Genomic DNA, 230686 nt, shown 5'->3' on the forward strand with positions numbered 1-230686 from the left:
CCCGGAACATTCCGTATAGACATACTGACCAGGACCGCACAGATCAAAATGGCTACTGCAGCTATAAGCAGCCAGATGTCAGTACGTCGTTGCTTTTGGAGTTTCTTCATCTAATATCCTCCTCTCCCTATCATTACCCTATCCCCATCCTCCCTACTATTTTAGCTTTCACTTGGGTTTCCCTTTGCATACATATGGCAAAAAGAGAGCCGGTGCTTGTGCCCGCGCTCTCTTGAATATAACCATTTTAAAACAAATGTAACGGGATTACTTTTTTGCCTTTTCTGTAGAGGTTGCCGGAATCGTAACACTTCCTGTCAGACGTAAATCCTGAGAGGAACTACCCACATAAATGGGCACTTCACCCGCTGGCATAACCCATGCTTTGGACTTTTCATCCCAATATGAGAAAGCTTTCGGGTCGAGCTCAATGCGAACCTTCTTCTCTTGACCTGGCTTTAACTCTACCTTAGACCAGCCTGCCAGTTGACGGGATGGAGTCTCTACGTTTGTCGGAAGCTTACCGCTATACACCTGTACAACCTCAGCTCCAGCTGTTTTACCCGTGTTCTTCAATTTTAGCGAAACTTCGACGGAACTCGTACGATCGGATTTTTTTCCACTCGCATGCTGTTTTGTTTTCAGATCGCTATATCCGAATGTCGTATAGGATAAACCGTGTCCAAAGGAGAACGCCGGTTGAATACCCGATTTTTCATACCCACGATAGCCTACAAAAATACCATCTGAATAGTCACCTATACCGTTCACACCCGGAAACTTCTCTGGTGAGGACACGGGTGTAGACTGCTCGTTAACCGGGAAGGTTACCGGCAACTTACCCGAAGGATTCACATCCCCGAATAAGACGCGTGCTATCGCATTCCCTTGCTCTTGTCCAGCAAACCATGCTTGTACGATGGAAGGGACTTTGTCCTGCCAGGTATCCATTTGCACGGCTCTGCCGCTCATTTGTACGACAATAGTTTTCGGATTTGCAGCCGCAACCGCACGGATTAGCCGATCCTGATTGTTCGGCAGTTCCATATCGGAACGCTCAACATATCCTTCGCTCTCATACGTACGCGTAACAACAATCGCAACATCCGATTTTTTCGCCAATTTCACAGCGTTGTCAATCAGCTTATCTGACGTATCTGCCGGAGGTTCCCAGCCCAGACGAACCATACCACCGGAATCACGACCATTTGTCGGATAATCAGCGCGGTATTCAATACGTATCTTGTGCTTTTCACCCGCTTTAAGGGAGATGTTCTTCTTCGTAGTGCCCAGCTTTTCACCTTGATTGTCCACGAAAAGCTTATCGTCAAGATAAAGCTTGCTTGATCCCAAACTGGTTAATGACAATGCATAGTCACCATCCTTGGGAGCTGCAATTGCCCCTGTCCAGCGTGCAGATATCAAGCCGTTCAGTGTCGTTGGTGTATTGGGAACTTTAGGGGACTTCGCATTGAAGCCCTGATAATTATAAAATCCAAGGTTCATATTGACTTGGTCATCATTGCGTACAAGAATCGGATTGCCTTCCATCTTGTTATTCTTCCAGTATTCGCCTCGAAGCCCCTGTTCGCCATCTCCATAAGTCGCATACCCAACACTGATATCCTCTTTCTGATCAGATGTAGTCAACAGTGAAGACGGAACAGCCGATGGGCCAGGCATAATGTCTCCTGCAGAGATCGGGTCTGTACCCGGTGCATATTGGACGGTAACACCTTTGCCGACACGATTGCGGATGCCCTCTAACGGACTCACGGTATACGTGGGGTTCACCAACGAACTGCCTCCGCCTGCCACAGTGCCGTTATCTGCATCGGGGCCAATCACAGCAATGGACTTGAGTTTATCTTTAGACAACGGTAATGCATTGTTTTTATTTTGAAGCAGTACCATACTTTCCTCAGCCAATTGACGGGCTGTCTTGCCATGGTCACGGGCATCAATTTGATTATTTTGAGCCGGGTGGTCAAATAAACCTTTGCTGAACATTTGCACCAGAATGCGCCCAGCCTTATCATCAATCGTTTTTTCACTTACCTTGCCATTCTTAACAGCCTCCAGCAACTGATCTCCCCATTTACCATAAGGGGTCCCCGGTGTTTCCAGGTCCAATCCGCTATTTGCCGATTCGACTGTACTCAGGTTCGCACCGTAATCACTCATCACGAAGCCCTTGAATTGCAGTTCCTTCTTCAAGAGGTCGGTCAAAAGAGTTTTGTTCTCACAAGCAGACTCGCCATTGACCTTGTTAAAGGAGCACATTGCCCCTCCCAAATCTGCCTTGGCGATGACTTCTTGGAACGGGCGTATGTAAATCTCATGCAACGCACGGTCACTGACTTTGACATTGGTCGTGAAGCGCTCTGTTTCCTGATTATTCATAAGGTAATGTTTCGCTGTCGCCAAAACAGGGTGGCTTTGTATACCTTTGACATAAGCGGTCGCCATTTGCGATTGCAGTAACGGGTCCTCACCCATAGATTCAAAGTTTCGCGATCCCCATGGAATACGGGCAATATCCATCCCCGGTCCAAGCACAACATTATGAGTTGTATTAAAAGCCTCGTCTCCGATCAAATCACCATACTGTTTGGCAGCTTGGGTATCCCACGTTGCAGCCAACGCAATTGGAGCAGGCAACGCAGTAGATTGCTTGTCCTGCACATCTGGATTAGCGATGCGCACACCCGCAGGTCCATCTGCCATCGTCAGCGCCGGAATGCCCAACCGCTCCATCGAATTATTATAGAATCCATAGTAATTGTTGACCTTGCCAGTCACCAAATCTATTTTTTCTTCCAGCGTCATTTCTTTCAGTAGCAACGCTGTCCGTTTCTCAGCCGACAGGGCCGTGTTCATCCAAGGCCGATCTGTCTGGCTTCCTGCCGCTCCTGCAATATTCATAGGTCCGATCACAACAGCCGCGATAACTGTCATCATCACCATACGGAACAACCATGTTGATTTCACTTTCACGTTTGTAATTCCTCCTTGATGTTAGGTCATGAGGTGAATGCCTATTCAACTCTCACAGGCTTGCAAGGGCTCTCGATCCTGCGAGCTCCGACAAGAATCCAGAGCCACGGGATAAGCAAGCAAGTCAGCAAAAGCCGCAATGGCTCAAGTGACACGTTTACCACCCTACCGTACATTTTCGAAAATTTCATTGAAAGTTTTTGGAAGTACAGCACTAGGCCCTTCACTCTTTTTCATGAAAAGAGAGCGCTCACAATTCAGTTAACTGATAATAAAATTACACTTTTGTAACTTTTTTATGACATATTTTTAACTAATTTTAATCACAAAAAATGATTCATATGTCCCACTCTTGATTTACTCATATGGCGTTACCTAGCGTGTGACCAAAGTCGCTATTTGGGAATTGGAAATACTTATGTATGAGAATTTTACAAAATTCTGGTATAAAAAATTAACGCTCATAAACAAAAAAATTCCAGAGAACCTGAAAGGTCCCTGGAATTAATGTAATTATTCAAACGGATACCGAAGCCCCCACTGTGAACGAATTTGGTCCATCAGTTTCATAATTCCTAATGATTCATCCAAAGAAATAGTAGAACTTTCGAGCAAACCTTCGTTCAAGCAACGCCCGACTTCTTCTGCTTCAAAGGCATAGCCTGTAGAAGATCGGTCATCCTGAAAGTTTTGTGCCTCTTCACCGTCCACAACTAAAGTAGCCGATGTGCTGTTCAGGAATGACGGAATGTGGATATAGCCCTTTGTTCCATGGATGTATGCCTCATTCGTCAATCCGAGACGGACTGCCCCGTTAAGCATAGCCGTGCGTCCTTTTCCATAATCCAGCAAGATCGAAAATGTCTCGTCAACGCCTGTCTCCCCGATATGAGCTGTGCTCCATACATGCTCAGGTTCAGGACCGAAGACCATTGAAGCAAAAGAAACCGGATAAATTCCTGCATCTAATAGAGCACCTCCGCCAAGCTCAGGGTTCAAAAGCCGCCCCTCCGGGTTCCAATCTATTCGAAAACCAAATTCCGCCTTAACCAGCTTTACCTCGCCAATGTGTCCCGCATGTATCCACTCCCGCACTTGGCGAATCGGAGGCAAAAAACGTGTCCACATTGCTTCCATCAGGAATAGCTTACGCTCACGTGCAAAGCCGATCATTTCCTCCAATTCTTTGCTATTGACGGTGAAGGGTTTCTCACACAAGACTGCTTTGCCCGCCCGAAGAGCCGTCAGAACATTTTCTTTATGAAAAGGATGAGGAGTCCCTACGTAAATAGCATCTACCTCGGGATCTTGTGCTAATTCCTCATAGCTCCCGTAAGCCCTTGATATTTGATGCTTAGCTGCAAATTCGGTAGCGCTTTCAATAGTGCGTGATCCAACAGCATACCCTTCTCCATTCGTAACATGCGCCAAATCCGCCACAAATTGATCTGAGATCCAGCCTGTGCCGACAATTCCCCATTTAATCTTTTTGCTCATACTTGTGTCCCTCCCAGCAATTTGGTTAACGTTGACTTACAACATGCCCTTTTATTCTAGCAAACGCCTGTCCTAAACAAAAGAAACATTTGCTAGACGACAGTTTCTTTTGCGACCCAGCAGCATCTTCATTTATACCCATTATTGAATGACGAATCTGTAAAACTTTTTATCCACTTTCATGACTGGAAAACCAATCGGCAATTCTCCTGGAGCTATACTAACAAAGTCATTCTTCTCATAGAAACGATGAGCTGCTACGAATTGTGGTGTTGTTCCAAGATAGATTTCTTCAATAGACCTTTCCCTGGCCCATCCTATGGCATGATGCAATAATTGATTCGAAACATTGAATGTTTTACCTCTATAGTTTTGTTTTACAAACATCTTTCTGAGTGCTGTCTTACGGTTCTCAATATCTAACAAAGCTATAGTCCCTACTACGGTTCCTTCACTAAGAGCCACCCAGAAGTTGCCGTTACCACGCTGATAAAAGTTTTTAATATCAAGCAAATCTGGCTGATCTTCTTTGGTTATGGCGATATTATATTCATTTTTTTGAATATGTAAAATTAAATCGACAACTTGTGATTGATACTCGCTCGAGTACTCTTTTAGAAAGATACTATTAATCATCGTTGTGTTCTCCTATTATCGTCAATTGTTATACTGTTAGATTCTCATCAAACCACAGAACCTAAAATATTACCCATATCTCCTTATTGGCGCTTGATAGACGCTCAATATTAAATAACTCAACCTCCGCAACTAAACTAAGTTTCCACCTACACAGTAGAGGATTTGAAACCATTGTCTAGGTGCGAACGTTGAGTTAATTATGAATCTCTATATATCAGAATTCTATTCTACGCTTGAAGCTGTGTAAGAATTTGCGGGTCCTTGATCTTCTGATCCTCAGCCAACAAGACAATTTTAGATAGAATCTCCGCTGTTCTTGGGTCTTCGTCCAGAAACGGCAGGAAGATGCGTCCACGATGCTGCGAATGCACCGGAATAATATGCAGTGCTCCCTTCGCTTGCTTATAGACACCCCCGCTTCCCAGATGCACAGCATATTCGCCAAGAGTCCCATCTACACGTGCATAATTCCCATCCAAGCGTACATTGCTAATTTTCAGCAAGCGAAGTGATTCCTGCACAATCACCCTACGCATTTCAATGGTCGTCAGACTGGCCTCTGGATCAACGCCGCCTACATGGGCAACACTGACGACCAGATCCACGTCCCGCATAACTTCGGAGAACAAAACAGGAGGAACTTCGTCCAACGGTACGCTCTTATACGTTGTCCGATCAAAGAACTGTACTGTCTCCAGCGTAGGAGCCTCGGTATCCGCTGGTGAGAACCAGTCTGCCATGGCATACAGGTTCGCAATCAGATTCTCGGCATAGTACACCTTCTGGAGTCCGTCCTCATAGCTGACTGTCCATTGGCGACCTTTCAATAGGGATACCGTTTTATTCGGCTGTACCTGGTGTCCCGCATATCGACGGGAAACGGTCACGTTTGCACGTTCATCAGCATTCAGTAGGTACAGCTCACGGAACACCTGCTTAAATGGCTGGCGTATCTGGCGGTCGAATAAGTCCTTTTGGAAGTCGCTCCAACGACCACTTTCGAACAAATGAAGGGGGTGAGCGATAATCAGCTTGTCCTCTTCTCCTATAGTATGCTGTTCAGCAAAAGGAGCCGTCAATACCAACGTTTCCTCATTAAAATATCCGAGGTGATCATCAGCCTTGAAAACCAGTGTTCGCACCAACGGAGCAAGCACAGGATTACCCAGCAGTCCTCTCAATTCCTTCACCATAAAGGTCGTACCAGACTCCATAGAGCGTTCCAATTCTTTGCGAGCTCTGCGGTACTGATCCACTAGATCTCCTTTAAGCTCCTTCAGCGACGTAACATACTCATCCTTCTTGAAACGAGCCGGAATGGATTTCAGCGTCTTGCCTTTGCTGACAATTTCAATATCTGCCGCTCCTTCAGCATCAATGACGAGCTGTACCGTTGTAGCCTCGTCCAAAGCATGTGGCTCAAAATAAGACCGGAGATCATCCAGCTTACGAGCTTCCATGTCCCATACGAGACGGGTTACATCATCATAACCTGCGTTACGTGCCAAATTCCCGAGTGCAATCCGTGAAACGAGTGCCTCACTGGCCTTACGCTGTGCCCCGAATTTTTTGCTTTGTTCCAGAAACCTCTGAATAAAATCATAACGTTCGCGTACATCTGGTTCAGGCGGCTGAGCAAGTGGAATCAGACTGTAGGTCAGCAAATGGTCTTTGTTTCGCTTGTCCTCCACTGACTTTTCCATTTCACTCCGTTTGAGTTTACCCAGCGTCGCATCCGCAAATAACTGGGACCGACGATGATTGGCTCCAGCTGAAATATACTTGGCACAATCGTACAGCAGATCAAATCGTTCCTCGCCCAACTTCTCATAGGCCTCATGAAACCAGTGAATATCGAAGGCACCATCATTAAAATCTTGCGGAGCAATCGGCGAATAATGAGCTACAATCGTTTCCTTCTCGGCCGAAAAACCTTCATTGATATGTGCATGGAAATACCATGCCGCACTGCGAAGCCCTTCCCAACCGAGATAGTCTGCTACAATCTCAATCCACTGTGGAGCATACATAGCAGCCTCCAGCAGACGTTTATCCGTAATTTTAGTGTTTTTCAGCTTTTCCTTGAGCAACGTGGCATTCTCGCCATCACTCGGATAACATGCTTTGAGCAAGTGGCTGAACGATTCTTTTTTGGTAATACGATCACCGTAGCCGTACACATAACCACGCACAAACGTTTCCTTGTCGAGACCCTCCAGAATACGGATGAAATAATCCATACCTTCAATCCGGCTCAATCCCATAACCTTTGGCGTAGCCTCGGTAGGCAAATCGCCTCGAACCAATTCAACCTCTAACAGTCGATCAATAACCGTACGACGTATTTCCAGAAATTCATGTTTGCTAGAAATCCATGTATTGCGGGCATTGGTTAAGGAACTCATATGTCTTCTGCTTTCACTACCAGCCAACAGCTCCCGATACACTTCACCTACACCGATCAACCCTTTTTCATATGCTTTGAAATAATCCTCCAGATCCAGCGGGGAATAAAAACGATTTTCTGCTCCTGGCAGTTCTGCGTAGTTCACAAAGGTATGGAAAAAGCGCTTAAAGGACTCACCATCATGGACCTGCCCCTTCTCCAGTGCTACCCACGGGCCGGACAATAGATGGAGCATTCCCATGTCCTCAGCAGGTCTGTCCTTAGGCACGCCCTGCATTAGTGAATTTAAAGCAAGGTCAATTACGTCAAATGTTTGGTCACCGGATGTGTCCATAAAATAAGCATTAATTAATGTGCTTACCTGATCGGAATAGGTCAGCTCTGCCATCCACTTCTGAACCTCGTTAATCAGATCCAAAGGATACATTTGCTCAGCGAAGTCTTTACGCCATCCTTCCAGCAGCTTGTGCTTGCTTTGTTCTGAATAGTTCATGTTAAAAGAAAAGTATCGATAGTAGCGATCCAGCGTTCGGTCCATAGGCTCCAATCGGTCATAAAAAACAAGCTCCAGCAGTTCACGCGCTTCCATGCCGCTTTCCTGCAAATAACGGTCCCACTCCTCATATAGAGGATATAAAGACAGTCTGGAATCTACTTCTTCATCGATCTGAACCAGCCGTAGAGGACGAAGGTTCGTCCCAATAAGCAATGTATCTTTGTAGCCCGAATAATACTCCGCAGTATATTCCACATCACGATGATGATGAACAAGCTCATCCAGTCCACTCAGAAACTCCTTGAGCTTCTCCAATGGACTAACAAAAACATCGGACAATCGAAAATCACCCAGATCAACTTTCTCTTCCAACCAAGCTTCCTTGACATTCGGATCGTACAGACCAAAACCGTTAGCCCCTGTATGAGCATCCTCCTGTCCCAGCTGGGACAGCAGTTGCTCCTCTTTGGCTGTAGGTTGCTGAATGATATCCGCCAAAGCCCGCAGGCTTTCATACTGTTCGGCACGATCCGGGTCTGCATATATCTTCGTCAATACTTCCAGTCCACCCAATCGTTGCAGCTCCGCCTTAGCACGAAGCAAGCGTTCCAATGAGCCAGCCAGCGGCCCTTCCGATTGTGAGAGCAACACACCAATGACACTTTGTCGCAACGATCCCGTCTTGAGCTTTAATAAGGCTTCCATTTGTTGCATTTCTGGTTCCGACAGCGTCAGCTTACGCGCCTTGGCCACAGCGAACTCACGGATACTCATACTTTTGTCAGACAAACTGGAAAAAATAAAATCACGCTGTACCGTATCCTCAGGGTTTTGCACAAAATGGTTCAACAGTTCGCCACGCAGATTAGGGCTAATCTGTTCCTTTAAGGCTATGATTTCCCCAATCCAAGAAGCGTCCATATCATAACCAGCGAGATACAGCATTTTTTGAATAGGTGCATCTGAGCGGTGATACAGATTTACAAAATCCAGCACCTTGGAGGGCTCGGTGGACTCACCCTTTTTCATATGTACAAACAGGTTATGAAGTCGTTCAAAATCCTTACGCCGCTCCTCTTTGCTCTCCAGCAAAGGAGTGCGCACCACTTTAACAATCCGATCCGCGACCGTCCCGCCTTCTATCCATTCATAAAAATAATTGCTTGTATAGTTCGTCAGTATCCAATATTGAAGCTCCGGGTCCGTTTCATCCAGATATTCTCTCGCAATTCCGAGGCGCACATCCTTGTTGTCACTGTTAGACAGTACATACAGTGCTACAATCTTCTGGTAAGGTGCTCCCTGCTCCATGAGTTTCCGAACATGTCCATACAGATCACATTCCTCATGTACTGCGGTAGCCCACAGACTCATATATACTTCATTAGCATTTGAGCTGGTCAGCCATTCCTGGCGCAGTTCACTTCGAGTCAATGCTTCATATGCCTGCTCGATCAGTTGGCGAACGACCCGCTGATTGGCGGATTCCAAACCCATTCCCGTCCATACTGCAAGCGCCCGCACTACCGAGCTGTAACGAATGAAGCCTTGGTCGATGATCACCTTTAACAGATATATTAGAGCCTCCGGTGTTCCTTCATCCATTTGTTCCACGATACTTTGGCGCAATCCCTCCTGGAGCTTGGCGGCTGCCAAGAGCTCGCCGATCATGCGATAATTCTCCTCCTGATGACTCAGGAGCATGCCTTTAATCATATTGCGCGTCAGTAGCGCCGCCTGATTATCCCCATAAATAATAGCTTTTAACGCCTCAAGCACCTGTAAATTACCGTTATCCAGCTCATAAGCAATCCAATCACCAATCGTTTCCTGAATCCGGTAATCCCTGCCTGGTTCATAATCCTTTTTTGTTAAATAATCCATTACGGAGAACCCGATACAGTTCATTCGGATCAACTGCACCATTCTTTTATAAATCCGGGAAGTATGGGCCGTAATATCCGAAGTCCGAAACGGTTTTCGCGCATACCCTGTGCTGTATGGATATTCAGTCACATGCTCTGTTAAATGGGCGAATACGTCGCCCGCTGCTTGTCCAATTAGAGCACGTAATACCTCTGTCAGCGGCTTAAACAGCGGTTCTCCGCTTTCCGTCGCCCGTTCTTTTAATATTCGCTGACATTCGTTAAATGGCTCCTCGTTCTCCTGTATGTAATGAAGCTTACCCAGTTCCACAACATACTGAGCCAACTCCTGTTGTTGTCCATCCAGTTGCGCCGCGCGCTCCTTCAGTGTGGTGAAATATTCTTGCTCATTGTTCTCTTGATGCATATTTCGTTTCCCCCTCTACCATAGGCCTCCAGCCAGCATTGTGAAGCGTATAAATACAATCTCATGCCCATCCTTCAGTGACAAAGGAGCATCCAGTTCAATAGTTTCCTCGTCACATACAAAAACCCTGTATAAACCATCTTCAAAAGCCTGCATCGCCGTGTTCACGGCATCCTTAATATCCGGGACACCCTCATTATATATGGAACCGAATCCTACTTTGCCTATCTCGCCTTGTGCCTGAACTTCCTCTCCCGTGAGGAACGGAATCAGCGCGACACTCTCCTGCTTTTCCCGTAGCTTTTGAACATTCAGAGCAACCGTTGCAGTGATCAAACCTCGCAATGTTTCTGGAGCAGGACTCAGCTCTAATTCCTGTCGTGCGAGTGCGGGCTTGCGCTTTCCCAGACTTTTTACAGTTACAAACAGCTTCATGTCGTTCCCCTTCCTTTTTATTCACGCTTTTGGCCCGTTGTCAGCTGAATTTTTTGACCCATATAAAAACACCGTTAACGAAATCGAAAACGAATGTTTGTTCGTATATTTATTTTAATATGTTCCTTATCATTACTCCATCGCCCTTTATGACCAAAATTCGCAGCGGTGTAACACCCTAAATTCTTAAAAAATAAGACTTTATACCCTGTTTTCGATAAAATTTATCCATATTAAGGATGGAAAAGAAAAAGACCTGCACAAGGGAGACCATCTGCTCTTCACAGACTTTCTTCCATTATACAGGTCATATTTCATCATAAAACGATGTTTCAACATACTTATTTCAGGATTTTGCAAAATTCGATTCCAGTCGCTCCAAAGTGCAAGATATAGACGAACTAAACCATTTCGATCTATATCTTATTCATTGGAAGTCGCTTATTGGATTTTTGCAAAATCCTCATTTATTTAAAATGCTGGAACAACGCTATCCTTGTAATTGTCCTCAAAAAATTTACGTACTTCCGGTCCGGTCATTCGCTTTGCCAGCTTTTGAATGGCATCGGAATCTGCATTATCCTTACGCGCTACCAGATTAATGGCAAAGTGCGTATCGTCTTTTTCGGTAATCAGCGCGTCCTTCTTCGGTGTCAGACCGAGCGGCTTGGCATATGCGGGATACATGGCAGCCATGTCCACATCATCCAGTGAGCGCGCCAGCATCAACAAATCCACCTCTTTAAACACAAACTTTTTCTTATTTTCAATAATATCAGCCTGTGTAGCATTATAGCCTACGCCTTCTTTAAGCTTGATCAAACCGTTTTGCTCCATCATTACTAAAGAACGTCCAGTATTGGCCGGGTCATTGGCAATAGCAATAGTCGCACCTTCGGGCAGGTCTTTAACGTTCTTGTATTTTTTGGAGTACGCGCCATAAATGGCGTTGTAAATTGGTTTTATCGCTACCAAATCAGACTTGTTGCTTTCATTATATTGTTGCATAAAAGGAGCATGCTGAAAGAAGTTAGCATCCACTTCATGGCTTGCCAATGCGTTATTCGGTTGGATATTGTCTGAAAGCACGACGATTTCCAGATTGACTCCGTCCTGTTTAAGCAGCGGCTTCACGATATCCAGCACATCTGTCATCGGTGGGATTAGCGTTGCTACTTTCAAGGTCACTTCTTTTTGGGAAGTTGCTTCTTTAGACTGTGTTTCTTGAGCAGCCTGCTTTTGACCACCGCATCCGGCAACCAGTAGCATAACGACAGCAAATAGTGTAAGTAATTTCAAGTTCGTTTTCATGTTGTTTTTCCGACTCATTTGATGAGGAACCTCCAAGTAAATTGTGATTGGGAAGATAAAAAATGAGTTACAGTGGGAGCCGCAGCCGCTTCGCGAATGATTTGATCTTACGATCGCTGTTGAAACGGGATTCTCTCTGATCTATGAATTAATTTATAGGTTAGAATCCCATTTCAAAGGCGAACGCTAACGCTTCTCCAGATTCAAATCCTTCGCTTCGCTTTTGAGGCACTGTAAAGTCATTTTCACTTCCCATAGTGGGTGGTGCAAGTGTAGCGAAAAGTTACATTTTTGCCCTATCGCTTGTCGATCCGGCGGGATATGGTGCTTCCGGTGAACTGGATCGTTTGTACGAAAATAATCATGACGACGATGGTGAACGCCATCAAGCCTGTTTCAAAACGCTGGTAACCGTAGCGGATGGCAAAATCGCCTACCCCGCCGCCGCCCACAATGCCCATCACCGTGGAGTAGGAGATGAAGCTAATGGTGGACGTGGTCAAACCCAGTACAAGCCCAGAACGAGCTTCCACGTACAGAAATTTAAAAATAAGCTGGAGGGTGGATGCCCCCATAGAAGTAGCGGCTTCAATTACACCCTTGGGCACCTCAAGCAAGGATTGCTCCACCAGCCTCGAATAATAGGCGATGGCCACCACTGACAAGGGAACCGTAGCAGCCATCGTGCCCAGCGCCGTCCCTACGACCAGACGTGTAAATGGAATCATAAACACGACAAGCAACAAAAACGGGAACGAGCGGATGACATTGACCACACTGTTCAAAATGGTGAACAGCAGTCGATTTTCATATTTTTGCCCTTTGCCGCACAAATACAAAATCGTTCCTGCCGGAAGCCCTAACAGTACAGCTGCTGCGATAGAAATCCCCACCATGATAAACGTCTCTCCGATGGCTTTCCATATCTCAGACTGATATTGCGCAATGATGCTCAGCATTTCATTCATCAGCTTCACCTGCTTCCGCTGTTGAACCTACCGCAGCGTCAGCTACACGTTGCGTTGAAAGCAGCTGCCCATCCCGCATTTCTGATACACGGGTACAAATATTGCGTACCACGTCCATATCGTGCGTTACGATTACAATGGTAACTCCCAGTTCCCGGTTGATCTCCCGTAACACGCCCAGAATATCCGCGGTTGTCTGCGGATCAAGCGCCGAGGTCGGCTCATCACACAGCAGCACCGCAGGTCGATTCGCCAGCGCTCTGGCTATCGCCACACGTTGCTTTTGGCCTCCGCTCAGTTGTGCCGGATACTGTTCTGCTTTATCAGCTAAACCGACGAATTGCAGACATTCGCGCACACGTTCCGCTCTCTCTTTTTTCGCGACACCTGCCAGCTCCAACGGCATTGCCACATTTCCACTGACCGTCCGATTGTGAACAAGATGATAATGCTGAAAAATCATCCCTATGGATCGCCGCGCTTCACGGAGACGTTTTTCAGGCATGCGAGTCAGATCTCCCCCGTTCACAACCACGTTTCCCTCATCCGGCCTTTCCAATACATTCATCAACCGGAGCAACGTAGACTTACCGGCACCGCTGGCACCTATGATACCGTGAATTTCCCCCTCCTCCACTTGAAGGGACACGGATTGAACCGCATGAAATTGGCCGCTTGAGGTGGTATAATACTTGCTTACCTGATGCAGCGTAATCATGAAACCTGGCCTCCTGATGATCCATTTCTCAGGGAAAATGTAATAAGCCCGCCAGCCCAGGCGGGTCTGTACGAGCCGTCAATTCCCATTGCATTAATATACCACAGAGCAGAAAACGGGCAAAGCCTTTTGACAACAATTAACGTACATCCCACACCCCCACATAAGGAAAGCAGATACCGAGTCCCCAAGCCAGCGTAAGCATGATGACAAAATAGATTATGAACACAATATCTACAGCCGAATAGCCAATCGCATAATAATACGTGCGTTTGGTTTCATTGGGAAAACCCTTGGCTTCCATGGCAATAGCAATTCGCTGTGCACGCCGGATACTTTGAGCGAGCAGCGGAATTGCATACCTGCGAAGCGTGGCATACATATTCCATTTGGACACATGCTGATGTAAACCTCGAATGCGATGGGCTTGTCTCAATGCCTGGAATTCCTCCACCATCATGGGCATCAACCGCATGGCTGCCAAAAAGCTATACGCATACTTCGGAGAGAGCCTCCATTGCTGCATCAGTGAATAAAAAAGGTCCACCGGACGAGTCGTTAAACCAAACAGCAACCCTACCGCAGCCATACTCAGCGCACGAAAGCCCAGATGCATGCCTCGGTAAAAGCTTTCCTGCGTTATATGGATCAAGCCCCATGTCCACCAGGTCGTCACCCCTTTGCCGAACATCATCATGCCCGTTGAGGTTGAAATAAACACCAATATAAAGGGAGATCCATACAGCAGCAGCCGCTTCCATGGATGGCCTGACCAGACAAGCAGCAGCAGCATAGCACACGCAACATTAAACATGACATTCGGATCATGAATGACTATAACGACCACAAACAGTATGGAAAACATAACGAGCTTTAGGCCCGGGTTCACACGATGCAGCCATGTTTTATGATGGGGAAAGGACAGACTCATACCGTAGTTCCCCTTTCTGAATCCGCCATATATCGGTACAATATCGACGGACAATTTCCGGGTCATGCGTGACCATCACAATGGCCGTGCCTGCCGCTCTCAGCTGCTCCAACATATCCAGCATGACAAAGGTATTACGCGCATCCTGCCCAAAAGTCGGTTCATCCAGCAGCAGCACTTCCGGCTCACGGATCATAGCCGTAGCAATACTCAACCGCCTTTTTTGGCCCAACGAAAGCTGATACGGATGACGTTCGTCCAGCCGCTCCAGTCCGAACTGTACGAGCATCCGATCGACCTGTTCCCGGCACTGTTCAACGGTAAACAAGCTCTTGGGTAACGAATACTCTAGTTCCTTTCGTACGGTGTGTGCTACGAATTGCAGCTCGGGATTTTGAAACGCGAACCCGATACGCTCTGCCAGTTGTTCCGTACTGCCTGCCTCAATTCCGCACATGCTATAACGTCCCTGTGTTCGAAGTAAGCGCATCATGGAAAGCAGCAGCGAGCTTTTGCCAGCTCCGTTTTCACCGACCACGCCAATCCAGTCGCCAGGCTTCACCTGCGCATGCTCCACATAAATCACTGAACTTAAACTACGGAGGCCGCTAAAATGTTCCAGATCCAGCAAATCAATCCCCGCACCGTTCTGTTGCGTCACCGCTTCACTCCAACGTGGCGAAGACGATTCATTCCATACTCCCGGATACCACACACCGTACTCGGACAATGCCTGCCGATGCACATGAAATACTTCTTCCGCCCTTCCATCCGCAATAATCTCCCCTTGAGCAGAAAGCACTACAATCCGGTCCACATCATGGACAATTTCATTAATTTTATGCTCCACGATCACCAGTGTCTGGTCTACCGAAATGTTGCGAATGGTATCCCACACCTGTGTAGTGCCTTCCTCGTCCAACAAAGCCGTGGGCTCATCCAGAAAAAGCACTTCTGGCTCCATAGCCAGCACAGACGCAATCGCTAGCCGCTGCTTCATTCCCTGTGACATGCTGCCAATGGGCATGTGTATATCCTCCGTCGATAGACCAACCTGCATCAGCAACTCGCGAATACGGGATCGCATCTGCTCACGAGGAACCTGATTATTTTCCAACACAAAAGCCAGTTCCTCATCTGCATATGACATACAAAACTGCGTATCAGGATCTTGAAATACAATACCTGAGACACTTGGGATTACAGCAGCATCGCATTTCATAGGCACTTCTATCGTGCGTGGAATCAGACCGCTCAGCACTTGGAGCAGCGTTGATTTACCGCATCCACTCGGTCCCAGTAGCAGCAGCTTTTCTCCCTTGCGGACAGACAAAGACATATTGTGAAAAAGCAGCTCCTGCTCACCGGGGAATTTCAACCGAAGACGGGTGATCGAAGCCACCACATCTTCGGTTGCCTGGCTCATCAATCCAGCCCCTTATAATCTTGTTCCGTTGCAGGCCTCAAACTTCGCGTAACTCCGGTTATCTCCAACGCCTTAGCCAGATAGAAAGCGAATACCCCGGCAATCACAATGCTGCCAATCATGCGAAAACCAATATACAAAACATAGTTCCAGGTCGAAAGCTGATCAATATACCCGTAGCTGAAGTCTAAAATTAGAGAAGCGACAGCCGCCCCAGCCGCAGCTAGCGAAGCAACCCACAGGTTTGCGTTCCGATACAGAAAAGCCGCAAAAAACAGCTCCGCTCCCAAGCCTTGCAGCAGGCCATAGTACAAAGTGGACATCCCCCATTCGCTTCCCAAAAAAGCACTGACCGTTGCCGCTGCCACCTCTGCCAAAATTGCAACACCTGGCTTGCGAATGATGAGATAAGCAAACGTGCCTGCCATAAACCACATGCCATACATCAGTTGCTCGGCGTGTAGACCAAATGGTTTCATTAAATCATAGGCAGGTCCCCATATTTTGTAGACTAACCCGAACACAACAGCGATCACAATCGTGACCAAAATATCAGTCAGCTTCAACCCTTTGGACGCTCTTACAGCAGTATTCATTATTGCGTGCTCCCCTTTTTCCTTATAATTGGCCTCTTGGCCATAAAAAAAAGCTTGTCTGGAGCTGAATCTCCAGGCAAGCTTTATGCGCAGTAAAAGGTGAAGCACCATACAAAACATCATTCGTCGATATTCCTTATATAACCAGTAGTCTAAGCTACTACACTGATACCAAGCCAAAGTCAGGGTCAAAGCAAAATGCTCCATGGATTAGGTAGCTTTTTACAGTCCCGCAGGCGTATAGCTTGATTATAGGACATACATTGAATCTATCGACAACCGCAAAACAAGCGGCATTCCTGTATAGTGTTCTTGGTTTCTCTACGCTGGCATTACCCAGATCAGATTTCACGGTCAGTGGCAAGGGCCACCCTCTCAGCCTGACTTTCTCAAGCTCCCGACAATGCTTTTTTAATTCACTATAATATATACCACATCTATGGCTTTGACAATCCTATAATCCGAAGAAACGTTTGGCTGTCTCCGTCGTGGCGATTTCGATCTCCATCATGCTTCGGCCTGTACATTCGGCAACCGCAGTAGCAATGTGAGCGAGATACATCGATTCATTACGCCCTTCTTTGGGCTTCACGGGCAAATTACGCGGGGTCAAAAATGGAGCATCTGTTTCAATCATCAGACGGTCCAAGGGAATATCTCTGACCAGTTCACGCAGATGTTTGCCACGCCGTTCGTCGCAAATCCAGCCGGTGATCCCGATATACATTCCCATTTCTACATACCTATGCAATTCCTGTTCCGTGCCGGTAAAACAATGCACTACCGCTTTATCGACAAGCCCTTGATACTCCCGAAGCATAGCGACAAAATCCTCATGTGCATCTCGTTCATGCAAAAATAACGGCATATTCAGCTCACCCGCCAGTTGGATTTGCTCGTCAAACCATCGGCGCTGCACATCACGCGGCGAAAAATCACGGTTATAGTCCAATCCGCATTCCCCTATGGATACGACCTGCGGCTGACTCGCCAGCTGGCGGAGCTGCTGAATCGTATCTGCGTTGCAGTCTTTGGCATCATGGGGATGCACGCCAGCTGTCGCATACAGCTTGCCCGGATAACGTGCTGCATACTGAGAAGCCTCCCGACTGCTGCGGACACTGGTCCCGGTAATAATCAGGGGTGAAATCCCTACAGCTGCGGCTCTCTCTACCACCTGTTCCCGATCCGCATGAAACGAACGGTGCATCAAGTTCACGCCAATATCAATTAACGGTGTACCCCTTTCCATCTCAATCCCTCCTTCGCAAACTACAATCTCGGATCAATCGGCTCCGATTCCAGAGATAGCGCGGCAAGGACGCATTCATGAATACGATCTACCGTATCCTTGCGGACAAAACGTTCCACGGCTTCCATACCAAGCGCTCCCTCCATCAGGGCATGACGCTCCTTTTTGTTCGTTCGACGCTGCTTCAGACGCTTTAAATTCTCAGGGGCAAGATAATCCATACCGTAAATGATGTGCAAATACTTCCGGCCTCTCACCTTGATTGCAGGCTGAATCATCTTGTCCCGATTTTTCATCAAAAAGCGTTCCGGCTTGATCACAATCCCCTCATGACCATCCTCTGTCATCTCGTTCCACCAGCGAATGACCTCTTCCTCGCTTGCTTCGTCCGTGATAACGCGATACTCTGTCTTCATAAACAGAGAAGACAGCCTAGCCAGCTCCCGGTTTTGCTCCATATGCCAAATATGAGAATGGCCGAAAAAAGTCTTTCCGCTGTGTGCCAGCGTATGGAACGGTGCGATACGAATTTCATCCAGACCGTCCACATCCCAGCAATATTTTTGAAAAGCCTCTTGAAACGTTACGGCATTCGCGTACTTCTGTTCCATTTCCTCCAACCAGTCTCCAACCTCTCGACCTGCAACCTTCGCCTGCTTCAGCTTGTCTAACAACTTACTGCGATCCAGCAGAGCTGCCTCCCCCACATGCGCATACTGTGCAGCAATCAGTTCCCGAGCCTTGAGATTCCACGGTACAATTTCCGCATCCAGCAATACAAAATCCGTCTGATTCCGTTCAAAATATCCAGCAGTCCGTAGATCCACATTCAGCTTCTCCAGCACTTGCTTCCCAAGGCTTTGTTCAAAGAAAGCTCTCCCACCCCGACTATAGATCGTGCCCAATGTCGGGTAGCCTACATATTCAACAGCGGCCTGTTCGTTTTTGAATAATAGTAGAATAGCCCGGCTACCCATATGTTTTTTCTCGGCCACCATCGTTTGTACTCCTTGCCCGCGATAATAAGCCAGCGCCTCACGTGGATGCTCCAGATATCCTTCCTCTGCAGACACCGCTGGAGCAGGGCTCATCGTCGGTGGAATATACACCAGCTCCTCCATGGGTACAGTCACATGTGACACGGTATCTATAGCGGATTTGATCCATTCTCCTTGTACGCGCACTTCGCCATACGATTCCGTCAGCACACTGTAACCAGCGATTAGCTTGCGTAAATTCGGCGGGGAAAACCGTTTTCTCTGCCACCGGACAAGTGGGCTATCGGGATCATTCGCATAATTCTCATGTGCCGGAACGCTGACAAATTCCTTTTCCGGATAACGATAAGCGGTCAGCATACCGCCAAATACCACACCCTGATCAATATTCACCGTCTGGTTCACAAGGGTAGGCTGCGGTCTCGGATCATGTCCCCATACTACTATTTCTCCCGATTCATGGTCCACGAACCAATCCTTACGGATCGGTTTTCCGTTCGCATCCTGCCCCTCCGTATCTCCATAGCGGCAATAATCAGAAATACGTGCCGACTGTTTGCCAATAAAATGATCCTTAATCCCGGCATGAGCCACGACCACGTGTCGCAATCCATTTCTGCCAAAAATAAGATGAGAGGGTGCATGTAGCAGAAAATCCCTTAACTCGCTTCTAAGCTGTTCCGCCGCTGTCTTGCCCGCTTTTTGCTCATATTGGGCCAGTTCCTCTGCAAATCGTTCATCGCCATGACTGAGAGTCACCTTTCTTCCATCGAGGTAACGGCCGATTTTCCAGCCATGATTGCTGTCAATCATATACGCTAGTCCGGCATCCACGTGCTTTTTCCAGAACTGCACCGCTTGTAACGATTCTGGGCCACGGCTCATCACATCCCCGACAGATACTAGTCTTCTACCATCTGGATGATGGTATAGTCCTTCCGTATCTTCCGTATATCCTAGCCGCTCTATCACTTCCAGCATCTCACGGTAGCACCCATGGATATCACCAATGATGTCAATACCTGAACCAATCTCATGAAACAGTGGCTGCACACGGCGAACAAAGTTCATTTCTTCTACATCCTTAAGGACATAGCAAGCGTTAAAGCCTTCCTCACGGATACCACGCAGGTTCCGTTTTAACAGCTGTGCCTGCTGCTTGACCCGTTGGCGGCCACGCGGATGCTCCCTGCCTAAATCACGTTCCAGCAGCACAGCTTCGGGTACATCCAGTACCAAGGCCATAACAGGAACATGAGCCTTGGCTGCCAGCTGTACATATTTCTGGCGATCCTCAGCGTACAAATGAGTGGCATCCACAACCGTCAGCTTATTCAAGCGACAGCGCATAGCCAGAATCGTATCCATCGCCTCAAACGCCTTGGCTGACATTTGCTGATACTCATAGAACATTACGTCCGATTCCAGCCTTGGAAGTCCACTCCAGTCTATAAATTCCGTATCTCCAACCAGCTTGCGAAAATGATCCGAGGATACCACTTCTGTCTCCATTAGAATCCCTTCGCTCACCAGCCTGTCCAATAATGTGGTTTTGCCACTGTTGGAGGCCCCCACCAACACAACCAGTCCAGCATGCGGTAAATGAATCGTACGTTTGGATGAATTGCTCATGCTTCCTTCTGCTCCTTTCTGCGCGTAAATATAGCCATTTGGGTCGGTTGTCCAAAGCCTTCGACCTCTTCTCCGATCCCCTTCAGCGCTATCGAATAAGGAGCTTCCTCAATCCACTGCTCACATCGTTCCTGAAACTCGCTTCGATTCCATTCAAAACGGTGATCGCCATGCCGCAGCTCTTGCTGGTTCATGCGATATACTTCATTATATTCACGATTGGGAGTCGTCACGATCAGCACATTTGGCTGATACTCCGTCACAATCGTCTTCATCACCCGGTTCAGACGATGCTCGTCCACGTGCTCAATGACCTCACATAGGATCATCACATCTTTGCCCCGCAATTGTTCATCATAATAAAAGAGAGAGCCCATCATGGGTGTAGGAATGATCGCGTCGGTATGCCTTTCCAGCTTGGCAAAACGCTCCATGGCTCTCACCTGTGCATACGCAGACGGCTCCACCGCCCAAATTTCTTCAATGCCCGTCATTCGGGCCATCCGAGCCGAAAGCTTCCCTTCTCCTGAACCAAAATCTACGATTTTCTGTCTGCGAGGCAGCTTGCGAATCACGTCCATAATAGCTTGATACCGCAGCTCATTCAGCCGTACAGTAGGCTGTTGATTCCCTTCCTCCTGTGGCTGTTGAACCTGTTCGTGCTTATCCTTTTGAGCTTGGACAGTTTCCTTTTCAATATGTTTTTTAGTACCTGTTTCAGCAGAATCTGATTGCTCAAATTGCTCAATCAGATTGGTAAAACGAAGCGTGCGTCGAATGATAAGCTCGCGTAGCGGATGCTCTGGCAGCCAGCCTTCACCGTAACGTCTCAGCTTGTCAAACTCTTCTTCACTAATATAGTAATGCTTATAATTATCCAGCACCGGAATCAACAGCAATAACTGACGCAGCGCATACTGTACCGTCTGGTGACCACTTAACGTGACATATCTGACGGTGCTTCGATTTTTCAGCTGAAAAGAATAATCCGCTTCCCCTCGTTCTATGGCCACTTGATAGCCCAGCGGAGCAAATAGTCCCTCCACCACAGAATCCGGCAAATCCGAAGCAACGGGCCCAAACGATAACTCCAGCGCAAAAGGGTGCGTCACCCATTCTGTATAGTCTTCCTTGGGTTTGCCATTCAGGGCTGTGCCAAGCGAGCCACGAATATAGGTGCAAAATAAGCTGCTGGTTACAAACTCCCGGTCATTAATATATTGTGTAATATCATAGCTGTCCGGACTGTTTTTGACCAAATCAATCGAATCTGGCGAAGCCTGAATGACGATCTCAACCTCTTCCTCGGTAAAAACGGTGTACACCATGCGTACACGTGCGCCTTTTTCTGTGCGATCATACGTATTGTAAGGATTCTTAGCAAGCAAATGCGAAATCATCCCTGCATGGGTTCCGGTTGCTTTTAGCGTAATGTGCATACTCCACTTCTCCTTCCCAACTTATGCTTTCCATACTTCATTCACCGCAGCGCGGAACAAATCATCCAACTGCTGATCAAGTCCACTCTCCATATGCTGAAGCAAGGGCGCCTTTTGTTCAAAATAAGCAATTTGCTGCTGGATAAAATCATTCACCACCGAAAGCCGTGGCTCAATATTCAGTTCCTCGCCCGCTTTTTTACGTTGCAGCAAATGCCCGATCACCTGATAAAGTTCTGTATCGGCCGGAATTAATTCCTCTAGCAAGTCTACGAATTCCATCGGAGGCATGCTGTTGTAACGTTCAATCCAGCCACAGGCCAGCAGTGGACGCAGTACATAAAAATACTTTTTAATCTTCACCTGTTCTCCTTGCAAATAATCCCGATAGTTCCCTCGCGCCATATTCAGGTAATGGTACACACAGGACTTCGGAGAGAAGGTTAACGGCGATATCGCACGAATCTGGTCAGCCACTGAATACTGCTCCAGATAGGGAATCGGAGATTGCAGCCATTCCAGCAAAGGCGGATTGGACTTGCGAAACAAATGGAGTGCCTTTTTCAAATCCCAGCCGTTCATATCCAGCAAATTGCTGATTGGTCGCTCAATCACATCCCGCTTATCAAAAATAGACAAATACCATTCTACGGGTCTTACATAGATAAATCGTACATCATAGTCACTGTCCTGTGAAGGAAACCCCCATGCCCGACTGCCTGATTCACAGGCGTACACAATGCGCACCTGCTCCGCCTGCTCCAATGCGCGCAGCTCACGCAAAATCATTTCGCGCATTTCCGGTTGAATGAACCCCTGCTCATGCTTTATATCTGTCATGTTGTTCCCTCCCCGATCCTTTATAGTATTTCCCGAATCTGTTCTCTAATCGATTCCTCCGTTTCAGCTACCGATAAGCGGCGAAGGCGCTCTGTCGTTTTCTCTCCCCACATCTCAGAAGACCACACCTTGAGTACATGAAGCGCTGCACGGCGATTGGAGGTCACCGGACTCCAAAGCCCGGCAGCAACTAGCTCTTGTCCCATTCCTTCGTGAGAAGACAATAGTTGCAACAGCATACCCAGACATTGATGCGCTTCATACTCCAGTCCATACCCAGGTAGATCAGCAGGGCCGGAAGCAATCTCTCCCAAGGGCAAGTGCTGTTCTGCAAAAGCCACCAACTTGCGTACCCGCTGTTCATCCTCTGTCTTGATGAGTTCAAAGTACAGAGTCGGCTTAACTGGATATCTGCTTAATTGATCAAATAGCACAGGCCATACATCTAGTGTCAGCATTCGAGCTACACGAATGGCGTAGTGGAGATGAGGTGAATCTGCATGCTGCAATTCCTGCTCCACCAGCTTCACCCACTGCGGATCGTCCATCATCTGCTGGCACAGCGACGCGTAACGTCTACGCAATTCCGGTGTCCATTCATGCTCATAACGTGTCTCCCATGAATCGTCCTCTTCATCCAGAAAGTCTGCAATATCCATGATGATCGTAAAATGCTGCACCGTCGTGCACATGGCCTTGGCATGACGAAGGTAGTTACCTATAACCATAGCGGCATGCTCATAATCGTCTATACTTTCCGCAGGTCCGCCTGCTGCCAGCAAAGCCGACAATATATCGCCTGCCCCTTCAAACAACTCCTGATCAATCTGCGGAACGGCGATGGCTGTATGCAGCTCGCCTTTATGAGCGCACTCATAAGCAAGATATTCATACATGACATTATTGCGGAATCCTTCCCGCAGTAGCCAATCACGTATTTCTTGACGCGCAGGCTCCAGCCGTTCCACTACGTGAATACGTCCCCATCCATGTACTTGATTGGCTAACGTATACAACTGTTCATTGGCTTGCTCCGAAATATTACGGATTGCCACAGCCGCATATAGCGTGAATTCATCATGCTTCGCTAGTGTAAAAATAAGCTCGTGATGCTGCTCTGTCTCCAGTAATCCAAGCAATGCAATGCCGATTTTCACCACATTACGGTGTGCTCCATGTTCAGCCAGCCAACGCGCTTCCTCATACAATCGGTCTGGCTGAATTGCTGGATGCTGGCGCACCGCATCCAGCAACGGATCAATCAGACTGAGCGCATTTTCCTCCATCAAGCGTACATACGTCTCACGTCTCGTCTTCATTCCTGGCTTACGACATTGTCTGGACAACAGCTGCACCAGATCCTTGATTTTGTCGGCTACATGCTCGCCAGCACCATGATGCCCAAATGCTCCATCTAATCCTCCTGCCACCCAACGCATCGTGTGACCTGCCCAATATTCTTCATCATCCGGTAATTGATCATCAGTAAGCCTACCCTGAGTATCCATTCCCTGCATAATCGTTTCATAAATCGAAAGCTTGCCTACCCATGGATATAACACTTCATTTTTGCGTCGTCCAAACATGTTGCATCACCCTTCTGTTATGTATTGCTTCTTATTTCATCGTGCTATCTTATATTTCTATGATGCTTTATTTTGGAAGTCGTGAACATGGTGAAAGTATTACAAAGAAGAATAATTTCCCTTTTTCCTGCATCCCTTCCCTGTTAGAATAAAGGGATACTTACTTTCGGAGATCGGCAACAGAAACGGGGAATGCATCATGGCGAGAGAGAGTTTTGATAAAGAAATTCAATTCCTGCGCATGCTTACACTGACCAGCGGCGCTTATAATCGGCAGCAATTTGCAGACAGACTGGGCATTTCAGTGCATACCTTTGATAAAACAATCCGGCGTCTCAAGGAAATCGTCCAATCCGTACAACAGCAGTTGCCTGAGGACCAGGGACATGATTTTAATGAGATGCTGCGCTTTAATTATTACGAATCCGCTGATCCATTACTACTATTCCTGTTTCGGGCCAAATCGCTCAAGGAATCAGAAAGCGTCCGCTTATCTCTTCTGCTCACAGCGCTACAGTCACAGCCTCTGACCACTATGGAATTGCTGGATGCTTGCTGCAACGGGCTGCCTTCCGACAGTTCGCTGCCGGATGAGAAAACGATTCGTTCCGATCTGAAATATCTGGTCGAAGTCGGCGTGGTTCGCAAGGAACCCGGTGGCAGACCTTACCGCTATGCTGTCCGCAACGATCTGGTGACAGGACTGACAGACGAGGAATTACTGGACTTATATGATTTTGTAGACATTATGGCTAACACCCAGCTTCCCTCTGTGCAGGGGTATCTGTTGCGAGATCATCTTAAAAAGGCCATGCGCCGTCAAGCCGGAGATCGGGATATAATCGAACCTTTTTTATATAAATACCACTATTATTCACGCATTCTGGACGAAGCCCATATTCATCCGCTTCTGCACGCCATTCGGCAACGCCGCTGTGTAACTTTTTTATATTTTTCGACATCCAAACGAAGCATGTACGGGTCACAGAACACAAACCCGCTGTTTGAAAAAGAGACGGAGGGCCGTGAACATACCATTCTACCCCTGCAAGTCATCTATGATCATCAATATGGACGTTGGTATGTGCTCGGTCACGTAGGCGGCAAAGGAATCATGAAGTTTCGTATGGAGGGCATGACTCAATTGGTGGAGGGCAAGCCTGTACCAGAGCAGTTTCAGGCCGACCTCCTAGCGGTGTTGGAAGAAAAAATGCGGTACAGCTGGCTCGTTGATACCGGTCGCCCTGTGAAGGTACGGGTACGTTTTTTTAATCCTGAGGGCGCGAAGCGCAACTTTATTCGGGAACGTGTGCTGTCACAGGGACAATGGGGTACGATTGCGGAGGAAGAAAGTGAATCCTTTATCTATGAAATTACCGTGAATGGAATCACCGAGATTAAACCATGGATTCGCAGCTTCGGATCAAGCTGTGAGGTATTGGAGCCTCAGCGGCTGCGTAAGGAATTTAGACAGGAATGGAAGGAGCTGCAAGCCTATTATGAGCCTGTTCGAGAAAATATTTAACTACCAGATCGTCTCTCGGCTGGATGAATCGGGCGCTTTTGCTACCACATCGCAGGAAAGAGTCTGGCTCCAATCTATGCTGACAGACTCGGCAGCAATAGAGGCTTTCACCCCGTCTACGCTTGATAAGCTTCGGCAAATGCTCGCAGACGACGAGCTGATGGAGGCCGATGGAAGTTTGCGGGAAAAAGCAGGTATCCCTACCGTCTCGGTATATCATCCACTCTTGCGTGAATTGCGTCCCATTCTGCGGTCCCGTTCAAGCATCTATATGACCTACAAACTGCGCAACGGACGCATGCATGAGCGAATGTCCGGTTTTCCATATAAGCTGGAGTTTTCTATGGTCAAAAAAGAATGGAGCCTGCTGTGGTATAACCGCAGACACCGCGCGCTCATGTCTACCAAGCTGTCTAATATCGTGAACATCACGGAAGATGAGCTTCTACCCGAAGAAGCCGAAAAATTCACCCAACGTATTCTCGGTATACTGGAGTCGCGCAAAGAGCAGGGCATCATCGAAATTATTCCTGTATATAACGGAGAAATGTCCCGTATTTTATATGCTTTTTCCTGCTTTGAAAAAGAGGTCGAATATGTTCAGGAAGCAGATACCTATCGTATTACGCTCACCTTCCAGGCAGACGAATGTGAATATGTACTATCCAAAATCCGTTTCCTTGGCAAACGTGTCAAGGTCGTCCAAGGCTCCCGGCTGATTTCACGAATGAAGGAAACAACGGCCAAGGCCCTTGCACGATACGAAGAGGAATAGCTGCTGAGGCAATATGAGAGGCCTCCATGTAAATAGACCCTCCCTCCGTCTGTTAATGAGACGAAGGGAGGGTCTATTAAACTAGGTTCGTATAAACAAGGTCATACACTTACGCCCACATACGCCTGCTGTAACAAACGGGTCCGCAGTACCAGTTACGGCAAGGCTTGTCCGCGCGCACTGACATACAATTCATACCATTCCTCACGGGTCATCAGCTCGCTCTGGCGTTCCGCATCCTGACATGCCTTGATTCGTTCAGGATTAGCGCTGCCAATGACAGGCTGAATCCGTGCCGGATGTTTCATAAGCCAGCCAAGGACGATCGCTTCACTTGTCGTTTCCTTTTCAGAAGCTAGCTTCTGCACCAGTTCTGCCGTCTTAACGACATGCTCAGGCTGCCCTTCCAAAGGACCTCCGCTAAAACGTCCCTGCGCCAGCGGTCCCCAGGCTTGGAGCTGAATATCCTCGGTTTGGCAATATTCCAGCAAACCTTCGCCAAAATGTATATTCGTCCCCGCCTGCTGGTTCACATGTACTGTCTGATCTACAAAATGCAGATGCGCCAGGCTCATTTCCAGCTGATTAGCGATCAGCGGCTCCGTTAGGCTCCGCTCCAGAAAACGAATTTGGCTTACATTCATATTGGAAACGCCAAAATGCCGTACTTTGCCAGATGTCTTAAGCTCGCTGAACGCCTTCGCTACTTCTTCCGGCTCTACCAGCGGATCGGGGCGATGCAGCAGCAGGATGTCCAAATATTCCGTACCCAGACGCTTCAGAATACCATCCACGGACTCCATAATATGAGCATATGAGAAATCAAAACGGCCCGGGAGCGTACCATCCGGCAGAAAAATGCCGCATTTGGACTGAATTACGATTTGTTCACGCAAGCCCGGCTGTCCCTTTAAAACCCGACCGAAAATTTCTTCCGCTTTCCCCATACGATAGATATCCGCATGATCGAACATCGTAATCCCAATGGATTGTGCAGCTTCTACAGCTCTTTCCGCTTCAACGACATGCGCCTGCGTAAACGGTGCATGGCTCCATTCTCCACCAAAAGGCATACAACCGAGCGCCAGCCGACTATCGGAGATTCCACGTTTCTGTAAAGGCATAATCTTCATGCTGCTCCTCCTTCAACCCTCAAAATATTCCCTGCTTTATCCACATATGAACAGTTCGTGAAACCGCTATCATACACCTATTTTACCACTTACTTACGGTCGTGTATCACTTTGGTCCCAATCCACATCTTTTTATCCGAATATCCCCATGCTCAGATAACGCTCTCCGGTATCCGGGGCAATGCAAAGTACCCGTTTGCCTGCTCCCAAACGCCGAGCTTCCTGAATCGCCGTCCATATCGTAGCTCCGCTAGAGGGGCCAACCAGAATCCCTTCCTGGGCAGCAATCGCCCGTGTCATTGCAATCGCATCCTCATCGGAAACCTGCACGATTTCGTCATACACTTCCGTATTCAGCACGGTGGGAACAAAGCCTGGACTGGTGCCAACCAGCTTATGTGGACCGGGTTTTCCTCCAGATAGCACTGGCGAGCCCTTCGGCTCAACTACAACAATCCGCAGATCCGGCAAATGCTGACGCAGCACTTCACCTGTTCCCGTAATGGTACCGCCCGTTCCCGAAGAAGCGACGAACACATCCAGCTTTCCTTCCGTTTGTTCCAAAATTTCAAGTGCTGTGGTCATACGATGGATATCGGGATTGGCCTCATTTTCAAATTGATGCGGGATAAAGCTCCCTTCAATTTCAGCCCCCAGTTCGAGTGCCTTGCGAATCGCTCCTGGCATCCGTTCTTCTGCTGGTGTCAGTACGACCTCAGCCCCGTAGGCTTTCAAAATATTGATCCGTTCCTTTGTCATATTCGAAGGCATCACCAAAATTGCACGGTAACCTCGAGCTGCCGCATTCATCGCAAGACCAATTCCCGTGTTGCCACTCGTCGGCTCAATAATAGTACCTCCTGGCTTTAGATGTCCTGCCTTTTCCGCCTCGGCAATCAGGTTGCCCGCCGCCCGATCTTTAACACTGCCGCTTGGATTAAAATACTCCAGCTTCACATACACTTCCGCATCCTGCGGCCCTGTGAGCCGTTGGAGTCTTACACAAGGTGTATCTCCTATTAAATCTGTAATACTATGTACCACTTTAGGTGCCATCGTCATATCCTCCTTGGATCATTCCTTACAGCGTCATTTACGATCTTCATATCATACTACCAAAATAACATACTTGCCTCCTTCCTACCTGTCGCTTTTGTAAATTACATAAAACTTATCAACTTAGTATGTAAAATTCTTGCAAAATGGGTCGCCAGATATCGCCTGTAATGATATACTCGCATTACTATTTTTTCAGGAGGATATAAGACACTTATGAGTAACCAAGAAAATATGACAGCAAATCGCTTCCCCCCCTCCTTGCTATGGTTGACCCTTGGTGCCTTCGCCATCGGCATGACCGAATTCGTCATTATGGGAATTCTGCCCAATGTAGCCCATGATCTTCATGTTACGATTCCGCAAGCCGGGCAGTTAATCACCAGTTACGCGCTTGGTGTGGCCATTGGAGCACCTGTACTTACTGTATTAACCCATAAGGTTCCGCAGAAAAAGCTGCTATGCCTCCTAATGACTATATTCATTTTAGGTAATCTTTTTTCCGTTATTGCTCCCAATTACGAACTTCTGATTGCGGCCCGTATGGCTACTGCATTATCGCACGGAACCTTTTTGGGAGCCGGTTCCCTGATCGCTGCCCGACTGGTTCGTCCTGACAAACGTGCAGGTGCTATTTCTATGGTGCTGACCGGTTTGACCGTGGCGAACATTATTGGGGTGCCCTTTGGCACTTTTATCGGACAACAGCTCGGCTGGCGTGCTTCCTTTGGAGCCATTGTGGTCATCGGCTTGGTTTCTCTCTTCGGTATCATTCGTTACATTCCGGTAATTCATCAGAACAAGCCTTCCAGTCTCAAACAAGAAGTCAAAAGCCTGTTTAATCCAAAAGTGCTGCTGATGCTGCTCACAGGTGCAGTCGGTTGTGGTAGCCTGTTCACTGTCTTTACGTACATTACGCCTTTGCTTACGGACATTAGTGGCTTTGCCGAGCATAGCATTACCTGGATTCTCGTCCTGTTTGGCCTAGGGGTAACGATCGGCAACATCGTTGGCGGCAAGCTCGCAGATTGGAAACTGCTGCCATCCCTGATCGCAAACTATGCTGTACTGGCTATTATTTTGGCCATTCTGACATTTACGCTTCAAAGCCAGATATTGGCCGTCATCACAGTCTTTATCTGGGGCATTGCTGCGTTCGGCATCATGCCGGGTATTCAGGTTCGCATCATGAATCTGGCCTATGAGGCTCCTTTGCTTGCCTCTACCTCCAGCCATTCCGCATTAAATCTGGGTAACGCAGGCGGCGCTTTTATCGGGGGAGTCGTTATTAATCAAATGGGGCTAGCCGCTATTCCATGGGTTGCATCGCTTATCACTGTCGGCGGTCTACTCCTTATGGTGGTCAGCTACATTGTGGATCGCAAGACGGCTCATCCTGAAGCGATAGCGGAGATACAATCATAGAATCGTTTAGCAAGTTGGACGTAAACGAATGGTTCATTTTTCATAGATTGAGAGATATTGTCCAGTCTCTCCTTCTACATTCCTCATAGTATGGCATTGAAATACCCATTTATGAGGAAAGAAGTGTGTATGATGAGCCTTTATTTTACTAACAACACGAGTAACACGATCTATGCTGCCTATGCTTATCCTGATTCCGACTGTCATCCCATGAATTATTCTAAAATGGGCTGGTATCGGATAGAGCCTGGTAGTACGAGGGAAGTATGGAGCGGTTCTGTAGGGGGAACCACATTCTACTATTATGCTGAAGATCACTCCAATAGGTGGAGTGGTACGTACCGCACACGGCTTCCGAGAAGTACTGACCATGATTTTCATTGGTGTTGGAACTATAGCAGCGGATCATCCAGACGAGTGGGGATGCGTAGACTACCCATTGACGATTCTATAGTCAATTTCACCCTCGAGTTCATCACCAGTACAAGTAAAAGCAAACCGGCATCAAAGAAAACTCGTACGGCGTTACCTTCCAAATCCGCAGAATCCAGCATTCGCAGAATTCCGAGAAGACCGGTTCGCTTTAAAAAAGGAACCCCAGTTCCGGTAAAGTCCAAACGATAAGTCAAAGAACCGTAACCCGCAAGATGGACATTTTGAAAAAAAGTGACCCCCTTGCGGGTTATTTTTATTTCACTCTGGACATTCAGACGCTTGTTGCAACCACAGTATTTTTCCTCGCCGTTCAGCTTAACCAATGATCAAAAAAGTCCCGATAGCCCTGCTTCATCACCTGACTTGAAAACTGTTCCATAGCGTATGCCTGATTTTCTGTAGAAACCCGGCGCGGTGAGGCGGCAGCCATATTGACCAGCTCGAACCAGTTTTTCTCATTCCCTGAAAAAGAATGCGTAGAGCTGATATGTCCATAGCAAGGATGCTCTGGCTTCACGACGATTTTACCCATAGCCAGCGCTTCGGTCAGTGGCATCGCGAACGTATCGAATTTGGAGCAGCTCCAATACACCTTTGCCGTGTTCATCAGTGCAAACACCTCATCTTGCGTCAACGCAAATTGAAGTTTAACATTGTCCGGGATATCGTACTTCTTCATACTTTCCTTGTAGCGTTCACCGCCAAATACCATATAGACATCCTTGTCAGGATTATGCCTCGCATACTCCAGCACCAAGTCCGGACGTCGGTTCTCCTCATCTCTACCAATCCACATCACCCGGTTCTCTACCACTTGCGAGGGATCAAAATGCTTTTCCACCAGCCGCTCATTAAATCCGATCGGGATGACTGTCACATCGGTTACGCCAAACTTCGAAGCCATCTCCTGCTTGAGAAAGGCAGTCTGTACGATAGCCTTGTCCACGATCTGATAAAAAGGCTTCATCATCTCATAGCCTGTAAGTGCCGGATCAGGAAAACTATGCGGAAAAAGCACGCTGTTTTTAAAGAACATGTTCAAATAGGTAAAGCCAGATACCGTATAAATAACGTGCTCAATCTGCTGCTCATGGAGTTGGTCCAGTACGACGTCATAGTTGACCAAGTCGCCCTTTTCGTGCTCATAGCCCGGAAGCCAGTCATGGCTGCTCACATGGCGCTCTGGTGATACAAATACGATGTCCACCCCCAATTCCAACCCGATCTGCTTTAGACGTTCTGCAAAAATACGAGGACCCTGTGCTTCAGCAAATTGTATTTTTCTCATGACCAAACCGACTTTTTTCATGGATTTATTCCCCACCTTCTTTTGCTAACTAAATACAGTCTATGTCTTAAGCTACTATCTACATTGTTGGGCTTGTCCCCAATCCATCATCGCTGCACATTGGTTCAAACAGGCTAACGTTTCATCCAACTGGGACTCTAATTGCTCTTTTGACCATTTATCGCCGTTTCTATGCAGGTTCGTTCCAATCCTTTGCAAATCACTTGTGATTAACAACAGCATCCAGAGCGAAAATACCACCGCAAACATGCCATATTCCAGCATAAATGCCGTTCGATCCACTCTTATCCCCAACAGCTCCAGCTGCTCCACGTATGTGTCCAGCATACGAATACGCAATTCGGACGTCATGCGTCGGGGAAACAACGGATGGGACATGTCGATCAGGTGATATACATCCCACAGCGGTGTGTTCAGATGAGCATGCTCCCAATCCAGTACCATAAGTCGTTCCCCGCTCAGCGCATAGTTCCCCGGATGAAGATCACCATGAGACAGTACAAGCTGCTGTGAAAAAGATAAATGCTCCAGCTGTGCATACATACGCTGCATCTGTTGCTTAGATAATCCCAGTGAGCTGCAAAGCTTTAACACATCCGGCTTGCGCTTGTATAGCTCGGAAACCATCTCCTGAATAAGTGGCTTTGGTCCTCGCAGCGGCATCCCAGCAAAACGATCCGTCGGCAAAGCATGCCACCATGCAACAAGTCCAACAGCTCGCAATAAAGTTTTGTCTGCGTGTAGATGATGTAACGGACCAAGGTCCTCAAAAACCATCCATTCTCCTCCGCCATCCGTACCTGCATCAGACCAGGCTAGCAATCGGGGATAGATCGGTGACAACGCAGGAAGCACATGCTCATACACCCATCTCTCCCGCCCCTCCTGATCATCGTTGGTTAGCGGTTTGAATATATAACTTTCAGAGGAAGACACGTAAAAACGTTCCACATGCCGACCATTCGTACCTGTATATAAAATTTCACGATTCCGCACCAGCGTATCATTCAAGGTGCCGTCAACATTCACATATTGATGAAAAGGATTCATAGCCACCCAACTTTTTTGTATAAAATGTAATAGCACGATCATATCACAGTCCTCGTTCCGAACGAAGCCCAGACCATCTTTGGGTAACTCGACGTACCAAAAAAGGGGCTTGTCCAATCAGATCCACACGACCTGTTGGACAGCCCCTTTTCATATCCGTACTCCTATCCTACTCTCCGATTAATATTTAGTATTGCCGGATTCACTCGTATTACTGGATTTAAAGCCTTTGAACAATTGTTTCACATTGTGATAACGAGTGTTCGTAATTTTTGCTTTGCTGTTAGGACCGTCCGATCTCAGAATTGAATCCTTAACGTTGGAAATATCCGAGTTATCTAAAGTCATATTCACTCTAAAAGTAGAGTCTCCCAGCTGGCGAACCAGTTTTCCGATATCATCGGCTCTAAAGTTTTTAATGTTAATCGTGCCTTCGGCATTAATTTGGAACACTTTATCGTACGCATGGAACGCTCCACCGCCCGTAATGTTTACCGTGCCTGGTTCTTTAAGCGTCAATGCATCTTCACCTACATCCTCCCATGTTACGTTGGAGATTGTGCCGTTGCCATATACATGCACACCATCCGCAGCAGGGGCAGCGATGATCACATTTTTCAAAGTTGCATTATTTTCAAGCTTGAAAATAGGCTTTTGAGCCTCTTTCTGGCTTCCGTCTCCCAAGGTATCGGGATCAGCCACTACAGTCTTGCCCTTACCATCGTATACTTCTCCGGCTTTAACAAGTATGGTCTTATGAACGACTTCTGGAGCTGCATGAGCAGAATAATTGCCGACAAATAAAGCAACCAACATTCCTGATAAAGCGATACTGAGTCCCTTTTTCAATACTTTAGCTGTGTTTGTTTTCATTTCAATTCATCCCTCTCGTAGATATTTTTTTGTTGTTCCAATTCTTCGTTGACTAGAACGCGTAGACCGTATCACCACCTTCGCACAATGAACCCATTGACCGATACATGTCTATAAAGCATTATTCAACTATTTGCATATGTATACTTGGTTTTTGGCCCAAAGCAATTTTGTCTCCTAATTAATATAAAGCACAAATTGTAAATAGAGCGATTACATTTACAATTTGCATAACTCTATTATAATCATACTTCCAGTAATTTCAATATATTTTCCGCCAAAATATATCCTTTTTTTCAATTAAGTACACAATATCGCCTCTTTTATACTTGTACAAGTTTATTTTCTGACAATTTACGCATCAAATCGCTGAGTATCTAGTCTCGAATGCGTGCTCTATGTCACTAGAATGTAATCAGAACCTTATTTCGTCCTATACCTCATTTTTGATGTAGTCTATACTATTGAATGACACGTTTGATGAACGTATAATGTATTTAGTGCTTTGAAGCGTCACATCTCAACATTACTGGTGAGAAAAGAGTGGTTATCGTGCAAAACAATAGAGAGATTCCATTAAAAGAACAAAATATTGTGCTCATCGGCTTTATGGGTGTAGGCAAAACAACGATCGGTTCCCATCTAGCGCGCAAGCTGTATCGCGATTTCGTGGATATTGACCAGGAGATTGAACGAGAATACAACATGCCAACAACAGAGATTTTCAAAACTTATGGAGAGAAACGTTTCCGTGAGATTGAAAAAGAGCATATTTTGAAGCTGTGCAGCAACACACGCCTTAAAATCATTTCCGTTGGCGGTGGTGCATTTTTACAGGAAGAGGTGAAGCAAGCTTGTTTGGCTTCATCGATTGTTTTCTTCTTGGATTTAAATTGGGATTCCTGGAAAGATCGGCTCAAGATGCTGATTGACACCCGTCCCAATCTACAAAACAAGACTTTAGGGGAAATTGAGGATCTCTTCCGTTCCAGACAGGACATTTACGCGGTGAATCACTCCAAGATCGATACAGATCAGTTGGATGCGGAAGAAGTCGCAGACTATATTATTCAAACGCTGAATCTAGGTTGGGAGTTGTATGAACCTACTCGGGGATTGAATTAAGAGTTACACAAAAAGGAGGGCTCCAGCATGCTTATCGCATGGGGGCCTTCCTTTTTGGTTCACTGCGGATATATTACTGACTGGCGAGTAATGCCTATCCATCTTTTAAGAATGGCTATGCAGCACCGTCAGTATCTCTCTCAGTTCAGTGACAGGAATCTGTCCCGGTGCGGAAGCTTTCTTAGCAGCACCAAAGGTCAGAGCCGAACCAAATAGTTCTCCGGTCAGGCGGCTCACGACACCTTTCCCTGCCATCGACATCGTAATAATCGGCCGATCTGCATACTCTTCTGCCATGGTACGCGTGGCATCCAGCAAAGTGAGTACATCGGCTGTATTGGTTGGCATCACTGCTATCTTAGGCAGATCGCCTCCCAATTCCTGAGCCTTACGTAACCGGGACACAATCTCCTCCTTCGACGGCGTCTTATGAAAATCATGATTAGATATAATCACATATACGTTATGCTTATGTGCTGCTTCTACCAGCGTCTTCACATCAGCTTCCTCATTAAAAAGCTCTACATCAATAAGTTCGACTTGCCCCGTTTCGGCTACTGTACGGTTCAATTCCACATAACTCGGTGCACTGATTTCTTTTTCTCCGCCTTCCCGAGCGCTACGGAACGTAAATACGAGCGGAACATTTGCTAAAATAGAACGAATTTCATGTAAGGCAGCTTTAACCTTTTCCAGATCCTCCACATGCTCGAAAAAATCGACTCTCCACTCCACGATATCCAGGTCGAGCGTACGTAAATAAGTGGCCTCTTCCTTCAACTGCTCCAACGTTTCTCCCACCATTGGCACACAAATTTTTGGCGCTCCTTCACCGATCAGAACATCTTTCACCTTTACGATTTTAGCCATCTCTATCTCACTCCCAAATTACAGTTTCAAGTCGAACATGTACAATAATTCATAGTATAACGCATTCTGAATAAGCATGCAGATGATTAGGTCCAGTCGTCATTTATTTGGGTTCAAGTACGATTTTAGGGGACAATTTGCGACTTGCTGGAAAAACTAAACTGTACCGAAAATTAACAAACACCGCCAGTACGATCCCTAGTACATTCACAATAATAGCTAGCATAAAAACACTCGATATCTGAGAATGTTTCAAAAGAAAGCCTGTAAACACGGGGATGACCGTGTATGACAGCGAGGTTGCTGTATACACAAACCCGGTAATCTGTCCTTTTCGTTGACTAAAAAATTCACTCATTACGGTTAATGTCAGTTGAAGTACACCTGATATTGAAAACCCGATGACACTCGCACAAATAATGGCCGCAGCCCCTGACTTGAAAAGGAGAAGCGCTCCAAAAGCCAAGAGAGAAATACATGGATAAATAAGAATAATGTGGACAGGTTTAACCCATTTTCTTAACACAATTACTAATACAAACACGGAAATCAGCGAACCGACATTGTAATAAACTAATAATCTGAGAGACTCTGATTGGGTCATACCGATAAACTGTTGTCCAAAAGTAGGAAGCCATAACTGCACAATATAAAGCAAAGTCGGTCCGGTAAATCCGAGCAAGATAAGGCATACCCCTTCCTGCCAAAACCGCGGCTTACTCCGATCATTTGCCTCCAATTTTCCCGCTTGCTCAACGCTCGATACAGAAGTATCACCAACTGACTCCTTGGGTGACTGAACCCGCATGTCTGGGAACTTCATCTTGAACAGGTAAATTGCATTTAAAGCGAATATGAGGGCTGGTAAAAAGAAAGAGAACCCGTAGAAAATGTCGTGATTCATAAAAAAGATAATCATTAACGGTAAAAATGCTGCCCCGATGGATATAAAACCTCTTACCAACACTGTAGCCGAACCAGAGGATTGGGGAAAAGCTTCGATCAGCGCTGGATAAGTACCTGAATCAAGAAAAGAATTCGCTACGCCTGCCAGCACAGCCAGTACGATCGCCATCTCAAAGCTGGGACTCAGCGGTATACCGACCAAGAATACAGCCATTAGTAGCCCTGCTACCACAATAAACGGCTTACGACCATAACGATCGGAGAGCACCCCGGATATGTACAGCGTAAACAGCCTGCCAAATCCCATCGCAGAAACCAAGAGACTGATGCCCGTCTGATCTGTATGCAAATGCTCTGTTAAAAAGGACATGTGGGACGCCAGCATAATATTAAACATGCCGAACAAAAGATAGTTTACATAAAGGCCTGTCGCCACTGGAAAAGAAGAACGTTTCATCATGAATTCACCTGCTTTTGTAAGTAAGTCTTGTAGTATTAAAAATGTGAATCATTTCACATTACCTGTGTCGATGATGAAGTATAGAACACATTTTAAAATTTATCAAGTTTAAATATTGCGGGACCCCAGCCTAGACGCGCTGATGCGTTTTCAGATAAAACTCCTTGCCGTAGCTTAGTGCAAAGTTCCGAAAGTCCACTACTGCCGGGGATAAATACCTATTTTTGATGCTGGCCAGGTAGATAAAACGCTCGTATTCTGGATTTACAATAGGCAATGTTTTGACGTTAAAATAATCTAACGATGAAATTCGAGGCATAACCCCAATTCCGTAATTGACAGACACCAGCCCTGCCATTGCTGTATCCTCTTCAATCTCGCAAATAATCTGTGGCGTAACGCCCGCTTTGACAAACAAATTCTCAATAATGGGCCGAACTCCACTCTTTTTGTTGAAGAAGATCACCGGATAATCCGCTGTATCCTTGAGATCAATTTGGTCTAAAGTCGCCAGTGGATGATCAGGCGAAACAATGACAACCAGTTCCTGCTGAGCCAACGGAATAAACTCCACATCCGGTACATTTTCCATGTGAGAGCAGAACGCCACATCATAATCTTCCTGCTTCAGCCCCTGGATAATATCGTTCGTATTCCCTTGGTGAAACGAAAAGGAGATATCTTTACGGGCATCCAGAGCTGAAAAGGCTTGAATAATCGCTGGAATGAAGTGTGAGCCTAACGTGTAAATGAACGCCAAATCTATATTTCCATGGCTTGGACTCACTAGCTCCCGTAAATTGTGTTCTCCCTTTTCTAATTCATCCATCGCGTGCTCCACATACTTCAGGAAAAATCGTCCGTATTTGTTTAACCGAATATTTCTCCCCTGCTTCTCAAACAGATGAACTCCCAAATCTTTTTCTAATTCTGAAATCGCATGACTTAAACTGGGCTGTGTAATACATAGTCGCATAGCTGCCTGGGTAAAATGCTCCATCTCCGCAAGTACACGAAAATATTGTAAGTGCTTCAGGTTCATAATTATGTAATCTCCTTCTTTAATTCATATTTTAAATTATAGACCCAAACTATGAAAAACGATAGAAATATGCATTGGATTTATAATAACACTCCTTATATAATAATGACATAGAAAGAATGTGAATAATTTCACTTATCTGTAGGCGTAATGTAATACCGCTGGACGATGCCTACCTAGGCCATTGATCTAAAACTTAAGTTGGGAGTTACACTTATGAAAAATCCTTATATCAGAATGGCAGCAGGGCTTTACATCAACTATTTTCTTCTGGGTATGATCAATGTTATTCTCTCGTCGAATATGAGCTTCCTGACCGTCCAATTGAACACGGATAAAGCAGCCATCGGCTATCTGGTGTCCGCGATTGGGATCGGTAAGTTGCTCGCTCTCGGGGTAGCCGGAAAAATGTCAGACAAATACGGAAGAAAACCACTCATTGTTATTGCATCATTTGCTTATTTAATCTTTCTGATTGGCATTCCGCTTGCACCTAACTATTCGTTGGCATTCGTGTTTGCCATTATCGCAGGGCTTTGCAACTCTATGATGGATTCGGGAACGTATCCTGCATTAATTGAAGGCTTTGGAAAAAAAGCTGGATCTGCAACTGTACTGGTCAAAGCATCCATCTCTATCGGTGCTATTGTGATTCCGTTCATGATTGCATTCTTTATTAATCACGATATGTTCTATGGATATTCCTTCTTTATTCCAGCAGGGATTTATCTACTGAACGGTATCTTCTTATCGATGACAGCTTTCCCTAACCACAAAGCAGAGGAACAAAAGGCTCCAACCGAGGCTGCCCAATCCACAGATATTTTCCGCAGCGAGCCTAAGTTTTGGCAAGAAGGTTTATCTCTAATTATTATCGGTTTTACTTCTACTGTATTGTTCATGATCGTGCAGCTATGGCTTCCTACCTTTGGACAAGAGGCCCTGGGCATGGACAAAGCCAGTGCCATTAAACTGCTGAGCTACTATAGTATAGGTTCATTGGTTTCCGTTATTCTGTTAGCTGTGGTACTTGGTAGATTCATTAAACCGATTACCGTCATGATTGTATATCCGTTTATTGCCCTGCTTTCTTTGCTAGCTTTAATTACATGGCACAATCCTGTCGCTACTTTGATCAGTTCATTCTTGATCGGCTTGTCTACCGCAGGCATATTCCAAATTGCCCTCACGGTTATGACGGAATTTTTCCGCAAGAACAAAGGCACTACGACTTCTCTCGTGAACATAGCAGCCAGTCTTTCGTTCATCCTGATGCCTCTGGCTACTGGGGGCATGTCCAAAAGTTTGGGAATTACCTCGGTATTCATTCTGGATATTGCGATTGCTGTAGTCAGTATTTTGCTGGCCGTGTTTGTTGCTTATCGACATAAAAAAGTATTTCATTAAACTACACAGATTACTTGGAGGCTTATATTATGAAAAATGCTGGACGTATTGACGGAAGAACACAATTAATCGGACTGCTTGCTACACCAATCGGACACTCTTTATCCCCGGCTATGCATAATCTTGCGTTTGAAAAGCTGGGCCTGAATAACGCTTATATGGCCTTTGAAGTAGGAAATGAACAACTTGAAGAAGTGGTACGGGGGATGCGCGCTCTGAACATACGTGGTTATAACGTGTCCATGCCTAACAAAACAGCTATTTTACAGTACCTTGATGAGCTGGACGACAGCGCTAAATTTACAGGTGCAGTCAACACCGTCGTGAACACAGATGGTAAACTGAAAGGCTATAGTACAGATGGATCTGGTTATGTTCGTAACTTGCGTGAACACGGCATTGACCTGAAAGGTAAGAAAATGACACTTGTCGGCTCTGGCGGCGCAGCTACACCGATTGCTATTGAAGCGGCTCAAGCAGGTCTGGCTGAAATTTCAATCTTTGCCCGTAACGATCAGTTCTTTGCTCGTGCAGAAGAGAATGTCCGTATTATTAATGAAGATATGAAACACACCCAAGTTAAGGCGAATATCTATCCATTGGAAAATCAAGAACAGCTACGTGAAGAGATCCGCACAAGTCATATTCTCGCTAACGGTACAGGTGTTGGTATGAAACCACTGGAAGGCAAAAGTGTGATTGAAGATGTGTCCATGCTTCGTTCCGACCTGATCATAACCGATGTAGTGTACAGCCCAGCTAAATCCAAGCTGATGGAACAAGCCGAATCCGTAGGTGCAACTGCCATTAACGGTCTGGGCATGATGCTGTGGCAGGGCGCATTGGCCTTCGAACTGTGGACAGGCCAAGAAATGCCAGTCGCTTATATTAAAGAACAGCTTTTTGCTGATAAGCTGTAAACATAAAGCTACTAACAAACGCATCAAGCAATGAATTCCTTCTATTATATACTCATTTATGTACTCAAAAGACTATGCTCGGCGAATGAACACTTCTACCGGGCATAGTCTTTTTATTAATCCTTATAAGGGTCAAATTCATTAGCCCCAGCCATGCATACCCCAATAGGCTTCAGTTCATGCATAACCTCCACGGTCTCGGAATGAGCGTCCAGTACCTCGCGAAGTTTACGGTAGACGAACGGGCTTTCATCTGTACCAGCTCCGCGCAGCTCGACACCATAGTTCCGAACGGCCTCCTTCATTTGTACATCCGTGATTTGTCCACCACTCCGTGTGCGGGTTTTCCAATTCATTTTACCGGCTGCCTGGGTACGACTCATAATACGACCTGCCCCATGAACTGTACTATAGTAGGAATCCCGATTTTCTACCGTATCTTTTCCGCGTACAATCACCGAAATATCGCCCATGCTTCCTCCAATAAAGCCCATCTGGCCAGGTGCCGAGGGAGTAGCGCCTTTGCGGACCACAATGGTGTCACGCCCATCATGTTGTTCTTTCCATGCGTAATTATGGTGGTTATGCACAGTAAAGTCCGCTTCAGTCCCTATAATACCAAGCACTTGTTCTATCACGTAGTCACGTCCCGCATACGCATAGCGTCCAGCAAGGCGCATCGCACGGTAGTACATGTCCCCCAGCTCACTGTTCATATCCAGCAGCACAGGCGGCTGATCCATATGCTCTCCCGGCGCCTTTCCGAGGAACTCTCGTCCAGCAGCTAAGTTTAGAAACCCACTTGCTGTTTTATGCCCAAAGCCCCGGCTACCGAAATGATTGGCAATCCAGACCTGCCCTGTCGCTTCCTCCACGAATACATCAACAAAATGATTGCCACTCCCTACTGTACCCAGCTGTTCTCTCGCCAAGGACTTCAGTTTGTCATGTTCTTGTTTCCCAATCGCTGCATATACTGCCCAATCCGGGTCATCGAACAGCTCATGGTCTACCTGAATCGCATTCACACGGCCTACGCCAAACGAAATATGACGTGCAATCTCATCCATCACAGCTGAAATACGCGGCATAATATCTGCTGCAAACAGCTTGGTTCTTACTGCCTTATTCCCGCAACCGATATCATACCCGACACCTGAAGGCGAAATTTGTCCGTCATACACCATCACACCGCCAATCGGCTGACTGTAGCCTTTATGATGATCTGCCATCAGCAGCGCTTGAATCACATTACCGTTTTCGGCACATGTACGAGCTTGAGATAATGCCCCTGGATCAGGTGCTCCCCATACTCGTACTCCATTGATTTCTTGATAAGCCATCGTCGTTTCATCCTCCTGTAAGTCACTCCATGTTTCAACTTGTAAAGTCGTTAATTGCATTATGTACGTTTCACCAGCTTCCGAACAGGGCGTAAGTATTACAAGTACAATAGTAGATATCCCCTAAGAAAATGAAAAAGGATACCCATGCAGCCAAACAGACTGTAGGATATCCTTTTATGATCATTTAGAAACTATTAAATCAATTTTACTGATATTTTTTGATGATTCCGAATTGATCCACAATAAACGGTTTAGCATCATTTTTGTTTTGATCAATTTCGTACGTTACGGCTGTAAGTTTATTTTCGTCTACCGTGATGCCAACAAAATTCTGTACTTGTCCTCGTGTGGGTCTACGATTGTCACTCGGATCTGGGCCATATACTGCCGCATGATTCTCTTCAGCTAGTTCAAAGAGATTATAATACTTATCTCCAAGTTTTTCGCTTGGATTCTTGTAGTAGACTTTGGGGCCAGCGGTTGCTGGGATGACATAAATACTTCCATCTGGATTCACACTATATTCAATCGTCTTATCATTTAATGTATCTTTTAATTTGGTTGACGTTGTTGCTTTACCCTCTTTGTTGATTGGCTTCGTACGAGCGTAAATATGATCGTGCCCTTGCACAACAAAGTCGATATCTAGCTCGGCCATTAATGGCGCGATCTGGTTACGAACTCCGTTATTATCTATGATGTCAGAGTCTGTTGCATGATTAGAGGTAGTGTAGGGACCTTTATGAATGTTAACAATGATCCACTTTGCACCTGCCCTTTTGGCTGCCGCAGCATCTTTCTTTAACCATTCAACTTGATCTTCAGAAAAATTGGCATATTTCTCTGAGTCCTCATTGGAGTTCAGTACGATAAAGTGAGCATTGCTGTAATCAAAGGAGTAGTACGCTCCTGTTTTAGTAGCAGAACCAGCTGGTTCATTGATATTAAAGTGATCATAAAAAGCGTAGTTCTCATCCTCGTGATTACCTGCTGAAGGAACAATGGTTGTATTCAAAAGACTATTTTGTGAATGTCCCAACAACCAGTCCCACTGCTCTTCTTTGGTACCCGTGTCTACGATATCTCCGTTGTGGACTACAAACTGAGCATTACCTACGGTTTGTAGTGCTTTTTCGAGCGTTTGTGAAGATAATATGGCTTCATCTTCGCTTTTTGCTTGTGTATCAGCTAGATCAATGAAGGTAAATTCGCCGCTCTTAGGAGCCGTTTGAAACGTGCCTGTTTCGCTCCATATCCCGCGCGCTGCATCACCCACACGATAATAATAAGCTGTGTCCGCTTGAAGACCTGTAGCTACAGCTTTATGGACAAGCTCTTCTGCAGAATTGGTCGATGGAGAGGAAGTGCCTTCAAATGTAAGAGCACTCGTAAAATCAGCTTCAGAAGCCGTTTTCTTGATTACTTGAACAGTGCTCTTCGTGAAAAGTTTTGAAGTATACCAAGTAAATCCTTTGGAGACTTTTGTGTCTCCATAAAATGTAGCTGTAACTTTACTAATCCCTTGACCTGTATTCCCTGATGACTCCGCATGTACAGGTAAGGCTGACATGCCAGTAATCAAACCTAGTGCAAGAGCAACAGACATAGATGTTGCTGACCACTTTTGAAACTTCTTTAACATGTGTACACTCCTCTGTGCAGTTAATATGTAAAAGTTATAAATACGATCATAACAATCAAATGTTAATACGTTGTTTTTGGAAATATAGTACTTTGTAAAAATGAGGTTATGAGTGATCTAGCGATTGAGGAGCAATGATAGCAGCTTATAAGAAAATGAAAAAGGATATCCTTGCAGCCAACCAGACTGTAGGATATCCTCTTCAACTATAACACTCATATTAGGCGGCTCTGCTACGCCCTGTGTGGACTTGGCTTACTGTGTTGCTGAATGCGTACGCTTAAAATCTTCCTTCACCGCAACCAGTAGTGTATCATTCACCAGTAGCTCCAAGCCTGACAAGGCTAACGCCTTGGCTCCAATCACTAAGGCTTCCTCACCCTTCTCAGAGCCAGCCGCTTCCCTGAATTCCACCGTATGAGCGATGAGATCATCTGGACCGATCTTAATGTAAGCATGTGCAGTCGGGATAACATGGCTTACATTTCCCGCATCCGTCGAACCCAGTCCGGCACGAGGGCCACGATCCAGCTGTTCTCCCAGCGCTTCCAGTTCACGACTTACTACCTCGTCCAGCGTATCGTTCAGAATGAAATCACGCACTTCATTTTGAAAACGTTCGATTTTCACTGTGGCTCCTGTTGCCAAAGCAGCAGCATCTGCGATATGGCGAACTTTCGTGGAAACCTCCTCTGTGCGCTGCCAAGTACTTGCCCGAATGAAAAAGCGTGCCGACGCATAGTCCGGAATGATATTGGGCGCGTCTCCTCCATGCGTAATGATGCCATGAATACGCACATCGGTCGGCAGTTGCTGACGCAAAGCATTGATACCACTGAACAACTGCAGCACCGCATCGAGCGCATTGATTCCCTGCTCTGGTGATCCTGCGGCATGAGCCGCTTTGCCGTAAAAATGAAAATCTAGCGGATCAACTGCCAGACTTGGTGAGGTCAGCCGGGTCACACCGGATGGATGAACCATCAGTGCAGCATCAATCCCTTCGAACAGCCCGTGCTTCACGAAGCTGCCTTTTGCACTGCCATTAGGACCGCCTTCTTCCGCTGGTGTACCGAACACATACACCTCACCTCCCGTTTCGTCGATCACCTGCGACAAGGCGATGGCTGCTGCCGTACTTGCAGTTCCGATAATATTGTGGCCACAAGCATGGCCCAGACCGGGCAATGCATCATATTCAGCCAAGTATCCGATTTTCGGACCCGGTCTAGCAGAAGCCTTACGGGCAACAAATCCGGTTTCGTGTCCCGCTACATTACGAGTTACCTCAAACCCCGCTTGCTCCAAAATACCCGTCAGTGCCTGGGAAGCTTGAAATTCTTGATTGCCGATTTCGGGATTAGCATGAATAAACCGGCTCGTTTGCGTGTAAAGCTGACGAGACTCCTCAATTTTCTCATGCTTACACTTTTAGGGCTACAAAGCCAAATAAGGCTAACCGTATATTTGCAAAGTTTGCAAAATCGGCAGCCCTTTATGCATTGCAATCTTGATCATTCCACTGACTAATGTGCAGAAGTATTTTTCAAATCTGCTTCATAACGAAGGCCGAATTGTTGTCTTGCCTCCTCCATCACTTCAGCGACTGTAAGTGAACACTCCAAGGAGTTAATGGAACTGTTGCGTTCACCACTCTTGATCAAATCAATAAATTCCTGAATTTCATAATACATTGGCTCACGCGTCTGAGCTTTGGTTAGATCCTCAATCGTGCCGTCCCGATAATGAATTTTCACCTCATAGGGCTGACTAATTTTGTCGATCACCATCGTTCCATTCTCACCCTGAATTTCAGCGGGCAGATAGGAATCTGTAATTTTGGAATACATGACGGTAGCATCCATATCAGGATACTTCATCACGATACTGCCCTCGCCATCGACACCAGAGGATAAAAGTACACCAACCGCCCGAACCTCCTCAGGTTTGCCGAACAAAGTCACCATAGGATACAAACAATACACTCCAAGGTCCATCAAGGAACCATTGGAAAAGGCCGGATTAAACGCATTCAATACCTTACCTTGCTTAAAAGCATCAAAGCGTGAGGAGTATTGACAGTAGCTTGCAAAATAACGCCGAACCCGGCCTATTTTATACATATGATCCTTTATTATTTTAAAGTTAGGCATAAGTGTGGATTTAACGGCCTCCATCAGCAGAACATCGTTGTTGCGCGCGGCTTCGATCATGCTCTTCACCTCTGCTGTATTAGACGCAAAAGGTTTCTCACACAACACGTGCTTTCCGTGATTCATACATAAGATCGCCTGCTCCGCATGTAAGGAATTGGGGCTGGCAATATATACGGCATCGACCTGATCACTTGCGGCCATTTGCGCCAGATCTGTAAAAACCTCCGGCTGGCTATTATATTTGTCAGCAAAAGCTTTGCCCTTATCCTCTGTGCGTGAGTACACCGCCGTCAGGGAAAATTCGTCCGTCTCCATCGCAGCTTGAATAAACCTCTCTGTTATCCAGTTGGTTCCAACAATACCAAAACGCATCACAGTATCCCATCCTTCCCGTGAGTCATTACAATTCATATGTACCTATTCTCGCATTCCAGCCTAAACTTGTCCACTATACCGTTAGTCATATCTCATGCTTTAACATGTTCATTCGACAAAAAAAGACTGTAGTCTATCAGCATGATTTATACTGATTGTACCACAGTCCCTGTTATTTATTTGGGGTTATATCTCTATTTTTTTGATATCACTTTTCCTACTTCTTCCAAAATGGCATCCATGGAAGCTGGGTCGTGTACATCATATTCATCAATGTTCAGACGCAGTACAGGACAGGCATCAAATTCGTTGATCCAATTGGAATATCTGCGATGCATTTGCTCCCAATAAGAACGCTCGGTCTGGATCTCCATCTCGCGACCGCGCTCCTCAATCCGACTCAGTATGGAGGGCAAGCTGCCTTCCAAATAGATCAACACATCAGGGTGCGGGAAAAACGGTGTCATCACCATCGCCTCAAACAGGCTAGTATACGTTTCATAATCGGTAGGGTTCATCGTTCCCTGATCGGCATGCATTTTCGCAAAAATGCCTGTGTCCTCATAAATAGAACGATCCTGCACAAAACCTCCACCAGACAAGAAAATATTCTTTTGTTCCTTGAAGCGTTCCGCGAGAAAATAAATTTGCAAATGAAAGCTCCATCTTTCGAAATCGTGATAAAATTTCTCCAGATAGGGATTATGATCGACCTGCTCCAAAGAGGTTTTAAAACCAAGGCGTCCGGCCAAAGCACCAGTCAGCGTGGATTTACCTACACCCACTGTACCCGCTACCGTAATCAGGGCATTCGCAGGAATATTGTAATTATTCACTATATAAGCTCCTTTACATCGGAAACAATTTGTTTAAATTGTGCCTGATTTTCTACAAAATCAATTTCATTCCCGTTCACGGTCAATATACGAGGGGAAGGGGACTGTTCAGCGAGAAACTGAATGCCTTTATCATAATCTATTATCAATTGCTCCAGATAGGCGGGGTCCATCTCCTGTTCAAAAGAGCGTGCACGCTTGCGAATTCTCCCAAGCAAGGTATCCAAATCTGCTTTAATATAAATGATAATGTCCGGCTTAGGCATATCATCTGTGAGCAGATGATAGATTTGACGATATTTTTCGAGCTTCACACCCTTAAGCGTACGTTCAGCAAAAATTAAGTTCTTGTAGATATGGTAATCAGAAATAACGGGCTGAGCTTTCTCGATATATTGCAGACCAGTATCCTCCAACTGCTTATACCGATTGCAGAGAAAGAACATTTCCAGCTGAAAACTCCACTCATCTATATTTTGATAAAATTTATCGAGAAATGGGTTCTCCTCGACAATCTCTTTGATTATCGGTAAATGTAGCTCGGTTGAAAGCATCGAAGCTAACGTCGTTTTACCTGCTCCGATTGGCCCTTCAACGGCTATAAATGGGGCTTGTTTCATGCAGTTCTGCTCCTCCTTGTACTCCAGTCCATCCTGTGGACAACTATCCTATTGTATCACAAGGTAGTACGCTAAAGGCATACCAAATCTATGGATAAAACAAAAAAAACAGAGCGCTACATTTTGCTTCATAGCGTCCCTGTTTCTCATTTAAACCAACCTTTTTCATTAAAACGTGTAATTGCCTCGATCCGGTTACTGACACCCAGCTTATCGAGAATGACTGAAATATAATTGCGCACCGTCCCTGTCGTTAAATACAGTTCACCAGCAATCTCTTTTGTATTCTTTCCGTCAGCGATGAGCGCTAAAACGGTCTTTTCACGCTCTGTTAGCGGGTTGACTTCGGCATAAGCATCATCGACTAGTTCTGGAGCGTAAATACGTCGACCTGCCATAATACTTCGAATGGAGGAAGCCAGCTCTTCACTAGGACTGTCCTTGAGCAAATAACCGTGTGTCCCCGCCTTGATCGCTCGTTCAAAATACCCGGGGCGAGCAAACGTAGTTAAAATCAGTACCTTGCAGTTCAAGGCTTTGAGTTCCTCAGCCGCATCCAATCCGCTCTTAATCGGCATTTCGATGTCCATAATGCATATATCTGGCTGGTGCAGCTTCACCAGTTCTATAGCTTCTTCCCCGTTGCTTGCTTTTCCGACTACTTTCATGTCCTCTTCCAAGTCTAGCAGGGAGGCTAGAGCACCCAGCAGCATACGCTGGTCCTCCGCGATAACAATTCGAATCATGGCCCCACCTCCTCATTCGGCTTTTCAGTGATATTGGGCACTTTAATGACCAAGGTCGTTCCCTGATCTGAACGCAGCTCCATACATCCGTTCACGAATTCGAGCCTTTCCTTCATTCCTTTCAGGCCATTTCCCCGAAAGGCCCCATTTTCCCCCGTAGCACCGACTCCATTATCCTGAATCCGAAGGGTTAATTCCTTACGAGACGGCTCAATAGTGATGGAACAAGCGGTGGCTCCACTGTGCTTAACCACATTTGTCACTGCTTCCTTCATACACATACTAAGTACATTTTCATTCATTAATGATGTATGCTCCAGCTTCGGGTCGCCCTCCAAGGTCAATTCAATGTGAGCAGCCTTTAAGATCTGCCGAATACGTAACAGCTCATCCTCTAGTCGCATACCGCGCATTTGAGTAACCATTTCCCGCACCTCTTTTAACGCGCTTCTCGCCGTGAGACGAACATCGTTAATTTCAGCATGAGCCCGCTCCGGGTACTGATCCATCAGTTTGCCCGCCAAATCGCTCTTCAACCCGATGAGTGACAGCTTCTGACCTAAGGTATCGTGCAGATCACGCGCAATTCTTTGCCGTTCCTCCAGCTTAATCAATTCCGATATTTTCTTATTGGCATCCTCTAATTGGACCTGGAGCCGATCGCTTTTGTTGCGATTAAAATTCGTAATCGGAAGGAGAATCACACCGATCAGATTGAGCAGGATAAAAGGAATCTGTTTAATAAAGACGGGATTCTGAGATACAAAACCGTAATTGATCAATCCAATCGTAATAACCATTAAAATTATATACAGCGTCGTAAATGCAGCCTTACTTTTAATATTACCGATCAAATAGGCGATAAATATGGAAAAATACATATAGCTAAACAGCAGTGTCATGGTAATCGATATGGCAATCTGTACACTGGTCCAAAAGTATATGAGCCAGCCTTTTGAGACAAAAGCCAATACATAACATGCAAAGAATACCAAAATAATAGCAGTACCCAGAATAATATGACTTGTAGATGAAGAGCTAAAGTAGTAAAAGGGCAGGATATAAAAGACGACCCACACATAAGGGCTAATCCCTGTATTTCTTTGGAAAATCTGATACCATTTTTGCATCCTGCCACCCTCTTCTACTTCACATGACTTATATCCCTTATCTTATCATACCAAGTTTTGTACAAAGTTATTTTCTTTCTGTGCTTACAACAGGTGTAGGGATGGGTTTCGTAACTGCAACACGTTTGCTGAGGAGCGGCTTCACTTGTTTAAAGGTCAAAAAGGTTTTCGTATTTTCATCCCAAAGTCGGAACTTCAAAGATTGCAGACTGCTACTCACTGTGATCGTGGTTGCCTTTTGAAGTAACGGTGTCGCTTCATGCGCTTTTTCCAAATTATAATTTGGCACTTTAGGACTCAAGTGATGAACGTGATGAAATCCGATATTGCCCGTAATCCATTGCAATACTTTAGGAAGCTTGTAGTAAGAACTGCCTTCTACGGCTGCATTAATATAACTCCACTCTTCATCATGCTCAAAATACGAATCCTCAAATTGGTGTTGTACATAGAACAGCCAGATTCCCAACATACCAGATACAAAAAAGATAGGTGCCTGTACGAGAAGGAAGGCCTGCCATCCAATAGCCCATGACAACAGTGCGTACAATACAACGATGGATATATTCGTCACATAGGTGTTCATTTTTTCCTTGCGTTTGGCTGTCTTGATATTAAACCGGTAGGAAATCAAAAAAGTATAGATCGGACCTAGTCCGAACATAACCCAAGGATTTCGATATATGCGATAGGCCAACCGTGTCCATGTGGAAGCCTCTGTGTACTCTTCTACTGTAAGCACCCACATGTCACCTGTGCCTCTTTTATCCAGATTACTGCTGGTTGCATGGTGGATCGCGTGACTATTTTTCCATTGGTGATAAGGACAGAGCGTAATAATGCCTGTAATCGTTCCCACAATGTCGTTCAGCTTGCGGCTTTTGAAGAAGGATTGATGACCACAATCATGAAAAATAATAAACGTCCGTACCACAAACCCCGATGCAACAATGGCAATTGGAAGTGTGAGCCAGTACGAAACCGACAGACTAAGATAAGCAGCATACCACAATAGGATCAGTGGACCCAAGGTATTGATGAGTTGCAGAACGCTGGATTTTGTGTTTATTTTCTCATAGGGAGCCATATTTTTTTTCAATTGGGCTAATGGGAGTTGTGTCATACTCATTAAGATCCTCCTTTAAAATGACGCCTATACCTTGATCCTGTTAGGCGTACATGTTGATCTAATCTCAGTATAAGGTAAAGCCTCTAGGCGCTGTAGTCATAAACGTCAGCTCGGGTATATGACATCTGTCATATAGACAAGTAACACAACCCGTTTTCCAAATGTTCGCGGGTTTCTTTTCTGATGATTATTTGTTAAAATATAAGACATAATAACGCTGTATGTGACTGGCGAAGTCAGTGGAATGAACCACGAGGGAGCATACAAAAAAAGCGTACCGTTCGCCTGGGAGAAGTATTTGCAGAGGATTCGTCTGTCTTGACGACCTTGTGCAAATACTTTTTTTCGTTTTAAGACCATGACACCCTGTTGATAAATCATGCGATAAATTCAGAGGAGGCTCGGACGATGGCTATAATCATGAAATCCAAAGAAGCAGCTGAGCAAGTATATGCAACGATCCGTTCACAGGTAGAAAAAATGAAGCAGCAAGGACACCGTCCCCATCTGGCGGCCCTATTGGTAGAAGGCGATCCGGCATCTGCATACTATGCACGGACCAAGCAAAAAATAGCGGAGAAGCTGGGCATCTCATTTCATCTCCATACTTTTGATCGTCATGTTAGCGAAGCCGAGCTACTGCACCTGATCGGCAGACTGAACGATGCATCCCATGTACATGGCATTATGCTGGAACTGCCGCTTCCCCAACATCTTTCTGCCTCCGTTATTAAACAATCCATCGCCCCCTACAAGGATATTGATGGAATAACACCTGATAACAAGCTGGCTACCGTAACAGGTGACGCCGGACTATATCCCGCAACACCTCAAGCCTGTATCGAGCTGCTCAAGCATTACGGTCACACCTTGGCAGGCAAAAATGTCACTCTCGTGGGCATCGGGCAGACAGTGGGACTTCCCCTTTTCCACATGTTGCAAAGAGAAAATGCCACCGTTACCGCCTGTCATGCAGGTACGCGTGATATTGCAGAGCATCTGAGCCATGCAGACATTGCCTTCGTTGCAGTCGGATGCCCTGATGTGATTACGCAGGATATGGTCCATCCTGGTCTGATTCTCGTGGATGCAGGAATTAACGAGACGCTGGAAGGAAAAATCGTGGGTGACGCTGCTTCAAACGTGGGTGAAAAGGTACATGCCATTTCTCCGGTTCCCGGCGGTGTTGGCACCTTAACGACTGCGATTTTGTACAAAAATCTGCTCAAAGCGATACATCTGCAACACTACTCCAGAGAGGTGGTCTATTCATGAGTGAACTGTCGTGGAACAATTCCATCGGACATTTTCTGAAAGAGGCTGCAAGTGCAGCGCCTACCCCCGGCGGAGGAAGTGTATCCGCATTGGCTGCGGCACTAGGCGCGGCTATGACCTCCATGACCGCCAACCTTTCACAAGGAGAAAAATATGCGCACATCCATGAACAAATCACGGATGTCATTAGTAGCATGGAAAGATTGTCTACACATTGTGAGGAACTAATGGTCGCAGACATCCAATCCTTTGAACAGTACATGACCGCACTGCGCTTGCCCAAGGAAACAGACGAAGAAAAGCGCTATCGTACCCATTCCTTACAGACAGCGGTGATCGCTGCCATTGAGGTACCCATGCGTCTGCTGGAAGTATGCCGGGACGGATTATCGCAAGCCTATAACATTGTGGAAATGTCCAATAAAAATGTGATTTCGGATCTTGGCATCGGCGCGATCCTGTTCGAAGCAGCAGCTCAATCTGCCCTGCTTACCGTCGACATTAACCTTGCTTCGCTGAAAGACTTGGACGTCAAATACTCCTATGAGACCAAGACAGCCGCACTCATCCGTGAAATCGGACAAATCAAAGACCAAACCTTGTTGATGGTGCGCAGTCGAATAGCGAATTAGTCTGCTCATAACCGTGTTTAACCTGTTCCAAAACATTTCTTCAAAAAATAACTGATTGGATACAAAAAGAAGATACTATCGAAATTACGACGAAATAGTAAATAAAAAACCAGTCCAAACATGATTCATGTTGGACTGGTTTTTATTGCTAGATACTGCGTATATTATACGAATTCCTATCTGTTTTGGACAATTCGTCACAACGCAGAATCTCACACCTATTGTTTAGCTTTATTCTCTTTTTCTCTTTCGACCAGCATATCTACGATCATATCAATTTGCCCGGTAATAGCGATTGGATCATAGCGATAATATGTATCAAAATCGTTAAAGAACACTCTATTGTTCTTTACCGCAGGAAGATTCCCCCACACAGCGGACGATTTCAGTTGCTTGAGCGCGTCACCCTTTTTCTCCGGGTCATACGTAGTCAGGAACATATAATCTGCGTCATACTGTGGCAATACCTCCATCGAAAGCTGCACCGTTTGTTCCTTGGAGTTAGCTGTTTTCTTTGGCATGTTCAGTTTGAGCGCATTGTACACAGCTTGACCGCCCCGCCCCGCATTGTCGCCAAAGATCCAAAGTGCGTTTTTGTCCGTCAGCTCATACAGACCGAAAGTCGCCTTTTCGTCAATCACACCTTTAAGACGTGCGCGACCTTCAGCGGCCTTTTTATCAAATGCAGCAATAAATTGCTCAGCCTTCTCCTTTTCCCCGGTGATATCGCCGAACAGCTTGACCGTATCATAGATATTAGTCGTCGTACCGTACGGAATGTACAGGGTAGGTGCGATTTTTGAAAGAGCCTCATAATTCGTATCCTTCATAACCACGATCAGATCGGGTTTGAGTTCCAGCGTCTTTTCCAAATTGGTCGGATCACCCACCTCTTTGGTTCCTTTTTCCTTCAGCAAATCGGTCAGAAAAGGATTTTGAAACGCAGTCGGCTCCACACCCACCACGTTAGCACCCACGGACAGCAATTCTCCGCCGTAAAAATCCGTTACAATGCGCTGGGGCTTAGCAGGAATTTGAATATCCCCTTTAACCGTTTTAAAGCTTCTAGTCTCTCCAGTAGTAGCCGACTCTTGCTTATCTCCTGAAGATGAAGCCGGATTACTTCCATTGTTATTTCCGCCGCAAGCGCTGATGAATACAGACAATACAAGTAACATAGCTGTCATCATAAAATACGATTTTCTTTTCAACTGATTAGCCCCCTATATATTGTGAAGATGATCTTCCCGATACACATGATAATGATTATCAATATCGTAAGAAATATATCAAGCGTCGTCCTTACTGTCAACTGAAAAACGAACTTTGCATCATTTCACTTTAAAAATGAAAAGACCTGCCAAAATGATGGCCAGGTCTTTTTTCGTGGAGCCGTCTCAAAAACCTACACATTGGGGCTAGGTTGCTGAAGGCTGCTTTCTGGTGGTCGCTGTTTTGTTTTATATTCTTCTCCCCAATCCTTCATCAGGTTAATAATCGGGATCAGCGTTTTTCCAAATTCAGTTAGAGAGTATTCGACCTTAGGAGGAACCTGTTGGTAGACTTCACGGTGAACGACTCCGTCCTCTTCCAGCTCACGCAATTGGAGTGTCAGCATACGTTGAGTAATTCCCGGACAGATCCGCCGAAAATCACTAAATCGCTTAGTCCCATACATAAGATGATATAAAATAATCCCTTTCCATTTGCCCCCAATCACGTCCAGCGTGAACTCAACTGGACACGCCTGATCATTTCCAGCGGTACATTCCCCAAAGCCGCCTTTCCGATTGCGCATAGGCTTTTCTCCTCCTTGGTATCATTTTATATACTACAGCACATTAATGTGCGTACTTCAAAAACGATCATGTATATTCTAATATTAAGCATGTCACTTGGTAAGCGTCAATTTTAATCACATCCATAAGGAGTGGAATAACGATGGAAACCTTAACTACTACTAAAGATCAAATCTTATCTGCATACGAGTTCAGACATGCAACGAAGGAATTTGATAGCCATAAGAAAATTAGCGATTCTGACTTCGACTTTATTCTTGAAACAGGCCGTTTATCCCCGAGTTCGTTTGGCTTTGAACCCTGGAAATTTGTTGTCGTTCAGAGTAACGCTATGCGTGAGAAGCTGCTGCCTTACTCTTGGGGGGCCCAAAAACAACTGCCAACAGCCAGTCATTTTGTACTCATCCTCTCTAGACTTCCTGAAGATATGGTAGCCTCCTCCGATTATATCAAGAGTATGATGGAGAACGTGCAGCAATTACCCGCTGAAGTGATTCAAGGCAGAGAGAAAGTGTATGATGCCTTTCTCAAATCAGATTTTGGGCTGGAGGAAAATAAAAGAGCCTTGTTCGAGTGGGGCTGCCGACAAACCTACATCGCACTGGGTAACATGATGACTGCCGCAGCTCAAATCGGCATTGATTCCTGTCCTATCGAAGGTTTTAATAAACAGGAAATCGAACGCATCCTCTCCGAAGAAGGCATTATGGATGCCGAACATTTCGGTATTTCCTGTATGGTGGCATTTGGATACCGTCTGAACGAGCCGCGAGGCAAAACCCGGCGATCTGTAGATCAGGTTATTGAATGGGTGTAAAACCTTTTCTCTAAAACAAAGGGGCGTCCCACAACCATTTCCATGGCTGTTGGGACACCCCCTTTTCATAAAACCTCAAGTCTTAAAAATTCTGTCATTCCAAACCCTTACTGATAGTTTACTTCTTCTGCAAAGTAAATCTCCTTCAAACGATCCTTTACGCGCTGAATTTCATCTGCTGTTAACGGAGCTGTAGGATGCAGCTTAAAGTTCCTTCCAGTGACATAGCTTACATCCGTGTTCTTATCCAGATTGTATGCCATCTTCGGAACCGGACTTCGGGTATAGTCAGTAAAGTCAATAATGGACCATGCCGCATCTCCATCCTCCTTGGATAAAATAATCCGCTGTGAGGCGTTTTCAGTCCACAAGTAACGCAGATTGGCTGGTGAATTATTGGAGTCCATAACTGCCTTAAAGCCTGAGCCTCTAAACATGAGCGAAAACTCCGTATGATCATTACTCAATCCAGCTACCGATTCATAAATCTGTTTCAGCCCGTCCACGCCCACAATCTCAACCTCACGGTCAACAGGGAAGTGATTCACAAAGTTCTCCCATATTTGAGACATGTTATGGTTTTTGGCAAGCCAGTTGACATCCAAAATAATGGACATGTAGTTTACTGTATTCAAACGTTGATACGGGTTATCTAAATACTGCTGCGCTATATACAGTTGTGGTGCCGCATCCGTTTCGGTCACATATGGATCGCCCGGATGGAGAGTCCAACGTGAGGAATCTTTGGTATAACGTGATCCAATCGGATCAATCGTAATCGAGTTCATAAATACGATACCGCTATTATTTGTAAGCCCCTGTGCCGGAACAATCGGATTATCCTTATGGGACCAGTAAGGCATCAAAGGTGACCCCTCACCATACATGTTGTTCACATTATACTGTGTAGCCGACCACCCCATCGCTGAGGTGATCTTAAAATGATCCTTAAGCCATTGGGCCTGCTCAGGATTCACCGTAAAGCCGGTCAATGATTTAGGCAGATACTTTCGATATTGGTCTGTATCCATGCTTTCAAACACCGAAGGTGATCCCAACGAACCAGATTGGTGCAGCTCATTGAGTGCATTATAACGATACATATACAACCACTCGTTCATCTGTGCTTCCCATTCAGGGAGACCAAACAGATTATTCGGATACCCATCCAAAATCCCGACTTCATCGCCATACTGATCCACGTATTCCAAAACCTTTTTAAGCTGCGGACGATTTGATTCCACGAAAATAAATCTATTTTCCATGGCCCACGTCACTTTTACGTTGGGACCAAAGTGATCCATCAGTAATTGACGTGACTGCTCAATTTGCTCTACCGTGGTCGTACTGCCCGCATCTTTTCCCTGCAGCATCATGGAGATAGCAAAATATTGCTTTTTGCGTGCTCCTGGTACTACAGTTAACTCGGCATCGGATATAAAGTGAATTCCCTGAGAGGGTGACTCAACCTCAATCTTGAATGGAATGACAGAGTTCAATACAGGAATCAGATGCAGATTGGCAATATTTCCATCCTCGTCAAATATCCCTCTGGAATCCTCTATCCGAAGCTTTAAATCTGACGGCAATAGACCGGACGGTATGACCTCTCCCTTTGCATTTTGAAATACATAGGGCATGCTCCAGCCATCAGGGTCTAGAGTCGTGGCCTGTGGAATGGTGTACGTCGCCAAGTATACGGACCTGATTACACTCGGGTCCTCTACCGGAGGAGTCATTCCTTTCACGATCAGCTTGGTCTGTGCTTTAAGCACCTGATGGGGTTTAGCAATGATGACTTCCATCTCTACAGGAATGTAACCATCAGCAGCAGGTATATTTTCGGAATGCGCAATTTTCCCATGTTCATCAAATACACCTAATGTGTCACTAAATGTGTAAGTAACACTTGTGACGCTTACAGCGGGAATGCTTACCAAGTGCCCTTTATTGTAGAGATCAAAGGACAGCTGATACGAAGGATACGTTTCCGGTTGATTGACCAACTCGGGCGCCTTGATTACGACCTCATCCACTAGAAAATCCGAAGAATGGTCCGGTGGTTCTGAGGGAGTCACTGGTGTCACTGGCGGTATGACTGGTGGTGTCACTGGTGGTGTCACTGGTGGTTTGGGACCGGGATCTGGTCGCACAACTGGCGGTTCCGGGTTCGGCTCTGTAGGTGTTACCGGAGATACCGGTGGATCGGGTCTTGGACTGTGGCCTTTAGGCTCTTCGATCTCCGGATTCGCACGCTGGTGACTAATTTCTGGCGCCAGGTCGACCACGATCTTCTTCGATTCCAGTGGACTGGCTAGCTGATTCGTCGTTGCAGTTCCATTTCCTAATGACTCCAGCAAACGCTTGGCACGTTCTCTCAGACCGTCGCCACCTAGCCATATCCGATACGCTACCAGTGTAGCATCCTGCCGTCTCACAGACTCTTTGGGATGGAAATAATGATTCGTATCCCCCTCGATCAGCTCCAAACGTTCCATCAGCCATACGCTCGTTTGTGCATAGTCTGATATATCAGACTGATCCACAAAACTGGATCTATCGGAAGCGCGGGTATCTTCAGAGACACCGAAATACCTGGCATACCACACTGCCATATCCTGACGAGTCATATTGTGTTTTGCACCAAATAACTGATCACTAATTCCTTTGGTAATGTTCTCTGCTTGCAAGGTCTGCACATAGGACAGAGCCCACGGTGACACATCACTAAAAGGAGTAATGCTTTTGTTAACCGAAGTTCGTTTTAAGGTTTTAGCGAAAATACTCGCCCATTCCTGCCGCGATATAAAATGTACAGGTCGAAAACTACCATCCTGATAACCCGTAACATACCCTTGAGCAGCCATGGCTTCAATTGCATCAGCTGCGTAGGAATGTTCAATATCGTTAAAGGCCCTGTCTGCAAAAACAGGCACAGTATGTATACAGAACAACCAAACAGCCAGTAAAGCAGCGATGTACTGCCTAATTTGTTTTAACTTTTTTTCACATTTCATATTATTTTGGATTCTTGCACCTCCTTTACAATATAGCATCAGGTTACTTGCACCTGGACTTCTGTGTAAATTCCGAAAATTATTTCTTTTGTTTTCAAACGGATTTCATTTCAATTAACACCAAACTGTATATACTTGAATTATCGGAATAATATCCCTAGGATTGAATAAAGACAGCAAAAAAAGTAGTTATAGATTACGGCTCCATCCGTAAAATTGTCATTATTTTAAAGGCATATATCCCGATCTTTTAAAATGGTTTTCATTGGGAATTAAATTTCCATCATTTTTTTCATTACTAAATTTTCTAATGCGAGCATCACAATAAAAAAGATAACATCATGTATAAAGCACCATACACAATGTTATCTCTTCTTTTGTTTTTATTGGCTATCTCCATCATCTGTTGATTCTTTGTTGCCAGCACCATTTAAAACATAATAATAACCTTCTGAAATCCCATCTTGCGGATAAGCTGCAGGATCTTCGCTGGTTACTTGACCTACAAGCTCCCGATTGTTAAACGTGTGAGGACCTTCCTCTATTAGCGCCTCAGCAGACATCCCACTGATAAGTCTTACGGTACTGGACCAGAATGTAACTAAATATATATCGTTAGCATTAAATTGAAAGCGTCCTTCACTGGGTGTCCCCTCATAAAACAGCTCAGACAAAGAAGCCGCTTCTGACCCTCTCATAAAAATTTGAATATCACTAGTTCCATTCCATCTATGAGGAATTCCGCCTCTTGGATTTATATACTCTACAACCTCAGGCTCTTGATCGCGAAGAAAATCAGTAACTGTAAATTTGTACACATCATCCGTTATACTCTCGGTTACAACTCCAGTTGTTTTCCCTGTTTTATAGCCACTAAAATCTCCATACACATTTGGGGTTTGACTTAAAGCTGCAAAAAACCTTTCCTGATCCATATATTCGACTCTTCCAGGTACCGCAGTCAATCTATATGTCCTGACCTCAGTGCCCTTGTACTTATCCCAAGTATATTCTGTAGCTGCATAAGATACTCCACTATTCCAGCTCACAGATGCCACCATGAGAATACCTATCATCAATAATAATGGCCATTTTTTCAACACTATACCCTCAACCTCTTTCTCCAAGTACACTCAAATCATTATTAGCATTATAGCTTTTCAATAATTCTATTAACAGTTAAATATTAGAAGAAAATAAGTTCAATCATAAATACTTGAACATGGAATGTATGAGTATACCTTCGCATTCTCTCTTGTAGCTTAGTCTGTATTATTGCTCACAGCAGCATCCACACCAGCCTGTCCCGTATTGTCCAAATTGGTGGTCTATGTAGTTGTTGCTTCTTGGAGTCATCGCCTGTGCTCTTTACCTATTAGTGCTACTTACAGTCGGATGGTTCTTCGCTTAGCGGGTACCATTCTCCCTCCTTTTTTTGTATTTATTTGAAGTCCCACGGTCTGACCTTTAAAATATATAATGTACTAGGCGTTATATAGGAAGGGGGAACTTATCTATGTTTAAGAAAATGGATATTTACAGAATCCTCACTTTAATATTTGCTGTAGTTGTTATGATCTCTTCCTCTTTATCACTCGCATACCCAGACACCTATAGGGACTCATACAAAATCGCGCAATTTTTTCTAGGGTTTATATTTTTATTTTCTGGAATTACAGAGTTTAAGGCTAACCGTAAGAGTATAGCAATAATGAACTTCTCAGTTTCCCTTCTCACTTTTTTTGTCTCTATATTTACACTTGTAGTGCGAACAGGATAACCACACGGTTCTATACCTCAGTAACAACCCTCCCATAGCCCTCTCCCTCGTCATGTAAAAGAAAAGCCGAGCGAACTCAGGATCATCTGAATTGCGCTCGGCAAATGTTACGTATTTAGCAATCTTTTAGTTTTCCTCTAATTCTTCAATTCTCTGCCGCTTTCCTATGCCAAAGACAAAATATCCAACAATGACGATCGCCATGAATGATGCCCCGACAATCAACGACAAGCGTGTGTCTGGATTAAACCACATTCCAACGATCACAAGCAACAAAAAGACAATGGTGATGTAATTACTGATCGGAAAAAAACGAGACTTAAAGGTGTGATCCTTCATTTCGTCCTTCCACTTTTTCCTGAATTTAAATTGGCTGATGGCTAATGCAAACCAAGGCACCATACCCGGGAGAACACTGGCGCTGTAAATGTACAGAAACAGTTTGGAATCAGGCATTAGGTAGTTAAATAACACTCCTACCAGCAGCAAAGAAATGGTCGTAATAATACTATTTCTAGGAACACCGCTTGGGGAAACTTTCCCGAAAAACTTGGGAGCTTGTCCGTTCTTAGCTAATGTATATAACATTCTGCCCGCGCTGTAAATACCACTGTTGCAGCCGGACATCGCAGCTGTAAGTACAACAAAGTTAATGATACCCGCAGCAGCCACAATTCCTACCTTGGCAAAAGTCAGAACAAATGGGCTACCGATCTCGCCTATTTGGTTCCAAGGATAAATCGTAACAATAACAAAGATTGCACCCACATAGAAAATCAAAATACGCCAAATGATGTTTTTAATAGCTTTTCGCAGTGTCATTTTCGGATTTTCAGCTTCACCTGCCGTAATACCTACCATCTCTATCCCTTGGTAAGCCGCTGTTACAATGCAGAGTGCAAATAGAAACCCTTTCAAACCACCTGCAAAGAAGCCGCCATGGCTGTACAGATTGGATAGACCTATCGGTTGTCCACCGTTACCGAGTCCAAAGAAGATCATCCCCGTACCCACTACTAGCATGAAGATGATGGCGACAATCTTAATCATCGCAAACCAAAACTCAAATTCTCCATAAAATTTCACAGCCGCCAAATTGGCCAATGCAATAATAATCACACCTGCCAAAGCCGGCAACCATTGCGGGATATCTGGGAACCAGTAGCCCACATATACCCCAATCGCAGTGACTTCCGCCATCCCTACGGTAACCCACAAAAACCAATAGCTCCAGGCGGTCAAGAAACCGGCTAAAGGGCTGATATATTTATGAGCAAATGTAGCGAATGAGCCTGTCACCGGTTCAAGAATCAGCATTTCCCCCATGATCCGCATGACAAAAAACATAATAATCCCAGCTAAGAGATAAGCCAGCAGCACTGAGGGACCTGCCCATTTTATCGTACTTGCCGATCCCATAAACAAACCGACGCCAATCGTACCTCCAAGCGCAATCAACTCAACGTGCCGTGGCTTTAGCCCTCTCGTTAATTGTTTCGATTCCAAAAGAACGCTCCCCTTCGTATATGTTCATCATCAAACGCTAATGATCCGGAAAACTGTCCCCAAACATTATTAACTTTTCAGACTGACGTGGTCGTGAGTGAACGACTACAAAGTAGTTCCACGATTCGTAAATATACAAGAAAACCACGTCCTATTTACCGTCCAAACCTTACTGTTTCTAAGACCGAGTCCGTAGCATTAGATGAATTGTATGACAAAAAACGCCTAAATACAACTGCTAATTAGCAGACATTTTTATGCATGAAATGGAAAGGAAGGCTATTCATATTTTCTGAACAATGGTCAATTTAATGCAATGCATTAGAGTGCTAAACAAACATATTTCTTCAATGATAAATATCACGATATTAAGTCTATTTGAAACCTGAGATGAAGATATAACTGGTCAATGGATTGATGCAAGTCGCAGATCTCATCTAAAATTGAAGGGTTCAAAGCCTAGCTAAAGATCAGGCTTTTGAACCCACTTATTCAATGTTGAATGAATATGTATTTATTTGAGTTTTTTTATAAAATTTTTCTGATCCTTGGTAAACATATAGCCACGTCGTTCATAGAACCTGTGAGCCTGTATCCGACTTGGGTGAGATAACAGTTTGATCCCAGAAAATCCATGGGACTTTCCCCACTGTTCAAGACGCTCAATCAACATGCTACCTATACCTTGATTTCTATACTTTTCTTTTACAACAAAACCTAGTACATTTACCAAAGATTCAGAAAAAAGTAATTCATATGGGTTTCCATGAATATATCCTAATACCTCGTTATTTTCTTCATAAACAAAGATCATATCTTTTGATTCCTTTGTAATCAATTCAATCTTCTCTTTTACTTTTTCTTCAGGAAATAGATATAGATTGGGGTTGAAATCTTGGTTCAACAAATAAATATCATGATAATCAGATACCCTAATTTCCCTAACATTTTTTTCTTTCACTTTTGAATGCCCCCTATTTTCATCATACGATGCTTTATGTCTAAACTCATTAATCCTCGCAATCTTGACCGTTAAAACAATTCAGCATCCCAATAAATGCTTCAAGTTTGGAATCCTCCCATGTTGAAATACGTTGATAAAACTCATTTTCTTTTTCTTTTAAAGCTTCCAAGGCTTTTTCACGACCATTAGCTGTCAGGGATATCAACACTCCCCGGCGATCCTCAGGGTGAGTTTCACTTTTTACATAATCCAATTGCTTAAGCTGAGTAACAAGACGGCTGACAGAGCTTCGATCCATAGCGGTGGATTCCGCCAAAAATGTAGCGCTTGCCGGGCCGTTCGAAAGAAGACAGCGTACGATCAGAAAAGCCGCAGGTTGTAATGATGGATCGAAAAGTGCCGCAGTTCTTACATTGAGTGCATGTGACGCGCTTATAAGTGCATTAAGTTGTTCACCAAGATTCAGTTCTAATTGCTCTCTTGTAGAATTTGGATGTTTATTTTTACTATCCATATGTCTCCACCTTATTTGAATGAGTTCGAATATATTTGACATATATCAACCAAAATACATATACTTGATATATGTCAATCATATTTTCAACTTTGGTAAGTGTCAAGCAGAAGATCTACAGTATAAAGCATCCACAACCGTAAAGCGTAGACATGAATAAGCATGTAATTGGATCGAGAATTTGGAGGATGATGTATATGTCGACATACCCGATTATTGTAATCACTGGTGCTACTAATGGTCTTGGACAATGGGTAGCAATTGAATTAGCCCGACGCGGAGCACATCTAGTCTTAACAGCCAGAAATGAAAAACGTGCTGAAACGACTAGAAATATTCTGAGAGACCTAGCGCCAAGTACAAAGGTAGACTTTTTTTTCGGGGACCTGTCTCTCATGAAAGATGTCAAACGTATTGGGGATGAAATTAAAGCTAATTATCCAAAGATTGATGTATTAGTGAACAATGCTGGATTACATGGGTTTGAACAGCGAATAACCTCAGAGGGTTTGGCAGAAATGATAGCAGTCAACTATCTTGCCCCGTGGCTGTTAACGCATACACTACTCAATTTACTAATGGAATCCACAAATGCTAGGATCGTCAATGTAGCTTCTGAAGCGTCACGCAACCATGGTGAATTAAAATTACCGGAGGATTTAATAGATACATCTGCATTTACCGCAAGAGGTTCATCTAAGATATACGGAAAGACTAAACTTCTTAATATCATGTTTTCAGAAGAACTTGGACGTCAGTTGGATGGAACTGGGATCACAGTTAACGCACTTAATCCAGGGTTTAACGTAACCGGCCTTGGTCGTGAGTTAGGATTTTCTTCGGTACTTGCAAAAATATTGAACGCTTTGCATATCGGAGACCCACGGAGAGGAGCAGAAATTATTGTTCGTTTAGCAACAGAACCCCAATATCAAGAAGTGACAGGTGGATATTTTAATGTTGGCACTGGTAAGCCGATTGTGCCGACATATCCTGGTGGGGATAGCAAGATGCAACGCCTACTTTGGAATACTACTACCGAATTATTGCGACAAAAAGGGGTTATGGAATGAAATAGGACCTAATATCGAACAAAGCTCCTCCAACAAATGGTTCATTTTGTAAACTAAATCTCTCTTTTAACCGATAAATACATATGCTGGTTCTGTACTTAAATATCTCCTCCCATCTTTACATATTCAAGTACAAACGCGCATTTTTCCTAAAAGGGGACTTTCTATGAACTATCTAGACGAGCATATACTTAGCCTCAAAGCTAAAATGATGGATCAAAAGACAACTAATAACGATAATGTGAAATCCACCTCAGCTCAAACCCAAAAATCGGAACAGGACGGTTCCATGTTTGAAGAAACAAAGCTACTTCATATTGAAAATGATTATCTCACGCTGGAGCCCATTACAATACTAGACGGAGAGATTGGTTTCTACATCCCCAAGTCCTTTACTCCTATGCCAATGGAGCAAGCTATAATCAAATATCCTTCAGAGCATCGACCAAAGGTCATTTATACCTCGTCTGAGGAGACCATCAATATCACTTTTAATCCTACAGATACTGCTCTGGAAGCGGAAGAGTTGCCTGATTTTGTAGAGCAAATGGCGGATATTTTACGGTCTGTACAACCGATTCGCAACTGGTTAGGCACCGAAATGGTCACCAACGGTTCCGGACTTTCAGTTGGACAGATTCGTTTTGTGGCGGCGGGGATCGACGGTAATCTATACAACGAAATGCTCCTCTTTATCCACAATGGACGAGTTGTCATAGGTTCCTTTAGCTGTCTGGAGGCAGATCTCGAAGTCTGGTTACCTGTAGCAGAATACTGGGTTCAGTCCCTTTCTGTCCTTCCACCCTCCATCTATTCTACAAATGAGAAAGGAATGACTACACCATGAGTCTGGGATACGATCAAATTCAAATTCACCCTTATGAACAAATTGATCTGGAGGAGCTTACCTTAACGAAAAAAATCAATGAGCATACTCGGCTTTATTTTACAGGTATGATCCCCGAAGACTTGCAAGACAGTTATGTGGAAACGACAGAAAAAAATACCATCATTGAAGTCAGCCAACAAGATGAATCTGGCGCAAGCAAACCGCTATTTAGTGGGATTGCCCTCTCGGTCGAGGTAAAAGTCGTGCGAGGTGTGTACTATCTGGAGGTGGAAGCTATTTCCCATACTTACCGGATGGACATGAAGCAGCGTACTCGTTCTTTTCAGTATACGAAAATGACGATTCCTCAAATGCTGGAGCACATAGGTAAGGACTATGAAGGACTGGATGTGATCGACGGGGCTACCGGCGGAGAAGCCATCGGACGGCTTGCCATTCAGTATCAGGAGACAGACTGGGCGTTTTTAAGACGCATAGCCTCCCGTTATCATACGAGTCTGATGCCTGTAGCCCGTTTTGACAGTCCCAAATTTTATTTTGGTATTGAGGACAGCCCTGCACAGGCGATACTGGATCATACCCGTTATACCGTACGTAAGCAATTGCTTCCTTTTCGTTATTTTCAGGAGAATGAGCAAACCCAACTGAGTGAACACGATTTTATTTTTTATGAGGTAGAAACGGATGAGGTACTCGACTTGGGCGCTCAGTTGAATTTTCAGGGGCATAACCTATATGTGATGGAAGCCTACACCGCCATGAGTCAAGGACTGCTGCGGCATCAGTATGTGCTGGGTTCTTACCAAGGATTTCGACAAAAAAGCTACTACCAGGATAAGCTGGCGGGAGCCTCATTAAGCGGTATTGTGCTGGACGTACGTCAGGATCAGGTGCGCATTCATCTGGATTGTGATGAACAACAGGACACAAACCAAGCACACTGGTTCAACTATTCTACTGTGTACAGTGGCGGTGGCCATACCGGCTGGTATGTCATGCCAGAAAAAGGCGATTCAGTTTCCCTCTATTTCCCCGGTAGTCGGGAAGAAGACGGCGTTGCAGGTAGTGCCGTGAGAAGGGCAGATCGCAAGAGTACGCATAACCATTTTTCCAATCCGCAAATGAAAATATGGCGTACCCCGCATGGCAAGGAAATTCGACTGGGACCGGATGAACTGGTCGTTACAGGTAAGGACGGCGCTATTTATATCAAACTGGACGATAAAGAAGGCATTCATATTGCGAGCAGCAAACAGGTGAATATTACGGCGGGAGGCAATCTCAGCCTGTCTGCGGGAAAGACGATGAGTCTGTCCGCAGGTAGCCAGCTCCGTATGGATTGTAATGGCAGTCATATTGAATTAAGCGGATCGGCGGATATGAAAGGCAGCGAAGTGAAGTCGAATTAAGGATGATTAGAAATGGAAAAGCAAACAGATGTGTTAGATCAGCAACAAGCGGCTCTTCATCAGGCTTGGTCTTTCATTCGCAAAGAATGGGCGTTGAAATGTACATCAACACAAACACAAAGATTACAGCATATAGTAGAACATTTTCGCGCCTTTTGTGAGCTGGTTCGGCAAAAACAACTCACAGGTCGTAAAGGTCATATCGGTTACATCACCTACTCTATGCTGCGCACCACATGGCTTGAACAGAAGCCCGTTTATCTTGTTGAAGCTACGGATACCTTATGGATGCTTGATGCTGAGCCCGTTCAGTTGGAGTACGATGCAAGTTGGATTTTTCTCTATTGGACTCAATTACGTGAACAGCTTGGGGCTGAAACTTTGAAGCAACAAGTCTCCCTTTCCGAACTTGAACTGGAACAGATCATGTTGGAAGCAGCGGGATATCTTCATACGATGATCGTTAGTCTGGTTCGTCAGGCTATGAAGCAAGCAGTCCACCTACCAGAGTTTGAGGCGTTGGATCGTGAAGAAGCTTTTGAGATTCGCGTCGGAGAGTATATGGATCATAGTGTCTCCGTGTATCGGGAAGATCAAAGACCCGTGGATGCAAACATAATAAAGTCTTGGCTGGAGGAAAAAGAAGAATCGGCCTACAGCTACCAAGCACTGTCTCAAGTTCAACTGTCAGATGGAAATTACAGTTCCTTGGATTTTCGCTATACAGTCTTTCGCCAGATCGGGATGCAACAAAGTCGATTGCATCAATGCATCCTCGTAGGTACGGTATGGCAAGAAGCTCAGCTAGATGGAACCGACTTTTCGCACAGCCTGCTTCATGGAGCCGATTTCAGTGGCTGTTCCCTGCAAGAGGCTGTACTGGATAAAGTTATAAGCAATAGCGAATATGGATCGGATGCTTGGCTGGATTGGGAACCGTTAGGATTGGATGGAGTGAATTTTACAAGAGCTAATTTACAGGGAGCTAGTTTTCAACATGCACAGCTTCAAGGAGCTACTTTTCAAGATGCCGCGCTGCAAAGAGCTTTATTTAACGGCGCGGATCTAACAGGTGCCTGCTTTGTAGGAGCCGATGTTACTGACGCTTCTTTTATAGGTGCATGTTTAGTAAAAGCTAATTTTACAGGAGCAAAACTACACCGGGTAAGCTTTACAGATGACCAACTAAGCGAAGCTATTGGCCTTACTGCTATAGAAGCGCCCCTGGCTACACAGATAACAGATGCAGTGAGTAAAGGGGAGTGGTTGTCATGAGGTATTACCGACTCATGGTGGACGAGCGCGTAAAGCATCGGGTGGAGACTGCGCCCCTGTCTCCCTTGCAGGTGGAAGATATCCTTTCGAGTCATACCTTTCAGCCGGAGGACACTCCCCTGTTTTTAACAGTACATACAGATCCACGAACCGTATATCCGGATTTTCTGGAGTTCCCTTTGCCACTGGTTTCAGACTCCATGAAAGCCCTGTTGGAAAAATATATGCCGGAGCTGGAATGGAAGGTCGCTATACTTACCGATTTTCAGAAAGCCAGGCAGGATGTGTACTGGGTACTGCGTCCACCTGTGGTGGATTGTCTTTCCTCACAAACCGAGTGGTATCCTGACCACACCTTGAAGCAATTGGTACTTAAACACAGGAAAATCGAATCGTCTATATTTCGGATTGCCGGCTTGTTGGAAGCACATATCTATATCAATCTCGCGGTAGCGGAAAGTCTACTGCGTCGTCCATTTACAGGTGTTCGTGTGCAAAAAGTAGAGATGGCCACAAAGGAGGAATAATCCGTATGGAAGAAGCAAGTGTGCAGCCTGGAACAGGTGCGAAAAAAAGCTATGTCGTGGCAGGTGCGATTTTAAGCTGTAGTTACGGTACACAGCCTACGCGTTTGAAGCGCCCTTTTAGCCATGGGGTGTATGTCAAAAATAAAGCTCAGATGAATATTGGAGATTATGTGCCCGGAGTGAACATAAAATCTTTTGGGAATTGCTCCAGTCCGCTGAATCCGGCTGTGCAAGCCAGTGAGATGGTCGATATTTATGGGGTGAAAAAGGCACCGTGTATTCCTGTCCTTACGATGCCTTGGCTGAACGGAAAAAGCGACATGCGCATCGAAGGCCAGCCTGCTCTTACGCAGAACTGTACGCATCAATGTCTTTATTGCGGACACATACAGATCGAAAATGACGGTCAGGAACTGGATTAATCAGTCGCAACCTACCACTATAAAAACAAAATGCGTTGGTGAGAGATTGGCTATCTTCTCCACCAACGCATAATATAGGTTATCTTCAAATAGTTCGCTCCACATCAGGTACCGCAAAAGGTTCGGTAAGGACAGGTGGATTCCTCAGGCAATGTAGAGTAAATTTCCTGTTCGGTAGAGTAGGCATAAGGGTTCGAAAGAACTTCAAGAAGCTGCTCCATCACACGGTAGTCTTCTCGTTCCACCGCAGCTTCCAGTGCTTCTTCTACCCGGTGGTTGCGTGGAATGATTGCAGGATTGCTGCTGCGCATCAGCTGATACGAGGAGGCTTTTGATTCCTGCTGTCTGCCCAGTCTCGCCTGCCACTGCTCGTGCCACTGGGTGAATTCCGCAGTGCTGAACAGAACCGTATCCTCCAGCTTGTTCAAAGTTAGGGCTCGGAAGGTATTGGTGTAGTCGGCACGATGCTTCTGCATGATACTCAGAAGCTCCTCAATAAGAGATTCATCCTCCTGCTCTTCGTTAAAGATCCCCAGCTTCGCCCGCATTCCTGCAAGCCAATGATGGTGAAATATTTTTACAAAATCTGAAATTGCATGCTCGGCCAGTGTGACAGCCTGCTCCCTGTTGTCATGCAGTAGTGGCAAGAGTGTCTCAGCAAATCTCGCGAGATTCCACGCAGCAATATGCGGCTGAGTGGCATAAGCATAGCGGCCCTGCCTATCGATGGAACTGAACACCGTCTCGGGATTATAGGTATCCATGAAGGCGCAAGGACCATAATCAATGGTTTCTCCGCTAAGGGTCATATTGTCGGTGTTCATCACCCCATGAATAAAACCAACTAGCTGCCATTTGGCAATCAGTTCGGCCTGACGCTTAATCACTTCCTGAAGCAGTGAAAGGTAACGGTTTTTGTCATTGGCAACTTCCGGGTAGTGTCTTTCCAATGTATAATCAGCCAGAGCACGGAGATCTTGGGACGTGCCCCATGCTGAGACGTATTGAAAGGTGCCGACGCGAAGATGACTGCCAGCCACACGGGTCAGAATGGCTCCGGGCTGCTCGGTTTCCCGGATGATCGACTCACCCGTGGATACCACCGCCAAGCTGCGGGTGGTAGCAATACCTAGCGCATGCATCGCCTCACTGATGATGTATTCGCGAAGCATCGGCCCAAGTGCCGCACGACCATCACCACCACGGGAGTATGGCGTTCTGCCTGAGCCCTTGAGCTGAATATCAACCCGTTCACCCAAGGGAGTGATCTGTTCGCCAAGCAGCAGAGCACGTCCGTCTCCTAACATGTTAAAATGCCCGAATTGATGCCCTGCGTAAGCTTGAGCAAGAGGCGTAGCCCCTTCAGGAACCTGGTTGCCGGCCAGCTCCGCTACACCATCATTCCTTTGCAGCGCCATGCCGTTCAACCCCAGTGATGCTGCCAACGGATGATTAAGAATGATCAGCTTTGGTGAGCGGACAGGAGTTAGGTTGAGCTTTGTAAACAATGATTCCGGCAAACGAGAGTAACTGTTGTCGAAGTTCCACCCTATTTTATCTGCTATTTCTTTTTTCTCCGTCATAGTGTCTCCTTTTCTGCTGCGGTATCTTAGGTTTTCCCATTTTAGTTTTTACTTCTGCCCATTTATTATCCAATTATGAAACATGGAACATAGAATATGCTTTTTTATTATAATCGATTATCAAACATTAATTGTATTTGAATACCGAATGGGTCTTCAATAATACCGTAGGCTTGGCTAAACACATTATTAGATAAAGGCACAATAATTTTCACTCGATCATCTGTAATTAAGCTATCATAAAAACGTTTAATTTCTTCTAGGTCAGCACTTTGAATACATAATGAAGTATTATTCCCTACTGTATATTCTTCACTGGGATTCATTGTATCTTCTGCTATCATTACTTTTGTTTTTCCGATGGATAAGACTGAATGAGAAATATAATTTTTATTTTCATCTGTAAGCTGTATGGAACCGTCACGTTGGGCCATGTCTTGATAGGTAACAAGAAACAATTCCTCTGCGCTGAAGTGTTTTTTGTAAAAATGTATAGCTTCTTTTGCCTTTCCGTTCATGGATAAGAAAATAGCTACTTCTAATGTTGTACTCATGGTATCAATCTCCTTTTATATGTGTAGATATCTTATGAATTTGATATATTCCCTTGAACTTATTATCATATAAAAAGGTATCAAAACATGACACCTTTATAAGGAGATTTAGATGAAAAAATCGGAAAGATTAAATGATATGATCAGATACTTAAACAGTCGAGAGTTCTTTAATTTAAATGACCTAATGGGTAAATACCATATTTCAAAAAGTACAGCTCTACGTGATATTAATTCATTAGAACAATTAGGTATGCCTATTTTTTCGGAACATGGCAGACATGGACGATATGGTATCTTAAAAAATAGATTGTTATCCCCCATTATTTTTACAATGGATGAGGTATATGCTCTGTACTTTGCAATGTTGACGTTAGAAGCTTATCAATCCACCCCCTTTCATTTAAGTGTTAATAAACTAAATGAAAAGTTTGAACACTGTCTTTCTAAAATACAACTAAACCAGATTCATAAAATGAAAAAGGTTCTACAATTTGAAATATATCAGCATAATCATGTTAGTCGTTATTTAGATAAAATTCTAACAAGCATTCTTAATGAGAGCACCTGTAAAGTTAAATATGTAAAAAATAATCATAACAAAAGTTACTATATTCAATTTTTCAAAATTTCTGCTAAGTTTGGTCAGTGGTATGCTACTGGAATAGAGTTAAATACGAATAAATATAGAGTTTTCAGATGTGATCGAATCACCTTTATAGAAGAAGAGGCGAGCAATTCTCGCTTTTCTATAGATGAACTCCTTAGTCGTTCATTAGAAATGTATCAATCCGAGAAGAGCATTGACTTTGAAGTAGAGATTTTAGAACAAGCAAAGGATATTTTTTATAAAGAACATTATCCTTCTATGAAAATAGAAAATGGTGATAAGACAGTCATTAAGGGATTTTATAATCCTGGAGAAGAGGAGTTTATAGCTCAATATTTGATGAGATATGGTCATTATGTAATATCAGTGAAGCCTGAATCTTTAAGACAAATGATCCAAGATAAAGTAAAGAACCTCTTACATCACTATCAAAAATTATAAGGTAAAAAGGCTTTTAAGGCAGAATCCAGAAAACTTCACACCCTTTAGGAGATCTTGGGTCTATTTCATTTACATTCTAGTAAAGAAAAGGAACCTTCAAGCTCCTTTTCTTTACTAGCTATGACATTTGAATTATGGCTTCCGTTTGGCGATAACAGCATAGGACACCGTTCTTGTGAATCCAGATGGATTCCATGCAGTAAATACCCATCTGTCTTCAGCCGCGGAATAATTATTGAGAAGAAACCCTTGTTCATTACCAGAGAAAGTCCATGCACCGCTAATCAGATTGTAGGCGTTACCGTTAATCGTAGTGCTTCTAAAGCTATTAGGAGAAATAGTGATCGGTGCGAAAGTGAATCGTGCGAATCCATCTCCAAGTTGAGTTACACGAATGGCTTTTTTAAGATTCATAATCACGTGACTATTTTTTTTCAGTTTTTTTCCCAACTTTGCTTCTGTTTTTTTAATTTTCATTAAGGTTGCCTTTCTCAAAGAAATCATCTCCTTCATTGTTATACCTATAGTTAATGATGGAGTAGATATTTTTGAATGGACAAAATCCCCGGTAAATTGGCTTGATTTTCTGGAGGTGCTGAAACAAAAAGCCCTTCCTTAAAATAAAGGAGGGCTTGATACCGCTACTTCTCATATTTTCCGTTCCTATACTGATTTTGTTGAGCCGATATGGGTGATCATGGTGTCATACGGTTCTAATTCCATGGTTTGTTTGCCATATTCCGTATCAATCGTCGTTCTTTGAAGTTGATCGCTATTGTTAATAACAACCAACATTTTACTTTCTGGATAATAAGCACACTCTGTATATAGGTTATCCGTAATGTACTTCGTTTCATGTAACTCATTGCCTGCAAAGCGAATCATATTCAGTAGCAACCTTGTGTTTTCCCAGCTGAATTCGAAAGAAGGAAGGTATATCCCCTTTCCTTTACCAAAGGCATTTGTAGACAGTGTTATCATACCACTCGTTTCTTCCACTACCGCAGCTGATCCATCAGTAAGATAAATGCTATTCTTTGGCGTTATACTGGCTCCTTCAGGCACCAAGCCATGCTCATCCCTAACCTCGTATGCCCATCTTCCATGACCTACTCTGGAGCCTGTATCCTCATCCAGTCCAAGAACATGTGCCATTCTGAAAAAGCTGTCGTGGCCTTCGACCGCCGAAGGCTGGTTGATGCCAATAAAGGCCCCCCCCTCATAAACCCATTTGGTCAGTAAGTCCACACACTGGTTGTCATTCCAGTACTCCCCACCACTCCATGCTGAACCAGCAGAGCCGGCATTGATCACTACATCACAATCCTGTAGAATTCCCTGACGGATATCTTCAAAATCAATGAACTGCACTTCAATCGGTAATCCGGATAAAGCTTCATTGACATGGATCAAATCATGCATATACGTTTCATGGAAATGTCCGGATAATGTCCACGATCTCAATTTTCCCCAGCTATGCAGAATAGCTACCTTCGTCTTAATATGATAGGGCTTGCCTTCATGGTGCAGTTCTTTAATTTCTCTGAATTCATTGGCAATCTTTTCGATGTAATCGCAAAAATCCGGGTAAGGCTCTACAAGATGCAAATATCCGCCCAGTCCAATCCGGTCAATAGGCTCCCGCAGCAAGGCGCGCCGAATATTAATCCAATACTTTTTGGCATCCAGCGTGGGGTTCCCCCCTTCCATAAAGGTAGGAAGCCCGCCTAAACCAACCGGAAATAAGTATGGATGCAGCCGAATCTCATGCGTATTCACTTTTACACCTGAGCAAAGTCTCGCCTCGTAACCTGAGAACACACATTTAATCAACCCGTCAAATCCAAACTCTTGAAAACGGTCATTGTAAGGCTCCATACCAACCCAACTGTCATCATAGAAAACATAGGCCAGCTTGTCGTGCCTATGCACAATGTCAATTAATTTCTTGCCAAATTCAATCACAAAATCATTGATAAATGCCATCCAATCCAGCTTGCGCTGCTCAGCCGGGATATGACTGACGCGGTATTTTCCGCCATTCACAAAATCCTCGGCAGTCATCGAATACCCGTATTTCTTGGTAAACAGATCAAGCGCTCTTGAACTTACCGTAAAATCATATGAACCCCAGTCAGAGAACAGATGGCGATTGCGCTCATTACTACCCCATATCCAGGCGAAATTATAAAATAAGGAGGTAAACCGAACAACCGTGGTTTCCTTATGATGGAGACACCAATCTTCCATCCAATCCAGCAGATACTTTTGCGTTTCTACATAGATGGGATCTATCTGCATCAAATGCTCTTTGTCCCAATGATTGGTGGTGTGATTGTACATGGAAATCTCTTCCCAGATCCGATAGGCCATGAAGCTTACGGTGTATTTATGCCAAGGAACAATTCCGGTAATGACTACATTTCCAGATTCCCTTTCATAATTCCACTGTTCTCTTGGAACTTCCTCTCCAGTCGTTCTGTCAAAAACTTGCCAATAGTTAAACGCTTCTTTGGAGTCATTCACTTTGAATTGTTCAGCAAAAAAATCCTCCATCAGATAGATGGATACATAATCTTGTACAGCTACCTTCGGATTAGTAATTAAAAAACACTGCTGCAGCTTATCAAGATTGTGGGACGCCCACTCATTATGATCTCTGATGATACAGATTGTCGAATATATGCCGTACCCAGCGTTTATAATCTCATCGGACAATTGCGTGCCGTCACTGTCACGGATGACATCGGCACCCCACCGTTCAGCTAATTTCAGGGTCAGCGCCTCATAACCGGATTCTCCCGGTAGTGTAAAGGCCCCCGTGGTTTTTTTAGACAACTCGGTTCCCTCCTAATTCAACATATCGGATAGAAAAGCCAATGCCAGACCTTGACCCCAGCCCTGAATCCAGTCTTTTGGAATATTGCGATACCCACCCCGATCTTTCATAACCGCTGTGCCGCCAGAAACACCTAGTACCCGTCCGTCCTCGCTAATATGGTTTAAGATGCCGTCCAATGCCTTTTGCACGTATTTGGTATGCAGCGGATTGCCGTTATTGATCATGGCCGCCGCGATACCGCTAGATGCAGACACTTCTTCGTAGGATTCCTCGTCATCCAGTACCGTCCGCCACAAACCGTTCTCCGTTTGAACACCCTTCAGTGCCGCCAGTTGATCTCGAAGCGAACACTCCACATCCATGCACTGCGGATATAAATACCAGTCTTTCAAATGAATTTTAACTTGCGACATGGTATAGGCTCCCCAAGCATTCGCTCTCCCCCAGAAAAATCCGGACATGTGATCCTGCTTGACATTATTGTAGCCATGGTACCAGAAACCACTACTAGGGTCTTGCAGGTATTTGATATGCCAGTAATATTGGTTTAAGGCGTCCTGGATCATTTCCTCATCCTTTAATTTGGTTCCTACACGGAGCAGAAAAAATGCCGCCATAAACAATGTGTCCGCCCATGCCTGTTCTGGAAAATCATTAGCAACGGATACCGTATGCTGCAGAACATTGTCTCCAAACCTGAGAGCATGGTTCCGAATATAATCCACCTTGCTCATCGCAATATCCCAATATTTCTGGTCCCCTGTTTCTTCATACAATGTGATCAGCATATGGCCCATAGCACATGTGTTTACCGTCCAATGCGGCAGCCCCAGCTCGATATATTCATCTGCCCATTGTACAAGCATATTCAAATACTCTTTATTTCCTGTTTTGGTATAGGCTCTGGATACACCATAATAAGCTACACCGCAAGGCCAATCCCACGTCAAATCCATCGCCATTGTTTTTCTGACGACTTTGTCGATAACTCTTAATATTTCTTCCTTGTCATAAGTTAATTGAAGCATCTATGTTCTCCTCTCTTTCGCACACGCCCCCAAAGGCGCTTGAGAGCTGTTCGTCACCGTTTTGAAAACGCTTTACTTATTCCATTGTACGCAGTAAAATAGTCTCCATCTAAGCATATTCGCAACAAAACTGCGCAATTCCAATCATTTATGAGATGATTTTGCAAAAATCCAATAAGCGACTTCCAATAAACAATATATAGATCGAAATGGTCTAGTTCGTCTATATATTGCACCTTGGAGCGATTGGAATCGAATTTTGCAAAATCCTGATGTATATCTGCTAGTTAAAACCAAAGTCATGGGGGTATGGAATATGCCCAGAAAAAAGAAGCCCGTTATAGAATATCGACACTACAGCTTGCCCATAAATTTTCCTGTCTTGCTATTAAGCGGTGAACGCTGGAAGATTTCAGATATTAAAAGTGAACATCTCCATTTCCATAACCATTTGGAGATTGGTATATGCTATTCGGATAGCGGCATCATGGAGATCAAAGGAGAATCTGTACCCTTCAAAGCCGGCGATGTAACCTTCATCCCCAGGTATCTTCCTCATACCACGTACAGTTCGCCAAATACAGCCAGTCTTTGGTCTTATATCTTTTTTTCGCCAGAGGACCTCTTTCAACATTCATTTAAAAGTGCTTACAGCAACTTTGAGCCAAATTTGTGGGGGGTGAAGGGAAAAAACTGTATACTGAATAAAGAGCAGTATCCCAAGGTTTATACACTTGCGACTTCAATCGTAGAGGAATTAAAACAGCAGAATCCTTACTATCAGGAAAGTGCCTACGGCTTATTGCTATCCCTATATATAGAACTCCTTAGAATTCATTCCAAGAATGAACTGTTGGCAGATCAAGAAACAGAGCATGGCCTGAAAAGCGATTTTGTCATTTCTCCAGTTCTGGAGTACATCACGAAAAACTATATGAACCCCATTACTATGGATTTTTTGGCCGACCTGTGCCATTTAAGTACAACTCATTTTCGAAGAAGATTCCATGAAATTATGGGGACGCCGCCTCTTGATTTCCTAAACAGCACCCGAATCGAAGAGGCCTGCAAACAGTTAAAAAGCACGGAGGATTCTATTCTTTCGATCTCCGAACAAGTCGGTTTCCACTCCATTTCCAGCTTCAACCGTTGCTTCTCCAGGCTTATGGGAAAGCCGCCAAAAGAATGGCGTAAAGGGGCGCAATCCGAAGCGCAATCCGCAAAAGCGTCCATACTGGAGTTTACCGGGTGGGTTTGATTTTACCAAACGGAATCAAACAGCTCGTCCAGTTCCCGCCAAATATCATAGTGGGTGACGTAGGACATTGCGGCAACTAGGAAAGGCCCTTGAATAATGATAACCAATCAATTTCATTTTTAATGAAGAGACATATTTATTATCAGTTCTCTTCCTCCAGTCGAAAATGCTCCGTAAGGCGTTCAATCGTAAACTGGTTTCTCAATTTACAGGCAGAATTCTGATTCGCAAACATTCCTTTCTCCCAGATCGCCTCCTGTTTAGAAACAGTCTTGACCCATTCCACTCGTACAACATATTCGCATAAATCAGGGTCATCGACATCTGTATCCATTCTTACATGAATATCAGCATCAAGCAGTGGTATATTTACTCCATTTACCATCACTTGAAACTCCTTGATGGGTACTACTTCCTCTTGCACGATTCCGACACCAACATACCCCACCTTAGGAATACATGCAAAAATCCTGGCACCTGACTTCAGAAGATTCAGCGATCTGCTGTACCATTTTCCTTGGCCAGCCGAAATAAAACCGTATCGTCTGCAATCCTCCCAGTTCCGATAATCACCGTCTCCCAAAGAGATATAAAAATCTTTCCCGTTCCATGGAGCCTTTCCTGTTTTATTTGTCGTCACATTAGATGTTTTAACCTCAACTTTGTTGGGATCAATGAGCCAGTTTCTGGCCAGATATTCATTATCTCCGTCTTTAAAATAATGAAAAAAGAGTGCATTAATCGGGACACCGAAGTTCGTTAAGTAGTTAATGATTCGTTCTGTTGCTGGATCCAGTTCTGCTGACACGATAATCAATTGATGGAGTTCGTTCAAAGTTTCAGGTAGGTCGGTTTGAAAGTAGTCTACAAAATCTTGTTCCAATTGCTTTCCCGGATTTCTCTCACTATAGATCTCAATGATATCCGTATAGTTCAACTGTTGAACCCACGAGGCATAATCCAGCGTCTGCGCAACTACTTCTCGTGGCGTTTTATTACGTTTTAATTCGATAATGACTAGATTCCCTTCCGAGTTCATTGCAAGGATATCAATGAATTTACCAAAAGCTGTATTGATCTGTCTCCCAATTAACAATAACGAAGGATCGATGATGCTAATATCATGTGTGATAACATCTTCGAGCTTACGTTCGGTCTCCATACTAGAAAAGTGAATTTTCTCGACAGCTCCATTAATCTTCCAAATTCCTAGTTCGATCGGCATTCCAGTTCTCTCCTTGTTTGCTAGTCTAAAGATAATTCTTAAAACATCATACATCATAGTAATCCATGTTTTTCTTTTTCTCAGCATCTGGATAGAAAGAATTAATGCTTCCTCACTCCTTAAGCCGGACCCCCAACACCTTACTAGCCAAGTCTACCTGCTCATGATTCAAATCCACTTTAACTGTACCTAAACGTCTCTGCTCGCGCCACTGCACCAGGTCCTCTTCTGTTTCCAATTTGAGTTCAGCAATCTCCGCTGCACGGTCAAACATATATTTAGACGTGAACAACACCGTATAAATCCCTCTCCCCCCAGATACAATCGGCTTGTCCCTCTTCATCCATTTCTCCACCGTAAATTTCAGATATAGCTTATCTTCCGTACCTCGCCTGTAAGGACGTTCGGTGATTTCTTTACGCCGCATTACCTTCCAGTCAACCACTTTCCCATACCAATGAATCCCGGTTTCGCCTGTGGATAAAAACTGACTTCGTGACTGATAAAGGGCAACATATTTTATCTGTGTTAATAATTTGTGATCAGAGATATTCTCCAATGGTATATGGTAAAACTCGTACTTTAATGCTAAATCTAACTGCGCCTTTTCCCGCAATGAACCAACGATAATATTTTTGCCGCTCATTTTGTTCTGATAATAACTCTTCGTCCCCCGCGGCCGGGTAGAACGCTCATAGGCTTTCTCAGGACTATCCATGATAATCTCATCCAAGAAAGCTTCCATCAGCTTTGTTGAGTTCGGTAAAAATGGAAATGCCCCAACATTAATTAACTCAATACTTTTGTAAAATTTATGTTCTCGAAACCGTTCCTCATCATGATATGGGAACAACACATAAGCACCGAACATGCTTCGTTCCAAATCCCGGCTATGTACATCGGTGTACACTATAGCATCCCGATAGCGATGCATCGTGTTGAGGTCATCTTCCTCGGGACCAGGCATCTTGTAATTTCTGAAATACGACGTTCCCTCATACCCAGGATTCAAGCGATATTTGGCATCAAAAATATACTTATATTCCACCGCAGCTTCATTTTTCTTCAGTGTAAGAACATTGTCCGGCTGTTGCCCCAGTGTTTTGCTATGATCGCCTTTAGGTAATGTGTTGTAGTAAAGGGTAAATAACTCCCCATTGGCCGGGTTTCGATATACCATCTTGGCCTTCTGTGTTCTATCTAGGGTTACAAACAAGCCCCTGCGATCAACCTTAATCATATCTTGGGTGAGAAGCTCATACTTCCGGCTAAGAAGATCATGGATTTTAAGAAAACACCAATATTCATATAGCTGTGCTAAGTCCTTCATGGAAATACGGAAAAGGTCATTTTGAATGGACAAGCCCTTCATAAGCATCAAATAATTCCGGTACACTTCCCGATACCCCGGTGCCATTTGTAACACCAAAGAGATCGACAATTGCTTCATTTCGCCAACCTTTAGAAAATCCAGGTTCAATAGACGCTTTATTTGTGTTTGCATAAATTCCAACCGCTTCGCTAGCAAGGGATCTTGTAAGCGGCCTTTTTTCATCAATCGTGCTTTTATATCCTTCAACTTGTCCGAAATACGGAGCAGCACCCAACGTACAAAGCGATTCTCCATCGTGTTGTAGCTAATTTGCCGTTTCGTCTCCAATACATGACTTGGGTAATAGCCTTGGTTGTTTAACGGTACAAAGCCAAGCCTCTCATCCGACACTAACAGATGGGGACGTTTAGTTATAAAAGTAACGTTCTCTTTGCCCACCCTCTTCGCTCGGGCAGCTTCTACAATTCGCTCCTCTTTCACTAGCTTAGTATGCGGAGAAGCCTTAATCCGCTCCACAGCTTGAACAAGCTGGTCGAACACATGCTGAAGGATGGTAAAAAACTCAGTTAGACTTTGATTACGTGTCTCTTTTAGACCCGTCAGATTGTAGGTTTTTCGTAAAAAGTCAAAGGATAGATTATAAATCTGCTGGTTCACATCTTTCAGGATCATTTGGTAATCATTTTTGTAATCCATCTTTGCTGGAAATATCTCGAGCTGAAGCTGACAAATCGGCTGCCCGTTCCATCTTAGCTCCAAAAGGGATAGTCCGACTTCATTTTGAAATTTCAGAATACCGGATAAAATCGTTTTACCGAGGGGCTTAATCGCTTGACGTAAGTTTACATTCTCATGGTGAAAGGTTAACGCTATATCCTGCTTTTTCTCAATAATTAGCTCATAAGACTGCGTCTCGAAAAAGATCGGGTAGCTTGGGTCACCTGTTTGCCATGGTGACAATTCGCCTAATTGAGGAGTAAATACAGATACCTTTTCAATAGATAGAACCGTGGGCAGAGTAGACACCTGCAGTGAGGTATCCACCCACTTCCCTTCCTCAGTGCGGTGAAGCTGCAAAAACTCCACCGTCGGATGAAACGGCTTGCCTTGAATATATAAATTAAACAGATTCGTCTCGACACGAAGAAGCTCAACGCTCTGACTAAGAGAGCCAATATGAGGTAAATCCATCTTCCTCCAACCTCCGTAACATGAAGGCAATTTTTCTACCAGTTTGAGGATGCCTCGCATCTTCTTCTCCTTGACTGGAGCTCCATTTCTGGTAGAGGCCTGAAGCATCTTCAATAAGATCATTTACTACTAAAGACTTCCCTAGCGCTCCTTGCATCAATTGCAGTAACACCCGTTTCACAGATAAGCTACTACCCTGGACACGCGGAAGTATTTTCTGAAGAAGCTGCAAATCAAACGCTTCATCCTCAGTAAGTAATTGAAACCGTTGATTATACACCATATAAAAACAAATGGAGTCCCTAATCCGAAATCCAACCTGAGCATGAATCTCTTCTAGGATATGGTTGATCTTCACGAGCTTCTCTGTCGTTTTATGTACCAAATCACTATAATCCCGGTACATGTCCACCAACTGTAAATACTCACTGCGTAAAAATTGATTTTCGGCCACGATCATTTCTTGTTGCTCTGCCCGATAATCGTTTGGATACTGCTGTAAATTGATGTAGTTAAATTCAATCGTATTGGCACGATCTAACACCTTTTTGCTAAAAGGATGCGTAGTCTCATCCATATTGACTGTTCCAATCAAATACACGTTATCTGGCAAATATAGATCCCCATAGATCGACTGATCCTCTGACCTTAAGGAATCTCGGTTAATTAACGGTGAAGTCACAATTCGATTGTTATTCCATTCTTGGGTTTCGATGATACTCAGCAAATCACTAAAATAATACTCCACCCTAGCCAAATTCATCTCATCCAGACATATAAAATAAGGCTTATGTTGGTTTTCTGGCTGTGAAGCATCTACCAACACTTCCGCTAAACGACCTGGACGAAAAGCTCCTGATAAATCTTTGTAGCCCAAAAGATCGGACGGATCACTCCAATCCGGCCTTACTGGAATCAACGTGAATTGATGGTTACTCCCAGTCGCACCAAGTGCCTCAGCAAATAGCTTAACAAGCTTCGTTTTGCCTGTACCCGATACTCCAGCTAGAATGACGAATGGTTTAGTCTTCAGAGATAAATACAGGTTCTCAATTAGCCCCGTTGGATAATGAAATCCTCTTTGCTCGATATAAGCTTTGATTTGCTCAACTCGAGGCGATACCGTTAATGGATCCAATGGCTCTAGCTCCTCATATTCGAAAGTAGGCTCATTCTCTTCTACTAGCTCTTGTGTCAGGCTGTCCACATAAAGCTTATAGTTGTTCATTACATTTTCTAAATCGGATAATAGTTGATCATCATCTGGGATAGAGTCCCGATCATAACGCACATAAGCAACTGTGGATACTTGATAATCCCGTCCTAAACCGCTTGTTGTCAGATGGATGTTATCATCCTTTTGCATGCTTTCAAGCGGAAGCTGATCTCGCATTTCGGTGACCTTTTGCTCGAAATATTGGTAGGCCTCTTTCCTGCCCCATTCCTTGATAGGAAGGGTCACACCTTGGGCTAAAGTTAGATAAACATTCCTCATATCCTCTGAAAATAAATAAACGATATACTGGCCTTGCTGTGTTGTTCCTGTAATTCGCTTATCCATGATAGCAATCCAGGGTATGTTAGCCCAGTTGCCCTGACCAATAGAGCCTTGGATTTTATAGTTATCATCAATAAAGGGCAGCTTCCTTAATTGTTCCGGTATAGTTTGTCGAAACAGCACACCTAAGGGATGATTAGCAAAAGTTTGTGTTTTGGCGTGTAGGTAACTATTTAAAATTTCAGTTAAAGTATTTTGCAGTGAAAAGGCGGCTCCTATCTCGTTAGATGTCAGTTGATTATTGTAGCTATCTAACTCATTTAGCGCATATGCTTTTAATTCCTGAATTACATTGTCATTAAGCTCATTCGTAATGGATGACTTAAAAGTAATGGCTTGCTGATCGTTGTTGAATTCAAGTATCGATGATAACGCATCTATCGGTGTTTTAAGCAGTGTCTTCGTCCGGGCTAACGTATAATCATTCCAGCTTGAAGCTTCTCTCTGCGGCGGGGCATCCACTGGATTCTCTGCACTGCTATGATATCGGTAATAAGCCAAAAAACGCTCAGCAATTTTGTTGAGCGGAAATACTAGATTGTGGTTCTCTTCATATTCGTTGATGAGGGACAGGATCAGAACCATCTTATAAGACTTTTGTTTATTTCGGAAAATGTTAGAAAGTTCGTTGGGTAACATGTTGTTCCTCCAAGAATGTGCATTAACTTATATTAGATATAATTCGAGAAAAAGTACCTTTACCCTTTCTTTATCGGGCATGATAGGGAAAATTTCAAATTCCAGATTAAAGAAGCACCTAAAAAGCAAGACCGTTTCCTTTTATGTATAGCATTCAGCATCTTAGGAAGTTACTGCAACCACAAACGCCGTGACTGAAGCCACCTATAAAATCATTAAAACGGAGTTTGTGAACCAGATGAGCTTTCCGAGCCTTCGTCATTTAGAATTGGAATTATACGATTACGTCAACTGGTACAATAAGCATCGTATTCATGGAACTTTAGGCTATTTGACGCAAATAAACGTCGTCTTTGTACTCAGAGGAACCACTTTTTGAATCTCACCGATTCATTTTTAAACTTTCATCCCATATTAAATATTGAAGTAATGAAGAAGAAAAAAACATACGGTCTCCCAACTTCCGGTCCATATATTTATGCATCCTTTCCCGTAGGAAACTTCTAATGTGAACCATTTTGATATGTAAGCAATCACTTTTGGGATTATCAAGTTTTCTTGTTACTAGCAGCTTGGCTATCTGATAATCTCCAAAACTAACCATAGAGTTATAAAAAATTTCTTGGTAATCTAACTCGTTACTCGTAAATCCAATTCTTTGGACAGACTTATTCACATTATAATCTTGAAAAATTTTATTGGTGTTAAAGTTGAGACCTGTTTTTACTTCGCAAATAATCCCTATTGTTTTCCCAGGCTCGAAGTAAGAAAGTAACAACGGATCCCAATCCTCTAACCTACCGCCTGTTTCTTCATATACATATGGTAATCGAACAGCTAACAAATCTGCGTCGGATGTCCTTCCCTCACTATTTTGATGTAAAACAAAATTATTAATAAGAAAGAAGCCATTTAATCTAAGATACCAATACACCAATTCTTCTCCGAAATTTGCATTCATTTGTTTTCTCCCTCACACTACATTAAAATTGATAGGATTATTAGCCTATGCATAAATAATATCATTTTAAGGGACTGAAAATCATTAACTTTGATGAAATTTAAAAAGGACTCCTTCTAAGGAATCCTTGGTATCTTATCAATTATTATTAATGATTATCTTGTATTTAAAAATAAGGTAAGAATAAACTTAATAATTCATTCATCTGGTTATCCTTTCCGTTGTGTTCTTTATATTTCCCTTCCTTTTTAATTTGTGTATAATTTTCTAAAAATAACTTAACATACTGCCTAAAGGATAATGAAGAGTTTTTAATCGTTTTCAATTCAATTATTAGTTTAGAAATAACCATTATTGTCCAATACCACGGTAACCTCTTATCTTACTACCTTTATTTTCAGGGGGAATCCGGTTTTGGCTAAAGAATACTTTTCAATGAAAGTTATTTATTTTCATAGAGTGCTACGCCGTAGTTCATAAAAATACTGCACAATGGGATGCTTTAACTTCATCTTCCCGGTCATGTTTAAAATTCGCTTTTTTCCTACTCGTCTGTCCACTAAAGCTAGAATATTCAATAAGATATCATTACTCTCTAAGCTTTCCTCTATAGAAGTAGTTAAAAATTTATTAGCTACAACATTAAAATTAGACTTGCTTAATGAGGCCTGTGCTGACAAAAGCTCCTTTGCATGCTCTGATATTTTTCTACCTCTTGCAATTACTTGTAGACGATCCTCCGGAACATTCCCATTAGTATCTTTTCTGACCGCTTCAATTTCTTCATTGCTGATAGGAACTTGGATATTGGGATCATTCCTGATTTCCAACTCCGTCTGATACCATCTGATTGGACTAGTGATATCATTCATATTGAGTATGTTCTTCTTATCTACAGTTATATAACAAATTCCAGACTTATCAGGCAAATAACGGTAACTGGTAGCTCGGTATTCGACCCTTCCGTCTAACGCAGGACAGCGGAAGCTATCCAGTTGTTGCTTCAATTTGCTCCAGGACATGTATCCTCCTATGTTTTCAATGCCTACTAGCAGCCTGTGAAAACTCCTTTTTTCCTTCTAAATCAATTGCAAAACTCACAATCTACCTCATCATGATCCTTGCTTCCAAACTCATCAAGCAATGTACGCACTTCACTTGTTGATTTGGCGTTCATTAAGCTGTTTCTGAGTTCACTTGCCCCTCGGAATCCACGGACATATATTTTGAAGAAGCGGGCGAGAGGGCTGAACGAACGTGGCTCCTGCGCTGAATAATGATCATGGAGATCTAGATGAAGCCGCAGCAGTTCAAGCAATTCCTCACTGCTGTGTTCCTTCGGCTCCTTCTCAAACGCAAATGGATTCTGGAAAATACCACGCCCAATCATAATGCCATCCACACCATATTGCTCAGCGAGCTTCAAGCCAGTCTGACGGTCCGGAATATCTCCGTTAATGGTCAGCAGTGTATCTGGTGCCACCACATCACGAAGTTTCTTAATCTCTGGAATCAGTTCCCAGTGAGCGTCTACTTTGCTCATTTCCTCTCTTGTCCGCAGATGAATGGACAAATTCACAATGTCTTGTTTCAAAATATGGGTTAACCAGTCGCGCCATTCATCTACGACAGTGAAACCGAGCCTTGTTTTTACACTAACGGGCAGTCCCCCGGCTTTGGCGGCCTGAATGATATCCGCTGCGATTTCGGGACGGCAGATCAGGCCGCTTCCCTTCCCATTCTCGGCTACATTCGCTACAGGACATCCCATATTAATATCGATGCCTTTGAAGCCTTCTTTCGCCATACCGATGCTCATTTCACGGAAATATTCCGGCTTATCTCCCCAGATATGGGCCACCATGGGCTGTTCATCCTCTGTAAAAGTCAAACGCCCGCGTACACTTTTGTTCCCCTCCGGGTGACAATAACTCTCTGTATTTGCAAACTCCGTAAAAAACACATCCGGTCTGGCTGCTTCACTTACGACATGGCGAAACACAACATCCGTCACATCTTCCATCGGTGCCAGTATAAAAAAAGGTCGTGGCAAATCACGCCAAAAATTATTCGTCATATCAAAAACTCCTCTATAAATACCAGGACAAATCTTTGGTCCCAAATGGTAAAGCTAACCTGTTCATGTCCTTGCTTCTTCTTCACATATAACATGTTTAAGCAACGTAGTTCAAACGGCAGTATATGTTAAGCATAGGCATCTAAATGAGTATATCATACCCAAGAGAGGAGCAGACTCCCCAAAAGACTCGCAAAAAAAGGAAGAGCGCCGCCCCTCCTTGCCATCTTCTATAACGTACTGCGCCGCAGTTCATAGTAATACTGCACGGCATAACTTCCCCCCAGCTTACGCCGTTCCCAAGCGAATGGCTTAAAAAAAGAGCCGAGGAATAATATCCTTGACCCTTTTCGTCAATTTCTACACATGAATACCCAAAATTTTCAGCTGTTCATTGATTCTGGCTTCAAGTTCAGCGATTTCTTGTTTATCTTGCTCTAGTAGCTTATTTACTTTATCAAGGTCAATAACTTGTTCTTCTTCAAACGTATCCACGTAGCGAGGAATATTTAAGTTAAACTCGTTTTCTTTGATTTCTTCAAGTGATGCCACGTGAGCATATTTATCAACATCTACACGATTTCGGTACGTTTCGATAATCTTATTGATGTTTTTATCAGTAAGTTTGTTTTGATTTTTACCTTTTTCAAACGCCAATACACCTCAACTATTAGTCTTTTCTGACCAATAGTGAACAACACTCCACATGCACCGTATGCGGAAACATATCTACAGGCTGTACTTCCACTGTTTTATACCCGCCATCCTCCAATATCCTTAAATCCCGTGCCAGTGTGCTTGGATTACAGGATACATACACCACGCGTTCTGGCTTCATCTCCAGAATGGTGTCGAGCAGGCGTGGATCGCAGCCCTTACGGGGCGGATCGACGACGATAACGTCGGCGGTGATGCCTTGCTCTTTCCATGCAGGAATGACGTCTTCGGACGCGCCTACCTCAAATTTCACATTGCGCATTTCATTCAATAGCGCATTGCTCCGTGCATCGTCGATGGCTTCTTTGACGATCTCCACCCCATACACCTGGTCCGCATGCTGAGCGAGGAACAAAGAAATCGTGCCGATGCCACAATACGCATCAATTACCGTTTCTTTGCCCGTGAGCCCGGCATATTCGACGGTTTTGCTATACAGCACTTCCGTTTGTACGGGATTCACCTGATAAAAGGATCGCGCGGAAATCGCAAACTGTACGTTTCCAATGTAGTCGTAGATCACGTCACGACCCCACAGTACACGAGTCTCGTCGCCAAAAATAACGTTCGTTCGCTTCGTATTCACGTTCTGGCATATGCTTGCCACGTGTGGGATATGCTCACGGATACTACCGATCCACGCATCTGCATGCGGAATATCTCGCCCATTCGTCACGAGCACCAGCATCATTTCACCCGTGCGAAAAGCAGTCTTTACAACGACATGGCGCAGCAGCCCGCGTCCGGTTTCTTCATTATATGCACTGATGCCCAGCATTCGGCCAATCTCTTTGACACGTGCGACAACTTCGTCATTACGCTCGTCCTGAATGAGACAGGTGTTCATATCCACAATTCGATGGCTGCCGCGTGCGTAGAAGCCGCCGACAAGCCCGCCCTCGGTGACACCAATTGGGACCTGAGCTTTATTGCGATACCGCCACGGCTCACTCATACCAAGCGTAGGATGCACCACTACACCTTGTACGTGCGGCAAATCAACGGACGTGCCGTCGTCACCATTCACACTCAGCTTCCCGATACGCTCCAGCACATCCACGACATGCTGGCGCTTCCAGCCCAGCTGCGCTTCGTAGCTCATATGCTGGATCTGGCAGCCACCGCATTGATCGTAGATGGCGCACGGAGCTGCAATCCGGTCAGGGCTAGCCTGTACAATATCCAGCAGCTTGGCATAGCCATACTGCTTTTTCGTTTTCAGCACCTTTACCCGTACCTTTTCACCCGGTAACGCACCTGGAACGAACAGCGTAAAACCCTCGACACGTCCTACGCCTTCGCCATCGTGGTTCATGCCGATGATGTCTATCACGGCCTCATCATTCTTTTGCACTGGCAGATCGGTACGCTCTGCACTGGATCGGATACGATTGGAAGCTTCCTGACTCCGTCCACCTCTGGAAGAGCGACGAGAATCTTGTCCATTTTCCCTTTTCTTCCGAGCCACTTCATTCACATTTACATTTTTATGTTTGATTTCGGCTTGAAGCAGCCCATTTCCAGCTCTAACCCGAGACTGTTCCGGTTCTCTCTCTCTTGTCGCCTTCATAGTCTTTATGTGCTGATTTCCTTGAACAGGAGTTGCTGTCGCTGCATTCCGGCGGCTTTTTCCACGTCCGCTACGGTTATTCGTCATGATTGTCACTTCTTTCTGATCTTCTTTTTATGCGCTACATACAATACTAACGTCATCCAAGTATACAAACATCAACTCGAAAATGCCGTTACTCCCCCACGGAGAACGGCAAGAACCAATATGTTCACAAAAACAACTACCTGCTCTGCATTCCGTATACTATATTGCGTTTTCGCCCGGAAACAGAAGCATTTCCTACTTATTTCTCACCGGAAAACATTCAAATGATGAGGTAAATTCCGGAAAGTCGCTGGTAAGGTACCGCCCAGTTCGCCATCCAGATTAAGCTGGACGTAGCCGGGTGAGGTCACTTCCATGTAATCTGTTTTAAAATAAACAATCTTCTTATCCTGCAAATGCTCACCACGCAGCGCAAGTGTTACCAATCGGATCATTTCCGCCAGATTGCATTTCCGCACAGCGATGACGTCAAGCAGCCCATCATCTATTGTCGCCCCAGGAGCAAGCTTTTCAAACCCGCCCACCGAATTCGTATTCGCAATCAGAAAGAGCATAAACTCGTCGTGGATCACTTCCTGACCCGATGCCTTGATGATCAGCTCCTGTGGAGCAAGGCTGACCATCTTCTCCATGCCTTTAAAATAATACGCCAACTGGCCAATCATCGTTTTTAGCTTGCTCGGAACTTCATACGTAAGCTCGGTTAAAGTTCCCCCGCCTGCAATGTTGATAAAGTAGCGGTCGTTCGCTTTTCCGATATCCAGTGGCTTCGGATTCTGACGAATAACTAGGTCGCAATAATCCTCCCAGTGCTTGGGGATGCCCAGTGCCCTGGCGAAATCATTCGTCGTCCCCAGAGGAAACACACCCAGGGGCGGGCGGTTCTCTCTTTCAGCCATCCCGTTAATGACCTCATACAATGTACCGTCGCCACCAGCGGCGATAATCATGTCATACCCACGCTCAATGGCCTCTATTGCGGCACGCGTTGCGTCCCCTTCACCCGTAGTTGCATGGCAAGAGGCTTCAATACCACCTTCATCCAGGCGCTGCAAAACATCCGCAAGACGACGCTTCATTTCCTCACGCCCAGAGGTCGGATTATAGATTAATCTAGCTCTTTTCATTCCGTTACGCCACCCGTATATTTAATGATATTTATATTCACATAGCAGTTCATCACATTCAGTCTGTACAAAATATCATCATACTGGAAAAAGACCTCTTTTACAATAAAAGAAGCCAGACTTTGCCCAAATAAGGAAATTTAAGGCTAAGATGACGCTATAGCCGAACCAGACTACCTATGACTTGACCTTGCTTGCTTCTGCACACTTTGCAATAATTCACGAACTTGTCTATCCATCCAGCTTGTGAGCAAAGGATGCGGCAATAAAGGATCTCCTGAATAACGGTATTCGAGCCCCTGCAAGCGTTTAGGAATTATGTGACTTGTAAAATATCCAGAACTCAAAAATAGCGGTGCCACAATAACATCATGACCCCGCTCCTGATTCCAATACGCTGCCTTGTCGTACACACTCTCGGGATTTAGCAAAGCGTGGTCCGTGATGATACCGCTCACGCTTTGCACCGTACGGGCCAACGAAGAAATCCCCTGCTCCCAGCGCTGAAAAAAGCCGTTGTGCACACTGCCGTGACCTACGAGTAAAATAACCTCTCTCGCAGGGTCGGCCGATAGCGGGCGAACCTTGTCCCACACCATGCGGGCAACATCTTCTCCGTCATCCAGCGGGCTGCCAAAATGCACTCGCGCCTTCATTCGAAACGGCTTCAAATCTGTTTCTTTGTCCGGCGCATCTTTGACACCCAGCGCATAGCTAATCTCATCTACATGCGTACTGCCTGATGACACAAACAAAGGTATAACCAATATATCTGTTACGCCCAAGGCTTCCAGACGGTCAATACCATTTTGAATCAATCTTTCTTTAACCGTTTCCAAAAATGAAACCTCTACTGGTATTTCTTCCGGCAAATGAAGCTTTGCAACTGCCTGATCCACCTGTTCCACCCAATATGGCTCCCTAGAGCCGTGGCTGATTACCAGTATCCCAGGGCTCCGCATTAGCGTCCCAGACGTTCCAAAGTCATTTTATACCCATCATTACCATAGTTCAGACAACGTTTAACACGTGAAATGGTGGCTGTACTGGCTCCTGTCTCTGCTTCAATCTGATTATATGTGCTGCCTTTGCCTAGCATGCGGGCAACTTCCAGACGTTGGGAGAGGGATTGAATTTCATTAATCGTGCACAGATCATCAAAAAATACATAGCACTCTTCCAAATTTTTAAGAGTTAAAATAGCTTCGAACAATTGATCAATACTTTTATCATTAAGCTTCTTAAGCTGCATGGATTATCATCTCCCAAGGTTACGATCTCTCCTCATTGTACCCGAGGAATAGTCGGTTTTTCAAGCATTAACGGTTTCACGCATTACAGAACAACATTATGACCATAGAAACGTACCGTACGAATGCCCAAATCCGCTTTTATACCTGATTTCGGGACACGCGCCTAAACCCACTGTGCGTTTGTAACATACAGTAGAGTATCAACCTGCAAAGGAATGTGATCTCATGCCTGGACACTACTATCATCGGAGGCCGCTACAGCGTTCCCTTTCCGATCCGTATAGTTCGTCTCCTTATCCCGGACTCGATCCATACAACGAGGTTCCGCAAGCCGGTTCTTCCGGGCTGGTTCCTTACGAGGCGCCAGCGAGTATTACGGATTCTGCCGTGGTCACACCAGACCCGGTTCCAGCCAAAGGAGGACTGCTTGGAGGTCTTGGCAACCTCAGTAATCTCAACGAAATCAAAGGCTTCATTGACCGTATGGGTGGTATTGATGGAATTGTTGCTACGGTCGGCAAGGTGCAAAAGGTCATGTCCAGTGTGCAGCAATTTGCTCCAATGGCGAAGCTGATTATGGGCTCGCTCCCAGCATTCGGCAAATCCGCGAGCAAAAATTCTGCAACAGATATCACCGAGGAATTGGACGAATACACACCACCACGCCCACGTCGGAAAAAGACACAGCGCAAAAGCACCACCACCACGCGCAGACGTCCGCGCAAGCGCAAAAGAAAGTAGACTATACTATTTGAACCAGCCTCGGCGCATAAACCAGACCACCATTGCAACACTCAACAAAAACATGAAGAACAGTACACCAAAATATCCATATTTCCAGCCCAACTCGGGCATATTCGAAAAATTCATACCATAGATTCCTGCAATCAGCGTCAAGGGCATAAAAACGGTCGTAATTACGGTCAGCGTCTTCATAATTGAATTCATGCGATTGGAATTGAGCGATATATAACTGTCCCTCAGGTCGGCTGTCATCTCGCGGTCGGCCTCCAGCATGTCTGTCAGCTTCAATAAATGATCATATATATCGGTAAAATAAGCCATATGATCTCCTTGGCCCTGCACATGCTGCGAATTCAAAACTCGGTACATCAGATCACGCATGGGTACGATGGTACGACGCAGCTTGAGCAGCCTGCCACGCAGGTCAAACACCTGCTTCATTAATTCCTCTACGGATTCGCGACCGCCCAAGCCCTCCAGCTCGGCCAATTCATCCTCAATCATAAAAAGGCTCGGAAAATAGTTATCTACCAGCTTGTCCATCACCGTGTAGGCTGCAGCCAGCGGTCCTCGCGACCATATTTTGCGTTCATTCGCATGCTGGACAATCCGCTCCCAGGCTTGATCCAGCTCCTCTAACTCATGATGGTGATATGTAACCAAAAAACGACTGCTAATAAACATATCCACTTCTTCCGCAGCTAACGTATCTACATCAAGCGCATGCACGACCAGAAACTGCACATCCTCGTAATAATCCAATTTGGGACGTTGCAGAACATGCATACAATCCTCCACAGCCAATGGGTGAAAATGAAAATAACTCGTCAGCAGCTCCGTCTCGCGATCTGTAGGCTCGCTAAAATCTACCCACATCCATATGTAATCGTCCATAACGATCTGATCCAATGGTTTTCCCACTGTTACCTGATGATCATGACCTATAGCCAATGTACGTATCACCGTACGCCCCCCTCGCTTACACTTCCGTCTGATATGTTATTTATATTTTATATAAGCCAATTAACATTATACAAATCTCAAGTTCTATATTCCTTTTAATAAAGAAAAGGATATCTAAGGGCCAACATGCCTCCCAAGATATCCTTATAAAATAATCAATTCATTATAGATTAAATCCTTTTCACAAACCCTGTGCTTGTCGCTTCATATCCTAATCGGCGATAAAAATGATGAGCATCCTGTCGCTCACTTCGATTACCACTGTTCAAAGCAATGGCAACCAAACCGTTCTCTTTAGCCCAAGCTTCCGCTTCCTGATTTAACGCCTTGCCGATGCCTTTATTACGATGCTTTGAATCCATCACAAAAACGACGATACGCGCGTAATCTTCATTTCTTTCATAAAAGATATCAGCATGTAGTCCAACCATCCCAACGACTTCCCCTTCATCCTCAGCCACCAGAGTATGGTAGTTAGGGTCAGAAGCGATACGATCATATCTCATCTTCATATCTTCTACAGATGTAGGATAACCAAGCTCCTCCATCAGATAAGCCAAAGCCGGAATATCCTCATGATGAGCAGTCCTTATCTTCAAAGCAAGCCCTCCACTTATGAAAATAAACATCAAAAATGAAAAATCATCACTCGCGCTCTCTAAAGATGTACACAAGCGCCATTACGCAGTCATATGTTGCTTGTCTCGCTATTTCCCTCGGCGCAGCAATCAAAGCGATGTGCTAATTCCTCCTTCTGCTCCCCCCGAATGAATGGGACAGACTTTTGTAAGAACAAGAAGGAGCAGGTTTAGCGGGTTTAGCGGCAGTAGCGTAGCGGTCCATTTGAATCTGTAGAAGCGGCAACGTTCGCCTTTGCCTCTGAATTTTCACCTTATAAGATCTTATACAATCCAAAAAATTCAGGGGCAACAGCGATCGAAAGATCAAATGGATCGCGGAGCGATCGCACACTACGTCCTTACCTGCACTCACGGCAAACCTTGCCCACTTACAATACTTTTTCTAAGAAACTAATGGTCCGCTCATTTTTCGGATTACCAAATACCTCTTGTGGCGTTCCTTCTTCTACGATATAACCACCGTCCATAAACACAACACGGTCGCTTACTTCGCGTGCAAAACCCATCTCATGCGTTACGATCATCATCGTCATGCCTTCACGTGCCAGATCTTTCATTACGCCGAGCACTTCGCCCACCATTTCAGGATCGAGCGCCGAGGTAGGCTCGTCAAACAGCATAATGTCTGGGTTCATTGCCAGCGCACGTGCAATCGCCACACGCTGCTTCTGACCGCCGGAAAGCTGTCCTGGCAATGCATCTGCCTTATCGGCCAAACCTACACGATCCAGCAGCTTCATAGCCGTTTCCCGGGCCTCTGCCTTGGACTGTTTGCCCAGTTCAGTCGGCGCGAACATAATGTTCTTGAGCACGGTCATATGCGGAAACAGATTGAAATGTTGAAATACCATACCTATATTTTCACGGACTTTGTTAATGTCCACGTTTTTGTCACTCAAGTTGTAGTCATCAACAATGACCTCACCTGCGGTAATTTCTTCAAGCATGTTCATACAACGCAAAAACGTACTTTTCCCCGAACCAGACGGGCCAATGACACACACAACTTCGCCTTCACGTACTTGCATGTCGATGCCCTTTAGCACTTGATTACTACCATAGCTTTTTTTCAGGTTTTTAACGATAATTTTACCCACGGCGAACTCTCCCTTCAAGACGGTTGGAAATTTTGGTCAGGACTGTAATGACGATAAGATACATCACCGCTACTACCAGCCAAATATCAAAGGATTGGAATGTCCGCGCAATAATGATCTTACCCGATTGGGTCAATTCGACCAAACCGATAACAGACAAAATGGACGTATCCTTCAACGTAATAACCAACTGATTGATAAACGACGGGATCATGATTTTCACAGCTTGTGGCAAAATGATTTTAAGCATAGCCGTCCGATAGGGTAGACCAAGCGAACGAGCTGCTTCCATTTGTCCCGGATCAATGGACTGAATACCACCACGGATAATCTCAGTTACATACGCACCCGCATTCAGGGATAACGTCAATACAGCCGCGACAAAAAGCGGCATTTTGAAATCCAGTGCCTGTGGAATACCAAAGTAAATAAAGAAAGCAAGCACGATCAGCGGAATACCGCGGAATATATCGACGAAAACAGTTGCAATACCACGGAACACCTTGTTATGGCTTACTTTCATAAAGCCAAACACCAATCCTAGGATAAAGGCTACGAGTAAAGATACAAGTGTGTACAGCAACGTATTTCCCATGCCCTTAATCAGCGAAGGCAGCGAAGCGGAAATCAGGCCCCAGCGGCTGGTTTCTACAGGCGCCACACCTTTGCCCGATTCGCCAAGGTATTTAGCCAAAATTTTATCGTATTCCCCGCTATTGCGCAGATTAACAAGCCCTGCATTAAATTTCTCCAGCAACTCTTGGTTCTTGCCTTGGTTAACAGCAAACCCGTAAGAAGCACCTTTTTCCTTATCTGTTACCAGCTTAAGGCCGTTATTCTGGTTTACACCGTATGCCAGTACCGGATAGTCATCAAAGCAGGCAACCGAATTACCTGTTTTAACTTCATCATACATTTGAGAAGAATCGTCGAACGGTACTGTAGTAAAGCCGTATTTGGCCTTAATGGATTCTGCGAATGTGTAACCTTCCGTTCCTGTTTTGACAGCGACATGCTGCCCTTTCAAGTCTTCATAGCGTTTAACTGTATCATTATCCTTGCGGACCGCCATGACGACGCCTGAATCAAAATAAGGCTCGGTAAAATCAAATTTCCGCTTGCGTTCATCGGTAATACTCATCCCGGCAATGACACCATCCACTTGATTCGTTTCAAGGGCCTGCACTGCCGCGTTAAAGCCAAGAGGCTTAATGGTATATTCAAAATTCTGATCCTTGGCAATAGCTGCCAGCAAATCCATGTCGATACCGACAAATTTACCATCTACATCTTCAAACTCAAAAGGCGCGAACGTTGTATCCGTGCCGATATCATACTTTGTTTTATTTTCTGCATGTGCCACTACACCGAAATTACCGGCCAAGGCAACCACAAAAAACAAACAAATCATGAGTGCTATTAGTTTTCTAGATTTTTGCATAATTTCCTCCAGTCAGTTGAACGGTTCAAAGTTTTCTGTTTATTCTACAGGAGTTATTAAAAATTGACTACTTTGATGTCAGGTATTTTTTGAAAAACGTTTCATGGAACTATCTGGATGTGTAAACTTTAAAGAAGCAGTTTTGTCCCAGAATGCCAATAAGCCCCTGCCGCAAAAAGCGGACGGAAGCTTATTGTGTATTCTATAGTGTGTACCTTTTTTTCAAGAAATAATAATGGACTAGAAAAGAATTTTGAAAATCAATCCAGATAACAGCGCAGCAATCGGTATGGTTATGACCCAAGTAATAATAATTCGACCGGCCAGCGACCAACGCACAGCGGAAAAGCGCTTCGCAGAACCCACACCCAAAATAGCCGAAGTAATGGCATGAGTGGTACTTACGGGCAAATGAAGCAATGTAGCTGTGAAAATAACCGAGGCTCCCGAAATGTCGGCTGCAAATCCATTAATTGGCTCGATTTTAAAAATCTTGGTTCCCATCGTCTTGATGATTTTCCAGCCGCCGATAGACGTACCCAGCGCCATCGCTGTTGCGGCTGAAATTTTTACCCACATGGGCACTTCCAAATGGTCCTGATACCCCGCCGAAACGAGTGCGAATGTAATAATCCCCATCGCCTTTTGAGCATCATTCGTACCATGCGTGAACGACTGAAGCGCTGCCGTAATGACCTGCATTGTACGAAACCCTTTGTTCACCGTATGCGGACTACGATGAGCGAAGATGTATTTTAAAATCATCATCACGATGTAACCGACAACAAAAGCAATCAACGGGGAGAAAATAAGCCCTTCGACAATCCCGATGAAGCCGCTCCAGTTTAATTTATCCGATCCCGCACCTACATACACCGCTCCAGCCAATGCACCAATCAATGCATGAGAAGAGGATGAAGGAATACCGAACCACCAGGTTAAGAGGTTCCAGATAATCGCAGCGATCAGCGTCGCAATGACGATTTCAATTCCATTCGTAAGCTTGGTTGGATCAGCGACACTTCCACCAATGGTCTTCGCAACCCCTGTAAACAATATTGCCCCGAGAAAGTTCATGACCGCAGCCATAATAATCGCACGTCGCGGGGTCAATGCACGGGTCGATACCGAAGTTGCAATCGCGTTCGCCGTATCATGAAAACCATTAATAAAATCAAAAGCCAGAGCAAGAAAAATAACAATACCCAATACCAATAAACTTGTATCCATGTAAAAGGACTCCCTTACGAGTTACGCATAATGATGGATTCCAGCATATTTGCAACATCCTCGCATGAATCCGTTGTCGTTTCAAGGCGTTCGTACAATTCTTTGCGTTTAATCAGTTCAATAGGGTCAGTTACAGTTGCAAACAGGTTTTTAATGCAAATACGCAACAATTCATCCCCCTGATTTTCCAAATCATTCAGGCGAATAGTGTATTCACGAATGGCCAGCAATTTTTTCTGTGAAAGCAAATGCACAGCTTTCTGAATTTCGTAAGCTGATTGACGCAAAATATCAGCGAACTGCACAATGTACTCGTCCGGCTCCGTAATATTGTACATATAAAAACGAGAAGCCGTCGCTTCAAGACCGTCCAACACATCATCCATGGTTGTTGTCAGTTCCATGATGTCATCGCGTTCCAACGGCGTAATGAAGGTCTTGTTCAGCTCAGTAATAATCGTGTGTGTGTAATCATCACACTTATTTTCATACTTCTTCATTTCATTTGTAAACAAAGTTACATCCTGAAGATTTGAAGTATGTTGGGCAAAATAATCGGCTGCTTGCACGATCGTATCTGCCATATTTTCCAACGTCTCGAAGAATATATCCTTTTTCTTCAATCTCATAACGATTACCCCTTTACGAAAATATCCGCAACCTGTTTCGACTGCAATAGACAACCTTTGCTATCTTATCACACTCATCAATGTTTTTGTAATGTTTGTAAAAGCAAATTTCATGATATACGTATACAGTGCCCGACATGGAAGGTCATTATCCGACATTTTTTCCCTAAAAAGGTGTATTTCGTTTTCTAATTCGCTTCTATGGTTACATGTTCCTTTAGTGAAGTATCTGCAGGTACCACATGTATATAGGATGTACCTGGTGTTAACGGGATTTCAACCCCATTTTTCATAAAACGAATCGCATCGCCTGGTGTATGTTGCCACTCAGCCTGTATTAACTGTCCTTGTTGAAACACCATGGCCTCTCCGCTAGCGTCCAACTCAACACTTAATCTGCCTACATCATCCAACGTTCGATGTCTAGCGCTCATCACAATGACATTGGCTGCTGAGAGCTGTTGGTTATTATTTTGATCCACATGTGACTTTTCGTTCACAAAACGCTTATATTGTTGATCCGCTGGATCATAGGTATAAGATACCCGATAGCTTTTAAGCAAAAACCGGATTTGTAAAGATACTGCAGTCTCGTCCACCATAACTGGGGTTTCACCGGATTTAAGGTAAGAATATACTGGAACGTCCGTCTGCTTGGCATACCCTTTACTATCGCTTCCTTTGCGCAGTCTGTTCACGTCTGTGTATAAATTATGTGGAGGACGACGATCTTTGCTTCGCCAGAAGTAAGCCCCTCCATTTGAAATCTCATCCAGATGTTCCTTCCGCTGCTGCTGTAAAATCGCATAGGCATCTGTGCTTCCCCCTGCGTGTATCGGCAACGCGCCATAGGTTTCGCCCAGCTCAATCAAATACGGCCGAATGCTACGGACTGGTCCGATCTTTACATCTCCGCCATGACTTTGGAAAAAAGCGACCAGACGGGTAATCCCGCCTTCTGCAAGAACTTCATATACCATGTCTGCCTGGCTAAGTCCTGCCTGTGGACGTGCAGCAGGAGCATTATTGATCATGACAGCGAGCGGTCGCTCCAAAACTGGCTGCTCCACCGGAAGACCGGTGAGCGGAGCTGTAAATACCGGAATAGACTGCTCCTTCGGCGGTTCAAGTGCCTCCTTCTCTGTTTCTTGCTTGGTCAGTTGGGGAACGGATTCAGATTCACCCGTATTGGACATAGCAGAACAAGACATCAGCATCATGCATAACAGAGCTGAGGCCATCACACGCAACCAATGATTTCGTTGGGAAATGGGCCCGGACAAGTTCATCCCTCCACTTAGTTATTTTTCTCATTATAAGCTTTATTTCCTGTTTTTGTCTTGATTGAAGCGTGAGTAATCTATAGAATACTTATCTAAAGACATTAAAATTTAAAAAATATTTAGACTTTGTGATTTTTATCACAAATATCTGTAACTGAACCTACTACAATAAAGGTGTAGCAAAGATGATCATCCCCAACAAAATGAAATACAACCAACACTATAGATTAAGAAAGAGGAGTGGTTTGAATGTTTAACAGCTGGTTACGTGAGAACAAAGTCGCAATGTGGTTGCTGACTGTAGTACGGGTTTATCTAGGGTATGAATGGATGACCCACGGACTTGAAAAGCTGACAGGTGGATTCGATGCAGGCGGATTTATCTCGGGGGCCATTGCTAAAACAGGTGGAGAACATCCCGCTGTACAAGGCTGGTGGGGATCGTTCCTGGAAGCCTTTGCCTTGCCGAATGTAGGTTTGTTCAACGTCCTGATCCCATTGGGTGAGTTCTTGGTAGGGGTTGGCCTGCTTCTCGGTACATTGACTACACTGGCTGCTTTGATGGCTATGGTTATGAACTTCTCGTTCCTGTTCTCGGGTACAGTAAGCACCAATGCAATCTACCTGCTGTTTGAAATCTTCCTTGTAGTTGCTGGTGCAAATGCCGGAAGAATTGGCTTTGACCGTTGGGTACTGCCCTTCCTGCGTGGACTGTTTCGTAAAAATAAAGATACCTTTCCAGCGGACCCTAGTCGAAAAATAGCTTAAACATCCCAAAATAACCGTTATCCTCCGGGATAATGGTTATTTTTTTGCGCTGTTATGCTCACAAGGGGTCTTTCAGCTCCTTCTAACTCGAACTCTTTTATCGGATTCATCATCCCCTCCAAACGTTTACAAGTTGGATACAACATGGAATGCTCACGATACATTTACCCTATACACTACAGTTACATCAAAGAACGTAATGGAGGGTTATATCATGAAAAAAATTACCAAAGCCTATCTCATGCTCGCAGCCGTAACTTTCACAGTGCAGACTATGGGATTGGGATATACGACATCAGCCAAAGCGGCGATGTCTACTACGACATCTCAGGCAGAAAGTGTACAACATATCTCCAAGACCTTCGAGCAGCTACTACGCCAACCCGGCAAGCTACCTCAGGCATTCACTTATTTGCAAAAGCATATTCAATCCATTCCAGCCTCTCAAGCTACCATCATGGTGCTTCATCTGGAAAATGCGCAGAACCAGCAATTGGATTCCTATGCAAAGACGTTATACCCGGCCTCTGTTCAAACCAAAATAAATCAAATCTATAAACCCGGTGATTCGTTCACAAATGTAATCAGCCGTTCAAGCGATGCGAACCTGAAAAAGTTGCTAACTCAAACAAGAGATGCCGGCTACAAACTTGAAACTGCAGAAGGCATGTACTACCCAGTCATCAACTATGAAAAATATAAAGTCTTCGGGAAGCACACCTCGACAGATATCCGCAGCTATATTGACATCATGGCGATGGAATCCGGACAGGCGGCTACCAAGGATGCCGCGCTCCGTATCGGATACCAACAGTTAGCCGGACGAGTGCTGGCACAGGAGGCATTTTTAAACCAATATCCACACTCCAACCGTACACAAGCTATAAAAAATTTGCACGATCTGTACTTCTTCTATACTTTCTATGGCACGAACAATACGCCATTATTCGATTATGATACCGGGAAGATTCATCCGAATGCCAAAAAAGGGTATCAACTCGTCGTTCAACGTAATATGGATTCGAAGAGTACCTACATTCAAAAGCTGAAAGCATTTATGACACTGTTGGATCAAAATGGAGATCAGCGTACTACGCAGGTATCCACTTGGCTAAAAAAGAACGTGCCTTCTAATTAATCAAAGACGCAAAATACACAAAAGAACTTCCATTCCCACACACCATGTGGATTCGGAAGTTCTTTTTTTACATTTACGTATCACTTTCTTGACCAAAAGCCCAACAATTGAGACTCAACGAGCCAAGGACATACGACTGAAAAAGCTTATGCGCAGAGCGCTCATGATCCGCAGCCCCCATCGCATAAAACAAAGGTGAAAAATGCTCTATTCCATAAGAAGGTACCGCCTGTTTGGCATATGGAGCCTTTTTGTCATATTGGAATAGGTGACGCAAATTCCAGTCTTGGAGTTGCTGTGCAATCCAGTCATCATATTGAACGGCCCAATCGGCTGGCTCACTCGTCTGCTTGAGTGTTCGCAAGTTGTGGACCAATCCGCCGCTACCGATAATCAAAATCCCTTGTTCTCGCAAAGGCGCCAGCATCCGTCCAATCTCGTATTGCTCCTGAGGAGCGCGCCGAGAATCAATGGATAAGGGTACGACCGGTATGTCCGCATCAGGATATATATGCCGCAAAACCACCCATGCCCCATGATCCAGTCCTCGGTTCCGAACCGGCTGGTGGAACAGGTTATGCTGACTGAACAGATGCTCTATCTCCTCATACAGCTTTGGATCGCCTGGTGCAGGGTAATCGATTGAGTACATTTCTTCGGGAAAGCCATAGAAATCGTGCAACGCTGCATGCTGATCATCCGCGCCGATACATTGATCGGGGCTATCCCAATGCGCGGAAAAAATGACAATTCCTTTGGGTCGGGGCAGGCTCGCGCCCAGCTTTGCAAGAAAGCTGGTATATGCGTTATTTTCTACAGCCAGTGTCGGTGAACCATGCGCAACAAAAATTGAGGGTAATGTCATCGCTGCCAACCTCCACACGCCAGTATAGTGTTACTCTTCCATTTTACTCCGGCGGAGGCGCAATTTCCAATACAATCCGTTACACACTGAAATCAGATCATCCAGTGCTGCCAATCCCGTTGAATATTTTCCTGCTCATCCAGCCATTCAAGTGTCCGATCAATGAGCCGTTGCCGCTCTTTACCTGACGAGAAAGTGTGATCCCCCTGGAAAATAATCTCTTTATCACAGCGTCCCTCTGGGCGCATCCAGAATACCTTTTGAAACAGAAATGCATAATCCACAGGAATAATATCATCCGAGGTGCCATGAATAACGAGCACATCTCCGTTAAATTTAACGGCCTCCTGGAACGGCTGAAATTGAGCTAACGACTCAAAATAAGCAGGCGTAAACTTATAGCCCAAATAGTCGGCATGACCGGTTTTAACAGACTCATCGTACACGCTTCGCTCCGTAATTTTGACGATGTCGTTGAATGGATAGCCCACTGCTGACCAAAGAACCAGATTTTGTACTCTCTTATCCCGTACAGCTGTGAGAAGGGCAACCGCGCCCCCCAGACTGTGACCGATCAGCGTCACCTTGGTCGGGTCAATGTCCGCACAATTGACGGCGTAATCCAACACGGTACGTGTCTGATTGATCATGGACTCAAGCCCCTGCTTGCCGTATTCACCTGTGCTTTCCCCACAACCGGCAAAATCAAAGCGCAGGACAAAGTATCCCCCTTCGGCCAGTTCACGCGCAGTCTTGACGAATAATCGATCTACTCCGATACGATTGCCTACAAAACCGTGACATATAACAACGAGGGGAACTCGTCTCTGACGCTCTCCCTCATTTGTACGGTTTGGATAATGAATTGTTGCGGCCAGTTCTTCATGTTCAAAGCGAATTCCAATTTGCCGTTCCATCCTGATTCCCCCTGTTTCAAGCTTCACTACATTTATGAATTCAAGCTCATATAGTAACGTGGAATATCCATCCAGGATATTCATTCACTTTAATTCCGATAAGTTTAATAAGTTTTATAGTAAAGTCAGTCTATCATCGCCCTGCTTCCTTGTCAACCTGTCAGTTCACATCGTTAAAAAAGTAAACAAATAGCGCTCCCCGATGCGATTCCGGAGAACGCTACACTACACTTATTAGAGTGAATCCACTACATTAAAGTAGACATTCGTTATTCGTAGCTGTTCCTAAACATTTGGTGGGTCTCCGTTCGTCCCTCCCACTCCAGCTTACAAGAGGCGCCGTTATGTTCATCCTCATGCCACAGGCTGCGGTAGTTCTGTGTACCTAGTTCACCTGCAAATTCTGTATCCTCAGCCACTTCAATATCGTCCAGTATACGGTAGGTTGGAGAAGTTCCTTGAACACTCCGGTGACTCACATTTGTAGACGAGGCCACCCCGCTATTCCTGTTCGAAGCGTTTGCCAATCGTTTTTGGACTGAATAATCTGCCTGGTTCTCCAGTTTCATGATGCCACACCCTCTTAACGTTTATATTCAGGTTGCTCTATGTGCTCACCCTTTATCCAGTTTGAGGAGAATGCAGCGGTAATATACATTCTATAGATAAAGTCTTTTGCCATCCGACGCTTCCTCACGTATACTGTCTTTGTTACGAAATGGCGGTTCCATCAGCCCGGGATACGCTCATAAAGCAGGAGGAAGAAATGAATAAAGCAAAAAATTATACGCTTATTGCATGGATTGCCTTGTCTATGTTTTTTTTGACACAGGCAATTATCGGATGGTTTGTCACCTTTACAGGCGGGGAAATCAAACCCTTTGAAAAAATCAGCCTATCCACCCTTATCATCATCGCCGCAGGAGCCATTCTACTCGTTGAAGCCCTGATGAATTTTATGGACCGTCCCGAAGAAGGCGAGGAGACACAACAGCCAGAACATGCCCCTGTAAAGCCCCAGATGAATCTTAAATCCATCTTGATGTATGTTGTGTTAGTTGTCGTGATTCTTGTCGCCGGACTAGCGTTGCGCAGTGTACTGCCGGTATTCAGGATCTCCCCTTGGGTAAATTTAATTCTCGCCGCCATCGGCTTTATTGGACTCAAACCAATTTTTCTGCGTAAAAAACGTTCATAGCCTGCAATTCTCATTATATGGAGCTGTCTCATTTTGGATCGTAGCAGCTCCTTTTCATTTCGATCGGGCAACCGACTTACAGCTTGGGTGTGCGCCAAAAAGCCGTATTCCTGGTCTGCAAGAAGCTGCATGGGGGAATACGGCTTGATATACTTTAGAACTTATTTGGAAAATAGTTGTTCTGCATTATCCAGAGCAATTTTATGTCCCATCGCGGAATAGTCCAGCCAAGGCTGTCCGTCCAACATGTAGACATGCCCTTGCTTCACCGCTTTGAGACCTTGCCATACTGCATTTCCTTCCAGCTGTTTGTATACCTTTTGGGCATCCGCACCTTTACTGATGATAACAAGGATCGCATCGGCATCATAATCCGGTAAAACCTCTTGGGAAACAACCTGATAAGCCTTGTTGATCTTTTCTACACCTTTGGCTGGCTTCAAGCCCAAGTCCTGATACAACAGCGGTCCTACGGGACGCTTCATCCCCATAACACGAACCTCTTTCGCCGTCACACGTACAGCCATAACCGTTCCGTCCCCAATTTTTGAACGAATCAGCTTTTTGACTTGTTCCTTCTGTGTATCATAATCTTTTAGAAATGCGTCTGCCTGTGCTTCATGTTTGACCATAACGGCTATTTTTTTCAATTGATCCTTCCATGTGCCTTCATCCAGATCAAAAACTTCAGTCGGCGCAATTTTTTCAAACTTGGCCACATCGGTCCCCGAATATTTTTTGTCCAAGAAAATATGATCAGGTTGAAGTTCCAATACCGCTTCCATATCCGGGTCTGTGACAACACCTAGCTTACGGGTACTTTGAAGACGATCTTTTACATGGGGCAGAAAATCCTTCACATCTCCACCAATGACCGAACCAGCCGGAGTAATACCCAGTGCCAGCAGGTTGTTCGTCAAATGAATAGACATCGAAGCAATACGCGAATCCGCACTAATGGTTGTCTGCGCACTGCCAGCCGCTTTCGTATCGGTAGCCTGTTTGTCGGCTGCTTGTCCGCAAGCGGACAGCATGATCATGCATACAACAAGAGTTGTGACTACCCATGAACGTTTAAAACCTGAACCCTTAAATTTGTGCTTTCTCATGATTACTCTCTCCTATGCTACAGAAACTCTACATTATAATGATCAATATAGAAGGCTTCTACTTAGTGTTTTTTTCGGCGTGTTGCAACCTTTGCAGCATTTGATTTCATATGTACCTATTCCTTCTGTCATTTTGTTCGGGACAACAGGAATAAAAAATACGGAGCTCCTACCACAGCAACCACCACACCTGCGGGAATCGCATTCGGCTGAAACACCGAACGCCCAATCGTGTCTGCGGTGACCAGAATAACGACCCCGACCAAGCAGGCTACTGGCAGCAAATGCTGGTACATCGGCCCAACCAGACGGCGAGCCAGATGGGGTGCAATCAGCCCAATAAAGCCGATGCCTCCGGCCATAGATACGCTGGCACTCGATAGAGCCACGGCTGCGCCCAGCAGTAATAGGCGCTGACGCTTCACACTTGTACCGATTCCAGCCGCAGTCTCGTCACCCAGCGACAGGTTATTCAGGCTACGCGTCTGCGACAGAACATAGGGCAACACAATGACAATCCACGGCAGCAAAGCCGCTGCATGTATCCAGTCCCGGCCCCATACGCTGCCAGCCAACCAACGTGCAGTAAATGCGTATGTATCCTCATCCAGCCGCAACGACCAATACAGCGTTATGGCGCTAAGGCCCGAGGCTACACCGATGCCGGACAAAATCAGACGCACGGGCACGATTCCTCTGTTGCGGTTATAGGACAACAAAACAATCAGCACCGCCGCAAGGACACCTCCTGCAAAGGTAAATAAGGGGATCAGCATGGCTGCCGATCCTTCCAGATCGCGAAAAAAACTAACGAACATTACCAGCCCCAACGCAGCCCCTGCGTGAAGTCCAAGAACTCCCGGATCAGCAAGTGCGTTCCGTGACAAACCTTGCATGACCGCCCCGGCTGCGCCTAGTCCCGTTCCAGCCAGCACCGTTACAACAATACGAGGCAGACGATACTCGAACAGAACGATATGATCACGTCCGTTGCCACCGCCAAACAACGTATCCAGCACGCGTAGCGGTGGAATACGAATCGTTCCGGTATTCAAACCCAAAACAAGGACAGCAAAGCTGATCCCCGCCAAAACCAAACAAACGAGCCAAGCCTTTGTCGTCCTTTTATCCCCGGTCCCTAAAGAGCGTCTCACTATAAATCCCTCCTTTCCTTACGGGCGAGAAAGAGGAAAAAGGGTACTCCGATAAAAGACACCATAATTCCAATAGCTAGCTCCTCTGGCGGGTTTGCCATTCTCGCTCCCAAATCTGCCAGCACCAGTAATACGGCTCCCAATAACGCAGACAGCGGCACGATCTGGCGATAATCCACACCGATTAGCTTGCGAGCAATATGTGGGATAACCAAACCTACAAAGCCGATGGCTCCGGCAGCCGATACAGATAGGCCAGCCAGTACCACTACAGTCAGCAGACCCAAAAGCCGGATACGCCTGAGATTCAACCCAAGGTTTAACGCCACCTCATCGCCCATCGAAATCAGCGAAATGGAACGTGCCAGCCCCATAGACCAGGCGATCACAATAAGCAAAATCGGTGCAAGAATCTCAAGCTGCGACCATTTAATCCCGGCTACACCACCCGCATACCAGAAGGCTAAATCCTGACTTAGATCAAAATAAATCGCAATCCCCGAAGTCATGGAACCTAACAAGGCAGCCGTCACAGCTCCAGACACCGTCAATCTCATAGGTGTCAATCCTCCAGGTGCAGATGCTCCCAGACCAAATACTAGTAAGGTACTCATCAGCGCCCCCAGGAACGACAATACTATTAACGTCCCATAAGGTAGATTGGGGAAAAAGGCAAAACTCACTGCAACTACAAACATCGCTCCTGCGTTAATGCCCAGCACACCTGTATCTCCCAGCGGGTTCCGTGTAATACCCTGAATCAGAGAGCCTGCCACCGCCAGCGCAGCTCCAATAACAGCTGCACCGAGTACACGCGGTAATCTCAGCTCGTGAATGATCTGATGTGTCATTAGCGAACGATCATAGTGAAATACTGCCGACCACACGGTGCTTACGGTCAAATCCTTGGCTCCGAGAGAAATGGCGGCGAATATGGCCAAAGCTAACAATACAGCCGAAGCTGTGAACAACAACGCCTGCCGAACCCTACCGGCTCGAAGCACTGGACGTGCTGTTATGTCTACTTCAGGAACTGCCCTCTCTGTCTGAGCTGTATGTTTGTCCATGCTGTCTTTAGACTGCATTTGGTGAGGTCACTCCCTCCATACCTGAAAATCATCACGTCTCTTATAACGATAACGATAATGATAATTATTATCAACTTGATACATAATAGCATGTTTCTATGACATTGCAAGCCAAAAACTGTTCCCCCTTAGGAGGAACAGTTTTTGAATATATCTATATGATTTTACTGCACAAATGACTCCAAACGGGCCTCTCTTTAGTACGTAGGCCAGCCTGCCGAATCCCATTTCAAATCACTAATCAGAAGCTTTGGATTTCCACCATCAGTGGCATCATAGGCATGACGTGCAATCACACTGTTGTTATAGACAGATTGTCCACCCGGTCCCTTCCAACGGTCATTCCCTGCATCCAGTATCGTTCCACCGCCATCCATCAGGCTTTTGCCGCTCTTGTCCACATACGGTCCGGTAATACTAGTAGAGCGACCGTAAATAATCTTATAATTACTGTCTACGCCTTTGCAGCAGTTATCAATGGAAGCAAACAGATAATAATAGCCGTCACGGTATGTAACATGTGGCGCTTCCAAACCACCAGCCGTACGCTTGGCGATAGAATAGATCTGGCCCGTAGGCTTCATCGTATTCTTGTCCAATCGAGTCACTTTCAAGCCTGAATTCCATGAACCAAAGGAAAGCCACGGGTTACCGGAAGCGTCAATGACGAGATTCGGGTCAATGGCATTATAATCGTTAGCATCCGTCGTACGCAGCACTAGTCCATCATCTCTCCAACTCCCCGCGCCAATGCTCGTTGCGGAAGCTAGTCCGATAGCCGAGGTCCGGGCACCAAAAGTAGAAATGGAATAGTACAGCCATACCCGTCCATTGTACTTTTGAGCATCCGGTGCCCATACATCGTTAGTCTTTTGCTTAGGTACATACGATTTCCACCATGATGGCGGCGACAGGAATATTTGCGGCAATCTGTAAAAATTGCGTCCGTCGTCCGATCTTTGAACCTGTATCCCCTGCCCTGTGGAGAAAATATACCATGCGTTGCCTTCCTTCGTAATGGACGGATCATGCACTGCCACATCGCCAGTTAACGCCCAATGCTCTGCGGATGCAGATGGCATCACTGACAGCATTAAAGCAGCCGAGGTTACGGCAGCAAACGCCGTTCGGGTCAATTTACTCTGTACTGATTTTTTCCATGCTTTCAACATTCTTTCGCACCTCCGAATGAGTATCTTATAATAAAATTCAGGTGACACGCCTATTACATTAGTGTTTTTACTTATGAAGTTACCCATATATTAACCTATCACATTCAATTTTGTAAACGCTTTATTTCAAATAAAAAGAAATTCATAAACTACGCATAACACTATAGATACGAGGAGTTTGCAAAATCCTGATACAAAAAAGGAGCCCGTAGGCTCCTTTTCAAATTAACATATTAAATAGATTTTCGTTTTTGTTCAGTTCCGTATATTTAAGCCCCTTGCGGTTCATTCGTTCAATTAAAGGAAGATAGTCTTCCTTGTGGAACAGCTCAATGCCGACCAGAGCTGGTCCATTTTCCTTATCATTCTTTTTCGTATATTCAAACCTAGTAATATCGTCGTCTGGTCCAAGCACATCCTGTAGAAACTCACGCAGTGCCCCAGCTCTTTGCGGGAAATTCACCATAAAATAATGCTTCAGTCCTTCGTAAATTAGGGACCGTTCCTTAATCTCCTGCATACGATCTATATCGTTGTTACCACCGCTGACGATACAGACAACCGTTTTGCCTTGAATCTGCTCGCGATACAAATCAAGTGCTGCAACAGGCAGTGAACCCGCAGGCTCCACAACAATCGCATTTTCATTATACAGCTCCAGGATCGCGGTACATGCTTTGCCTTCCGGTACCTTCACAATATCGTCCAAGGTATGTTTACAAATATCGTATGTCAGCTGACCCACACGCTTCACTGCAGCTCCGTCAACAAACTTGTCTATTTGATCCAGTGTAACCACCTTGTGCAAACGCATCGCTTCCGTCATCGACGCCGCGCCGAGGGGTTCCACGCCAATTACCTTGGTGGACGGACTCACGGTTTTAACATACGTACCTACGCCTGCCGCCAAACCGCCGCCGCCAATCGTTACGAACACATAGTCCATAGGTGTATCTAGGCTCTCCATCACTTCCATCGCAATCGTACCATTGCCCGCAATAATTTTCGGCTGATCGAACGGATGGATGAAGGTCATTGCCTGCTCGCTGCACACCTTCATGGCCTCGTCATAGGCATCGTCAAACGTGTCTCCGGTCAGAATGACCTCTACACTGTTACCGCCAAAGCGACGAACCTGCTTCACCTTCTGATTGGGCGTTGTACTCGGCATAAATATTTTACCGTGGATACCAAGTGCATTACATGAAAAAGCCACACCTTGCGCATGATTCCCCGCACTCGCACACACGATTCCTTTTTCCATTTGCTCAGGGGTCAAGCTGCGGATCATGTTGTAAGCTCCACGGATTTTAAAAGACCGCACGACTTGGAGATCCTCTCTTTTCAGATACACATTACAGTTATATTTGGCCGATAGGACGGCATCCCTCTGTAAAGGTGTACGTACAATCACCTCACGCAGCATATGATGCGCCCGTACAATATCCTCCATGGCAACGGTTGACGCCATGGTCGGGTCAGTTTTCTGGGTTTCTGTTGGTTCCATAGGTTCTCCACGCTCCGCCTGAATATTTCTGTATTTGAGCATTTTGCATAAATCCCAAGAGCGATTTCAAATCAGCAATATACAGATCGAAACGGTTTAGTTCGTCTATATATTGTACTTTTGAGCGTCAGGAATCGAATTATGCAAAGTGCTGTATTTGAAATCTTTCAAATATCATACCACGTTTACCCATAGCTTGTGCAGATGATAGTCATGAAAATGAGAATGAAAATCAATCGAATCTAAAAAAGGCAGACCGGGACAATGCCCGCTCAGCCTTTTCTGACGTTGCACATTTCTTGTATTCCATTGCTCTATTTAATACCTATCCGATTATCCTTTTACTCCGCCTGCCGTCATCCCTTCAATAAAGTAACGCTGGAAGAACAGGAACACGACGAGAATCGGTAAAATAGCCAAAACGGATCCCGCGATCAGCACATCATAATTGTTGCCATACGGCGTCAGCAGACTGGACAGTCCAATTGGCAGTGTCAGCATGTCGTTGGTACGTAATACAATCATCGGCCACAGGAAGTTATTCCAACTGTTCATCGCCTGCAAAATAGCCATTGCCGCAAATGCAGGCGCCATCAGAGGCATCATAATCCGCACGAAAATTCCATATTCTGAACAGCCGTCGACCCGCGCAGCATCCATAAAGTCCTTGGGAACACCACTCAAATATTGACGGAAGAAAAAGATCGGGATCGGCGCGACGACGAAGGGTAGAATTACGCCCCATACTGTATTAATTAGCTTCATGCCAATCATTAGCTTGTAGAGCGGCAGCATGATAATTTCTACCGGGATCATCATCACGACCAGTACCAGTGTGAAAATCACATTTTTCAATCTAAAACGGTACATCTCCAGACCGTAGCCCACCATCGCGGACAATATCAGACATAACACCGTAAACAAGACGGTAATGACAATACTGTTCCAGTACCATTGAAAATAATCCGTCGTCCCCTGAAAAATGAACGCATAGTTTTTCAAGGACATGATGCCCCACTCCAGCTTAAGATTCAAGCCGTAGCGCAGCAGCTCCGTCGATGGCTTGAACGAGGCAAGCGTCACGGCAAATAGCGGAAACAGGGCAAACCCGGCAAACAGAATGAACAGGACAACGAGCAATACGGATAACGAGCCTTTTTGTTTCTGAGCCATCGCTTAATCCTCCTTCCGGAACATGCCGAAAAATTTGAGCTGGATCAGGTTCAGCACGAGTGTAAATACGAGCAATACAATGCCCACCGCAGCTCCAAAGCCCATACTGTTCTGCTCCAGACCTTGGCGATAGAGATAGCCAACAATCGTTAAACCAATATCGTTCGGGGAGTTATTTCCGTTCCACAACATGTAGCTCTCCGTGAACATGGACAACCCCGCATAAATGCTAATCGTAAATACGTAGATCGTCACTGGTTTCAGCATAGGAATCGTTATCCGCCAAAATGAATCGAAACGACTGGCTCCATCAATCTGCGCAGCTTCATACAACTCGGGAGGAATGTTCTGGAGTCCCGACATGTAATAGAGCATGTTCACGCCCAACCATCTCCACAAGGCCAGCACGATCAACGCTAAAAAGCCGGTGTTCGCGTTCATTAGCCATTTGTAAGGCTCCAGACCGAATACCCCCAACAGGGAGTTCATCAGAGAACCATCCAATTCCCCGAACATGAGGCGGAAGATCGTTCCTGCTACCACCACCGAGGTTAGTGCAGGTATAAACATCACGGAGCGAAACAACCCTCTGCCCGGCATTTTAGGCGAATTCAGCAATACCGCCAATACCAGCGGCAAAGGAATCAGCACGACCAGGGTAAGCAGCGTGTACAGGACGCTATTCAATATCGCCTTTCCAAACGTAGGATTGATTAAGTCCTTATAATTCTCCAGTCCAACATAAGTTGTTATCCCTGGCAGAACTTCCTGAAAGCTCATAATGACTGTCGAGATGACCGGATAGGCAAAAAATAGCGCAAAGGACAGTAAAAATGGAAGGACAAACACATACGGTGCCGTACGGCTGGAATGAATAAAGCGACTCCATCGGCTCCTGGTCGGACGCTGAGGCTGTGGCGGCTGACCTGTCGGTACATTAGCGTTCGTATGAACGGGCGTTGCCATGAATCTCACTCCCTTTCCTGTTGGGGTCTATCTCAGTTCATCTGCCAGCTCATGTAGCACCGTGGCTGGATCTTCGCCATTCTGTAGTGTCCGATAAAGTATTTTATTGCGCACAGCACTGGCGATATCAGGCGTTTTCGGTCCAATATGCACCGCATTGATTTCATCTTTGACTTCGATGAGCGTGTCAAAAATATTCGTTCCGAAATAATCCGTAAATTTATTCTTGGCTTTGGCTTCCGGCAATGTCCACACTTCACTACGGATGGGATCAAAACCTAGCTGCTTCCAGATCTCCACATTCCCTTGCTTGGATAGCTTGGCAAAGGCCAGAAAGCGCATCGCCAGATCCTGGTGCTGCGATTGGTTCGTGACTACCGTTCCGGTTCCACCCATACCCGCTGAGCGATAACCGCCTTTTTCCCACGCCGGCATAGGTCTGATGATGATTTTACCTTTCAGGTCAGGCATGTAATCCGTAAAACGCCCCATGTACCACATCGGCATCCATACCGAAGCGGCCCCACCTTTGTTCATAAATCCGTAGTATTCCTCCATGTGATGCCCGCCGCCCGGTGCGGGAATAGCGATTTTGTCTTTTACCATCTGTTGAAGAAACTCGAGTGTTTTAATATTGGTTTCGTTATCCAACGTCAACTCTCCCTTGTCATCCAGAAAATCTGAATTTTGCTGGGAGATCATCGGCCAATAGCTCCATAGATCATTCGTTTCTAAGGTCGCCATGGGCTTGCCTGTTTTCGCCAGTACTTGCTTGCCAGCAGCAGCATAGTCTGCCCAGGTGACGATGGAATCCGGGTTTACCCCCGCCTGATCCATAACCTCTTTATTGTAATACATCACTTCGGCCCCAACGTGGAAGTCAATGCCGTAATATTTACCGTCTTTGCCGTAAATCTGTACTCTGGAAGGCACAATGTTATTGATCTCGGGGTCAATCACCGGATTGAGCGGGACCAGCTGCGGTATGCCTTTGAGGAAATTACCGATCTTGTTCACCTCGATATCCGCGATATCCGGCGCTCCCACCCCCGATTGCAGCGCAATCGACAGCTTACTGTGATGGTTGTCATAAGGAAATGTATTCGCTTTCAAATTAATCAATTCATCAGGGTGCTGTTGGTTCCATTGGTCAGCCATTTGCAGAAAAAACTTCTCATGCAGTTCATTGAACGTCCATAATACAAGTTCTGTTCCCGGCCCATCCTTTTCATCGGTCTTGAAAGAACAGCCTTGCAGCAGTCCAGCCATCAAAACCACCGCCATAAGCATCAAAGCCATGCTTTTTCTTCGCAGCAGCATATCCTTCCCCCTTCGCATGATGAAATCCTAATTCGTAAATGATTGCGCTTTCTTTTATTATTTAACATCAACACAAATTAGTTTACAACAACATTATTTATAAAATATTTATTTTCAACGCAGATTAGCGTCTCCTTTGCATTATAGGGGGAAAATGAATTGAATGAGGCTATGATGATTTTTGCATAAAAAAGAGGCCCCCCTCGAATTGAAACTCGAAGTTGGGCCTCGCTTTTTTAACTACTCTTGGGAATGGGCTGCTTCGTCCTTCACTTCTTCCCGAAATGATCTAATACTTTCTTTACGACGATTATTTTTTTCTTCGATCTGCTTACGCTCCTCGTTGCTGATTTCAGAGGAAAATTCGTTTAGATATCCTTCAGCTTCATGCAGGTTCTGCTGTGTGTTCTGAATACTTTGTTGCAAATGTTCAACATTATCGGCTCGATTATCTGGTTTTGCCATTCGTTTGTCGCCTCCTAATAATGGGGTCGCTCAGTAGAGCGCTAATCCGTAGCTTGATCGCTATCGGGTCATTTTATGCATTAAAATGCTCCCCAAACCACTTTCCTGCGGCTTCGGCTTCAGTCCGAGTCAATTGATGACCATTGCGTTCCCAATATGCTTCCACCTGCGCTCCGGCCCCATCCAATAATGCTTGCAGCTCCTGAGATTCTGAAATCGGAACAATCGGATCATTCTCACCGGAAGACAAAAATACAGGGATACCATTCAAAGCAGGCAAATCCAGGCCACGCAACGGCACCATTGCATGGTGCAAAATAGCTCCACGTAACGCTTTTGCATCGTGAAAGAGCATGCTGGCGGCTATGTTTGCACCATTGGAATAACCAAGAGCCACCACGTTATTACGGTCAAAATCGTATTGCTCTGCTGCTGTGTCCACAAATTCGCTCAGTTCTTTGGTGCGAAATACGAGATCCTCGATGTCGAACACTCCTTCTGCCAAACGGCGAAAGAAACGCGGCATCCCATTTTCCAGCACGTTTCCTCTCACGCCTAACACAGAAGCTCCCGGTGCTACCATCTCAGCCAAAGGTATCAGGTCTTGTTCGTTCCCGCCTGTACCATGCAACAGCAAAATAACCGGGGCTTGCGGATGATTTCCTTTACGAAATACGTGTTTCATTTATATTTCCTCCTCATTTTTTCTTTAAATTAAGATTCTTATTTTTAGTATAAATTAATTATAGCCAACTTCGCTGCCTTTTACAAACCTAATTAGTCTGATCTACATCTTTTTTCTAAAATGATGCCTTGTTCCATTGACATGTAGAATAGCTCTACTTTACTATGGTGTTAGATATTTAGAATATTATCTAAATATCTAAAGGAGGAAATGTATTTTGAACGATGCCTTCAAAGCTTTGGCTGATCCGACCCGGCGTACAATCTTACAGCTTTTAAAGGAGAAAAGTATGAGCGCAGGTGAAGTGGCTGAACATTTTCAAATTAGTAAGCCCAGCATCTCCCACCATCTCAATATCCTGAAGCAGGCTGGGCTGGTGCTGGATGAACGACAGGGGCAAAACATTATCTACACCCTGCATACAACGGTTGTGGCGGATGTCATCGGTTGGATGTTCAGCATCGCCCACTCCGATACCCCTGCCCAGAAAAATGTGAATCATATCAAGGATACGGAGGGATCTGAATGAAATTGCGAACACCTTGGGGCTTTACGGATGTTTTGACGACTTTGATTGCCTTATCACCCGCTATAGGCGCTATACTGCTGTACGACCGACTTCCCAATGTTCTAGCCTCGCATTTTGGCTTTGACAATACAGCAGACGGGTATATGAGCAAAAGTGGTTCTATTATCATGCTCGTGCTGTTGGGTCTAGTACCGCTGGTCATTCGTTTGGCACGCTACATGGACCCCAACAGAGCTAATTATGAGAAATTTTCAAAAGCCTATGAAGTTACGCGTGCAGGTATTTCTTTGGTTCTCGCTGTAGCTGGATGGGGGATGCTGCTGTATAACCTGAACATACGACTGCAAATGAATACTATAATTTTGGGGGTAATAGGCCTGCTGCTGCTGGTGATGGGTAATTATATGACTCAGGTGCAGCCGAACTATACTTTCGGTATCCGCACGCCGTGGACTCTGTCCAACCCGGAGGTATGGCGTAAAACGCACCGTTTCGGTGGACCTATGATGATGCTCGGTGGTGCTTCGGGTTTGGTGGCGGCATGGGTCGATGGAGTGGCGGGAACGGTCATTTTTCTATCCGTGCTGACCATATCCGTCATCTCTCCCATACTCTATTCTCTCTTGTTGTATCGTAAGCTAAACCAGTAAGCAGACAAAGCCAATCCTGAACCTAAAAAAGGAACCTCCCAATCCACGATAAACGTAGAATAGGAGGTTCCTTGTACATTTAAATATTAATATTAGAACAACAGCTTATCGGGATGCGTGCCTACACGCTCATCAAGATGAAGACCATTGATTCGTTCAATATCCTCAGTCGTCAATTCAAAATCGAATAAATCAGCATTTTCGCGAATACGATGCGCGGTTACAGATTTGGGAATCGTCACAATCCCCCGATCCAGATGCCAACGCAAAATAACCTGCGAAGAGGTTTTACCGTATTTGGCAGCAATCTCAACGATGTCCGCTTGCTCGGTTAATTTCCCCTTCATCAGCGGACTCCACGATTCAAGCTGAATCTGGTGCTCCCGGCAGTATTGATGCAACTCTTGTTGAGTCAGACGAGGGTGAAGCTCCACTTGGTTGATGACAGGAACCATGTTGCTGTCTTTGAGGAGGTCTTCGAGATGGTGAACTTGGAAGTTACTAACTCCGATAGCGCGTACGCTTCCTTCTTCATACAGTCGTTCGAATGCCTTCCAGGTTTCCTTGTACTTATCCTTGCCAGGCCAATGAATGAGATACAGATCAATGATATCCAGACCCAGCCGCTTACGGCTTTCCTCAAAGGCACGCAGTGTTGAATCGTAGCCTTGATCCTGATTCCATAGCTTGGTGGTTACAAACAGGTTTTCTCTAGCCGCTCCACTATCACGAATGGCTTGTCCAACCAGTTCCTCGTTGCCGTAGATCGCCGCTGTATCAATGTGACGGTAACCGACCTCAATAGCTGTTTTGACCGCTTCGTAGACCTCATTGCCTTCCGCCTTGTAAGTACCGAAACCAAGCCAAGGCATCTGAACTCCGTTATTCAGTACAGTTGTATCCGCAATGTTCCCCATGTCTATTCCTCCTGTTCCTGATTATGAATTATCCAACGGGATGATTACAGTTTAGTTGCATCCTGAAAAGCATTCACTTGAAGCGGAGCAGCCAACAATTCTTTAGCCGCGGCAACAAATGCCTGGAAATGGGCAGAATTATTATGGAAATCTACAGCAGCAGCATCTTTCCACTCTTCAACCATCGTAAATGCGTTGGGATCATTCAGATCCTGCATTAACGTGTAACGTACATTGCCCTCTTCAGCTTGGGATGCGCTGATCAGCCCTTGGGTTTGTTGCAGAAAAGTCTCTCTTTTTTCAGGTAAAACTTTCATATCGGCATGAATAATAATCATATTATGTTCCTCCTCGTATTATGTAACTATTTCTATTATAGACCATTCTTTCGACAGAATAAAAGTGCGGGCATTTCTGTAATACAGTAAAATGGATCGTATGGGGGAGAAGATCGGCTGATCCGTTCCTCCTATATTTTATTTAACGGCGGTGAAGGCATGTGCGTTTTCAGACAAAACTAATGGTATTTATATCCCTTTTAGTACTGGTAGTTACCGGGCTGTTGGGATTATCCTTTCGATATATGATCACCTCCGCTCTATATGATGAAATCGGAAAAAGGGCACTAACCGTCGCCAATACCCTCGCCGTAGATGCGCAGGTCAGAGACGCTCTGGAGCAGACCGAGACGACGCAATTGCGTTCGCGTATCAACGAGGCCATAAAGCCCGTCCAAGCCAGCAGCGGCGCTGATTTTATTACTATTGCTGATCGTCATCTCATCCGGCAGTGGCATGTAAACCCGGAACGCATCGGCACGCCTATGATAGACCCCATGAATGATAAGGTACTGCAAGGGCAGTCCTTTATCACTGAATCAACAGGCTCTCTTGGACCCTCACTACGCGCCAAAACTGCCGTTTATGATCAGCAAGGTAAGGCCATCGGGCTCGTCTCTGTAGGTTTTTTAATGACAGATGTGCAGCAAAATATTCGTACATACACATATGCGTGGCTCTGGTTTATGGTGGGCGCGCTGATGATCGGCATATTGGGAAGCCTGGTTATAGCACAACGGGTTCGACGCGCACTGCATGGACTGGAGCCAGTGGAGATCGGACGGCTGTACCAGGAAAAGCAAGCCATTATTGAGTCCATCGGCGAAGGGATTATCGCGGTTAATAGTCATGGACAAATCACACTTGCCAATCCACAAGCGGCTCGTTTGATCGGACTCCCCCCGGAAACCTCTATATACGGATGCGACCTTCGTCACTTGACGGGTGTCCCGGATGTACTGGTTGATATGCTTGTTGCCGATTATACAGTGGAGCATGCAACGATGGGGCCAGAGCAGGGACAGCTCGTATGGAATGAGGAAATTGAGGTCCAGCAGCGAATTGTAGTCGTCAGCCGTGTACCGATCCAGGATCGGTCCGGTCGCATCATAGGCACGGTTGCCAGTCTGCGTGACAAGACCGAACTGCTCCACATGACACAACAGTTGACAGAGGTCAAAGATTACGCGGAAGTACTGCGATCACAAACACACGAATACGCCAATCGGCTGTATCTCATATCCGGCCTGATTCAGTTGCAGTGTTATGACGAAGCGGTGGACTTTATCACCCAGGAATCAGAGGGATATCGTGTACACAGACCGATTGCCACTGCTCTCCTGCCCGATTCAATCATCGCCAGCCTACTGATCGGGAAGAAGAAACAGGCGCTGGAAAAAGAGGTATTACTCTATTCTGATATTAAAGGAGCATTCTCAACCCAGTCTCCTACGTTGGAGTGGTCCTTTCTTGCTTCCATAGCCGGAAACCTGCTGGACAATGCCATGGAAGCTGTTGCGATGTCCGCCATCCCTGACGGACAGGTCTGGTTCCGGCTTGAAGAAACAACTGAAGCCATCATCGTCGAAGTTGCGGATAACGGATCGGGAATTTCGGACGATATCCAAGAAAAGCTGTTTGTCAGGGGAGCTTCGACCAAAGCAGAAGCAGGACATGGATATGGCCTTGCTCTCGTGCTGGAGTACACTGAACGAATGGGCGGCTCTATTGAAGTGCATGAGCGGCCTGGTGGTGGAAGTATTTTCGAGGTATACATTCCTTTACATAGGACAGATATGAGTAATGATGCAAACGGAGGTTATGCCCATGAATGAGCGGGTTTTATCGCACATTGAGGTTCTTATTATTGAAGACGATCCGCGAATTGCGGAGATTAACCGCCGATTTATTGAAAAGGTAGACGGGTTCACTGTATGTGCAATCGCGACGAACGAATTTGAGGCAAAACTTCAACTGGACGTGCTCCGTCCTCCTCTAGTCGTGCTGGATGTTTATTTTCCTGATACAGATGGTCTAACCCTGCTATCGTTCATCAAGCAACACTATCCGGGTACAGATGTTATTATGCTGACTGCCGCCAAAGAAGCTGAAACAGTGGTACAAGCCGTTCGAGCAGGCGTGTTTGATTTTATCGTAAAGCCGCTTATATTCGAGAGATTGCGTGCGACCTTGGAGGAATATGCCCGATTTCGGCGACAAGTTACAACATGGCAAAAGGAACAATCCACAGTGGAGCAATCGGAAATTGACAGTTTGATACAAAGCGCGGGCACCGGTCGGATGACGGGGAACGGAGAACTATGGGCCAAAGGCATCGATAAAGTAACTTGCGACAAAGTGCTAGATCTCCTGAATCGACGGGGTGAGGTGACTACAGGGACAGTGGGAATTGAGCTGGGTATGAGCCGTTCTACAGCCAGAAGGTATCTGGAGTATTTAGTGGAAAGTGGCGACGCGCACCACGATCAGGTGTACGGAACCGTCGGCAGACCGGAGCGTATCTATCGCCGACAGCGGGGAGATGCATAAACCACCCAACTCTGATGTCCTGGTACTTCCCTCTCCTCCTATTCATAATTTTAATGAATTTAATTCACTTAATCGATCAAAACGGTTTAAATGACCACATTATTTACGTCCTCCTTCCCGATTGCTAGAATGATCAACAGTTAGTTAATTGATAATGATTATCAGTTTCTCTGATAGCATACTGGAACGGGGGATAACATATGGCAACACCGAAACAACCACTGCGCACAGGCATGCTGCTTGCAGCGATCCTGGCACTACTGACGGTCATTATGGCGGGATGTGGAAGCCAGTCACAAGATAACAGCACAGCAGCACCTCAAGCAACAGGCGACACTCGAATGATTAAACATGAGATGGGAGAAACCAAAGTTACAGGCACACCCAAAAGAATCGTAACCCTGGAATTCTCTTTTGTCGATGCCACAACCCAACTGGGCGTTACTCCTGTCGGCATAGCTCAGGAAAATGACGATGATATTGATGGGCTGCTCGGTAAGAAAATCAACTTCACACCAGTAGGCACGCGCAAACAGCCAAACCTGGAAACGATCAGCTCCCTGAAGCCGGATTTGATTATTGCCGATCTGAATCGTCATAAAAGCATATACAAAGAACTAAGCGAGATTGCTCCGACCATTGTTCTAAAGAGCCGCAATTCCTCCTATGAACAAAACCTGGCATCCTTCGGTGTCATCGCCGATGCGTTGGGTGAGAAGGAAAAAGGCGAGCAAATTCTCGCTGCGCATAAAGCTACCATGGAAAAGTTGAAAGAAGGCATCAAAGCTGGCGAGTCACGTAGCGTATTGCTAGGGGTATTCCGCTCTGATTCACTATCGGCTCACGGTGCTTCATCCTTTGATGGACAATTGCTGGAGCAAGCGGGTATTCACAATGCCCTTCAAAATACAAGCGAGCCTACCGTCAAGCTGACGCTGGAACAGATTGCACAAGCGGATCCTGATGTGATCTTTTTGGTAGAAGCCGATGAGAAGCTGATTGCGGAATGGAAGCAAAATCCGCTTTGGCAAAACATTACGGCCGTCAAAAAAGGGGAAGTTTACGAAGTGAACCGGGCACTGTGGACCCGGTACCGTGGACTCGGCTCAGCCGAGAAAATACTGGAGCAAGCCATTTCGCTTCTGTATCCTGCGCAAAGTAAAGGAGACGGCTCCCGTTGATCGGACAAGTCTCACGCGACCGGCTGAATAAGCCGGTCTTCTTTGCACTTATCGCTGCGTTGCTGGCTGGATTGCTGCTCAGCGTGGCGATTGGCCCAGTCAGGATGGACATCCCCACCATGCTGACTGCGCTGTTCACCGAGCATCCGTCCAAGGATCAGCTCATTGTCTTGACGGTACGCCTACCGCGTGCCGTTATTGGCCTAATCGTCGGGGCTGGGCTCGCCGTGGCTGGAGCCCTGATGCAGGCCATCACACGCAACCCGCTGGCCTCGCCGCAGGTATTCGGGGTCAGCTCAGGCGCTTCGCTGGCTGTCGTGCTGTCCGTCGTGCTGCTGCCGAATATCGGATCGTCCGGCAGCATTTATTTTGCTTTTGCAGGGGCCATCGCAGGCGGCTCCTTCGTATATGCGCTGGCCGGAACGGCGGGTATGACGCCGGTTAAGCTGGCCCTTGCCGGGATGGCCGTGCATCTGTTGCTGGCCTCCATCACCCAGGGACTGCTCGTGTTCAACGAGCAAATATCCGATGTGCTGTATTGGCTCGCCGGAGCCATCGATGGTTCCACTTGGGCCGACACGCGTCTGGTGCTGCCATGGTTCGCCGTGGGTATGATCCTCGCGCTGGCGCTGGCCCCCTCGCTATCTGTGCTGAGCCTCGGGACGGAGGTCGCACAGGGATTGGGACAAAACGTACGTCTTGTCCGTCTACTGGCCTCGGCCTCAGTGATTTTGCTGGCAGGCTCTGCCATAGCGGTAGCCGGGTCCATCGGCTTTGTGGGCCTAATGGTACCGAATATCATCAAGATGTTTACAGGCGACAATTACAAACGGGTCATTCCCCTGTCTGCAATCTGCGGAGCTCTGCTGCTGACATATGCAGATGTGCTTGGACGATTCATTGCATTTCCTTATGAATCGCCCGTTGGCATTGTAACCGCGCTGGTAGGTGCGCCCTTCTTTTTATATCTGGCGCATAAGAACGGGAGGGCTTCACGATGAAAAAACTGTGGATTTTACTCGCGCTCATGCTGGGTTTAGCTTTTATAGCTATAGGCGTGGGCAGCACCTACATTACGCCCTCTGAGCTGATCAAGGCTCTGACTGACCGGAATGCCTCTTCCTGGTTCATCGTGCATCACTATCGGCTGCCACGCGGTCTGCTGGCCATCATGGCCGGAGCTGGGCTGGCAGTAGCCGGTGTTCTGCTGCAAGGCATGATCCGCAACCCGCTAGCCTCGCCAGATGTGGTAGGTGTATCCAAAGGGGCCGGCTTTGCGGCGGTTCTCGTCATCGTGCTGCTGCCCTCATCCCCAGTGGCGCTGCTGCCTGTAGCCGCCTTTGTCGGAGCGGGACTAGCTGCACTGTTGCTCGTACAGCTTTCGATGAAGGGAGGCATGCGTCCCAATATGCTAGCCTTGACCGGACTGGCGGTGGGCGCTATTTTTCAGGCTGCGACCGATTATATTCTGGTCAAGTATCCACTCGAAGCCAGCGACACGCTCACTTGGCTAGCTGGAAGTCTGTGGGGCAAAGGCTGGGACGAAGTGTATGGGCTACTGCCGTGGTTAATCGTGTTGCTGCCTCTCGCCTATACCCTACAGCGCAAGCTGGACATTATGAGCCTAGATGAGGAAAGCTCTGCTGGGCTGGGACTTAGCGTGAAACGCGTGCGTACAGGACTGCTAGCCGTGTCAGTCGCCTTGGCTGCCTCCTGTGTCGCTGCCATCGGCTCCATCGGATTTATCGGATTGCTGGCACCGCATCTGGCACGGCGATTATTTGGCAATCGCCACCGCTATCTATTGCCCGGCTCGGCGATGATCGGCGCGCTGATTCTCGTCCTCGCCGATGCGTTGGGACGGGGGCTGAGGCCGCCGCTAGAAATTCCCGCTGGCATCGTGACAGCCGTCATTGGCGCGCCATATTTTCTGTATCTATTGCTGCGGGAACGCAAACAGAAAGGCAGCGGATAGGATTAGGATAAGAAGTTGCGCAGCGCAGCTAAGCGCTGCACTATACCCTAGCGTTTAGCAGCGCTACCTGTACACCGATACGCCGATTAACTTCTTTTCTAAACGATTCATCATGTAGTAACCTCTTTTTAAAAACATTTATCATTTCAGGAAAGCTGGCATTTGTGCTAGGGTCCAAATCGTTAAAAAAGACAGCTAGCTCTGTCGAATGCCCTTCCTTATCTGTCGCATACATTGCCAGTGTCAAAACGTAAGCCGTGGAGCCTCCTTTTTGCCCAGTATGTTTCAGGAATTGCTGGTTTTCAGGAAGAACCATAAATGGTTCCTCCATGACCTCGGACAATAACTTTTGCTCAGCTTTTGTGAACCCTTGACGGCGGTTCAGCTTACTCATTAAAGAGGCATAATCGGCTGTCGTTGAAGCTATAAAACGATCCGTATTGATACGGTCATAATCCTGATCATACCAGGTCTTAATATCTGCATTTTTCTTGTAAGAACCACTCACATCACGGCGCAGCTTATTATGAATCACGCGGGCATATCGGCGAAACTCCGTGTCCGACATCGCCTGGATGGCTTCTTTGGCAGAAATATTATTCTTTGCATTATTCCAATTCTCACCGTGGCTCTCCTTCATCCGTTCGTAGGGAATCAGAATAGAAGATACAAACGGATAAATGGGATCATGATTTTGCAAACCTAAGTTAGCTCTCGTCCGATTGATCGCTTCCAACCCCAGTTTGTCCATTAAATACTCCGCATTGGCGTTGGAACTGAATTGAATCATCCCCTTGGCGACGTCACGTACAGATACAGTTTCATTCTGTATCCGCCCTTTGGCCTCCATATTCTGTAGCCACGCCGTATGAGCACCACCATCCAAACCCGGCAAATAAAACCTTTCCAGCGAAATCAGCTTCACTCTTTCATCCGGGTTGATCTGATCCACCGCCGCTTGCTTGGCATATTCGATCGCAATAATTGTTTTGACGGTGCTCGCCAAAGGCATCATCCGGTTTTCCTCTTGGCCTGCCAGCTTTTTTCCATCTCTCAGAATCGTAATCGAAACTTTTTCTGCATTCTCCTCCACAAAATGAAGTAAACGACGAGCAGCATCCTGTTCCTTTGTTTCACCCTTAATCTCGGTTGCAATCGCATTTGTGGGCCGGACGGTATTCGGGGGATTAGCCACTTGATTCTGCTTGAAAGAGAGTAATCCTGTTGCCACCCCCATAACGATGAGCACTGTAGCCAAAATAGTTGCTACTATGATAAGGCGCTTTCGTTTCACTATAACCTCCCCCTGCATACATTTCATACACAGGTTTATTTTCCCATTTTTATATTTCGATTTCTATTTTAAACGAAAACACGGTACAAAAAGTTTCATTACGTGTCATATTTGCAAATAACATAAAAAAGAGAGCCTCCTGTATATAACACAGGCTGACTCTCTTTCATTACTCTTCTACACTTATGCAGGATAGGGTACTTCGGTTCCATTCAATATAAGGTGCATCCGAATTTCCGCTTTTAAGGAGTCGGATACCGCACAATATTTTTCCTTACCCATCTGAATCGCTTTCCATACGCGGTAATCTGGAATATCTCCATCTACGTGGAATGTCAGATCAATCGCTGTAAAGCCTGTCGGCATTTCTTCCTTGCGCGTACCTTCTGCGTCAATATCAATGCGAGTAATGTCCGACAAGAAACGATCCAAAATCATTGTGATATCGATACCCATACATCCTGCCAGACCTGCCAACAGCAGTTCCATGGGTGTCATCCCTTTACCATCACCGCCATAAGCCGCCGTAGCATCCATCCCTACAGAATAACCGGATGGTCCCTCCGAAGTAAACGCGCGTTTGCCGTGCCAAGTTGTAGATACTTTCATGTTCAAAGGCCTTCTTTCCATCTTAATAATCTATGATTTATACTCGATCTTACTTTAAAATTCGCTGATTTGGCGTAAAAATTTCTGTGTTCTCTCGTGCTGGGGAGTGTCAAAAAACGCCTGTGGCGCTGCCTCCTCCAAAATGATACCATCTGCCATAAATATAACCTTGTCTGCCACCTCGCGAGCAAATTTCATCTCATGAGTAACGACGACCATCGTCATTCCGTCTTGAGCCAACTCTCGCATAACACCCAGCACTTCCCCTACCAGCTCGGGATCAAGCGCCGATGTCGGCTCGTCGAACAGCATAATCGCCGGGTCCATCGCCAGCGCACGTGCAATGGCTACTCGTTGCTGTTGTCCACCGGACAGACGTGAAGGATGTACATCCTGCTTGTCCGATAACCCCACCCGCTCCAACAACCGTTGTCCGATGGACATAGCCTTGTCGCGCGGCATTTTTTTTACTGTCAGCAGTCCTTCAATGACATTGCCTATTGCGGTTTTGTGCGGATACAGATTGAATTGCTGAAACACCATCCCCGTCTGTTTGCGAATATCACGAATGGCTGCTTGGCGGACACGAACGGGAGCCGTAGCATCGACCTCAATCCCATTCACCTCAAACTTGCCGGAAGACAGCTCTTCCAGACCGTTCAGGCAGCGCAGCAAGGTACTTTTACCTGAACCGCTCGGGCCGAGTAATACGACGATTTCACGAGCGGCAACCTGAAAATCAATGCTTTTCAGAACCTCTACCTGTCCGAATTGTTTACCTAATCCGTTTGTTGTTATCATCATCTATCATCTCCACCTTAATAAGCTCGAGCCAGACGCTTTTCCACCCGCTCCAGTATAGCGGAGAATCCAATGCTCATAATCCAGTACATCAGGCCAATTTCGAGCAGAAACGGCATATAGAGTAAATACTGTGCCTGTAAAAGCTGTGCCTGTCGCATCAATTCACTGACCCCGATAACCGACACCAGCGACGTTTCTTTAAGCATACCTACAAATGTATTCCCCATCGGTGCAATTGCAATGCGTACCGCCTGAGGAAGAATAATACGCCACATCGTTTGACCGGGCGACATTCCCGTCGCATAAGCTGCCTCGGTCTGTCCCTGGGGTACGGCTAAAATAGCTCCACGGAACGTCTCCGATAAGTACGCTCCTGTGTTAATACTGAGTGCCAGACAAGCAGCCGTCAGCGATCCAAATGATATTCCATAATCATCCAGTCCATAATAAATGACCGCAATCTGTACCAAAACCGGCGTCCCCCGAATGATCGATACATACATGCGCGCCAGCCATCGAACGGGTCGATCCCCCTTCAACCGGGCTACAGCAACAACCAAACCAATGATTAGGCCAAAAAACATAGAGACAATCGTAATATATAGCGTATAATAAGCACCCTTTAATAAAAAAGGGACGTTCTCCCACATTAATTCAAGCATCGTTATATTCCCTTCTTTCAGACGAGTGGCCCCATGTCAGCATAAAAGCCAAGACTGGAGCCAGACGCCTCTAACAGGCTTACGTTATTCTTTTGGCTCCTCGCCAAACCATTTTTTGAAAATTGTTTTGTAAGTGCCGTCTTCCTTCATTTCCTTCAAAGCCTTGTTCAAGGCTTCTTTGAGCTCAGGAGTTTTCTGGTTAATGGCTACACCCGCTTGATCCGATTTAATCGGCTCGCCTACGGCTTTAATTTGGAACCCGTTTTTATCGATAATCGGCTTAAGAGCATACAGATTGTTGATTGTTGCGTCAATACGACCAGAGTTTAGATCCTTTAAGGAAGTAATGACATCATCATACGTTTTAATCTCAAAATCGCCTACCTTCGGCAGTACTTCATTCCGCAGATAAGATTCATCATTCGTTCCCAAGCCGACACCAATAGTTTTGCCTTTGAAGTCCTCCAGCTTGGTGATATCATTTGTTTTGCTGTTTACGATAATGTTTACATTGTTTGTGATATAAGGCTCAGTGAAGTCAATGGCCTTCTTACGATCCTCTGTGATCGTCACCTGGCTAATCACTGCATCGAATTTTTTCTTTTGCAAACTTGGAACCAGTCCCGAGAATTCTTGTGCCGTGAACTCCGGTTTCACTCCAATCCGCTTCGCCAATTCTTTGGCGATATCCACATCAAATCCGTCCAATTCCTTGTTGTCGTTCAAAAAATTGTACGGCGGATAGGTGCCCATCATGCCTACCTTAATTACACCAGCCTTCTTGATTGCTTCGAGCTGGTTACTCGCTGCCACATTACTGCTACCCGCTCCATTGCTAGTATTAGAAGCTTCTGGCTTAGTACCGCAAGCGCTCAGCACAAGGCTGAACAATGCCAGAGCCATAAGTGTAGTTACCAAGAACCCTTTTTTACGTGTTTTCATGTATCGTTCTCTCCTGTCTGGATGTAAATGATTGAGTTCTTCTATGTGATTTGGCTATATTATTTGTTGCCAACGCCCCATTCATGCGATGTTGCACATCTAGCTTTGACCTAATAGTCCATAAAACTCAAAATTAGCCGCCTCTGCCGCCAATCTTTTAGCAGTTATCTGCGTGATGTGGTCATGTGTTCCCTCTGAACCGAATAGCCAGCGTGTAATGACACCTTCGATCATACTCATGAGTAGTGCCGCCCTTAATTCGACATCCAATTCAGCAGGCAACATGTTCAGCTCGATCGCTCTTTCCATATTGCGCCGGAATGCCAGTTCCATCGCGACCCTTGTCTCTCGGATACTCTGGCGCACCGGTTCATCGACACCGCTGCCGATCAACAGCAAACCCATCAGATAGCGGTTCTCCAATGCAAAATCAAATAACCGAACAAACAGCGCCTCCGATGCCTTAACCATATCAGCCAGCGTTCCCGCGTCACGGCGATATCCCTGTCCGATCGCTGACAGTAGTTGTTCACGACCGGTAGCGATAATCTCAAGCGCCAGTGCCTCTTTACTTTTAAAATGCCAATAAAACGTGCCTTGGGCTACTCCCGCCTCTACCACGATATCTGAAATCTTCGTTTGATGGTAACCCTGCTCGGCGAACCGCTTCAATGCAATGTGAAGAAGCTGTGTTCTGCGGTCTGTTTCTTCTCCCGCGTGCTCAGCAGGTTGGTCATTCGAGACGGTCTCCGACTGCTTCGCCTTCCGTGGCTGCATGGGTTTCCTCCTCCCGATTGATCAGTCAGTCAGTTTTGTATTTTTAATCCTATAGGATAAGTATACTTTTGTCAAAGAAAAAAGTGTCAGAATAAAATAAAGTTTTGCTGCTCCAAGCGGCTTTTAAATTTTAAAAACCGACAAATCCCATAAAATAGGTATTAGACTGGCGACAACAAAAAAGACAGCGGCAGTCTTAGACTACCGCTGTTTTATTAAAGAAGGGATGTCCCCCATCACAGATGTCTGGAGAAACACCCCTATCTCTTGACTTTCCGTCTGGTGCATATGGCGGCCGGACGATGTGCCTGATTCCTTGCTCATTCCGCAAAAATCAGCTCCTGTTCGCCTGTCGGCGGTGATCGCTACAAAGCAATACATTTATGTCGTAGGAGCACAATGTCCCCGTACCAAATTATTGCACCGCAGAAATATTGAGGGCGGCCTCTATTTGATATTGGCATTATTATCGAAAAATACTGCATTTCTTTCCCTCTATGCAACCTGCGTAATAACAAGGTGCGCGGAAACTGGTCTTGTTCCTCCAGCTAATGGAGTGATCGTGAGTGCCGCGGCATTGCCAGCAGGATTTCGCACTGTGAGTACTGAATTAATGACCGTTGTTTGCACAAGAGCCATTCCTACTATTTGAGAAGTACCTGTTGCACGCCCGACCACCGTATAAGCCAGGTCAGCGCCGTTGAGTGTTAAAATGAGTTGACCCGGTTCGTTTACACCTACCTGAAACAAAACCTGATAAGTGCCAATTGTAGCCAAGTTAAAAGAACTCGCATTTATACGGGTAATTGCAGTCCCACTGATTGGACCATCTTGCGGAAAACTCACGTCTGTGTCGGGAGCAACAGTTGCTGCATTATCAGGAGGCATCAAGGCAAAGAAATCTGCAAAGCCTAATACTCCACCTGCTGGCCCTGCTGCTCCTGTGGCTCCTGCTGGACCTGTTGCTCCTGCTGCTCCTGTGGCTCCTGTGGCTCCTGCTGGACCTGTTGCTCCTGCTGCTCCTGCTACTCCTGCTGGTCCCGCTGGCCCTGCTGGTCCTGCTGGTCCTGCTGGTCCTGCCAATCCAGCTGCGCCAATTGCTCCTGCAATCCCTGCAAGTCCCTGTGGGCCAAGTGCTCCTGCAAGTCCTTCGGGGCCAAGTGCGCCTATCGCTCCTGCAATCCCTGCCAGTCCTTGGGGACCAATTGCTCCTGCAAGTCCTTGAGGGCCAAGCGCCCCAAGTGCTCCTGCAATCCCTGCAAGTCCCTGTGGGCCAAGTGCTCCTGCAAGTCCTTCGGGGCCAAGTGCGCCTATCGCTCCTGCAATCCCTGCCAGTCCTTGGGGGCCAAGTGCTCCTGCAAGTCCTTCGGGACCAAGTGCTCCTATCGCTCCTGCAAGTCCTGCCAATCCTTGGGGGCCAAGTGCTCCTGCAAGTCCTTGAGGTCCTGCTTCTGCAATTGCTCCCGCAAGTCCTTGAAGTAATTGCTGACCTTTAGGTGGGGGACACGGTACCCGCACTATTTTTTTAATAACTAGAAGACGTCGTTTCTTTTTTTTCCCTTTTGGATGGCAAACAATTGCGGTTTTCTTTTTGCACGATTTTTTTTTATGCAGAAAACTCAACAGTTTCTTTTTTCTTTTCTTTTGGATGGCAAACAATTGTAGCTTTCTTTTTGCACGTTTTTTTTTATCTGGACAACTCAACAACGACACCTCCCTATAAATATGGTTCAGTGTACGTGAGTTGTTTATTTTAGGCATGGACGAATAGCCGGTTATTCGCTAGACTAAAAACCATTTTTAGAATATTGGGTGTTTAGTAGGGTGATGTTATACCACAAACCACCACACTATTTCAGTATGATTACAAAATTTAATCATCCTTCACTGCGTCAACCAAAATCACATTTGGGTCTCTGTTTGTACCTCACAGTGGCAGTGTGCTCCCTGTTCTAAATTCAAATATCGTTTCCCGTTAGCGGAATGCTCGCTAACCGTAACAACATTAGACGTACCTTTCTCGCGTATTGTTCTCTCCACCCCTAGAGTCTTCACTCTTGTCCCCGATGGGGTTAGATTTGATTTCACATAACAAGCTATCTCCCCCTACCTGAATAAATAATATTCCTTAACTGGATGACCTGACTTTTAAGCTCTTTCTCTCTCTCCAAAAAGTAGAGCGAAGCTTGCAGCAACGGGAAGTTCGGTTCCGCTTTACGAGTTTCGTTCTGGATAAAATGGTAAACCTCTTTCAACTCTGAACGATGTTTTGCGCCGGATGGAAGAACATTAAGGGCCGAATCCATCTCCCGGAACAGCTCGGTAAGGAACTGCTCTCTCTCCCCTTGGCGGTCCTCGAGCCCCCAGCTTAAATACCTCTCGAACGAAGCCAGTTTCAGCAGAGGCTTCAGGTTAGAGGCCATCATATGCTTAACGAGCACATTGAGCTTATCCAAAATGAACCTTGCCGTTTCCTCAAGCGATAGAGACTTTTCTTCATAAACGATCCAAAATAAGTACTCCTTCAGAATCGCACGATAGATGGAAACCAAATCCCACAGGAACGGATAAATTTCTTCGCCATAAACCTGTATCAAGCACTCTTTATGCCATCGGATGAGCCGCCCTCTAACCTTGTGTCTAAGCGGCTGGAACTTGGGATCCTGTTGGATGGGGAGCTCCGTGAATTCGACCAGAATATGCTTGTATTCCATAAAATAACGGAATCGCAGAATGATCTGCTGCAGAAACTGCTCTTCTGGCGAGAGTTCGGGAAAGCGTTTCAGTTCATTGACTTGATCAAAATAGGCGTTATGGCATTGATCAAACACCTCGCTGAAGAGGTCTTCCTTGGAAGGGAAATATTTATAGACTGATCCTTTGGCAATACCGCAATCCTCGGCAATATCCTGTATCGTCGTCGAAAGAAACCCATGTTCCTTAAAAAGCTTCATCGCCGATTTTAAAACCTCTTCCCTTGTCACACTCATAAGAAAAATCTCCCCCTTGACTATTCATGAATGATAGTACAAAATACGAAACAGGAAGTCAAATGACTATATGTTCGCGTAATTAAACATACGGTCAAATCGAAGAGATGAGGAGAACATACAGAATGGAACGATTATGGGATCCACAAAAAACAGCGTTGGTTGTTATTGACTTGCAAAAGTGGATAGGAAATCAATACGCCCCTTATTCTGCTGAGCAGGTAGTGTCTAACGCCGCAGCCTTGGCAGATACTTTCCGTGAGCAAAGCTCAATGGTTGCACTGGTCCGGGTATCTAGTAAAGATTTGAAGGATATCCCGCGTCCTAAGTTGGATTCGCCTGGACCCCCCCTGAATCTGCCTGAAGGATGGGATCAAATCGTCCCGGAAATGCGGGTCACCGAGACAGACCATATCATCACGAAGAAGCAATGGGGGGCTTTTTACGGAACGGAGCTCGACCTTCAGTTGCGCCGCCGGGGAATTGATACCATCGTCTTATGCGGCATCGCTACTGAGTTGGGCGTTGATACGACTGCGCGGGAAGCGTTTATGCATGGGTATCAGCTGATTTTGGCGATTGATGCTATGACTGGATTTTCCGAAACCGGGCATGATTACGTAAAAAATTTCATTTTTCCACGCATCGGGCGTACCCGGACAACACAGGAAATCCTCTCTGCCCTTTCAGGCAACTGTTTATAGTTGAAAAAATGACTTTCCCATTCCCCGTGTATTATTTGACCGAATACACGAAGAACGCCACAGCTTGAAACTCGCTTTGCGTTTGCTAGGAATCTCATCTGGCCATACTTAAAGGACGATTATGTGTTCTCAGGGTGCACATATTGGCTGACGGCATGGGATACGACCTGCTGCACCAAATATACAAAGTAACCGCTGAATGACATAGAGCGAACGGCTCGTCGCAATTGGTACGCGCTTCTTGTATAGCAACCAGCATGAGTTCCGCAGTGCCCAATGGGACGAGTACGCCTAGTGGCGCAGCGCTAATGCTAATAAATTTGCATAATTGCCAGTGGAATTGGTGGTGCTCTTTTAAACGGTCTTTTCCAATCATGAGCTGCGCTTTTATTGTCTTTCGTAAGGCCATACGATTTATCGAAAGCTTTAAACTATCCTGCCCGTTAGCTTAAACAAGTACCGGCAGTCTAATGTAGTGTAGTGCTTATGAAAAGTAAATAAGCCCATAACCGTATTTGGAAGCAAATGAATTTTCCAATTTATAAGGGTATGGGCTCTCTTTGATCCTAAATAAGGCAGTGTAGGTTCTTATCACTTATAAAACATCATCGTCTGCTAATATACATTATCATTTTGCTCTTATATGGTAAAAGCAATTTGTTGAGCTGTCGTACCCGTCGTTCAATGCCAATCCCATTCCGAGTAATGGTGATTATTAGGCCCTGTTAGAGCCTCGCGAACGTGATGTAATCGACTTGGACAGGCTCTGCCGATTCGATCCGAAGCGCCCGGTTGATCTGTCCCCGGTGATATTGCCCATGTAAGAGGACCTGTGACAGGATGTCCCGGACGGACGTTTGGAACGGAACCCCGCTCTGATTCGCATAGTCGATCATCTCGTCCAACTCGGATTCCTCAAGTCCTTCGATATAGACGCGATATTGCTCGGCATTTTCTTCGAACATCGTCCGGATCGCCGTCAGGTCTTCTGCTTCCTCCCACAACGAATATTGGGCGCTGCCCTTGCCCTGCAATCGGGACAGCCAGACTCGTTCCGCGACCGCGACGTGCCGAACCAGCTTAAGAAGGTCCTTGTTCTTCGTCTCACTCTCCTCGAGCGCATCCAAGATGCGTCCGTCCGCCCAGTACAAGTGGTCCATCATGCACTTGATCGTCTTCATTTCGGTTCCCCCTCTTCGTCTCATCGATTACTTGAACCTACTATTAACCGTTAGTTTAATCATTTGAATGAACTAAAACAACCTTTACACCAGCCTCATTTTTACGTTCAGCCTTGAAAAATCTTTGATACTTTAATTTCATAACTCTTCTCAGGCACTGCCTTTTAAAAAAAATCATTTGGCTAGGTCTATTTTGTTATTGTCTTTTTCGGGTTTTTAGATGCTTTAATTTTCATGGGAGTTCAATAAAAAGGAAGCTCCCGCGCCAAATATTAATTAAAGAACATACGCGGGTAGCATGTAGTGCTTTTAAAGAAGCCTTTATTTAATCCAAGCACTAAGAAAACGCTTTATTTCCTCAGTCTACAACTTTATTTTTACCTTTGCCATACCTCGTTCAACTAATCTCTTATAATAAACACGAAAACTATTTTCACTTATCTTCGGAGATATTAACAAAAGGGTCATTAGAAATAGAACCCTGTGAGTATCCCGAACGCCTTCATATGCCTGCCTGCTCTTAAATACTGATGTGCCCGAGATTTTATTTTCAGCCGCAACACCAAGATACTTTTTGAATTCTAAATATGTTGAGAAACGCTCTATGTCACCAATCGTACCGATAAAGGTACACGCCATAGATTCACTCGTGATGGGGAAAGGCATAAGTAAGCTTCTTCAATAAGCCACGTTTGCCGTTCAGCTAGGTGTGGAATGTTAAAGCCATAAATCAACTTGAAATTAAAAACCTCCAATAGAAGATTCAGGCAAGCTCTGTCCTCCGTCGATAATAATCGTTTGTCCCGTGATGAAGCCAGCCTCCTTGGAAGCAAGAAATGCAGCTGCATATCCCATTTCTTCAACAGTTCCAAACCGTTTCAATGGAATTGCTGGAAGCATGATTTCAATGTACTCTGGGGTTGTTTGAATCAATTCAGTCATTGTATTTCCGGGCATGATTGCATTGATTGTAATACCAAATGGAGCTAACTCAAGCGCTGCACTGCGAATAAAACCGAGTTGGGCAGCCTTACTAGCACCGTAATGCGACCATCCTACAAATCCTGTCACCGGCCCCGTAATCGAAGATGTTAGCACCACCCTCCCATATTCAGCTTCTTTTAAGAATGGCAGACAAGCCTGTATAGAGAATAATGCTCCACGCACATTAGTATTCATCATACTATCCCAATCTTCAGCAGCCATTTCTTCAATTGTAGCCATAGGGCCAATACCTGCATTAGCACATAACACATCAATGCCGCCAAAGGACTTCGATACTGAATGAGCCATCATTTCCATAGAGGATCGATCCGTGACGTCACCTCTAAACCCTTGTGCGTTTCCGCCGGATACTCTGATTTCGGCAGCGCATATCTCGGCCTCATCTAGATTACGAGAAATAATGGCTACTTTAGCCCCCTTTTTTGCAAAGACTTTGGCGATCCCTTTACCGATTCCCTTACTGGAACCAGTTACAATAACCGACTTGTTTTCAAATGAATTTTCCATTATCTCTTTTCCTCCTTTAATTAATTCGGCTCATTTTACTGTAGCTAATTGCGCTAAATTGATAAAAAGATTTTTATAATAATATTGATGGATTGCATTACTAGATCGATCTTTTCCTCATTATATTACCAATTCCAATTATTTATTAAAGTACTTACGTAGGTAGCATGTAGTGCTTTAAAAAGAGCCTTAACTCAATCTAAGCACTAAGTTTCTTTGAACAAAAAGAGAACCCCCTCAGAGGCTCTCTTTATCCTTTATATCGCTACTACAGCAATGCTTTTGCCGCAATATCCGTACGGTTTTGTTTACCTTCAAAAGCAATACGATCCGCCTGTTCGTAAGCTTTGTTCCGTGCCCCGGCAATATCACGTCCCAAGCCGACCACACCTAATACACGTCCGCCGTTCGTTACCCACTCACCCTGTTCGTTGATGCCTGTTCCAGCATGGAACACAATGGCTTCGTCTACCTGTTCCAATCCGTGGATAGGTACGCCTTTGGCGTAAGCTGCAGGATAACCTCCGGATGCCAGCACCACGCACACCGCCGCTTCATCCTTCCACTCAATCTCCACCTGATCCAGCGTGCCATTTACAGCAGCGAGAAATATATCGAGCAGATCGGATTTTAAACGAGGCAGAACCACTTGAGTTTCCGGATCACCGAAACGTGCATTAAACTCAATGGTCTTCGGCTTGCCGTCCGGCGAAATCATCAATCCAGCAAATAATACACCTCGGAACGGGCGCCCTTCAGCAACCATAGCCTTGGCCGTCGGCTTAATAATCGTCTCAATAGCTTCCTCAATAATGGAATTGGCTATGTGAGGCAACGGAGAATACGTACCCATGCCACCTGTATTCGGCCCTTTGTCACCATCAAAAATGGGCTTGTGGTCTTGCGCTGCAGCCATCGGACGAACCGTTTCACCGTCGACAAAGGAGAGAATCGACATTTCCTGACCAGCCAGAAATTCCTCGATCACGACCTGCGCCCCGGCTTCACCAAACACCTTGGTCACCATAATATCGGAGAGAGCCTTTTCCGCTTCCTCCATCGAGTACGCGACCGTTACCCCTTTGCCTGCCGCCAGTCCGTCTGCCTTGATGACGACTGGGATCGGTTGCTTCTTCAAGTATGCATGTGCTTCCTCGTAAGTATAAAACTTGCGATAGGTTGCTGTCGGAATATAATATTTGTGCAGCAAATCCTTCATGAAGATTTTGCTGCCTTCAATTTCCGCTGCATTTTTACGCGGTCCGAATACTGGAATGCCTTTCGCTTCAAATGCATCCACAATGCCATCTGCCAGCGGATCATCGGGGCCAACCACGACAAGTCCTACCTTTTTGGATTCCGCCAGCTCTGTCAGCGCGTCAAAGTCACTCACCGGAATCGGCACACACTCCGCTAACTGTCCGATACCAGCATTGCCTGGCGCACAATAGATTTGTCCAGCCTTGGGGCTTTTCTTCAGCGCCCATACAATTGCATGTTCGCGGCCGCCCCCTCCGATAACCAAAATATCCATTCAGGTGATTCCTCCCGCTCCCATTAAGATTGTTCAGGTGAAAATGCTGCTGCATCCTCAACTCATACAAGTTAGTGCTTGAAATGACGTACGCCTGTAAAGACCATGGCAATGCCGTATTCGTTAGCAACCTTGATGGACTCTTCGTCTTTGATGGAGCCACCCGGCTGAATAACTGCTGTGATGCCTGCTTTAGCTGCCAACTCCAACGTATCGCCCATCGGGAAAAATGCATCGGACGCCAGTACGGCACCTTTTGCTTTGTCACCGGCCTGCTCGATAGCAATCTTGGCCGCACCGACACGGTTCATTTGTCCTGCGCCTACGCCAATGGTCATATTATTTGCCGCCAGTACGATGGCGTTGGATTTCACATGCTTAACCACTTTCCAGCTAAACAAAAGCTGTTTCAGTTCTTCCTCGGATGGTGCCCGCTCCGTTACAACTGTAAGTGCATCCGAGTCTACAGCGTGAATATCATTTTGCTGAACTACCATGCCGCCTTCAATGGAAGTCACGACGAAACGGCTCTCTGCCTGTTCAGACCGGGAAAGCTCACCCAGATCAAGCAAACGAATATTTTTCTTTTTCGTTAAAATCTCCAATGCTTCTTTCGTAAAGCCCGGTGCCAGTACAATTTCCAAAAAGATTTCGCTCAGCTTATTTGCTGTATCACCGTCAATAATCCGGTTAGCTGCTACGATGCCGCCAAAAATCGAGGTTGGATCAGCTGCATACGCCTTGCTATACGCTTCATAAATACTGCCGCCAATTCCCACACCGCAAGGATTCATATGCTTAACTGCTACTACTGTAGGTTCGCTGAATTCTTTGACAATTTGCAAAGCGGCATTAGCATCATTGATGTTATTGTAAGATAGCTCTTTGCCGTGAAGTTGCTTCGCTGTTGTCAGTGTACCCTTTGCCGCCAATGGCTCACGGTAAAATGCCGCCTGCTGATGCGGATTTTCGCCATAACGTAAATCCTGAATTTTTTCATAGGTTACGGTGTATCGCTCAGGCAACGGCTCACCTGTCACATTCGACAAATAATCGGATATCAAAGCGTCGTATGACGCCGTATGACGGAAAACTTTTGCGGCCAAACGCTTGCGGGTATTCAGTTCCGTATCGCCATCCTTACGGATTTCCTCCAACACTGTGCTATAGTCATCAGCATCGACTACTACACTGACAAAAGCATGATTTTTTGCCGCAGAACGCAGCATCGTTGGACCGCCGATGTCGATATTTTCAATCGCGTCCTCATAAGTTACACCGGGTTTGGCTATCGTTTCCGCAAAAGGATACAGATTCACAACGACCAGATCTATATAACCCAATCCAAGTTCTTTCATCTGACGCTGATGCTCTTCATTATCCCGAACAGCCAGCAAGCCGCTGTGTACCGCAGGGTGGAGTGTTTTAACACGTCCATCCATAATTTCAGGAAAACCCGTTACCTCTGAAATGCCGATGACGGGAATTCCCTCCTTCGACAACAAGCTGCTCGTTCCCCCTGTCGAAACGATCTCCACACCCAATTTGGACAACTCGCGGCAAAATTCCACGATCCCCCGCTTATCCGATACGCTGACGAGCGCTCTTTTAATACTCACCCTGTCTCCTCCTTTAGCTCTTTCAGAAATTTTGCAAAATTCTCTTTTATCATTTTATTTCCCGAGAAATATCGGAAAATGCCTGTACAGCATCCTTGATATGACAATGATATGACAAATTACAATCATTCTTAGAGAAGTGAAATCACTTTGCGACCATTTAATTGGATTTTGCCTTGGGCCAATTTTCCAACTACCTCTGGATATAGCTGACGTTCCACGGATTGAATGGCTGCGGATAAAGATTCCGCTGTATCATGGTCGTCAACTTCCACGACACGCTGGGCAATAATGGCACCCGTATCCATGCCCCCGTCCACAAAATGAACGGTGACGCCACTTACCTTGACCCCATAGGTCAATGCCTGTCCAACAGCATCTTTCCCTGGAAATGCCGGAAGTAGTGACGGATGAATATTAATGATTTTTCCTGCGTAAGCATCGACCATGACGCTGGATAGCAAACGCATGTAGCCAGCTAACACGATGAGATCAATCGATTTCTGCTCCAGTAAAGTCACCAGTTCACGCTCATAGTCTTCTCGAGAAGGATATTCCGTGGGTCGAAAAGTATGGCACGCAATTCCAGCTTTCTGTGCTCTAGCTACGGCAGGAGCCGCAGGCTTGTCGCAGATGAGCAGTTCTACCGAGGCGCCGCCCAGTTCTCCTCGTGCAGCCGCATCCACCAATGACTGAAAATTCGTCCCCTCGCCTGATGCAAAAACAGCAATCCGGTACTCGTTCATTACACCTCGGCTCCCGTAAAGGTCACGATAGAACTGCCTTCCGTTACTTTTCCGATCACATATGCGGCTTCGCCCTGTTCCTTCAGAACTTCGAGTGCAGTCTGTGCATGTTCTTCGCTTATAACGATTACCATTCCAATTCCCATATTAAAGGTTGTGAACATGTCTTTGTTGGAGATTGCGCCTTTTTCCTGCATGAGCTGGAAGATTGGCAAAATCGGCCAAGTGCCGTGTTCTATATCCACATTGACGTGATCCGGTAACACTCTAGGTATATTTTCAATAAAACCGCCACCTGTGATATGCGCCATGCCTTTTACTTTTACCTTGTCCAGCAATGCCAAAACGGATTTCACGTAAATTTTCGTTGGCTCCAGCAGTACATCGCCCAGTTTGCCGTTCAAGCCTTCGATTTCATCATGCAAATCATAGCCCTGCTGTTCTAATAACAGTTTGCGAACGAGTGAGAAGCCGTTACTGTGAACTCCACTGGAGGCCAGTCCAATAACGGTATCTCCAGGAGTAATCGAGCTACCGTTAATGATTTTGCTTTTATCTACAATCCCTACCGTGAATCCGGCAATATCATATTCACCCTCGCTGTACATCCCTGGCATTTCTGCGGTTTCACCGCCTACCAGCGCACAGCCCGATTGATGGCAACCCTCTGCGATTCCAGCGACTATAGCTTCAATTTTCTCGGGCACAACCTTGTCACAAGCAAGGTAATCCAGAAAAAAGAGTGGCTCCGCGCCCCCGACGATAATGTCGTTTACACACATCGCAACCGCGTCAATACCAATGGTGTCATGACGATCCATTGCGAAAGCAAGCTTCAGCTTCGTGCCAACACCATCGGTACCGGAAACGAGTACAGGCTCCTCGTACTTATCCTTATTCAGGCCGAACAACGCACCGAATCCGCCCAAGTCCGTCAGCACTTCGGGACGGAAGGTACGTTTAACGTGCTTTTTCATCCGTTCTACTGCTTCATTACCGGCAGCGATATCTACCCCTGCGTTTTTGTATGCTTCGGACATTCATGAACACTCCTTCAAATGATTGACCCTCCTAAGTCCTCCCTAAAAGGGAGGATTCCATGGGGCTGCTCCCCCTGGACCCCTCAAGAGTCGGTCAGATGTGTAAGGTTGGGTGCTGCTTGGTGGTGGTTCGTGCTGTGAGTCGCGTGTTGTCCTTTGTATTTGTGGGCATAGCCCACAAATACAAAGGACACGCTTTAGTGCGTGGCGGCCTATTCAGTGGCGGCGGGCACGTCCCTGGCTGTTTGCTTCGCAAAGGCGGGGACGTGCCGGGCAAATAAGTGAGCGGCGCCAACAAGCGGCTTACTATTTGACCTGAGGCAGGCAGCTTCGCTCTGCCTGGTGTCGAACTTCACTTCGCTGGCTCAACCTTATAAGAGCAGGGTGACTTTTTATGAGTCACTGCCCCTTTAAAAACTCATGGCATGAAATAGTTATGCCATGAGTTTTTAACTGCCTTACCTATCCTCTTACCCGTGGGAACAAAAGAGGTACAGGCACTGCTGCAAAATGCTGCACACCTGAGGAACGCAGCGGGTGGAAGGATTCTGGAGAAGCGAAGCATTCGCCTTTGCCGCTGGATTCTAACCCTGTAAGGGTTATTCCAATCCAAGAATCCAGCGGCAACAGCGATCGTAGGAACCTTCCACACGCGGAGTGGCCCCGTCAAAACCGCCATCCCCATTCCTGCCATGACTACTGCGCCTCTTTTGTTCCCTTTTCTCAACAACTACATCCGAACTTTTCTTCACCTTTGAAATCTACCTGAGTCGGGTAATCATTATCGAAACAGGCTAGGCACAAGCCGCCTTTGTAATCCTGTTCGTTATATCCGCCTACAGCGGCAATCAAACCCTCGGCGCTCATAAAGTAAAGCGAATCGGCGTTAATTTCCTCACGAATTTCCTCGACAGTTTTGGACGAAGCAATCAGTTCCCGGCGATCCGGCGTGTCGATGCCATAGAAGCACGGGTTTTTAAAAGGCGGTGAGGTAATACGTACATGTACTTCCAACGCGCCCGCATCCCGCAGCATATTCACGATTCGACGGGACGTGGTGCCCCGTACGATAGAGTCGTCGATCATAATGACTCGTTTACCTTCAACAACACGGCGTACAGCGCTCAGCTTCATTTTCACACCCTGCTCGCGTAGCTCCTGACTCGGCTGAATGAAGGTACGTCCAGTGTATTTATTTTTAATCATACCCAGCTCATAAGGAATACCTGTCTGCTCTGCATAACCAATCGCAGCCGAAATACTGGAATCCGGCACTCCCGTCACCAGATCCGCATCGACAAAAGCTTCCAGCGCCATCTGGCTCCCCATTCTTTTGCGTGCAGCATGAAGATTAGAACCATTCAAATCACTGTCAGGACGGGCAAAATAAATATATTCCATCGCGCACAGTGCTTTACGATGCTTGCCTTCACTGTAACGGTCTTCGTGCAGACCATTTTTGTCCAATACCAACAGTTCACCCGGCTCGATATCGCGCAACAGCTCTGCCCCAATCGTTTCCAAAGCACAGGTTTCGGAAGCAAACAAATATGCATCACCTAATCTGCCCATCGTCAACGGACGCAAACCATTGGGATCAGAAGCGACCAGCAGTTTATCATTGGTCATAATGAGAAAAGCAAATCCGCCGACGATACGCTTCAATGCATCTTTGGCGGCCTCCACCAAATCCTTGGACGATCGTGCGATCAAATGCGCCACTACTTCTGTATCGCTGGTCGTTTGAAAAATAGACCCGCCCTGCTCTAGCTCATGCCGGATTTGCAAAGCATTCACGATATTTCCGTTCGTCGCTACCGCTAGATCCCCATCACGATACTTAAACACCAAAGGCTGTGCATTCGTTAGCTTACTATCTCCACTTGTCGAGTAGCGCACATGTCCTATGGCAATATCGCCTGTCAGCGAAGCCATCAAATCTTTATTGAATACTTCTTTTACAAGCCCCATTCCACGATGATAATGGAACTCGTCGCCACTGCTCACACAGATGCCCGCACTTTCCTCCCCGCGATGCTGGAGTGCATGCAATCCGTAATATGCTAGGGAAGCGGCATCGGAGTGTCTGTATACTCCAAACACGCCGCATTCCTCTTTTAATTTATCAAACAGCCCCTCTTTACCAGAGCCTTCATTATAATAATCTCCAGTCCACAACGTCCGTGCTGTTATTTCATCAGACATGGAATGACATCCTCCCAGATTTGCTTCAAACTGGCGACTGCCTCGTTTAAAGCGGGTTGTCCGTTCACCTCAATTGTCAATTGTGTTCCTTCAACTTTTCCTAATACGGTAACTGGCACTTCCAAACCACGCAGATGTGCTTCCAGAGCAGACGCTTTATCCGGCGATGCAGATAACAAAATACGGGATTGGGTTTCGCTAAACAATGCATGGTCAGGACGCAAGCTCGTTTCTACGTTGACCTGTGCTCCCAATCCGCCGCTAATCCCGGATTCTGCAAGCGCTACAGCCAATCCGCCCTCTGCCAAATCATGCGCAGATTGTACCAATCCGGTCTGAATCGCTCCCAGTACCGCAGTCAGCAGTTTTTTCTCTACGTTCAAATCCAGCTCAGGCGGGCGTCCCTCGGATACACCGTGTACGACAGCTTGGAACTCACTGCCTCCCAGCTCGGCCTTCGTTTCCCCCACTAGGAAAATTACATCACCTTCGGCTTTGAAGCCTTGTGTCGTAATATGGTCTGTATCATGAACCAGTCCTACCATACCGACAACAGGCGTCGGATAGATGGAGCCTTTGGCATTTTCATTGTACAAGCTGACATTGCCCCCGATAACAGGTGTATCCAGTACACGGCAAGCTTCTGCCATACCGTCCACGGCTTTTTCCATTTGCCAGAAAATATCCGGCTTTTCAGGGTTACCGAAGTTCAGGTTATCCGTAATCGCCAACGGCTCGCCGCCGGAGCATACAATGTTACGCGCTGCTTCGCTGACTGCAATCCGTCCGCCTACCTCTGGATCAAGGTATACATAACGTCCGTTACAATCTGTCGTCATGGCGAGCCCCTTACGAGTTCCACGCACAGTCACAACAGCTGCATCCGATCCCGGACGAACGGCTGTACTCGTGCGAACCATGTAGTCATACTGCTCGTATACCCATTTTTTACTGGCTACACTTGGTGAAGACAGCACCTTTTTCAACGCACCGTTCAAATCCGTCACTTCAGCGTAACGAAGTGTGTCAATCGCAGCATTTTGTTCATAATAAGCAGGGACTTCGGAAGGCTTGTCATAAATCGGACACTCGTCAACCAGCGCCGTCACTGGCATATCTCCGACCACTTCATTGTGATGGAACAAACGCAAACGACCGTCATCCGTCACTTTACCGACCTTGGCACAAATAACGCCCCAGCGATCGAAAATTTCCAGTGCCTGTGCTTCATCCTTAGGCTCTACTACGAACAGCATCCGTTCCTGTGATTCGGACAGCATCATTTCATAAGGTGTCATGCCCTCTTCACGCTGCGGTACCTGATCCAGATACAGCTCCAGGCCGTTGCCAGCCTTACTCGCCATCTCCGCGCTGGAGCAGGTAAGCCCCGCGGCACCCATATCCTGAATACCCAGCACAATACCGCTGTCGATCAGTTCCAGACAGGATTCCATAACCAGCTTCTCCATAAAAGGATCGCCTACTTGAACCGCAGTCCGGTTCGCTTCAGATTCTTCTGTCAGCTCAACCGATGCGAATGTCGCTCCGTGAATCCCATCACGACCTGTCGGCGGGCCCACATAGAACACCGGGTTACCGACCCCTTTAGCAACACCACGCTGGATTTTATCATGGTCAATCAGTCCGACACACATTGCATTAACGAGCGGATTGCCTTCGTAGCTTTCATCAAATACAACCTCGCCACCTACAGTCGGAATACCGATACAGTTCCCGTATCCCGCAATACCAGACACCACATGCTCGAACAAATATTTCACACGGTCGCTCTCCAGCTTGCCAAAACGCAGAGAGTTCAACACCGCAACTGGTCTTGCACCCATGGAGAAAATATCACGGATGATACCGCCTACCCCAGTCGCTGCCCCTTGAAAAGGCTCCACAGCCGACGGATGGTTATGGCTTTCGATTTTAAATACAACCGCTTGGTTGTCACCGATATCTACAATGCCTGCGCCCTCACCGGGTCCCATCAGAACTCGCGGACCGCTCGTTGGAAAACGACGCAGCAGCGGCTTGGAGTTTTTATAAGCACAATGCTCTGACCACATGACACTAAATACGCCAATCTCCGTATAATTGGGCTGACGTCCCATGAATTCACAGATCAACGCATATTCACTGTCCGATACACCCATCTGCTGATACAGTTTATGTTCGGCAACCTGCTCTGCCGTCGGTTCCTTAGCGGACACTTGCTGCGCCATGTCGATCCCTCCAAGCGTTCAAAATAGATGTAAACATACGTTTGCCGTCATCTGTTCCAAGCAATGCGTCCACCGCGCGTTCCGGGTGGGGCATCATGCCCAGCACATTACCTTGCTCATTACAAATCCCTGCAATATCCGTCACGGAACCATTAGGATTATCTTTATACTTAAATACAATCTGATTGTTCGCCTGCAAACGAGCCAGCGTCTCATCATCACAGTAATAGTTGCCTTCGCCGTGGGCGATCGGAATGACGATCTCTTCACCAGCAGCGTAATCTTTTGTAAAAGGTATTTGGTTATTCGCAACCTGCAACACCGTATCCCGGCATAGGAATTTCATCGACAGATTACGGCGTAAAGCCCCTGGCAGCAGCCCAGCTTCGGTCAGAATTTGAAAACCGTTGCAAATCCCCAAAATATATTTGCCCTCGGCAGCCGCTTTGGCAACTTCCTTCATCACCGGAGCAAACCGGGAAATCGCGCCGCAACGCAGGTAATCCCCGTAGGAGAAGCCTCCTGGAACAAGAATACAATCATAAGGCGACAGATCCGTCGCAGTATGCCAAACATAATCGACAGGTTCACCGACCGTGTCCTCTACCGCCTTATAGCAGTCAATATCACAGTTGGAGCCCGGAAAAACCAGAACTGCAAATTTCATGGAATCAGCCCTCCAGTTCGTAGCGGTAGTCTTCAATGACCGTGTTGGCCAACAGCTTTTCGCACATCTCAATGATGCGCTTTTCAGCACTCTCGCGGTCTGTTGTATCCAGATTCAATTCCATATACTTACCAATTCTGACGCTGTCCACTTCTCCAAAACCCATAGAATGCAGTGCGCCTTGCACCGCAACCCCCTGCGGGTCCAAAACGCTTTGCTTAATCGTGACATAGACTGTTGCTTTCATCATGTTCCTTCAGTTCCTCCTCCGAATGAGTGAATCCTATTGGTTGAATTATGATTACTATTTACTGTGCCGTCAGACGCCGCCAAATATCCGTATATCTTGCAGTTGTTTCTTCTACGACCTCAGCAGGCAACGGATCGGGCTTGCTATTCTTGTCCCAACCGGATGATGCCAAATAGCTTCGTACCGGCTCCTTGTCCATGCTGTCAATCTCAACATCCAGCTCATACTTTTCCTGCGCCCAAAAACGGGATGAATCTGGAGTGAAAATTTCGTCTATCAAAATCACCTTACCGTTAACAAGACCAAACTCAAACTTGCAATCGGCTAAAATAATCCCCCGCTTCTCGCAGAATGCACGTGCAAATTCATACAACGCCAAGCTCTTTTCCTCAAGCTCACCTGTTAGTTCAACCCCGACCAGTTCTTTCATTTGGTGAAGTGAAATGTCCTCGTCGTGTCCAACATCATTTTTTGCAGCCGGTGTAAATAAAGGCTTGGGAAAGCGCTCATTTTTGCGCAGTCCCTCTGGCAATGGAATGCCGTTCACCTCACCGTTCTGCTCATACTGACGCCAGCCGCCTCCGGTAATATATCCGCGCACCACACACTCAATGTCGATGCGTTCAGCCTTCAGCGTGACCATGATACGGTCCTTCAGCAACTCTTTATTCTGTTCGTCGATCACATGCCCGAGCTTGTTCACATCGGTGTGCACGACATGGTTTTCCAACAAGTCTTTCGTCTGCTCAAACCAGAAAGCGCTGAGTTTATTCAGCACATTCCCCTTTTCGGGCACGGGTGGCTCTAACACATAATCAAAAGCCGAAATTCGGTCCGTCACGACAATCAGAAAATGCTCTCCGAGATCATACAGTTCACGCACCTTGCCTTTGTACAAGAGCGGCGCATGGATCAGACCTTCGGCAGTAGACAATGACATTTCATTACACCTCTTTCAAAGAAGTTTGCCCCTCCTAAATCCTCCCCTCGGGGAGGACCCCCAGGGCTGCTGCCCTCGGGACTCCCGCAAGGGTTGGCTGGTGAGCAGGGGATGACGAGTTGTTGGAGCTGTAGTGCTGGCAAGCGCGTTTCGCTGGATGAAGGCTTGTGGCACAAGCCCTCATCCAGCAACGCTTTTACGTTGGTGAAAAGCGACGTTTTTACGAGTATGACATCGTAATGGCGTTGAAAAGCTCTAAGCTGCAATTTTATATGCAGCTTACGGGTGCTGCGGCTCTGTGCATGCCGCAGACCATTCCGGCCCGGGGCCGTAGCTGACTTGGCAGCATGACAAGTCGCCTGCCCTCGGCCCGTGGCCACAGCTCGGCACGTCATGCGGCCGAGCGTGAAGGCTTCGCCTGTTGTGCGCATATGCCTACGTTGCGCACCTTCGGGTGGCTCAAGGCTTCGCTTCTTGAGCCTGCACGTTCTCGTGAGGACAGCAGGCTGTTTGCTACGCAAATTCGGCAGCCCTCACGAGCACGTTGCTTTGCGATAGAAAAGCAGTGGAACACGCTTTTCGATCGTTCTTCGGGGTGGTGCGGTATCTTATGTGCCGCACCTTCCCTAGTTCTGCTCCCTCACGAAGGTTGGTGCTGGAAGCAGCGGAGCGGACGGAATCGTTCTGGAGAAGCGTTAGCGCTTGCCTTTGCCTCTGGATTCCAGCCAATATCTGGTCTTATACAATCACAGGAATCCAGGGGCAACAGCAATCAGAAGAATGATCCGTTCGCGCAGCGGCCTCACCAAGCGCCAACCTTCCCTCTACTCCCCTAATCCCAGCTTTTTGAAGATCGTATCCACGTTCTTCAGATGCCAGGCTGGGTTGAACGCGTCCTCGATTTCGTCTGCGCTGAGCACGGCAGTAATTTCCGGGGTCGCCTCGACGATTTCGCGGAATTGGCGTTGCTCTTCCCACGCCTGCATAGCACGCGGCTGCACAGTATCGTAAGCTTTTTCACGACTAAAGCCTTTGTCAATCAGCTTCGTCATAATACGACCGGAGAACGGTACGCCGTACGTACGGGCCATATTGCGCTTCATATTTTCAGGGAAGACCGTCAGATTTTTTACGATATTACCAAAACGGTTCAGCATGTAGTTCAACAGCATCGTTGCATCCGGCAGAATGATGCGTTCTACGGAAGAATGCGAAATGTCGCGTTCATGCCACAGGGTTACGTTCTCATACGCCGATACCATATGCCCACGAATCACGCGTGCCAGACCGGAGATATTTTCACTTCCGATCGGATTGCGTTTATGCGGCATCGCGGAAGATCCTTTTTGACCCTTGGCAAAGGCTTCTTCCACCTCACGGAACTCACTCTTTTGCAGAGCACGGACTTCTGTAGCAAATTTGTCCAACGATGTGGCGATCAACGCTAATGTTGCCATGTATTCGGCATGACGGTCGCGCTGTAGCGTCTGTGTAGAAATCGGTGCAGGCTTGGTGCCCAGCTTGCGGCATACAAATTCTTCTACAGCCGGGTCAATGTTGGCATATGTTCCCACTGCACCGGACATTTTACCGTATTGTACTTGGTCAGCCGCAAAACGAAAGCGTTCCAGATTGCGCTTCATTTCCTCGTACCACAATCCCATCTTCAGTCCAAACGTTGTTGGCTCAGCATGTACTCCGTGTGTGCGCCCCATCATCGGTGTATGCTTGTAAGCCAATGCCTTTTCCTTCAAAATTTCAATAAAATTCAAGATATCACGTTCCAGAATTTCATTTGCCTGCTTTAACAGGTAGCCCAGTGCCGTATCAACTACGTCTGTAGAGGTCAAACCATAATGTACCCATTTGCGCTCGTCTCCAAGACTTTCGGACACCGTGCGGGTAAAAGCAATGACATCATGTCTTGTCTCCTGCTCAATTTCATAGATCCGTTCAATATCAAAACTTGCATTCTTACGCAGAGCCACAGTATCCTCTTTAGGAATAACTCCTAATTCCGCCCAAGCTTCACAGGCACACAGCTCTACTTCCAGCCACGCTTTAAATTTATTTTCTTCCGTCCAAATCGCTCTCATTTCCGGTCTGCTATAGCGTTCGATCATGACTATTTATTCCCCCAAATATTGGTTTGTTCAATCCATTCCAGCGCTTGTTCCGCATCCTGGCACAATAGATTAATATGTCCCATCTTTCGGCCTGGCTTGGCTTCACTTTTTCCATACAAATGCAGCTTGGGTACAACATCCAATCTTTCAGCTTCGACATCCGATTGCGCAAACCGCCGAATCACGTCCTCCAAATGCTCACCTAGCACATTGACCATCACGACTGAAGTCAGCAGCTTCGTGCTGCCCAAGGGTAAACCGCAAATCGCACGTATGTGCTGCTCGAATTGCGACGTCGCGCATCCCTCCATCGTGTAATGACCGGAATTATGCGGTCGTGGTGCCAACTCATTAACGTACAATTGTCCGTCTTCGGTGACAAACATCTCCACAGCAAGCAGTCCCACCGCACTCAGCGACTCTGCCACAGCCAGCGCCAACTTGCGTGCTTCCTGCTGAACAGGTTCTGGCACACGCGCAGGCACAATCGACGTGTGCAAAATATTGTTCACGTGAATGTTTTCGGCAGGTGGAAAGGCTTTGGCTTCACCGTTCGTGCTGCGAGCTACAATCACCGAGATTTCGCAGCGAAAACGGATGAACTGTTCCAATACCAGTTCCGCACCGCCTCCTGCCAGTTGTTCGTAGGCAACCGTGGCTTCCTCCGGTTGGCGAATGACCACTTGTCCCTTGCCATCATAACCACCGACTGCTGTCTTGAGCACACACGGTACACCCAGTTCAGCTACCGCTTGAACCATATCCGCAGGGCTACTGATTTCACGATACGGAGCGACAGGGACACCAGCAGCTTCAATAGAACGCTTTTCTCTCAGACGATGCTGTGTTGTGTACAAAAGACTGCTGCCTTGCGGAACGCTGGATTCCTGTTCCAAAAGTGCAGCCACACCTGCGTCCACATTTTCAAACTCATACGTGATCACATCGCACCGCTCAGCCAGTTCTCTGGCTGCATGCTCATCATCATAGGCAGCGCGGATTTGTTCTGACACCTGTCCACATGGGCTATCCGGTGTAGGGTCCAGTGTCACAAAGCGATATCCTAGATTGGTTCCCGCCAGTACAAGCATTCTTCCTAATTGCCCGCCTCCCAAAAGTCCAATCGTTGTACCAGGAGGTCGGATACGGCCTGTGGGTTCACATGCCCCATTCATAGCGAGTCACTACCTTCCAGTACCTCATCACGGATACGGTCGCGTCTCGCCAAAACCCGCTGGCTTATCTTTTCGTCAAAAGCGCCTAATATTTGTGCTGCCAGCAGCCCTGCATTCGTAGCACCTGCCTTACCGATTGCCACAGTGGCAACCGGAATACCACCCGGCATCTGCACAATGGAGAGCAGGGAGTCCAGACCGTTCAGAGCCTTCGACTGAACAGGCACACCAATGACCGGCAAGGATGTCTTCGCAGCCACCATCCCTGGCAGATGCGCAGCCCCGCCCGCTCCAGCAATAATGACCTTTAGTCCACGCCCGGCGGCCTCTTCGGCAAAACGAAACATTAAATCCGGTGTACGATGGGCTGAAACTACTTTTTTCTCATATCCGATTTCAAGCTCGTCCAGCACAGCACATGCATGCTGCATGGTGTCCCAGTCTGATGTGCTGCCCATAATGACAGCGACCTGCACTGACATGTCCTTCACTCCCTGTTTATCAATAAGCGCCAAAAATCCGGCACTCGAAAATAACGTTATTTTCAAGACACCGGACTACGAAAAAACAAACGACAGAGCCTCTTAAAGGCATGCCAAAAGCAAGCCTCTTCCACCGCATCCAATGCGGCTTCAGCCGTATGTCTCCCGTAGTCCGGAAATTTAAGGTTTCCAGGTAGAAACTTCCGGGCCATATCCCCGGCATTATACGAGTTAGCATTGTGCCTATTCCATACCCAACGATATTCTTTACAAGTATGATCGTGGTCAGTTTCGGCTCAAACATGTGTACCTTATTAAATTGTACCTAAAGTTCATTTTTTATCGACAATACACTTCCTAGTTTAACAATTCCCTACACCTTATGTCAACTTGAAAACGAACATTATAATAATCATACAATAGAATGTTCGTGTTTAACGAAATCAACACCCTTATATACCCATAGGTCAGGACTATTGTATTACATTTAGCTATCTCTCACCTATCCTGATAACAGCGAGCGCACCGCATTTCACTGACAAAAATAAAAGTCGGCACTCCCTATACAGGCAGTAAACCGACCTTTACTTTTTTATTCAGTTATTTTACGACCAGCACAGGAATACGCGCATGCTGCACCACATTGTGGCTTACACTGCCCAATACGAATTCACGGATACCACCTAAACCGCGGCTACCGATCACAATTACATCAAAGCCATTCTCATTGGCATAATCCAAAATGACTTCGGCTGGCGAACCTTGAATGAGCTCCACCTTGGCATCTACGCCTTGCTCAGCAAGCCGCTTTCTAACTTCATCCGTAGTTTGTTCGGCCAAATCGTAATATTCTTTATTCACCGAAGCTGGAATTGGAGCCAAACCTTCGCCCATAAAAATCCGTGGAAAATCAAATGCTGTTACCACCTCAAGCTGCGAGGACGGAGATGCCTTGACCAATTCAGCCGCCTTCAACAAAGCCTTGTTGGATGCATCCGAACCGTCATAAGCAAGCAATATTTTTGAAAATAGCATAATACGCACCTCTTCCTCATTCAGTTTGTTGATTCAAAGCCTAAAATATGTATTCCTGTTGTTGTTCATGCCATGTCATCACTGGATGGCTGGAGTAGTCTCCTCACTCATCATTAAACTTCCCTATGAGAATCTAAACTCCTCCCCTTTACCGTAAAAAATACCCATACAGCAATGCATTCATGAATAGCAACGCAGGAATACCTAATCTGAAGCTCATATGCCGTGTTTTATGGCGTTTACGGTACATGGCAATTAGCACGCCTAATGCTCCCCCGATCAGGGCCAGGAAAAACAACGTCCGTTCAGGTACACGATCGCGATGTTTACGTGCTCTCTTTTTATCTTCCGACATTACCAGATAGCCTACTGCATTGATAAACAGTAGCCATACCAACAAGCCTGTCTGCAATGTCTCTCCTCCTTTTGCACACCTACCAAGTTCAGGATTAGGCCTTATATAGCGCTCTCCCCCTCATTATAACCCCACCCCTTTTACAGAAACAACGCCTCCCCTGACTTGGATAGTGCTTTTGCGGAAATAGTAAGGTGGCATAAGGGCGACCCTGAGTGCATCTATTTTGTCTTAAAGGAGGAACTGCGATGGAAAGCACCCATGAATACGTTGAAAAGCTGCGAGAAAATGCAAAAAAGGCAGAACGCAACCGCAAACGAGGAAAAGGAACTCCCAGCGCCAGCTTGCCGACAAAACAGCATACCAACAATCCTTGATCAAGAATCTGTACTAAGCTGTATAGCCACGTTATTAACGTATAGTATCAACTTAACCTTGCAGCTTTTCCTGAGAATTGAGTACAAGGTAAACTCCGTTGTTTAGCTTCCACAATAACAACAAGCAGACTCCTTATGAGATATCTGCTTGTTGTTTTGTTTTGCAAATATTTCTCTGAAATCGATTACATTTGTAATAAATAAGTTCTAAAGTCATATTTTCTAACATAAGTGTTGACTAAAAACAATTTTACACCCTATAATTCGTGATATTAACGTAATTCGACAAAATATTTGTCAGTTAATCTATCATTAATATTTGAGGTTTAAGATTGGAGAGGAGCTTTATATGACTAACATGAAAAAAATGACGATGATTCCCCTGTTGGCTAGCTTTATTCTCGGTAGTACCTTATGGAGTGGTGGAGTGACCGCCAACGCTGCGGTTGCGCCTACAACCAGCACAACTGCACCTACTTCTACCACTACAACGTCAGACAAATCCGAAAATCCTCAAACCAATCATTTACCCAATATTAAAATACTTGCCACGGGAGGGACCATTGCAGGATCATCTTCCGTCAATACTGATACGACCGGCTACAAAGCAGGAGCGTTAGGTGTGGAAACCTTGATCAATGCCGTTCCTGAGATGAAAAGTATTGCAAATGTCAGTGGTGAACAAGTTGTTAATGTAGGTAGCCCCGACGTTAATAATGAAATCCTCTTAAAACTTGCCAAACGTACCAATGAATTGCTTGCCAGAGACGATGTAGACGGCATTGTCATTACACATGGCACAGATACATTAGAAGAAACCGCTTATTTCCTCAATCTTGTTATCAAAAGCGATAAGCCAGTAGTTGTCGTTGGCTCTATGCGTCCAGCTACTGCCATCAGTGCCGATGGTCCCTTCAACCTGTATAATGCAGTGAAGGTCGCCGGGGCTTCGGCCTCTAAAGGTCAGGGTGTACTCGTCCTGCTGAACGACCGTATCGGTGCAGCAAGATACATCACCAAAACGAACACAACAGCAGTCGATACGTTCAAGTCTGTAGAGCAGGGATACCTGGGAGCGGTTGTGGGTGATCAAGTGTACTACTACAACAAATCCACGCACAAGCATACGACTTCTTCTGTATTCGACATCTCTAACCTGACTCAACTACCGCAAGTAGATATTTTATACGAGTATCAAAACAATGGTCGCTATCTGTATGATGCAGCCGTAGCAGCTGGTGCCAAGGGTATTGTCGTAGCTGGTTCCGGTAATGGTTCCTTGTCCAAGACCTCCTCAGAGGGCGCAGAGGCCGCAGGTAAAAAAGGAGTGATCATTGCCCGCTCCAGCCGCGTGGGAAGTGGAGTTGTGTCCCCGTCAACAAAAGACGCGGCATCGAACTTTGTGTCGACCGATTCGCTTAATCCGCAAAAAGCACGGATTTTGCTCATGCTTGCTTTGACCCAAACACACGATGTTAACCAAATTCAATCCTTTTTTAATGAATACTAAAAGCAGTCATCCCAAATCAAATAAATAGATCATCTTTATTATGAAAAAGAAGCAGCGATTACGGTTGACCACCGTAACTGCTGCTTCTTTTTTTTGCGAGACAATTCTAGCATTAGTAACTATTTCATCTGATATCCAATCGTCTTGGTCTTAAACAGTAATTCGTTGTTCCTCCCATGTAGCATCAAGACTGCTGTTTGGGAATCCCATTCAAGCTTGGAGGATATTTCGCTTGCTTCTCTGGATGAGGAGCGATTTCTTCCTCCAGAATACTTGATTTATTTTGCTGATTATTGATTTTAAGCGACTTATGCTTGGGCATAAATACTCACCTCCTCGGATTACCATGCCAAGGAGTGATCGTTTTTATACCGACGTATACCTGCTGATTATGTTGACTACAGCACTTTTGGTCATCCGTTATTTGCCCTGCTTTTGTTCCATCGCTGCTTTTAGCAAATCACCCAAACTGGAGCCAAAAGATTCCTGTTTTTCAAATTGTCTTACTAGCTTTTGCTGTTCCCGTTTGTTTACCCGTTGCTTGTCCGTATCCAACGTCTCAGTAATGCCGCAGGGCAGGCATCTTACATATAGCCCTGCCTTGCCCTCTTTCATTTCCATTTTCTTATGACACTGCGGACAACGTCGATTGGACAAACGTTTTTCCCCTGAACGACGGTAACCGCAATCCGCACTTGGACATACAAGGAACTTTCCTTTCTTGCCCTTCTTTTCCAACAGCTTTGTACCACAATCAGGACAATGACTATTCGTCACGTTGTGGGGCTTGTACTCCGCACTGCTATTTTTTACAGTGGAAACCAATTCTTTCGCCATAGCACGAATAGAATTCAAAAACGGTTCCGGTTGTCCTTGACCACGAGCAATCCGTTCCAGCTCCGCTTCCCAACGTGCCGTCAGTTCGGGCGTTCGAAGCTGTGGAGCTGCCAGTTCAATCAGTTGTTTACCTTTCCCCGTGGGATGCATCACGTTCCCCTGACGCTCAATCGTATCCGAGCTGACAAGCTTCTCGATCAGATCTGCACGGGTAGCAGGAGTACCCAGTCCATGCTTTTCCATCTGAGCGAGCAGGGCTGCTTCTGTATACCGCTTCGGCGGCATCGTTCGCCCAGCACGTACAAGACAACGCTGTAACCGGACTGAATCTCCTTTTTGCAGCTCAGGTAAAATAACGCCTCGTCCATTATTTTCCCGATCCTCTGCTTCTTCATCATCCATATCATAATGGTTCGCGTCATATACAGCACGCCATCCGCTATCTTTTACCGTTGTGCCTTTTACCTGAAACGTCTCCTGCTCCACCGTTACTGATACGGCTACAGCATCATAACGTGCAGGCGGATAGAATAGACTGATAAAACGTCGTGCAATCAGATCATACAGTTTACGTTCCTCCGGGCTCAACTGATTAAGCAATAATGTCTGCTCAGTAGGAATAATCGCATGATGATCCGTGACTTTACTGTCATCCACAATTCGCTTTGTGATTGGTAGGTTGTTACGCAAAAGCGGACGTGCCAAGGAAGCATATGGACCTACTGCTACACTACTGAGCCTTTCCTTAAGTGTGTCCACCATATCGGATGTCAAGTAACGGCTGTCCGTACGTGGATAGGTCACCAGCTTATGCTGTTCATACAGACGCTGAAGCAGGTTAGACGTCTGTTTAGCCGAAAAGCCATAGCGCTGATTAGCATCTCTTTGCAGCTCCGTTAAATCATACGCTAACGGGTGAGGCTCGTTTTTTTCGCTCTTTTTAACACTCGCAACTGTGCCTTTGGCCCCCTCAAGCCTGCGGCGCAAAGCCTCTGCTTGAGTGCGGTCAAACATGCGTGAATCCCCGCTCTCTGCCCGCCAAGTTGCCTGAAAATCGCCGAAATCCGCCGTCAAAGTATCATATTCCTGAGAACGGAATTCGGTAATTTCTTTCTCACGCTCCATAATCATCCCCAGCGTTGGTGTCTGCACTCTTCCAGCCGAAAGTTGGGCGTTATAACGACAAGTCAACGCGCGAGTTACATTGAGACCAATCATCCAGTCTGCTTCAGCTCTACAGCGAGCCGATTCATATAAACGATCAAACTGCTGACCAGGCAATAGCTTTGCGAAACCTGCCTTAATCGCCTTGTCCGTCTGCGAGGATATCCATAAGCGCCGGAAGGGCTTTTTCCAGTTTGCCATTTGGATGATCCAGCGTGCCAACAATTCTCCTTCACGAGCAGCATCTGTTGCCACGATAAGCTCTCCAATGTCCTGCCGCTTCATGAGCTGCTGCACAGCTTTGAACTGGTGATTACTTTCGCGCAGCACCTTTAACTTTGAACTCTTCGGAAGAATAGGCAGGTCCTCCAAATTCCAGGTCGCATACTTAGAATCGTAATCCTCCGGCTCTGCTAAGCCGACCAAATGTCCCAGTGCCCACGTCACCACGTACTGGGGGCCTTCTATATAACTTTTATGCTTCTCGCGGCTCCCCATCACACGTGCAATCTCTCTGGCCACGGACGGTTTTTCTGCCAATACCAATACCTTCATGTTACGCTCCTTTCTCTCATAGTGTTAATTATACCATCCTGCCATCTTACGATAAATTCTAATGCCAACGGCTCTTATTAACATGATGCTACATACTATTGCTATTGCTTCTACATCGGTTAGGATAACTTACAAATCAGGCACACTCCATTTTAATAGCAGACCCGCATAGGTGAGGCCTCCCCCAAATCCATATAACAACATATGTTGTCCATATCGTAAACGTCCATCATCCAAACCACACTGCAAAGCCAACGGGATGGATGCCGCCGATGTATTACCATACAACTCTACGCTGGTCAGCGTTTTTTCCAAAGGTACTGTACTTCTTTCACATATGGACTCGATCATTCTCAAATTAGCGCTATGAGGGACAAACCAGTCAAGATCCTCCTTCTTCATATTTGCCTTATCCAATAATCGTTCGATTCCCGTTGGAACAGAGCGAACAGCCCATTTATAAACCTCACGTCCATTTTGAGCAATAAATCCATGGTCTTGCAGCTTCTCTCCATCCAAATGATCAGACAATCCCACACGGTAAAGATGTGCTCCCCCATGCCCATAAGTACCTATATCTGAAGTTAAAAATGAACCTTCATCCTCGTCATATTCAACAAGTGCAACTCCTGCACCATCTCCAAAAAGTATACACGTCGTCCGATCCGTATAATCTGTAATTTTGGATAACGTTTCGGCTCCCACTACTAGCACCTTACGATGCAGACCACTCGTAATAAGGCCATTTGCCAAATGAAGTCCATAGGAAAAACCTGCACATGCTGCACTAATATCCATTGACCCCGTGTTCGGAATATTAAAATGAGCCTGAATACGTGAAGCGGTGCTTGGAAAGTAGTAATCAGGTGTACTAGTCGCTACAATGATCATCTCAACATCGTTTATATTTACGTCATACAGGTTAATCATACGTGTAATAGCTTGTATACATAAATCAGATACATATTGATCTTCAGCCGCAATTCGTCTTTCACGCATACCCGTTCTTTGTATAATCCACTCGTCACTAGTGTCCACAAGTTTCTCCAAGTCGGCGTTTGTCAAAATGCGCTCAGGCACATAAGTGCCAAAGGCCGTAAGCTTAGCTTTTGAATTCAACAATCTGATCACTCTCCTTTGTAATCCTTATTCATATTATAACACCAGATACTAATACCTGGTACTAAATTATTTTAAAAACGTCTTCTTATTTACTAGTTAATATCCACTTATCCAGTTGAACTTATAACAAACTCGCTTTAAATAAAATCCCTCTGCCTTTTAACGCAAAAAAGAGACCATGATCTTCAGAAGATCATGGTCTCTTTTGTTTATTGCTTGGCGACGTCCTACTCTCCCAGGACCCTGCGGTCCAAGTACCATTGGCGCTGGAGGGCTTAACGGTCGTGTTCGGGATGGGTACGTGTGGAACCCCTCCGCTATCGCCACCAAACGTGAATTTACATCGTAAATTCTTTTTCAGGAATCAGCATCGCCAAATGCTGTGTGTTCGCTTGCTTCATATAAGCTACTTGAGCTTATACAATACAAAACTTACACCCTGAAAACTGGATCCGAAACTCATTTGCGTTTTATTTTTAGGATAAGCCCTCGACCGATTAGTATTGGTCAGCTCCATGCATTACTGCACTTCCACCCCCAACCTATCTACCTCGTCGTCTTCAAGGGGTCTTACTAATTGGGAAATCTCATCTTGAGGGGGGCTTCACGCTTAGATGCTTTCAGCGCTTATCCCTTCCGTACATAGCTACCCAGCGGTGCTCCTGGCGGAACAACTGGTACACCAGCGGTACGTCCATCCCGGTCCTCTCGTACTAAGGACAGCTCCTCTCAAATTTCCTACGCCCACGACAGATAGGGACCGAACTGTCTCACGACGTTCTGAACCCAGCTCGCGTACCGCTTTAATGGGCGAACAGCCCAACCCTTGGGACCTACTTCAGCCCCAGGATGCGATGAGCCGACATCGAGGTGCCAAACCTCCCCGTCGATGTGGACTCTTGGGGGAGATAAGCCTGTTATCCCCAGGGTAGCTTTTATCCGTTGAGCGATGGCCCTTCCATGCGGTACCACCGGATCACTAAGCCCGACTTTCGTCCCTGCTCGACTTGTAGGTCTCGCAGTCAAGCTCCCTTCTGCCTTTGCACTCTTCGAATGATTTCCAACCATTCTGAGGGAACCTTGGGGCGCCTCCGTTACTCTTTAGGAGGCGACCGCCCCAGTCAAACTGCCCACCTGACACTGTCCTCGCACCGGATTACGGTACCAAGTTAGAACCTAGATACGATCAGGGTGGTATCCCAAGGATGCCTCCCTTCAAGCTGGCGCTCAAAGTTCAACGGCTCCCACCTATCCTGTACAGATCGTACCCAAATTCAATATCAAGCTGCAGTAAAGCTCCATGGGGTCTTTCCGTCTTGTCGCGGGTAACCTGCATCTTCACAGGTATTAAAATTTCACCGGATCTCTCGTTGAGACAGCGCCCAAGTCGTTACGCCATTCGTGCGGGTCAGAATTTACCTGACAAGGAATTTCGCTACCTTAGGACCGTTATAGTTACGGCCGCCGTTTACTGGGGCTTCGGTTCATAGCTTCGCCCGAAGGCTTACCACTCCCCTTAACCTTCCAGCACCGGGCAGGCGTCAGCCCGTATACTTCGCCTTGCGGCTTCGCACAGACCTGTGTTTTTGCTAAACAGTCGCTTGGGCCTTTTCACTGCGGCCCCCTCGGGCTATTCACCCTACCGAGGCACCCCTTCTCCCGAAGTTACGGGGTCATTTTGCCGAGTTCCTTAACGAGAGTTCTTCCGCGCGCCTTAGAATTCTCTTCTCGCCTACCTGTGTCGGTTTGCGGTACGGGCACCTTCTCCTGGCTAGAGGCTTTTCTTGGCAGTCTGAGATCATGACCTTCGCTACTACAATTTTCGCTCCCCATCACAGCCCAGCCTTAACGATGTGCGGATTTGCCTACACACCAGCCTCACTGCTTAGACGGACATCCATCAGTCCGCGTCACTACCCTACTGCGTCACCCCATTGCTCATAACGGATTACGGTGGTACAGGAATTTCGACCTGTTGTCCTTCGACTACGCCTATCGGCCTCGCCTTAGGTCCCGACTTACCCTGAGCGGACGAACCTTCCTCAGGAACCCTTAGGCTTTCGGCGGATCTGATTCTCACAGATCTTTTCGTTACTCATACCGGCATTCTCACTTGAATGCAGTCCAGCGCTCCTTACGGTACACCTTCAACCCGCATTCAACGCTCCCCTACCCCTGATGCAAGCATCAAGCCATAGCTTCGGTGGTGTGTTTAGCCCCGTTACATTTTCGGCGCAGAGTCACTCGACCAGTGAGCTATTACGCACTCTTTCAATGGTGGCTGCTTCTAAGCCAACATCCTGGTTGTCTGTGCAACTCCACATCCTTTCCCACTTAACACACACTTGGGGACCTTAGCTGATGGTCTGGGCTGTTTCCCTTTCGACAATGGATCTTAGCACTCACTGTCTGACTCCCGGAACTAAATCTATGGCATTCGGAGTTTGACTGAGCTTGGTAACCCTTGCGGGCCCCGCACCCAATCAGTGCTCTACCTCCACGATTCTATTTCCGAGGCTAGCCCTAAAGCTATTTCGGGGAGAACCAGCTATCTCCGGGTTCGATTGGAATTTCTCCGCTACCCCCACCTCATCCCCGCATTTTTCAACATGCGTGGGTTCGGGCCTCCAGTGCGTGTTACCGCACCTTCACCCTGGACAGGGGTAGATCACCCGGTTTCGGGTCTACGTCCACGTACTCATTCGCCCTATTCAGACTCGCTTTCGCTGCGGCTTCAGCTCTTCACCTTAACCTTGCACGGGAACGTAACTCGCCGGTTCATTCTACAAAAGGCACGCCATCACCCATAGATCGGGCTCTGACTTCTTGTAAGCACACGGTTTCAGGATCTATTTCACTCCCCTTCCGGGGTGCTTTTCACCTTTCCCTCACGGTACTGCTTCACTATCGGTCGCCAGGGAGTATTTAGCCTTGGCAGATGGTCCTGCCGGATTCATACGGGGTTTCACGTGCCCCGCACTACTCGGGATCCGTCTCGGAGAGAACAAGTTTTGAACTACAGGGCTTTTACCTTCTCTGGCGGGCCTTTCCAGACCTCTTCATCTAACCGGTTCCTTTGTAACTCCATGTGAGACGTCCCACAACCCCAAGGAGCAAGCTCCTTGGTTTGGGCTAATCCGCGTTCGCTCGCCGCTACTGACGGAATCACTATTGTTTTCTCTTCCTCAGGGTACTTAGATGTTTCAGTTCCCCTGGTCTGCCTCTATTCTGCCTATGTATTCAGCAGAAAGTGACTGTCGATGAAGACAGCCGGGTTTCCCCATTCGGACATCCCCGGATCAAAGCTTGCTTACAGCTCCCCGAGGCCTTATCGTTGTTCGCCACGTCCTTCGTCGGCTCCTGGCGCCTAGGCATCCTCCGTGTGCTCTTTGTAGCTTAACCTAGTATTTACATGGTAAATACGATTTGCTTTGAATTTCGGTTCAACACTTACGCGTGAATGAAATTCAAGTCAGCTACCTTTATTTCACTTGTTTACACAAGATCAGCTTAAAGGAATATTCTAAAACGCAATTTCGTTTCGGTATCCAGTTTTCAAGGTGCAATTCGCTTCTTCGAAGCGAAACCCGATGAATATTTCGGTTCCACACAGAGTGTGAATGAAACATTCGTCGAAGCTTGAGAGTTTGAGCTCTCAAAACTGAGCAACGAGTGAGTAACAGGCCTAAACCTGAGTTTTGAAGCTTACGCTTCATTTTTGAATGTTTCCGTTGCAGGAAACGATTCTCCATAGAAAGGAGGTGATCCAGCCGCACCTTCCGATACGGCTACCTTGTTACGACTTCACCCCAATCATCTACCCCACCTTCGGCGGCTGGCTCCCTTGCGGGTTACCCCACCGACTTCGGGTGTTGTAAACTCTCGTGGTGTGACGGGCGGTGTGTACAAGACCCGGGAACGTATTCACCGCGGCATGCTGATCCGCGATTACTAGCAATTCCGACTTCATGTAGGCGAGTTGCAGCCTACAATCCGAACTGAGACCGGCTTTTCTAGGATTGGCTCCACCTCGCGATTTCGCTTCCCGTTGTACCGGCCATTGTAGTACGTGTGTAGCCCAGGTCATAAGGGGCATGATGATTTGACGTCATCCCCACCTTCCTCCGGTTTGTCACCGGCAGTCTGCTTAGAGTGCCCAGCTTGACCTGCTGGCAACTAAGCATAAGGGTTGCGCTCGTTGCGGGACTTAACCCAACATCTCACGACACGAGCTGACGACAACCATGCACCACCTGTCTCCTCTGTCCCGAAGGAAAGATCTATCTCTAGACCGATCAGAGGGATGTCAAGACCTGGTAAGGTTCTTCGCGTTGCTTCGAATTAAACCACATACTCCACTGCTTGTGCGGGTCCCCGTCAATTCCTTTGAGTTTCAGTCTTGCGACCGTACTCCCCAGGCGGAATGCTTAATGTGTTAACTTCGGCACCAAGGGTATCGAAACCCCTAACACCTAGCATTCATCGTTTACGGCGTGGACTACCAGGGTATCTAATCCTGTTTGCTCCCCACGCTTTCGCGCCTCAGCGTCAGTTACAGCCCAGAGAGTCGCCTTCGCCACTGGTGTTCCTCCACATATCTACGCATTTCACCGCTACACGTGGAATTCCACTCTCCTCTTCTGCACTCAAGCTCCCCAGTTTCCAGTGCGACCCGAAGTTGAGCCTCGGGATTAAACACCAGACTTAAAAAGCCGCCTGCGCGCGCTTTACGCCCAATAATTCCGGACAACGCTTGCCCCCTACGTATTACCGCGGCTGCTGGCACGTAGTTAGCCGGGGCTTTCTTCTCAGGTACCGTCACTCTTGTAGCAGTTACTCTACAAGACGTTCTTCCCTGGCAACAGAGCTTTACGATCCGAAAACCTTCATCACTCACGCGGCGTTGCTCCGTCAGGCTTTCGCCCATTGCGGAAGATTCCCTACTGCTGCCTCCCGTAGGAGTCTGGGCCGTGTCTCAGTCCCAGTGTGGCCGATCACCCTCTCAGGTCGGCTACGCATCGTCGCCTTGGTAGGCCTTTACCCCACCAACTAGCTAATGCGCCGCAGGCCCATCCACAAGTAACAGATTGCTCCGTCTTTCCTCCTTCTCCCATGCAGGAAAAGGATGTATCGGGTATTAGCTACCGTTTCCGGTAGTTATCCCTGTCTTGTGGGCAGGTTGCCTACGTGTTACTCACCCGTCCGCCGCTAGGTTAATTAGAAGCAAGCTTCTAATTAACCCCGCTCGACTTGCATGTATTAGGCACGCCGCCAGCGTTCGTCCTGAGCCAGGATCAAACTCTCCATTAAAGACCAACCGAAGCTGGTTTATAGAAAGAGCGATAAGCTCATTTTGAAACTGACGAGATAAAATATCTCTTGTTTGATTTTGCGAACAAAATCGTTTTACTCACTCGTTGTTCAGTTTTCAAAGATCAAACATTCTTTTTTGTTGATTTGGCTCATTGCCTCATCAACTCTTATATCATATCATGCCCGAACCAACTTTGCAAGCATTTTTTGAAATCTTTTTTTGTAACACTCGCTCGCGATATTGTATTTCTTGGCCGGAATTAGAATATACCATATGCATGTCCCTTTTGCAAGCATTTATTAGATAAGATTTCACAATGCTTTATTTATTATTCGTTTTCCTTCTATATAATAGCTACTTGTATCTATCTGCGTCTAATTACAAAAAAAGAACCTCTTCCCTTAAGCAACAGGAAAGAGGTTCTTTGTTCTATTCTACTGATTTATTCGGAGCCCATAAAGGCAAAGCGGATCACTACAATAATAGCAAGCACCCACATGAGCCAGTGAATTTTAACTTTATTGCTGGTAAACAGATTACTGAACACAGCCAACACAACGTAAGACAGAATACCAGCAGAGATACCATTCGCAATTCCACCTGTGAAAGGCATTAGCACGATGGTCAAAAATGCAGGAAACGCCAACAGGAAGTTATCCCAGTCGATGTTGCGAACCTGACTCATCATTAGGACTCCAACGATAATCAGAGCTGGAGCAGTAGCTGCAGAAGGCACAACCAGAGCCAATGGTGCAATAAACAGGGCCAACAAGAACAGAACACCTGTCGTTACAGCAGTCAGTCCGGTACGTCCGCCTTCTTCTACCCCTGCGGAGCTTTCTACGAATGCTGTAATCGTACTTGTACCCAATAATGCACCGGTACTTACGCCAACAGCATCCACCAGCATCGCTTTACCGATAATTTTCTCGCCTTTTTTCTTATCTTTCATTATACCCGCGCGTGTAGCTGTACCTACCAAGGTACCAAACGTATCAAACAACTCTACAAATGTGAAAATGAAAATGATATCAAACAGACCAATATGCAAAGCTGCTTTTAAGTCTAACTGACCTACAGCCAAATTACTGAAATCAGGAATCCAGTTGCCTGTTGTCAAGCTACTCAGATTTGTTACTCCCATCGGAATACCGATTAATGTAGTAGCTACGATCCCAATCAGCAATGCACCTTTGACCCGAACGACCATCAGTGCTGCGATAATAAGCAATCCGATTAGCGCCAGCAGTGCATCCTTTTGATGTACCAGACTTCCCAAAATCAAATTAAAAGCATGCCCCGGAACCGGTTGACCAACATCTGTCCCTGGAACGATACTCACCATAACCAGATTACAAAGCTTGAAGCCGACAATCGTAATAAACAAGCCGATACCCACTGTAATGGCTGTCTTTAAATTTTCCGGAACCGCAACAAGCAGCATCTGTCTTACTCGTGTCACGGTTAAAATCAGAAAGACGATACCGGATATAAATACAGCGCCAAGTGCCGCTTGCCAAGTAATCATGCCATTGGAACTCAGGACTACAGTCATAAAATAAGCATTCAAGCCCATACCCGGCGCCATGCCGATCGGCACATTAACGAATAACCCCATCAGTATGGTGACCAAACCTGCACCTACCGCCGTCGCAAAAAAGACAGCTTCACTGGGCATACCTGCTCCAGTCGGACCTAAAAAGGTATTGTTGACCACCAGAATATAAGCCATGGTCATAAAAGTAGTAATCCCCGCAATAATCTCAGTGCGGACGTTCGTGCCATGTTCCTTTAATTTAAAGAAACGCTCCATGAGTCGTAATTCCTCCTACGCAAAGCATACTCGTATTGTTATCGTTCGTTTGAAGTAATATTCGCATTCATATGCGCTATATTATTACATTCGTTATTTTAGGCTCTCACCTACTGCTTGTCAACAGAAAAAGCGAATGTTACAAATTGAACACATATGTATTGTTCGGAAAACAGAAAACCCGCAAGCTATTATGCAGCTGACGGGTTATGATTTAGAGGAATCAGATATTTTTGTACTTATCAAAGGCATTCGCTGTGTCTGGTATATTTTCCAGATAAACGATCTTACCTTCCGCATCCAGCCGGGCCTTGTCCACTCCAGTAAGTGTATAAACTTCGCCTGTTGCTTTTTTACCACACACTGCCCATTTGGTTTGATAGGTATCAGGTTCTATGGGTACAGGTTTCCAACCTTCATACATATGCTTGATTTCGAGCGATCCCTCAAAGAACATATTCAAGAAGCTTTTCCAACTGTTCATACCTTGTTTTCGATCACCATTCAATACAAACTCAATCTTCTCAGAGAAAAGGCTAATTAATCGCTCTCTACTCTTCTCGTCATCTTTTGCTAAATCATAGTAGTGAAAATAATCTTCTAAAATCTTCATCGTGTGCAATTCCTTTCGTGCTGTATATGTGTATGCGTCCTTATGAAAAGGTGATTGCAATTTTACCAACAGCGTGGTGGGTTTCGCTTAAAGCGTGTGCGTCATACAAACCTTTTTGTGAAAAAGGAAACGTAGCTCCTACTACCGATCTTACTTTCTTTTGCTCCAACAGATCGGCAATTTCCTGTAGCTGCTGTCCGTTGGGCTCCAGCCATATATTTTTGGCCGTTACGTTGTACTCCTTCACCAGCTCTTCGTCGAAATTGCTGACAATGGATATGATCCGTCCGGTATCCCTTTTCATTACCTTAAAGCTGTTCTTCTGAACATCCCCACCCATCGTATCGAACACCACGTCCACATCAGATAAAACTTCCTCAAATCGAGTTGTACGATAGTCAATGATTTGGTCGGCCCCCAATGAAGCAAGCAATTCATGATTACGCTCACTGGCTGTAGTAATGACATAGGCTCCGGCTTGTTTGGCAAACTGGATAGCAAACATGCCTACGCCACCTGCACCTGCGTGGATTAATACTTTCTCCCCTTTGGTCAGTTGACCATGTGTAAAGAGCGCCTGCCAAGCAGTCAACCCCGCCAAAGGTACAGAAGCGGCTTCCTCCCAAGAAATTGAGGCAGGTTTACGCGCCAGCAAGTGATCATCCACCAAGGTATACTCGGCATAAGTACCAAACCGGGTGGTGTCCGGGCGTGCAAACACTTCATCTCCCAATTTCCAATCGATGACCTCGCTGCCTACTTCCGAAATAGTGCCAGCTACATCCCAGCCTAAAATAATCGGGAACTCCCAATCCATCATTTGTTTTAAGTAACCTTCACGCAGCTTCCAGTCAATTGGATTGATGGAGGTAGCCGCCACTTTAACTACAACCTGATGAGCCTGTGGTGTAGGAGTAGCCACTTCTCTTTCTTTCAATTCATCCTTGCTTCCATACTGATCTATAACGATGGCTTTCATATTCATTTCCTCCTCGCACATTTACATATTCTTTATATTGCTAGACATACGCTGTAGCACATCTGTCAAAGCCACAATTTCCTCATCTGTAAACTTACATAGCAGCTTTTCCTGAAAGGCTTGTCTTTGCTCTGACAAAACTTGCAGCTCTTGAACCCCTAATTCGGTCAAACGTATATAGGTCACACGCTTATCCTGCTCTTTTTTACTACGTAAAATCAGACCTTCCTCTTCCAGTCTTCTCAGATGTCGGGTTACTGCTGCACCATCCAGAACGAGCAGATGTTGGAGCTCCAGCTGACTTAGTTCCTGACGATGATCAATATGATACAAAATTTCAACCTTGGTAAAACTGGTTTTTAACTGTGCTTCAAAGGCGTTATTCATTTCTTTACACAAAAGATGCATGCGATAAAACAACTGGCTTTTTTCAGAGCAATGTTCGATGACAAAACCTCCTCCCAATACTTGACCTATCAATTGATATATCAAGTATTATACACCCTCACTAAAAATAAACAAGCCCTGAGACAAGTTACATCTGTTTATGTACAGGCAATAGTGGTTGAATTCCGGCGATATTCCACAGATCACAGCACGGGAAAGAATAAAGTGAGGCCACTTCTCTCACGGCCTGTGCATACGCGCTATAGACTTGACCAGTAATGGCATTAGGCAGATGCTCAGGAACCGTATCACTTGATCCGTGAGGCGGAGTCAAAAAGACGATCAGCTTGTCCGGGTAACGGTTAATTAGTCCTTCGGCAATATGCTTGAGCGCACCATAAAACGTACTCGTTTCTGTCGATGGCGTATCCAAGCTACCGAACGGTATTTCTCCCATCGAAAAGTCGTTTCTTCCCCCCATAAAAAAGATCACGTCCGCATGAGGGTTCATTTTCTCATAACGCTCACACATCGGTTCAAAACCGCCGCTGGCTACACTGCTGCCCCGGATATGCCGTGATTCTCAAAGGTTAGGAATCCCAGTGCGTCGCTCACAAGGTGGGGGTAAGGCTTTTCTCCATCACGCAATTCATATCCAAACGTAATGCTATCACCCAGAAATACAGCATGGCTGCCTTGGCATTTGCCTTGATTGATTGTCATTCAATGTCTCTCCTATCTATTAGATCGTATTGTTGATTTCGATAAATTTATGTTCAATCGCTGTCATTTCGTGATTTGGTCGGGTTATTAAATATGTATCCATGTAGCCGAAGGTTGGGGGAGCGGGCAAATAGGATGTTACTTTAAATTGACGCGCCAGCTTTTTGGACATGAGGGTGATTCCCATTCCCATCAAGGAAAATTGCACCATCGTATCAAACACCCCGACCTCTACCACCTCGCCATGGGTCAATTGCATGTCCTGATACATCTTCTCTAAATACGTGAGGTACAGGCAGCCATCCGACAATATGATAATAGATGCTCCTTGGAGTACCTGTTTGAGATCCGAGGCTTCATGTATGCCTTTCCCCACCAGCACCAGTTCTTCACGGCATATTTTTTGATAATGAATATACGGGTTGGCGGGATACCCTGTAACAAAAGCAATATCGAGTTCCCCGTCAAGGATCAATCGCTCCATTTCCGTCGTGGTTCCGGTTTTTAATGTAACCGAGGCCTGCGGATACAGCTCATATACCTTCGTGAGCGCCCTCGTTGTTTCGCCCGCCACGATGGACTGCATCGTACCGATGCGCAGCTTTTCCTCCTGCGGTCTCATTTTCATCTCCGTGTCTTGCCATAGCAACAACATTTGCTTGAACTGAGCATACAAGGTTTCTCCTGCAGGTGTCAGCTCCATACCACGGGGCTTTCGATAAAATAATGCTGTCCCGTAATGGGCCTCCAGCTTCTTTATTTTGGCCGTCATATTCGATTGCAGGTGATTCAACTTTTGTGCTGCTTCTGTCAGGCTTCTCAGCTCTGCCACCGAAACAAATGCCTGCATATTTTCAATATCCATCCCTTTACCTCCCATCAAATAAAATGATACCTATATCATAAACAAGCATTATTATTTATGAGTTAAGTGTATTATATTGGCCTTGGATGCTATTTTCCACCCATTTAAAAAATCAGGAGGTATGGCAACATGATCAAAAAGAAGATTCGTGTAGGTATCGTAGGAGGTTCGATGAATAATAAATGGGCCAGTCAAACGCATATTCCGGCTTTGCTCAAGCACTCGAACCTGGATATCACTGCCGTTGGTACCTCTCGTATGGAGAGTGCGCGACAAAGCGCAGAAGAAGTAGGTGCGGCACTGTCTTTTGATGATTCCAAAAAGCTCGCAGCTTCCGAGGATGTGGACATGGTCGTGGTGAGCGTAAAAGTTCCCCATCATTACGAGGCGGTGATGGCGGCAATTCAAGAGAGAAAGCATATTTTTTGTGAATGGCCCTTGGGGGCAAACACTGCGGAAGCTGCTGAAATGGCCAAAGCGGCGGAACTGGCAGGTATTCATCATACCGTAGGCTTGCAGGCACGGCAGGATCTTGAAGTGCAAACGATGAAAAAGCTCGTGGAGGGCGGAGAGATTGGTGAAATTATATCCTGTCATATGCAAGTAGCTACTCCCGGCAAAGGAGGACAAGTAAATCAGGACACTGCTTATTTGCTGAAAAGAGCCAATGGGGCTAATCTGCTCACGATTAATGGCGGGCATTCCCTGGATGCGCTGCAATACATCGTTGGTGAATTCCGCGAGCTATCGGCCATCACATCATCCCGTTATCACGAAGCCACTATTCAGGAAACGGGTGAAGTCATTTCCAAGGATACAGCCGATCAGATTCTGATTCACGGACTATTGGAAAAAGGAGCACCAGTATCCGTTCACATTCAAGGTGGAGTGAATTCTAAGTTTGAGATAGAGATTCAAGGGAAAAAGGGCATTTTGCGTTTGTCACAGAATCCTTCGCTTGGGCATGTTCAATTCGGGAATCTAACGCTCGAAAAACTTGTGTACGATCCAAGCAGTACGCAGAGTCATGGTCCTAATGGCGCTTTTGAACAAATAAGTATAACTAGAGAGCCTAATATAGAAATGGATTTCCCAAAAGAAGGGGTAACCCTAAATGTAGCCAAGGCTCATTATGTTTTTGCCGAGGATATTTTGACACACACCCGTCTCGCTCCCGATTTCGACCATGCCTTAAAGCTGCATCAGCTACTGGACCGCATTGAGGAATCGGCTGCAACTGGGAAAAAGATCGTATGGTAAGGTAGAATTATAAAAAAGAACCTTTAACACCACGATAGATGTGGAGTTAAAGGTTCTTGATCTTTTAAAATCATGCATTCTCGACCTTTATACTGTCACTTTCAACCAAAATAACTTCTGCGTTGCTGATTGGATATAAATTTAATTGGCTGCCATATTCCTCAATGATGCTCTCCACCGCTTTTTTAAACGGGATGTTCGTATGGTGGGGGACTGGATAGAATTCAATTATCCCGAGCGCAACAAAGGAATCCAAAGCCGGCGCCTCCTCCACATTGTCCATAAGTCGGGCATATTCGATATTCGGTGATAAAATCATCGTACCTGCCGATTCGCCTATATATAACTTCCCTGCATTAACTTCATCAGCAATGATTTTGTCAGCCCCGGTTCTTCTTAACTCTTGAAGTAAATAAAATGTGTTGCCTCCGGTAATATAAATATAGTCATTTTCTCTAATTTTACTCTCTATTTCATTTAATGTTGCTGTGCCGATTTCGATTTCATCCACGACTAACCCTAAATTCTCTAATGCTTTTTTCCCTGAATCCACATAAAACTTAACTTTCTCTGGAATACTCGCGGTTGGGATGAAGGTGACTTTTTTTCCTTCTAAGTTTTCACCAGCGAAATGGACTAAGCATGGTGCAACATCCTTAAATGAGGACGACAGAAATAATTTTTTCATCTCTTTATTCTCCTTAGAACAGCGTTTAATAAAACGAGATATGCAACACTTTAATCTAGGTACATTATAAAATATATTAGTATCAAAACATGACACCATTAGAGCATGAAATGAAAAAGAAGTGAACGTTTAATTTCATACTTGATTTAAGCTATTTATAGCTTGAATCTAATAAAACCATATAAAAAAAGGAGACATTAACATTGAATAATATCTCCTTTTTTCAGCTTCATATTCCGTTTTGCAACAATAAATGACTTCATATCTCCGCCGCATGAGGCAATGCTGTTCGCCTTCAGCTAACCACCGTCGATTGAGGTTGCCGTACAGTAAACTTTCCCGAGAAAAGGTTCGACCTTGCCCCTCGTAAAAAAGACTCCAACCGCATAGCGATATTTCGCCGATACGGAGGAGTCCTGATGTTGTATTGGTAAATCTTAAAGGATTGATGGTTACGGCGCGGGAGTCTCCGCGTTTATTCCCACTCAATCGTTGCTGGTGGTTTGGAGGTGATATCGTACACGATGCGATTCACGTTATCTACTTCATTTACGATACGTACCGAAATTTTCTCCAGCACATCCCAAGGGATACGTGCCCAGTCGGCAGTCATACCGTCGATAGAGGTTACTGCACGAATACCTACGGTGTAAGAATACGTACGAGCATCGCCCATAACGCCAACACTCTTCATATTCGGCAAAGCGGTGAAGTATTGCCAGATTTCCCGGTCCAGACCGGCTTTAGCAATCTCCTCGCGCAAAATGTAATCCGACTCCCTAACAATCGTTAGCTTGTCCTCTGTCACTTCACCCAGTACACGAATGGCAAGACCCGGACCTGGGAAAGGCTGACGCCATACAATCTCAGGTGGCAGTCCGCATTCTTCTCCGACTTTACGCACTTCGTCCTTGAACAGGGCATTCAACGGCTCGATCAGTTTGAACTTCATGTTCTCCGGCAAACCACCCACATTATGATGGGATTTAATGGTCTGTGCCGTTGCTGTTCCGCTCTCTACAATATCCGTATACAGTGTACCTTGTGCCAGGAAAGTAAAATCGTCGAATTGAGAAGATTCTTCCTCGAACACATAGATAAACTCGTTACCGATGATTTTACGTTTTTGTTCCGGATCATCAACTCCTGCCAGCTTGGACAAGAAGCGCTCACGTGCGTCAATTTTGACAACTTTCATATCAAATTTACCAACGAACGTCTCCATTACACTTTCGGCTTCACCTTTCCGCAGCAATCCATGGTCAATGAACATACACGTCAGTTGGTCACCAATCGCTTTGTGAATGAGCATCGCTACAACGGAAGAATCCACGCCACCGCTTAAGGCACACAATACTTTCTTGTCGCCAACCTGTTGACGAATCTCACGAATTTGATCTTCAATGAACGATTCCATGGTCCAGTTGCCTTCACAACCGCACACTTCATAAAGGAAGTTGCTGATCATCTCGTTACCTTGAACGGAATGACGTACCTCTGGATGGAATTGCACCGCATACAGATTCCGCTCCAGGTTACTCATCGCGGCAATCGGCGCACTCTCTGTTCCTGCATCAAGTGTAAATCCGGTTGGCAGATCTGTAACGTGATCCCCATGGCTCATCCATACGGTTTGACGAGAATCCAGTCCTTTAGCCAAGCGGGCATCCTGATTGAATTGCACGTCTGCTTTGCCATACTCACGCTTGCCCGCACGTTCTACCTTACCATCCAGTTGGTGAGCCATCAGCTGCATGCCATAACAAATACCAAAGATAGGGATGCCAAGATCATAAATTGCCCGATCCACCTGAGGAGCATTGTCTGTATATACGCTGGAAGGTCCGCCTGAGAAAACAATCCCTTTTGGCGCCAGCTCTCTCAGCTTCTCCGCAGGCGTATTGTATGGAAGGAGCTCGCTATATACACCGAGATCCCGAATTCTTCTTGCGATTAACTGGTTGTATTGTCCTCCAAAATCGAGAACTACAACGATTTCATTAGGCTTATTCATTACCGTGCCTCCCTCAATTGTTCGTTTCATTATACGCAACGATAAAACAAGACGTCAAGAAATCAACCGGAGTTGAGTGGGCATGAAAAGATTGTTAAAATGAATTGATTCTAAAATACTCAATCTGTTCGTAGGAGTGTAAACGATGGATGTGCTGAAGTGGATCGCGCAATTGTTCGAAGAATACGGCTACGGCGTCCTTTTTTTCGGCTTGCTGCTTGAGTTTATTGCTTTACCTTTTCCCGGGGAAACCACAATGGCTTATGCGGGATATCTTTCCTATGCCGGTACCCTGGATTTCGGTAAACTGGTGCTGCTAGCTTTCTTGGGCACAACCATCGGTATGACTATTACCTACTTTATCGGAAAGTGGGCTGGACTCCCCTTTATTCAGAAATATGGTAAATGGGTTTTGCTATCGCCGGACAAGCTTCAGAAAACACAAAAATGGTTTCAACGATATGGATACTGGCTTATTTTCCTTGGATATTTCATTCCCGGTGTCAGGCATTTTACCGGTTACTTTGCCGGAATTATTGCTCTTTCTTTCCGTAAATTTGTCTTGTATGCTTACAGCGGCGCTTTATTCTGGGTCATCCTCTTTCTAAGCATCGGCAAGCTGTTTGGTCCCCAATGGGATGTCATTTTCCATTTGGTAGAGCTGTATTCACTGCGAATTGCGGGAGTCGTTGGGTTCATAATCCTGCTGTATATTATTTACCGGTGGAGAAACTTCCTGTTTAGCTCGCTACGCAAATCCGAAAAATCGGTGAAAACCAGCAACAAGGATGACACGAAGTAGTCAAACTTCTGCTGCCTTACGGTTACGAGTCCTTGCATAATACATCGAAATCACGATAGATATCACCACAAACCCTGCGCCTCAAGCCAAAACGGCTCCATCATTTCAATCGCCACCCCTGCTCCAAACATAGACAGTCCGATGATACCTTGACTCCACGCCGTCAGCATGCCCCAGCATGACCACAATGGACCCTGTAAATACAATGGGGTCTCCCTCAATAATAATGTATCCAGACAAATGTCCCCCTACCCTGCTAGCAACCAACCCGCGCCCAAAGCGGCTTAAAACAATCCAATGTCGCATCGCCCAGCCTGAAATCCTGTACTGCATGTAATTAGTTATTTATCTAATTTATAAAAATCACTCTATAAACCGTCAAGGCATAAATTCATATATTCAGAGCATACTAAGCCAACAAACTCCAATATCGGAGGATTTTACGTATGCCAAATCAGAATAAAAGTTGTCCACTTACTCATGTGTCCTCTAACTTGAAGGATAATGTAAAGCATATTGAAAGCGCCTTTGGAAACAGCGGAGACTTAATCATTAAACAGCTATTATGGATGCAAAAATGGCCAGCAGCTTTGTTTTATATCGATGGTCTGGTTAACACTCAATTGCTCCATGATTCCGTTCTGCGTTCATTAATGCGGGTAAACGAACATCATGTACCAGAGGGCGCGGAACCGTTCGACTATTTAAAGGATCAGGTATTGATTGCTGGTAACGCAGGTAGCTTGGAGGAAATGGATGTTTTATTCGACCGGATGTTATCCGGCGGTATTATCATTCTGCTGGACGGATACACAAAAGGCATATGGATTGATGCGGTCGGTTGGGAGGATCGCAATGTCAGCGAACCCCAATCACAGACTGTTGTACGGGGTCCAATGGAGGGTTTTACCGAGAATTTGCGTACCAATACAGCTCTAATTCGCAGGAGAATTCGCGATCCGCGCCTCTGGATGGAAACAAGACAGATTGGTCAAGTCACGCATACCAATGTGTCCGTGATGTATATCAAAGGGATTGCTGACGAAGGAGTTATTCAGGAACTGAGAGAACGTCTGGACCGAATTGATATTGACGGGATTTTGGAAGGGGGTTACATCGAGGAAGAAATTCAGGATGCGACCTTCACCCCGTTTCCCACCATATATAACAGCGAGCGCCCGGATTCAGTCGCTGCCAGCCTGCTGGAGGGCCGAATCGCTATATTGGTGGATGGGACACCCTTTGTTCTGTTAATACCTGCATTGTTCGTCCAATTTTTCCAATCAGCAGAGGATTATTACCAGCGTGCTGACATCAGCACTTTGCTGCGTATGTTGCGCTTTTTTTCTTTTTTTATCGCTATGCTTGCACCGGCAGTCTATATCGCTGTATCTACCTTCCATCAGGAGATGATCCCTACAAACTTACTGATCAGCCTCGCTGCACAAAGGGAAGGCGTCCCATTTCCAGCTTTTGTCGAGGCGATGCTTATGGAGATCACCTATGAAATTTTGCGTGAAGCCGGGGTTCGTATTCCCAAGACCGTCGGACAAGCTGTATCTATTGTAGGCACACTGGTCATTGGACAAGCAGCCGTGGATGCGGGGGTTGTCTCGGCGGCTATGGTCATTATCGTGTCGATCACTGCCATCTCCAGCTATGTTATTCCGGAAAACGGTCTATCCATAGCAGTTCGTATTGTCCGCTTTGCCTTAATGATGCTAGCCGCAGCCTTCGGACTTCTAGGAATATTGATGGGATTAATCGTACTTTTGCTGCACTTGACCAGTCTGCGATCATTTGGAGTATCTTACATGAGTCCATTTGGCCCCTATGTGGAAAGCGATATGAAAGATACGCTGTTTCGCTTACCCTGGCCTCATATGACGAAGCGTCCTCAATCCATCTCTATCCAAAATACGATCCGCCAAAAAACGAAAAAAAGACGGATCGGCAATAAATCACAAACCAGAAGGGATCAACCATGAAGCAGACCATTCATTTGCTGTTCGTCTGGGGGCTGATCGGATTAATATTAGGGGGCTGCTGGGACCGCAAAGAATTAAACGAACTTGGCATCGCTATTGGAATCGGAGTGGATATGAAAGGAGACCAGTATCAGGTAACGGCTCAGGTGGTTATTCCTTCTGCAGTGGCTTCAAAATCTTCACCAAGTGCAGGCTCTCCAGTGGTTACTTATGAGGCCACAGCGCCCACGATTCAGGAGGCCATTCAAAAAATGACTGATACAAGTCCGCGCTCCATTTATTTATCTCATATTCGTATGCTGATTTTAGGTGAGGAGTATGCGAGGAAAGGGATTTCTGATGTGATTGAAGCCTTGATGCGAGAGCCCTTTACAAGAAGTGACTTTTACATTGCGATAGCCAAGAATAACAAGGCTTCTACGATTTTAAAAATACCGACTTCTTTGGAAAAGTTACCGGCCAACAAAATGTTCGCTTCATTGGACACCTTAACCAAGACGTGGGCGCCTGCGACCAAAGTAACCATGGATCAATTGCTTAGCGATCTGACTAATCCCGACATCCAATCTACTTTGCCAGCTTTGGAGGCTGTGGGAGATATTGAGGCGTCCATTGAAAAAGGTGAAGATGACACCAAAAGCATATCGCCTGGAACCACATTGAGGTTTTCTGGTATTGGTGTATTCCAAAAAGACCGATTACTGGGATGGATCAATGAACGAGACAGTAAAGGATTCAACTATATCCGCAATAAAGTGGATTCTACTACGGGACACGCAGACTGTGAGGGAGGTGGAAATATCGCCTTGTTAACGTTGAGCAGTGACACCAAAAACAAAGTTATGATTCGCGATGGAGAGCCTGTTATTTTGATATCCGTTACCAACAACAGCACAGTACGAGAGGTCAACTGCCAGCATATGAAGCTAGATAGTATGGACGATATTAAAGAAATTGAAGCCGCAAGTAATGAAAAAATCGTTGAAATCATGAAGCATTCGGTAGAGACTGTCCGACATCAATATAAGTCAGACATTTTCGGCTTTGGCCAGTTGATTCACCAGTCTAAGCCCAAACTTTGGAAAAGATTGAAAGAAGAAAAAGAAAATCCGTTTTTGGACTTGCAAATCGAATACAAAGCAGAGACCAAAATTAAAAAAATTGGTTCTTTGTTTGAATCGTTCCAAAAACAAATGAAGGAGTGAGCTTAGTGGAGGAGAAAGGGCGAATCAGCATCTCAAATATAGCCGTACTCGTATTTCTGAGTATTTTCGGAGATTGCGTGTTAGTGTATCCCTCCATTATTACAGGCATATCCAAACAGGATGCCTGGATCAGCTCGTTGTTGAGCATCCCTGCAGGACTTGCTGTACTATGGCTACTCCTGCAGGTACATCAGCTCTATCCTGAGCTCACCTTTATCCAACTCTGTCAGCGAATTTTGGGCCCATGGCTAGGCGCCCTCATTTCAATATGGTATTTATTCCATTTATTGATAAACTCCGCGATTTATTTAAGAGAGGTCGGGGATTTTATGAACAACCAGACCTATGTCATGACGCCCCTCCCCGTTATCAATTTAATTTTAATCCTTGTCATGATGTGGGGATTGTATATGGGGCTGGAGCCTATTGCCCGTACTGCTCAAATATTATTTCCTTTATGTTTGGTGTTCACTTTGTTTTTGATCCTGTGCTTACTCCCCCAATGTGACAGTCAGCAGCTTAAGCCGTTCATGGATCAAGGTATACCTAAAGTTATCGAAGGAAGCATATTTGCAGTATCCTATCCATTCGGAGAATTAGCCTTTTTATTGATGATTCTTCCCTATGTAAGCAAAAAACCTGGCCTAAAAAAGTCCGTTTTGCTATCCGGGCTTACTGCCAGCATCCTGTTAAGCGTACTGCTAATTGTTTCACTCATGGTACTGGGCTCCTTTGTAACAGAGAACAGTGTGTACACCTCCTATACGTTATCCAAAAAGATTAACATTGGTGGTTTCTTGCAACGGGTAGAGTCCATGATGAGCACAGCCTGGATTATCACTACTTTCTTTAAGACCATTTTACACTTCTATGCCTTTACACTGGGCATGACTCAACTGCTGAGACTGGACAATGTAAGGACCTTTCTTGGCCCCAGCTTCATGATTTTATTTGGCTTGATTATCGTCTCGGCACCCAATATTACTTACTATTTGGATACGATCGTTCATGCCTGGATTTATTGGGATTTGACCGATTCTGTTGTCCTTCCTCTCCTGCTGATTGTTGTACATAAATTTAGATCGAAGGGCCGTCACAGTCTGGGACCCGGGTGAATTCTCACTCTTCACGAAAGGAGCATGCGCATGCTGGCTACCATTATCGTCATCTGTATCGGTCTGGCTATCGCCGTCAAGGATTTGCCAGGCTTGTACCGCAAGCATCGCTTTAAGGATATGTTGGTGTACATCATTATGCTTGGATTAGGAACATGGTTGAGTGTCCTTGCCGTAAAATTGGAGGTTACACCAAGCCCGCTGATTTTGATCGAAATCATCTATAACCCCATAAACACTTTCGTGTCGCATCTATTTGGTTTTTAAAAAGGAGGCAGGTACACATGTCAAAAAGATTCCGTATTAGTGTCCGACAAGTGACTGTCCTTACTTTCCTGTGTTTAATCGGGGATATGCTCTTAATCTATCCGACTATCATTACACATATTGCTCACCAAGATGCCTGGATCAGCTCCATATTATCCATCCCGTTAGGCTTAGTCATCATTTATGTGCTTATTCGCGTTCATGAGCTCTACCCGAACCTTTCGCTTATTGAAGCCATCCGTAAAATTTTGGGACCTGTATTCGGAACCATTCTTTCCTGCTGGTATTTGTTTTATTTCTTAATGAACACCGCCTTTAATGCGAGAGAAGTAGGTGATTTCCTGACTTCACAGTTACTTGTAGAAACCCCTCTGCGCATCCTGCTGGCTATGGAGGTAGCATTACTGGTGTTTACTGTGCTATCGGGAATAGAGGCTTTTAGTCGCGTTAGTGAGATGCTGTTAACTGTATATGTATTCATTTTCTGTGGTTTGATTCTTGCACTCTTGCCGCAAATTCATCTTTCTAATTTACAGCCTAGTCTTGAAAATGGAATGGGTCCCATTAGTAAAGGGATCGTTCCAGCTACAGCTATGCCATTTGCCGGAATGTCTGTCATGCTCATGGTTTTTCCCTATGTTAACAAACATGCCCATTTTAGAAAGGACGTGTTACTCGCCTCTCTAATAGGCGGATTCCTGATTAGCGTGTTTTTGCTTCTCTCTCTCCTTGTCATTGGTCCCTTTGTGACCAATTATAGTCCTTACATTTCTTCTGCACTCACAACAAAGATTAATGAACTCAATTATATTACACGAGTTGAATCGTTAGTAACTTTAACGTGGGCACTTGCTGCCTATTTCAAAGGTGTTCTTTTCTTTTACGCGTTTACTTTCGGAACAACCCAGCTATTCCGAATTTCTAATATCCGTCCCTTTGTCATCCCCGCAGGAGCGCTTGTGTTTGGCATGACCATTTTGATATCCCCAAATGTCTTCTATTATGTGAGGACTCTTGTTTATCCACTGGCAGCCTGGAATTATACGAACGGCTTGATCATTCCGCTGCTATTATGGGGTGTTTATCTCTGCAAGCAAAAGTGGAAGCAACGGCAGAATATATCTAAAAATTAACAAAAACCTTTTGAAACCGATATGCCTGAAAGCACGATCCGGTTGCAAAAGGTTTTCTTTGGCTCTTCACTTACGCCATATCCTGAATGTATACCAGCGCAGCATCAATATGCCCTTTTACTCTTAACCCACGCCATTCATGAACTAAAATTCCACTTTCATCAATAAGGAACGTAGACCGAACAATGCCCATGTACTGCTTGCCGTACATCTGTTTTTGCTGCCATACCCCATATGTCTCAGCGACCTGATGCTCTTCATCAGATAACAACTGAAAAGGGAGTCCGTACTTTGCAATAAACTTGTCATGCTGCTTGAGTGGATCAGGGCTTACCCCCAGAATCACCGTGTTCAAGCCTTCAAACTCCGTATGTTTATCCCGAAAATCACAAGCCTGGTTCGAGCAGCTGGAGGTCAAATCCTTGGGATAGAAATACAACAATACCCTACTGCCTCGATAATCAGACAGCTTAACATGCTTTCCCTCACTCCCTGGTAATTCAAAATCCGGTGCCTCTTGTCCAATAATGGTAGATGTCGTGGACATCTCATCATCTCCTATCTTGTGGGAGTTCTTATGTGATCCGCCCTATGAGCCTGCCCCTCTGTAACGGCGAATCCCCCAGTTCCATGCCAGTAAGCCCAAGGTCAGAAAGACAATCCCCATCACAGGAGTTAAGAGCGCCATATGGCGCATGTCCTCTCGGTGAAGGAACAGGGAGGCTGGATATACGCCAACAAAAGCAAAAGGCAGTATCCAAGTTAGCACAACCTGAATAGCACGGTTATAGATCGTTACTGGATAACGTCCGTAGCCCTGAATATTGTACATGAGCGGGATAATTCCTGTCGGCGCATCCGAAAAAAACGAAAGGGATGTCAATATGGTGTAGATGCCCGTATAAATCGCCACGGCACTTAGGCTCAAAATGATCAGCGCCGGTACGAACCACCACTCCATAGCCAAGTCCATCTGTGCCCCGCTGATCCCCATAATAATCAGGCCAATCACAGAACCCACCAGCGCAGGCGGATCCACATTTTCAAGGAAAATCTGGAACAGGTTATACGCGGGACGGGTCATTACCCGGTCGAGTTCACCTTTCACAATGTAACGCTCGCTAAAGTTCCAAAGATTTACAAAACAACTGAATAGTCCGTATGGAACCATAAAAAATCCATAAACGAACACGACTTCACTTTCACTCCAGCCGCCCAAACTGTCTGTATGCATAAAAATAACCAGGATAAAAATAAGATTCGTGGCCTGAAACAGCAGGTCTGAAATAACTTCTACCCAAAAGTCGGCCCGATAGGTGAGCCGTGACTTCATGTAATTTTTTAAATATTCGCTAATGAGGCCCAAATAGTACATCATCGGCTTACCCTCCCTGCACGAACAGACGTCTGCGCGCCAGTCGCCAAATGATGATCATCGGCACGAGCAGAACGACCAGCCAAATGATTTGGATACCCAGTACATTCCAGATGCCAACGCCTTTTACACGTCCCGTAAATACAGAGCCCGGCAAATAGGTAATCGCCTGAAACGGCATCCATTGGGCGATCGTCGCCAGCCAGCCTGGAAACAAACTGATTGGCAAAATCAACCCAGAAAACAGATCTACAACTACGCGCTTCATACGCATCATGCCCTCATTATTTTCGATAAAAAAGGCCGTTAACCCCGTAATAATATTGATCTGAGTGTTGATCAGAAAGCTGAAAAACAGCATGACCAGAAAACCAACCCAGGCTACCGGGTCACTGGGGAGCGTCACCGGAAACAGCAGCATCGCAATCGCCATGCCCGGAATCATAAACAACAGAAAACGGAACATTCCCTCACCGAGTCCCTGCATAAATTTAACAAGTACATAGTTATAAGGTCGGATCATCTGAATTGCGATGCTTCCATCACGAATATCCGTCGAAATTTCACGATCCAGATTGTTAAAATAAAAGGCTCTCGCCATCCACGATACTGCAACATACGTCGTCATCTGAGCAGCGGTAAAACCTCCAATGCTACCCGCATCGCCATATATCGCTTTGTATGTGAAATAATACACGCCAATATTCATGGAATAAATAAGGATTCCTGAATAGTAGTTCACACGATACGCAAGCATCGTGAGAAATCGGATACGAATAAAATCGGTGTATACGCTAAGCATGAACTTTGGCCTCCACTACCGGATTGCCCTGGCGTTCCGCCGAGCCAGACTGATAGATACTGCGGACGATATCATCCGTGTTGGTTTCAATGATTTTGATATCCGTAATGTCCGTGCGACCGACTACGCTTGCGAGCACATCCGATACATTAATATGAAGCGGAATCCATACCTTGGCAGCCAAATCGTTATCCGCCGTCCAAGCCAGTGGCATATCAGCAGTCCATGCCTGTAATTGCTCCAATTGGGTCGGTGTACCGAACTGAAACCTTACTTCTCGACCTGTACCCCAACGTGCCTTCAGATCCTCCAGACCACCATCATAGATGATATTCCCATCATCCAGCATAATGACGCGCGAGCACAGCGCTTCAATATCCTGCAAATCATGGGTTGTCAGCAAAATAGTCGTACCGTAATCCCGGTTCATGTCCTTTAGAAACTCGCGAATTTCGGACTTTACCATAATATCGAGCCCAATGGTCGGCTCGTCCAGAAAAACAATGGACGGATTGTGCAGCAAGGCTGCTACTAACTCACAGCGCATCCGTTGCCCGAGACTAAGCTTGCGTACCGGGCGGCTTAGCAGATCCTGCAATTGCAGTCTCTCTACCAGCTCATCCAGCCTGCGTTTGAAGTCCGTAGCCGGAACCTGATATACTTTCCGCAGTAGTTGAAAAGACTCGATCACACCGATGTCCCACCAAAGCTGGCTGCGCTGACCGAAAACAACACCAATGTTGCCTACAAATTTCTCGCGTTCCTCATAGGGGACATAACCGCCCACCTTGAGATGTCCCGATGTCGGCACGAGAATGCCTGTCAGCATCTTAATCGTAGTGGACTTTCCGGCGCCGTTTTCACCGATATAACCGCATATTTCTCCTTGCGGAATACGGAAAGATATATCTTTGACCGCGGCTACCTCGTTGTATTCGCGGGCGAATAAATCAAGGAAGGCACCTTTTAAGCCCTCGCGATTTTTTTGAACCTTAAATGTTTTGCGCAGATCCTGCACATCAATTGCCAGCATGTTATACCTCTCAATCAGGATTTGTAAAATCCATAGTTAAATTGATTGTGCTCCAAAAAGAAATTATAATGTAATGAACTGAAAAGCGAAAGGGAGAGCATCCATGACAAGCAGAACCAAAAGGACGATATGGTCGGTTCTAGCCGTGGTAATCGTCGCGATTGTCGGCTTTGCCGTGTACTATTTTACATCCATTTATAATCAGCTGGATAATCTGCATAAAGAGGGCGCTAACTCCCCCTTCAAAAATGTAAAGCAGGTCGATCAGGTTCGTACGCCAGAACCGCCCAAGTGGGAAGGTACCGATATGGTTAACATTTTGCTGATGGGTGTCGATGGGCGCGGTATCCAGAAAGGGGAAGTTCCCCGATCAGACAGTATGATGGTCGTATCGCTGGACCCCGTCAAGAAAAAAATCCACCTGTTCTCTATTTTGCGTGATACGTACGTGGATATTCCCGGCTATGGAAAAAATCGAATTAACACCGCCATTACTCACGGACCCAACACAGCCATGAAGACGGCTGGCGATTTGTTAGGCATCCCGGTGCAATATTATGTGTACACGGATTTCCAGGGCTTTATCAAACTTGTGGATGCCGTAGGCGGTATTGATTTTGAAGTGGAAAAGGATATGCATTATACAAGTAATGCGGATAAACATCAATACGATATTGATTTGAAAAAGGGCATGCAGCATCTAGATGGCAACACGGCGCTTCAATATGTGCGGTTCCGCCACGATGCAATGTCCGACTTCTCCCGATCAGGACGGCAACGGGCATTCTTGGAAGCCGTAGCCCAGAAAATGCAGACCACGACTTCCATCGCTAACTTGCCGAATATTTTAGAGCAGGTTAACCCGTTCATTGACACGAATCTCAGTGTTAACGATATGTGGAAGCTGGCAAATGTGGGGTACCAAAGCAACTTTGCAGGCAGCGAACAGGTTCCACCGATGAAGATGCTCGGAGAAGAGAATGTGGGCGGCGCGGCAGTTCTTACTGTCCGCGATCCGGAAGAACTGAAAACGTATGTGCAGGATATATTTAATAATCCACCCACACAAACACAGGAACAAAATAAGGATCAGAACGAAACGAAACAGCCAGACAGTGCATCGTCTACCAAGAAGGATAAAGCTTCTTTTACAGGGGGCAGTAAAACCAGTAATGAAGATGCTTCCACACAAACAACAAAGACAGGACAAAAAGAGCTATAATGATGTATGCAGGGGCAGCCGTGAACGCTGCCCTTTGGCGTGTGTATACCCTATTTTAATGAACGGAAAGGAAGTTTTTGTTGATGAAACGGGAAAACTCCGAAGCACTATATAAAGAAGCCCTGGAGCATATTGTCGGGGGCGTTAACAGCCCTTCACGGTCCTTTAAAGCTGTGGGCGGCGGCGCTCCAGTATTCATGAAACGCGCTAAAGGTGCTCATTTCTGGGATGAGGATGATAATCGGTATATAGACTATTTGGCGGCCTACGGCCCTATTATTACTGGACATGCCCATCCCCATATTACTAAGGCTATCAGCGAAGCGGCCGCGAACGGCGTATTATACGGAACTTCAACGGTATTGGAAATCAAACTGGCGAAGATGCTGAAGGAAGCAATTCCTTCTATGGACAAGGTCCGGTTTGTGAATTCCGGCACAGAAGCAGTCATGACGACGATTCGTGTGGCACGGGCCTATACTGGGCGGAACAAGATCATCAAATTCGCCGGCTGCTACCATGGTCACTCGGATCTGGTACTTGTAGCCGCAGGCTCCGGTCCTTCCACACTGGGCATACCGGACAGTGCAGGCATTACGACCAACATTGCGAGCGAGGTTATTACCGTACCATTCAATGATCTCGACGCGTTACGCCAAGCCTTGGAGCGTTGGAGCGACGATGTGGCGGCAGTCATGGTCGAGCCCATTGTCGGTAATTTCGGCATGGTCATGCCGCAACCCGGTTATTTGGAAGGGTTGTGCTCTATGGCGCGTGCGAACGGCTCACTCGTCATTTATGACGAGGTCATTACCGCATTCCGGTTCCACTTCGGTTCCACCCAAACGTTTGCAGGTTTGGACAACCATGATGCGATTCAGCCAGATTTGACCGCGCTGGGCAAAATCATGGGTGGTGGTCTGCCGATTGGTGCCTACGGCGGCAGCAAGCACATCATGGAGCAGGTTGCCCCACTCGGCCCAGCTTATCAGGCGGGTACGATGGCGGGCAACCCGGCGTCCATCTCGTCAGGCATCGCCTGCCTTGAAGTCCTTCAAGGGGAAGGCGTGTATGAAGAGATGGAACGTCTGGCCGTGAGGCTGACGGACGGTATCCAGTCCTCTGCCGAACGCTACGGCGTGCCATTGACGATCAACCGTATTCGTGGAGCGTTCTCGACGCATTTCTGTGATCATCCGATCACGAATTACGCGCAGGCGCAGGATACGGATAGCGAAGCGTTTGCATCCTTCTTCCGTCACATGCTGGATCGCGGTATTCATCTGGCACCATCCAAGTACGAAGCCTGGTTCCTCACAACAGCGCATACGGACGAAGATGTGGATGCTACGCTGGAAGCGGCGGACGATTCGTTCCGGGCGATGTCACAAGGTAAGTAAACTAAGCAGTAAGTGATAAAATATGAATAGGTTAAGAGCTGGAAGTAGTCTTAGGGATAGGTATCCGACCTCTGGGACTTCGTTCCGGCTTTTTTTCATTTCACAACTGTACCCGTACAGTTGCAGGTTTTATGGATTGTATCAGGTTATGCCCTCCGGGTATATTGAGAGAACCACAGGTTAAGGTCATTATTATGGAGGTTTATTATGAGCAATCGTTCCAGAAATGGAGCCGCCTATCTGGCAGCTCTCAGCTATGCAGCTATACTTGGATTTTCATTTTTATTTGTAAAATTGACAGTCACAGAGGCAAGCCCGCTGGATGTGATTGCCCACCGCTTTGCGCTGTCATTTATCGCTTTGACCATTCCCGTGTTGCTCGGTTGGATCAAGATCAACATCAAGATGCGTGACATTCTGCGTATTTTACCACTGGCACTGCTCTCGCCATTAGTGTATTTTCCACTGCAGGCCTTCGGGCTGATGAGCACTTCTTCATCGGAAGGTGGAATTATCCAAGCAACCGTTCCCATCTTTACGCTGCTGTTAGCTTCCTATTTTATTAAAGAGCGTACAACGGTAGTCCAGAAGATTTCCTTACTGCTCTCTGTCTTTGGCGTGGTTTTTATATTCGTGATGAAAAGCGGAGCACCGCTAGCATCCAATAGCTATGGCGGTATTCTTCTGCTCGTGCTTTCTGCGATATGCCTATCCGGCTATAATGTGCTGGCACGACCATTAACACAAAAGTACAACCCAATGGAATTGACCTACGTTACCTCTATTTTGGGATGTATCGTTTTTAACGTGGTGGCACTGGGATATCATGCCATAGACGGCTCCATGAGCGCCTATACCGCTCCACTGGTGAAGCCTGGTTATTGGATGGCACTGATTTATCTGGGCATTCTGTCTACCCTCGTCACCTCGCTGTTATCGAGCTTTGCCTTGAAGTGGATCGAAGCCTCCAAAATGAGTGTGATCGGTAATTTATCCACCCTCATTTCCATGATTGCCGGTGCTTACATTTTGAAGGAGCAGCTTGCCTACTATCACATTATTGGGGCTGTGATGATCATTATCGGCGTGTTGGGTACCAATTTCGGAGGGCGAAAAAACTTCACGCCAATCAAAACAACTTCGGCAAAATCACAAAAAACGGGCTAAAAATAGACACTCATTTGCCTGCAAAAAAAGAAATCTCCAAGCTGCGCAATTCCAGCCGAGAGATTTCTTTTTTCATTTCTTAGTCTTCGTCGCATTAGATAGGGTACGCCATGACACTCATTAACGCCAATTCCGGCTGTGTCGTGTCCAATCTGCTATATTGTACGATTACGGGCACATCGCTAGTGACCGTAATTGCGTAAGGAATACCTACCGGAATCCGTTCGCCGGATTTCTCCAACGAGGCTGTTCGGATATGACGGGTTCGTCTTCCTTCCACAACCTCGATCAATCCCTCCAATGGCTCGCGGTCTTCAAAATAGATGTCTATACTCAGATTTGCCACACGGCTCCCACAATTCAACACGCATATACTCTCATGACTGAGCAGCTCTCCCCGGCTTTCCGGTGGAATATACCCATCGGGGATGACCCAGAATAGGCTGCCTCGTGGCTGATTAGCTACTTTTTTATGAGAAAGTTCAACATTTCCCATACTATTGGCCTCCTTTACCCATAATACTTTTTGGCGCTTATGCCCCTTCTTCTAGCCATACGGATTCTCCTTGGTACGCAATAGTTGAGCCAGAAAAGCAAGCGCCAATCCCTGCCCCCATCCTTGAATGCGTTTGTATGGAACGTTTCGATAGCCGTCAATATCGTTCATTACAGCAGTTCCAGCGGATACACCCGTTACTGTGCCGTCGTCCTTAATGCGGGAAAGAATACCTTCGATCGCCTTTTGGGTGTATTTGTTAAACAATCTCCCTTGCATAAGCAAGGCGGTCGCAATTCCTGCCGAGCCCGAGGTTTCCAGATAAGAGGTATCATCGTTCAGCACCGTATGCCACAGCCCTTCTGGGGATTGCAGCCGCACCAGTGCATTGAGCTGGTCACGCAGCGAGCCGTCGATGATCATATAAGATGGATGCTGCACCTCCACAAGTTTCAGCGCTTTTGCCATCGTGAGGGCTGCCCATGAATTGCCGCGCGCCCAATATATTCCTGACATCCGGCTTTGATTCGCATGATCCCATCCGTGATAATACAGATTCGTATCCGGGTCCTGCAAAAATTCTTCATGCCCGTGATATTGACGTACCCCATCCTCCCAATACTCCTTGTTGCCCAACAGATGACCGATGCGCAGCAAATAATAACCGGCCATAAACATCGTATCCACCCATGCTTGCTGCGGAAATACATCATGAAGTGAGTTCACCGTATGCTGGAAAATGCCGTCGCCAAACCGCTCCGCTTTTTTGGACAAAAATTCTGCCATCTCGATGGCAATATCAAGGTATTTTTGCTCACCTGTGGCCTGATAAAGCGTCAACAAGCAGTGCCCAACAGAAACGCCGTTCACCGAGAGAGACGGAAGCCCATCCTCGATATTTTCGTCAACCCATTCTTTCAGCTTGGTCAAATACTTTTCGTTCCCTGTCGCTTCATACGCTTCGCATACTCCGTAAAAGGCTACTCCGCCCGGCCAATCCCAGCTGTAGTGCATTTGAAAGGTGCGTTCTACTACCCGGTCGATCACCTGCTTAACTTGTTCTTCATCAAAAATCAATGCAGGCATTTCCACGTCTCCTCCTTTGGTAAGTTTCACGTGAGTTACCTCCTTGACGCCCGTACATGAAAAGGTCGTTCTTCAACGTAAATACATGCGCAGCGGTTGCAAATCCAGTTCCTTCACAGCATCCACCACCATGTCTGCAATACGAACCGCGCCATTCTCATGAAAATGCGTGTTATCCTCTAAGCCGCCGGAAAAGTTCATGTATTCACCAGGCAGCAACCACATAAAAAGCTCTTTACTCTCTTCGGGACCCATTTGCTCATATAACTCCTGCGTGCGGGCAGACAAATCAATCAGCGGTACATTCGCTTCTTCCGCCAGCTCACGAACCGCTGTTACATAGTCACCATGTGTATCAGATAGCGTACCATCCTCGTTAAAATAGCGACGATGTACGGGCGTAACCAGTACCGGGGTTGCCCCATGGCTTCTTGCGCCATCGATGTAGAGGCGAAGATGCTCCTTGTAGGTTGTAAAAGGCTCTGTAGCCCGCTCCGGATCAGGCTTCTGATCATTATGACCGAACTGGATGAACAGGAAATCTCCTGCCTTTATTTCGCCCAAAATGACACCCAGCCGTCCTTCGTCCACGAAGCTTTTGGAGCTTCGTCCCGATACGGCATGATTATCCACGCAGACATCATGCTTGAACAGGGCGGGCAAAGCCTGGCCCCAGCCAGTATACGGATAACCGGATGCGTCCTGATCCGTAACCGTGGAATCTCCGGCTAGGAATAGCCGGAGGGTCTGTGGCGCTGGCGCAATCTCCAGCGCATTGAGCCGTGGCGCGGTGCCTGATACGGTGAGGCGCAGTTTGCCACCCCGGACAGGCACCGCAAACAGTGCTTCGGTGAACTGGCCCGGTAGCGTGTGCACTGGGGGAAGCATGTGCTTGCCTTCACCAGCCTTGAGTCGCGTGAGCGTTTCCGCCTGCGAATCGCCGACCAGTATAGTGACGAGATACAGCCCGTCTGGCACATCTGCAACAAATGCAGCGTTTAGTGGAATACAAAAGCTGCTTCGCAGCCGCGTACGTGCATCCTTGGCTGCACTCTGCCTTTTTCGACCGTACACATGCTCCGTAGTCTCAAAGCCATAGCCCTGCTCAGTTGTATATAAGCAATCCGGGGACACTCCCTTGTAACCATCCGCAGGCTCCCCCGGGCCAAAATCAAACTTCCACAATTTACTCACCTCTCAGCCATCGCCCTCAAATCCCGTCCATTCAATCGTACAAACCCCGATGCCTTCCATTTCCACTCGTAAGCTTCATAACTCACGCTATGGATTTTGGATCTTACCCCTTCAAACCACTCGTACTCATTCCTTCTACAATTTGTTTCTGGAATGCGAAGAATACAGCGATAACTGGAAGCAGGCTTAGGATAGACATCGCGAACATTCCTCCCCAGTTGGAAGCCGACTCGCTGTCGAGGAACATTTTGAGTGCAATAGATACGGTATATTTCTCCGGCGAATTAAGATAGAGTACCGGACCAAGCAAATCCTCCCACTTCCAGTAGAAAGAGAAGATTGCCGCTGTAGCCAACGACGATTTGAGTAAGGGTAAAATAATTCTGAAATACAGCCGGAACTTGCCGCATCCGTCAATCGTCGCCGCTTCATCCAACTCTGCTGGAATCGTCCGTATAAACTGCACCATCAGAAAGATGAAGAACGGCATCCCGAAAAAGGAGGGTACCACCAACGGTAAGATCGTATTGATCCAACCGAGCTTGGTGAAAATAATATATTGCGGTACCAGTACCACATCCCCTGGTAGCATAAGCGTCACCATCATCAAAGCAAACCACAAGTTACGCCCTTTGAATTTCAAGCGTGCGAAGCCAAATGCGATCAATGAGGAGGAAAGCACGGCTCCAATCGTTGAAATCACCACGATCGTGAGCGAGTTTAGAATGTACGTGCCAAAGTTGTAGCCAGTCGTCCCTTTCCAGCCTGTTACATAGTTTTGCCAGATCCATTCTGTAGGGAAAAGCGAGGATGCCGTGACGAATATCGTCCGACTTTCTTTAAACGAGCTAAACAGCATCCAAAAAACGGGATACAGCATCAGGAGCGCCAGTGCAGCAACCAGTATGTGATAAATTGGCCATTTGACCGTTTTCCATGCCATCAGTATCAGCGCCCCTTTTCCGTTTCATAAAATACCCAGTATCTGGAGGTTATAAATAAAATCGCTGTCAGTATCCCAATCATAATGAGCATGACCCAAGCCATGGCTGCCGCATATCCCATGTTGCTGAACATAAACGCCTGCCGGAACAGATACAGTGAATGCAGCATCGTTCCATCCATCGGGCCTCCTTCGCCCTTAGAAATAACATAAGCCGGGACGAAGGTCATAAAGGCACTGATCGTCTGCATAATCAGATTAAATAGAATAATGGGGCTAAGCAACGGCAGCGTAATACTGAAAAATTTTCGTACTGGCTTAGCACCATCTACACTGGACGCCTCGTACAATTCAACAGGAATGTTCTTCAAACCTGCCAGAAAAATCAGCATGGAGGAGCCAAATTGCCATACGGACAGGGTGATCAGCATCGTAAGCGAAGCATCCGGATCACCAAACCATTTCACCGGAGTCGCTCCTAAGGTCGAAAGCAGGCTGTTCACTATGCCGTTATTACTGAAAATGTTCCGCCACATAATGGATACCGCAACGCTACCTCCGATAATGGATGGCAGATAGTACATTGTCCGATAGGTGCCGACCATGCGCGATTTGGTATTCAAAATCATAGCCACAAACAGCGCGAAAATCAGTCGCAACGGTACACCGACCAATACATACGTAAACGTGACCCTGATCGAATTCCAGTATTTCGGGTCGCCTGTGAACATCTTTTCGAAGTTACCCAGACCAATCCATTTGGGCGGGGTGAACAGGTTGTAGGTGGTAAAGGACAGATACAGCGAAATAAACATTGGAATTAACGTAAACGCCAGAAAACCCACAATAAACGGGCTGATAAACGCATATCCGGTCATATTGGCTTTCAAGCTCTGATGATTTCGCAAGCTCATCAAGCCTCCCTTCTGTTGCATTTAAAGAATTAGCAAAACTTTATGATGTTTATAATTCGTTGTTATACGAATAATATTGTGATGTCTGCAGAGGGTGCTTATGCAGTTGGTTCGTCGAATCAACCGTGCGCAATCATGCTTTGGACTACGCACGGTTAACTTAACGAAATGTTCCTTCGATCCTATCGATTCTTATGCTAAAACGTTGTCAGATATCCAAAGGCCTTATTGCGCTTATTATTGCTTGTTATTTGCAAGGATGGTATTCGCATCAGCCCGGAATTTGGCAGCTGCGTCTTCAGCCGTCATCTGTCCGAAATTGACCTGCTCAATATAATCGGTCAGAGTCGCAATCACTTCCGGCGATCCGACTGGTGGCGGCGGGCTCATTGGAGAAGCCTTCGGCTCCATGGAAGCTACAAATTCAAACACCTGCTTCGTAGGCTCGCTCAACTCTGGTGCAACAGCTTCCTTGATTTTGGCGGAAATCGGTACGCCCCGTTCGCCTTTAATCAATTTATTCGCTTCTACATCGTTCATCCAGAAATCAATAAACTTAGCGGCTTCATCCTTCACCTGTGAACGGGAAGCAACCGTCCAGTACATCGTAGGCTGCATGTATACGCCTTTTTCCATATTCGGCCCAAACATTGGAGCCAGTGCCATTGGGCGGTTAACAACCTGCTGTAAGCCCACATACTGATTGGACCACTGCCAAATACCGATGCCTGTTCCTTTTACGATATCGGATTCCTCAAGAATTCCCTTGGTCTGGTTCATGATTTCAGGAGGCGGGGTCGCTCCCTTCTTAATCAGATCAGCCAATCCGCTGAAGAAGTCAACAAACAGCTTATCGTCGTCATATCCCAAGCCTGTTCCTTCCGCATTGTAGAGCGTCTTTCCTTGCGTACGCAAATAGTAGTGGAAGAAAATATCGGCAGCCATCGAGCTGTCAAAATATACTTTATTGGAAGCTGCCTTTAAAGCCAGTTCTTTGTATTTATCCCATGTCCAGTTGTCAGGAATTTTATCTATACCTGCTTTTTTGAGCAACGCCGGATCATACTGGAAACCCAGAACATTGACACCTGTTGGAATACCATATTGCTTTCCTGCTATTACACCGGTACTGAGCACATTTTCGTTCACGTCTGCGACCTGAATTTTCTGATTCAAGTAAGGCGCGAGATCCTCCAGTTGACCATTTTTCGCATATTGGCTAATGTACGAAATGTCCATTTGCACGATATCCGGCAACTGATTAGCCGCAGCCTGCGGAGCGAGCTTTTTCCAGTAGTCATCGAAAGAGGCATATTCCACATCAATCGTTACATTTGGATTTTTCTGCTTATACAAATCAACGACCTTTTGCGTGTATTCATGACGCGTATCCGATCCCCACCAAGCGATACGTAACTTTACTTTCCCGTCTGCACTTGTGCCCGAATTGCCGCCGCCCGCTCCGCTACATGCCGTCGTCAAAACGAGCAGCATAGCTATGATCAGAAACCATCCCTTTTTGCCCACCTATCTCTCCCCTTTTCGCTGTTCTAGAAAGGAGCCAAATTACGAGTGACAACGCACTCGTGCAATTTTGATAGCGTTTACATTAGCTCCTGTTGTTATTTTCCCAAAAGCCGAGAAACATTGGAATACACAAATCCGGTTTCCTGGGTTTAAAAAACAGTGGGACTCCATCCATCGGCTCATCCCCGTTCATGTGATTTAATGTACTCGGAAGGCGTCATACCCGCCCACTTTTTGAACACCTGGCTAAAATATTGCGCGTTCCCACCGAAGCCGAACCATTCCGCCAGCTCAAACACCTTCACGTCTCCGGTCTCCCGAATATGCTCAGCCGCACGTTCGATCCGATAACGATTGACGTAGTGGGAGAAGTTTTCGCCCGTCACCTTTTTGAAAATCTTCCCTAAGTAGTCGGAATTCATATACAGCATTTGACTTGCCACTCCGTTCAGCGACAAATCGGATTTTCTGTAGTTTTGCTCAATAATAGTGATCATTTTATCAACGGTGGAAGATTGGCGATACACATTACTTTTATAATAGATTGCGGTCATTCGTTCGGCAGCTTCTTGTACAAAAGATTTGAGACATGCCAGCGTTTTTTGCTCTGCCAGCACCACCATTCGGCTCGTAAACGCCGCACGCTCTTCTTCAGGGCATATACGGATCATAGCAGCATAGAGCTGAAGCACATAGGAGCGGGTCACGGAAATTTCCAGCTTCATCCTGGACAGAATACCGAACAACCGATCCACTTCCTGTGCAACCTCCACTGTATTTCCAGCCTTGATCAGTAGACCGAACTTCTCCTCGTCCAGCTCCAAATCTGCCATCTCCCGGGTATCCTCAGCCGCTAAATCCTCCTTCGTAATCAGACTGCCCTCCCCGGTGTAAAAACGGTGATTCATGCAATGCAGTGTCTCCCGGTACATCCCCCGTGAATGCTGCATACTATCCGACTCACTAACTGCGACCGTTACCTCCAGCTTGTAAAAGCGATGAAATGTCGCACGTACCGCTTCAATCTGTTTCATAAACCGTGACGTATCGTCCTCGCTTTCAAGTACAATGAGCAATTGCCCCTGCATGGTCGTACTGAGCAAGACATCATCCATTAAATCTGCCGCTATATTTTGCAATGCAAACAAATGCTCCGGCTCATGGGATTCCTCCACCCGCAGCAGTAGCATTCGAACCTGCTTATCTTGCAATTCAAGTCCGAATAACCGCTCATAAAATGCGATATCGCGGCTACCGTAAGTTTTATAGGAAATAAACTCCTTCAAAAAGTGTTCCTTCACATGAGGCAGCATACGCTGAAAATCTAGCTTCATCCGGTTTACAAACTGCTTGCGTTCTTTCTGCTCCTCCCGCTCCTGCCCCAACTCGGTCAGAGCCTCATGAATTTGCTGCTCATTGCATGGCTTCAACAAGTAGTGCTTCACCCCGTATTGCATGGCCCGACAGGCATAGTCGAAATCTTTGTAACCAGACAACAGAATGAAACGAACGTCTGGAAAGTGCTCCGTCGTTTTGGCAACCAGTCCGATACCGTCCAATCCAGGCATAGAGATGTCGCTAATCACAAAGTCAGGCGGGCTAGCCTGAATCTGATCATAAGCCTCAATCCCGTTACGTGCCGTACCAACCAATCTCGTTCCCGCTTTTCCCCAATCAACCACCTGCGATATGCCTTCCAAAATCATACGCTCATCATCAACCAGTAGCACCTTGTACACGACCCTGATCCCCTTTCACATATGGAATACAGACATGAATCGACGTTCCTGTTCCTGACTCGCTATGCAGCTCTATCCCCCAAGGTGTACCAAATGTCAGGTTAATCCGTTCCTGAATATTCGTAAGTCCAATGCCCTGTCCACGAGTCGTGACCTGCCCGTTCCGCAGCTTTTCCAAGAAATCCGGCGTCATTCCCGGTCCGTCATCTTCAACTCGCAGAAATAGAGCCCCCTCGCTTTCTCTCGCAATAATAGCAATCCGACAGGGTTCAATTCGCGGCTCCAGCGCATAATGGATGGCATTCTCCACCAAAGGCTGAAGCGTTAGCTTCGGAATTTGCGCATCCATCAGTTCTTCCGGGACATCCAGATGGAAAACGAGACGTTCATCAAAACGTGTTGTTTGGATCGTTACATAGCTCCTTACAATATCCAGTTCTTTTCGAAGCGGAATCAGCTGCTCTTCAAAACTGACCGCACTACGCAGTAGAAAAGCAAGTGCTTCCACCATCTCTGAAATACGATCCTGCTTATTGGCCTTGGCGAGCCAGTTCACGGATTCCAGTGTGTTGTATAAAAAATGTGGATTAATCTGTGCTTGTAGTGCCTTTAGCTCTGTTTCCCGCAGTAATAGCTGCTTGGCAACATTCTCATTAATGAGCTCACGAATGCGGCGAATCATTTTCTTATATGTCCGATGTAGCAAGCCTACCTCGTCCTGTGTGGAAAAGGGGACCGCGCCAAGTGCTTCTTCTTCCAAACGGTCGAGATCGCCTTTTTCTATTTTACGCATGTTCTGGATTAGTTGAACGATCGGTTTGGTAATGCTGCCTGACAACCTAGCTCCCAGTGCCAATGCAATAAGAAGCATAATGACAAAAATAGCGCTTACAATTTCTTTAATGATCGTAATGCTGCGAAACATATCATCGAAGGGGGTCATATGCAAATACGTCCAACCCGTATAAGAGGATTTGATTTGAGCAGCGAAAAAGGTTCCTCCTGAGTAGGTCGCAATCCCGTAAGGCTGCTTTCGGCCAAGCTCGGCCTGAATATCACTCTCACTCAAAAGTGGTGTTTCAGGATAAATCATCCGCCTTCCATCTGTAATCACCAGTTGTCCGTCACGGCCGGAGGTCTGCACACGATCCGCTACAATCCGGTCAATTCGCACACGAATCGCAAGCGTTCCGAGCCCATTCAGTGTAAAATTGGAATCGGTAAAGGATTTGAACTGCCGAGCTGCCAGCAAGGAGGAATGGCCTGCCGCATACCATGCATTGGAACCGTCATGTTCGTCTGCCAGCTCCGACAGGGTGGATCGAAGTTCTTGGGGAATACCTTCGCGGTTGCCCGCACTCATGACCTGTCCCTCTTTATCGATCACTATCATAGAATAGACATAGGTCTCAGAGCCGGCAAAGGCGACGAGCCTATTCGTTATTTTTTTACGCAGCACCATTTTGGCATAAGGTGACGTTTCCTTTTCCAATTGCAGCAAATAACGTTGAAGCTGCTCGTCCGTTGTTACCTTGAAAGTAACTTTTTCTACATCCTTCAGCTCATTTTCTATACCGATTGAAGAAATATTGAGTACTTCGGATGTTTTTTTGTACATTTGATTATCATAAATATGAAATACGTACTTAAGTATGACTGCAACTACTGCAAAATTAACCAGCATAAGTACCGTAATCAGTAGTACCATTTTATGATGGATTCCAGCATTTTTGTAAGCGCTTTTAAAGTAGGTAATCAGGGAATGTCGCCTCCTTTATAACATACAAAATACCCCATGCCTTGGTCATTCGGCAAGAGGTATTTGTATTTGCTTAGCGTTGATCGGTTGGTTTCGATTTGTCCGCCTTGCTCATATATTCGTCGTATCGGTCATCAAGTTCACGTGCCATACTCCGGTATTTACGCGTCTCCTCAACAATGGGATCGATATGAGTCTGAACCCGCACCTCATATTTAGGGCTGAGCCGTTCCCGCTTTTTGGCCTCATTCTCACGAATTTCGCCTTCCGTCAGCAGTTCACTGAGCTGGCGTTCCAATTCTTCGGATTGGCTCATCGCGATTTCCTCCTTCAGGATGATGGTCTACGTAGAATTATAACCCGGTTGCGTCTGCTTCTTTCAGCACTTGAATAAGTTGAGAATGAATAGCTGTATTCGTAGCTGCAATATGCCGTACACTCAGGTCATAAGGTCTGCCCAATGTATCGGTGATGGTACCGCCTGATTCCTGTACCAGCAAAGCGCCCGCTGCTACATCCCACGCATTCAAACCAATTTCGCAATAAGCCGACAGCCGTCCTGACGCTACATAAGCCAGATGCAATGCTGCCGAGCCCAGCGCACGAATACCACGTACTTGAGGTGTAAGAACCTGCGTAATTTTCATATTTAGCGGTTGTGCATACGTACGGTCCGGTGGGAAGCCGATGCAGACCAGACTATCTCCCAGTGTTTCTTCTCTCGATGCTTGCATGCGATTGCCATGAACATACGCGCCTTTTCCTTTTTCCGCTACAAACATTTCATCACGGGACGGATCATAAATGACCCCGACAATCACCTCTCCACGATGAGCCAAGGCAATAGACACACTGTAATACGGCAGACTGTGTACAAAATTGGTAGTGCCATCTACCGGATCAATAATCCATAAATATTCCTCTTCACGGGCAGCCTCTAATGCACGAGCCGAAGCTTCGGCTCCCGGCTCTACACTCTCTTCACCCAAAATGGCATGATCGGGAAAATGCGTCAGAATCAGTCTGCGAATCATCTGCTCTGCACCTTTATCTACCTCGGTCACTAGATCCGTAGGAGACTGTTTGGTATTCAAATGTTCAACAGTTCCCAGTCTGCTCTTGATCCATTCCCCGGCTTTGGATGCCGCGTTAATAGCCACGGCAGTATAGCTTTTTCCTGATACGATATAGGGAACCTTTTCGTTTTCATGTTCGTTCAACGTGTTCACTCTACTTTCTATATCATTGTTACGTGGTTTACGAATCTGCCCTACAGCACAGTCTCTTAACCATCTCTGTTTCAGTACAAGTTTGCTAGTTTACACATTCTAGTATACACAATAAACTGCATAAAGTTTCTCTAAATGGGAGCTTTATCCGCGAAATGCCACTTTCTAAGGCATAATTTCTACGGAAGCTCCATCCAGCACTTTAACCCCATTGCCTTCCTGAAGGCGCAGTTCATTCATCAATCCGAATAACGCTTCATCCTTAAGCTTGGCTTCAAGCATGACATCAATCCGATCCGTATATCCGGCAATATTGCGCAAAAAGGTAAGCAACGGCTCCACTAGAACACCGTCCGCATGGCCCCGGGGATCTTTTTCACTTTTGGGACTGGACGCATGGATTTTGGGCGGCAATGGATGATCAACAGAAGATCCGGCTTGAGCCAATTCCCCTTTCCAGGTATCCAAAATATCCGGCCATAGCTCCCACGGCTTTTCCCCCTCATTATTCACCCATTGATGGTGAATATCGAGAACCATCGGCAACCCCGTCAATTTGCAAGCCTCCAGCGTTTCCACCGCATTGAACGTTTTATCATCATTTTCCAGCGTTAACCGTTCTCTTAACGAAAGATCCAGCGCACTAACCTGCTCTACAAAACGCTGACCTGAGGTCACCTTATCTCCGTATGCACCACCAATATGAATGTTGTTCTTGGCTTCGGCACCGAGCCCCATGGCCTCCAGCATCGCTTTGTGGTACTTCAGATCATTAATGGAGCTCTCCAACACCTCAGGACGGGGAGTGCTTAACACTGTAAAATGATCAGGGTGAAACGATACCCTCATCCTATTCGCCTTGACATAGTTCCCTACCTCTGCAAAGTCAGCAGCAAGTGCCTGAAACGGGTCCCAATCCCGCAGATCCTGATGGGTCGCGAGCGGAATCAGCTTGGATGAGAAACGATAGACCTGGACATCACTCGCGCGATTATGGCGCAGCAGCCTCAAAGTATTATGGAGATTTTCGGCTGCTATCCTTTCTAGCTTGCGGATCGCAGCTTCTCGGTCTCCAATCTTGTTAAAGCTGGCCATTGTCATGGTTTTGGAGGGGGATGCATTTTGCACGGTAACCGACATGGCTACATAACCGAACCTTACGATCATAGGGTGTCTTCCTTTCAGCAGTCGCATTAGATGGTAAGGCCGCTTTCGTTCTGTGACCTAAAACCCTTTTCTACTGATCATACCCGGAAAAGCACCTGCTGATTCGGTGTTATCGTACAAATTGCAAGAAGGAAACAGCTAGGATTGCTGCTGTGCTCCAAAAAACATTTCATCCGCCAATGCGGTCTGAATTCTCGCTTCCTCTTCATTCAGCTTACGAATGAGAATCATTTCAACTTCGGTCACTTCATCGCCCTGGAAATTAATTTCGGCGATACAGCCCACAATCTGCACGATGGCTACTGCCACGTTATCCACGCTGTAAGCGATGACCTTCTGGCCTGTCGGAAACACGCGCAGCCCGGATTTAACCATTTTGCCACGTCCGTATTCCAGGAGTTCGTAAAGTTCTTGTTCGCTCTTGAATTTGCACACTGAGTTAAATTCAGTTTGAAAGCCCATGTGTAGCCGCCACCTTTCATGATTAAGGGTTTAGTGTTGTGCTCAAAGATATGCCATTTATATGAACAAAAAGGAGAGTGATCAGCTCCCCTTTGTTTCGTTTATGAGTTCTCGTAGTGCAACGCAGACCTGCGCTCATAACGCTCCAGTGCAAGAGCAATCATGCGGTCCAGTAGACTTGCATAGGATACGCCTGTTTCTCTCCACAGTAATGGATACATACTGAACGGTGTAAAACCAGGCATTGTATTCACTTCATTAATAAGGATATGTCCGTCCGAGCGTCTGACGAAGAAATCGGCACGGGAAATCCCGCAGCCTTCCAGAGCGCGGAACGCTTGCAATGCGGCTTCACGAATACGATCTGCCACTTCCTCATCCAACGGTGCTGGAATAAGCATTTGCGATTGGCCATCCGTATATTTGGCAGCGTAATCGTAATAATCACTCGACGATACAATTTCACCCGGTACAGAGGCAATCGGCTCGTCATTGCCAAGTACGCTGACCTCAATCTCACGGGCATCGACATACTCCTCGACAATCACCTTCAGGTCAAATTGCAAAGCCAGATCTACAGCCTTTTCCAGTTCTTCTCGGTTGCTGGCTTTGGAAATACCGACACTTGATCCCAGATTGGCCGGTTTGACAAAGCAAGGATAACCTAACTCGGTTTCCATGGTACGTACCAGATCATGACTGGTTTGGGCCCACTGTGTACTATTAAAATAACAGTATTTCACTTGCGGCAATCCTGCATGCTCAAACAGCTTCTTCATGACGCCTTTATCCATACCTGCTGCCGAAGCCAGCACTCCTGCACCGACATAGGGCATATCCGCCATTTCGAACAGACCCTGAATCGTTCCGTCCTCGCCAAAGGTGCCGTGCAGCAACGGAAACAGCACATCCAGCGACTGCTCTCCGTACAGCTTGCCGAACAACGTATCTAATGCCGCCTTGGTGCCACCCTCTGCGCGTTCCAGCTTCAATTGCTCTACAGAAGCCAGAGGAGCGCTTAATAGCGCCCCTCTACGCCAATCGCCAGCCTTCGTAATATAAAAAGGAATAATCTCGTATTTCTCATAGTTAAAAGCGTTCATTACCGCATACGCCGTTTGCAGCGAAACCTCATGTTCGCCCGATTTGCCACCGTACACCAGCCCTACGGTCAATTTTTGATTTGCCATGCCTATCCTCCGCTTTCCTGCTTTCGTCATTGTGACTGATTTGCATCACTGTACCTGTTATCCATCATCTCATTTAAAAATAGTCGGCGATGTGATAAAAGCGATATACCGTGTTGTCGGTCCACGCATACGAATTTTTATAGTCCCAATAACGATGTCTGGAGCTTACCGTATGTGCATTGACTAGCGGCATGCCGCCCGCATCAAAGGCCGTTACCACCGTGCTATGCTGGAAGGTTCCATCACCATCCCAATCGTAAAAAATGACGTCCCCCAGCATGAGCTGCTCTGGGCGACTCACCTGCTCAGCAGTCAACCCCCATGAGCTGGAGCCCAAATACCGCTCCAGACTGTTGGAAACTGCCCAACTATAGCTCCACAGCTCACGTCCGGCGACCCGTCCTTTATACCACCAGCCCGATTCTCTTTTACCAGTATAGTGGATCGGTGCTCCCCCTGCAAAGAGGCATTGCGAGATATAATTGGTGCAATCCACATCAAAACCTTCAAACTCCGGATTGAAGCTATCCCACCACTGATCTGCATAGGCCGCTGCTTCTTCGCGGCGATATCGACTGGGACGTGCTGATGAACCAAAGCCCAGCACACCGCGATTCAGCAGCGGTAGATTTCCTCCTTGATTAAACGAAGCCTGTTCAAAAGGAACCTCTCCCCCCGCTGGCTTCCTTTCTGCCGGATCGCGCTCAATTCTCGCTACCTGCCAGGCTTCACCCTCGCGTGTGAACGTCAGACGCTCCCGTTCAATCCGATCCTCCCGGTGAGTCATCCCGCCCTTCTCATAAAAGAGTCGGACATGCAGTTGTACATCTACCACAGCCTCATCGGGGGTATCCTGCACCATTCGTAGCGGCTTGGCGCGTGTCTCGCTGCGTAGGGGAACAGCATCCCGTTCGTTGTACCACTGCTCCAATCTGGCCGCACGTGCTGCTCGTTCCATCCGCTGACCCACCTCCAGATACTCATCCGGCTGCGGTACACCATTCACCTCACTGCGATTGTATTGATTCACGTAAGCAAAAAGGGCCTGTTTCCATTCCCGCTCCCCCATCCCTATCCCTCCATATTCGTCCCGCTATCCTTTTCCGGGGATAACCGGAATGATGTATAACTTCCATTCTTGCATCTCTGGTCTGATATGCTCTCTATCTATAAGTATGAATCTCTAAAGCTTGGTATGAACATCGAAACGCGAGGGAGCGGAACGTTTTATTTTCCAATCTGCAATGTATCTTTTAGGCCAAAAAAACTTTACGGAACTGCCTGAAAACGGTATACTTAATCCAAAAGCAATCATTTTGAAATCACGTTTCATCTAATGAAACAAATTACATTGATCGCAACCTCTAACACGTAATGAACCACTGAAGATGTAATTGAGAACGCAACCAATTTAAACCAACTGTGCAAGACGTCGAAAAAACGACATCCCTATTTTCCCCCAAGCATCCACTTCAAGGAGGTAATACTTATGTCAGGAAAAGATCAATTCTCCATTGCCCGTAGTCTCGAAGTTAACGGTAAGCCTTATCGCTACTATAGTCTTAAGGCACTGGAGGAACAAGGAAAGAGCGGTGTTGCCAAGCTGCCTTTCTCCATTAAAGTGTTGCTGGAAGCTGCGGTTCGCCAATTTGACGGACGCGCCATTACAGATGAACATGTACAGCAGCTGACAGGCTGGGCTGAAGATCGGGACACCAACAAGGAGATTCCATTCATTCCTGCACGCATCGTGCTACAGGATTTTACCGGCGTCCCGGTGGTTGTCGATTTGGCAGCCATGCGTGATACAGTGAAAAAAGCGGGCGGTGATCCGAAACAAATCAATCCACTCGTTCCTGTCGATCTCGTTATCGACCATTCGGTCATGGTCGATGCTTTCGGTACCAGTGACGCGCTGGATTACAATATTAATGTAGAGTTTGAACGCAACGAGGAGCGGTACCGTTTTCTGCGTTGGGCGCAAACGGCGTTCAACAACTTCCGGGCCGTTCCGCCATCCACCGGTATCGTCCATCAGGTCAATCTGGAGTATCTCGCCTCCGTGGCCGCCACCAAAACCATTGACGGCGAAACGGTCGTCTTCCCGGATTCCCTCGTGGGAACAGACTCCCATACCACAATGATTAACGGCCTGGGTGTTGTTGGCTGGGGTGTCGGCGGGATTGAGGCAGAGGCGGGTATGCTGGGGCAACCGCTGTATTTTGTCACTCCCGATGTGATTGGCTTCAAGCTGACAGGCAGTCTGACGGAAGGCTCTACCGCCACCGATCTGGCGCTCACTGTAACGCAAATGCTGCGTAAAAAAGGCGTAGTCGGCAAATTCGTGGAATTTTACGGGCCTGGTCTGGCTAACATCAGCTTGGCTGACCGTGCGACAGTTGCCAACATGGCACCGGAATACGGCGCAACGATCGGCTTCTTCCCGGTCGATGCGGAAACGCTGGCTTACCTGCGCAGCACCGGACGTTCCGATGAGCAAGTAAGCCTCGTAGAGGAATATTACAAGGCGCAAGGCATGTTCCGCACATCCGATACGCCGGACCCTGTGTTCAGCGATACGATTGAGCTGGATCTGGCTTCGGTTGTACCGAGTCTCGCCGGACCCAAACGTCCGCAGGACCGTGTTGAGCTTAGCCGCATGAAAGAAACCTTTGAAGGCATTATCCGTACCCCAGTGGACAAAGGTGGCTATGGACTGAGCGATGAAAAAATCGCACAGAAGATTCCGCTGACCCATCCGGACGGCTCCACCAGCGAGTTGGGTACAGGAGCAGTCGTTATTGCAGCTATCACAAGCTGCACGAATACCTCCAATCCAAGCGTTATGCTCGGTGCGGGCTTGCTGGCCAAAAAAGCAGTGCAGCGCGGGCTCAAAACTCCAGGCTATGTTAAAACCAGCTTGACACCGGGTTCCCTCGTCGTGACGGAATACCTGCAAAAAGCCGGATTAATCGGACCGCTCGAAGCCCTCGGCTTCCATGTGGCAGGCTACGGCTGCGCAACCTGTATCGGTAACTCCGGCCCACTTCCTGACGAAGTGAGTCAAGCCATCACAGACAATGATTTGACGGTTGGCGCAGTTATTTCCGGCAACCGGAACTTTGAAGGCCGTGTGCATGCTCAGGTCAAAGCCAATTATCTCGGCTCACCGCCACTGGTTGTCGCTTATGCGCTGGCAGGCACAGTGAACATTGATTTGGTGAACGATCCGCTCGGTTACGATCAGGACAATCAGCCAGTCTACCTCAAAGACATTTGGCCTACTTCTGAGGAAATCAAGGAAGCGATCAGCCTGTCTCTTAGCCCGGATATGTTCCGTCGCAAATACGAAAATGTATTTACTGCCAACGAAAAATGGAATTCCATTCCGGTTCCTGAAGGCGAACTGTATGAATGGGATGAAAAATCAACTTATATTCAAAATCCACCATTCTTTGAAAAACTTCAGGATGGCGTGCAGGATATCAAGGAAATCCGTAATGCCCGTGTGCTTGCCCTGTTGAATGATTCGGTCACAACCGACCATATCTCACCAGCAGGCAACATTGCTCCTTCCAGCCCGGCAGGGCTGTACTTGAAGGAGCATGGCGTGGAACGCAAGGACTTCAACTCCTACGGCTCCCGTCGTGGTAACCACGAGGTCATGATGCGCGGTACATTCGCCAACATCCGTATCCGCAACAATGTGGCTCCAGGCACCGAGGGCGGCGTGACCAAATACTTGCCAACGGATGAGGAAATGTCCATCTATGATGCATCCATGAAATATCAGGCAGCCGATCAGAACCTGATCGTCATTGCTGGTAAGGAATACGGCACAGGCAGCTCTCGTGATTGGGCGGCCAAAGGTACGCTTCTGCTGGGAGTAAAGGCTGTCATTGCCGAAAGCTTCGAGCGGATTCACCGCAGTAACCTGGTCGGCATGGGTGTACTGCCTCTGCAATTCCAGGAAGGCTATGGCTGGTCCAGCCTAGGTCTGAACGGTCGTGAAACGTTTGACATTCTTGGCATCGACAATGACGTGAAGCCGGGTCAAGAGCTTACGGTTGTGGCTAAACGCGAGGATGGCACGAAGTTCGAATTCCCGGTAATTGCCCGTCTGGACAGTACTGTCGATATCGACTACTACCACAACGGCGGTATTCTGCAAACCGTATTGCGTCAGATGATTCAAGAGTAAAGAGCGTATAAATAACGAAATCCCCTCCTAATGCAGCGAAAACTGCGAATTGAGAGGGGATTTTTTACATACTTTAAGCCTTCAAAAGAAAACATATGCCAATAATTGAGAACACTAGGGTTATAAGAAGTGTGAAGAGACCAGGCAGGCATTCCATGATTACAGAGCCTTCTTCGCTCTTGAACTGACGACTGAGATAGGGTTGAAGCATTAGCATAATTATAAAAGATATGAGGCTAATTCCACACAACAACCATACCTCAGGGGAGGATTTGTCAACAAAACGGTCAGCCACATCATTGAAATTGTAGTGGATTCCTACATTCCTAGGCATTCTCGGATACATGAAAAGGTAGATAATGAAAGGCAAAACAGAAAAAAGAAGGGACAATACATTATAAATATTTACTCTACTTCGCATTGGAAATCCTCCTTCTAAGGCTAATTCGGTTCATATTATACATATATCGGCAGTCTATTTTTTACATTCATGGCTTAGAAAGATAGAAATAATAAAACTAATTATCGTTGGTAAACAAGAAGCGAGCACCATATACACATTAACTTCTTGTCCTAATCCTATAACGATTACGATTAAGCCAAAGGCTATCCAAATATAAGCAGAGATGTGATGCGTCTTCTTCCATGCCATTTCATTCGAAAGTAGCCAAAGGAACTCACGTCATAATTTCCCTTATTCTCCATCCCGCCAAACCCTCCGTATAACAGGAAATTGATTGACTCATCTTTATTATGCATATTTTCGAATACCAAAAATGAAATAAACATCACAACAGCAAAAAGGCCGATCCTCTCAGGACCGGCTCCAACTGTGTTCTCCTATAACCTTACCTTCGCACGCGAGTTATTTCGAAATATCCAGAAAACCCTCTCCGAACACGTCCCGCACGTCATGAATAGTGATGAATGCTGCTGTGTCGATGGCTTTCACTATCTTTTTAAGCGCTGACACCTCTTGTTTACTAATGACGATATACAGCACTTCTTTTGGATTTTTAGTGTAATAGCCGTGGCCTGACAGGACGGTAACTCCACGATCCATTTTCGTAATAACCATCTCGGCAATTTTATCTTGGTGCTCCGAAATGATCATGACCGCTTTTTTAGGGTTTAGTCCTTCGATCATGAAGTCCATCACCTTCGTACCAACGTACAAAATAACGATAGTTAGCATCAATTTTTCTGGACCAATAATAAAATAGGAAGAGAACGCGACAATCAAATCAAAAAACAGTAGGCCATAACTGATATTCCAATCCAGATACTTGTTGGCAATTCGGGCTAAAATGACCGTTCCCGCCGTAGTGCCGCCTACCCGTACAATTAAGCCAATGCCGACCCCCACCAAAACTCCGGCAAATACAGCATTAATCGTCGGCTCATGCGAATCAATCCGCCAGTTGACCGTTAAATGTAAAAACAGCGAGTTAAAAGCGACTGCAATTATAGTGTACAGGGTCGTTCTCTTGTCCAAAAATTTATATCCGACAATCAACAGCAAGCCATTAATCACCAGATTAACGATCGAGGGAGACCACTGAAACAGGTAGTACAGGATGATCGTGACCCCTGTAACGCCGCCCTCGCCAAACTCATTCGGGATCACAAACAGATTAACAGCTAGCGCGAAAAAAAACGCACCCAGAATAATAAATGCGATGTCTGCAATACTTTTTTTCATATATGCTCTAATCCTTTCTCTAACATTTCAAAGGATGAATCGCCAGATGGATTGGCTGACTCTTGTTGTCAAAATACGCTGACAACCAGTTCATGGTATCTACTACCAAACATAAAGTCAATACAACTTTGACACTTTAATTCGCCACCAGACTGCCTCAATCCTGACTTGGATTTCGCAAAATTCTCCTTTTACAAGGTTATTCGACAAAAAAACACAATCCCGACTACTAAACTAAGAAAACGGGCCTCAAGCCCTTGTTTTAGACCTAGGCACATTTTCCTCTAAAACGACCATCCTCCTAATCGACATTTTGGACACATATGACCATCTTCCTGTTTTATGTCAAAAGCGTTTTACTTTGAAAAAATGTGGGTATAATGATTGAAACATTACCAAGCAACCTACTTAGCATTACGACATCAAGTACATACAAATAGTCCTATACAGACGTCCTAAGCAACTCAATCTGAATTTGACAATATGGAATTGGAGGAATGACCTACATGAATACAATGAACTTAACCGTCCACACCCTGATGCCCTTTCACCACCAATACCAACGTGCCAACGCGGTGAGTATGCAGAAGAAAGAAGATAGCTCAGAGAAGAAGCTCAGCTTTCAGGACATTTTGAATGAAAAAATGGGTAAAAAATAAGGCGCCGTTTATCCGGTTGCATGATCCCGCTTTACATAAGCTAAAAAGCCGTAGTTTCCTACATCGACTGTAGAGAACCACGGCTTTTTTTAATTCATGTGTTCCTAAACTCACACGTTCGTTTTACTGACCTCCATCCCGATACTGCTCTGCCTTCTCACGCATCCCGGCAGCTACTGCTTCTTGAGTGTTCAGCCCCTTATCCGCTGCATAGGCGCGAATGTCCTGCGTGATACGCATACTACAAAATTTGGGACCACACATCGAGCAAAAATGTGCTTCCTTGGCGCCCTCTGCCGGTAGTGTTTCATCATGGTAGGACAAGGCCCGCTCGGGATCAAGCGACAGATTGAACTGATCCCGCCAGCGGAACTCAAAGCGTGCCTTGGACAAAGCATCATCCCGCTGCTGCGCCCGTGGATGACCCTTCGCCAGATCGGCAGCATGTGCCGCAATTTTGTAGGTAATGACACCCTCGCGGACATCATCCTTATTGGGCAGACCCAAATGCTCCTTAGGCGTAACATAGCACAGCATGGACGTCCCGAACCAACCGATCATCGCCGCCCCGATGGCTGAAGTAATATGATCATATCCGGGGGCAATATCCGTCGTGAGCGGTCCCAAGGTATAGAAGGGAGCTTCCTTACAAATCTCCATTTGTAAATCCACATTCTCTTTGATTTTATGCATAGGGACATGTCCTGGCCCTTCAATCATGACCTGAACATCATGCTTCCATGCGATTTGCGTTAGCTCGCCCAACGTTTCCAGCTCTGCAAACTGTGCTTCATCATTCGCATCATAGATACTACCTGGACGTAGACCATCCCCGAGAGAAAAGGCCACATCATAGGCTTTCATAATTTCGCAGATTTCTTCAAAATGTGTATACAAAAAATTCTCCTGATGGTGCGCAAGGCACCAGGCTGCCATGATCGACCCGCCACGGGATACAATTCCCGTCATTCTATTCGCCGTCATCGGTATATACCGCAGCAATACACCCGCATGAATTGTAAAATAGTCCACTCCCTGCTCCGCCTGCTCAATCAGCGTATCGCGATACAGCTCCCACGTCAGCGCTTCTGCTTCGCCATTCACCTTTTCAAGTGCCTGATACAGCGGCACAGTCCCAATTGGTACAGGAGAATTCCGAATGATCCATTCACGTGTTGTATGGATATTACGGCCTGTGGACAGGTCCATAACTGTATCCGAGCCCCAACGCACAGCCCAGGTCATTTTCTCCACTTCCTCCTCGATGGAGGAGGTAACCGCAGAATTGCCAATGTTCGCATTGATCTTCACGTGAAAATGACGCCCAATGATCATCGGCTCACTTTCCGGGTGATTGATATTCGAAGGCAAAATGGCTCGTCCAGCCGCCAACTCCTGCCGTACAAACTCAGGCTCCACCCCTTCGCGGATCGCCGCAAATTCCATTTCGGGCGTAATGATCCCTTGCCGCGCATAATGCATTTGTGTCACTGTACGACCTTGCGAAGCACGAAGCGGACGGTTGGTCACGCCGGGAAATTCCACTGTCTCCCGTTTGGAGCCAGGTTTCAGTCCATTATCCTCCGGCTGTACAGCGCGTCCCTCGTAAGCCTCCACATCGCCCCGTTCCAGTGCCCAAGCTCGCCGTAATGGAGGCAGGCCCTGACGGATATCGACCTGATAGGCTTCGTCAGTCAAGGGACCGCTTGTATCATATACACGCAATGGCTCATGATGCTCCGTGCCCTGCGGCGTATGTGTAGGATGAAGAGCAATTTCGCGCTCTGGCACGGCAATGTCCGGCCGTGAGCCTTGAATATATACCTTACGGCTTCCTGGAAAGGGCGTTACCCCATTGGCTTGCTCCCCGTTTGTCTTCTCTACCTCAACTTCTTTTGTTCCTACCAATCTTACTTCGTTTGATTTCAATTCTGTTCCTTTTGTTCCTTCTGCTTCTGTCGGCTTCATTGTCCATTCCTCCCGTTTCGATGAAATGTCACACCGATCCGGAACCATTCCCAGGGAGGCGCTGATCTATGCAAAAAAGCCGGTTCCCTAGGGAACCGGCTAATCTAACGAGGCAGCTATCCAGACAGTACGCATGTGGAATAATCCTATTCCAATGCGTCACCGTAGACAGCAGCCGCGTATACATTTCATTGGCCGATTACTTCCCTACGCTGGTATGATCCAGATCAGGTGCAAAGGGTCCGGAATCTTGCACGATTCCATCTCAGCCCGGCATTACAGGCTCCCCCAGTAACTGTGATACTTCTATTCACATGAGGCGGCTATAACAGATATCCCGCCATCCTTACCAGACTACTTTAAATTTATGGCTTTGGCAACCCTTCTAGGTTCCCTTTACCAAGGAGACGCTCCCCATCAAATCACTCTGCTTGCTTCAACTGTGTTCATTCTTGTTACGGAAGCATAAGCCCCATTTCCTTCGCCGCTTCAATCAAAATCGGAGCAAAGTCATGTAGCGTCTCGGGTGCAAGCCGACTGACCGGACCGGATACAGATAAAGCCGCAGTGACCTGTCCCTTCCGGTTTACAATTGGCGCAGCCACAGCAGCAGCCCCTGGCTCCCGTTCTTCATAGCTGGTCGCATAGCCCTTCTCGCGGATATCCTGTAGCTGGGCTTTATAGACCTCCGGGTCTACCGAGGGCGGCCATTCATCCCCGCTTAGCAGAGCTTCCAGCTCCTGCGGCGGCATAAAGGCTGCCAGCACCTTGCTAGAGGCCCCTACAGCAAGCGGCATACGCGCACCTACAGGCGCGACCCTGCGAATCGCCTGATTGCTCTGCACGGCTTGTATGCGAATACGCATGCTGCCGTCCCGTAAGTACAAGCTGACCGTCTCGCCCAAACGGTCACGTAATCCTTCCATTGCAGGCTGTAACAACACCGCCGGCTCGTCACTTTGGGACAAATGCGTGGATAGCTCCCAAATGCGGAAGCCAAGTCGATATTTTTCCGTTTCGGCATTCCTAACGACAAAGCCCCGATCCTCCAACGTAGTCAGCAGCCGATGAACCGTGCTTTTATGTAGACCAATTTTGGAGGCAATCTCCGTCAGGCCAAGATCCGAATCTGCGGTAAAACACAGCAGTATATCAAGTGCACGCTCTACAGCGCGAACGGTTAATTTACGGTCTTCCATCGTGAACCGCTCCTCTTGTATCCATATTCGTTTCACACTATGAAACATGGTTACATAAATTATATAGAATAGTCGCGGCTACTGTAAACCGATGTTTTTGTGACAACCATATTACAGAACGAGAACAAACATCGACAATTCTTTGCATCATTTTTACTTTTCCGGTTCAGGCGTTGACTTTGGATAATCCCCATCATACGATAATAGGTATCTATACGGATCTACACTATCATTTTCAAGTGGAATTATACCTATATTCTATGAAACGAAGATCAATTTTATATAAGGAGGCTCTTACATGATTTCGACATCCCAGCGCAACTCTCAGCTACAGACCGCTGTTCAGGAGCCGTCCACCCCACTCTTTAATCCCCGTCTGCTGCGGTTCAAGCACGTTGTGATTGCTCTGCTGCTGTCGGTCGTCTTTTTTCTGTTGTTTTGTTTTATTGCCTTGCATGCTTACATCGCATGGGTACTTACGAATCCCACCGTTGCACCGCTGTACTCTAATCCGATGCAGGCCAAAAGCATGCCTTATGAGGAAGTCAGCTTCCCTGCCAAGGATGGTAGCCGCATGGTACAAGGCTGGTATATCCCAGCGGATCAATCGCGGAAAACGATTATTTTCAGCCATGGTTATGGAGCTAACCGCGAAGAAAGCTGGATTCCCATGTATGATCTGGCGCATTATGCCCACAGTTTGAACTTTAATGTAGTCATGTTCGATTATGGATTCGCGTCACAAAACAGCAAAGCAGTCGCGACCGGAGGCAAAGCGGAATCCCAGCAACTTCTCGGGGCAATTCAGCTTGCGAAGCAACGCGGCTCGTCGGAGATTATCGTATGGGGCTTCTCTATGGGGGCAGGAACCGCTCTTCAGGCGGGCTTGCAAACCAAGGATGTGGACGCAATGATTTTGGACAGCACCTTCCTGCTGGAACCGGATACGCTGTACCATAACATTCACAATCAAATTAATCTGCCAAGACATCCGTCTTTGGAAATTCTGGAGTTGCTGTTTCCAGTTTTGAACGGCACCAGCTTGCATCAGATTCCATATCAGGAGGTTAAAAAGGAAAACTATCCGTTCCCGATCATGTTTGTGCATGGTACACAGGATGAAAAAGCTCCTTATCCTATTGCGGAAAAGCTCGCTGCCAATCAAACTAATCCGCTTTCCAGTGTATGGATTGTTAAAAACGGGATACATGAGCTTATCTTCAGAGAGCACCCTCGTGAATATTTGCGACGGGTATCGACGTTTCTAAGCAGTGTACAGGAGCTGGAGGATAAGAAAACCGTCGCTGATGCCCACAAACAAACGACTACGAAGTAAATTCTTCGAAGAACTGTATTCTATTCTTCGCCTGGAAGAAGCCTGCCTATGACACTTAACCCGTGCCGTAGCTGGGCTTCTTTTTCGTTTTCCATGGTTATTCATTGTTCTACGTAACAGATGTGACCGGATTAAGGGAGTTCATAGACATATTCCTGATGAGACAGCGAATATACTGGGTACGTATGCATCCAGGGCAGATCTGCCAGATCCGCCGGATAGCCATAGTAGGATACGGGAGGTAAAAAACGATGCTGAGTACTTATGGGTCTTTCCTGCCCTTACGTGTGCTGGAGGAAATTCGGCATTGGAAGCAGCAGGAAAGTTGGCATGTGGAAGTAATTAAATCCGCTACCGAGGGACTGGAGCCTGCTTATGTACGGCTGCTGGATGATTGGCGGACTGTATTCGAACAGACGGAACGCACCGCCATAGAGTTGCTAGAAGAGCAACGGAGCGCACTCGATCCGGCAGATCAGGCGTGGCATCAGGAATGGAAACAGATGTCGGCTGCTCCACAAGCACATACACACGAATTCACTGAACATTCAAAACAGTCAAGGGGATTAGACGCAACATCATCTGTAAAGATACCATTGACAGAGTCAGCCTTAAACACTCAGCCTGACTCCCAAGAACTAAATCGTCGACTGGACGATTTGCTGCAAACCGCAAACCGTCAGTCACAGGAGTATGTACGACAGCTCGGTCTGCTGAGCGAGCACAGTCATGCATTGCGTCAGCAGCCAAAATCCGCCGGAGTTGTATTACACGCGGCACATGAAAGCCAATATTTCCTGATCTCGACAACCCCCTTTCAAGAACCCGGCTCCATCGCAAGGGCTGCTAGGTTGTATCATGTAGCGGAAGAGGGTGAGAATTACCCAGAGGAAGCGTTTCGAGAACGGCAGGCAGGCATAAGGGGAGAAGGCGCATGGACGACTAAAGGCGTCAAGTCCAGCCAAGCGCAACCTTCGGCAACGGAAAAGACCTCAATCGGCCGGTCGGTTCCTATTGGGGGACATCGGCTACCGCCGCTCCCTTACCCCTATAATGCGCTTGAACCGTATATTGATGAGAAAACGATGCGTATTCACCATGATAAGCATCATTTGAGCTATGTGAATGACCTGAATAAAGCGGAAAAGAAGCTGGAAGAAGCCCGAAAAACAGGTGATTTTGACCTCGTAAAACATTGGGAACGTGAACTGGCATTCAACGGCGCAGGCCATTATCTGCATACTCTTTTTTGGACGATCATGAGTCCTCAAGGCGGTGGAAACCCAAGCGGACCGCTGGCTGAACAGATTAAAAAGGATTTTGGCAGCTACGATGCATTCAAAAAGCAATTCAGCTCGGCAGCCGAAAAGGTCGAGGGTGGCGGCTGGGCTATCCTGGTATGGAGTCCACGCGCGGGACGGCTTGAAATTTTGCAGGCCGAAAAGCACCAGAATCTGACTCAATGGGAGTCCATTCCGCTGCTGGCGATAGATGTATGGGAACATGCATATTACTTAAAGCATCAAAACGAGCGCAACAAATACATTGAGGATTGGTGGCATGTCGTTAACTGGCCAGAGGTGGAGGCGCGCTATACCCAAGCCTCCAAACTGAGATGGCAACCCTTCTAGAGGTTGTTCAAAAAGTCGTCTTTCCATAACGAAGCTAATCAAGAAGCGGATTCGACGTCGAATCTTGAATTCAGCCAGACCTTCCGTTGCTCACGTAGATCTGTCTACGCTCCGCTACTCAGTCCCTGGCTTCATCCAACCTTCTCGATCCTGAAAAGCCGACTTTTTGAACACGCACTAATAGGCTTCTAAGCTAAATAAAAATTACACCTGCAAATCGTATCTCTCTCTGAGCGCTGCCATTTGTTCGGTCAATCCTTCCGGGTGTACCAGCCAGCCATCGGCAGGTAAAATGGCTGTCCGGCTCTCAACGACACGGCGCAGAGATGACGTGTACGCCTCAACAGACGGCACGCCAGCCAGCTCTGCCAGGCTACCCATCGTTGCTGGATTCACCCGAGGGTAATCCTGCTGCTGCACGCCTGCCAACGTGTCCCCGGCTGCCTCTGTATAGAACTGCTGCACCGCCTCTGCACGCTCTGCACCGCTGCCCTCAATCATCACGAAGGCTGTGATGATATACGCCTTGGCTTGGCGCCGCTGTGCAATGCCGCAAAACTTGCGGCCCCGGACGCTGACATCGTAATCCCCGGGACAGAAGGACCCGGGGATTTCTCCGGTCTGCGCCTCGCCAGACCACGGAACCAGCGCATCGGCAATTAGCGCTGCCATGAGCCGAAAATCTTCATGCAGGCTGATGGCCCGCTGTGGATTCGGCAGGATCAAGGACAGGTTCAGTACCCCCCTGTCCAGCATGACGGCTGCTCCACCCGAGGGGCGTACGCATACCGAGGTTCCCGCGTTGCGCACTCGCTCCATCGCCTGTGGGGCGTAGGGAAGCCTTCGGTCCCGGTGACCGATCACAAGCGCTGACGGATGCCGCCATAGATGCAAAATGGGTGTAGCTCCTTTCCCTACTTGCCGACAGGCCAACTCCTCCCAAGCCAGCGGAGACAAAACATCCTCCTGAGTGGCCGCGAGTGGCGTTTCAAACCACTGCAACTCAGGCAAAGCTGTTGTTTTTTCTGTTGATCTATGTACATTCTCCATACGTTATCCCCTATCTTAAAAATAACTGTTATCCATAGGCAAATCGTAATTTTAAGGTAGCTATCCCGTCGTCTCTATTTCTGATGTTAACAAAAAAAGGTGGCTACGCCTATGCGTAAACCACCCTTTTTTTGTTCATCACATAAACGTCTTGCGATGTTCGATCAATCCTTGAGCAGCGACAAAAACTCTGCGCGCTGCGCTGCATCATCACGAAACGTACCGCGTACTGCAGACGTTACCGTTTTGCTACCAGGCTTTTTGACACCTCTTGCACACATGCACAAGTGCTCGCCTTCCACGACCACCATAACCCCGTGAGCGGAGACCGCTTCATTTAAAATATCAGCGATCTGTGATGTAATACGCTCCTGTACCTGCAATCGGCGGGTCACTGCCTCTACCAGACGTGCAAGCTTGCTCAGTCCTACAATTTTGCCGCTGGGTACATAGCCGATATGCACTTTTCCGAAGAAAGGAGCCATATGGTGCTCACACTGGCTGTAATAGACGATGTCCTTCACGATCACAAGCTCCTCGTGATTCTCGTCAAATGTCACACCCAACGCATCCCGGGGATCAACCTCATAACCCGCAAATATTTCCTCATACATGCGCGCAACGCGTGCCGGTGTTTCCAACAACCCTTCACGCTTGGGGTCCTCACCGATCAGTTGTAAAATCTGCTCCACATGGTACTCGATTTTATCCCGGTTATCCGCAGCTTTGCGGTTAATATAATCTTTTACGCCAGCCACAGTAATCCTCCTCTATGCAGCAACCTCATGCGGCATCCGTGCTCTCGTTGCTCATTATTTCCGACGGCCCTGATTTTTACGCGGACCAGGCTGATTTTTGGAGAACTGTTGGTTCTTCATCATCTGCTGGGCTTTTTGCATTTGTTTCCCATTCAAGTTGTAACCCATCTGTTTGGCCATTTTTTGCAGCGTTTCAGGGTCGTTTTGCATCTTTTCAAGCTGTTTACGAAGATAATAAGCACCGATGAAAAATCCCCCAACCAAACCAGCAATCAGGGTAATAATCGGAATGACAATATTCCACACCACGAAGTCGTCACCTCTGTATATTTATATGAAACATCTTGAATTGCACGAACCTATCATAGCAAAACATGGGACAGCTAGCAAATCACTTTTTGCAAACATATGTCCTTATTGTTTCTCCAAATCCAGCAGCTTCGTCTTGACTGGTAAGCCTCCAGCATAGCCGACCAAACTTCCGTTTGCACCCGATACCCGGTGACATGGAAACAGGATGGGTAACGGATTTTTATTATTGGCTCCACCCACAGCACGTACCGCCTTGGCTCGTCCGATCGATTCCGCAATATCTTTGTAGGACACACTTTGCCCGTACGGAATATTTTGCAGTGCACGCCATACCTGCTCTTGAAAAGGAGTGCCTCTCAAATCATAGGCTATACTGAATTCCCGTCGTTCTCCCGCAAAATATTCACGCAATTGGTCTGCGGCTTCGCGCAGTTTTTCCGGCTCCTGCACATAGACATATTCCCCAATCCATGTTCGGGCCCATTGCTGAAGCAGTGCTTCCTTCGCATGAAAAACGCCATAGTCTATTCGGCACAGCCCCCGATCCGTAGCGCACAGCGTCAACGTGCCCACAGGTGTCTCCATCTCATCATAATAAATGGTGGTTGGACCCCCCTGTGAATCTCCCGCCGTTACTTCTGATTTTGGTAATTCAGACGCCTTTTGCTGTTCTGCCTGCTCTTGTTCCTCTAGTTTGGAATGCGCTTGCGCGATCATTTCGCGTACTTGCTCATGTTGTTCCTTCTCTGATGCTTGCTTGATCGCTGTCATAGCGTTTTCCCCTCCTATTCGACTCAAAGCCCACGCCGCCGTGCCTCGTAGCTCGGGACGCGGATCATTCAATAAAACCTCCGTTAACTTGGGCACTGCGCTGATATCCTTGAAATTGCCCAGTCCAATGACTGCATTGCGTTGAATGGGCTTCTTCCCCCGCCAAGCCGCCGCACTTTGTCCAAATCGGTCTTTGAATTCACGGTTGCTCAAATCCAATAACGGCAGCAGCAACGGCTTCACAATTTCAGGATCGGGTGTAAGCTCAGGATGGTGATCCCAGTTGAGACCCCGATTTTTGGGGCATACCATTTGGCAGGTATCACATCCGTACAGCCGATTCCCTATCTTCCGCATAAACTCCTCATCCAGAAAGCCCTTCGTTTGCGTCAAAAAGGACACACACCGCTGGGCATTCAGCTGTCCAGGACCCACAAGCGCGCCCGTAGGACAGGCATCCAAACATTTGGTACACTCGCCGCAACCATCCGTTACTGGTTCATCTGGCTGGAAAGGAATGTTCGTCAACAGCTCACCTAGATAAATCCATGATCCTAACGTCGGTGAAATCATCATCGTATTTTTGCCGCTAAATCCAATCCCTGCGCGTTCCGCAACGGCTCGATCGGACAATTCTCCGGTATCCACCATGTTTTTCAATATGGCATCAGGTACCCGCTCACTTATAAAAGCCTCAAGCTTTTCCATCGCTTCGCGTAGTACCAGATGATAATCTTTCCCCCAGGCTGAACGTGCCAAAATACCACGGTACTTCCCCTTGTCCGACTTCGGCGGGTCCTTCATTTTGGAAGGGTACGCCACTGCAATAGCAATCAGAGATGCAGGCTGTGAGCCATACAGCTCCGGGTAGATCCGCTTATCAATATCTGGCTCTTCAAAGCCGGATTCATAGCCTTTCGCACGATGCTCTTCCAATATAGCTTTCAGAGACAGAAAGGGGTCGGCGGATGCGAACCCGATGGAGTCGATACCCAGCCCTGGAGCTGCCTCAATAATTTCCTGCTTGAGCGAAGCCCAAGTCGAAGCGGTTCCGGCAGCCGCCTGAGTCAATCCGCGTTGCATCCGATACTCACCTCTCTTCCACTTTTTATCATTACAGATATGAGGATTTGCAAAATTCTCATATCTCAAATTTCAACAGAAAACAGCAGCAGATGCTACCGTAAATTTTTAACAGCACTGGTCGCCAGAAAATCACAGCGATTATTCAGTTCATTGTCACTGTGTCCCTTAACCTTCACATATTCAACCTCATGCTTACCCATCAGTTCCCACAATTCTTCCCATAGTTCCTTGTTCTCCACTGGCTGATTTTTACTGTTGCGCCAGCCATTACGAAGCCAATTCTTAATCCAGCCCTGTTTGAAGCAATTGACGACATAGGCAGAGTCACTGTGCACTTTCACATGGCAAGGCTCCTTGAGCAGCTTCAGTGCTTCAATCACGGACTTGATCTCCATACGGTTGTTTGTCGTCATTTTCTCGGCACCTGACAGCTCTTTACGATGTTCCCCATACAGCAAAACAATCCCCCAGCCCCCAGGGCCCGGATTTCCCGAGCAAGCACCGTCGGTATATACCATCACTTCTTTCATAATCCTCTTCCTTTCCTAATCGGTAACCGCCTGCTCCGTCATGATCCTGATCGGTTCGGACGTGTTCCGCATTCATTTCAGACTTTAGTTGCTCTATAGCCATTTCCACTCAGATATCGGCCAAAATATAAATTCTGCACGTCCCAGTAAATCTTGAGATTTAATGCTGCCAAAATAGCGGCTATCCTTGCTTGCTGCAGTATGGCGATTATCTCCCATGACAAAAAAGTGCTCCGGCTCCACCGTAAAAGGACCATAATCACCATCCTCCACGTCAGAGTTGGTGTAAGGTTCATTTAGCAGTTCACCGTTCACATACAAATGATTATGTTCAACCCGAATTACATCTCCGGGAATACCTATGACTCTTTTCACTAAAAATCTTGGACTCGACAGCTTGGAATCGGGATCTTTTAAAATCACAATGTCCCCCCTGCCCGGATCATGAAAATTATAAACCAGCTTGTTGACGAACAAATGCTGGCTTTCCATTAACGTCGGCTGCATCGAATGTCCTCTGACCGTGGACAAGTTAAATACAAACAGGTTCAGAAGCAGCAAGACGACCATGGCGATCAGAAGAGTGACTAACCAATCGCGTATGTAACCAGAGCGACCTGCTGGTTTGGACGTTTCCGGCGAGGGAAGTGGGCCTGACGAAGGAGCCAAAGCGTCCATAATTAAACCTCCTCAACCCTGTTATAAATAGAAAAGCATATCCCGTACCCGATTGCAACGGTTACTCAGATATGCTCTAAATGTAAATATTATACTTAATGTTATTCAATTCTCTTTATTTCGATTCCCGATTAATGAGGCGCCAGAATACTCAGCTTCTGAAAAGCTTGTAAAATCTGGCTTGCTCCATAGCCCATCGCTTCGTACAAAGGCATGGCCGCACTGTTATGCTTGTCCCCTGCTACCCAAATACGGCTAACCTTACGTTGCTGAAAACGCTGCTCCATGGATTCCACAAGCGATTTGCCGATTCCCATCCGACGACGATCCGGGTGAATAGCGATACGATAGTAACAACCATCATTCTGATCGATCGTGCCGATCAAAGCACCAACGATCTCACCCTCTTCTTCTGCAACGATGATCAAACCGGAATCCCACGAAAGCTGACGTGCAAACGCACTCACCGTCTCTTTGTAGCACTCCTCTGACAAGGCAATTTGCATGAGTTCCGTTACTGAGTTCACATCACTTAATTGAAAGGAACGAACGTGCATAAGTAATATCTCCCTTTTCGTAAGCATAATAAAAAAATTGAGACAGCACCGTCATTTTTACATAAATCCTTAAATTTCTTATCATGGTGTTAATCACAAGGCATTATGATAAAAATGCATACGATCTGCTATATATGAAATGAAGAACAGGAAAAGGGTGTATGCCCTCAAGTTCGTCATGTCATAGACATGACAGATTATAGCAGACGACAAAAAAGCCGAAATTTCTGCTTCCTTGAACATTAAACCATACTTTTTGATGGAATACATCCCTTTTTCTCATGTAAGCGCTATATATAAAGCGTTTACATTTTAATGTTCACAATTTACCTCTTATTACCTATGTATTATGTATTCCAATCGGGTTTTTGGACATGCTAGCTACCAGGCCGTATTGCCCAGTTTGCTATTTTACAAACAAAAATGTTGATTAAATAGGCTGAATGCGGTTTAATATAACTGTTGAGGGTATTATTACATAGGAACACTTACCCAACCATATAACCAGGAGGGATTTTACTATGGCATTTCAATTACCAGAACTTCCTTACGCAAAAGACGCACTGGAACCGCACATTGATGCACTGACAGTAGAAATTCACCATGATCGTCACCATAACACATATGTAACGAACTTAAACGCAGCTCTGGAGAGCGCTCCTGAACTGCAAAGCAAAAGTCTGGAGGATCTGATCTCCAATCTGGACAGCGTTCCTGAAAGCATCCGCACTGCGGTTCGCAACAACGGTGGTGGACACCACAACCACAGCCTGTTCTGGGAAGTTATCGGTCCTAACGGCGGTGGACAACCGACAGGTGCTATTGCTGAAGCAATCAGCAACGAGCTGGGCGGCTACGACAAATTTAAAGAAGACTTCACTAAAGCAGCTACAACACGTTTTGGTAGCGGCTGGGCTTGGTTGGTTGTCGGCAAAGACGGCAAACTGGCGATCACTAGCACTCCAAACCAGGATAGCCCGCTGTCCGAAGGTCTGACTCCGGTACTTGGACTGGACGTTTGGGAGCATGCTTACTACCTGAAATATCAAAACAAACGCCCAGACTACATTGCAGCATTCTACAATGTAATCAACTGGGATGAAGTAAACAAACGTTACGCGGCTGCAAAGAAATAAGCCAGTAACAACATCTCTATCCTATAATAAAGGGCTGTCTCAAAAGTAGATTTTCTACGAATGAGACAGCCCTTTTGGCATTCCATGGTAAACTGATGGAGATGATTCTTAAATACAGTCCCTGGAGGTTGATGGATGCAGACTTTTTTTCGTTACAACTGGATAATTCGGGAACAATGGTACCGCTGGTGTGAAGAGGTGTCGCAGGAGGAATTACTGAAACAACGCGTCGGCGGAGTCGGCGGCATTCTAAAGACACTCTTTCATATCGTTGATGTGGAGTGGAGCTGGATTCAAACGATTCAGGGTAAACCCGACTTTCAGGAGGACTTCTCTCTGTATGATACGCTCGACAAAGTCCGTGAGCTGGATGCAAAGTTTCGACTCGATGTCGAGCCGTTCGTGCTCACCTGGCATGATGGTCTGGAACGAAAAAGGTTTGAAGATCACCTCCCGGACGGCAGAATTGTAATTGATGCCTGGGGCGAGGTGATGCGCCATGTCATTGCCCACCAAATCCACCATATTGGGCAGTTGTCCATATGGTCTCGGGAGCTCGGCAAACCTCCGGTTTCGGCCAATGTAATCGGCAAAGGACTGATTGAGAGCGATGGTAGCATCGATTAGCTTTAAGCAGTAAATATATATACATGTGAACATAGGGCCGTCCTCCGTAGTTTTTTACTACGAAGGACGGCCCTTTTACTTTTTTATATGTTTCACATTACATAAGAACTGCCTGCCGTTGCACACTCATCTGATACTGCTTAGGCGTAATGCCATATTTCTTTTTAAATAGACCAATAAAGTAAGAAACGCTCTCATAATTCAAATCAAAAGCAACCTCCGTTACATTTCTGTGATGGAGCCATTGCTTGGCGAGCTGCATCTTTTGATTCGTAATATAGTCAAGTGGAGTTAAACCGGTTATTTTTTTGAACTGATTCGTAAAATTGGCATGTGACATGTTGTAGTTATCCGCCAAATCCTTCACATGCCTGATGCCGGGCAGCTGCTCCTGAATGTCACGAATCGCGCGGAACACAGGATGTCGGTCATTCGTGAGCAAATGCTGTTCAAGCACCTGCATCTGTAGCAAATGGTAGGCCATTTCCTGAGCGCTTAGATCAATCAGGAATTTTCCACTCTCGGCAGGTTGTTCCATATATTGCTTGATCCGTCCCATGGAAGCGGTAAGTAAATCCGTCTTTTCGTTCAGCTCGCAGCGAACCACTGAATGAGTAGGAGTACTCTCTGAAACCTGAAATTCCTCCTCTACCACATCCCTCAGACGTTCCATTAACTGATCACTTAATTCAAATACCAGCGCCTTGGTGTGTTCTTTAATTTTCATTTCAACGCTGGACTGTGGAGGAAGTAGAATAATTTCCTGAGTATCATATTCAAAATGCTCCACTTCATTGATCTTGACTTCTTTCCTTCCCTCCAAAATAGTACACAGTTTCGGGTATTCATATGAAGCGTATTTCTCATAGTAATTCTCCGGAAGATCATAGTATAAAATTCTGATCAGATCGGTTTCATATCCATATTGAAGCTCACTATAACGATTAAAATCGCCTAAAGTCTTGGATTGTTCCATCCATCTCACCCTTTTAAAAATCACGATATTTTATAATAAAATGCGTTAGTTCCCCCCAATATGGGGCAGTATGATTAGGCTATAAGGATGGTAATGAGATCCTTTAACTCCATCATTATACCTCGATTTAACTCAAAATAATAATAAAGGTGGATGCACACGATGACAGGATCTTCAAAATTCATGATGCCGGGTATGAGTCTTATGGGTTCAGGTTCACTGGCGAATGCAGGTACAGAAATCGGAAAGTTGGGCTTTACAAATGCGTTGATCGTAACTGATAAGCCCTTAGTTGACATCGGTATTGTGAAAAAAGTAACAAACATGTTGGACGGTCTACACGTTACATCCGTCGTATACAGCGGTACTCAGCCAAATCCTACGGTTTCCAATGTGAATGAGGGATTGGACCTGCTGAAGCAATCCAAGTGCGATTTCATTATCTCGCTCGGAGGAGGGTCACCTCATGACTGCGCCAAGGGAATCGCTCTTTTGGCCTCTAATGGTGGACAGATTGGCGACTACGAAGGCGTGGATAAATCCGCGAAGCCTTCCTTCCCTTTGATTGCTATTAACACAACGGCAGGAACAGCGAGCGAAATGACAATGTTTTGTATTATTACGGATGAAGAGCGCCATATCAAAATGGCAATTGTGGATAAGCACACAACACCACTCATTGCTGTTAATGATCCTGATCTGATGATGGCCATGCCCAAATCTCTAACTGCCGCAACAGGAATGGATGCGCTCACTCACTCTATTGAAGCTTATGTTTCCACAAATGCTACACCCATCACAGATGCCTGTGCCCTCAAAGCCATTGAACTGATTCGGGACAATCTGGCTAGAGCCGTCGATGACGGAAACGACGTGGAGGCTCGCAGCCAAATGGCCTACGCTGAATTTTTGGCAGGCATGGCGTTCAATAATGCCGGATTAGGCTTTGTTCACGCGATGGCGCATCAACTTGGCGGCTTCTACAATCTACCACACGGTGTCTGTAACGCCATTTTACTGCCGCATGTAGAACGCTATAACGCCAAGGCCTCCGCCGAACGGCTTACCGACATTGCCCGTACACTCGGCGAGAAAACGGACGGTGTTACACCTGAAGAAGGAGCCAACCTCGCCCTGCAGGCTATCGAGAAGCTGGCTAAACGGGTCAACATCCCATCTGGTTTGGAAGAACTCGGTGTCAAACGTGAAGATTTTGCTGTACTTGCAGCGAACGCGCTTAAAGATGCCTGCGGAGCAACCAATCCGATTCAACCTACACAACAAGAAGTCATCGACATTTTTGAACAGGCCATGTAATTCAAAATAGTCAGAGCTCTTAACAACGAAGCCTTGCCTATACGTATCGTTATTTTATGAAATGTCAGACGGAATAAAAAAAGAACAAAAAAAGCTGCTGGGACTTATCCCGGCAGCTTTCGGGGACCTATACCAAGGTCCCTTTTTGCTTCGCATAATACTCGGTGATCAGATCGAGGAATACCTTGGGAAACGCCAAGGTGGCCATATCTGCCTCGCTGATCCAGCGGTACCCCGCTGGCAGCGCATTGCGCGTGTGCTCCGCCTGCTCAGCCAGCGTAATCAATGCACCCGGCTTCGATCCGGTGCTGTAGCTGGCCCGCTGCTCGGCAGCCAGCGGTTGTCCTCCCGCCTCATCGGCAGGGGCGGCGACCTCTTCACACTGGAACACACGCAGGTTCCAGTGAATGTGGCTGAACGTGTGCTCCGCCTCACGTACAAACCGCACCGGGCGCGCAAGCACGCCCTCTGCCAGCAAATGAGCCGCCAAATGGTCCATGGCGGGCTCATCCGGCACCGGGCCGTTGTAGCCCTCCGGCCCGGCAAGCTCATGCGGCAGCTCCCACATGCGGGCCAACAGGCCCTTGGCCGGGCGCTGCCGTACGAGCAAGCGGCCGGCGTTCGCTCCGCTGCCCTCGATGAGAGCAACGGAGCGCGGCTCCAGCCGCGGCGGCTTCGCCTTGGTCTTGACTGGCAGTGTCTCCTCGCGACCTGCCAACCTGCCCGAGCAATGCTCCATGACTGGGCAGGTCAGACAATGAGGCGACTTCGGCGTGCAGACCAGCGCCCCCAATTCCATCAGAGCCTGATTAAAATCAGAGGCTCTTCCTTCGGGAATCAGCTCCCGTACCAGACTTTCCATATGCGCCCGCGTGCTGCCCTTCATAATATCCTCTTCAATGAGAAAATAACGCGACAGCACACGCATCACATTCCCGTCCACAGCAGGCTCTGGTCGGTTGAAGGCGATACTCATAATCGCCCCCGTCGTATACGGGCCTACTCCTTTCAGTGCAGCGACAGCTTGTGTATCATCCGGTACCTGCCCGCCGTGAAGCTCAACTACTTGTTTTGCCGCAGTTTGCAAATTCCGGGCCCGCGAATAATAACCCAGCCCTTCCCACAGCTTAAGCACATCCTCTTCGGGTGCTTCCGCCAGCGCTTCAATTGTAGGAAAACGTGCAATAAAGCGGTTAAAATACGGAATGACCGTATCCACACGCGTCTGCTGAAGCATAATTTCCGAGATCCAGATATAAAAAGGATTCCGATGGCGGCGCCACGGCAAATCGCGTTTGTTACGTGTATACCAATTCAACAGTTCAAAGCTGAAATAACGCTTTTGTTCCAATGTATTTGTAGTCATCACATCACATCTCCTTATATTCGACAATCACAAAAGCAGAGGCAATGTTAGGCTGATGTGTAATACTCAAGTGAATGCTGTAATTCGAGTCACCTGTAGACGGCAACCTCAGTCTATCCCACGCGGATGAAGACAAATAAACTACTGGCTTCCCCCCAGGTTCCGGTAAAATATCCATATCGCCGAACCCAATGATTTGCCCAATTCCACAACCGAAGGCTTTCGTTATCGCTTCCTTGGCAGCAAAGCGCCCTGCTACGAACTCCGTTAGTCTACCCTTGCGTTCCACAGCAAGCTCACGTTCTGCCGGGGTCAGCACCCGATTCAAAAACGAATCTGCATATTTACCTGCCAAAATATGAGCCATACGGCTTATTTCCAGCACATCATGTCCAATTCCGTAGATCATTTGGGTATTCCCCGTCCTTTTTACTTTACTGGATCTATTGTAACAGTGCGTCCACACCCTGGCGAGTCACAAAGGCGTAAAAACAGCACCAAAATATGTTAAAATAAGAAAGGCTATAGGTGAATGTTTTGAAATTCAGCTGATATGCCCATTTAAAAAAATTCCCGTAGAAAGGAAGGATAGGATGTCAGAAACCATTATTGTTGAAGCAGGTACCGAAGCAGGAACAGATACGGTGATCCGCGCTTCCTGGTTTCCCGCTAAAAATACAGCCAAAAGCCTGCTCATCATCGCTCACGGCTACAAAGGATTTAAGGATTGGGGCATGTTCCCCTATATAGCAGAAGCATTGAGTATGGATAACCATGTTGTGACCTTCAACTTTTCACATAATGGCATAGGTGAGGATCTAGAGAATTTTACCGAGCTGGAAAAGTTCGCACGTAACACCTATAGCCGCGAACAAGAGGATTTGGAACTATTGCTATCCAATCTAAGAGCACGTCATGAGTTCAGAGAATTGCCGTTGTTTCTGTTAGGACATAGCCGAGGCGCGGGGAGCTGCTTTGTATATGCTCTAGATCATCCCGGCGAGATTGCTGGCGTCATTTCATGGAATGGCGTGACAGATCTTGATTTGTTTACTTTACCGCAAAAAGAAGAAATGCGCGCCAAGGGACGCAGCTATGTGGAAAACACCAGAACCAGACAACAGCTTCCGCTGGATGCTGTCATTCTGGAAGATCTGGAACAAAATCGCCAGCGTTTTGCCATTGTAGACAGACTTGCCAACAGCCAGCTCCCAGCTGTACTAATCCAGGGAACCGAAGATTCCAAACGTCTACGGGAAGGCTCTGCCCTGCTCACTTCCGTTCGTCCCGACATCGAATGGGTACAAATTCAAGGCGGCACCCATACCTTTAATACCGTTCATCCATTCCAGGGAGGCAGTCTTCCACTCGATCAGGCGATTGCCGAAACCCGCCGCTTCATTGAGTGGATCGCCAATTAATTATTGCCCCTTCAATACAAACGGCGATCCGCCGGGCGGATCGCCGCATTTATTTACTTCAGGATTTTGCAAAATTCGATTCCATTCGCTCCAAGTGCAATATATAGACGAACTAGAACATTTCGATCTATATATTGTTTATTGAAAATCGCTTATTGGATTTTTGCAAAATCTCACTTGAGCATTTTACAATTCCATAATGATTAATGCTTAAACTCCTGGGATGCTTGTCCGCTTATGCGCTGTACGTGTAAAGAAGCTTTCCAGCTTTTCGCGTGCCGCCGGGTCAATTTCCTTGCCTTCCAGGTAGTCGCTGTTTGCTTCGTAGGAGATCCCCAGTTCTTTTTCATCCGTCTGGCCTTCCCACAATCCTGCTGTAGGCGCTTTGTCCAAAATGGCCTGCGGAACTCCGAGATAGCTGGCCAGCAAGCGCACCTGACGTTTGTTAAGCGTGCTAAGTGGCGTAATATCGACCGCTCCATCGCCCCATTTGGTATAAAAGCCTGTGATGGCTTCTGAAGCGTGATCTGTGCCAACGACGAGCAAATTCAGCTCATTCGCGAGTGCGTACTGAACCACCATACGTGTTCTTGCCTTTACATTCCCTCTCACTTGCGGAGTAATGGAACGCTCCAGACCGATATCCTTTAACGTATGCTCCACTTCCACGGCAACCTTGTCCACGGCTTCCTTAATGTTCGTTTCCCCAGCATATTTCAGGTCGAACGCTTTGGCTACCGCGTAGCTATGCTCGATATCTTCCTGTTGGCCATATGGCTGGAATACACCCAGCGTTTTGTATTCGTCCCCTTGCTCCTGCGTCAACTCATCTGTAGCCCGCTTGCACAAAGCGGCTGCTACGGCACTGTCAATCCCGCCACTGATGGCGATCAGCAGCCCTTTGCTTCCCGTTTTCGTTACATACGACTTGAGGAAATCCACACGCTTGCGGACCTCCGCTTCTACGTTAATCGTAGGCTGTACTCCCAATTCAGCAATAATCTGTTCCTGCAAACTCATCAGATAAGCACCTCTTTTTTAGGAATTTCCTTCACAAGCCAACATGCAAAAGCCCCGGCAAGTTTCGCAGGCGAAAAATGCGGGGCATAGCTTGAGTAGTCTTACCGGCAAAAACGATCAAATGCACTGGTCAAATCAGCAGCGATCTGATCTGCCGAACGATCCTCCACCTGATGACGCTCGATGAAGTGAACCAGCTCGCCGTCTTTCAACAGCGCGATAGAAGGGGAAGACGGTGGGTAAGGTGCGAAAAATTCGCGAGCCTTTGCTGTGGCTTCCTTGTCCTGTCCGGCAAAAACCGAATACAGATGATCTGGCGTAAGATCATGCTTCAATGCTTCAGCCACCCCTGGGCGGCATTGGCCTGCGGCACAACCACATACCGAGTTCACAACAACCAGCACTGTACCTTTAGCATTAGGCAGCTTGGCCTCCACATCTTCAGAAGTACGCAGTTCCTGAATCCCAAGATTCGTCAGTTCATCACGCATTGGCTGAACTGAATCTCTCATATATTGATCGAAAGACATAGACATATTCTTTCACTCCTTTTCCAAAAATCATGTATACTACGTTTCTAATTTCATCCTTTGCCGTAGTAAAGGCATGGACATCTAAATTTCATTATACAATCTTTTTCACGTAATTTGCAAAAATCCGGCTATATATTTGCACGATTATTTCTGTATCGAATTCATGACAGGAAACTCAGAATGATCCCGGTAAGTCGGAACGGTTCTGCGCAATCGAACTTTAAACTGCGTACCCATTCCCTCCACCGAATCTACGGCAATTGTACCGTGATGACGCTCCACTATACTTTGACATAAGGCCAGACCCAGACCTGTACCTTTCGTTTTGGTGGTGTAAAAAGGTTGGAACAGCTTTTCAAGCTGTTTTTGCGGAATTCCCGGCCCTGTATCCTTTACTTCTAGTTCCACAAAATCCCCTTCCTCATGAGTGGAAATGGTCAGCACTCCCTTTTCCCCCATAGCTTCCATCGCATTACGCGATAAATTAAGCAGCAATTGCTTCATTTCCTTAGGATTCAAATGCAGCATCGTCACATGATCCTCCAGCTTTAGCTCAATCGTCTGTCCCCTCAGATTCGCATCTGCCCACAATAAAGGCGTCAGCTCGCGAATAATATCATGCAGATGACATTGCTCCTTCTCGACAATTCGATTCTGGGCCAGTGAAAGAAAATCGTTAATAATCCCGTTCGCTCGGTCAAGTTCCTCCATCACAATGCGGTAATAATGGTTGAGGGATTCTGGGCTTTTCTCACGCATAAGCTGTAAAAAACCACGCACAACCGCCATCGGATTACGTATTTCATGAGTAATGCCTGCTGCCATCTGTCCAACCAGACTGAGCCTTTCAAAATTACCCAGCTCACTGCGTAGCGTCTCCAGCTCTGTAATATCTTGCAAGGCGATAATGACACCTGTCGTTTGGTTTGCATGTTTATCCCGAATAGGAAGGAAACTTGAGAAGAATACTTTGGGGGTAACATTTATAAAATCAGCCCCCGCCTCTCCTTCCAACGCTTTCGCAACTCGTTCGTTAACCGCAGGTAAAGCGCTAAAACCATATAACGAGGTGAATGGACGACCTACTACCTCAGGCAGCGTAATGTAGGGATCGTAGTCCCGATAGAGTTCCAGCATCGTTTTGTTCATATGTATAACTCGTTCTTCGCTGTCCAAAGTAACAAGAGATAACGGCATCAAATCCATAACTTGACGCAGCTTATCCACTTCAATTAAATATTTGCTCGTAAACTCAGTCACATCACGCCGTAGCGCCAGCTTCTCAAAGGCATTATGCATCAGGCTCACGACCGTAAAACTTGCCAGTACCCCTGCACCAATATTCCAAAACGTTGTAAGTAAGTCAGGAATGTATACCGCAATATCCTGTTTGCCCCACAGTAGCGGAAATATCGCCTTAAACAGCATATCAGCCACAACATATGCGGAGATCAGGAGCTTTTTGTCCAACATTGTTCCTCTTTGAAAAAACTTGACATGCAGGAGCATAAAAGGAAAAAGGATAAAACCCGTTCCCACATACATCGGGGACATTTCTGTCGACTGGGCTATAATTAGGACTCCCATAAGTGCGGAAGCGGCAAGCACGAAGGCAGTGCGACGTCTACCGTACATGATGCCAACTGCAAGGGGAATAATACCGAGATTGGAAGGTAAACCATACGGAGACTGATATTGAAAGAGTGTACATAGCAATATGGCTGGCAAGCAACACAAATACAGTATTCCTTGATTGGGTCCAGGAAGCAGATTGCTGCCCCAAACCTTTTTCTTATCCCCATAATCCGTTAATATAGAGAAAAAACCCGCCGATATAACGGCAAGGAGAACTTGGAGCACACTTTCCTTCAACGCAATTAACAAGGACTTCTCCCCCTCATCATCTTTCCTTGACGCCGTTAGTTGAATTAAAGCACAGGCTACAATATATTACAATATATGTGTTAAAATCCCGGTGTAGAACGACAAAATATGCTAAATACCAGATGTATATAAGAAAAGCGTTTTTACGTATTTCAGACTCCTGAAAATTGAAAGATATATGCGTTTACTGTGCTCAAAGGCTATCTAAAGCGACGGTATTACGATATGATGAAAAACCGGTTACGCCGTTCTGAATTTTTTTGAAAATTTGTCGACGAAAAGGAAGAGGTTTATGACTTACGACGTTATTGTGATCGGAGGCGGCTCAGCCGGATTAATGGCTGCTGCTGCTGCCAGCGGTGAAGGTGCCAAGGTGCTTTTGCTGGAAAAGGGAAATAAACTCGGGCGTAAGCTGGGGATCTCTGGTGGAGGCCGTTGCAATGTCACGAATGCCAAAGAGCTGGACGAACTCATTCGGCACATTCCCGGCAATGGCCGATTTCTGCACAGTGCACTGGCGGCTTTCGGCAATCGGGATATCATCGTTTTTTTTGAACAGTTGGGTATAGCCTTAAAGGAAGAAGACAACGGGCGTATGTTTCCAGTGACGGACAAAGCCAAAACAGTTGTCGATGCTTTGGTCAACAAGGTACGCTCTCAAGGAGTCGAGATTCGAACAAGCTGTCCTGTTCAAGAGGTTATTTACACTGAAGGTCATACAGCTGGGGTGCGACTGCGTTCCGGTGAAATCCTACATAGCCGTAATGTCATTGTAGCCGTTGGTGGCAAATCCGTTCCGCATACAGGCTCGGAAGGTGATGGCTATGCATGGGCAGAACAAGCAGGGCATACGATTACGGAACTGTATCCAACAGAGGTTCCCTTGACCTCAGGCGAGACGTTCATCCAGACGAAAGAGCTTCAGGGACTATCCTTACGCGACATCAGTCTAACCGTATGGAATGCGAAGCAAAAGAAAGTTGTCGTCCATGAAGGAGATATGATTTTTACACATTTTGGTCTATCTGGCCCGACTGCTTTGCGGTGCAGTCAGTTTGTCGTCAAGGGAATGAAAAAGAATAAGGTGAACACGGTGTTGTTGACTCTCGATTTGCAGCCTCACAAACATGCCGATGAAGTCTACCGTGAGACGCTGGAATTGGCATCGGTCGATGCTAAAAAAGCGATCAAAAATGTGCTTAAGCCTTATTTGCCGGAACGCTTGATTCCATTGTTGCTCCAGCAAGCCGAACTGCGTGAGGACTTGACCTATGATCATATTCCCAAGCAGCAATGGCAAGAACTTGCTCATCGCATTAAGGCGTTTCCAATCCGTGTGAACGGTACGCTCTCTCTGAAGGAAGCATTTGTTACCGGGGGCGGTGTGAATTTGAAGGAAATTAATCCGAAAACAATGGAGTCCAAGCTGATGCCTGGATTGTTCTTCTGCGGTGAGATACTCGATATTCACGGTTACACAGGTGGTTATAATATTACAGCGGCGTTTACGACAGGGCATACAGCAGGAACCCAAGCGGCCGTAAGCGATTAAGACGCTGCGCGTAGGATTTGATCTTACGATCGCTGTTGCCTCTCCAGATTCAAATCCTCCGCTTCGCTAGAAACCGCCATTACAACTGCATTTTTAGGGAAAACAGGAAGTAAAAAGACTTAAATCAGTTGTATTGCTGATCTAAGTCTTTTTTGGGTACTCGCGTAAAAAACAAGCTCCATCTTGTTTTGACATTTGCCACTATTCTATACCTCAATAATGATAGGCAAAATCATGGGTCTTCTCTTCGTCTGACTGTAAATAAACCGGCCAACATCATCTTTTAACATTTGCTTAATCAGTCCCCACTGACTCATTTCGATTTCTGTTAACTCGTTCACTGTGGACATAATCGTGTCGTGGATCTGACTCATGAGCTCTTCGGAATCCTTAACATATACAAAGCCTCTTGAAATGACCTCTGGTGTTGCGAGCATTTGTTTCTCGTTTTTGCTCAACGTCATCACAATAATCAGCATTCCGTCTGAAGAAAGCTTTTTACGGTCTCGCAGTACAATATTACCTACGTCCCCTGTCACCAATCCGTCTACCAAGCTATTGCCGGCTGATACTTTGGGCCCCAGAGATGCCCTTCCCTCTTGGATTTGAACAGTGTCACCGTTATGGACGATAAATACATTCTCCATCGGAATCCCTACAGACTCCGCTAGCTGACGATGCTGATACAACATCCTGAATTCACCGTGTATGGGAATCAAATACTCAGGTTTCATCAGGGTCATCATTAATTTTAATTCTTCCTGGCTGCCATGACCGGATACGTGCATCCCTGTGGTACTGCCTGATCCATAAATAACGTTGGCGCCCAGTACGTACAGGTTATCAATGACCTGGGAAAGATTCCGTTCATTCCCGGGTATGGCCCCAGCAGCAATGATTACAGTATCACCAGGCAAAATTTCGATTCTGGGATGCAAGGAATTGGCTAGTCGGGACAGTGCAGCCATCGGCTCACCCTGACTTCCTGTACATAAAATAGCAATTTCTTCTGCAGGAAACCGTTCTGTTTCTCCCGCCTCAATCAACAAGTCCTCAGGCATGTGCAAGAAACCCAGCTCCTTAGCCACTGACACCACATTTATCATGCTGCGTCCCAGTAGAACGAGTTTCCTGCCTGTTTCCACAGCCGCGTCAATGACTTGCTGGACACGGTTCACATTGGATGCAAACGTAGAAATAAATACTTGCTGTTTGGCTCTGGAAAAAGCATCCAAAATATGTCCGCCAACCAAGCGTTCTGAAGGAGTAAATCCCGGTCTTTCGGCATTAGTACTTTCGGAAAGAAGCACTTTAACCCCTTGCTTTCCAATTTCGGCCATACGATGAAGATCGGGGAAAGGTCCACTGACGGGAGACATATCGAATTTGAAATCCCCGGTGTGGACCACATTTCCTTCCGGTGTCTGAAAAAAGACACCCAGGCAATCCGGGATACTGTGGACGGTAGTGAAAAAGGATGCCTGAATCGTTCCCGCTTGAACGGTTGAATCCCCATCTATAAGATGAAGCTCCGCATCACGTAAAAGGTTGTGCTCCCTTAACTTAATCTTAATTAGTTCGATGGTGAGCTTTGTGCCATAAACGGGCATATTAATCTGCTTCAGCAGATAGGGAATACCTCCGATGTGATCCTCATGCCCATGAGTCACAATGAGCGCTCTGACTTTATCCTGATTTTCCAGCAGATAGGTAACATCCGGCACAATGAGGTCAATACCAGGCAAATTCTCATCAGGAAACTTGGAGCCACAATCGATAACGACAATATCCTGATCGTATTGGATAAAATACATGTTTTTCCCGATTTCATTAACACCGCCTAGAGCAGCAATGAGTAATCTATTATCAGCATGCATCAATTTTATTTCCTCCTTAGGAAAATGCTATCCATATTATTCATTTTCCACGTAAACTTATGCACAAAAAGAAACCCTTGTCTCTAAAAGACAGGGGCTCTCACTTGATTTATTAGATACCCACCGCAGCCGAAATAGCAGCAAAAATAGCAGCAACTAACCACAGGATCGGGAATAGCTTGAAGATTACCTTTAGCCACTGTCCAAAGCTGATCCGGGCAATGGCCAATCCCGCCAGCAGTACTCCGCCTGTCGGTGAAATTAGATTGGTTAACCCGTTACCGAATTGGTACGCTGTGACCACTGCTTCACGATTGATACCTACAAGATCGCCAAGCGGTGCAAGTACAGGCATGGTTAGTGCTGCTTCCCCCGAAGAAGATGGGACTAGGAAAGTAATAATATTATGTGCAACCAACATAATGGTAGTGAACAAGTAACTTGGCAATCCTTCCAGAATGCTTGCGAGTGCATTCAATACGGTATCGATGATCATACCCTGCTCGGCGATGATCAGAATTCCGCGGGCGAGACCTATGATCACTGCAGCGTAGATGAATTCTCCACACCCTTTTACAAAATTCTCAGCTATTTCCTTCTGGCTCATTTTAGTAACTACCCCGACAAAAAGACCGAGTGCGAAGAAAAGGGCACCAATTTCAGTCATATACCAGCCTTTGGCCAAAATCCCCCAGACAATTACTCCAAGCGTTACAATAAATCCACCTATTATTAATTTGTCCCGAAACGTGAAGACGACGTCCTCACCTGTATTTTCTTTTATAAAATGCTCACGATTTATAATATCACTCTGAAAAACAATGGATTTCTCCGGATTTCTCTTAACACGATGCGCATACCACATCGTAAAGGCAATAGAAATCATAGTGAATACAAGCCATTCAAT

At 46.2% G+C, this 230686-nt stretch carries 209 protein-coding genes, 3 rRNA genes, 2 pseudogenes and 4 riboswitches (2 of these 218 running past the window's edge); of the genes and pseudogenes, 55 read left to right on the forward strand and 159 right to left on the reverse strand.

Annotation, left to right across the window (positions count from 1 at the left end; genetic code table 11):
* The 17 genes from ACQW03_RS06535 to ACQW03_RS06615 all read right to left on the reverse strand — a co-directional run.
* A protein-coding gene (locus ACQW03_RS06535; RefSeq protein ID WP_441948842.1) for a glycoside hydrolase family 30 protein crosses the window boundary here: on the reverse strand, positions 1-110 show its beginning. It extends 1408 nt beyond the left edge of the window; 110 of the gene's 1518 nt are visible here — the first part of the coding sequence; its start codon is at positions 108-110; its stop codon lies off the left edge, out of view.
* Between the two features lie 157 nt (positions 111-267).
* On the reverse strand, positions 268-2997 hold the full coding sequence (locus ACQW03_RS06540) for a glycoside hydrolase family 3 C-terminal domain-containing protein (RefSeq protein WP_441948844.1): 2730 nt from the start codon (positions 2995-2997) through the stop codon (positions 268-270).
* Positions 2998-3510: 513 nt separating this feature from the next.
* The gene (locus ACQW03_RS06545) at positions 3511-4494 is read right to left on the reverse strand and encodes a Gfo/Idh/MocA family protein (protein ID WP_023987166.1); all 984 of its coding nucleotides are present in this window, start codon (positions 4492-4494) and stop codon (positions 3511-3513) included.
* Between the two features lie 141 nt (positions 4495-4635).
* Positions 4636-5130 carry a GNAT family N-acetyltransferase gene (locus ACQW03_RS06550; RefSeq protein WP_220030807.1) on the reverse strand — a complete coding sequence of 165 codons (495 nt, stop codon included), beginning with the start codon at positions 5128-5130 and terminating at the stop codon, positions 4636-4638.
* 230 nt (positions 5131-5360) lie between these two features.
* Positions 5361-10328 (reverse strand): DUF4132 domain-containing protein, encoded by a 4968-nt coding sequence (locus ACQW03_RS06555; RefSeq protein ID WP_441948847.1) that lies wholly within the window; start codon positions 10326-10328, stop codon positions 5361-5363.
* Between the two features lie 15 nt (positions 10329-10343).
* The gene (locus ACQW03_RS06560) at positions 10344-10763 is read right to left on the reverse strand and encodes a hypothetical protein (protein ID WP_441948849.1); all 420 of its coding nucleotides are present in this window, start codon (positions 10761-10763) and stop codon (positions 10344-10346) included.
* A 471-nt stretch (positions 10764-11234) separates the two neighbouring features.
* Entirely contained in the window at positions 11235-12092 is an 858-nt protein-coding gene (locus ACQW03_RS06565) for a MetQ/NlpA family ABC transporter substrate-binding protein (RefSeq protein ID WP_071639698.1), read from the reverse strand.
* Positions 12093-12370: 278 nt separating this feature from the next.
* The gene (locus ACQW03_RS06570) at positions 12371-13042 is read right to left on the reverse strand and encodes a methionine ABC transporter permease (RefSeq protein ID WP_013369584.1); all 672 of its coding nucleotides are present in this window, start codon (positions 13040-13042) and stop codon (positions 12371-12373) included.
* Positions 13035-13760, reverse strand: a complete 726-nt coding sequence (locus tag ACQW03_RS06575; RefSeq protein WP_441948852.1) for a methionine ABC transporter ATP-binding protein — start codon at positions 13758-13760, stop codon at positions 13035-13037. Before ACQW03_RS06575 ends, ACQW03_RS06570 begins: the two co-directional genes overlap by 8 nt.
* 139 nt (positions 13761-13899) lie before the next feature.
* Positions 13900-14691, reverse strand: coding sequence for an energy-coupling factor transporter transmembrane component T family protein (locus ACQW03_RS06580; protein ID WP_441948854.1), 792 nt, complete (start codon positions 14689-14691; stop codon positions 13900-13902).
* Positions 14666-16117: an ABC transporter ATP-binding protein gene (locus tag ACQW03_RS06585; protein WP_441948856.1), complete on the reverse strand. Its 1452-nt coding sequence runs from the start codon at positions 16115-16117 to the stop codon at positions 14666-14668. Before ACQW03_RS06585 ends, ACQW03_RS06580 begins: the two co-directional genes overlap by 26 nt.
* Entirely contained in the window at positions 16117-16713 is a 597-nt protein-coding gene (locus tag ACQW03_RS06590; RefSeq protein WP_441948858.1) for an ECF transporter S component, read from the reverse strand. Before ACQW03_RS06590 ends, ACQW03_RS06585 begins: the two co-directional genes overlap by 1 nt.
* Before the next feature lie 300 nt (positions 16714-17013).
* A riboswitch (TPP riboswitch) is annotated at positions 17014-17123 on the reverse strand.
* A gap of 44 nt (positions 17124-17167) precedes the next feature.
* Positions 17168-17965 carry a TatD family hydrolase gene (locus tag ACQW03_RS06595; RefSeq protein WP_441948860.1) on the reverse strand — a complete coding sequence of 266 codons (798 nt, stop codon included), beginning with the start codon at positions 17963-17965 and terminating at the stop codon, positions 17168-17170.
* A 20-nt stretch (positions 17966-17985) separates the two neighbouring features.
* Positions 17986-20595: a polynucleotide kinase-phosphatase gene (locus ACQW03_RS06600; protein ID WP_441948862.1), complete on the reverse strand. Its 2610-nt coding sequence runs from the start codon at positions 20593-20595 to the stop codon at positions 17986-17988.
* Positions 20592-22034, reverse strand: coding sequence for a 3' terminal RNA ribose 2'-O-methyltransferase Hen1 (locus ACQW03_RS06605; protein WP_441948864.1), 1443 nt, complete (start codon positions 22032-22034; stop codon positions 20592-20594). Before ACQW03_RS06605 ends, ACQW03_RS06600 begins: the two co-directional genes overlap by 4 nt.
* A 21-nt stretch (positions 22035-22055) precedes the next feature.
* Positions 22056-22874: a nucleotidyltransferase domain-containing protein gene (locus tag ACQW03_RS06610; RefSeq protein ID WP_441948866.1), complete on the reverse strand. Its 819-nt coding sequence runs from the start codon at positions 22872-22874 to the stop codon at positions 22056-22058.
* 20 nt (positions 22875-22894) lie between these two features.
* Positions 22895-24460, reverse strand: coding sequence for a limonene hydroxylase (locus tag ACQW03_RS06615; RefSeq protein ID WP_441948868.1), 1566 nt, complete (start codon positions 24458-24460; stop codon positions 22895-22897).
* 199 nt (positions 24461-24659) lie between these two features.
* On the opposite strand from ACQW03_RS06615, the gene ACQW03_RS06620 reads away from it, so the two are divergent.
* Together ACQW03_RS06620 and ACQW03_RS06625 are read left to right on the forward strand one after the other, a co-directional pair.
* Positions 24660-25985, forward strand: coding sequence for a helix-turn-helix transcriptional regulator (locus ACQW03_RS06620; RefSeq protein ID WP_441948870.1), 1326 nt, complete (start codon positions 24660-24662; stop codon positions 25983-25985).
* Positions 25960-26760 carry a WYL domain-containing protein gene (locus ACQW03_RS06625; protein ID WP_441948872.1) on the forward strand — a complete coding sequence of 267 codons (801 nt, stop codon included), beginning with the start codon at positions 25960-25962 and terminating at the stop codon, positions 26758-26760. The genes ACQW03_RS06620 and ACQW03_RS06625 overlap by 26 nt, the downstream gene beginning before the upstream one ends.
* A 155-nt stretch (positions 26761-26915) precedes the next feature.
* On the opposite strand, the gene ACQW03_RS06630 is transcribed toward ACQW03_RS06625, so the two are convergent.
* Entirely contained in the window at positions 26916-27893 is a 978-nt protein-coding gene (locus tag ACQW03_RS06630) for an aldo/keto reductase (protein WP_441948874.1), read from the reverse strand.
* Between the two features lie 132 nt (positions 27894-28025).
* The gene (cysK, locus tag ACQW03_RS06635; RefSeq protein ID WP_071559253.1) at positions 28026-28949 is read right to left on the reverse strand and encodes a cysteine synthase A; all 924 of its coding nucleotides are present in this window, start codon (positions 28947-28949) and stop codon (positions 28026-28028) included.
* 216 nt (positions 28950-29165) lie between these two features.
* Between cysK and ACQW03_RS06640 the strand changes: the two genes are divergently transcribed.
* Both ACQW03_RS06640 and ACQW03_RS06645 read left to right on the forward strand, forming a co-directional pair.
* Positions 29166-30374, forward strand: coding sequence for an MFS transporter (locus tag ACQW03_RS06640; protein WP_441948876.1), 1209 nt, complete (start codon positions 29166-29168; stop codon positions 30372-30374).
* A gap of 132 nt (positions 30375-30506) precedes the next feature.
* Positions 30507-30704, forward strand: a pseudogene (locus tag ACQW03_RS06645) (DUF1036 domain-containing protein); the annotation flags it as partial.
* Between the two features lie 62 nt (positions 30705-30766).
* Here the strand turns inward: ACQW03_RS06645 and ACQW03_RS06650 are convergent.
* The 4 genes from ACQW03_RS06650 to ACQW03_RS06665 form a co-directional block, all read right to left on the reverse strand.
* A complete protein-coding gene (locus ACQW03_RS06650) occupies positions 30767-31132 on the reverse strand; it encodes a hypothetical protein (RefSeq protein WP_441952481.1) in 366 nt (121 codons plus the stop codon).
* Positions 31120-32118 (reverse strand): glycosyltransferase, encoded by a 999-nt coding sequence (locus tag ACQW03_RS06655; RefSeq protein ID WP_025721310.1) that lies wholly within the window; start codon positions 32116-32118, stop codon positions 31120-31122. Before ACQW03_RS06655 ends, ACQW03_RS06650 begins: the two co-directional genes overlap by 13 nt.
* Before the next feature lie 54 nt (positions 32119-32172).
* Positions 32173-33210 carry an aminoglycoside phosphotransferase family protein gene (locus tag ACQW03_RS06660; RefSeq protein WP_441948879.1) on the reverse strand — a complete coding sequence of 346 codons (1038 nt, stop codon included), beginning with the start codon at positions 33208-33210 and terminating at the stop codon, positions 32173-32175.
* 138 nt (positions 33211-33348) lie between these two features.
* Positions 33349-34041 carry a pectate lyase gene (locus ACQW03_RS06665; protein WP_071639684.1) on the reverse strand — a complete coding sequence of 231 codons (693 nt, stop codon included), beginning with the start codon at positions 34039-34041 and terminating at the stop codon, positions 33349-33351.
* A gap of 552 nt (positions 34042-34593) precedes the next feature.
* Between ACQW03_RS06665 and ACQW03_RS06670 the strand changes: the two genes are divergently transcribed.
* Entirely contained in the window at positions 34594-35166 is a 573-nt protein-coding gene (locus ACQW03_RS06670) for a shikimate kinase (protein WP_441948881.1), read from the forward strand.
* Positions 35167-35271: 105 nt separating this feature from the next.
* Here the strand turns inward: ACQW03_RS06670 and aroD are convergent, their stop codons facing one another.
* From aroD to ACQW03_RS06685, 3 genes are all read right to left on the reverse strand, one after another.
* Positions 35272-36036 carry a type I 3-dehydroquinate dehydratase gene (gene aroD / locus ACQW03_RS06675; RefSeq protein WP_441948883.1) on the reverse strand — a complete coding sequence of 255 codons (765 nt, stop codon included), beginning with the start codon at positions 36034-36036 and terminating at the stop codon, positions 35272-35274.
* Between the two features lie 103 nt (positions 36037-36139).
* Entirely contained in the window at positions 36140-37402 is a 1263-nt protein-coding gene (locus ACQW03_RS06680; RefSeq protein ID WP_081366804.1) for an MFS transporter, read from the reverse strand.
* Positions 37403-37532: 130 nt separating this feature from the next.
* Complete coding sequence (locus tag ACQW03_RS06685) at positions 37533-38444, reverse strand: LysR family transcriptional regulator (RefSeq protein ID WP_220027076.1); 912 nt, start codon at positions 38442-38444, stop codon at positions 37533-37535.
* 216 nt (positions 38445-38660) lie between these two features.
* On the opposite strand from ACQW03_RS06685, the gene ACQW03_RS06690 reads away from it, so the two are divergent.
* On the forward strand, positions 38661-39851 hold the full coding sequence (locus tag ACQW03_RS06690; protein WP_441948886.1) for an MFS transporter: 1191 nt from the start codon (positions 38661-38663) through the stop codon (positions 39849-39851).
* 29 nt (positions 39852-39880) lie between these two features.
* Positions 39881-40771 (forward strand): shikimate dehydrogenase, encoded by an 891-nt coding sequence (locus ACQW03_RS06695; protein ID WP_071639679.1) that lies wholly within the window; start codon positions 39881-39883, stop codon positions 40769-40771.
* A 116-nt stretch (positions 40772-40887) separates the two neighbouring features.
* Here the strand turns inward: ACQW03_RS06695 and ACQW03_RS06700 are convergent, their stop codons facing one another.
* The 9 genes from ACQW03_RS06700 to ACQW03_RS06740 form a co-directional block, all read right to left on the reverse strand.
* Positions 40888-42114, reverse strand: a complete 1227-nt coding sequence (locus tag ACQW03_RS06700; protein ID WP_076293362.1) for an RtcB family protein — start codon at positions 42112-42114, stop codon at positions 40888-40890.
* A 208-nt stretch (positions 42115-42322) separates the two neighbouring features.
* Entirely contained in the window at positions 42323-43759 is a 1437-nt protein-coding gene (locus ACQW03_RS06705; RefSeq protein ID WP_076293361.1) for a purple acid phosphatase family protein, read from the reverse strand.
* Between the two features lie 255 nt (positions 43760-44014).
* Complete coding sequence (locus ACQW03_RS06710; RefSeq protein WP_441952326.1) at positions 44015-45172, reverse strand: M20 family metallopeptidase; 1158 nt, start codon at positions 45170-45172, stop codon at positions 44015-44017.
* Between the two features lie 113 nt (positions 45173-45285).
* On the reverse strand, positions 45286-46287 hold the full coding sequence (locus tag ACQW03_RS06715; protein WP_075153781.1) for a Gfo/Idh/MocA family protein: 1002 nt from the start codon (positions 46285-46287) through the stop codon (positions 45286-45288).
* Between the two features lie 197 nt (positions 46288-46484).
* Positions 46485-47126, reverse strand: coding sequence for a deoxynucleoside kinase (locus tag ACQW03_RS06720; RefSeq protein WP_013308920.1), 642 nt, complete (start codon positions 47124-47126; stop codon positions 46485-46487).
* Positions 47126-47746 carry a deoxynucleoside kinase gene (locus ACQW03_RS06725; protein WP_023987130.1) on the reverse strand — a complete coding sequence of 207 codons (621 nt, stop codon included), beginning with the start codon at positions 47744-47746 and terminating at the stop codon, positions 47126-47128. Before ACQW03_RS06725 ends, ACQW03_RS06720 begins: the two co-directional genes overlap by 1 nt.
* Before the next feature lie 146 nt (positions 47747-47892).
* The gene (locus ACQW03_RS06730) at positions 47893-48492 is read right to left on the reverse strand and encodes a response regulator transcription factor (RefSeq protein WP_013308918.1); all 600 of its coding nucleotides are present in this window, start codon (positions 48490-48492) and stop codon (positions 47893-47895) included.
* Entirely contained in the window at positions 48489-49622 is a 1134-nt protein-coding gene (locus ACQW03_RS06735; RefSeq protein WP_441948890.1) for a histidine kinase, read from the reverse strand. Before ACQW03_RS06735 ends, ACQW03_RS06730 begins: the two co-directional genes overlap by 4 nt.
* Before the next feature lie 67 nt (positions 49623-49689).
* A complete protein-coding gene (locus ACQW03_RS06740; protein ID WP_071639671.1) occupies positions 49690-50751 on the reverse strand; it encodes a fatty acid desaturase in 1062 nt (353 codons plus the stop codon).
* 213 nt (positions 50752-50964) lie between these two features.
* Positions 50965-51049: riboswitch (ZMP/ZTP riboswitch) on the forward strand.
* Between the two features lie 110 nt (positions 51050-51159).
* Here ACQW03_RS06740 and ACQW03_RS06745 point away from each other — a divergent pair.
* Complete coding sequence (locus ACQW03_RS06745; protein ID WP_441948892.1) at positions 51160-52026, forward strand: bifunctional 5,10-methylenetetrahydrofolate dehydrogenase/5,10-methenyltetrahydrofolate cyclohydrolase; 867 nt, start codon at positions 51160-51162, stop codon at positions 52024-52026.
* A complete protein-coding gene (locus ACQW03_RS06750) occupies positions 52023-52658 on the forward strand; it encodes a cyclodeaminase/cyclohydrolase family protein (protein ID WP_023987124.1) in 636 nt (211 codons plus the stop codon). Before ACQW03_RS06745 ends, ACQW03_RS06750 begins: the two co-directional genes overlap by 4 nt.
* 218 nt (positions 52659-52876) lie before the next feature.
* On the opposite strand, the gene ACQW03_RS06755 is transcribed toward ACQW03_RS06750, so the two are convergent.
* Positions 52877-53869, reverse strand: coding sequence for an ABC transporter substrate-binding protein (locus ACQW03_RS06755; RefSeq protein WP_104496661.1), 993 nt, complete (start codon positions 53867-53869; stop codon positions 52877-52879).
* 194 nt (positions 53870-54063) lie between these two features.
* Entirely contained in the window at positions 54064-54456 is a 393-nt protein-coding gene (locus ACQW03_RS06760; RefSeq protein ID WP_025721270.1) for a winged helix-turn-helix transcriptional regulator, read from the reverse strand.
* 143 nt (positions 54457-54599) lie between these two features.
* Here ACQW03_RS06760 and ACQW03_RS06765 point away from each other — a divergent pair, with 143 nt between their 5' ends.
* Positions 54600-55274 (forward strand): NAD(P)H-dependent oxidoreductase, encoded by a 675-nt coding sequence (locus ACQW03_RS06765; RefSeq protein ID WP_023987121.1) that lies wholly within the window; start codon positions 54600-54602, stop codon positions 55272-55274.
* A 107-nt stretch (positions 55275-55381) separates the two neighbouring features.
* Here the strand turns inward: ACQW03_RS06765 and ACQW03_RS06770 are convergent, their stop codons facing one another.
* The 5 genes from ACQW03_RS06770 to ACQW03_RS06790 all read right to left on the reverse strand — a co-directional run bounded on the left by ACQW03_RS06770 (position 55382) and on the right by ACQW03_RS06790 (position 63055).
* The gene (locus ACQW03_RS06770) at positions 55382-58291 is read right to left on the reverse strand and encodes an S-layer homology domain-containing protein (RefSeq protein ID WP_441948896.1); all 2910 of its coding nucleotides are present in this window, start codon (positions 58289-58291) and stop codon (positions 55382-55384) included.
* Between the two features lie 383 nt (positions 58292-58674).
* Complete coding sequence (locus ACQW03_RS06775; RefSeq protein WP_220031435.1) at positions 58675-59397, reverse strand: hypothetical protein; 723 nt, start codon at positions 59395-59397, stop codon at positions 58675-58677.
* Positions 59398-60197: 800 nt separating this feature from the next.
* Complete coding sequence (locus ACQW03_RS06780; protein ID WP_441948898.1) at positions 60198-61577, reverse strand: amino acid permease; 1380 nt, start codon at positions 61575-61577, stop codon at positions 60198-60200.
* Positions 61578-62091: 514 nt separating this feature from the next.
* Positions 62092-62538, reverse strand: a complete 447-nt coding sequence (locus ACQW03_RS06785) for a GNAT family N-acetyltransferase (RefSeq protein WP_104496666.1) — start codon at positions 62536-62538, stop codon at positions 62092-62094.
* Between the two features lie 49 nt (positions 62539-62587).
* The gene (locus ACQW03_RS06790) at positions 62588-63055 is read right to left on the reverse strand and encodes a MarR family winged helix-turn-helix transcriptional regulator (protein ID WP_071639663.1); all 468 of its coding nucleotides are present in this window, start codon (positions 63053-63055) and stop codon (positions 62588-62590) included.
* A gap of 197 nt (positions 63056-63252) precedes the next feature.
* Between ACQW03_RS06790 and ACQW03_RS06795 the strand changes: the two genes are divergently transcribed.
* From ACQW03_RS06795 to ACQW03_RS06820, 6 genes are all read left to right on the forward strand, one after another.
* On the forward strand, positions 63253-64128 hold the full coding sequence (locus tag ACQW03_RS06795) for an SDR family NAD(P)-dependent oxidoreductase (protein WP_071639662.1): 876 nt from the start codon (positions 63253-63255) through the stop codon (positions 64126-64128).
* A gap of 166 nt (positions 64129-64294) precedes the next feature.
* Positions 64295-64975, forward strand: a complete 681-nt coding sequence (locus tag ACQW03_RS06800) for a hypothetical protein (RefSeq protein ID WP_441948901.1) — start codon at positions 64295-64297, stop codon at positions 64973-64975.
* Positions 64972-66387: a phage baseplate assembly protein V gene (locus ACQW03_RS06805; RefSeq protein ID WP_441948903.1), complete on the forward strand. Its 1416-nt coding sequence runs from the start codon at positions 64972-64974 to the stop codon at positions 66385-66387. Before ACQW03_RS06800 ends, ACQW03_RS06805 begins: the two co-directional genes overlap by 4 nt.
* Before the next feature lie 12 nt (positions 66388-66399).
* Positions 66400-67662: a pentapeptide repeat-containing protein gene (locus ACQW03_RS06810; protein ID WP_441948905.1), complete on the forward strand. Its 1263-nt coding sequence runs from the start codon at positions 66400-66402 to the stop codon at positions 67660-67662.
* Complete coding sequence (locus ACQW03_RS06815) at positions 67659-68189, forward strand: hypothetical protein (RefSeq protein ID WP_199767833.1); 531 nt, start codon at positions 67659-67661, stop codon at positions 68187-68189. Before ACQW03_RS06810 ends, ACQW03_RS06815 begins: the two co-directional genes overlap by 4 nt.
* Positions 68190-68194: 5 nt before the next feature.
* A complete protein-coding gene (locus tag ACQW03_RS06820; RefSeq protein ID WP_013308879.1) occupies positions 68195-68611 on the forward strand; it encodes a DUF4280 domain-containing protein in 417 nt (138 codons plus the stop codon).
* Between the two features lie 104 nt (positions 68612-68715).
* On the opposite strand, the gene ACQW03_RS06825 is transcribed toward ACQW03_RS06820, so the two are convergent.
* Positions 68716-70194, reverse strand: a complete 1479-nt coding sequence (locus ACQW03_RS06825) for a protein adenylyltransferase SelO (protein WP_441948908.1) — start codon at positions 70192-70194, stop codon at positions 68716-68718.
* Positions 70195-70301: 107 nt separating this feature from the next.
* Complete coding sequence (locus ACQW03_RS06830) at positions 70302-70748, reverse strand: VOC family protein (RefSeq protein WP_023987105.1); 447 nt, start codon at positions 70746-70748, stop codon at positions 70302-70304.
* A 112-nt stretch (positions 70749-70860) separates the two neighbouring features.
* Between ACQW03_RS06830 and ACQW03_RS06835 the strand changes: the two genes are divergently transcribed.
* Positions 70861-71799: a helix-turn-helix transcriptional regulator gene (locus tag ACQW03_RS06835; protein WP_076293351.1), complete on the forward strand. Its 939-nt coding sequence runs from the start codon at positions 70861-70863 to the stop codon at positions 71797-71799.
* A gap of 132 nt (positions 71800-71931) precedes the next feature.
* On the opposite strand, the gene ACQW03_RS06840 is transcribed toward ACQW03_RS06835, so the two are convergent.
* The 3 genes from ACQW03_RS06840 to ACQW03_RS06850 all read right to left on the reverse strand — a co-directional run bounded on the left by ACQW03_RS06840 (position 71932) and on the right by ACQW03_RS06850 (position 75669).
* The gene (locus tag ACQW03_RS06840; protein WP_233901821.1) at positions 71932-72303 is read right to left on the reverse strand and encodes a hypothetical protein; all 372 of its coding nucleotides are present in this window, start codon (positions 72301-72303) and stop codon (positions 71932-71934) included.
* 159 nt (positions 72304-72462) lie between these two features.
* Entirely contained in the window at positions 72463-74637 is a 2175-nt protein-coding gene (gnpA, locus tag ACQW03_RS06845; protein WP_441948910.1) for a 1,3-beta-galactosyl-N-acetylhexosamine phosphorylase, read from the reverse strand.
* Positions 74638-74649: 12 nt separating this feature from the next.
* Positions 74650-75669 (reverse strand): glycoside hydrolase family 88/105 protein, encoded by a 1020-nt coding sequence (locus tag ACQW03_RS06850; protein WP_441948912.1) that lies wholly within the window; start codon positions 75667-75669, stop codon positions 74650-74652.
* A gap of 316 nt (positions 75670-75985) precedes the next feature.
* On the opposite strand from ACQW03_RS06850, the gene ACQW03_RS06855 reads away from it, so the two are divergent.
* On the forward strand, positions 75986-76927 hold the full coding sequence (locus ACQW03_RS06855; RefSeq protein WP_441948914.1) for a helix-turn-helix domain-containing protein: 942 nt from the start codon (positions 75986-75988) through the stop codon (positions 76925-76927).
* 142 nt (positions 76928-77069) lie between these two features.
* Here the strand turns inward: ACQW03_RS06855 and ACQW03_RS06860 are convergent, their stop codons facing one another.
* The 3 genes from ACQW03_RS06860 to ACQW03_RS06870 all read right to left on the reverse strand — a co-directional run bounded on the left by ACQW03_RS06860 (position 77070) and on the right by ACQW03_RS06870 (position 82873).
* A complete protein-coding gene (locus tag ACQW03_RS06860) occupies positions 77070-78152 on the reverse strand; it encodes an endonuclease NucS domain-containing protein (RefSeq protein ID WP_081396555.1) in 1083 nt (360 codons plus the stop codon).
* A 112-nt stretch (positions 78153-78264) separates the two neighbouring features.
* On the reverse strand, positions 78265-80676 hold the full coding sequence (locus tag ACQW03_RS06865) for a DUF2357 domain-containing protein (protein ID WP_441948917.1): 2412 nt from the start codon (positions 80674-80676) through the stop codon (positions 78265-78267).
* On the reverse strand, positions 80648-82873 hold the full coding sequence (locus ACQW03_RS06870) for an MrcB family domain-containing protein (protein ID WP_441948919.1): 2226 nt from the start codon (positions 82871-82873) through the stop codon (positions 80648-80650). Before ACQW03_RS06870 ends, ACQW03_RS06865 begins: the two co-directional genes overlap by 29 nt.
* Before the next feature lie 184 nt (positions 82874-83057).
* Here ACQW03_RS06870 and ACQW03_RS06875 point away from each other — a divergent pair.
* Positions 83058-83252, forward strand: a pseudogene (locus ACQW03_RS06875) (IS3 family transposase); the annotation flags it as partial.
* Positions 83253-83255: 3 nt separating this feature from the next.
* On the opposite strand, the gene ACQW03_RS06880 reads toward ACQW03_RS06875, so the two are convergent.
* From ACQW03_RS06880 to ACQW03_RS06915, 8 genes are all read right to left on the reverse strand, one after another.
* A complete protein-coding gene (locus ACQW03_RS06880) occupies positions 83256-83834 on the reverse strand; it encodes a hypothetical protein (RefSeq protein ID WP_076293347.1) in 579 nt (192 codons plus the stop codon).
* Between the two features lie 452 nt (positions 83835-84286).
* Positions 84287-84856: an SF0329 family protein gene (locus ACQW03_RS06885; RefSeq protein ID WP_220030777.1), complete on the reverse strand. Its 570-nt coding sequence runs from the start codon at positions 84854-84856 to the stop codon at positions 84287-84289.
* Between the two features lie 62 nt (positions 84857-84918).
* Complete coding sequence (locus ACQW03_RS06890; RefSeq protein WP_441948922.1) at positions 84919-85911, reverse strand: tRNA dihydrouridine synthase; 993 nt, start codon at positions 85909-85911, stop codon at positions 84919-84921.
* A 360-nt stretch (positions 85912-86271) separates the two neighbouring features.
* Positions 86272-86568 carry an N-6 DNA methylase gene (locus ACQW03_RS06895; protein ID WP_441948924.1) on the reverse strand — a complete coding sequence of 99 codons (297 nt, stop codon included), beginning with the start codon at positions 86566-86568 and terminating at the stop codon, positions 86272-86274.
* A 13-nt stretch (positions 86569-86581) separates the two neighbouring features.
* Positions 86582-88285: a 23S rRNA (uracil(1939)-C(5))-methyltransferase RlmD gene (gene rlmD / locus ACQW03_RS06900; protein WP_441948926.1), complete on the reverse strand. Its 1704-nt coding sequence runs from the start codon at positions 88283-88285 to the stop codon at positions 86582-86584.
* A 206-nt stretch (positions 88286-88491) separates the two neighbouring features.
* On the reverse strand, positions 88492-89373 hold the full coding sequence (locus ACQW03_RS06905; protein WP_013308843.1) for a diacylglycerol kinase: 882 nt from the start codon (positions 89371-89373) through the stop codon (positions 88492-88494).
* 173 nt (positions 89374-89546) lie between these two features.
* The gene (locus ACQW03_RS06910) at positions 89547-90335 is read right to left on the reverse strand and encodes a sirohydrochlorin chelatase (protein WP_028542001.1); all 789 of its coding nucleotides are present in this window, start codon (positions 90333-90335) and stop codon (positions 89547-89549) included.
* Entirely contained in the window at positions 90335-90625 is a 291-nt protein-coding gene (locus ACQW03_RS06915) for a YerC/YecD family TrpR-related protein (protein ID WP_007428885.1), read from the reverse strand. The genes ACQW03_RS06910 and ACQW03_RS06915 overlap by 1 nt, the downstream gene beginning before the upstream one ends.
* 226 nt (positions 90626-90851) lie before the next feature.
* Here ACQW03_RS06915 and ACQW03_RS06920 point away from each other — a divergent pair, with 226 nt between their 5' ends.
* Positions 90852-91367 carry a hypothetical protein gene (locus ACQW03_RS06920; RefSeq protein ID WP_053324668.1) on the forward strand — a complete coding sequence of 172 codons (516 nt, stop codon included), beginning with the start codon at positions 90852-90854 and terminating at the stop codon, positions 91365-91367.
* Positions 91368-91373: 6 nt separating this feature from the next.
* Here the strand turns inward: ACQW03_RS06920 and corA are convergent, their stop codons facing one another.
* From corA to ACQW03_RS06955, 7 genes are all read right to left on the reverse strand, one after another.
* Entirely contained in the window at positions 91374-92333 is a 960-nt protein-coding gene (gene corA, locus ACQW03_RS06925; RefSeq protein WP_071639592.1) for a magnesium/cobalt transporter CorA, read from the reverse strand.
* 170 nt (positions 92334-92503) lie between these two features.
* Positions 92504-92932 carry a GNAT family N-acetyltransferase gene (locus ACQW03_RS06930; protein ID WP_025721202.1) on the reverse strand — a complete coding sequence of 143 codons (429 nt, stop codon included), beginning with the start codon at positions 92930-92932 and terminating at the stop codon, positions 92504-92506.
* Positions 92933-93342: 410 nt separating this feature from the next.
* Entirely contained in the window at positions 93343-94071 is a 729-nt protein-coding gene (locus tag ACQW03_RS06935) for an amino acid ABC transporter ATP-binding protein (protein ID WP_061830844.1), read from the reverse strand.
* Positions 94064-95512 carry an amino acid ABC transporter substrate-binding protein/permease gene (locus ACQW03_RS06940; RefSeq protein WP_441948930.1) on the reverse strand — a complete coding sequence of 483 codons (1449 nt, stop codon included), beginning with the start codon at positions 95510-95512 and terminating at the stop codon, positions 94064-94066. The genes ACQW03_RS06935 and ACQW03_RS06940 overlap by 8 nt, the downstream gene beginning before the upstream one ends.
* 240 nt (positions 95513-95752) lie before the next feature.
* Positions 95753-96742: an inorganic phosphate transporter gene (locus ACQW03_RS06945; RefSeq protein ID WP_071639590.1), complete on the reverse strand. Its 990-nt coding sequence runs from the start codon at positions 96740-96742 to the stop codon at positions 95753-95755.
* A 14-nt stretch (positions 96743-96756) separates the two neighbouring features.
* Positions 96757-97371 carry a DUF47 domain-containing protein gene (locus ACQW03_RS06950; protein ID WP_007428879.1) on the reverse strand — a complete coding sequence of 205 codons (615 nt, stop codon included), beginning with the start codon at positions 97369-97371 and terminating at the stop codon, positions 96757-96759.
* A 188-nt stretch (positions 97372-97559) separates the two neighbouring features.
* Positions 97560-98654: a DUF3048 domain-containing protein gene (locus ACQW03_RS06955; RefSeq protein WP_441948933.1), complete on the reverse strand. Its 1095-nt coding sequence runs from the start codon at positions 98652-98654 to the stop codon at positions 97560-97562.
* A 249-nt stretch (positions 98655-98903) separates the two neighbouring features.
* On the opposite strand from ACQW03_RS06955, the gene ACQW03_RS06960 reads away from it, so the two are divergent.
* Positions 98904-99422 (forward strand): DoxX family membrane protein, encoded by a 519-nt coding sequence (locus ACQW03_RS06960; RefSeq protein ID WP_071639588.1) that lies wholly within the window; start codon positions 98904-98906, stop codon positions 99420-99422.
* 214 nt (positions 99423-99636) lie between these two features.
* The gene (locus tag ACQW03_RS06965; protein ID WP_441948935.1) at positions 99637-100560 is read left to right on the forward strand and encodes a hypothetical protein; all 924 of its coding nucleotides are present in this window, start codon (positions 99637-99639) and stop codon (positions 100558-100560) included.
* Between the two features lie 73 nt (positions 100561-100633).
* Here the strand turns inward: ACQW03_RS06965 and ACQW03_RS06970 are convergent, their stop codons facing one another.
* The 3 genes from ACQW03_RS06970 to ACQW03_RS06980 form a co-directional block, all read right to left on the reverse strand.
* A complete protein-coding gene (locus ACQW03_RS06970) occupies positions 100634-101425 on the reverse strand; it encodes a dioxygenase family protein (protein ID WP_023987081.1) in 792 nt (263 codons plus the stop codon).
* Positions 101426-101517: 92 nt separating this feature from the next.
* Positions 101518-102342, reverse strand: coding sequence for an alpha/beta hydrolase (locus ACQW03_RS06975; RefSeq protein ID WP_071644203.1), 825 nt, complete (start codon positions 102340-102342; stop codon positions 101518-101520).
* Positions 102343-102611: 269 nt separating this feature from the next.
* Positions 102612-102911 (reverse strand): hypothetical protein, encoded by a 300-nt coding sequence (locus ACQW03_RS06980; protein ID WP_071639586.1) that lies wholly within the window; start codon positions 102909-102911, stop codon positions 102612-102614.
* A gap of 197 nt (positions 102912-103108) precedes the next feature.
* On the opposite strand from ACQW03_RS06980, the gene ACQW03_RS06985 reads away from it, so the two are divergent.
* The gene (locus tag ACQW03_RS06985; protein WP_441948938.1) at positions 103109-103540 is read left to right on the forward strand and encodes a hypothetical protein; all 432 of its coding nucleotides are present in this window, start codon (positions 103109-103111) and stop codon (positions 103538-103540) included.
* A 161-nt stretch (positions 103541-103701) separates the two neighbouring features.
* Here the strand turns inward: ACQW03_RS06985 and ACQW03_RS06990 are convergent, their stop codons facing one another.
* The 10 genes from ACQW03_RS06990 to ACQW03_RS07035 all read right to left on the reverse strand — a co-directional run bounded on the left by ACQW03_RS06990 (position 103702) and on the right by ACQW03_RS07035 (position 114179).
* Positions 103702-104649 (reverse strand): ABC transporter substrate-binding protein, encoded by a 948-nt coding sequence (locus ACQW03_RS06990; RefSeq protein WP_441948940.1) that lies wholly within the window; start codon positions 104647-104649, stop codon positions 103702-103704.
* A 128-nt stretch (positions 104650-104777) separates the two neighbouring features.
* On the reverse strand, positions 104778-105803 hold the full coding sequence (locus ACQW03_RS06995; protein WP_441948942.1) for a FecCD family ABC transporter permease: 1026 nt from the start codon (positions 105801-105803) through the stop codon (positions 104778-104780).
* Positions 105803-106870, reverse strand: coding sequence for a FecCD family ABC transporter permease (locus ACQW03_RS07000; RefSeq protein WP_420538172.1), 1068 nt, complete (start codon positions 106868-106870; stop codon positions 105803-105805). Before ACQW03_RS07000 ends, ACQW03_RS06995 begins: the two co-directional genes overlap by 1 nt.
* 218 nt (positions 106871-107088) lie before the next feature.
* On the reverse strand, positions 107089-108063 hold the full coding sequence (locus tag ACQW03_RS07005; protein ID WP_023987074.1) for a glycoside hydrolase family 43 protein: 975 nt from the start codon (positions 108061-108063) through the stop codon (positions 107089-107091).
* 220 nt (positions 108064-108283) lie between these two features.
* Positions 108284-109570: a threonine ammonia-lyase IlvA gene (ilvA, locus tag ACQW03_RS07010; RefSeq protein ID WP_071644201.1), complete on the reverse strand. Its 1287-nt coding sequence runs from the start codon at positions 109568-109570 to the stop codon at positions 108284-108286.
* Between the two features lie 333 nt (positions 109571-109903).
* Complete coding sequence (locus ACQW03_RS07015) at positions 109904-110743, reverse strand: carbohydrate ABC transporter permease (protein ID WP_071639581.1); 840 nt, start codon at positions 110741-110743, stop codon at positions 109904-109906.
* A 3-nt stretch (positions 110744-110746) separates the two neighbouring features.
* On the reverse strand, positions 110747-111709 hold the full coding sequence (locus tag ACQW03_RS07020; RefSeq protein WP_023987071.1) for a carbohydrate ABC transporter permease: 963 nt from the start codon (positions 111707-111709) through the stop codon (positions 110747-110749).
* A gap of 27 nt (positions 111710-111736) precedes the next feature.
* A complete protein-coding gene (locus tag ACQW03_RS07025) occupies positions 111737-113029 on the reverse strand; it encodes an ABC transporter substrate-binding protein (RefSeq protein ID WP_071639580.1) in 1293 nt (430 codons plus the stop codon).
* 240 nt (positions 113030-113269) lie between these two features.
* On the reverse strand, positions 113270-113494 hold the full coding sequence (tlp, locus tag ACQW03_RS07030; RefSeq protein WP_013308822.1) for a small acid-soluble spore protein Tlp: 225 nt from the start codon (positions 113492-113494) through the stop codon (positions 113270-113272).
* A gap of 73 nt (positions 113495-113567) precedes the next feature.
* On the reverse strand, positions 113568-114179 hold the full coding sequence (locus ACQW03_RS07035; protein WP_220030767.1) for an alpha/beta hydrolase: 612 nt from the start codon (positions 114177-114179) through the stop codon (positions 113568-113570).
* 217 nt (positions 114180-114396) lie between these two features.
* Between ACQW03_RS07035 and ACQW03_RS07040 the strand changes: the two genes are divergently transcribed.
* On the forward strand, positions 114397-114708 hold the full coding sequence (locus tag ACQW03_RS07040) for an autorepressor SdpR family transcription factor (protein ID WP_013308820.1): 312 nt from the start codon (positions 114397-114399) through the stop codon (positions 114706-114708).
* The gene (locus ACQW03_RS07045; protein ID WP_441948947.1) at positions 114705-115358 is read left to right on the forward strand and encodes an SdpI family protein; all 654 of its coding nucleotides are present in this window, start codon (positions 114705-114707) and stop codon (positions 115356-115358) included. The genes ACQW03_RS07040 and ACQW03_RS07045 overlap by 4 nt, the downstream gene beginning before the upstream one ends.
* Before the next feature lie 92 nt (positions 115359-115450).
* On the opposite strand, the gene ACQW03_RS07050 is transcribed toward ACQW03_RS07045, so the two are convergent.
* Together ACQW03_RS07050 and ACQW03_RS07055 are read right to left on the reverse strand one after the other, a co-directional pair.
* On the reverse strand, positions 115451-116275 hold the full coding sequence (locus tag ACQW03_RS07050; protein WP_025721170.1) for an aldo/keto reductase: 825 nt from the start codon (positions 116273-116275) through the stop codon (positions 115451-115453).
* Positions 116276-116319: 44 nt separating this feature from the next.
* Positions 116320-116613 (reverse strand): putative quinol monooxygenase, encoded by a 294-nt coding sequence (locus tag ACQW03_RS07055; protein ID WP_013308817.1) that lies wholly within the window; start codon positions 116611-116613, stop codon positions 116320-116322.
* Between the two features lie 161 nt (positions 116614-116774).
* Here ACQW03_RS07055 and ACQW03_RS07060 point away from each other — a divergent pair, with 161 nt between their 5' ends.
* From ACQW03_RS07060 to ACQW03_RS07080, 5 genes are all read left to right on the forward strand, one after another.
* Positions 116775-118448: an ATP-binding protein gene (locus tag ACQW03_RS07060; RefSeq protein WP_441948950.1), complete on the forward strand. Its 1674-nt coding sequence runs from the start codon at positions 116775-116777 to the stop codon at positions 118446-118448.
* The gene (locus ACQW03_RS07065) at positions 118441-119163 is read left to right on the forward strand and encodes a response regulator (RefSeq protein WP_441948952.1); all 723 of its coding nucleotides are present in this window, start codon (positions 118441-118443) and stop codon (positions 119161-119163) included. Before ACQW03_RS07060 ends, ACQW03_RS07065 begins: the two co-directional genes overlap by 8 nt.
* Before the next feature lie 200 nt (positions 119164-119363).
* Positions 119364-120344: an ABC transporter substrate-binding protein gene (locus ACQW03_RS07070; protein WP_071559283.1), complete on the forward strand. Its 981-nt coding sequence runs from the start codon at positions 119364-119366 to the stop codon at positions 120342-120344.
* Positions 120341-121345 carry a FecCD family ABC transporter permease gene (locus ACQW03_RS07075; RefSeq protein WP_441948955.1) on the forward strand — a complete coding sequence of 335 codons (1005 nt, stop codon included), beginning with the start codon at positions 120341-120343 and terminating at the stop codon, positions 121343-121345. Before ACQW03_RS07070 ends, ACQW03_RS07075 begins: the two co-directional genes overlap by 4 nt.
* Positions 121342-122319 (forward strand): FecCD family ABC transporter permease, encoded by a 978-nt coding sequence (locus tag ACQW03_RS07080; RefSeq protein ID WP_441948957.1) that lies wholly within the window; start codon positions 121342-121344, stop codon positions 122317-122319. The genes ACQW03_RS07075 and ACQW03_RS07080 overlap by 4 nt, the downstream gene beginning before the upstream one ends.
* A 40-nt stretch (positions 122320-122359) precedes the next feature.
* Here ACQW03_RS07080 and ACQW03_RS07085 read toward each other — a convergent pair whose 3' ends face one another.
* From ACQW03_RS07085 to ACQW03_RS07120, 8 genes are all read right to left on the reverse strand, one after another.
* On the reverse strand, positions 122360-123613 hold the full coding sequence (locus ACQW03_RS07085; protein ID WP_441948959.1) for a serine hydrolase: 1254 nt from the start codon (positions 123611-123613) through the stop codon (positions 122360-122362).
* Between the two features lie 183 nt (positions 123614-123796).
* Complete coding sequence (locus tag ACQW03_RS07090; RefSeq protein WP_023987060.1) at positions 123797-124222, reverse strand: OsmC family protein; 426 nt, start codon at positions 124220-124222, stop codon at positions 123797-123799.
* 54 nt (positions 124223-124276) lie between these two features.
* Positions 124277-125026: an amino acid ABC transporter ATP-binding protein gene (locus ACQW03_RS07095; protein WP_441948961.1), complete on the reverse strand. Its 750-nt coding sequence runs from the start codon at positions 125024-125026 to the stop codon at positions 124277-124279.
* 14 nt (positions 125027-125040) lie between these two features.
* Positions 125041-125688 carry an amino acid ABC transporter permease gene (locus ACQW03_RS07100; protein WP_441948963.1) on the reverse strand — a complete coding sequence of 216 codons (648 nt, stop codon included), beginning with the start codon at positions 125686-125688 and terminating at the stop codon, positions 125041-125043.
* An 84-nt stretch (positions 125689-125772) separates the two neighbouring features.
* Entirely contained in the window at positions 125773-126630 is an 858-nt protein-coding gene (locus ACQW03_RS07105) for a substrate-binding periplasmic protein (protein WP_025723274.1), read from the reverse strand.
* Between the two features lie 99 nt (positions 126631-126729).
* Entirely contained in the window at positions 126730-127407 is a 678-nt protein-coding gene (locus ACQW03_RS07110) for a TetR/AcrR family transcriptional regulator (RefSeq protein WP_076293330.1), read from the reverse strand.
* Between the two features lie 495 nt (positions 127408-127902).
* Positions 127903-129111, reverse strand: coding sequence for a collagen-like protein (locus tag ACQW03_RS07115; RefSeq protein ID WP_441948966.1), 1209 nt, complete (start codon positions 129109-129111; stop codon positions 127903-127905).
* Positions 129112-129503: 392 nt separating this feature from the next.
* The gene (locus ACQW03_RS07120) at positions 129504-130397 is read right to left on the reverse strand and encodes a TetR/AcrR family transcriptional regulator (RefSeq protein ID WP_441948968.1); all 894 of its coding nucleotides are present in this window, start codon (positions 130395-130397) and stop codon (positions 129504-129506) included.
* A 125-nt stretch (positions 130398-130522) separates the two neighbouring features.
* Between ACQW03_RS07120 and ACQW03_RS07125 the strand changes: the two genes are divergently transcribed.
* Complete coding sequence (locus ACQW03_RS07125) at positions 130523-131101, forward strand: hydrolase (RefSeq protein WP_029515795.1); 579 nt, start codon at positions 130523-130525, stop codon at positions 131099-131101.
* Between the two features lie 725 nt (positions 131102-131826).
* On the opposite strand, the gene ACQW03_RS07130 is transcribed toward ACQW03_RS07125, so the two are convergent.
* The 7 genes from ACQW03_RS07130 to purM all read right to left on the reverse strand — a co-directional run bounded on the left by ACQW03_RS07130 (position 131827) and on the right by purM (position 138733).
* Entirely contained in the window at positions 131827-132282 is a 456-nt protein-coding gene (locus tag ACQW03_RS07130) for a DinB family protein (RefSeq protein WP_076293329.1), read from the reverse strand.
* Between the two features lie 363 nt (positions 132283-132645).
* Positions 132646-132948 carry a transposase gene (locus tag ACQW03_RS07135; protein ID WP_441948971.1) on the reverse strand — a complete coding sequence of 101 codons (303 nt, stop codon included), beginning with the start codon at positions 132946-132948 and terminating at the stop codon, positions 132646-132648.
* Positions 132949-133023: 75 nt separating this feature from the next.
* Positions 133024-133794 carry a 3-oxoacyl-ACP reductase FabG gene (fabG, locus tag ACQW03_RS07140; RefSeq protein ID WP_441948973.1) on the reverse strand — a complete coding sequence of 257 codons (771 nt, stop codon included), beginning with the start codon at positions 133792-133794 and terminating at the stop codon, positions 133024-133026.
* Between the two features lie 268 nt (positions 133795-134062).
* Complete coding sequence (gene purD, locus ACQW03_RS07145) at positions 134063-135328, reverse strand: phosphoribosylamine--glycine ligase (RefSeq protein ID WP_441948975.1); 1266 nt, start codon at positions 135326-135328, stop codon at positions 134063-134065.
* A gap of 71 nt (positions 135329-135399) precedes the next feature.
* Positions 135400-136947 carry a bifunctional phosphoribosylaminoimidazolecarboxamide formyltransferase/IMP cyclohydrolase gene (gene purH / locus ACQW03_RS07150; protein WP_441948977.1) on the reverse strand — a complete coding sequence of 516 codons (1548 nt, stop codon included), beginning with the start codon at positions 136945-136947 and terminating at the stop codon, positions 135400-135402.
* A gap of 131 nt (positions 136948-137078) precedes the next feature.
* A complete protein-coding gene (purN, locus tag ACQW03_RS07155) occupies positions 137079-137693 on the reverse strand; it encodes a phosphoribosylglycinamide formyltransferase (protein ID WP_071639564.1) in 615 nt (204 codons plus the stop codon).
* On the reverse strand, positions 137693-138733 hold the full coding sequence (gene purM, locus ACQW03_RS07160; protein ID WP_441948979.1) for a phosphoribosylformylglycinamidine cyclo-ligase: 1041 nt from the start codon (positions 138731-138733) through the stop codon (positions 137693-137695). Before purM ends, purN begins: the two co-directional genes overlap by 1 nt.
* Positions 138734-138792: 59 nt before the next feature.
* Between purM and ACQW03_RS07165 the strand changes: the two genes are divergently transcribed.
* Positions 138793-139014 (forward strand): hypothetical protein, encoded by a 222-nt coding sequence (locus ACQW03_RS07165; RefSeq protein WP_441948981.1) that lies wholly within the window; start codon positions 138793-138795, stop codon positions 139012-139014.
* A gap of 442 nt (positions 139015-139456) precedes the next feature.
* Here ACQW03_RS07165 and purF read toward each other — a convergent pair whose 3' ends face one another.
* Genes purF through ACQW03_RS07190 form a run of 5 tightly spaced genes read right to left on the reverse strand, consistent with a single transcriptional unit; the run spans position 139457 to position 145023 of the window.
* Positions 139457-140938 (reverse strand): amidophosphoribosyltransferase, encoded by a 1482-nt coding sequence (purF, locus tag ACQW03_RS07170; RefSeq protein ID WP_023987052.1) that lies wholly within the window; start codon positions 140936-140938, stop codon positions 139457-139459.
* Positions 140923-143166: a phosphoribosylformylglycinamidine synthase subunit PurL gene (purL, locus tag ACQW03_RS07175; protein ID WP_441948984.1), complete on the reverse strand. Its 2244-nt coding sequence runs from the start codon at positions 143164-143166 to the stop codon at positions 140923-140925. Before purL ends, purF begins: the two co-directional genes overlap by 16 nt.
* Positions 143144-143833, reverse strand: a complete 690-nt coding sequence (purQ, locus tag ACQW03_RS07180) for a phosphoribosylformylglycinamidine synthase subunit PurQ (protein WP_441948986.1) — start codon at positions 143831-143833, stop codon at positions 143144-143146. The genes purL and purQ overlap by 23 nt, the downstream gene beginning before the upstream one ends.
* A gap of 4 nt (positions 143834-143837) precedes the next feature.
* Positions 143838-144083 (reverse strand): phosphoribosylformylglycinamidine synthase subunit PurS, encoded by a 246-nt coding sequence (purS, locus tag ACQW03_RS07185; protein ID WP_013308797.1) that lies wholly within the window; start codon positions 144081-144083, stop codon positions 143838-143840.
* Between the two features lie 58 nt (positions 144084-144141).
* The gene (locus ACQW03_RS07190; protein WP_025719826.1) at positions 144142-145023 is read right to left on the reverse strand and encodes a phosphoribosylaminoimidazolesuccinocarboxamide synthase; all 882 of its coding nucleotides are present in this window, start codon (positions 145021-145023) and stop codon (positions 144142-144144) included.
* A gap of 167 nt (positions 145024-145190) precedes the next feature.
* Between ACQW03_RS07190 and ACQW03_RS07195 the strand changes: the two genes are divergently transcribed.
* Together ACQW03_RS07195 and ACQW03_RS07200 are read left to right on the forward strand one after the other, a co-directional pair.
* Entirely contained in the window at positions 145191-145361 is a 171-nt protein-coding gene (locus tag ACQW03_RS07195) for a hypothetical protein (protein ID WP_158659088.1), read from the forward strand.
* A 9-nt stretch (positions 145362-145370) separates the two neighbouring features.
* Positions 145371-145859, forward strand: coding sequence for a hypothetical protein (locus ACQW03_RS07200; RefSeq protein WP_441948988.1), 489 nt, complete (start codon positions 145371-145373; stop codon positions 145857-145859).
* Here ACQW03_RS07200 and purB read toward each other — a convergent pair.
* The 5 genes from purB to ACQW03_RS07225 all read right to left on the reverse strand — a co-directional run bounded on the left by purB (position 145848) and on the right by ACQW03_RS07225 (position 150253).
* Complete coding sequence (purB, locus tag ACQW03_RS07205; protein WP_013308794.1) at positions 145848-147146, reverse strand: adenylosuccinate lyase; 1299 nt, start codon at positions 147144-147146, stop codon at positions 145848-145850. The genes ACQW03_RS07200 and purB overlap by 12 nt on opposite strands.
* Positions 147147-147148: 2 nt before the next feature.
* Positions 147149-148324, reverse strand: a complete 1176-nt coding sequence (purK, locus tag ACQW03_RS07210; RefSeq protein ID WP_441948991.1) for a 5-(carboxyamino)imidazole ribonucleotide synthase — start codon at positions 148322-148324, stop codon at positions 147149-147151.
* The gene (gene purE, locus ACQW03_RS07215; protein ID WP_023987047.1) at positions 148321-148806 is read right to left on the reverse strand and encodes a 5-(carboxyamino)imidazole ribonucleotide mutase; all 486 of its coding nucleotides are present in this window, start codon (positions 148804-148806) and stop codon (positions 148321-148323) included. The genes purK and purE overlap by 4 nt, the downstream gene beginning before the upstream one ends.
* Positions 148807-148954: 148 nt before the next feature.
* Positions 148955-149056, reverse strand: a riboswitch (purine riboswitch).
* Positions 149057-149406: 350 nt separating this feature from the next.
* A complete protein-coding gene (locus ACQW03_RS07220; RefSeq protein ID WP_071639558.1) occupies positions 149407-149841 on the reverse strand; it encodes a universal stress protein in 435 nt (144 codons plus the stop codon).
* A gap of 148 nt (positions 149842-149989) precedes the next feature.
* Positions 149990-150253, reverse strand: a complete 264-nt coding sequence (locus ACQW03_RS07225) for a DUF1294 domain-containing protein (RefSeq protein ID WP_025719814.1) — start codon at positions 150251-150253, stop codon at positions 149990-149992.
* Positions 150254-150444: 191 nt separating this feature from the next.
* Here ACQW03_RS07225 and ACQW03_RS07230 point away from each other — a divergent pair, with 191 nt between their 5' ends.
* Together ACQW03_RS07230 and ACQW03_RS07235 are read left to right on the forward strand one after the other, a co-directional pair.
* On the forward strand, positions 150445-150573 hold the full coding sequence (locus tag ACQW03_RS07230; RefSeq protein WP_023987044.1) for a DUF4023 family protein: 129 nt from the start codon (positions 150445-150447) through the stop codon (positions 150571-150573).
* A 349-nt stretch (positions 150574-150922) separates the two neighbouring features.
* Positions 150923-152083 carry a type II asparaginase gene (locus ACQW03_RS07235; RefSeq protein ID WP_441948994.1) on the forward strand — a complete coding sequence of 387 codons (1161 nt, stop codon included), beginning with the start codon at positions 150923-150925 and terminating at the stop codon, positions 152081-152083.
* A 184-nt stretch (positions 152084-152267) separates the two neighbouring features.
* Here ACQW03_RS07235 and ACQW03_RS07240 read toward each other — a convergent pair whose 3' ends face one another.
* From ACQW03_RS07240 to ACQW03_RS07300, 13 genes are all read right to left on the reverse strand, one after another.
* Positions 152268-152405: a hypothetical protein gene (locus tag ACQW03_RS07240; RefSeq protein WP_023987042.1), complete on the reverse strand. Its 138-nt coding sequence runs from the start codon at positions 152403-152405 to the stop codon at positions 152268-152270.
* A gap of 98 nt (positions 152406-152503) precedes the next feature.
* The gene (locus ACQW03_RS07245; RefSeq protein ID WP_441948996.1) at positions 152504-154639 is read right to left on the reverse strand and encodes a DNA topoisomerase III; all 2136 of its coding nucleotides are present in this window, start codon (positions 154637-154639) and stop codon (positions 152504-152506) included.
* Positions 154640-154768: 129 nt separating this feature from the next.
* Entirely contained in the window at positions 154769-155761 is a 993-nt protein-coding gene (locus tag ACQW03_RS07250) for a ketoacyl-ACP synthase III (RefSeq protein WP_441948998.1), read from the reverse strand.
* Between the two features lie 214 nt (positions 155762-155975).
* Positions 155976-156092: ribosomal RNA gene (rrf, locus tag ACQW03_RS07255) — 5S ribosomal RNA — on the reverse strand.
* A 146-nt stretch (positions 156093-156238) separates the two neighbouring features.
* A 23S ribosomal RNA gene (locus ACQW03_RS07260) occupies positions 156239-159163 on the reverse strand.
* 352 nt (positions 159164-159515) lie between these two features.
* A 16S ribosomal RNA gene (locus ACQW03_RS07265) occupies positions 159516-161071 on the reverse strand.
* Together the 16S, 23S and 5S rRNA genes form the textbook arrangement of a ribosomal RNA operon.
* 446 nt (positions 161072-161517) lie before the next feature.
* Positions 161518-162888, reverse strand: coding sequence for an NCS2 family permease (locus ACQW03_RS07270; RefSeq protein ID WP_071639554.1), 1371 nt, complete (start codon positions 162886-162888; stop codon positions 161518-161520).
* A gap of 223 nt (positions 162889-163111) precedes the next feature.
* Complete coding sequence (locus ACQW03_RS07275; protein WP_071639553.1) at positions 163112-163501, reverse strand: nuclear transport factor 2 family protein; 390 nt, start codon at positions 163499-163501, stop codon at positions 163112-163114.
* A 40-nt stretch (positions 163502-163541) separates the two neighbouring features.
* Positions 163542-164480, reverse strand: coding sequence for an NADP-dependent oxidoreductase (locus tag ACQW03_RS07280; RefSeq protein WP_441949001.1), 939 nt, complete (start codon positions 164478-164480; stop codon positions 163542-163544).
* 21 nt (positions 164481-164501) lie between these two features.
* Complete coding sequence (locus ACQW03_RS07285; protein ID WP_220030748.1) at positions 164502-164972, reverse strand: MarR family winged helix-turn-helix transcriptional regulator; 471 nt, start codon at positions 164970-164972, stop codon at positions 164502-164504.
* Between the two features lie 43 nt (positions 164973-165015).
* A complete protein-coding gene (locus tag ACQW03_RS07290) occupies positions 165016-165399 on the reverse strand; it encodes a hypothetical protein (protein WP_441949003.1) in 384 nt (127 codons plus the stop codon).
* Between the two features lie 20 nt (positions 165400-165419).
* Positions 165420-165590, reverse strand: coding sequence for an SGNH/GDSL hydrolase family protein (locus ACQW03_RS07295; RefSeq protein WP_258383042.1), 171 nt, complete (start codon positions 165588-165590; stop codon positions 165420-165422).
* Positions 165591-165609: 19 nt separating this feature from the next.
* On the reverse strand, positions 165610-166455 hold the full coding sequence (locus ACQW03_RS07300; RefSeq protein WP_104497362.1) for a LysR family transcriptional regulator: 846 nt from the start codon (positions 166453-166455) through the stop codon (positions 165610-165612).
* 129 nt (positions 166456-166584) lie between these two features.
* Here ACQW03_RS07300 and ACQW03_RS07305 point away from each other — a divergent pair, with 129 nt between their 5' ends.
* Positions 166585-167715: a Gfo/Idh/MocA family protein gene (locus tag ACQW03_RS07305; RefSeq protein WP_076293104.1), complete on the forward strand. Its 1131-nt coding sequence runs from the start codon at positions 166585-166587 to the stop codon at positions 167713-167715.
* Positions 167716-167785: 70 nt separating this feature from the next.
* Here ACQW03_RS07305 and ACQW03_RS07310 read toward each other — a convergent pair whose 3' ends face one another.
* Together ACQW03_RS07310 and guaA are read right to left on the reverse strand one after the other, a co-directional pair.
* Positions 167786-168403 carry a Type 1 glutamine amidotransferase-like domain-containing protein gene (locus ACQW03_RS07310; protein ID WP_071639549.1) on the reverse strand — a complete coding sequence of 206 codons (618 nt, stop codon included), beginning with the start codon at positions 168401-168403 and terminating at the stop codon, positions 167786-167788.
* Between the two features lie 475 nt (positions 168404-168878).
* Complete coding sequence (gene guaA / locus ACQW03_RS07315) at positions 168879-170417, reverse strand: glutamine-hydrolyzing GMP synthase (protein ID WP_023987031.1); 1539 nt, start codon at positions 170415-170417, stop codon at positions 168879-168881.
* 145 nt (positions 170418-170562) lie between these two features.
* Between guaA and ACQW03_RS07320 the strand changes: the two genes are divergently transcribed.
* Positions 170563-171219, forward strand: coding sequence for a DedA family protein (locus tag ACQW03_RS07320; RefSeq protein WP_441949007.1), 657 nt, complete (start codon positions 170563-170565; stop codon positions 171217-171219).
* 62 nt (positions 171220-171281) lie between these two features.
* Here the strand turns inward: ACQW03_RS07320 and ACQW03_RS07325 are convergent, their stop codons facing one another.
* Positions 171282-171425, reverse strand: coding sequence for a hypothetical protein (locus ACQW03_RS07325; protein WP_158659086.1), 144 nt, complete (start codon positions 171423-171425; stop codon positions 171282-171284).
* A gap of 240 nt (positions 171426-171665) precedes the next feature.
* On the opposite strand from ACQW03_RS07325, the gene ACQW03_RS07330 reads away from it, so the two are divergent.
* Genes ACQW03_RS07330 through ACQW03_RS07350 form a run of 5 tightly spaced genes read left to right on the forward strand, consistent with a single transcriptional unit; the run spans position 171666 to position 176927 of the window.
* Positions 171666-173207 (forward strand): spore germination protein, encoded by a 1542-nt coding sequence (locus ACQW03_RS07330; RefSeq protein WP_076293106.1) that lies wholly within the window; start codon positions 171666-171668, stop codon positions 173205-173207.
* Complete coding sequence (locus ACQW03_RS07335) at positions 173204-174412, forward strand: Ger(x)C family spore germination protein (RefSeq protein ID WP_071639546.1); 1209 nt, start codon at positions 173204-173206, stop codon at positions 174410-174412. Before ACQW03_RS07330 ends, ACQW03_RS07335 begins: the two co-directional genes overlap by 4 nt.
* A 5-nt stretch (positions 174413-174417) precedes the next feature.
* A complete protein-coding gene (locus ACQW03_RS07340; RefSeq protein WP_441949010.1) occupies positions 174418-175527 on the forward strand; it encodes a GerAB/ArcD/ProY family transporter in 1110 nt (369 codons plus the stop codon).
* Between the two features lie 30 nt (positions 175528-175557).
* Positions 175558-175794, forward strand: coding sequence for a hypothetical protein (locus ACQW03_RS07345; protein ID WP_071639544.1), 237 nt, complete (start codon positions 175558-175560; stop codon positions 175792-175794).
* Between the two features lie 17 nt (positions 175795-175811).
* Positions 175812-176927 carry a GerAB/ArcD/ProY family transporter gene (locus ACQW03_RS07350; RefSeq protein WP_076293107.1) on the forward strand — a complete coding sequence of 372 codons (1116 nt, stop codon included), beginning with the start codon at positions 175812-175814 and terminating at the stop codon, positions 176925-176927.
* Positions 176928-176997: 70 nt separating this feature from the next.
* Here the strand turns inward: ACQW03_RS07350 and bcp are convergent, their stop codons facing one another.
* From bcp to ACQW03_RS07370, 4 genes are read right to left on the reverse strand one after another with little or no spacing between them, the layout of a single operon-like run.
* Complete coding sequence (gene bcp, locus ACQW03_RS07355) at positions 176998-177474, reverse strand: thioredoxin-dependent thiol peroxidase (protein ID WP_441949012.1); 477 nt, start codon at positions 177472-177474, stop codon at positions 176998-177000.
* Between the two features lie 42 nt (positions 177475-177516).
* Positions 177517-178305: an ABC transporter permease gene (locus ACQW03_RS07360; RefSeq protein ID WP_081366793.1), complete on the reverse strand. Its 789-nt coding sequence runs from the start codon at positions 178303-178305 to the stop codon at positions 177517-177519.
* A 4-nt stretch (positions 178306-178309) separates the two neighbouring features.
* Positions 178310-179104 (reverse strand): ABC transporter permease, encoded by a 795-nt coding sequence (locus ACQW03_RS07365; protein WP_069081078.1) that lies wholly within the window; start codon positions 179102-179104, stop codon positions 178310-178312.
* On the reverse strand, positions 179097-180137 hold the full coding sequence (locus ACQW03_RS07370) for an ABC transporter ATP-binding protein (RefSeq protein ID WP_013308769.1): 1041 nt from the start codon (positions 180135-180137) through the stop codon (positions 179097-179099). The genes ACQW03_RS07365 and ACQW03_RS07370 overlap by 8 nt, the downstream gene beginning before the upstream one ends.
* A gap of 103 nt (positions 180138-180240) precedes the next feature.
* On the opposite strand from ACQW03_RS07370, the gene ACQW03_RS07375 reads away from it, so the two are divergent.
* The 3 genes from ACQW03_RS07375 (at position 180241) to ACQW03_RS07385 (ending at position 183926) form a co-directional block, all read left to right on the forward strand.
* Positions 180241-181359, forward strand: a complete 1119-nt coding sequence (locus ACQW03_RS07375) for an LCP family protein (protein ID WP_441949015.1) — start codon at positions 180241-180243, stop codon at positions 181357-181359.
* An 83-nt stretch (positions 181360-181442) separates the two neighbouring features.
* Positions 181443-182759: a glutamate-1-semialdehyde 2,1-aminomutase gene (locus tag ACQW03_RS07380; RefSeq protein ID WP_071639538.1), complete on the forward strand. Its 1317-nt coding sequence runs from the start codon at positions 181443-181445 to the stop codon at positions 182757-182759.
* Between the two features lie 207 nt (positions 182760-182966).
* Entirely contained in the window at positions 182967-183926 is a 960-nt protein-coding gene (locus ACQW03_RS07385; RefSeq protein WP_220030740.1) for a DMT family transporter, read from the forward strand.
* 94 nt (positions 183927-184020) lie between these two features.
* Here the strand turns inward: ACQW03_RS07385 and ACQW03_RS07390 are convergent, their stop codons facing one another.
* The 14 genes from ACQW03_RS07390 to ACQW03_RS07455 all read right to left on the reverse strand — a co-directional run bounded on the left by ACQW03_RS07390 (position 184021) and on the right by ACQW03_RS07455 (position 198701).
* Positions 184021-184422 (reverse strand): sensory rhodopsin transducer, encoded by a 402-nt coding sequence (locus ACQW03_RS07390; RefSeq protein ID WP_441949018.1) that lies wholly within the window; start codon positions 184420-184422, stop codon positions 184021-184023.
* Between the two features lie 51 nt (positions 184423-184473).
* Positions 184474-185508, reverse strand: coding sequence for a glycoside hydrolase family 88/105 protein (locus tag ACQW03_RS07395; protein WP_441952329.1), 1035 nt, complete (start codon positions 185506-185508; stop codon positions 184474-184476).
* A 72-nt stretch (positions 185509-185580) separates the two neighbouring features.
* Positions 185581-186693: a rhamnogalacturonan acetylesterase gene (locus ACQW03_RS07400; protein WP_258297312.1), complete on the reverse strand. Its 1113-nt coding sequence runs from the start codon at positions 186691-186693 to the stop codon at positions 185581-185583.
* Positions 186694-186805: 112 nt separating this feature from the next.
* On the reverse strand, positions 186806-187645 hold the full coding sequence (locus tag ACQW03_RS07405) for a carbohydrate ABC transporter permease (protein ID WP_023987016.1): 840 nt from the start codon (positions 187643-187645) through the stop codon (positions 186806-186808).
* 5 nt (positions 187646-187650) lie between these two features.
* Positions 187651-188559, reverse strand: a complete 909-nt coding sequence (locus ACQW03_RS07410; protein WP_023987015.1) for a carbohydrate ABC transporter permease — start codon at positions 188557-188559, stop codon at positions 187651-187653.
* Between the two features lie 237 nt (positions 188560-188796).
* Positions 188797-190086, reverse strand: a complete 1290-nt coding sequence (locus tag ACQW03_RS07415; protein ID WP_076293112.1) for an ABC transporter substrate-binding protein — start codon at positions 190084-190086, stop codon at positions 188797-188799.
* A 179-nt stretch (positions 190087-190265) separates the two neighbouring features.
* Entirely contained in the window at positions 190266-191825 is a 1560-nt protein-coding gene (locus ACQW03_RS07420) for a response regulator transcription factor (RefSeq protein ID WP_076293113.1), read from the reverse strand.
* A complete protein-coding gene (locus tag ACQW03_RS07425) occupies positions 191803-193533 on the reverse strand; it encodes a histidine kinase (protein ID WP_441949022.1) in 1731 nt (576 codons plus the stop codon). Before ACQW03_RS07425 ends, ACQW03_RS07420 begins: the two co-directional genes overlap by 23 nt.
* A 124-nt stretch (positions 193534-193657) precedes the next feature.
* Positions 193658-193900, reverse strand: coding sequence for a hypothetical protein (locus ACQW03_RS07430; protein WP_076293115.1), 243 nt, complete (start codon positions 193898-193900; stop codon positions 193658-193660).
* 37 nt (positions 193901-193937) lie between these two features.
* On the reverse strand, positions 193938-194804 hold the full coding sequence (locus ACQW03_RS07435; RefSeq protein WP_023987010.1) for an inositol monophosphatase family protein: 867 nt from the start codon (positions 194802-194804) through the stop codon (positions 193938-193940).
* A 174-nt stretch (positions 194805-194978) separates the two neighbouring features.
* Positions 194979-195980, reverse strand: a complete 1002-nt coding sequence (gene uvsE / locus ACQW03_RS07440) for a UV DNA damage repair endonuclease UvsE (protein ID WP_441949025.1) — start codon at positions 195978-195980, stop codon at positions 194979-194981.
* Positions 195981-196118: 138 nt separating this feature from the next.
* Entirely contained in the window at positions 196119-196442 is a 324-nt protein-coding gene (locus ACQW03_RS07445; RefSeq protein WP_023987008.1) for a hypothetical protein, read from the reverse strand.
* A 101-nt stretch (positions 196443-196543) separates the two neighbouring features.
* Positions 196544-197632 (reverse strand): D-alanine--D-alanine ligase, encoded by a 1089-nt coding sequence (locus ACQW03_RS07450; protein WP_076293117.1) that lies wholly within the window; start codon positions 197630-197632, stop codon positions 196544-196546.
* 73 nt (positions 197633-197705) lie between these two features.
* On the reverse strand, positions 197706-198701 hold the full coding sequence (locus ACQW03_RS07455; RefSeq protein WP_023987006.1) for an amidase domain-containing protein: 996 nt from the start codon (positions 198699-198701) through the stop codon (positions 197706-197708).
* 420 nt (positions 198702-199121) lie between these two features.
* Between ACQW03_RS07455 and acnA the strand changes: the two genes are divergently transcribed.
* Positions 199122-201833, forward strand: a complete 2712-nt coding sequence (gene acnA / locus ACQW03_RS07460; RefSeq protein ID WP_441949027.1) for an aconitate hydratase AcnA — start codon at positions 199122-199124, stop codon at positions 201831-201833.
* A gap of 73 nt (positions 201834-201906) precedes the next feature.
* Here the strand turns inward: acnA and ACQW03_RS07465 are convergent, their stop codons facing one another.
* The 3 genes from ACQW03_RS07465 to ACQW03_RS07475 all read right to left on the reverse strand — a co-directional run bounded on the left by ACQW03_RS07465 (position 201907) and on the right by ACQW03_RS07475 (position 203535).
* Positions 201907-202254 carry a DUF1648 domain-containing protein gene (locus tag ACQW03_RS07465; protein WP_441949029.1) on the reverse strand — a complete coding sequence of 116 codons (348 nt, stop codon included), beginning with the start codon at positions 202252-202254 and terminating at the stop codon, positions 201907-201909.
* A 54-nt stretch (positions 202255-202308) separates the two neighbouring features.
* Positions 202309-202485 carry an SdpI family protein gene (locus ACQW03_RS07470; protein WP_441949031.1) on the reverse strand — a complete coding sequence of 59 codons (177 nt, stop codon included), beginning with the start codon at positions 202483-202485 and terminating at the stop codon, positions 202309-202311.
* A 213-nt stretch (positions 202486-202698) separates the two neighbouring features.
* The gene (locus ACQW03_RS07475) at positions 202699-203535 is read right to left on the reverse strand and encodes a YitT family protein (RefSeq protein ID WP_023987004.1); all 837 of its coding nucleotides are present in this window, start codon (positions 203533-203535) and stop codon (positions 202699-202701) included.
* Between the two features lie 506 nt (positions 203536-204041).
* On the opposite strand from ACQW03_RS07475, the gene ACQW03_RS07480 reads away from it, so the two are divergent.
* Entirely contained in the window at positions 204042-204194 is a 153-nt protein-coding gene (locus ACQW03_RS07480) for a hypothetical protein (RefSeq protein ID WP_010348453.1), read from the forward strand.
* 123 nt (positions 204195-204317) lie between these two features.
* Here the strand turns inward: ACQW03_RS07480 and thiC are convergent, their stop codons facing one another.
* Both thiC and ACQW03_RS07490 read right to left on the reverse strand, forming a co-directional pair.
* Positions 204318-206162, reverse strand: coding sequence for a phosphomethylpyrimidine synthase ThiC (thiC, locus tag ACQW03_RS07485; RefSeq protein ID WP_441949033.1), 1845 nt, complete (start codon positions 206160-206162; stop codon positions 204318-204320).
* A 187-nt stretch (positions 206163-206349) separates the two neighbouring features.
* A riboswitch (TPP riboswitch) is annotated at positions 206350-206462 on the reverse strand.
* A 155-nt stretch (positions 206463-206617) separates the two neighbouring features.
* Positions 206618-207361, reverse strand: coding sequence for an IclR family transcriptional regulator (locus ACQW03_RS07490; RefSeq protein ID WP_071639527.1), 744 nt, complete (start codon positions 207359-207361; stop codon positions 206618-206620).
* A gap of 298 nt (positions 207362-207659) precedes the next feature.
* Between ACQW03_RS07490 and ACQW03_RS07495 the strand changes: the two genes are divergently transcribed.
* Together ACQW03_RS07495 and ACQW03_RS07500 are read left to right on the forward strand one after the other, a co-directional pair.
* Positions 207660-208697 carry an alpha/beta hydrolase gene (locus ACQW03_RS07495; protein WP_071639526.1) on the forward strand — a complete coding sequence of 346 codons (1038 nt, stop codon included), beginning with the start codon at positions 207660-207662 and terminating at the stop codon, positions 208695-208697.
* 251 nt (positions 208698-208948) lie between these two features.
* A complete protein-coding gene (locus tag ACQW03_RS07500) occupies positions 208949-210328 on the forward strand; it encodes a Fe-Mn family superoxide dismutase (protein WP_441949036.1) in 1380 nt (459 codons plus the stop codon).
* A 204-nt stretch (positions 210329-210532) separates the two neighbouring features.
* Here the strand turns inward: ACQW03_RS07500 and ACQW03_RS07505 are convergent, their stop codons facing one another.
* From ACQW03_RS07505 to ACQW03_RS07535, 7 genes are all read right to left on the reverse strand, one after another.
* Complete coding sequence (locus ACQW03_RS07505; RefSeq protein ID WP_441949038.1) at positions 210533-211378, reverse strand: lipoate--protein ligase family protein; 846 nt, start codon at positions 211376-211378, stop codon at positions 210533-210535.
* Between the two features lie 164 nt (positions 211379-211542).
* The gene (folE, locus tag ACQW03_RS07510; RefSeq protein WP_013308743.1) at positions 211543-212136 is read right to left on the reverse strand and encodes a GTP cyclohydrolase I FolE; all 594 of its coding nucleotides are present in this window, start codon (positions 212134-212136) and stop codon (positions 211543-211545) included.
* Positions 212137-212190: 54 nt separating this feature from the next.
* On the reverse strand, positions 212191-212445 hold the full coding sequence (locus ACQW03_RS07515; protein WP_013308742.1) for a YneF family protein: 255 nt from the start codon (positions 212443-212445) through the stop codon (positions 212191-212193).
* A 105-nt stretch (positions 212446-212550) separates the two neighbouring features.
* Positions 212551-214302 carry a tRNA epoxyqueuosine(34) reductase QueG gene (gene queG, locus ACQW03_RS07520; RefSeq protein WP_441949041.1) on the reverse strand — a complete coding sequence of 584 codons (1752 nt, stop codon included), beginning with the start codon at positions 214300-214302 and terminating at the stop codon, positions 212551-212553.
* A 95-nt stretch (positions 214303-214397) separates the two neighbouring features.
* A complete protein-coding gene (gene rnhA, locus ACQW03_RS07525; RefSeq protein ID WP_023986996.1) occupies positions 214398-214835 on the reverse strand; it encodes a ribonuclease HI in 438 nt (145 codons plus the stop codon).
* A 93-nt stretch (positions 214836-214928) separates the two neighbouring features.
* The gene (lepB, locus tag ACQW03_RS07530) at positions 214929-215513 is read right to left on the reverse strand and encodes a signal peptidase I (protein ID WP_025722634.1); all 585 of its coding nucleotides are present in this window, start codon (positions 215511-215513) and stop codon (positions 214929-214931) included.
* 131 nt (positions 215514-215644) lie between these two features.
* Complete coding sequence (locus tag ACQW03_RS07535) at positions 215645-216070, reverse strand: GNAT family N-acetyltransferase (RefSeq protein WP_023986994.1); 426 nt, start codon at positions 216068-216070, stop codon at positions 215645-215647.
* 521 nt (positions 216071-216591) lie between these two features.
* Here ACQW03_RS07535 and ACQW03_RS07540 point away from each other — a divergent pair.
* Positions 216592-217206, forward strand: coding sequence for a superoxide dismutase (locus ACQW03_RS07540; protein WP_023986992.1), 615 nt, complete (start codon positions 216592-216594; stop codon positions 217204-217206).
* A 135-nt stretch (positions 217207-217341) separates the two neighbouring features.
* The gene (locus tag ACQW03_RS07545) at positions 217342-217833 is read left to right on the forward strand and encodes a DinB family protein (RefSeq protein WP_076293122.1); all 492 of its coding nucleotides are present in this window, start codon (positions 217342-217344) and stop codon (positions 217831-217833) included.
* Between the two features lie 97 nt (positions 217834-217930).
* Here ACQW03_RS07545 and ACQW03_RS07550 read toward each other — a convergent pair whose 3' ends face one another.
* The gene (locus tag ACQW03_RS07550) at positions 217931-218809 is read right to left on the reverse strand and encodes a helix-turn-helix transcriptional regulator (protein WP_076293123.1); all 879 of its coding nucleotides are present in this window, start codon (positions 218807-218809) and stop codon (positions 217931-217933) included.
* 162 nt (positions 218810-218971) lie between these two features.
* Here ACQW03_RS07550 and yiaY point away from each other — a divergent pair, with 162 nt between their 5' ends.
* The gene (gene yiaY / locus ACQW03_RS07555) at positions 218972-220126 is read left to right on the forward strand and encodes an L-threonine dehydrogenase (protein ID WP_071639519.1); all 1155 of its coding nucleotides are present in this window, start codon (positions 218972-218974) and stop codon (positions 220124-220126) included.
* Between the two features lie 127 nt (positions 220127-220253).
* On the opposite strand, the gene mutY is transcribed toward yiaY, so the two are convergent.
* Positions 220254-221492, reverse strand: a complete 1239-nt coding sequence (gene mutY / locus ACQW03_RS07560; RefSeq protein ID WP_441949045.1) for an A/G-specific adenine glycosylase — start codon at positions 221490-221492, stop codon at positions 220254-220256.
* 4 nt (positions 221493-221496) lie between these two features.
* Positions 221497-221901: a holo-ACP synthase gene (gene acpS / locus ACQW03_RS07565; protein WP_071639517.1), complete on the reverse strand. Its 405-nt coding sequence runs from the start codon at positions 221899-221901 to the stop codon at positions 221497-221499.
* 184 nt (positions 221902-222085) lie between these two features.
* On the opposite strand from acpS, the gene ACQW03_RS07570 reads away from it, so the two are divergent.
* Positions 222086-222913 (forward strand): alpha/beta hydrolase family protein, encoded by an 828-nt coding sequence (locus ACQW03_RS07570; RefSeq protein ID WP_441949048.1) that lies wholly within the window; start codon positions 222086-222088, stop codon positions 222911-222913.
* Between the two features lie 210 nt (positions 222914-223123).
* On the opposite strand, the gene nadE is transcribed toward ACQW03_RS07570, so the two are convergent.
* The 3 genes from nadE to ACQW03_RS07585 all read right to left on the reverse strand — a co-directional run bounded on the left by nadE (position 223124) and on the right by ACQW03_RS07585 (position 226350).
* Positions 223124-223933 (reverse strand): ammonia-dependent NAD(+) synthetase, encoded by an 810-nt coding sequence (nadE, locus tag ACQW03_RS07575; protein WP_025722646.1) that lies wholly within the window; start codon positions 223931-223933, stop codon positions 223124-223126.
* Positions 223934-224034: 101 nt separating this feature from the next.
* Positions 224035-224469, reverse strand: a complete 435-nt coding sequence (locus ACQW03_RS07580) for a BrxA/BrxB family bacilliredoxin (RefSeq protein WP_023986978.1) — start codon at positions 224467-224469, stop codon at positions 224035-224037.
* A 141-nt stretch (positions 224470-224610) separates the two neighbouring features.
* On the reverse strand, positions 224611-226350 hold the full coding sequence (locus tag ACQW03_RS07585; RefSeq protein ID WP_071639515.1) for a two-component system sensor histidine kinase NtrB: 1740 nt from the start codon (positions 226348-226350) through the stop codon (positions 224611-224613).
* Positions 226351-226642: 292 nt separating this feature from the next.
* Between ACQW03_RS07585 and ACQW03_RS07590 the strand changes: the two genes are divergently transcribed.
* On the forward strand, positions 226643-227902 hold the full coding sequence (locus ACQW03_RS07590; protein WP_441949051.1) for an NAD(P)/FAD-dependent oxidoreductase: 1260 nt from the start codon (positions 226643-226645) through the stop codon (positions 227900-227902).
* A 206-nt stretch (positions 227903-228108) separates the two neighbouring features.
* On the opposite strand, the gene ACQW03_RS07595 is transcribed toward ACQW03_RS07590, so the two are convergent.
* Together ACQW03_RS07595 and ACQW03_RS07600 are read right to left on the reverse strand one after the other, a co-directional pair.
* Positions 228109-229779, reverse strand: a complete 1671-nt coding sequence (locus ACQW03_RS07595; protein WP_441952332.1) for a ribonuclease J — start codon at positions 229777-229779, stop codon at positions 228109-228111.
* 112 nt (positions 229780-229891) lie between these two features.
* Positions 229892-230686, reverse strand: the 3' portion of a protein-coding gene (locus ACQW03_RS07600) for a YfcC family protein (RefSeq protein ID WP_441949053.1). Its footprint extends 636 nt past the window's final position; 795 of the gene's 1431 nt are visible here — the last part of the coding sequence; the start codon falls outside the window, past its right edge — the gene reads right to left on this strand; the stop codon is at positions 229892-229894.

This window comes from Paenibacillus sp. DRB1-1 (assembly GCF_052119485.1).
Taxonomy (GTDB): domain Bacteria; phylum Bacillota; class Bacilli; order Paenibacillales; family Paenibacillaceae; genus Paenibacillus; species Paenibacillus polymyxa_B.

What these genes read in the sequence shown, in the direction of transcription:
- ACQW03_RS06545 (WP_023987166.1), bottom strand. Translation starts at nt 4,494, where the DNA reads ATGAGCAAAAAGATTAAATGGGGAATTGTCGGCACAGGCTGGATCTCA.
- ACQW03_RS06550 (WP_220030807.1), bottom strand. Translation starts at nt 5,130, where the DNA reads ATGATTAATAGTATCTTTCTAAAAGAGTACTCGAGCGAGTATCAATCA.
- ACQW03_RS06555 (WP_441948847.1), bottom strand. Translation starts at nt 10,328, where the DNA reads ATGCATCAAGAGAACAATGAGCAAGAATATTTCACCACACTGAAGGAG.
- ACQW03_RS06560 (WP_441948849.1), bottom strand. Translation starts at nt 10,763, where the DNA reads ATGAAGCTGTTTGTAACTGTAAAAAGTCTGGGAAAGCGCAAGCCCGCA.
- ACQW03_RS06565 (WP_071639698.1), bottom strand. Translation starts at nt 12,092, where the DNA reads ATGAGTCGGAAAAACAACATGAAAACGAACTTGAAATTACTTACACTA.
- ACQW03_RS06570 (WP_013369584.1), bottom strand. Translation starts at nt 13,042, where the DNA reads ATGAATGAAATGCTGAGCATCATTGCGCAATATCAGTCTGAGATATGG.
- ACQW03_RS06575 (WP_441948852.1), bottom strand. Translation starts at nt 13,760, where the DNA reads ATGATTACGCTGCATCAGGTAAGCAAGTATTATACCACCTCAAGCGGC.
- ACQW03_RS06580 (WP_441948854.1), bottom strand. Translation starts at nt 14,691, where the DNA reads ATGAGTCTGTCCTTTCCCCATCATAAAACATGGCTGCATCGTGTGAAC.
- ACQW03_RS06585 (WP_441948856.1), bottom strand. Translation starts at nt 16,117, where the DNA reads ATGAGCCAGGCAACCGAAGATGTGGTGGCTTCGATCACCCGTCTTCGG.
- ACQW03_RS06590 (WP_441948858.1), bottom strand. Translation starts at nt 16,713, where the DNA reads ATGAATACTGCTGTAAGAGCGTCCAAAGGGTTGAAGCTGACTGATATT.
- ACQW03_RS06595 (WP_441948860.1), bottom strand. Translation starts at nt 17,965, where the DNA reads ATGGAAAGGGGTACACCGTTAATTGATATTGGCGTGAACTTGATGCAC.
- ACQW03_RS06600 (WP_441948862.1), bottom strand. Translation starts at nt 20,595, where the DNA reads ATGAGCAATTCATCCAAACGTACGATTCATTTACCGCATGCTGGACTG.
- ACQW03_RS06605 (WP_441948864.1), bottom strand. Translation starts at nt 22,034, where the DNA reads ATGCACATTACGCTAAAAGCAACCGGAACCCATGCAGGGATGATTTCG.
- ACQW03_RS06610 (WP_441948866.1), bottom strand. Translation starts at nt 22,874, where the DNA reads ATGACAGATATAAAGCATGAGCAGGGGTTCATTCAACCGGAAATGCGC.
- ACQW03_RS06615 (WP_441948868.1), bottom strand. Translation starts at nt 24,460, where the DNA reads ATGTTTGGACGACGCAAAAATGAAGTGTTATATCCATGGGTAGGCAAG.
- ACQW03_RS06620 (WP_441948870.1), top strand. Translation starts at nt 24,660, where the DNA reads ATGGCGAGAGAGAGTTTTGATAAAGAAATTCAATTCCTGCGCATGCTT.
- ACQW03_RS06625 (WP_441948872.1), top strand. Translation starts at nt 25,960, where the DNA reads ATGAGCCTGTTCGAGAAAATATTTAACTACCAGATCGTCTCTCGGCTG.
- ACQW03_RS06630 (WP_441948874.1), bottom strand. Translation starts at nt 27,893, where the DNA reads ATGAAGATTATGCCTTTACAGAAACGTGGAATCTCCGATAGTCGGCTG.
- cysK (WP_071559253.1), bottom strand. Translation starts at nt 28,949, where the DNA reads ATGGCACCTAAAGTGGTACATAGTATTACAGATTTAATAGGAGATACA.
- ACQW03_RS06640 (WP_441948876.1), top strand. Translation starts at nt 29,166, where the DNA reads ATGAGTAACCAAGAAAATATGACAGCAAATCGCTTCCCCCCCTCCTTG.
- ACQW03_RS06655 (WP_025721310.1), bottom strand. Translation starts at nt 32,118, where the DNA reads ATGAAAAAAGTCGGTTTGGTCATGAGAAAAATACAATTTGCTGAAGCA.
- ACQW03_RS06660 (WP_441948879.1), bottom strand. Translation starts at nt 33,210, where the DNA reads ATGATCGTGCTATTACATTTTATACAAAAAAGTTGGGTGGCTATGAAT.
- ACQW03_RS06665 (WP_071639684.1), bottom strand. Translation starts at nt 34,041, where the DNA reads ATGAAAACAAACACAGCTAAAGTATTGAAAAAGGGACTCAGTATCGCT.
- aroD (WP_441948883.1), bottom strand. Translation starts at nt 36,036, where the DNA reads ATGGCTAAAATCGTAAAGGTGAAAGATGTTCTGATCGGTGAAGGAGCG.
- ACQW03_RS06680 (WP_081366804.1), bottom strand. Translation starts at nt 37,402, where the DNA reads ATGATGAAACGTTCTTCTTTTCCAGTGGCGACAGGCCTTTATGTAAAC.
- ACQW03_RS06685 (WP_220027076.1), bottom strand. Translation starts at nt 38,444, where the DNA reads ATGAACCTGAAGCACTTACAATATTTTCGTGTACTTGCGGAGATGGAG.
- ACQW03_RS06690 (WP_441948886.1), top strand. Translation starts at nt 38,661, where the DNA reads ATGAAAAATCCTTATATCAGAATGGCAGCAGGGCTTTACATCAACTAT.
- ACQW03_RS06695 (WP_071639679.1), top strand. Translation starts at nt 39,881, where the DNA reads ATGAAAAATGCTGGACGTATTGACGGAAGAACACAATTAATCGGACTG.
- ACQW03_RS06700 (WP_076293362.1), bottom strand. Translation starts at nt 42,114, where the DNA reads ATGGCTTATCAAGAAATCAATGGAGTACGAGTATGGGGAGCACCTGAT.
- ACQW03_RS06705 (WP_076293361.1), bottom strand. Translation starts at nt 43,759, where the DNA reads ATGTTAAAGAAGTTTCAAAAGTGGTCAGCAACATCTATGTCTGTTGCT.
- ACQW03_RS06715 (WP_075153781.1), bottom strand. Translation starts at nt 46,287, where the DNA reads ATGCGTTTTGGTATTGTTGGAACCAACTGGATAACAGAGAGGTTTATT.
- ACQW03_RS06725 (WP_023987130.1), bottom strand. Translation starts at nt 47,746, where the DNA reads ATGAAACAAGCCCCATTTATAGCCGTTGAAGGGCCAATCGGAGCAGGT.
- ACQW03_RS06730 (WP_013308918.1), bottom strand. Translation starts at nt 48,492, where the DNA reads ATGATTCGAATTGTTATCGCGGAGGACCAGCGTATGCTGCTGGGTGCT.
- ACQW03_RS06735 (WP_441948890.1), bottom strand. Translation starts at nt 49,622, where the DNA reads ATGCAAAAATGGTATCAGATTTTCCAAAGAAATACAGGGATTAGCCCT.
- ACQW03_RS06740 (WP_071639671.1), bottom strand. Translation starts at nt 50,751, where the DNA reads ATGAGTATGACACAACTCCCATTAGCCCAATTGAAAAAAAATATGGCT.
- ACQW03_RS06745 (WP_441948892.1), top strand. Translation starts at nt 51,160, where the DNA reads ATGGCTATAATCATGAAATCCAAAGAAGCAGCTGAGCAAGTATATGCA.
- ACQW03_RS06750 (WP_023987124.1), top strand. Translation starts at nt 52,023, where the DNA reads ATGAGTGAACTGTCGTGGAACAATTCCATCGGACATTTTCTGAAAGAG.
- ACQW03_RS06760 (WP_025721270.1), bottom strand. Translation starts at nt 54,456, where the DNA reads ATGCGCAATCGGAAAGGCGGCTTTGGGGAATGTACCGCTGGAAATGAT.
- ACQW03_RS06765 (WP_023987121.1), top strand. Translation starts at nt 54,600, where the DNA reads ATGGAAACCTTAACTACTACTAAAGATCAAATCTTATCTGCATACGAG.
- ACQW03_RS06770 (WP_441948896.1), bottom strand. Translation starts at nt 58,291, where the DNA reads ATGAAATGTGAAAAAAAGTTAAAACAAATTAGGCAGTACATCGCTGCT.
- ACQW03_RS06790 (WP_071639663.1), bottom strand. Translation starts at nt 63,055, where the DNA reads ATGGATAGTAAAAATAAACATCCAAATTCTACAAGAGAGCAATTAGAA.
- ACQW03_RS06795 (WP_071639662.1), top strand. Translation starts at nt 63,253, where the DNA reads ATGTCGACATACCCGATTATTGTAATCACTGGTGCTACTAATGGTCTT.
- ACQW03_RS06800 (WP_441948901.1), top strand. Translation starts at nt 64,295, where the DNA reads ATGAACTATCTAGACGAGCATATACTTAGCCTCAAAGCTAAAATGATG.
- ACQW03_RS06805 (WP_441948903.1), top strand. Translation starts at nt 64,972, where the DNA reads ATGAGTCTGGGATACGATCAAATTCAAATTCACCCTTATGAACAAATT.
- ACQW03_RS06810 (WP_441948905.1), top strand. Translation starts at nt 66,400, where the DNA reads ATGGAAAAGCAAACAGATGTGTTAGATCAGCAACAAGCGGCTCTTCAT.
- ACQW03_RS06815 (WP_199767833.1), top strand. Translation starts at nt 67,659, where the DNA reads ATGAGGTATTACCGACTCATGGTGGACGAGCGCGTAAAGCATCGGGTG.
- ACQW03_RS06820 (WP_013308879.1), top strand. Translation starts at nt 68,195, where the DNA reads ATGGAAGAAGCAAGTGTGCAGCCTGGAACAGGTGCGAAAAAAAGCTAT.
- ACQW03_RS06825 (WP_441948908.1), bottom strand. Translation starts at nt 70,194, where the DNA reads ATGACGGAGAAAAAAGAAATAGCAGATAAAATAGGGTGGAACTTCGAC.
- ACQW03_RS06830 (WP_023987105.1), bottom strand. Translation starts at nt 70,748, where the DNA reads ATGAGTACAACATTAGAAGTAGCTATTTTCTTATCCATGAACGGAAAG.
- ACQW03_RS06835 (WP_076293351.1), top strand. Translation starts at nt 70,861, where the DNA reads ATGAAAAAATCGGAAAGATTAAATGATATGATCAGATACTTAAACAGT.
- ACQW03_RS06840 (WP_233901821.1), bottom strand. Translation starts at nt 72,303, where the DNA reads ATGATTTCTTTGAGAAAGGCAACCTTAATGAAAATTAAAAAAACAGAA.
- ACQW03_RS06850 (WP_441948912.1), bottom strand. Translation starts at nt 75,669, where the DNA reads ATGCTTCAATTAACTTATGACAAGGAAGAAATATTAAGAGTTATCGAC.
- ACQW03_RS06855 (WP_441948914.1), top strand. Translation starts at nt 75,986, where the DNA reads ATGCCCAGAAAAAAGAAGCCCGTTATAGAATATCGACACTACAGCTTG.
- ACQW03_RS06860 (WP_081396555.1), bottom strand. Translation starts at nt 78,152, where the DNA reads ATGCCGATCGAACTAGGAATTTGGAAGATTAATGGAGCTGTCGAGAAA.
- ACQW03_RS06865 (WP_441948917.1), bottom strand. Translation starts at nt 80,676, where the DNA reads ATGGATTTACCTCATATTGGCTCTCTTAGTCAGAGCGTTGAGCTTCTT.
- ACQW03_RS06870 (WP_441948919.1), bottom strand. Translation starts at nt 82,873, where the DNA reads ATGTTACCCAACGAACTTTCTAACATTTTCCGAAATAAACAAAAGTCT.
- ACQW03_RS06880 (WP_076293347.1), bottom strand. Translation starts at nt 83,834, where the DNA reads ATGAATGCAAATTTCGGAGAAGAATTGGTGTATTGGTATCTTAGATTA.
- ACQW03_RS06885 (WP_220030777.1), bottom strand. Translation starts at nt 84,856, where the DNA reads ATGTCCTGGAGCAAATTGAAGCAACAACTGGATAGCTTCCGCTGTCCT.
- ACQW03_RS06890 (WP_441948922.1), bottom strand. Translation starts at nt 85,911, where the DNA reads ATGACGAATAATTTTTGGCGTGATTTGCCACGACCTTTTTTTATACTG.
- rlmD (WP_441948926.1), bottom strand. Translation starts at nt 88,285, where the DNA reads ATGACGAATAACCGTAGCGGACGTGGAAAAAGCCGCCGGAATGCAGCG.
- ACQW03_RS06905 (WP_013308843.1), bottom strand. Translation starts at nt 89,373, where the DNA reads ATGAAAAGAGCTAGATTAATCTATAATCCGACCTCTGGGCGTGAGGAA.
- ACQW03_RS06910 (WP_028542001.1), bottom strand. Translation starts at nt 90,335, where the DNA reads ATGCGGAGCCCTGGGATACTGGTAATCAGCCACGGCTCTAGGGAGCCA.
- ACQW03_RS06915 (WP_007428885.1), bottom strand. Translation starts at nt 90,625, where the DNA reads ATGCAGCTTAAGAAGCTTAATGATAAAAGTATTGATCAATTGTTCGAA.
- ACQW03_RS06920 (WP_053324668.1), top strand. Translation starts at nt 90,852, where the DNA reads ATGCCTGGACACTACTATCATCGGAGGCCGCTACAGCGTTCCCTTTCC.
- ACQW03_RS06940 (WP_441948930.1), bottom strand. Translation starts at nt 95,512, where the DNA reads ATGCAAAAATCTAGAAAACTAATAGCACTCATGATTTGTTTGTTTTTT.
- ACQW03_RS06945 (WP_071639590.1), bottom strand. Translation starts at nt 96,742, where the DNA reads ATGGATACAAGTTTATTGGTATTGGGTATTGTTATTTTTCTTGCTCTG.
- ACQW03_RS06950 (WP_007428879.1), bottom strand. Translation starts at nt 97,371, where the DNA reads ATGAGATTGAAGAAAAAGGATATATTCTTCGAGACGTTGGAAAATATG.
- ACQW03_RS06960 (WP_071639588.1), top strand. Translation starts at nt 98,904, where the DNA reads ATGTTTAACAGCTGGTTACGTGAGAACAAAGTCGCAATGTGGTTGCTG.
- ACQW03_RS06965 (WP_441948935.1), top strand. Translation starts at nt 99,637, where the DNA reads ATGAAAAAAATTACCAAAGCCTATCTCATGCTCGCAGCCGTAACTTTC.
- ACQW03_RS06970 (WP_023987081.1), bottom strand. Translation starts at nt 101,425, where the DNA reads ATGACATTACCCTCAATTTTTGTTGCGCATGGTTCACCGACACTGGCT.
- ACQW03_RS06975 (WP_071644203.1), bottom strand. Translation starts at nt 102,342, where the DNA reads ATGGAACGGCAAATTGGAATTCGCTTTGAACATGAAGAACTGGCCGCA.
- ACQW03_RS06980 (WP_071639586.1), bottom strand. Translation starts at nt 102,911, where the DNA reads ATGAAACTGGAGAACCAGGCAGATTATTCAGTCCAAAAACGATTGGCA.
- ACQW03_RS06985 (WP_441948938.1), top strand. Translation starts at nt 103,109, where the DNA reads ATGAATAAAGCAAAAAATTATACGCTTATTGCATGGATTGCCTTGTCT.
- ACQW03_RS06990 (WP_441948940.1), bottom strand. Translation starts at nt 104,649, where the DNA reads ATGAGAAAGCACAAATTTAAGGGTTCAGGTTTTAAACGTTCATGGGTA.
- ACQW03_RS07000 (WP_420538172.1), bottom strand. Translation starts at nt 106,870, where the DNA reads ATGGACAAACATACAGCTCAGACAGAGAGGGCAGTTCCTGAAGTAGAC.
- ACQW03_RS07005 (WP_023987074.1), bottom strand. Translation starts at nt 108,063, where the DNA reads ATGTTGAAAGCATGGAAAAAATCAGTACAGAGTAAATTGACCCGAACG.
- ilvA (WP_071644201.1), bottom strand. Translation starts at nt 109,570, where the DNA reads ATGGAACCAACAGAAACCCAGAAAACTGACCCGACCATGGCGTCAACC.
- ACQW03_RS07015 (WP_071639581.1), bottom strand. Translation starts at nt 110,743, where the DNA reads ATGGCTCAGAAACAAAAAGGCTCGTTATCCGTATTGCTCGTTGTCCTG.
- ACQW03_RS07020 (WP_023987071.1), bottom strand. Translation starts at nt 111,709, where the DNA reads ATGGCAACGCCCGTTCATACGAACGCTAATGTACCGACAGGTCAGCCG.
- ACQW03_RS07025 (WP_071639580.1), bottom strand. Translation starts at nt 113,029, where the DNA reads ATGCTGCTGCGAAGAAAAAGCATGGCTTTGATGCTTATGGCGGTGGTT.
- tlp (WP_013308822.1), bottom strand. Translation starts at nt 113,494, where the DNA reads ATGGCAAAACCAGATAATCGAGCCGATAATGTTGAACATTTGCAACAA.
- ACQW03_RS07035 (WP_220030767.1), bottom strand. Translation starts at nt 114,179, where the DNA reads ATGAAACACGTATTTCGTAAAGGAAATCATCCGCAAGCCCCGGTTATT.
- ACQW03_RS07045 (WP_441948947.1), top strand. Translation starts at nt 114,705, where the DNA reads ATGAAATTGCGAACACCTTGGGGCTTTACGGATGTTTTGACGACTTTG.
- ACQW03_RS07050 (WP_025721170.1), bottom strand. Translation starts at nt 116,275, where the DNA reads ATGGGGAACATTGCGGATACAACTGTACTGAATAACGGAGTTCAGATG.
- ACQW03_RS07055 (WP_013308817.1), bottom strand. Translation starts at nt 116,613, where the DNA reads ATGATTATTATTCATGCCGATATGAAAGTTTTACCTGAAAAAAGAGAG.
- ACQW03_RS07065 (WP_441948952.1), top strand. Translation starts at nt 118,441, where the DNA reads ATGAATGAGCGGGTTTTATCGCACATTGAGGTTCTTATTATTGAAGAC.
- ACQW03_RS07070 (WP_071559283.1), top strand. Translation starts at nt 119,364, where the DNA reads ATGGCAACACCGAAACAACCACTGCGCACAGGCATGCTGCTTGCAGCG.
- ACQW03_RS07080 (WP_441948957.1), top strand. Translation starts at nt 121,342, where the DNA reads ATGAAAAAACTGTGGATTTTACTCGCGCTCATGCTGGGTTTAGCTTTT.
- ACQW03_RS07090 (WP_023987060.1), bottom strand. Translation starts at nt 124,222, where the DNA reads ATGAAAGTATCTACAACTTGGCACGGCAAACGCGCGTTTACTTCGGAG.
- ACQW03_RS07095 (WP_441948961.1), bottom strand. Translation starts at nt 125,026, where the DNA reads ATGATGATAACAACAAACGGATTAGGTAAACAATTCGGACAGGTAGAG.
- ACQW03_RS07100 (WP_441948963.1), bottom strand. Translation starts at nt 125,688, where the DNA reads ATGCTTGAATTAATGTGGGAGAACGTCCCTTTTTTATTAAAGGGTGCT.
- ACQW03_RS07105 (WP_025723274.1), bottom strand. Translation starts at nt 126,630, where the DNA reads ATGAAAACACGTAAAAAAGGGTTCTTGGTAACTACACTTATGGCTCTG.
- ACQW03_RS07110 (WP_076293330.1), bottom strand. Translation starts at nt 127,407, where the DNA reads ATGCAGCCACGGAAGGCGAAGCAGTCGGAGACCGTCTCGAATGACCAA.
- ACQW03_RS07120 (WP_441948968.1), bottom strand. Translation starts at nt 130,397, where the DNA reads ATGAGTGTGACAAGGGAAGAGGTTTTAAAATCGGCGATGAAGCTTTTT.
- ACQW03_RS07125 (WP_029515795.1), top strand. Translation starts at nt 130,523, where the DNA reads ATGGAACGATTATGGGATCCACAAAAAACAGCGTTGGTTGTTATTGAC.
- ACQW03_RS07130 (WP_076293329.1), bottom strand. Translation starts at nt 132,282, where the DNA reads ATGAAGACGATCAAGTGCATGATGGACCACTTGTACTGGGCGGACGGA.
- ACQW03_RS07135 (WP_441948971.1), bottom strand. Translation starts at nt 132,948, where the DNA reads ATGCCTTTCCCCATCACGAGTGAATCTATGGCGTGTACCTTTATCGGT.
- fabG (WP_441948973.1), bottom strand. Translation starts at nt 133,794, where the DNA reads ATGGAAAATTCATTTGAAAACAAGTCGGTTATTGTAACTGGTTCCAGT.
- purD (WP_441948975.1), bottom strand. Translation starts at nt 135,328, where the DNA reads ATGGATATTTTGGTTATCGGAGGGGGCGGCCGCGAACATGCAATTGTA.
- purN (WP_071639564.1), bottom strand. Translation starts at nt 137,693, where the DNA reads ATGAACGAGTACCGGATTGCTGTTTTTGCATCAGGCGAGGGGACGAAT.
- purM (WP_441948979.1), bottom strand. Translation starts at nt 138,733, where the DNA reads ATGTCCGAAGCATACAAAAACGCAGGGGTAGATATCGCTGCCGGTAAT.
- ACQW03_RS07165 (WP_441948981.1), top strand. Translation starts at nt 138,793, where the DNA reads ATGGGGCTGCTCCCCCTGGACCCCTCAAGAGTCGGTCAGATGTGTAAG.
- purF (WP_023987052.1), bottom strand. Translation starts at nt 140,938, where the DNA reads ATGTCTGATGAAATAACAGCACGGACGTTGTGGACTGGAGATTATTAT.
- purL (WP_441948984.1), bottom strand. Translation starts at nt 143,166, where the DNA reads ATGGCGCAGCAAGTGTCCGCTAAGGAACCGACGGCAGAGCAGGTTGCC.
- purQ (WP_441948986.1), bottom strand. Translation starts at nt 143,833, where the DNA reads ATGAAATTTGCAGTTCTGGTTTTTCCGGGCTCCAACTGTGATATTGAC.
- purS (WP_013308797.1), bottom strand. Translation starts at nt 144,083, where the DNA reads ATGATGAAAGCAACAGTCTATGTCACGATTAAGCAAAGCGTTTTGGAC.
- ACQW03_RS07190 (WP_025719826.1), bottom strand. Translation starts at nt 145,023, where the DNA reads ATGTCATTGTCTACTGCCGAAGGTCTGATCCATGCGCCGCTCTTGTAC.
- ACQW03_RS07200 (WP_441948988.1), top strand. Translation starts at nt 145,371, where the DNA reads ATGACAAGTCGCCTGCCCTCGGCCCGTGGCCACAGCTCGGCACGTCAT.
- purB (WP_013308794.1), bottom strand. Translation starts at nt 147,146, where the DNA reads ATGATCGAACGCTATAGCAGACCGGAAATGAGAGCGATTTGGACGGAA.
- purK (WP_441948991.1), bottom strand. Translation starts at nt 148,324, where the DNA reads ATGAATGGGGCATGTGAACCCACAGGCCGTATCCGACCTCCTGGTACA.
- purE (WP_023987047.1), bottom strand. Translation starts at nt 148,806, where the DNA reads ATGTCAGTGCAGGTCGCTGTCATTATGGGCAGCACATCAGACTGGGAC.
- ACQW03_RS07220 (WP_071639558.1), bottom strand. Translation starts at nt 149,841, where the DNA reads ATGCTATTTTCAAAAATATTGCTTGCTTATGACGGTTCGGATGCATCC.
- ACQW03_RS07230 (WP_023987044.1), top strand. Translation starts at nt 150,445, where the DNA reads ATGGAAAGCACCCATGAATACGTTGAAAAGCTGCGAGAAAATGCAAAA.
- ACQW03_RS07235 (WP_441948994.1), top strand. Translation starts at nt 150,923, where the DNA reads ATGACTAACATGAAAAAAATGACGATGATTCCCCTGTTGGCTAGCTTT.
- ACQW03_RS07240 (WP_023987042.1), bottom strand. Translation starts at nt 152,405, where the DNA reads ATGCCCAAGCATAAGTCGCTTAAAATCAATAATCAGCAAAATAAATCA.
- ACQW03_RS07245 (WP_441948996.1), bottom strand. Translation starts at nt 154,639, where the DNA reads ATGAAGGTATTGGTATTGGCAGAAAAACCGTCCGTGGCCAGAGAGATT.
- ACQW03_RS07270 (WP_071639554.1), bottom strand. Translation starts at nt 162,888, where the DNA reads ATGGAGCGTTTCTTTAAATTAAAGGAACATGGCACGAACGTCCGCACT.
- ACQW03_RS07275 (WP_071639553.1), bottom strand. Translation starts at nt 163,501, where the DNA reads ATGAAGATTTTAGAAGATTATTTTCACTACTATGATTTAGCAAAAGAT.
- ACQW03_RS07280 (WP_441949001.1), bottom strand. Translation starts at nt 164,480, where the DNA reads ATGAAAGCCATCGTTATAGATCAGTATGGAAGCAAGGATGAATTGAAA.
- ACQW03_RS07290 (WP_441949003.1), bottom strand. Translation starts at nt 165,399, where the DNA reads ATGTGTGAGCGTTATGAGAAAATGAACCCTCATGCGGACGTGATCTTT.
- ACQW03_RS07295 (WP_258383042.1), bottom strand. Translation starts at nt 165,590, where the DNA reads ATGACAATCAATCAAGGCAAATGCCAAGGCAGCCATGCTGTATTTCTG.
- ACQW03_RS07300 (WP_104497362.1), bottom strand. Translation starts at nt 166,455, where the DNA reads ATGGATATTGAAAATATGCAGGCATTTGTTTCGGTGGCAGAGCTGAGA.
- ACQW03_RS07305 (WP_076293104.1), top strand. Translation starts at nt 166,585, where the DNA reads ATGATCAAAAAGAAGATTCGTGTAGGTATCGTAGGAGGTTCGATGAAT.
- ACQW03_RS07310 (WP_071639549.1), bottom strand. Translation starts at nt 168,403, where the DNA reads ATGAAAAAATTATTTCTGTCGTCCTCATTTAAGGATGTTGCACCATGC.
- guaA (WP_023987031.1), bottom strand. Translation starts at nt 170,417, where the DNA reads ATGAATAAGCCTAATGAAATCGTTGTAGTTCTCGATTTTGGAGGACAA.
- ACQW03_RS07320 (WP_441949007.1), top strand. Translation starts at nt 170,563, where the DNA reads ATGGATGTGCTGAAGTGGATCGCGCAATTGTTCGAAGAATACGGCTAC.
- ACQW03_RS07330 (WP_076293106.1), top strand. Translation starts at nt 171,666, where the DNA reads ATGCCAAATCAGAATAAAAGTTGTCCACTTACTCATGTGTCCTCTAAC.
- ACQW03_RS07335 (WP_071639546.1), top strand. Translation starts at nt 173,204, where the DNA reads ATGAAGCAGACCATTCATTTGCTGTTCGTCTGGGGGCTGATCGGATTA.
- ACQW03_RS07345 (WP_071639544.1), top strand. Translation starts at nt 175,558, where the DNA reads ATGCTGGCTACCATTATCGTCATCTGTATCGGTCTGGCTATCGCCGTC.
- ACQW03_RS07350 (WP_076293107.1), top strand. Translation starts at nt 175,812, where the DNA reads ATGTCAAAAAGATTCCGTATTAGTGTCCGACAAGTGACTGTCCTTACT.
- bcp (WP_441949012.1), bottom strand. Translation starts at nt 177,474, where the DNA reads ATGTCCACGACATCTACCATTATTGGACAAGAGGCACCGGATTTTGAA.
- ACQW03_RS07360 (WP_081366793.1), bottom strand. Translation starts at nt 178,305, where the DNA reads ATGATGTACTATTTGGGCCTCATTAGCGAATATTTAAAAAATTACATG.
- ACQW03_RS07365 (WP_069081078.1), bottom strand. Translation starts at nt 179,104, where the DNA reads ATGCTTAGCGTATACACCGATTTTATTCGTATCCGATTTCTCACGATG.
- ACQW03_RS07370 (WP_013308769.1), bottom strand. Translation starts at nt 180,137, where the DNA reads ATGCTGGCAATTGATGTGCAGGATCTGCGCAAAACATTTAAGGTTCAA.
- ACQW03_RS07375 (WP_441949015.1), top strand. Translation starts at nt 180,241, where the DNA reads ATGACAAGCAGAACCAAAAGGACGATATGGTCGGTTCTAGCCGTGGTA.
- ACQW03_RS07380 (WP_071639538.1), top strand. Translation starts at nt 181,443, where the DNA reads ATGAAACGGGAAAACTCCGAAGCACTATATAAAGAAGCCCTGGAGCAT.
- ACQW03_RS07385 (WP_220030740.1), top strand. Translation starts at nt 182,967, where the DNA reads ATGAGCAATCGTTCCAGAAATGGAGCCGCCTATCTGGCAGCTCTCAGC.
- ACQW03_RS07390 (WP_441949018.1), bottom strand. Translation starts at nt 184,422, where the DNA reads ATGGGAAATGTTGAACTTTCTCATAAAAAAGTAGCTAATCAGCCACGA.
- ACQW03_RS07395 (WP_441952329.1), bottom strand. Translation starts at nt 185,508, where the DNA reads ATGCCTGCATTGATTTTTGATGAAGAACAAGTTAAGCAGGTGATCGAC.
- ACQW03_RS07405 (WP_023987016.1), bottom strand. Translation starts at nt 187,645, where the DNA reads ATGGCATGGAAAACGGTCAAATGGCCAATTTATCACATACTGGTTGCT.
- ACQW03_RS07410 (WP_023987015.1), bottom strand. Translation starts at nt 188,559, where the DNA reads ATGAGCTTGCGAAATCATCAGAGCTTGAAAGCCAATATGACCGGATAT.
- ACQW03_RS07425 (WP_441949022.1), bottom strand. Translation starts at nt 193,533, where the DNA reads ATGGTACTACTGATTACGGTACTTATGCTGGTTAATTTTGCAGTAGTT.
- ACQW03_RS07430 (WP_076293115.1), bottom strand. Translation starts at nt 193,900, where the DNA reads ATGAGCCAATCCGAAGAATTGGAACGCCAGCTCAGTGAACTGCTGACG.
- uvsE (WP_441949025.1), bottom strand. Translation starts at nt 195,980, where the DNA reads ATGATCGTAAGGTTCGGTTATGTAGCCATGTCGGTTACCGTGCAAAAT.
- ACQW03_RS07445 (WP_023987008.1), bottom strand. Translation starts at nt 196,442, where the DNA reads ATGGGCTTTCAAACTGAATTTAACTCAGTGTGCAAATTCAAGAGCGAA.
- ACQW03_RS07450 (WP_076293117.1), bottom strand. Translation starts at nt 197,632, where the DNA reads ATGGCAAATCAAAAATTGACCGTAGGGCTGGTGTACGGTGGCAAATCG.
- ACQW03_RS07455 (WP_023987006.1), bottom strand. Translation starts at nt 198,701, where the DNA reads ATGGGGGAGCGGGAATGGAAACAGGCCCTTTTTGCTTACGTGAATCAA.
- acnA (WP_441949027.1), top strand. Translation starts at nt 199,122, where the DNA reads ATGTCAGGAAAAGATCAATTCTCCATTGCCCGTAGTCTCGAAGTTAAC.
- ACQW03_RS07465 (WP_441949029.1), bottom strand. Translation starts at nt 202,254, where the DNA reads ATGCGAAGTAGAGTAAATATTTATAATGTATTGTCCCTTCTTTTTTCT.
- ACQW03_RS07470 (WP_441949031.1), bottom strand. Translation starts at nt 202,485, where the DNA reads ATGGCATGGAAGAAGACGCATCACATCTCTGCTTATATTTGGATAGCC.
- ACQW03_RS07475 (WP_023987004.1), bottom strand. Translation starts at nt 203,535, where the DNA reads ATGAAAAAAAGTATTGCAGACATCGCATTTATTATTCTGGGTGCGTTT.
- ACQW03_RS07480 (WP_010348453.1), top strand. Translation starts at nt 204,042, where the DNA reads ATGAATACAATGAACTTAACCGTCCACACCCTGATGCCCTTTCACCAC.
- thiC (WP_441949033.1), bottom strand. Translation starts at nt 206,162, where the DNA reads ATGAAGCCGACAGAAGCAGAAGGAACAAAAGGAACAGAATTGAAATCA.
- ACQW03_RS07490 (WP_071639527.1), bottom strand. Translation starts at nt 207,361, where the DNA reads ATGGAAGACCGTAAATTAACCGTTCGCGCTGTAGAGCGTGCACTTGAT.
- ACQW03_RS07495 (WP_071639526.1), top strand. Translation starts at nt 207,660, where the DNA reads ATGATTTCGACATCCCAGCGCAACTCTCAGCTACAGACCGCTGTTCAG.
- ACQW03_RS07500 (WP_441949036.1), top strand. Translation starts at nt 208,949, where the DNA reads ATGCTGAGTACTTATGGGTCTTTCCTGCCCTTACGTGTGCTGGAGGAA.
- ACQW03_RS07505 (WP_441949038.1), bottom strand. Translation starts at nt 211,378, where the DNA reads ATGGAGAATGTACATAGATCAACAGAAAAAACAACAGCTTTGCCTGAG.
- queG (WP_441949041.1), bottom strand. Translation starts at nt 214,302, where the DNA reads ATGCAACGCGGATTGACTCAGGCGGCTGCCGGAACCGCTTCGACTTGG.
- rnhA (WP_023986996.1), bottom strand. Translation starts at nt 214,835, where the DNA reads ATGAAAGAAGTGATGGTATATACCGACGGTGCTTGCTCGGGAAATCCG.
- lepB (WP_025722634.1), bottom strand. Translation starts at nt 215,513, where the DNA reads ATGGACGCTTTGGCTCCTTCGTCAGGCCCACTTCCCTCGCCGGAAACG.
- ACQW03_RS07535 (WP_023986994.1), bottom strand. Translation starts at nt 216,070, where the DNA reads ATGCACGTTCGTTCCTTTCAATTAAGTGATGTGAACTCAGTAACGGAA.
- ACQW03_RS07540 (WP_023986992.1), top strand. Translation starts at nt 216,592, where the DNA reads ATGGCATTTCAATTACCAGAACTTCCTTACGCAAAAGACGCACTGGAA.
- ACQW03_RS07545 (WP_076293122.1), top strand. Translation starts at nt 217,342, where the DNA reads ATGCAGACTTTTTTTCGTTACAACTGGATAATTCGGGAACAATGGTAC.
- ACQW03_RS07550 (WP_076293123.1), bottom strand. Translation starts at nt 218,809, where the DNA reads ATGGAACAATCCAAGACTTTAGGCGATTTTAATCGTTATAGTGAGCTT.
- yiaY (WP_071639519.1), top strand. Translation starts at nt 218,972, where the DNA reads ATGACAGGATCTTCAAAATTCATGATGCCGGGTATGAGTCTTATGGGT.
- mutY (WP_441949045.1), bottom strand. Translation starts at nt 221,492, where the DNA reads ATGACTACAAATACATTGGAACAAAAGCGTTATTTCAGCTTTGAACTG.
- acpS (WP_071639517.1), bottom strand. Translation starts at nt 221,901, where the DNA reads ATGATCTACGGAATTGGACATGATGTGCTGGAAATAAGCCGTATGGCT.
- ACQW03_RS07570 (WP_441949048.1), top strand. Translation starts at nt 222,086, where the DNA reads ATGTCAGAAACCATTATTGTTGAAGCAGGTACCGAAGCAGGAACAGAT.
- nadE (WP_025722646.1), bottom strand. Translation starts at nt 223,933, where the DNA reads ATGAGTTTGCAGGAACAGATTATTGCTGAATTGGGAGTACAGCCTACG.
- ACQW03_RS07580 (WP_023986978.1), bottom strand. Translation starts at nt 224,469, where the DNA reads ATGTCTATGTCTTTCGATCAATATATGAGAGATTCAGTTCAGCCAATG.
- ACQW03_RS07590 (WP_441949051.1), top strand. Translation starts at nt 226,643, where the DNA reads ATGACTTACGACGTTATTGTGATCGGAGGCGGCTCAGCCGGATTAATG.
- ACQW03_RS07595 (WP_441952332.1), bottom strand. Translation starts at nt 229,779, where the DNA reads ATGCATGCTGATAATAGATTACTCATTGCTGCTCTAGGCGGTGTTAAT.